Source organism: Thioalbus denitrificans (assembly GCF_003337735.1).
Taxonomy (GTDB): domain Bacteria; phylum Pseudomonadota; class Gammaproteobacteria; order DSM-26407; family DSM-26407; genus Thioalbus; species Thioalbus denitrificans.
Map to the genome: position 1 here is coordinate 76,234 of NZ_QPJY01000001.1, position 221,416 is coordinate 297,649.

General features: G+C 68.8%; 204 protein-coding genes (1 of these 204 cut by a window edge). 76 read left to right on the forward strand and 128 right to left on the reverse strand.

Features of this window, described 5'->3' with window-relative positions:
• The 3 genes in view from DFQ59_RS00330 to DFQ59_RS00340 are tightly spaced (at most 32 nt apart) and all read left to right on the forward strand, a layout consistent with a single transcriptional unit that may run on beyond the window.
• On the forward strand, window positions 1-686 hold the end of the coding sequence (locus DFQ59_RS00330; protein ID WP_114277680.1) for a complex I subunit 5 family protein. 817 nt of this gene lie to the left of the window's left edge; 686 of the gene's 1,503 nt are visible here — the last part of the coding sequence; its start codon lies off the left edge, out of view; it ends in the stop codon at window positions 684-686.
• Window positions 683-2,287 (forward strand): proton-conducting transporter transmembrane domain-containing protein, encoded by a 1,605-nt coding sequence (locus tag DFQ59_RS00335; RefSeq protein WP_114277681.1) that lies wholly within the window; start codon window positions 683-685, stop codon window positions 2,285-2,287. The genes DFQ59_RS00330 and DFQ59_RS00335 overlap by 4 nt, the downstream gene beginning before the upstream one ends.
• Window positions 2,288-2,319: 32 nt before the next feature.
• Window positions 2,320-3,255, forward strand: a complete 936-nt coding sequence (locus DFQ59_RS00340) for a universal stress protein (RefSeq protein WP_114277682.1) — start codon at window positions 2,320-2,322, stop codon at window positions 3,253-3,255.
• Window positions 3,256-3,352: 97 nt separating this feature from the next.
• On the opposite strand, the gene DFQ59_RS00345 is transcribed toward DFQ59_RS00340, so the two are convergent.
• The 6 genes from DFQ59_RS00345 to DFQ59_RS00370 all read right to left on the reverse strand — a co-directional run bounded on the left by DFQ59_RS00345 (window position 3,353) and on the right by DFQ59_RS00370 (window position 9,099).
• The gene (locus DFQ59_RS00345) at window positions 3,353-4,003 is read right to left on the reverse strand and encodes a dioxygenase family protein (RefSeq protein ID WP_114277683.1); all 651 of its coding nucleotides are present in this window, start codon (window positions 4,001-4,003) and stop codon (window positions 3,353-3,355) included.
• 110 nt (window positions 4,004-4,113) lie between these two features.
• Window positions 4,114-4,755: a lysophospholipid acyltransferase family protein gene (locus tag DFQ59_RS00350; RefSeq protein ID WP_114277684.1), complete on the reverse strand. Its 642-nt coding sequence runs from the start codon at window positions 4,753-4,755 to the stop codon at window positions 4,114-4,116.
• A gap of 9 nt (window positions 4,756-4,764) precedes the next feature.
• A complete protein-coding gene (locus DFQ59_RS00355) occupies window positions 4,765-5,706 on the reverse strand; it encodes a phosphatidate cytidylyltransferase (RefSeq protein WP_245937131.1) in 942 nt (313 codons plus the stop codon).
• Window positions 5,703-6,308, reverse strand: coding sequence for a CDP-alcohol phosphatidyltransferase family protein (locus tag DFQ59_RS00360; protein WP_114277685.1), 606 nt, complete (start codon window positions 6,306-6,308; stop codon window positions 5,703-5,705). The genes DFQ59_RS00355 and DFQ59_RS00360 overlap by 4 nt, the downstream gene beginning before the upstream one ends.
• Window positions 6,309-6,517: 209 nt before the next feature.
• Window positions 6,518-7,450 carry an aldo/keto reductase gene (locus DFQ59_RS00365; protein WP_114277686.1) on the reverse strand — a complete coding sequence of 311 codons (933 nt, stop codon included), beginning with the start codon at window positions 7,448-7,450 and terminating at the stop codon, window positions 6,518-6,520.
• Between the two features lie 17 nt (window positions 7,451-7,467).
• A complete protein-coding gene (locus DFQ59_RS00370) occupies window positions 7,468-9,099 on the reverse strand; it encodes a formate--tetrahydrofolate ligase (protein ID WP_114277687.1) in 1,632 nt (543 codons plus the stop codon).
• A gap of 247 nt (window positions 9,100-9,346) precedes the next feature.
• Between DFQ59_RS00370 and DFQ59_RS00375 the strand changes: the two genes are divergently transcribed.
• Window positions 9,347-9,796, forward strand: coding sequence for a hypothetical protein (locus DFQ59_RS00375; RefSeq protein ID WP_114277688.1), 450 nt, complete (start codon window positions 9,347-9,349; stop codon window positions 9,794-9,796).
• Window positions 9,797-9,888: 92 nt separating this feature from the next.
• Here the strand turns inward: DFQ59_RS00375 and DFQ59_RS00380 are convergent, their stop codons facing one another.
• A complete protein-coding gene (locus DFQ59_RS00380) occupies window positions 9,889-10,296 on the reverse strand; it encodes a hypothetical protein (RefSeq protein WP_114278446.1) in 408 nt (135 codons plus the stop codon).
• A gap of 185 nt (window positions 10,297-10,481) precedes the next feature.
• On the opposite strand from DFQ59_RS00380, the gene DFQ59_RS00385 reads away from it, so the two are divergent.
• Window positions 10,482-11,168, forward strand: coding sequence for an MBL fold metallo-hydrolase (locus tag DFQ59_RS00385; RefSeq protein ID WP_114277689.1), 687 nt, complete (start codon window positions 10,482-10,484; stop codon window positions 11,166-11,168).
• 155 nt (window positions 11,169-11,323) lie between these two features.
• Here DFQ59_RS00385 and DFQ59_RS00390 read toward each other — a convergent pair whose 3' ends face one another.
• From DFQ59_RS00390 to DFQ59_RS00405, 4 genes are all read right to left on the reverse strand, one after another.
• The gene (locus DFQ59_RS00390; protein WP_114277690.1) at window positions 11,324-12,100 is read right to left on the reverse strand and encodes an endonuclease/exonuclease/phosphatase family protein; all 777 of its coding nucleotides are present in this window, start codon (window positions 12,098-12,100) and stop codon (window positions 11,324-11,326) included.
• Between the two features lie 175 nt (window positions 12,101-12,275).
• Entirely contained in the window at window positions 12,276-12,914 is a 639-nt protein-coding gene (locus DFQ59_RS00395; RefSeq protein ID WP_114277691.1) for a thiol:disulfide interchange protein DsbA/DsbL, read from the reverse strand.
• Window positions 12,915-13,177: 263 nt separating this feature from the next.
• On the reverse strand, window positions 13,178-13,780 hold the full coding sequence (locus DFQ59_RS00400) for a c-type cytochrome (protein ID WP_114278447.1): 603 nt from the start codon (window positions 13,778-13,780) through the stop codon (window positions 13,178-13,180).
• A gap of 41 nt (window positions 13,781-13,821) precedes the next feature.
• Window positions 13,822-14,130: a c-type cytochrome gene (locus tag DFQ59_RS00405; RefSeq protein ID WP_114277692.1), complete on the reverse strand. Its 309-nt coding sequence runs from the start codon at window positions 14,128-14,130 to the stop codon at window positions 13,822-13,824.
• Between the two features lie 196 nt (window positions 14,131-14,326).
• On the opposite strand from DFQ59_RS00405, the gene yihA reads away from it, so the two are divergent.
• Window positions 14,327-14,965: a ribosome biogenesis GTP-binding protein YihA/YsxC gene (gene yihA / locus DFQ59_RS00410; RefSeq protein WP_425450985.1), complete on the forward strand. Its 639-nt coding sequence runs from the start codon at window positions 14,327-14,329 to the stop codon at window positions 14,963-14,965.
• 694 nt (window positions 14,966-15,659) lie between these two features.
• Here the strand turns inward: yihA and polA are convergent.
• A complete protein-coding gene (gene polA / locus DFQ59_RS00415; protein WP_114277693.1) occupies window positions 15,660-18,371 on the reverse strand; it encodes a DNA polymerase I in 2,712 nt (903 codons plus the stop codon).
• A gap of 145 nt (window positions 18,372-18,516) precedes the next feature.
• On the opposite strand from polA, the gene DFQ59_RS00420 reads away from it, so the two are divergent.
• The 3 genes from DFQ59_RS00420 to DFQ59_RS00430 all read left to right on the forward strand — a co-directional run bounded on the left by DFQ59_RS00420 (window position 18,517) and on the right by DFQ59_RS00430 (window position 21,524).
• Window positions 18,517-18,855, forward strand: a complete 339-nt coding sequence (locus DFQ59_RS00420; protein ID WP_114277694.1) for a DUF2782 domain-containing protein — start codon at window positions 18,517-18,519, stop codon at window positions 18,853-18,855.
• 718 nt (window positions 18,856-19,573) lie between these two features.
• Complete coding sequence (locus DFQ59_RS00425; RefSeq protein WP_114277695.1) at window positions 19,574-20,119, forward strand: TRAP transporter small permease subunit; 546 nt, start codon at window positions 19,574-19,576, stop codon at window positions 20,117-20,119.
• Window positions 20,120-20,132: 13 nt separating this feature from the next.
• A complete protein-coding gene (locus tag DFQ59_RS00430) occupies window positions 20,133-21,524 on the forward strand; it encodes a TRAP transporter large permease (RefSeq protein WP_211314774.1) in 1,392 nt (463 codons plus the stop codon).
• 366 nt (window positions 21,525-21,890) lie between these two features.
• Here the strand turns inward: DFQ59_RS00430 and DFQ59_RS00435 are convergent, their stop codons facing one another.
• From DFQ59_RS00435 to DFQ59_RS00470, 8 genes are all read right to left on the reverse strand, one after another.
• A complete protein-coding gene (locus DFQ59_RS00435) occupies window positions 21,891-22,973 on the reverse strand; it encodes a TRAP transporter substrate-binding protein (protein ID WP_114277696.1) in 1,083 nt (360 codons plus the stop codon).
• Between the two features lie 142 nt (window positions 22,974-23,115).
• Window positions 23,116-25,290: a DNA helicase II gene (uvrD, locus tag DFQ59_RS00440; protein ID WP_114277697.1), complete on the reverse strand. Its 2,175-nt coding sequence runs from the start codon at window positions 25,288-25,290 to the stop codon at window positions 23,116-23,118.
• A gap of 244 nt (window positions 25,291-25,534) precedes the next feature.
• Window positions 25,535-25,993, reverse strand: coding sequence for a hypothetical protein (locus DFQ59_RS00445; RefSeq protein WP_114277698.1), 459 nt, complete (start codon window positions 25,991-25,993; stop codon window positions 25,535-25,537).
• A complete protein-coding gene (locus DFQ59_RS00450) occupies window positions 25,993-28,374 on the reverse strand; it encodes a DUF748 domain-containing protein (RefSeq protein ID WP_147275134.1) in 2,382 nt (793 codons plus the stop codon). The genes DFQ59_RS00445 and DFQ59_RS00450 overlap by 1 nt, the downstream gene beginning before the upstream one ends.
• A 238-nt stretch (window positions 28,375-28,612) precedes the next feature.
• Window positions 28,613-31,006 carry a sucrose synthase gene (locus DFQ59_RS00455; protein ID WP_114277700.1) on the reverse strand — a complete coding sequence of 798 codons (2,394 nt, stop codon included), beginning with the start codon at window positions 31,004-31,006 and terminating at the stop codon, window positions 28,613-28,615.
• Window positions 31,003-33,171: an HAD-IIB family hydrolase gene (locus DFQ59_RS00460; RefSeq protein ID WP_114277701.1), complete on the reverse strand. Its 2,169-nt coding sequence runs from the start codon at window positions 33,169-33,171 to the stop codon at window positions 31,003-31,005. Before DFQ59_RS00460 ends, DFQ59_RS00455 begins: the two co-directional genes overlap by 4 nt.
• Window positions 33,168-34,106, reverse strand: a complete 939-nt coding sequence (locus tag DFQ59_RS00465) for a PfkB family carbohydrate kinase (protein ID WP_114277702.1) — start codon at window positions 34,104-34,106, stop codon at window positions 33,168-33,170. The genes DFQ59_RS00460 and DFQ59_RS00465 overlap by 4 nt, the downstream gene beginning before the upstream one ends.
• Before the next feature lie 152 nt (window positions 34,107-34,258).
• Window positions 34,259-35,635, reverse strand: coding sequence for a KamA family radical SAM protein (locus DFQ59_RS00470; protein WP_114278450.1), 1,377 nt, complete (start codon window positions 35,633-35,635; stop codon window positions 34,259-34,261).
• A gap of 589 nt (window positions 35,636-36,224) precedes the next feature.
• Here DFQ59_RS00470 and DFQ59_RS00475 point away from each other — a divergent pair.
• Window positions 36,225-37,550, forward strand: a complete 1,326-nt coding sequence (locus DFQ59_RS00475; RefSeq protein WP_114277703.1) for a Fic family protein — start codon at window positions 36,225-36,227, stop codon at window positions 37,548-37,550.
• A gap of 131 nt (window positions 37,551-37,681) precedes the next feature.
• On the opposite strand, the gene DFQ59_RS00480 is transcribed toward DFQ59_RS00475, so the two are convergent.
• The 3 genes from DFQ59_RS00480 to DFQ59_RS00490 all read right to left on the reverse strand — a co-directional run bounded on the left by DFQ59_RS00480 (window position 37,682) and on the right by DFQ59_RS00490 (window position 40,271).
• Window positions 37,682-38,206 carry an REP-associated tyrosine transposase gene (locus DFQ59_RS00480; protein WP_114277704.1) on the reverse strand — a complete coding sequence of 175 codons (525 nt, stop codon included), beginning with the start codon at window positions 38,204-38,206 and terminating at the stop codon, window positions 37,682-37,684.
• A gap of 200 nt (window positions 38,207-38,406) precedes the next feature.
• Window positions 38,407-38,952 (reverse strand): YaeQ family protein, encoded by a 546-nt coding sequence (locus tag DFQ59_RS00485; protein ID WP_114277705.1) that lies wholly within the window; start codon window positions 38,950-38,952, stop codon window positions 38,407-38,409.
• A 56-nt stretch (window positions 38,953-39,008) separates the two neighbouring features.
• Window positions 39,009-40,271 (reverse strand): radical SAM protein, encoded by a 1,263-nt coding sequence (locus tag DFQ59_RS00490; protein WP_170141976.1) that lies wholly within the window; start codon window positions 40,269-40,271, stop codon window positions 39,009-39,011.
• Between the two features lie 59 nt (window positions 40,272-40,330).
• On the opposite strand from DFQ59_RS00490, the gene DFQ59_RS00495 reads away from it, so the two are divergent.
• Window positions 40,331-41,245 carry a radical SAM protein gene (locus DFQ59_RS00495; protein ID WP_114277707.1) on the forward strand — a complete coding sequence of 305 codons (915 nt, stop codon included), beginning with the start codon at window positions 40,331-40,333 and terminating at the stop codon, window positions 41,243-41,245.
• Window positions 41,246-41,349: 104 nt separating this feature from the next.
• Here the strand turns inward: DFQ59_RS00495 and DFQ59_RS00500 are convergent, their stop codons facing one another.
• From DFQ59_RS00500 to mnmG, 23 genes are all read right to left on the reverse strand, one after another.
• The gene (locus DFQ59_RS00500; RefSeq protein WP_211314728.1) at window positions 41,350-42,366 is read right to left on the reverse strand and encodes a restriction endonuclease; all 1,017 of its coding nucleotides are present in this window, start codon (window positions 42,364-42,366) and stop codon (window positions 41,350-41,352) included.
• Between the two features lie 107 nt (window positions 42,367-42,473).
• On the reverse strand, window positions 42,474-43,397 hold the full coding sequence (locus DFQ59_RS00505) for an HNH endonuclease (RefSeq protein WP_114277708.1): 924 nt from the start codon (window positions 43,395-43,397) through the stop codon (window positions 42,474-42,476).
• A complete protein-coding gene (locus DFQ59_RS00510) occupies window positions 43,394-44,896 on the reverse strand; it encodes a type I restriction-modification system subunit M (protein ID WP_114277709.1) in 1,503 nt (500 codons plus the stop codon). The genes DFQ59_RS00505 and DFQ59_RS00510 overlap by 4 nt, the downstream gene beginning before the upstream one ends.
• Before the next feature lie 13 nt (window positions 44,897-44,909).
• The gene (locus tag DFQ59_RS19380) at window positions 44,910-45,935 is read right to left on the reverse strand and encodes a nucleotidyltransferase family protein (RefSeq protein ID WP_147275135.1); all 1,026 of its coding nucleotides are present in this window, start codon (window positions 45,933-45,935) and stop codon (window positions 44,910-44,912) included.
• Window positions 45,928-46,866 carry a patatin-like phospholipase family protein gene (locus DFQ59_RS00520; RefSeq protein ID WP_114277711.1) on the reverse strand — a complete coding sequence of 313 codons (939 nt, stop codon included), beginning with the start codon at window positions 46,864-46,866 and terminating at the stop codon, window positions 45,928-45,930. Before DFQ59_RS00520 ends, DFQ59_RS19380 begins: the two co-directional genes overlap by 8 nt.
• Window positions 46,859-48,262: a restriction endonuclease subunit S gene (locus DFQ59_RS00525; protein WP_114277712.1), complete on the reverse strand. Its 1,404-nt coding sequence runs from the start codon at window positions 48,260-48,262 to the stop codon at window positions 46,859-46,861. Before DFQ59_RS00525 ends, DFQ59_RS00520 begins: the two co-directional genes overlap by 8 nt.
• Window positions 48,259-51,168 (reverse strand): type I restriction endonuclease subunit R, encoded by a 2,910-nt coding sequence (locus DFQ59_RS00530; RefSeq protein WP_114277713.1) that lies wholly within the window; start codon window positions 51,166-51,168, stop codon window positions 48,259-48,261. The genes DFQ59_RS00525 and DFQ59_RS00530 overlap by 4 nt, the downstream gene beginning before the upstream one ends.
• Window positions 51,169-51,508: 340 nt before the next feature.
• Complete coding sequence (gene glmS, locus DFQ59_RS00535) at window positions 51,509-53,338, reverse strand: glutamine--fructose-6-phosphate transaminase (isomerizing) (RefSeq protein WP_114277714.1); 1,830 nt, start codon at window positions 53,336-53,338, stop codon at window positions 51,509-51,511.
• Between the two features lie 281 nt (window positions 53,339-53,619).
• Window positions 53,620-55,005 carry a bifunctional UDP-N-acetylglucosamine diphosphorylase/glucosamine-1-phosphate N-acetyltransferase GlmU gene (glmU, locus tag DFQ59_RS00540; protein ID WP_114277715.1) on the reverse strand — a complete coding sequence of 462 codons (1,386 nt, stop codon included), beginning with the start codon at window positions 55,003-55,005 and terminating at the stop codon, window positions 53,620-53,622.
• Window positions 55,006-55,281: 276 nt separating this feature from the next.
• Window positions 55,282-55,767, reverse strand: coding sequence for an FKBP-type peptidyl-prolyl cis-trans isomerase (locus DFQ59_RS00545; RefSeq protein ID WP_114277716.1), 486 nt, complete (start codon window positions 55,765-55,767; stop codon window positions 55,282-55,284).
• An 83-nt stretch (window positions 55,768-55,850) separates the two neighbouring features.
• Window positions 55,851-56,276 carry a F0F1 ATP synthase subunit epsilon gene (locus DFQ59_RS00550; RefSeq protein WP_114277717.1) on the reverse strand — a complete coding sequence of 142 codons (426 nt, stop codon included), beginning with the start codon at window positions 56,274-56,276 and terminating at the stop codon, window positions 55,851-55,853.
• A gap of 27 nt (window positions 56,277-56,303) precedes the next feature.
• The gene (gene atpD, locus DFQ59_RS00555; RefSeq protein ID WP_114277718.1) at window positions 56,304-57,680 is read right to left on the reverse strand and encodes a F0F1 ATP synthase subunit beta; all 1,377 of its coding nucleotides are present in this window, start codon (window positions 57,678-57,680) and stop codon (window positions 56,304-56,306) included.
• A gap of 64 nt (window positions 57,681-57,744) precedes the next feature.
• Entirely contained in the window at window positions 57,745-58,605 is an 861-nt protein-coding gene (atpG, locus tag DFQ59_RS00560) for a F0F1 ATP synthase subunit gamma (RefSeq protein ID WP_114277719.1), read from the reverse strand.
• A 67-nt stretch (window positions 58,606-58,672) separates the two neighbouring features.
• A complete protein-coding gene (gene atpA / locus DFQ59_RS00565) occupies window positions 58,673-60,217 on the reverse strand; it encodes a F0F1 ATP synthase subunit alpha (protein ID WP_114277720.1) in 1,545 nt (514 codons plus the stop codon).
• 100 nt (window positions 60,218-60,317) lie between these two features.
• On the reverse strand, window positions 60,318-60,854 hold the full coding sequence (locus tag DFQ59_RS00570) for a F0F1 ATP synthase subunit delta (RefSeq protein ID WP_114277721.1): 537 nt from the start codon (window positions 60,852-60,854) through the stop codon (window positions 60,318-60,320).
• A gap of 10 nt (window positions 60,855-60,864) precedes the next feature.
• Complete coding sequence (locus DFQ59_RS00575; protein ID WP_114277722.1) at window positions 60,865-61,335, reverse strand: F0F1 ATP synthase subunit B; 471 nt, start codon at window positions 61,333-61,335, stop codon at window positions 60,865-60,867.
• Window positions 61,336-61,401: 66 nt separating this feature from the next.
• Window positions 61,402-61,635 (reverse strand): F0F1 ATP synthase subunit C, encoded by a 234-nt coding sequence (gene atpE / locus DFQ59_RS00580; RefSeq protein WP_114277723.1) that lies wholly within the window; start codon window positions 61,633-61,635, stop codon window positions 61,402-61,404.
• Window positions 61,636-61,673: 38 nt separating this feature from the next.
• Window positions 61,674-62,519 (reverse strand): F0F1 ATP synthase subunit A, encoded by an 846-nt coding sequence (gene atpB, locus DFQ59_RS00585; RefSeq protein WP_114277724.1) that lies wholly within the window; start codon window positions 62,517-62,519, stop codon window positions 61,674-61,676.
• Window positions 62,509-62,913 carry an ATP synthase subunit I gene (locus DFQ59_RS00590; RefSeq protein WP_211314729.1) on the reverse strand — a complete coding sequence of 135 codons (405 nt, stop codon included), beginning with the start codon at window positions 62,911-62,913 and terminating at the stop codon, window positions 62,509-62,511. Before DFQ59_RS00590 ends, atpB begins: the two co-directional genes overlap by 11 nt.
• A 197-nt stretch (window positions 62,914-63,110) precedes the next feature.
• A complete protein-coding gene (locus tag DFQ59_RS00595; RefSeq protein WP_114277726.1) occupies window positions 63,111-63,980 on the reverse strand; it encodes a ParB/RepB/Spo0J family partition protein in 870 nt (289 codons plus the stop codon).
• A 64-nt stretch (window positions 63,981-64,044) separates the two neighbouring features.
• On the reverse strand, window positions 64,045-64,842 hold the full coding sequence (locus DFQ59_RS00600) for a ParA family protein (protein WP_114277727.1): 798 nt from the start codon (window positions 64,840-64,842) through the stop codon (window positions 64,045-64,047).
• Entirely contained in the window at window positions 64,842-65,522 is a 681-nt protein-coding gene (rsmG, locus tag DFQ59_RS00605; RefSeq protein ID WP_114277728.1) for a 16S rRNA (guanine(527)-N(7))-methyltransferase RsmG, read from the reverse strand. Before rsmG ends, DFQ59_RS00600 begins: the two co-directional genes overlap by 1 nt.
• Window positions 65,503-67,398, reverse strand: coding sequence for a tRNA uridine-5-carboxymethylaminomethyl(34) synthesis enzyme MnmG (gene mnmG, locus DFQ59_RS00610; protein ID WP_114277729.1), 1,896 nt, complete (start codon window positions 67,396-67,398; stop codon window positions 65,503-65,505). Before mnmG ends, rsmG begins: the two co-directional genes overlap by 20 nt.
• A gap of 557 nt (window positions 67,399-67,955) precedes the next feature.
• Between mnmG and DFQ59_RS00615 the strand changes: the two genes are divergently transcribed.
• A complete protein-coding gene (locus DFQ59_RS00615; protein WP_170141978.1) occupies window positions 67,956-68,636 on the forward strand; it encodes a Crp/Fnr family transcriptional regulator in 681 nt (226 codons plus the stop codon).
• Between the two features lie 67 nt (window positions 68,637-68,703).
• Here the strand turns inward: DFQ59_RS00615 and mnmE are convergent, their stop codons facing one another.
• Genes mnmE through rpmH form a run of 5 tightly spaced genes read right to left on the reverse strand, consistent with a single transcriptional unit; the run spans window position 68,704 to window position 72,496 of the window.
• The gene (gene mnmE, locus DFQ59_RS00620; RefSeq protein ID WP_114277731.1) at window positions 68,704-70,059 is read right to left on the reverse strand and encodes a tRNA uridine-5-carboxymethylaminomethyl(34) synthesis GTPase MnmE; all 1,356 of its coding nucleotides are present in this window, start codon (window positions 70,057-70,059) and stop codon (window positions 68,704-68,706) included.
• A 46-nt stretch (window positions 70,060-70,105) separates the two neighbouring features.
• Window positions 70,106-71,761 (reverse strand): membrane protein insertase YidC, encoded by a 1,656-nt coding sequence (gene yidC, locus DFQ59_RS00625; RefSeq protein ID WP_114277732.1) that lies wholly within the window; start codon window positions 71,759-71,761, stop codon window positions 70,106-70,108.
• A 9-nt stretch (window positions 71,762-71,770) separates the two neighbouring features.
• A complete protein-coding gene (gene yidD, locus DFQ59_RS00630) occupies window positions 71,771-71,998 on the reverse strand; it encodes a membrane protein insertion efficiency factor YidD (RefSeq protein ID WP_114277733.1) in 228 nt (75 codons plus the stop codon).
• Complete coding sequence (gene rnpA / locus DFQ59_RS00635) at window positions 71,983-72,348, reverse strand: ribonuclease P protein component (RefSeq protein WP_114277734.1); 366 nt, start codon at window positions 72,346-72,348, stop codon at window positions 71,983-71,985. The genes yidD and rnpA overlap by 16 nt, the downstream gene beginning before the upstream one ends.
• A 13-nt stretch (window positions 72,349-72,361) precedes the next feature.
• Window positions 72,362-72,496 carry a 50S ribosomal protein L34 gene (rpmH, locus tag DFQ59_RS00640; RefSeq protein WP_114277735.1) on the reverse strand — a complete coding sequence of 45 codons (135 nt, stop codon included), beginning with the start codon at window positions 72,494-72,496 and terminating at the stop codon, window positions 72,362-72,364.
• A gap of 266 nt (window positions 72,497-72,762) precedes the next feature.
• On the opposite strand from rpmH, the gene dnaA reads away from it, so the two are divergent.
• The 4 genes from dnaA (at window position 72,763) to gyrB (ending at window position 79,546) form a co-directional block, all read left to right on the forward strand.
• Window positions 72,763-74,145 (forward strand): chromosomal replication initiator protein DnaA, encoded by a 1,383-nt coding sequence (gene dnaA, locus DFQ59_RS00645; RefSeq protein ID WP_114277736.1) that lies wholly within the window; start codon window positions 72,763-72,765, stop codon window positions 74,143-74,145.
• A gap of 243 nt (window positions 74,146-74,388) precedes the next feature.
• A complete protein-coding gene (dnaN, locus tag DFQ59_RS00650; RefSeq protein WP_114277737.1) occupies window positions 74,389-75,492 on the forward strand; it encodes a DNA polymerase III subunit beta in 1,104 nt (367 codons plus the stop codon).
• Between the two features lie 501 nt (window positions 75,493-75,993).
• Entirely contained in the window at window positions 75,994-77,085 is a 1,092-nt protein-coding gene (recF, locus tag DFQ59_RS00655; RefSeq protein WP_114277738.1) for a DNA replication/repair protein RecF, read from the forward strand.
• A gap of 28 nt (window positions 77,086-77,113) precedes the next feature.
• Complete coding sequence (gene gyrB, locus DFQ59_RS00660; protein WP_114277739.1) at window positions 77,114-79,546, forward strand: DNA topoisomerase (ATP-hydrolyzing) subunit B; 2,433 nt, start codon at window positions 77,114-77,116, stop codon at window positions 79,544-79,546.
• Window positions 79,547-79,820: 274 nt separating this feature from the next.
• On the opposite strand, the gene DFQ59_RS00665 is transcribed toward gyrB, so the two are convergent.
• The 22 genes from DFQ59_RS00665 to DFQ59_RS00765 all read right to left on the reverse strand — a co-directional run bounded on the left by DFQ59_RS00665 (window position 79,821) and on the right by DFQ59_RS00765 (window position 100,283).
• Entirely contained in the window at window positions 79,821-80,576 is a 756-nt protein-coding gene (locus tag DFQ59_RS00665; RefSeq protein WP_114277740.1) for a lysophospholipid acyltransferase family protein, read from the reverse strand.
• Window positions 80,570-81,145, reverse strand: coding sequence for a D-glycero-beta-D-manno-heptose 1,7-bisphosphate 7-phosphatase (gmhB, locus tag DFQ59_RS00670; RefSeq protein WP_114277741.1), 576 nt, complete (start codon window positions 81,143-81,145; stop codon window positions 80,570-80,572). The genes DFQ59_RS00665 and gmhB overlap by 7 nt, the downstream gene beginning before the upstream one ends.
• Before the next feature lie 242 nt (window positions 81,146-81,387).
• Window positions 81,388-81,735, reverse strand: coding sequence for a nucleoside triphosphate pyrophosphohydrolase family protein (locus DFQ59_RS00675; protein ID WP_245937132.1), 348 nt, complete (start codon window positions 81,733-81,735; stop codon window positions 81,388-81,390).
• 6 nt (window positions 81,736-81,741) lie between these two features.
• Complete coding sequence (gene glyS, locus DFQ59_RS00680; RefSeq protein WP_114277743.1) at window positions 81,742-83,817, reverse strand: glycine--tRNA ligase subunit beta; 2,076 nt, start codon at window positions 83,815-83,817, stop codon at window positions 81,742-81,744.
• Window positions 83,810-84,760 (reverse strand): glycine--tRNA ligase subunit alpha, encoded by a 951-nt coding sequence (gene glyQ / locus DFQ59_RS00685; protein WP_245937133.1) that lies wholly within the window; start codon window positions 84,758-84,760, stop codon window positions 83,810-83,812. Before glyQ ends, glyS begins: the two co-directional genes overlap by 8 nt.
• 274 nt (window positions 84,761-85,034) lie before the next feature.
• Window positions 85,035-85,721, reverse strand: a complete 687-nt coding sequence (locus DFQ59_RS00690) for a hypothetical protein (RefSeq protein ID WP_114277745.1) — start codon at window positions 85,719-85,721, stop codon at window positions 85,035-85,037.
• Between the two features lie 60 nt (window positions 85,722-85,781).
• Window positions 85,782-87,272: a sigma-54-dependent transcriptional regulator gene (locus tag DFQ59_RS00695; RefSeq protein ID WP_114277746.1), complete on the reverse strand. Its 1,491-nt coding sequence runs from the start codon at window positions 87,270-87,272 to the stop codon at window positions 85,782-85,784.
• A 4-nt stretch (window positions 87,273-87,276) separates the two neighbouring features.
• Window positions 87,277-88,185 (reverse strand): hydrogenase nickel incorporation protein HypB, encoded by a 909-nt coding sequence (gene hypB / locus DFQ59_RS00700; protein ID WP_342768403.1) that lies wholly within the window; start codon window positions 88,183-88,185, stop codon window positions 87,277-87,279.
• Complete coding sequence (gene hypA / locus DFQ59_RS00705; protein ID WP_114277748.1) at window positions 88,182-88,523, reverse strand: hydrogenase maturation nickel metallochaperone HypA; 342 nt, start codon at window positions 88,521-88,523, stop codon at window positions 88,182-88,184. Before hypA ends, hypB begins: the two co-directional genes overlap by 4 nt.
• Complete coding sequence (locus DFQ59_RS00710) at window positions 88,516-89,712, reverse strand: nickel-dependent hydrogenase large subunit (RefSeq protein WP_114277749.1); 1,197 nt, start codon at window positions 89,710-89,712, stop codon at window positions 88,516-88,518. The genes hypA and DFQ59_RS00710 overlap by 8 nt, the downstream gene beginning before the upstream one ends.
• Entirely contained in the window at window positions 89,709-89,879 is a 171-nt protein-coding gene (locus DFQ59_RS19675) for a hypothetical protein (RefSeq protein ID WP_170141979.1), read from the reverse strand. The genes DFQ59_RS00710 and DFQ59_RS19675 overlap by 4 nt, the downstream gene beginning before the upstream one ends.
• 4 nt (window positions 89,880-89,883) lie before the next feature.
• Window positions 89,884-90,105, reverse strand: a complete 222-nt coding sequence (locus DFQ59_RS00715) for a rubredoxin (protein ID WP_114277750.1) — start codon at window positions 90,103-90,105, stop codon at window positions 89,884-89,886.
• Window positions 90,102-90,962 (reverse strand): hydrogenase expression/formation protein, encoded by an 861-nt coding sequence (locus tag DFQ59_RS00720; RefSeq protein ID WP_114277751.1) that lies wholly within the window; start codon window positions 90,960-90,962, stop codon window positions 90,102-90,104. The genes DFQ59_RS00715 and DFQ59_RS00720 overlap by 4 nt, the downstream gene beginning before the upstream one ends.
• 10 nt (window positions 90,963-90,972) lie before the next feature.
• Complete coding sequence (locus DFQ59_RS00725; protein WP_114277752.1) at window positions 90,973-91,392, reverse strand: thioredoxin domain-containing protein; 420 nt, start codon at window positions 91,390-91,392, stop codon at window positions 90,973-90,975.
• A complete protein-coding gene (locus tag DFQ59_RS00730) occupies window positions 91,389-91,697 on the reverse strand; it encodes a HypC/HybG/HupF family hydrogenase formation chaperone (RefSeq protein WP_114277753.1) in 309 nt (102 codons plus the stop codon). The genes DFQ59_RS00725 and DFQ59_RS00730 overlap by 4 nt, the downstream gene beginning before the upstream one ends.
• Window positions 91,697-92,332 carry a HyaD/HybD family hydrogenase maturation endopeptidase gene (locus DFQ59_RS00735; protein ID WP_114277754.1) on the reverse strand — a complete coding sequence of 212 codons (636 nt, stop codon included), beginning with the start codon at window positions 92,330-92,332 and terminating at the stop codon, window positions 91,697-91,699. The genes DFQ59_RS00730 and DFQ59_RS00735 overlap by 1 nt, the downstream gene beginning before the upstream one ends.
• 267 nt (window positions 92,333-92,599) lie before the next feature.
• A complete protein-coding gene (gene cybH, locus DFQ59_RS00740) occupies window positions 92,600-93,286 on the reverse strand; it encodes a Ni/Fe-hydrogenase, b-type cytochrome subunit (protein ID WP_114277755.1) in 687 nt (228 codons plus the stop codon).
• Between the two features lie 58 nt (window positions 93,287-93,344).
• Window positions 93,345-95,135 carry a nickel-dependent hydrogenase large subunit gene (locus DFQ59_RS00745; RefSeq protein ID WP_114277756.1) on the reverse strand — a complete coding sequence of 597 codons (1,791 nt, stop codon included), beginning with the start codon at window positions 95,133-95,135 and terminating at the stop codon, window positions 93,345-93,347.
• Window positions 95,136-96,209, reverse strand: a complete 1,074-nt coding sequence (locus tag DFQ59_RS00750) for a hydrogenase small subunit (RefSeq protein WP_114277757.1) — start codon at window positions 96,207-96,209, stop codon at window positions 95,136-95,138. It lies immediately after the preceding gene.
• Between the two features lie 234 nt (window positions 96,210-96,443).
• The gene (locus DFQ59_RS00755) at window positions 96,444-97,805 is read right to left on the reverse strand and encodes a sensor histidine kinase (protein WP_114277758.1); all 1,362 of its coding nucleotides are present in this window, start codon (window positions 97,803-97,805) and stop codon (window positions 96,444-96,446) included.
• 28 nt (window positions 97,806-97,833) lie between these two features.
• On the reverse strand, window positions 97,834-99,279 hold the full coding sequence (locus tag DFQ59_RS00760; RefSeq protein WP_114277759.1) for a nickel-dependent hydrogenase large subunit: 1,446 nt from the start codon (window positions 99,277-99,279) through the stop codon (window positions 97,834-97,836).
• A 2-nt stretch (window positions 99,280-99,281) separates the two neighbouring features.
• Entirely contained in the window at window positions 99,282-100,283 is a 1,002-nt protein-coding gene (locus DFQ59_RS00765) for an NADH-quinone oxidoreductase subunit B family protein (RefSeq protein WP_114277760.1), read from the reverse strand.
• Between the two features lie 103 nt (window positions 100,284-100,386).
• Here DFQ59_RS00765 and DFQ59_RS00770 point away from each other — a divergent pair, with 103 nt between their 5' ends.
• On the forward strand, window positions 100,387-100,929 hold the full coding sequence (locus tag DFQ59_RS00770) for a GNAT family N-acetyltransferase (RefSeq protein ID WP_114277761.1): 543 nt from the start codon (window positions 100,387-100,389) through the stop codon (window positions 100,927-100,929).
• Window positions 100,930-101,001: 72 nt separating this feature from the next.
• Here the strand turns inward: DFQ59_RS00770 and DFQ59_RS00775 are convergent, their stop codons facing one another.
• From DFQ59_RS00775 to DFQ59_RS00790, 4 genes are read right to left on the reverse strand one after another with little or no spacing between them, the layout of a single operon-like run.
• Window positions 101,002-101,694, reverse strand: a complete 693-nt coding sequence (locus tag DFQ59_RS00775; RefSeq protein WP_114277762.1) for an ABC transporter permease — start codon at window positions 101,692-101,694, stop codon at window positions 101,002-101,004.
• Window positions 101,691-102,386 (reverse strand): ABC transporter permease, encoded by a 696-nt coding sequence (locus DFQ59_RS00780; RefSeq protein WP_114277763.1) that lies wholly within the window; start codon window positions 102,384-102,386, stop codon window positions 101,691-101,693. Before DFQ59_RS00780 ends, DFQ59_RS00775 begins: the two co-directional genes overlap by 4 nt.
• Window positions 102,387-102,410: 24 nt before the next feature.
• Window positions 102,411-103,148: an ABC transporter substrate-binding protein gene (locus DFQ59_RS00785; protein ID WP_114277764.1), complete on the reverse strand. Its 738-nt coding sequence runs from the start codon at window positions 103,146-103,148 to the stop codon at window positions 102,411-102,413.
• A gap of 41 nt (window positions 103,149-103,189) precedes the next feature.
• The gene (locus tag DFQ59_RS00790) at window positions 103,190-103,966 is read right to left on the reverse strand and encodes an ABC transporter ATP-binding protein (RefSeq protein WP_114277765.1); all 777 of its coding nucleotides are present in this window, start codon (window positions 103,964-103,966) and stop codon (window positions 103,190-103,192) included.
• A 136-nt stretch (window positions 103,967-104,102) separates the two neighbouring features.
• On the opposite strand from DFQ59_RS00790, the gene DFQ59_RS00795 reads away from it, so the two are divergent.
• The 4 genes from DFQ59_RS00795 to DFQ59_RS00810 all read left to right on the forward strand — a co-directional run bounded on the left by DFQ59_RS00795 (window position 104,103) and on the right by DFQ59_RS00810 (window position 107,626).
• The gene (locus tag DFQ59_RS00795) at window positions 104,103-104,741 is read left to right on the forward strand and encodes a cupin domain-containing protein (RefSeq protein WP_211314730.1); all 639 of its coding nucleotides are present in this window, start codon (window positions 104,103-104,105) and stop codon (window positions 104,739-104,741) included.
• Window positions 104,742-104,791: 50 nt separating this feature from the next.
• On the forward strand, window positions 104,792-106,246 hold the full coding sequence (locus DFQ59_RS00800; protein ID WP_211314731.1) for a pyridoxal-dependent decarboxylase: 1,455 nt from the start codon (window positions 104,792-104,794) through the stop codon (window positions 106,244-106,246).
• Window positions 106,247-106,373: 127 nt separating this feature from the next.
• On the forward strand, window positions 106,374-107,231 hold the full coding sequence (gene nfo / locus DFQ59_RS00805; protein WP_114277766.1) for a deoxyribonuclease IV: 858 nt from the start codon (window positions 106,374-106,376) through the stop codon (window positions 107,229-107,231).
• Window positions 107,228-107,626 (forward strand): hypothetical protein, encoded by a 399-nt coding sequence (locus DFQ59_RS00810; protein WP_114277767.1) that lies wholly within the window; start codon window positions 107,228-107,230, stop codon window positions 107,624-107,626. The genes nfo and DFQ59_RS00810 overlap by 4 nt, the downstream gene beginning before the upstream one ends.
• 61 nt (window positions 107,627-107,687) lie before the next feature.
• Here the strand turns inward: DFQ59_RS00810 and DFQ59_RS00815 are convergent, their stop codons facing one another.
• Entirely contained in the window at window positions 107,688-107,999 is a 312-nt protein-coding gene (locus DFQ59_RS00815) for an MTH1187 family thiamine-binding protein (RefSeq protein WP_114277768.1), read from the reverse strand.
• A gap of 173 nt (window positions 108,000-108,172) precedes the next feature.
• On the opposite strand from DFQ59_RS00815, the gene msrA reads away from it, so the two are divergent.
• Window positions 108,173-108,790: a peptide-methionine (S)-S-oxide reductase MsrA gene (gene msrA, locus DFQ59_RS00820; protein WP_114277769.1), complete on the forward strand. Its 618-nt coding sequence runs from the start codon at window positions 108,173-108,175 to the stop codon at window positions 108,788-108,790.
• A 21-nt stretch (window positions 108,791-108,811) separates the two neighbouring features.
• On the opposite strand, the gene DFQ59_RS00825 is transcribed toward msrA, so the two are convergent.
• Entirely contained in the window at window positions 108,812-109,285 is a 474-nt protein-coding gene (locus DFQ59_RS00825; RefSeq protein WP_114277770.1) for an isochorismatase, read from the reverse strand.
• A 207-nt stretch (window positions 109,286-109,492) separates the two neighbouring features.
• Here DFQ59_RS00825 and DFQ59_RS00830 point away from each other — a divergent pair, with 207 nt between their 5' ends.
• Both DFQ59_RS00830 and DFQ59_RS00835 read left to right on the forward strand, forming a co-directional pair.
• The gene (locus DFQ59_RS00830; RefSeq protein ID WP_114277771.1) at window positions 109,493-110,044 is read left to right on the forward strand and encodes a flavodoxin domain-containing protein; all 552 of its coding nucleotides are present in this window, start codon (window positions 109,493-109,495) and stop codon (window positions 110,042-110,044) included.
• Window positions 110,041-110,652: a transglutaminase-like cysteine peptidase gene (locus tag DFQ59_RS00835; protein WP_170141980.1), complete on the forward strand. Its 612-nt coding sequence runs from the start codon at window positions 110,041-110,043 to the stop codon at window positions 110,650-110,652. The genes DFQ59_RS00830 and DFQ59_RS00835 overlap by 4 nt, the downstream gene beginning before the upstream one ends.
• A gap of 10 nt (window positions 110,653-110,662) precedes the next feature.
• On the opposite strand, the gene DFQ59_RS00840 is transcribed toward DFQ59_RS00835, so the two are convergent.
• Together DFQ59_RS00840 and DFQ59_RS00845 are read right to left on the reverse strand one after the other, a co-directional pair.
• Window positions 110,663-111,085, reverse strand: a complete 423-nt coding sequence (locus DFQ59_RS00840) for a PD-(D/E)XK nuclease superfamily protein (RefSeq protein ID WP_114277773.1) — start codon at window positions 111,083-111,085, stop codon at window positions 110,663-110,665.
• Window positions 111,085-111,906 (reverse strand): DNA adenine methylase, encoded by an 822-nt coding sequence (locus tag DFQ59_RS00845; protein ID WP_114277774.1) that lies wholly within the window; start codon window positions 111,904-111,906, stop codon window positions 111,085-111,087. The genes DFQ59_RS00840 and DFQ59_RS00845 overlap by 1 nt, the downstream gene beginning before the upstream one ends.
• A gap of 232 nt (window positions 111,907-112,138) precedes the next feature.
• On the opposite strand from DFQ59_RS00845, the gene DFQ59_RS00850 reads away from it, so the two are divergent.
• Window positions 112,139-112,372: a heavy-metal-associated domain-containing protein gene (locus tag DFQ59_RS00850; RefSeq protein ID WP_114277775.1), complete on the forward strand. Its 234-nt coding sequence runs from the start codon at window positions 112,139-112,141 to the stop codon at window positions 112,370-112,372.
• Window positions 112,373-112,390: 18 nt separating this feature from the next.
• Here the strand turns inward: DFQ59_RS00850 and DFQ59_RS00855 are convergent, their stop codons facing one another.
• The 4 genes from DFQ59_RS00855 to DFQ59_RS00870 form a co-directional block, all read right to left on the reverse strand.
• Window positions 112,391-112,783 (reverse strand): hypothetical protein, encoded by a 393-nt coding sequence (locus tag DFQ59_RS00855; RefSeq protein ID WP_114277776.1) that lies wholly within the window; start codon window positions 112,781-112,783, stop codon window positions 112,391-112,393.
• A 348-nt stretch (window positions 112,784-113,131) separates the two neighbouring features.
• Entirely contained in the window at window positions 113,132-115,777 is a 2,646-nt protein-coding gene (gene pepN / locus DFQ59_RS00860) for an aminopeptidase N (RefSeq protein ID WP_114277777.1), read from the reverse strand.
• A gap of 224 nt (window positions 115,778-116,001) precedes the next feature.
• The gene (locus DFQ59_RS00865; protein WP_114277778.1) at window positions 116,002-117,264 is read right to left on the reverse strand and encodes an MgtC/SapB family protein; all 1,263 of its coding nucleotides are present in this window, start codon (window positions 117,262-117,264) and stop codon (window positions 116,002-116,004) included.
• A gap of 342 nt (window positions 117,265-117,606) precedes the next feature.
• Entirely contained in the window at window positions 117,607-118,266 is a 660-nt protein-coding gene (locus DFQ59_RS00870) for an OmpW/AlkL family protein (protein WP_114277779.1), read from the reverse strand.
• Window positions 118,267-118,711: 445 nt separating this feature from the next.
• Here DFQ59_RS00870 and DFQ59_RS00875 point away from each other — a divergent pair, with 445 nt between their 5' ends.
• The gene (locus DFQ59_RS00875) at window positions 118,712-119,683 is read left to right on the forward strand and encodes a cation diffusion facilitator family transporter (protein ID WP_114277780.1); all 972 of its coding nucleotides are present in this window, start codon (window positions 118,712-118,714) and stop codon (window positions 119,681-119,683) included.
• A 24-nt stretch (window positions 119,684-119,707) separates the two neighbouring features.
• On the opposite strand, the gene DFQ59_RS00880 is transcribed toward DFQ59_RS00875, so the two are convergent.
• Window positions 119,708-120,250 carry a 2'-5' RNA ligase family protein gene (locus tag DFQ59_RS00880; RefSeq protein ID WP_114278454.1) on the reverse strand — a complete coding sequence of 181 codons (543 nt, stop codon included), beginning with the start codon at window positions 120,248-120,250 and terminating at the stop codon, window positions 119,708-119,710.
• Between the two features lie 194 nt (window positions 120,251-120,444).
• Between DFQ59_RS00880 and DFQ59_RS00885 the strand changes: the two genes are divergently transcribed.
• The gene (locus tag DFQ59_RS00885; protein ID WP_114277781.1) at window positions 120,445-121,440 is read left to right on the forward strand and encodes a TIGR00266 family protein; all 996 of its coding nucleotides are present in this window, start codon (window positions 120,445-120,447) and stop codon (window positions 121,438-121,440) included.
• Window positions 121,441-121,507: 67 nt separating this feature from the next.
• Here the strand turns inward: DFQ59_RS00885 and DFQ59_RS00890 are convergent, their stop codons facing one another.
• Window positions 121,508-121,936, reverse strand: a complete 429-nt coding sequence (locus tag DFQ59_RS00890) for a rhodanese-like domain-containing protein (protein WP_114277782.1) — start codon at window positions 121,934-121,936, stop codon at window positions 121,508-121,510.
• A gap of 152 nt (window positions 121,937-122,088) precedes the next feature.
• Here DFQ59_RS00890 and DFQ59_RS00895 point away from each other — a divergent pair, with 152 nt between their 5' ends.
• The 3 genes from DFQ59_RS00895 to DFQ59_RS00905 all read left to right on the forward strand — a co-directional run bounded on the left by DFQ59_RS00895 (window position 122,089) and on the right by DFQ59_RS00905 (window position 124,099).
• Window positions 122,089-122,886, forward strand: a complete 798-nt coding sequence (locus DFQ59_RS00895; RefSeq protein WP_114277783.1) for a tRNA 2-thiocytidine biosynthesis TtcA family protein — start codon at window positions 122,089-122,091, stop codon at window positions 122,884-122,886.
• Window positions 122,887-122,893: 7 nt separating this feature from the next.
• Window positions 122,894-123,124: a hypothetical protein gene (locus tag DFQ59_RS00900; RefSeq protein WP_114277784.1), complete on the forward strand. Its 231-nt coding sequence runs from the start codon at window positions 122,894-122,896 to the stop codon at window positions 123,122-123,124.
• A 96-nt stretch (window positions 123,125-123,220) separates the two neighbouring features.
• Window positions 123,221-124,099, forward strand: a complete 879-nt coding sequence (locus tag DFQ59_RS00905) for a lysophospholipid acyltransferase family protein (protein ID WP_114277785.1) — start codon at window positions 123,221-123,223, stop codon at window positions 124,097-124,099.
• An 84-nt stretch (window positions 124,100-124,183) separates the two neighbouring features.
• On the opposite strand, the gene DFQ59_RS00910 is transcribed toward DFQ59_RS00905, so the two are convergent.
• From DFQ59_RS00910 to fmt, 10 genes are all read right to left on the reverse strand, one after another.
• Window positions 124,184-124,510 (reverse strand): tetratricopeptide repeat protein, encoded by a 327-nt coding sequence (locus DFQ59_RS00910; RefSeq protein WP_114277786.1) that lies wholly within the window; start codon window positions 124,508-124,510, stop codon window positions 124,184-124,186.
• Window positions 124,511-124,873: 363 nt separating this feature from the next.
• Window positions 124,874-125,458 (reverse strand): class I SAM-dependent methyltransferase, encoded by a 585-nt coding sequence (locus tag DFQ59_RS00915; protein WP_114277787.1) that lies wholly within the window; start codon window positions 125,456-125,458, stop codon window positions 124,874-124,876.
• Between the two features lie 31 nt (window positions 125,459-125,489).
• Window positions 125,490-126,977 carry a TrkH family potassium uptake protein gene (locus tag DFQ59_RS00920; RefSeq protein WP_114277788.1) on the reverse strand — a complete coding sequence of 496 codons (1,488 nt, stop codon included), beginning with the start codon at window positions 126,975-126,977 and terminating at the stop codon, window positions 125,490-125,492.
• 7 nt (window positions 126,978-126,984) lie between these two features.
• On the reverse strand, window positions 126,985-128,436 hold the full coding sequence (locus tag DFQ59_RS00925) for a TrkH family potassium uptake protein (protein ID WP_114277789.1): 1,452 nt from the start codon (window positions 128,434-128,436) through the stop codon (window positions 126,985-126,987).
• Window positions 128,437-128,511: 75 nt separating this feature from the next.
• Window positions 128,512-129,885, reverse strand: a complete 1,374-nt coding sequence (trkA, locus tag DFQ59_RS00930; RefSeq protein ID WP_114277790.1) for a Trk system potassium transporter TrkA — start codon at window positions 129,883-129,885, stop codon at window positions 128,512-128,514.
• Window positions 129,886-130,236: 351 nt separating this feature from the next.
• Window positions 130,237-131,610, reverse strand: coding sequence for a sigma-54-dependent transcriptional regulator (locus DFQ59_RS00935; RefSeq protein WP_114277791.1), 1,374 nt, complete (start codon window positions 131,608-131,610; stop codon window positions 130,237-130,239).
• A 17-nt stretch (window positions 131,611-131,627) separates the two neighbouring features.
• Window positions 131,628-133,871 (reverse strand): sensor histidine kinase, encoded by a 2,244-nt coding sequence (locus tag DFQ59_RS00940; protein ID WP_245937134.1) that lies wholly within the window; start codon window positions 133,869-133,871, stop codon window positions 131,628-131,630.
• On the reverse strand, window positions 133,861-134,445 hold the full coding sequence (locus DFQ59_RS00945) for a DUF4390 domain-containing protein (protein WP_170141981.1): 585 nt from the start codon (window positions 134,443-134,445) through the stop codon (window positions 133,861-133,863). The genes DFQ59_RS00940 and DFQ59_RS00945 overlap by 11 nt, the downstream gene beginning before the upstream one ends.
• 34 nt (window positions 134,446-134,479) lie before the next feature.
• Window positions 134,480-135,790: a 16S rRNA (cytosine(967)-C(5))-methyltransferase RsmB gene (gene rsmB, locus DFQ59_RS00950; protein ID WP_114277793.1), complete on the reverse strand. Its 1,311-nt coding sequence runs from the start codon at window positions 135,788-135,790 to the stop codon at window positions 134,480-134,482.
• Window positions 135,791-135,816: 26 nt separating this feature from the next.
• Window positions 135,817-136,770 (reverse strand): methionyl-tRNA formyltransferase, encoded by a 954-nt coding sequence (gene fmt / locus DFQ59_RS00955; RefSeq protein WP_114277794.1) that lies wholly within the window; start codon window positions 136,768-136,770, stop codon window positions 135,817-135,819.
• 1,089 nt (window positions 136,771-137,859) lie between these two features.
• Between fmt and DFQ59_RS00960 the strand changes: the two genes are divergently transcribed.
• A complete protein-coding gene (locus tag DFQ59_RS00960; RefSeq protein ID WP_114277795.1) occupies window positions 137,860-139,215 on the forward strand; it encodes a sigma-54 interaction domain-containing protein in 1,356 nt (451 codons plus the stop codon).
• A gap of 87 nt (window positions 139,216-139,302) precedes the next feature.
• On the opposite strand, the gene def is transcribed toward DFQ59_RS00960, so the two are convergent.
• Window positions 139,303-139,806 carry a peptide deformylase gene (gene def / locus DFQ59_RS00965; protein WP_114277796.1) on the reverse strand — a complete coding sequence of 168 codons (504 nt, stop codon included), beginning with the start codon at window positions 139,804-139,806 and terminating at the stop codon, window positions 139,303-139,305.
• Window positions 139,807-140,110: 304 nt separating this feature from the next.
• On the opposite strand from def, the gene DFQ59_RS00970 reads away from it, so the two are divergent.
• The 5 genes from DFQ59_RS00970 to purE all read left to right on the forward strand — a co-directional run bounded on the left by DFQ59_RS00970 (window position 140,111) and on the right by purE (window position 146,047).
• A complete protein-coding gene (locus DFQ59_RS00970) occupies window positions 140,111-141,130 on the forward strand; it encodes a LysM peptidoglycan-binding domain-containing protein (RefSeq protein WP_114277797.1) in 1,020 nt (339 codons plus the stop codon).
• A gap of 115 nt (window positions 141,131-141,245) precedes the next feature.
• Entirely contained in the window at window positions 141,246-142,379 is a 1,134-nt protein-coding gene (gene dprA / locus DFQ59_RS00975) for a DNA-processing protein DprA (RefSeq protein WP_114277798.1), read from the forward strand.
• Between the two features lies 1 nt (window position 142,380).
• Window positions 142,381-142,860 (forward strand): DUF494 family protein, encoded by a 480-nt coding sequence (locus DFQ59_RS00980; RefSeq protein ID WP_114277799.1) that lies wholly within the window; start codon window positions 142,381-142,383, stop codon window positions 142,858-142,860.
• Between the two features lie 162 nt (window positions 142,861-143,022).
• Complete coding sequence (topA, locus tag DFQ59_RS00985; RefSeq protein ID WP_114277800.1) at window positions 143,023-145,476, forward strand: type I DNA topoisomerase; 2,454 nt, start codon at window positions 143,023-143,025, stop codon at window positions 145,474-145,476.
• A gap of 64 nt (window positions 145,477-145,540) precedes the next feature.
• Window positions 145,541-146,047 (forward strand): 5-(carboxyamino)imidazole ribonucleotide mutase, encoded by a 507-nt coding sequence (gene purE / locus DFQ59_RS00990; protein ID WP_114277801.1) that lies wholly within the window; start codon window positions 145,541-145,543, stop codon window positions 146,045-146,047.
• 184 nt (window positions 146,048-146,231) lie between these two features.
• On the opposite strand, the gene DFQ59_RS00995 is transcribed toward purE, so the two are convergent.
• Window positions 146,232-147,890 (reverse strand): FAD-binding oxidoreductase, encoded by a 1,659-nt coding sequence (locus tag DFQ59_RS00995; protein WP_114277802.1) that lies wholly within the window; start codon window positions 147,888-147,890, stop codon window positions 146,232-146,234.
• Window positions 147,891-148,045: 155 nt separating this feature from the next.
• On the opposite strand from DFQ59_RS00995, the gene DFQ59_RS01000 reads away from it, so the two are divergent.
• The 3 genes from DFQ59_RS01000 to hemF all read left to right on the forward strand — a co-directional run bounded on the left by DFQ59_RS01000 (window position 148,046) and on the right by hemF (window position 150,378).
• Window positions 148,046-148,777 carry a PEP-CTERM/exosortase system-associated acyltransferase gene (locus DFQ59_RS01000; RefSeq protein ID WP_114277803.1) on the forward strand — a complete coding sequence of 244 codons (732 nt, stop codon included), beginning with the start codon at window positions 148,046-148,048 and terminating at the stop codon, window positions 148,775-148,777.
• A gap of 94 nt (window positions 148,778-148,871) precedes the next feature.
• Entirely contained in the window at window positions 148,872-149,438 is a 567-nt protein-coding gene (gene tsaC / locus DFQ59_RS01005) for an L-threonylcarbamoyladenylate synthase type 1 TsaC (protein ID WP_114277804.1), read from the forward strand.
• Between the two features lie 16 nt (window positions 149,439-149,454).
• A complete protein-coding gene (gene hemF / locus DFQ59_RS01010) occupies window positions 149,455-150,378 on the forward strand; it encodes an oxygen-dependent coproporphyrinogen oxidase (protein WP_114277805.1) in 924 nt (307 codons plus the stop codon).
• Between the two features lie 6 nt (window positions 150,379-150,384).
• Here hemF and DFQ59_RS01015 read toward each other — a convergent pair whose 3' ends face one another.
• From DFQ59_RS01015 to DFQ59_RS01055, 9 genes are all read right to left on the reverse strand, one after another.
• Window positions 150,385-150,828: a group II truncated hemoglobin gene (locus DFQ59_RS01015; RefSeq protein WP_114277806.1), complete on the reverse strand. Its 444-nt coding sequence runs from the start codon at window positions 150,826-150,828 to the stop codon at window positions 150,385-150,387.
• Between the two features lie 144 nt (window positions 150,829-150,972).
• Window positions 150,973-151,263: a cyd operon YbgE family protein gene (locus DFQ59_RS01020; RefSeq protein ID WP_114277807.1), complete on the reverse strand. Its 291-nt coding sequence runs from the start codon at window positions 151,261-151,263 to the stop codon at window positions 150,973-150,975.
• Window positions 151,264-151,282: 19 nt separating this feature from the next.
• A complete protein-coding gene (gene cydX / locus DFQ59_RS01025; RefSeq protein WP_114277808.1) occupies window positions 151,283-151,393 on the reverse strand; it encodes a cytochrome bd-I oxidase subunit CydX in 111 nt (36 codons plus the stop codon).
• Window positions 151,394-151,409: 16 nt separating this feature from the next.
• Entirely contained in the window at window positions 151,410-152,552 is a 1,143-nt protein-coding gene (cydB, locus tag DFQ59_RS01030) for a cytochrome d ubiquinol oxidase subunit II (protein ID WP_114277809.1), read from the reverse strand.
• A 13-nt stretch (window positions 152,553-152,565) separates the two neighbouring features.
• Window positions 152,566-154,170 carry a cytochrome ubiquinol oxidase subunit I gene (locus DFQ59_RS01035; protein ID WP_114277810.1) on the reverse strand — a complete coding sequence of 535 codons (1,605 nt, stop codon included), beginning with the start codon at window positions 154,168-154,170 and terminating at the stop codon, window positions 152,566-152,568.
• A 584-nt stretch (window positions 154,171-154,754) separates the two neighbouring features.
• A complete protein-coding gene (locus DFQ59_RS01040) occupies window positions 154,755-155,102 on the reverse strand; it encodes a NifB/NifX family molybdenum-iron cluster-binding protein (RefSeq protein ID WP_114277811.1) in 348 nt (115 codons plus the stop codon).
• A gap of 63 nt (window positions 155,103-155,165) precedes the next feature.
• Window positions 155,166-155,558: a DUF6858 family protein gene (locus DFQ59_RS01045; protein ID WP_114277812.1), complete on the reverse strand. Its 393-nt coding sequence runs from the start codon at window positions 155,556-155,558 to the stop codon at window positions 155,166-155,168.
• Between the two features lie 53 nt (window positions 155,559-155,611).
• Window positions 155,612-156,568 (reverse strand): SLAC1 anion channel family protein, encoded by a 957-nt coding sequence (locus DFQ59_RS01050; RefSeq protein WP_114277813.1) that lies wholly within the window; start codon window positions 156,566-156,568, stop codon window positions 155,612-155,614.
• Window positions 156,569-156,889: 321 nt separating this feature from the next.
• On the reverse strand, window positions 156,890-157,591 hold the full coding sequence (locus tag DFQ59_RS01055; RefSeq protein ID WP_114277814.1) for a Crp/Fnr family transcriptional regulator: 702 nt from the start codon (window positions 157,589-157,591) through the stop codon (window positions 156,890-156,892).
• Window positions 157,592-157,843: 252 nt separating this feature from the next.
• On the opposite strand from DFQ59_RS01055, the gene napF reads away from it, so the two are divergent.
• Genes napF through DFQ59_RS01085 form a run of 6 tightly spaced genes read left to right on the forward strand, consistent with a single transcriptional unit; the run spans window position 157,844 to window position 163,457 of the window.
• Complete coding sequence (gene napF, locus DFQ59_RS01060; RefSeq protein ID WP_114277815.1) at window positions 157,844-158,386, forward strand: ferredoxin-type protein NapF; 543 nt, start codon at window positions 157,844-157,846, stop codon at window positions 158,384-158,386.
• Window positions 158,383-158,643, forward strand: a complete 261-nt coding sequence (locus tag DFQ59_RS01065; RefSeq protein ID WP_170141982.1) for a chaperone NapD — start codon at window positions 158,383-158,385, stop codon at window positions 158,641-158,643. The genes napF and DFQ59_RS01065 overlap by 4 nt, the downstream gene beginning before the upstream one ends.
• A complete protein-coding gene (gene napA / locus DFQ59_RS01070; RefSeq protein WP_114277817.1) occupies window positions 158,640-161,141 on the forward strand; it encodes a nitrate reductase catalytic subunit NapA in 2,502 nt (833 codons plus the stop codon). Before DFQ59_RS01065 ends, napA begins: the two co-directional genes overlap by 4 nt.
• A gap of 59 nt (window positions 161,142-161,200) precedes the next feature.
• Window positions 161,201-162,076, forward strand: a complete 876-nt coding sequence (napG, locus tag DFQ59_RS01075; protein ID WP_114277818.1) for a ferredoxin-type protein NapG — start codon at window positions 161,201-161,203, stop codon at window positions 162,074-162,076.
• The gene (gene napH / locus DFQ59_RS01080) at window positions 162,073-162,993 is read left to right on the forward strand and encodes a quinol dehydrogenase ferredoxin subunit NapH (protein ID WP_114277819.1); all 921 of its coding nucleotides are present in this window, start codon (window positions 162,073-162,075) and stop codon (window positions 162,991-162,993) included. The genes napG and napH overlap by 4 nt, the downstream gene beginning before the upstream one ends.
• A gap of 29 nt (window positions 162,994-163,022) precedes the next feature.
• Entirely contained in the window at window positions 163,023-163,457 is a 435-nt protein-coding gene (locus tag DFQ59_RS01085; protein WP_114277820.1) for a nitrate reductase cytochrome c-type subunit, read from the forward strand.
• A 187-nt stretch (window positions 163,458-163,644) separates the two neighbouring features.
• Here DFQ59_RS01085 and xth read toward each other — a convergent pair whose 3' ends face one another.
• A complete protein-coding gene (gene xth, locus DFQ59_RS01090; protein ID WP_114277821.1) occupies window positions 163,645-164,418 on the reverse strand; it encodes an exodeoxyribonuclease III in 774 nt (257 codons plus the stop codon).
• A 189-nt stretch (window positions 164,419-164,607) separates the two neighbouring features.
• On the opposite strand from xth, the gene DFQ59_RS01095 reads away from it, so the two are divergent.
• The 4 genes from DFQ59_RS01095 to DFQ59_RS01110 all read left to right on the forward strand — a co-directional run bounded on the left by DFQ59_RS01095 (window position 164,608) and on the right by DFQ59_RS01110 (window position 167,840).
• Window positions 164,608-165,195, forward strand: coding sequence for a NapC/NirT family cytochrome c (locus DFQ59_RS01095; RefSeq protein WP_114277822.1), 588 nt, complete (start codon window positions 164,608-164,610; stop codon window positions 165,193-165,195).
• 262 nt (window positions 165,196-165,457) lie between these two features.
• Window positions 165,458-165,664: a 50S ribosomal protein L31 gene (gene rpmE / locus DFQ59_RS01100; RefSeq protein WP_114277823.1), complete on the forward strand. Its 207-nt coding sequence runs from the start codon at window positions 165,458-165,460 to the stop codon at window positions 165,662-165,664.
• Window positions 165,665-165,704: 40 nt separating this feature from the next.
• Window positions 165,705-166,511 (forward strand): thermonuclease family protein, encoded by an 807-nt coding sequence (locus DFQ59_RS01105; protein WP_147275138.1) that lies wholly within the window; start codon window positions 165,705-165,707, stop codon window positions 166,509-166,511.
• Between the two features lie 78 nt (window positions 166,512-166,589).
• Entirely contained in the window at window positions 166,590-167,840 is a 1,251-nt protein-coding gene (locus tag DFQ59_RS01110) for a malic enzyme-like NAD(P)-binding protein (RefSeq protein WP_114277825.1), read from the forward strand.
• Window positions 167,841-168,067: 227 nt separating this feature from the next.
• Here the strand turns inward: DFQ59_RS01110 and DFQ59_RS01115 are convergent, their stop codons facing one another.
• Together DFQ59_RS01115 and DFQ59_RS01120 are read right to left on the reverse strand one after the other, a co-directional pair.
• Window positions 168,068-168,673 (reverse strand): hypothetical protein, encoded by a 606-nt coding sequence (locus tag DFQ59_RS01115; protein ID WP_114278456.1) that lies wholly within the window; start codon window positions 168,671-168,673, stop codon window positions 168,068-168,070.
• 74 nt (window positions 168,674-168,747) lie between these two features.
• Window positions 168,748-171,159: a penicillin-binding protein 1A gene (locus DFQ59_RS01120; RefSeq protein ID WP_114277826.1), complete on the reverse strand. Its 2,412-nt coding sequence runs from the start codon at window positions 171,157-171,159 to the stop codon at window positions 168,748-168,750.
• A 208-nt stretch (window positions 171,160-171,367) separates the two neighbouring features.
• Here DFQ59_RS01120 and DFQ59_RS01125 point away from each other — a divergent pair, with 208 nt between their 5' ends.
• From DFQ59_RS01125 to hemE, 11 genes are all read left to right on the forward strand, one after another.
• Entirely contained in the window at window positions 171,368-172,432 is a 1,065-nt protein-coding gene (locus tag DFQ59_RS01125) for a pilus assembly protein PilM (RefSeq protein ID WP_114277827.1), read from the forward strand.
• A 1-nt stretch (window position 172,433) separates the two neighbouring features.
• Window positions 172,434-173,012 carry a PilN domain-containing protein gene (locus DFQ59_RS01130; RefSeq protein ID WP_114277828.1) on the forward strand — a complete coding sequence of 193 codons (579 nt, stop codon included), beginning with the start codon at window positions 172,434-172,436 and terminating at the stop codon, window positions 173,010-173,012.
• Complete coding sequence (locus tag DFQ59_RS01135) at window positions 173,009-173,596, forward strand: type IV pilus inner membrane component PilO (protein WP_114277829.1); 588 nt, start codon at window positions 173,009-173,011, stop codon at window positions 173,594-173,596. Before DFQ59_RS01130 ends, DFQ59_RS01135 begins: the two co-directional genes overlap by 4 nt.
• Complete coding sequence (locus tag DFQ59_RS01140) at window positions 173,596-174,144, forward strand: pilus assembly protein PilP (protein WP_245937135.1); 549 nt, start codon at window positions 173,596-173,598, stop codon at window positions 174,142-174,144. The genes DFQ59_RS01135 and DFQ59_RS01140 overlap by 1 nt, the downstream gene beginning before the upstream one ends.
• A gap of 19 nt (window positions 174,145-174,163) precedes the next feature.
• Window positions 174,164-176,311, forward strand: a complete 2,148-nt coding sequence (locus DFQ59_RS01145) for a type IV pilus secretin PilQ (RefSeq protein WP_114277830.1) — start codon at window positions 174,164-174,166, stop codon at window positions 176,309-176,311.
• 100 nt (window positions 176,312-176,411) lie between these two features.
• A complete protein-coding gene (aroK, locus tag DFQ59_RS01150; RefSeq protein ID WP_114277831.1) occupies window positions 176,412-176,954 on the forward strand; it encodes a shikimate kinase AroK in 543 nt (180 codons plus the stop codon).
• Window positions 176,955-176,966: 12 nt separating this feature from the next.
• Window positions 176,967-178,049, forward strand: coding sequence for a 3-dehydroquinate synthase (gene aroB / locus DFQ59_RS01155; RefSeq protein ID WP_114277832.1), 1,083 nt, complete (start codon window positions 176,967-176,969; stop codon window positions 178,047-178,049).
• Window positions 178,050-178,085: 36 nt separating this feature from the next.
• Complete coding sequence (locus tag DFQ59_RS01160; RefSeq protein ID WP_114277833.1) at window positions 178,086-178,340, forward strand: WGR domain-containing protein; 255 nt, start codon at window positions 178,086-178,088, stop codon at window positions 178,338-178,340.
• Between the two features lie 180 nt (window positions 178,341-178,520).
• A complete protein-coding gene (gene gltB, locus DFQ59_RS01165) occupies window positions 178,521-183,008 on the forward strand; it encodes a glutamate synthase large subunit (protein ID WP_114277834.1) in 4,488 nt (1,495 codons plus the stop codon).
• Window positions 183,009-183,033: 25 nt separating this feature from the next.
• Window positions 183,034-184,452, forward strand: coding sequence for an FAD-dependent oxidoreductase (locus DFQ59_RS01170; protein ID WP_114277835.1), 1,419 nt, complete (start codon window positions 183,034-183,036; stop codon window positions 184,450-184,452).
• A gap of 162 nt (window positions 184,453-184,614) precedes the next feature.
• Window positions 184,615-185,691, forward strand: a complete 1,077-nt coding sequence (gene hemE / locus DFQ59_RS01175) for a uroporphyrinogen decarboxylase (protein WP_114277836.1) — start codon at window positions 184,615-184,617, stop codon at window positions 185,689-185,691.
• A 67-nt stretch (window positions 185,692-185,758) separates the two neighbouring features.
• On the opposite strand, the gene DFQ59_RS01180 is transcribed toward hemE, so the two are convergent.
• Window positions 185,759-186,403, reverse strand: a complete 645-nt coding sequence (locus tag DFQ59_RS01180) for a TIGR04211 family SH3 domain-containing protein (RefSeq protein ID WP_170141983.1) — start codon at window positions 186,401-186,403, stop codon at window positions 185,759-185,761.
• A gap of 5 nt (window positions 186,404-186,408) precedes the next feature.
• On the reverse strand, window positions 186,409-188,451 hold the full coding sequence (gene prlC, locus DFQ59_RS01185; RefSeq protein WP_114277838.1) for an oligopeptidase A: 2,043 nt from the start codon (window positions 188,449-188,451) through the stop codon (window positions 186,409-186,411).
• A 155-nt stretch (window positions 188,452-188,606) separates the two neighbouring features.
• Between prlC and gorA the strand changes: the two genes are divergently transcribed.
• On the forward strand, window positions 188,607-189,959 hold the full coding sequence (gene gorA / locus DFQ59_RS01190; protein ID WP_114277839.1) for a glutathione-disulfide reductase: 1,353 nt from the start codon (window positions 188,607-188,609) through the stop codon (window positions 189,957-189,959).
• A 238-nt stretch (window positions 189,960-190,197) separates the two neighbouring features.
• On the opposite strand, the gene aroE is transcribed toward gorA, so the two are convergent.
• Window positions 190,198-191,022 carry a shikimate dehydrogenase gene (aroE, locus tag DFQ59_RS01195; protein ID WP_114277840.1) on the reverse strand — a complete coding sequence of 275 codons (825 nt, stop codon included), beginning with the start codon at window positions 191,020-191,022 and terminating at the stop codon, window positions 190,198-190,200.
• Between the two features lie 248 nt (window positions 191,023-191,270).
• Here aroE and DFQ59_RS01200 point away from each other — a divergent pair, with 248 nt between their 5' ends.
• From DFQ59_RS01200 to DFQ59_RS01210, 3 genes are all read left to right on the forward strand, one after another.
• Entirely contained in the window at window positions 191,271-191,588 is a 318-nt protein-coding gene (locus DFQ59_RS01200) for a c-type cytochrome (protein ID WP_114277841.1), read from the forward strand.
• A 109-nt stretch (window positions 191,589-191,697) separates the two neighbouring features.
• Window positions 191,698-192,378 carry a c-type cytochrome gene (locus DFQ59_RS01205; protein ID WP_211314732.1) on the forward strand — a complete coding sequence of 227 codons (681 nt, stop codon included), beginning with the start codon at window positions 191,698-191,700 and terminating at the stop codon, window positions 192,376-192,378.
• A gap of 142 nt (window positions 192,379-192,520) precedes the next feature.
• Window positions 192,521-193,975: a class I adenylate-forming enzyme family protein gene (locus tag DFQ59_RS01210; RefSeq protein ID WP_211314733.1), complete on the forward strand. Its 1,455-nt coding sequence runs from the start codon at window positions 192,521-192,523 to the stop codon at window positions 193,973-193,975.
• Here DFQ59_RS01210 and bamE read toward each other — a convergent pair whose 3' ends face one another.
• On the reverse strand, window positions 193,976-194,263 hold the full coding sequence (bamE, locus tag DFQ59_RS01215; protein ID WP_114277844.1) for an outer membrane protein assembly factor BamE domain-containing protein: 288 nt from the start codon (window positions 194,261-194,263) through the stop codon (window positions 193,976-193,978). It lies immediately after the preceding gene.
• Window positions 194,264-194,331: 68 nt separating this feature from the next.
• Window positions 194,332-194,988 (reverse strand): dienelactone hydrolase family protein, encoded by a 657-nt coding sequence (locus DFQ59_RS01220; RefSeq protein ID WP_114277845.1) that lies wholly within the window; start codon window positions 194,986-194,988, stop codon window positions 194,332-194,334.
• 260 nt (window positions 194,989-195,248) lie between these two features.
• Here DFQ59_RS01220 and DFQ59_RS01225 point away from each other — a divergent pair, with 260 nt between their 5' ends.
• Complete coding sequence (locus DFQ59_RS01225) at window positions 195,249-196,016, forward strand: protein kinase family protein (protein WP_114277846.1); 768 nt, start codon at window positions 195,249-195,251, stop codon at window positions 196,014-196,016.
• Between the two features lie 80 nt (window positions 196,017-196,096).
• Entirely contained in the window at window positions 196,097-196,966 is an 870-nt protein-coding gene (hslO, locus tag DFQ59_RS01230; RefSeq protein ID WP_114277847.1) for an Hsp33 family molecular chaperone HslO, read from the forward strand.
• 100 nt (window positions 196,967-197,066) lie between these two features.
• Here hslO and DFQ59_RS01235 read toward each other — a convergent pair whose 3' ends face one another.
• Together DFQ59_RS01235 and menC are read right to left on the reverse strand one after the other, a co-directional pair.
• Window positions 197,067-198,137, reverse strand: a complete 1,071-nt coding sequence (locus DFQ59_RS01235; protein ID WP_114277848.1) for a hypothetical protein — start codon at window positions 198,135-198,137, stop codon at window positions 197,067-197,069.
• A 97-nt stretch (window positions 198,138-198,234) separates the two neighbouring features.
• Window positions 198,235-199,293: an o-succinylbenzoate synthase gene (gene menC, locus DFQ59_RS01240; RefSeq protein ID WP_281268223.1), complete on the reverse strand. Its 1,059-nt coding sequence runs from the start codon at window positions 199,291-199,293 to the stop codon at window positions 198,235-198,237.
• Window positions 199,294-199,388: 95 nt separating this feature from the next.
• Here menC and DFQ59_RS01245 point away from each other — a divergent pair, with 95 nt between their 5' ends.
• Complete coding sequence (locus tag DFQ59_RS01245; protein WP_114277849.1) at window positions 199,389-199,775, forward strand: hypothetical protein; 387 nt, start codon at window positions 199,389-199,391, stop codon at window positions 199,773-199,775.
• A 15-nt stretch (window positions 199,776-199,790) separates the two neighbouring features.
• On the opposite strand, the gene DFQ59_RS01250 is transcribed toward DFQ59_RS01245, so the two are convergent.
• Window positions 199,791-200,372 carry a redoxin family protein gene (locus tag DFQ59_RS01250; protein ID WP_114277850.1) on the reverse strand — a complete coding sequence of 194 codons (582 nt, stop codon included), beginning with the start codon at window positions 200,370-200,372 and terminating at the stop codon, window positions 199,791-199,793.
• Window positions 200,373-200,488: 116 nt separating this feature from the next.
• On the opposite strand from DFQ59_RS01250, the gene DFQ59_RS01255 reads away from it, so the two are divergent.
• Window positions 200,489-201,697: an MFS transporter gene (locus DFQ59_RS01255; protein ID WP_114277851.1), complete on the forward strand. Its 1,209-nt coding sequence runs from the start codon at window positions 200,489-200,491 to the stop codon at window positions 201,695-201,697.
• On the opposite strand, the gene rrtA is transcribed toward DFQ59_RS01255, so the two are convergent.
• Both rrtA and DFQ59_RS01265 read right to left on the reverse strand, forming a co-directional pair.
• Entirely contained in the window at window positions 201,676-202,314 is a 639-nt protein-coding gene (rrtA, locus tag DFQ59_RS01260) for a rhombosortase (RefSeq protein WP_114277852.1), read from the reverse strand. The two genes, DFQ59_RS01255 and rrtA, sit on opposite strands and share 22 nt — an antisense overlap.
• Window positions 202,311-204,359 carry a VIT and vWA domain-containing protein gene (locus DFQ59_RS01265; RefSeq protein ID WP_114277853.1) on the reverse strand — a complete coding sequence of 683 codons (2,049 nt, stop codon included), beginning with the start codon at window positions 204,357-204,359 and terminating at the stop codon, window positions 202,311-202,313. Before DFQ59_RS01265 ends, rrtA begins: the two co-directional genes overlap by 4 nt.
• 225 nt (window positions 204,360-204,584) lie before the next feature.
• Between DFQ59_RS01265 and DFQ59_RS01270 the strand changes: the two genes are divergently transcribed.
• Both DFQ59_RS01270 and DFQ59_RS01275 read left to right on the forward strand, forming a co-directional pair.
• A complete protein-coding gene (locus tag DFQ59_RS01270) occupies window positions 204,585-205,148 on the forward strand; it encodes a TetR/AcrR family transcriptional regulator (RefSeq protein ID WP_170141985.1) in 564 nt (187 codons plus the stop codon).
• Window positions 205,149-205,205: 57 nt separating this feature from the next.
• Window positions 205,206-205,823 carry a hypothetical protein gene (locus tag DFQ59_RS01275; RefSeq protein ID WP_114277855.1) on the forward strand — a complete coding sequence of 206 codons (618 nt, stop codon included), beginning with the start codon at window positions 205,206-205,208 and terminating at the stop codon, window positions 205,821-205,823.
• A 24-nt stretch (window positions 205,824-205,847) separates the two neighbouring features.
• Here DFQ59_RS01275 and DFQ59_RS01280 read toward each other — a convergent pair whose 3' ends face one another.
• The 7 genes from DFQ59_RS01280 to DFQ59_RS01305 all read right to left on the reverse strand — a co-directional run bounded on the left by DFQ59_RS01280 (window position 205,848) and on the right by DFQ59_RS01305 (window position 213,018).
• The gene (locus DFQ59_RS01280) at window positions 205,848-206,747 is read right to left on the reverse strand and encodes a 1,4-dihydroxy-2-naphthoate polyprenyltransferase (protein ID WP_211314734.1); all 900 of its coding nucleotides are present in this window, start codon (window positions 206,745-206,747) and stop codon (window positions 205,848-205,850) included.
• A 3-nt stretch (window positions 206,748-206,750) separates the two neighbouring features.
• Complete coding sequence (locus DFQ59_RS19680; RefSeq protein WP_170141986.1) at window positions 206,751-206,912, reverse strand: hypothetical protein; 162 nt, start codon at window positions 206,910-206,912, stop codon at window positions 206,751-206,753.
• 150 nt (window positions 206,913-207,062) lie between these two features.
• Complete coding sequence (gene menB, locus DFQ59_RS01285; protein WP_114277856.1) at window positions 207,063-207,881, reverse strand: 1,4-dihydroxy-2-naphthoyl-CoA synthase; 819 nt, start codon at window positions 207,879-207,881, stop codon at window positions 207,063-207,065.
• A 58-nt stretch (window positions 207,882-207,939) separates the two neighbouring features.
• On the reverse strand, window positions 207,940-209,634 hold the full coding sequence (gene menD / locus DFQ59_RS01290; RefSeq protein ID WP_114277857.1) for a 2-succinyl-5-enolpyruvyl-6-hydroxy-3-cyclohexene-1-carboxylic-acid synthase: 1,695 nt from the start codon (window positions 209,632-209,634) through the stop codon (window positions 207,940-207,942).
• 121 nt (window positions 209,635-209,755) lie between these two features.
• Window positions 209,756-211,153: an isochorismate synthase gene (locus tag DFQ59_RS01295; RefSeq protein WP_114277858.1), complete on the reverse strand. Its 1,398-nt coding sequence runs from the start codon at window positions 211,151-211,153 to the stop codon at window positions 209,756-209,758.
• A gap of 268 nt (window positions 211,154-211,421) precedes the next feature.
• Entirely contained in the window at window positions 211,422-212,114 is a 693-nt protein-coding gene (locus tag DFQ59_RS01300) for a Crp/Fnr family transcriptional regulator (protein ID WP_114277859.1), read from the reverse strand.
• 19 nt (window positions 212,115-212,133) lie between these two features.
• The gene (locus DFQ59_RS01305; protein WP_114277860.1) at window positions 212,134-213,018 is read right to left on the reverse strand and encodes a fructosamine kinase family protein; all 885 of its coding nucleotides are present in this window, start codon (window positions 213,016-213,018) and stop codon (window positions 212,134-212,136) included.
• Window positions 213,019-213,256: 238 nt separating this feature from the next.
• Here DFQ59_RS01305 and DFQ59_RS01310 point away from each other — a divergent pair, with 238 nt between their 5' ends.
• The 6 genes from DFQ59_RS01310 to DFQ59_RS01335 all read left to right on the forward strand — a co-directional run bounded on the left by DFQ59_RS01310 (window position 213,257) and on the right by DFQ59_RS01335 (window position 221,328).
• On the forward strand, window positions 213,257-213,640 hold the full coding sequence (locus tag DFQ59_RS01310; RefSeq protein ID WP_114277861.1) for a DUF6394 family protein: 384 nt from the start codon (window positions 213,257-213,259) through the stop codon (window positions 213,638-213,640).
• A gap of 1 nt (window position 213,641) precedes the next feature.
• Entirely contained in the window at window positions 213,642-215,363 is a 1,722-nt protein-coding gene (locus DFQ59_RS01315) for a potassium channel family protein (RefSeq protein ID WP_211314735.1), read from the forward strand.
• Window positions 215,364-215,699: 336 nt separating this feature from the next.
• A complete protein-coding gene (locus DFQ59_RS01320) occupies window positions 215,700-217,913 on the forward strand; it encodes a primosomal protein N' (protein WP_245937136.1) in 2,214 nt (737 codons plus the stop codon).
• 212 nt (window positions 217,914-218,125) lie between these two features.
• The gene (argS, locus tag DFQ59_RS01325; protein WP_114277863.1) at window positions 218,126-219,886 is read left to right on the forward strand and encodes an arginine--tRNA ligase; all 1,761 of its coding nucleotides are present in this window, start codon (window positions 218,126-218,128) and stop codon (window positions 219,884-219,886) included.
• A 3-nt stretch (window positions 219,887-219,889) separates the two neighbouring features.
• Window positions 219,890-220,549, forward strand: coding sequence for an SPOR domain-containing protein (locus DFQ59_RS01330; protein ID WP_114277864.1), 660 nt, complete (start codon window positions 219,890-219,892; stop codon window positions 220,547-220,549).
• Window positions 220,550-220,626: 77 nt separating this feature from the next.
• Window positions 220,627-221,328, forward strand: a complete 702-nt coding sequence (locus DFQ59_RS01335; protein ID WP_114277865.1) for a hypothetical protein — start codon at window positions 220,627-220,629, stop codon at window positions 221,326-221,328.
• The last annotated feature ends 88 nt before the right edge of the window (window positions 221,329-221,416 follow it).

A 221,416-nucleotide genomic window follows, 5' to 3' on the forward strand; every position in this document is an offset into this window, starting at 1 on the left:
CCCACCAGCTGGGCCTGCTCGCCCCCCTCGGGGCGCTGGCGGCGCTCACCATCGTCTACGGCTCCGTGCGGGCGCTCACCCAGGACAGCCTGAAGAAGCGGCTGGCCTGGTCCACCGTCAGCCAGGTCTCCTACATCGCGCTGGGCGCCGCCATCCTCGGCCCGCTCGCCACCATCGGCGGGGTGGTGCACCTGGTGCACCAGGGGCTGATGAAGATCACGCTGTTCTTCGCCGCCGGCAACTACGCCGAAACCCTCGGCATCCACCACGTAAGCGAGATGAACGGCGTGGGCCGGCGCATGCCCGGCACCACGCTCGCCTTCACCGTCGGGGCGCTCGGCATGATCGGCATCCCGCCGGTGGCCGGCTTCGTGAGCAAGTGGTACCTGGGCCTCGGCGCGGTGGAGGCCGGCGCCGCGGCGTGGGTGCTGCCGGTGCTGGCGGCGAGCAGCCTGCTCAACGCCGCCTACTTCCTGCCCATCCTCCATCGTGCCTGGTTCCGGCCCGCCCCCGCCGCCTGGCCGGAGGAGCATATACCCGCCCGCCGCCTGGAGACCGTCGGCCTGCTGCTCTGGCCGCCGGTCGTCACCGCGCTGCTGGCGCTCGGCGCGGGGCTGCTGGCCGCCACCCCCTTCAGCCCGCTCGACTGGGCCCGCCTCATCACCGCCCGGGAGTACGCTCCATGACCGCGACGCTCCTCCTCGCCTGGCTGGTCCCCTGGCTGGCCATCCCCTGGGCCCGCGGCCGCGGCGGCCCGGTGCCGGCGGCGGCCCTGCCGGCGCTGGCCGCGGCGCTGCTGCTGCCGGCGGACGTGGCTCTGGACCTGCCCTGGCTGCTGCTGGGCGTGAGCCTCGGCCTCGACCCCGGCGGCCGGATCCTGCTCCTCGCCGGGGCCCTGGTGTGGCTTGCGGCGGCGGCGATGGCCCGCGACACCCTGTCCGGACCCCGTGCCGGCCGCTTCCGGACCTTCTTCCTCCTGGCCATGGGCGGCAACTTCCTGCTGCTCCTGGCCCAGGACGCCCTCACCTTCTACCTGGGCTACGCGGTGATGGGGCTCTCCGCCTACGGGCTGGTGGCCCACCGGCCCTGGGCGCGCCGGGCCGCGCGGGTCTACCTGGCCTGGACCCTGGTGGGGGAGGTGGCGCTGTTCACCGCGCTGGTGCTGCTGGCCGCCGGCGCCGGCGGATTCGACTTCGCCACCCTCCGCTCCGGCGCGCCGGGCCCGGCCGCCCTGGTCCTGCTGCTGTTCGCGATCGGCATCAAGCTGGCCGCCCCCGGGCTGCACCACTGGATGCCGCTCGCCTATCCCGCCGCCCCGGCCGCGGGCGCGGCGGCGCTGGCTGGGACGATGATCAACGCCGGCGTGCTGGGCCTGCTGCGCTTCCTGCCCCTGGGTGGAGCGACCCTTGCCGGCTGGGGCACGGCGCTGGTGGGCATCGGCCTCGTGGCTGCCTTCTACGGCGTGGCGGCGGGCCTCCTGCAGCGGCGGCCCGGGGTGGTGCTCGCCTACTCCAGCATGAGCCAGATGGGCGTGCTCACCACGGCGCTGGGACTGGCGCTGGCCGAGCCCGCCGCCGCGGCGCCGCTGGCGGCGGCCGTCACCCTCTACGCCGCCCACCACGGGCTGGCCAAGGGCGGGCTGTTCCTCGGCCTCGGGCTGCGCCGGCGGGGCGTCCCCTGGACGCTGCCGGGGCTGGCCCTGCTGGCCCTGGCCCTGGCGGGTGCGCCCCTGACCAGCGGGGCCGCTGCCAAGGCGGTGCTGAAAGAGGCGCTGCCGCCGGAGTGGAGCGGCCTGGTCCTGGTACTGGCCCTGGGCAGCGTGGCCACCACCCTGCTCATGGTCCGCTTCCTGTGGCTGGTGCGCCGCCCCCCGGCGGTCCGCAGACCGGCGCCGCCCCTGGCCTGCAGCGCCTGGGCGGCGCTGCTCGGACTGGTGGCCCTGTTCCCCCTCCTGGCGGGCACCTGGGGCGCCAGTCTCTCCGCCGCCGGCAGCCTCGCGCTCGGACTGGGGCTCGCCGCCCTGGCGCTGCGGGTCGCGGCCGGCCGACGCCTGCCGCGGATCCTGCGTCTCCCGCCCGGCGACCTGCCCGAGCTCGCGCTGCGCGCCCTGGTCCGGCTGCCCGCCCCGCGGTTGCCGGGACCGCCAATCAGCGGAGCGGGCTTGAGGGCGGCGGGAAAGTGGCTCATCGTCCAGGAGACCGGGCCGGGGTTGCGGCGCTGGCCGGTGGCCGGCGCCCTGTGGCTGGCCCTGGGCGGCCTGCTGCTGTGGCTGGCCGCGGGCGGCTGAATCTTTGTCAACCTGCACTGGGAGCAACGAGCATGCAACGTTTCAAGAACATCCTGCTGCTGGCTCATGGCGACGCTGACCCGGCACCGGTGCTGCAGCGCGCCGCCCGTCTGGCCCAGGCGAACGAGGCCCGGCTCACGGTGATGGACGTGATCGCGCCCATCGACGACGCCCGCCGGCTGGAGGAGCGCCTCGGCCTCGACCTGACCGCCACGGTGCGCGACCGCCGCCTGGATGCGCTGCACCGGCTCACCGCGCCGTGGGCGGACAACGGCGTGCTAATCCACACCAAGGTGGCGACGGGCACCCCCTTCATCGAGGTCGTCCGCGCGGTGCGGAACAACGGCTTCGACCTGCTGATGAAGGCCGCCGAGCCCCCGGCCGGGACGCTGCAGCGGCTGTTCGGCAGTCTCGATCTGCACCTGCTGCGCAAGTGTCCGTGCCCGGTCTGGATCGACCGGCCCGGCATGCGGGAGAGCTACCGGAGCGTGCTGGCCGCGGTGGATCCGGCCGGTGACGCCGACCCGGCGCTCGACCGCACGATTCTCCAGCTCGCCACCTCCCTGGGTCGACGCGAGGATGCGGCGGTACACGTGGTGCACGCCTGGGATCTGCCCGGAGAGTCGATGCTGCGCGACGGCATGGCGCGGATTCCGCTGGCGGAACTGGAGCGCCAGCTCACGATCATCCGCGAACACCACGAGGCGCTGGTGGAGAGCCTGGTCGCCCCCTTCGGCATGGACCGGAACAGCCCTGCCGTCCACGTGGCCAAGGGGCGCCCGGCGGATGTCATCGCCCGGATCGCCGGGGAGACCGGGGCGGATCTCATCGTCATGGGCACCGTGGGCCGGACCGGCATCCCCGGCCTGATCATGGGCAACACGGCGGAGGAGATCCTGCAGACCACCCAGCTGCCGGTGCTGGCGGTGAAGCCGGCGGGCTTTATCTCGCCCATCGCCCCCGACTGAGTCCGGGCGGAGACACCCCGCGGGCATCTCCGTCCAGGGCGAGCCAGCCCCACAGGAACGCCAGCGCCGGCATCTGCACGGCGTTGACGGCCATGATCTAGCCCGCCGGGGTGCCGTCGACGCCGCCGAGCACGACGTCGAACCCGGCCGCGAGCTCCGCGCCGGGGCCGCCGCCCGGGGCGAACTCCGCCAGGACCAGGCCGCGCCGCTCCGCGGGGATGCGGTTGAAGAGAAAATCCCCGGCGTTGCCCGGCTCGCCCTGGATGTAGATCTGGGTCACGAAGGGCTCCTCCCACTCGCTGAACACCGCCATGTGGATGTGGGGCGTGCGCCCCGGGTAGGGCACCGGGCGGATGGTGCGGAAGCGGTAGCGGCCGTCGGCGCCGGTGCGGGCCTGGCCGTGGCCCTGGAAGCCGGGGTCCGGCGGTGAGCCGCCGCGCTCGCGCGGATGCCGGTAGCGGCCGTTGGCGTCGCACTGCCAGATCTCCACCCGCACCCCCGCGATGGGCCGGCCGTTCACATCGAGCACGCGGCCGCCGAGGTCGGTGATGCGGCCCCGCGCCACGCCCGCGTGCCCGGCCACGCGGGTGAGATCGTTGTCATCGTCCAGCGGCAGCTCGACCGGGTAGAAGGGCCCGGCCGTCTGCGCCGGGGTGGGCTCCAGCAGCCGGGCGGCCAGCGCCGGACCCGCCACCAGCAGCCCCGCCAGGCCGGCCACCAGCCGCCGCCGGTGGTGATTGGTTGCCATCGCGCCGTCCTCATCCTCTCTACATGATTGGTTAGAGACACAGCTGAAGCACGTGTTCCCCATAGCCGCCGAGAATGATCGGAGACATTCCAAGGCACGTATCGCGTGGCTCATTCCCACTGCGGAAAGCTGCCCTCGGCAGCCAGTGCCTGCATGGCCGATTCCAGTCCACGCATATACGCCAACCGACCATCACTCCAGGTGAGCCGTTTGCCGACGTATACATCACAGAAGAATGGCACCAGCAACGCTTCACCCCGCGGCAACGCCTTACCCAACCCGTGCAGATAAATCGGTATGACCGGGATGTCCGGATGGCGCTCGGCCAGGTATGCAACGCCCTTCTTGAACCGGGAGAGACGTTCCGGCTCCCCCCGCGTTCCCTCGGGGAAGAGGATCAGGATCCGTCCCGCCGCCAGGGCCGTCTCCAATGGCGCCAGGGGGTCTCCGCAACGAACCGGTTGATCCCTGCGGATGGGCAGAATGCCGATGATTTCCCGTGCGAACCAAGCCAGTGGACGATTCCTCAGAAAGTAGTCATCCGCCGCGACGGGCTGCAGCCTCGACAGAAGCCGTGCCGGCAACAGTGTCATGAGCACCAGGGTATCGAGATGGCTGTTGTGGTTGGCCACCAGGATGGCCGGCCCCGAGGAGGGCAAACGCTCGCGGTGACGCACGTTCAATCCGAGCACCACCAGGGTCACCAGACGGACCAGCCCGTTGAAGAAGAGAAAACGCAGCAGCCCGATCATTACTGCTGCTCAATAGTAGAAGTAACGGACATAGTGGAAAAACAGCGGTGCCGTATAGGTGAGGCTGTCCACCCGGTCGAGGATGCCGCCGTGACCCGGCAACAGCGTCCCGCTGTCCTTCACTCCCAAATCCCGCTTCAGTGCCGATATGGTCACATCACCCACAAAGCCGCTCACCGCGATGAGCAGACCCGCCGCCAGTGCCATGCCGCTTTCCAGCGGTGTTAGCAGTGGAGCCGCGGACCAGGCCAGCAGGACGGTTGTAACCACACCGCCGATGAAACCCGCCCAGGTTTTGTTCGGACTCACCTTGGGAACGATCCGGCGGCGCCCGAAGCGCTTTCCCCAGAGGTACTGTGCCACATCGTTGATTTGGGTCAGCGCCACGAGATAGAGCACCAGGCCGGCACCACCGTTATCGGTCATGTCGGGACCTGGCAGCACCAGCAGGTAAGCCACGTGACTCAGGCTGAATACCATGGTCATCACACCCCAATGCAGGGTGCCCACAGCCCGCAGGAAGTCCCGGGGCTCACCGATGGTCACCATCCTCAGGGGCAGCAGCAGAAACAGGTAGACCGGGATGAAAATGACGAACATTCCGTACCAGCCCGTGGCGACCCAGTAGTACTGCACCGGGATGGCGAGATAGGCCCAGAACAGGACCCGCCGGTCCGCACGCCGTGTGGGAATAAGGGAGAGATATTCCTTCAGCGCGAGGAAGCTCACGAAGGCGAAAAAAACGATGGAAACCGTGCGGGAGAGCAGGAGTGCGGCGGTGAACACGCTCACCATCAACCACCAGCTGCGCACCCGCAAGATCAACTCACCGAGATCCCGTTCCGGCTGCCGCCGGCGCATCAAGGCCAGCATCGAGCTTGCCACGATCAGAAGGACATAAAGCCCGGCGAGCATCCACAAGACGGCCGACGAGAGGTCCTGCGCGATCACCCCACCTCTCCCAGGGCGCCGCGCGCCCGATTAACCACCGTCAGCCCCAGCAGCAGGACCATCACCACCAGGACCCCGTTGATCCAGGGCGCCGCATCGACCCCCAGCCCCAGGACGGCACCCACGGCCCCGAGCCAGAGCGCCCGGTCGCTCTTGCCCATCGGACCCTCATAGCGCCGGGAAGCTCCAATCTGAACCCCCACCACCCCGGTCATCTCGCTCACCACCGACCCCAGCACAACCAGCACCACTAAAGCAGGGGATAAGGCAGGCACAAACGCCAGGGGGAGATAGAGGGCGATATCCGAGACGACGTCGCCCAGTTCGTTCAGCATTCCTCCCAGCGCAGAGACCATCCCGTGCTCGCGGGCAAGCATCCCGTCGATGGCATTCAGCGCCATGCGCAGCAGCAGCGCCAATGGCAGCAGCAGGAGGGGCCAGTGGGAGGTGGGGTTCGAGAGAATGATGGCGCCGGTACCCAGAGACAGTGCGATGGCCACCACAGTCACCTGGTTGGCGCTGACTCCGGCGGAGGCCAGGCGCGAAACGAGGGGGCGTAGCAATGCCTGGAACCGGGGTTTCAGATCATAGACGCTGGGCATGCAGCGACATCCTTCCTTGGTCGTGTGTGCCGCGCATCCTGCGCGCCACCTATTCATGTCAGCAAGCTGCTGAATCTATCATCCCAGACGGCAGCGCGGAACCACCCGGCTGCTTCACGCGCGCAGCAGCAGCCAGACGATGATCAGGAGCCCCCGGTCCCGGTGTCCACCAACACTCCCATAAACGCCATGGGTAGGTAAGCACTTGCTTACAGCGCCTCGAAGGCCGCCGCCATCCGCCGCCGCAGCGCCGCATCCGGCAGCGCGCCGCGGAGCGCTCCCATGTTCTCCTCCATGTGGGCCACCTGGGAGGTGGCGGGGATGGCGACGGTGACCGCGGGGTGGGAGACGATGAACTTGAGGAACAACTGGGCCCAGTTGACGCAGCCGATCTCCGCCGCCCAGTCCGGCAACGGCCGGCCGTGCACGGCCCGGAACAGGCGCCCGCCCTGGAACGGCCGGTTGATGATGACGGCGATGCCCCGCTCGGCGGCCAGCGGCAGCAGCCGCGCCTCCGCCTCCCGGTCGGCGATGTTGTAGGTGACCTGCACGAAGTCGAGCGGCTCGGTGCGCAGCAGCCGTTCCAGCTCGGCGTGGCGACGGCCGTGGGAGGTGGTCACGCCCAGGTAGCGGATCCGCCCCTCGGCCTTCCACTCCTTCAGGACCGGCAGGTGCGTCTCCCGGTCGAGCAGGTTGTGAACCTGCATCAGGTCAAGACGCGCCACCCCCCACAGCCCGCGGGATCGCTCCATCTGGCGGCTGCCCGCCGCGCGGCCCCGGGTCCAGACCTTGGTGGCGCTGAACAGCGCGTCGGCTTCGGGAATGCGCTTCAGGCAGTAGCCGAGCGTGGCCTCGGCGCGGCCGTACATGGGCGAGGAGTCGATGAGCGCCCCGCCGCGGGCGAAGAAGGTGCGCAGGATCGCCACCCGGGTGGCCAGCTCGGCGGTATCGGAACCCACGTCGAAGGTGATCCAGGTGCCCATGCCGATGACCGGCAGGGTCTCGCCACTGGCCGGGATGGGCCTGGTGATGATCGGTCCCGGGCCGGCGGCAAGCCCCGGGCCGAGCCACAGCGCCGCGCCCAGTCCGCCGAGCCGGGCCAGGAACGCCCGCCGGCCCGGAGTGCGAGGTTTCCGCTCCATGACGCGCCTCCGCGGGATCAGATGCCCAGCACCTCGCCCGACCCGGAGAGATCGATGTGGTGGGCGGCGGGCTCTGGCGGCAGCCCGGGCATGGTGACGATATCGCCGGTGAGCGCCAGCAGGTAGCCGGCCCCGGCCGCCGCCCGCACCGACTCCACCGGCAGCTCGAAGCCCTCCGCCTCCGGCCGGCCCGCCTGGCGCGGGTCCCCGGACAGGGTCAGGTGGGGCTTGGCGATGCACACCGGCAGCCGATCGAGGCCGAGGCAGCGGATCCGCTCCAGGTCCCGGCGGGCGGTACGGCTGAAGTCGAGCCCGCCAGCGCCGTAGATGGTGCGCGCCACCGCCCCGATCTTCGCCTCCGGGCTCTCCTCCAGCCCGTAGAGAAAGCGTGGCGGAGGCATTGGCCGATCCGCAGCGGCCACCACCGCGTCCGCCAGCGCCCCGGCCCCCGCCCCGCCCTCGGTGAAGCTGGTGCAGCGCGCCACCGCCAGGCCGCGACCGGCACAGCCCCACTCGATGGCGCGCAGATCGGCCTCGCTGTCGCCCTCGAAGCGGTTGATGGCGATGACCGGCTCGAAGCCGAACAGCCGCACACTGCTCACGTGGTGATCCAGGTGCGCCAGGCCGCGCTCGATGTCGCTGACCGGACCCCCGCGAACCGGATCGCCCCCGCCGTGGAAGCGCAGCGCCCGGGCCGTCACCACCAGCACCACCGCGTGCGGCCAGAGCCCGGAGCTGCGGCACTTGATGTCGAAGAACTTCTCCGCTCCCAGGTCGAAGCCGAAACCCGCCTCGGTGACCACGTAATCGGCGCGCGCGGCGGCGGCGCGGGTGGCCGTCACGCTGTTGCAGCCGTGGGCGATGTTGCCGAAGGGGCCGCCGTGGACGAGGGCGGGAACCCCCTCGGTGGACTGCACCAGGTTGGGCAGGATGGCGTCCTGCAGCAGGGCGGCCATGGCCCCGGTGGCCTGCAGCCGATCGGCGGTGACCGCGTCGCCGGCCCGATCGAAGCCCACCAGGATGCGCCCGAGGCGCGCCTTCAGATCCGGAATGCCCTCCGCCAGGCAGAGGATCGCCATCACTTCCGATGCGGCGGTGATGTCGAAGCCGTCCTCCCGCGGCACCCCGTTGGTGCGCCCCCCCAGGCCGATGACCGCCTTGCGCAGCGCCCGGTCGTTCACGTCCAGCACCCGGCGCCAGAACACCTGCCGGTGCTCCAGGTCCAGCTTGCTGTGGAAGTGCACCGCGTTGTCCACCAGCGCCGCCAGCAGGTTGTGGGCCGAACCCACCGCGTGCATGTCGCCGGTGAAGTGCATGTTGATGCGATCGGAGGGCTCCAGCCGGCTGCGTCCGCCGCCGGTGCCGCCCCCCTTCACCCCGAAGATGGGCCCCAGCGAGGGCTCGCGCAGCGCCAGCGCCACCCGCCGGCCCGAGCGCCGCAGGCCCTGGGCCAGCCCCACCGAAACCGTGGTCTTGCCCTCGCCGCTGCGGGTGGGGTTGATGGCCGAAACCAGGATGATGCGCCCCGGCGGCGCTTCCCCCGGGCGCGGCAGCGCACCCAGGCGCAGCTTCGCCATCCGGTCCCCGTAGATTATCAGGTCGTCGGGGGCGAGGCCGAGCTCGGCGGCAATCTCCACGATGGGGCGCATTCAGGCTCCTCTCCGGGTCGAAAGACATTGACTGTAGCTTAGTCCGTGGCAGGGGCCGACGAGCCCCGCTGCTCCACCGGAGTCACCGCCGGGCTCGCCGGCCATCACTGCACCGTGCACGCTTCATTAGTAAATATAGATACTTAACCGTTGGTTGACGGCGCGCCCAACCCGTTCTAGCGTGAAGGACACAGGGATGAAACCAGAACAATCGGACAGCGGGAAAAGCTGCCAGGAGGATGGATTGATGGTCACCTACGAAGCACTGCATCAGCAGAACCACCAGATTACCGAGCTCTCCAACGTGCTCGCCCACCTGCTCACGGACCGGAGCATGTGCGACACCGGCACCTGCTGCGAGCTCTTCTACCGCTACATGGACATGGTGCATGAACACATGGACGTGGTGGACACCCACCTCTACCCACGGCTCATCAAGCACTCCGATACCAAGGTCAACAACCTGGCCAAGGGCTTCATGAACGGCTCGGTCGAGCTGAAGCGCATCATGAACCAGTACAGCCGCAAGTGGTGCCACCCGCGCCACCACGAGCTGGCCATCGGCGATCGCTACGACTCGTTCATCACGGAAACCCGGGAGATGTTCGACCTCATCCTCGATCGCATCCAGCGCGAGACCGAGCACCTCTACCCCGTGGTCCGCGAAATCACCGGCGATCACCAGCGCGCGGCCTGACGGCCGACAGGGAACAGGCATGGCGGCCGGCGGTCCGTGGGTGCAATGCCCGCAACCGCCAGCCGCCCGTCATGGGCAGGGACAGAATCGGTTCAGTTCCGGGCCGCCACCCGGGGAAGCAGTCCGCGACCGAGAAGGAAGAACACCCACCAGGTCCCTGTCCGCAGGGTCATCGCGGCAACGGTCCGCATTTCGTAGCGTCCCCCCTGGAGAATGTGCACCCCGAACAGGACGAAGACCGCCAGCGTGGCCACGGCGATGAGCAGCGACAGCCACACCGCCCACCGGCCACCCAGCCACAGGCCGATGCCCGCGGCGATATAGGCGAAGCCCGCCAGAAAGTTGAACCAGACCACGAAGCCCACATAGTCCCCGGCCGCCGCCCGGTGGCTTTCCGTCCCGAACAGCACCTGCCCCCCGGAGACCAGGGTCAGCAGACCGAAGATCAAGGCGATGGCGGCCATAACCCGCAGGCCAATGCGGCGTCCCGATACACCCATGGATCCGATCCCCCTTTCCGCGCTGATGACGAGGGTCAAACGACGCGGACGTGACGCCTGACCGCTCCTGAGGCTATATCAGATGCCCGACTTTCCAGTAGTTGTTTTTCGCCGCCGCCACCTCGGAACCCCGCTCCCCGCCACCCATCAAACCCTTAGGCCCATCGACCCACGGGAGAAACGCCATGCTGTTCCGCCAGCTCTTCGATCGCGAATCCAGCACCTATACCTACCTGCTGGCCGGTGAGGACTCCACGGAGTGCCTGATCATCGACCCGGTGCGCGAGCAGCTGGAGCGGGATCTGCGGCTGATCCGGGAGCTGGGGCTGAAGCTGGTGCTGGCGGTGGACACCCACGTGCACGCGGATCACGTGACCGCGCTGGGGCCGCTGCAGGACGCCACCGGCTGCGCCACGGCCATGGGTGTGCAGAGCGCGGCGGAGGGCCTGTCGTGGCGCCTGCAGGACGGCCAGCGGCTGGAGGTCGCCGGCCTGGGGCTGACGGCCATATACACCCCGGGGCACACCGACTGCTCCTACTCGCTGCGACTGCCGGATCGGGTCTTCACGGGCGACACCCTGCTCATTCGCGGCTCGGGGCGGACGGACTTCCAGAACGGGGACGCGGGCCAGGCCTACGACAGCCTGTTCCGGAAGCTGCTGACGCTGCCGGAGGCGACCCTGGTCTACCCGGCGCACGACTATGACGGCATGACGGTGAGCACCATCGGCGAGGAGAGGCGCTGCAATCCCCGGCTGCAGGTCGCCTCGCGCGAGGAGTACGTGGCACTGATGAACGGACTGGAGCTGGACCCGCCGCGCCGGATTGACGAGGCGGTGCCGGCGAACCGGCGCCTGGGGCGGGCGGCTTGAGTACAGGGGATAAGGGATAAGGGATAAGGGATAAGGGATAAGGGATAAGGGATAAGGGATAAGGGATAAGGGATAAGGGATAAGGCGATTGTCGGTCTGCGGATGCAGGCTGTAAACCGGATCCCCCGCCCCGCGGGACGACAGCCTTCAGGCATTCAGGCGACGAGATGGACGTCGGCGGGAAGCTGGATCTCGGTGGCCACCGGCAGGTGGTCGGATAGGGTCTGGTTGAGCACGTGGACGCTCTTCACCACCAGGGACTCGGTCACCAGGATGTGGTCGATGCTGCGCTGGGGGTGCCAGCTGGGGAAGGTGTGCAGCTCGGGGCCGGCGGGCCGCAGGCGGGTCTTGGCGAGCGGACCCTTCTCCCCGTGCAGGCGCGGAAACTGGCAGTTGAGATCACCCATGACGATGACGTGCTCGAAATCCTCCACCACCTCGCGGATATAGTGCATCTGCTGGGTGCGCGCCCGCTTGCTCAGCGACAGGTGCATGACCACCAGGATGAGCGGGTTCTCGCGATCCCCGTAACGCACCACCAGCGCGCCGCGCCCGGGTATGAGGCCGGGCAGCTTGTGGTCCATCACGTCCCGCGGGCGGAACTTGCTGAGCAGGCCGTTGCTGTTCTGGGCCAGCTTGCCGAGGTTGCGGTTGATCTGCTGGCAGGTGAAGGGGAAACCCGCACGCTCGGCCAGGTACTCGAGCTGGTTGGTGAAGCCGGTGCGGATGCTGCCGGCATCCACCTCCTGCAGGGCGACCATGTCGAAGCCGCTGATGAGGCCGGCGATGCGATCCAGGTGGGCGAAGCGGGCGTGGTGGGGCAGCACATGCCGCCAGCCGCGGGTGAAGTAGTGGCGATAGCGCTCGGTGGGTATGCCCACCTGGATGTTGTAGGTGAGCAGCCGCAGGGTCTGGGGAATGTGTTCGGCCATCACCACTGTTCCAGGATTCAGCCCGGAGGCTGCCACGGACACAGGGGAAGCACCGCCCGCAGAACTGCGCGCCTGGACGGACTCGGTCGGCTGAACCACCCTGCCTCCCCCTGGGACCCTCTTAGGTGCCTGTCGGACTTGAGTCTGATCTACTGCGCCGGCGGGGCGTTGCGGATCACTTTGCCGCCCCGGTCTCCTTCTGCACCAGGAAATCCACCACCCGGAACATGCGCTCACGCCCCTCGGCGAGGGTGGCGCTGGTGCGGTACTTGCCGTTGACGATGATGGCCGGCACCCCATCGATGCCGTACTTCTTGGTTAAGGATAGCGCCCGCCGGTACTTGCTTTCCACCGTGAAGGAGTTGAACGCCTTGGTGAACTCCTCGGGATCGACGCCGTGCTCGGCGAAGAAGCCCTGGAGGGACTCCTCGGTGTTGAGATGGCGGTTCTGCTCGTGGATGGCGGCGAACAGCGGCTCGTGGATCCGGTCCAGCACGCCGAGCACCTCGGCGGTGTAGAAGGCGCGGGCGTGAATCCCCCAGCTCTGGCCGAGGATGGCGGGCATGCGCCGGAACTCCACGTTGTCGGGCTTGGTCGCCAGCCACGCCTGGATCTCGGGCTCGAGGTGGTAGCAGTGGGGACAGCCGTACCAGAACAGCTCCAGCACCTCCACCTTGTCGGGGTCGTCGGTGGCCTGGGCGGGAGTGACCAGCTGGTACTCGATGCCTTCGTCGAAGCTCTCGGCCCGGGCCACCTGGCTGAAGGCGAGAAGCGGCAGGAGCAGGGCGAGCAGGAATCGGGGCGTCTTGTTCATTTTCGTGCGTCTCTCTCCACGGGAATCCGGTGTGCCGGCGGCACGACGATACCCCTTGTTAGAGGAGGGGTGTCGGGAATCGTTCCAGCCGGAAGCCGGATACTAACCCAAACCACCGGTGCTGACCGCAAAGCGGCACGACCCCGTTGCGGGGCTTCCGCCGCGGCGTCCGCTGAACGCGGCTCCAGGCCGGGATTCGGGGCCGGAAAAACAAAGGGTGGCCCCCGGCCACCCTTTGCAGGTTCCTCAAACCGCCTGACCGCTTACTTCAGGCCGGCCATGTAGGAGGCCACGGCCTCGATCTCTGCGTCGGTGAGCTTCATGGCCACATCCCGCATCATGCCGTTGGGATCGTTGCCGCGCACACCGGCCCGGAAATCGTTGAGCTGCTTCTTCACGTAGTCGGGGTGCTGACCGCCGACCCGGGGGAACCTGGCCTGCGGCATGCCCAGGCCGCTGGCGCCGTGGCAGGCGGTGCAGGCCGCCACGCCGCTGGCGGGGTTGCCCTGGGTATAGATCTGCTCGCCCTGCTGCACCAGGTCGGGGTTCGCGGCGCCCGGGGCCTGGGTCTGGCTGGAGAAGTAGGCCGCCAGGTCCAGCACGTCCTGGTCGTTCAGGGGCGCGACCATGGCCGCCATGGTGGGATCGGTGCGGTTGCCCGCCCTGAAATCGGACAGCTGCTTGACCAGGTAGTCGTAGTGCTGCCCGGCCAGCTTCGGCCAGATGGGATTCACGCTGTTGCCGTCGGTCATGTGGCAGGCGACACAGGTGGCCGACTTGGTCTTCCCGGCGGTGGCGTCACCGGCGGCGTTGGCGCCTCCGGCCACGATCAGGCCCGCCAGAGCGAGCAGGGTAAGTTTCTTCATCATTGCCCCGAACCTTGCAGTTGAATTAAAGCCCGTCCGGCTTACTGGGACTGGCTCACCATGTAGTCGACGGCAGCCATCAGGTCCTCGTCGGTGCAGTCACCGCAGGTACCGCGCGGCACCATGGCGGTGCCGGGCTTGCCGTTGAGCGCAACGCCGTGGAGCACGTCCATGCCCTGGGCGATACGCGGAGCCCACGCGGCCTTGTCGCCGAGCTTGGGCGCACCGGCCACACCGGCGGCATGGCAGGTCTGGCACACCTTGTCGTAAACCGCCTTCCCGTCGGCCGCGACGGCGGTCAGGGAAAGGCTCATGAGACCGGCGGCAGCCAGGATCGCGAACTTCTTCATAGCGGTAATCCTCCAAATTCTCCCGGTGCGTGCCGTCGTAGCCCGCTGTTGTTGTCGTTACCGGGACAGGGTTAAATGGTAAACTCCTGTAAACCGATAAAAAATGGCTGACTTTTATACCAAGTGGCCACGACCGGGTCAACTTGGAGCCGGTCCGGATTGATTCTCCTCATTGACACGGAAGCCCCTGAACCCAATGCCCCTGAACCCCTTCCGCCAGGCCCGGTTCCTGCTCAGCGCCGCCCAGTTGCGCCAGCTGCCGCCCGACAGCGGCGCCGAGGTGGCCTTCGCCGGCCGCTCCAACGCCGGCAAGTCGAGCGCGCTGAACGTCATCACCGGCCTCAACAGCCTCGCCCGCATCAGCAAGACCCCGGGCCGGACCCAGCACATCAACCTGTTCGAGATCGATGCGGAGCGCCGCCTCGTGGACCTGCCCGGCTACGGCTATGCCAAGGTGCCCGAGGCGATGAAAATCCGCTGGGGCCAGACCATGGCCCGCTACCTGGAGACCCGGCAGTGCCTGCGGGGGCTGTTCCTGATGATGGACATCCGCCACCCGTTCAAGCCGTTCGACCAGCAGATGCTCGAATGGTGCCGCGCCCGCGGCATGGCGGTGCATATCCTGCTGACCAAGTCCGACAAGCTGAAGCGCGGTCCCGCGACCACCGCCCTGCAGGCCGTGCGCAGGACCCTGAAGGCGGAGGCGATGCCGGCCACGGCGCAGCTCTTCTCGGCCCTGAAGCTGACCGGGGTGGAGGAAGCCCGCCTGCAGCTGGCCGAATGGCTCGGGATCGAACCGGAAGCCGGCCCGCGGGAGAACGCCGGCGGAGCCTGATGCATAACCCAATACTTATCTATCAAGAGGCGAAGATAAGGATTGCGCAAACGCCGGACAAAAAAAGACCCCGGTGAGGTCTTGGGGGGGAGGTCCGGGGTCAAGGGCAACCCGGCTTAGGGAGGCCGGGTGGGGTTTCCCGCTCAGGGAGGGAGCAGCGGGAAGCGCGTCACATTGCACACACAGTGAGATAGACCGATAGGTCAGTGCAAAAGTTCCTGCACCGGATGAAATTTTTTAACGGGCGATTTGGTTCTTTTTAATCAGCGGGTTGGCGCGGAGCCGCGGAAAGGGGCGCGAGAGTTACCGATAGCGTGTTCCGTGTTCCGTGTTCCGTGTTCCGTGTTCCGTGTTCCGTGTTCCGTGTTCCGTGTTCCGTGTTCCGTGTTCCGTGTTCCGTGTTCGTCAAGAGCGTCCCGGGAAATCAAGAGCCCGCGCAACCGCATCACTCATCACTCATCACTCATCACTCATCACTCATCACTCATCACTCATCACTCATCACTCATCACGGTGACGAGGAACTGACAACACCCGTACCTGGCGGAGACGCCGCCCCCCTCCCGCAAGGGGAGGGGGAGCAGGCCGTGCGGCCTCTCCACGCACTCACGCACTCACGCACTCACGCACTCACGCATTCACGCATTCACGCATTCACGCATTCACGCATTCACGCACTCACGCAATCACGCAATCAATGCGCCTCGTCCCAGTTGGCGCCGATGCCTATCTCCACCAGCAGGGGCACCTCCAGCTCGGCGGCGCCGGTCATGCACTCACGCACCGCTTCGCCGACGGCGTCGATGTCCCCCTCCCCCACTTCGAAGACGAGCTCGTCGTGCACCTGCATGATCATGCGGGCGTCCACGCCGGGGTTCTCCTGCAGCCAGGCATCGCAGCGGATCATGGCGCGCTTGATGATGTCCGCGGCGGTGCCCTGCATGGGGGCGTTGATGGCGGTGCGCTCGGCCGCCTTGCGCCGCTGCAGGTTGCGGGAGTTCACGTCCGGCACGTAGAGACGGCGCCCGGACAGGGTCTCCACGAAGCCCTGCTCCCGGGCCGCGGCACGGGTGCGCTCCATGAACTCCAGCACCCCGGGGTAGCGGGCGAAGTACTGGTCCATGTAGGTCTGGGCGGCGGCCCGGTCGATGCCGAGCTGGCGCGCCAGGCCGAAGGCTGACATGCCGTAGATGAGGCCGAAGTTGATGGCCTTGGCGCTGCGGCGCTGCTCGCCGGTGACCTGGTCGAGCGGCGTGCCGAAGATCTCCGCGGCGGTGGCCTGGTGCACGTCCAGCCCCTGGCCGAAAGCGTCCAGCAGCCCGGGGTCGCGGGAGAGGTGGGCCATGATGCGCAGCTCGATCTGGGAGTAGTCCGCCGCCAGCAGCCGGCAGCCCGGCGGCGCCACGAAGGCCTGGCGGATGCGCCGCCCCTCCTCGGTCCGCACGGGGATGTTCTGCAGGTTGGGATCGGAGCTGGAGAGCCGGCCGGTGGCCGCCACCGCCTGGTGGTAGGAGGTGTGCACCCGGCCGGTGACCGGGTTGACCTGCTCGGGCAGCCGATCGGTGTAGGTGGAGCGCAGCTTGCTCAGCCCCCGGTGCTCGAGGATGAGCCGGGGCAGGGGGAAGTCGAGCGCCAGGTCCTGCAGCACCGACTCGGCGGTGGAGGGCTGGCCCTTGGGGGTCTTGGCCAGCACCGGCAGGCCCAGCTTGCCGAACAGGATCTCCTGGATCTGCTTCGGGGAGCCCAGGTTGAAGGGCTGGCCGGCGGCGGCGCAGGCGGCCTCCTCGAGCTCGTGGATGCGACGGGCCAGCTGGTGGCTCTGGGACCGGAGCATCTCCACGTCCACCAGCACGCCGGTGCGCTCCATGCGCGAGAGCACGGGCACCAGGGGCATCTCCACCTCGTGGAACAGCCGCACCAGCGCCGGCACCTCCTCGAGCCGCGGCCACAGGTTGCGGTGCAGCTGCAGGGTGACATCGGCATCCTCGGCGGCGTAGGGGCCGGCGGTCTCCAGGGGCACCTGGTCGAAGGTGATCTGCTTCGCCCCCTTGCCGGCCACGTCCTCGTAGTGGATGGTGCGCCGGCCCAGGTACTTCAGCGCCAGGGTGTCCATGTCGTGGCGGTTCTGGGCGCTGTCGAGCACGTAGCTCTCCAGCATGGTGTCGCAGGCCACGCCGCGCAGCCGGATGCCGTGGTTGGCCAGCACGCTCATGTCGTACTTGAGGTTGTGGCCGAGCTTGGCCCGCCCGGGGTCCTCCAGCAGCGGCCGCAGACGCTCCAGCACCGCCTCGCGGTCGAGTTGCGCCGGCGCCCCGGGGTAGGCGTGGGCGAGCGGCACGTAGGCGGCCTCCCCCGGCTCCACGCTGAAGGAGACCCCGACGATCCGCGCCTCCATGTAGGCGAGGCTGGTGGTCTCGGTGTCGAAGGCGAACAGCTCCGCCGCCTCCAGCCGCGCCAGCCAGGCCTCCAGCGCCGACTCCTCGAGCACCAGGTCGTAGACGGGCGCCTCCGTCCCCTCCCCGCCGGCGCTCTCCCCGCCCCCGTCCGCCTCCAGCAGCTCCGCGAGCCAGGACTTGAACTCCATGCGCCGGAACCACTCGATGAGCGTCTCGCGGTCGGGTTCGCCCAGGCGGAGCGCTTCCGGGTCCTCGGGCAGCTCCAGGTCGACGCGGATGGTGGCGAGCCGGCGGGAGAGGGGCAGCCGCTCCAGGCTCGCGCAGAGGTTCTCGCCGGCCTTGCCCTTGATCTCCGCGGCGTGCTCGACGATGCCGTCCAGGCTGCCGTACTCGGTGAGCCACTTCACCGCCGTCTTCGGCCCCACCTTGGGCACGCCGGGGATGTTGTCGGAGGTGTCGCCCACCAGGGCCAGGAAGTCGATGATCCGCTCCGGCGGCACCCCGAACTTCTCCTCCACCCCGGCCCGGTCCAGCACGGTGTTGGACATGGTGTTCACCAGGGTGACGTGGTCGTTCACCAGCTGGGCCATGTCCTTGTCGCCGGTGGAGATGACCACCGGCTGCCCCGCGGCCGCGGCCCGGGCGGCGAGGGTGCCGATGACGTCGTCGGCCTCCACGCCCGGCTCCACCAGCAGCGGCAGCCCCAGCGCCCGCACGATGGCGTGCAGCGGCTCCACCTGGGAGGCCAGTTCATCGGGCATGGGCGGCCGGTTGGCCTTGTACTCGGCGAACAGCTCGTCGCGGAAGGTCTTGCCCCTGGCGTCGAACACCACCGCCATCCGCTCCGGCGCGTAGTCGGCCAGCAGCCGGCGCAGCATGTTCACCACCCCGTAGACGGCGCCGGTGGGCTCGCCGCGGGAGTTGGTCAATGCCGGCAGGGCGTGGAACGCGCGGTAGAGGTAGGAGGATCCGTCCACCAGGACGAGGGGTCTGGTCTTGTTTTCGGTCATGGAGTCGCCGCGTTCGGACCGGTATCAGGCTTTCGCCTTTTCGCCGGGGTTGTCTTATGATGGCTGCAGAGGTGCCGGGCCGTTCTCCAGCCGTCGCGGGAGCCGGGCCGCGGCCCATCGGTTAAACGAGATGAAAGGATACACCATGCGCCGAATGGTCTTCGCCCTGTGCCTTGGCGCGCTGCCGCTGATCGCGGCCGCGCAGAATCCCCCCGAGCCCACCCTGGTGGAGCCGCCGCCCACGCCCGCGCCCATCCAGACCGGCGAGGCGCTGGAGCCGGAGGTGACCATCATCCCCGGTGAGCGCGAAACCATCCAGGAGTACCGCGTCAACGGCATGCTCTACATGATCAAGGTGGTGCCCAGCCGCGGACCGGCCTACTTCCTGGTGGACACCGACGGCGACGGCAACCTCGAGACGCGCCGCAACAACCTCGATCCGGGGCTGCTGATCCCGCGCTGGATCCTGCTGCGCTGGGACTGACGGCGCCCATTCCCGCGCCCGGCCCGGTCACGGCGGGCGCGCTACCCGCCGATCATCAAGCGCCCTGCCGCGGCGAACCACCGGGCAGCCCGGGCGCACGGCCGCTGCGCATTGCCGCGACCGGAGCATCCCGCGACCACACCTCGTCCGCCAGGCCGGCCAGCCCGGGATGAAGGACCGTGCCGTGCCCCTTCCCGATCCGGCCAGGTCCTGAAGGTTCCCCGCGGGCGGCACCGGTATGCGAACCGCGTCACACAGATGACCGGGATCGGGCCCCACTTGCGCTCCGCTGTTACAGTCCGGTTTCAGTTTCCACGCCTAACCCCATGCCGGGGGTGGCCCTTTCCGGCTTATCCACACAAGCTGTGGATAACTTTGTGGATGAAATCTGGAAAATGGACCTAAACCGCCCGTACAGCAGTCTTCCGCTCAGATTGGCGAGAAATTAATCACCGCCCTGTCGCACAGGAAATCAAGCAGTTACTGAATATAATGATTAGCTGATGTTCTGGGCCCATCAAATCGGCCATGACCCGCCCCTGGCCGCCGGATTGTGCATAAGTCCACCGTCCCGGCCTCGCCGGAGGCCCCGGCAACTTGGAAATATCCCTAAAATTTTCTGTAAAATCCGCGATATGGAGATGCCGCCGGTAGTGCAGGGGCGAGCGTCTTTCTGCAATAATGGGAAAATTTCCCAATAAAGACTGCTGGAGGCGGGATGGAACAAGCTCCCGGTGCCGGACCGGCGCGCATCGTCGGACTGGTGAATGGCCTGAGCGAAAGGGTCGGACGCGCCATGTCCTGGCTGACCCTGGCCATGGTGTTGGTGACGTTCGTGGTGGTAATCCTGCGCTACCTGTTCAACATCGGCTGGATCGCCATGCAGGAAACCGTCACCTGGATGCACGCCCTGGTGTTCATGCTCGGCGCGGCCTACACCCTGCAGCACGACGGCCACGTGCGGGTCGACATCTTCTACCGCGGCGCGAGCCGCCGCACCAAGGCCTGGGTCGATCTGCTCGGCACGCTGCTGCTGCTGCTGCCCGTCTGCATCTACATCGGCTGGTTCAGCTGGGGCTACGTGGCCAACTCCTGGGCGGTGCAGGAAGCCTCCCAGGAGACCGGCGGGCTGCCGGGACTCTATCTCCTCAAGAGCTCCATGCTGGTCATGGCGGGGCTGCTGATCCTGCAGGGGCTGGCACAGGCACTCACCAGCCTGCTGGTGCTCATGGGCCGCGCGCCGGCCGAAGACGAGGGGGACTGAAGCCATGCTGGTAATGGAAATGATGTCCCTGCTGCTGTTCATCGCCGTGTGCCTGGTGCTGCTGGCCGGGTTCCCGGTGGCCTTCTCCCTGGCCGGAACGGCGCTCGGCTTCGCCTTTATCGGGCAACTCACCGGCACCTTCGACGCCGCCTTCCTGGAGGCCATACCCAACCGCCTGTTCGGCATCATGACCAACGAGACGCTCATCGCCGTGCCGCTGTTCGTCTTCATGGGGGTCATGCTGGAGCGATCGAAGGTGGCCGAGCAGCTGCTCGACACCATGGCGCTGCTGTTCGGCCCCCTGCGCGGCGGGCTGGGCATCTCGGTGATGATCGTGGGCATGCTGCTGGCGGCCAGCACCGGCATCGTGGGCGCCACGGTGGTGACCATGGGCCTGCTGTCGCTGCCCACCATGATCAAGCGCGGCTACGACCCCAAGGTGGCCACCGGCGCCATCTGCGCCTCCGGCACCCTGGGCCAGATCATCCCCCCCTCCATCGTGCTGGTGCTGCTCGGCGACGTGATGTCCTCCGCCTACCAGCAGGCGCAGCTCAACATGGGGATCTTCTCGCCGGAAACGGTGTCGGTGGGCGACCTGTTCGTGGGCGCCCTGCTCCCGGGCCTGCTGCTGGTGGGCATGTACATCCTCTACATCATCGGTGTGGCCATCTTCAAGCCCCAGGCGGTACCGCCCATCCCGGCCGCGGAGCGCGCCGAGCTCAACCGCAGGGAACTCTTCATCCGCGCCCTCAAGGTGCTGGTGCCGCCGCTGTTCCTCATCGTCGCGGTGCTCGGCTCCATCATGGGCATCGGCATCCAGGCCACCCCGACCGAGGCCGCCGGCGTGGGCGCCGTGGGCGCCATCATCCTGGCCCTGGCCCAGCGCCAGTTCAGCCTGGCCATCCTGCGGGAGGTGATGCGCACCACCGTGCAGGTGAGCAGCATGGTGTTCATGATCCTCATCGGCGCCGCGGTCTTCTCCCTGGTGTTCCGCGGCTTCGGCGGTGACGAGGTGGTGGCGGAAATACTCCACAACCTGCCCGGCGGCGTGTTCGGGGCGGTGCTGGTGGTGATGCTCGTGATGTTCCTGCTGGGGTTCATCCTCGATTTCATCGAAATCACCTTCGTGGTGGTGCCCATCGTGGGGCCCATCCTGCTGGCCATGGATCTGAACCCGGTGTGGCTGGGCGTCATGATCGCCATGAACCTGCAGACCTCCTTCCTCACCCCGCCGTTCGGCTTCTCGCTCTTCTACCTGCGCGGGGTGGCGCCGCCCACCATCACCACCATGCAGATCTACCGCGGCGTCATGCCCTTCATCGCCATCCAGATCCTGGCCCTGTCGCTGCTCGCCCTCTGGCCGCAGCTGGCCACCTGGCTGCCGAAGGTGGTCTACGGCGGCTAGCCCGGCGGTTGTCGTATGCCGATCGGATGCAGAGGGGCCTTCGGGCCCCTTCGCTTTCGGTACAGGGCAAAAGGGATAAGGGATAGGGATAGTAGGTGCGGATTCATCCGCACAGCGGCGCCGGATTCGCCGCCCTGCCCGGCCGGATAAATCCGGCCCTACATGCACTCACGCATTCACGCACTCACGCACTCACGCACTCACGCACTCACGCATTCACGCATTCACGCACTCACGGAACACGGAACACGGAACACGGAACACGGAACACGGAACACCGAATATCCTGTCAATCCTGTCGATTCACATGCACAAAAAAGCCCGGCGGGGTCGCCCCCGCCGGGCCCTGTTCGGCGCGCGGGCGCCTTACAGCATGCGGGCGTTGAGGTAGGCGCGCTCGGAGACGTTGTGCCAGGCCACGGCCTCGTCGCGGAACTTCACGAACGAATCGTAGACCTTCTTCGAGACGGGGTCCTTCGCGGCCACCTCGGCCACCACCTCGTCGGAGAGATCCTTGAGCTTCTTCAGCACCTCGTCCGGGAACGGACGCAGGTCCACCTTGTGCTCGTTCACCAGGGTCTGCAGGGCCTGGTTGTTGCGGGCGGTGAAGTCGGCCAGCATGTCCTGGTTGGCCACCTTGATGGCGTTGGTGACCACGGCCTGCAGGTCCTTCGGCAGCGCCTCGAGGGCGGCCTTGTTGACGAAGCACTCCAGGGTGGTGCCCGGCTCGTGCCAGCCCGGATAGTAGTAGTGCTTGGCCGCCTTGTAGAGGCCGAAGGCCAGATCGTTGTAGGGGCCCACCCACTCGGTGGCGTCGATGGCGCCGGAGGTGAGCGCCTGGAAGATCTCGCCGCCCGGCAGGCTCACGGGGGTGCCGCCGGCGCGGGCCAGCACTTCGCCACCGAGACCGGGAATGCGCATCTTCAGACCCTTCAGGTCATCGACGCTGTTGATCTGCTTGTTGAACCAGCCGCCCATCTGCACACCGGTGTTGCCGGCCGCGCCGGGCACCAGGCCGAAGGGGGCGTAGACCTCGTTCCACAGCTCCATGCCGCCGCCGTGGTAGAGCCAGCCGTTCATCTCCTGGGCGGTGAGGCCGAAGGGCACGGCGGCGAAGAACTGGGCCGCCTCGCTCTTGCCCTTCCAGTAGTAGGCGGCGCCGTGGCCCATCTCGGCGGTGCCCTTGGAAACGGCATCGAAGATCTCGAACGCCGGCACCAGCTCGCCCGCGCCGTAGACCTTGACCTCGATGCGCCCGCCGCTCATCTCGGTGATGAGCTGGGCGAGGAAGTTGGCACCGGTACCCAGGCCCGGGAAGTTCTTGGGCCAGGTGGTGACCATCTTCCACTGGACCTTGGTCTGGGCGTGTACGGCGGGCGCACCCACCACGGCTGTCCCGGCGACCAGGGAGCCGGCACCAAGGGTCTTGACGAAATCCCGACGTTTCATGCGTCCTCCTTGCTTCTGGAATTGTTTCTTATAGGGTGTGGGGTTGTCTGAGCAACAGACTCGGGTTATCGGAACACATCCGGATGATACCCGTCCAGCGCAAAACTTTTAAAGTTTGTACCATGATCGCGAATAACGCGAATCAGACCGCCTCCAGCCGCGCATAGGCGGCCACCAGCCACTTGGAGCCCGCCGCCTCGAAGTTCACCTGCACCCGCGCCTGGGTGCCCTGGCCCTCGCAGCCGAGCACCACGCCCTCGCCGAACTTGGGGTGGCGCACCCGCTGGCCGAGACGGTAGCCGCTACCGGCCGCCTCCACCGCGGCCAGACCGCCGCGGGAGCCGGAGTGGCCGAGCGGCATCGACACGCTCCCGCCCAGGCGCACCTCGTCCAGGTACTCCCGCGGAATCTCGCCGATGAAGCGCGAAGGCACGGCGTAGAGGTCGCGCCCGTGCAGGCGCCGGTTCTCGGCGTAGGTGAGGCAGAGCCGCTCCATGGCGCGGGTCATGCCCACGTAGCACAGGCGCCGCTCCTCCTCCAGCCGCCCCGGCTCGTTGACCGACATCTGGTGGGGAAACAGCCCCTCCTCCAGCCCCGCCAGGAACACCAGCGGAAACTCCAGCCCCTTGGCCGCGTGCAGGGTCATGAGCTGGACGCTGTCCTCGTGGGCGTCGGCCTGGCGCTCGCCCGCCTCCAGTGCGGCGTGGGCGAGGAACAGGCTGAGGATGTCGCCCTCGGCGCTCTCGCCGCCCTCGGCGTCCCAGTACTCCCGCGCCGCGCTCACCAGCTCGTCCAGGTTCTCCAGCCGCGCCTCGGCCTTGTTGCCCTCCTTCTCATAGTGGGGGCGCAGGCCGCTGGACTCGATCACCGCCTCCACCCGCTCGTGCAGGGGCAGCCCGGGCCCGTTGGCGGCCATGCCCTCCACCAGGTCGAGAAAGCCGTCCAGGGCGTTGAGGGCGCGACCGGGCAGAAGCCGCTCGGCACCGACCGCGCGGGCGGCCTGCCACAGGGAGACGCCGCGCTCCCGGGCGAGCTGGCGCAGCTGCTGCACGGTGCGCTCGCCGATGCCGCGGGTGGGCAGGTTCACCACCCGCTCGAAGGCCGCGTCGTCGTCCCGGTTGGCCGCCAGGCGCAGGTAGGCCAGGGCGTCCTTGATCTCGGCGCGCTCGAAGAAGCGCAGCCCGCCGTAGACCCGGTAGGGTATGCGCTCGCGCAGCAGCGCCTCCTCCAGCACGCGGGACTGGGCGTTGGAGCGGTAGAGGATGGCCACCTCGGAGCGGGCGCGGCCCTCGGCCACCCAGCCGGCGATGGTCTCCACCACGAAGCGCGCCTCCTCCAGCTCGTTGAAGGCGGCGTAGAGGCGGATGCGCTCGCCCTCGCGCCCCTCGGTCCAGAGGTTCTTGCCCAGGCGGCCGAAGTTGTGGGCGATGAGGGCGTTGGCGGCGTCGAGGATGGTGCCGGTGGAGCGGTAGTTCTGCTCCAGGCGCACCACCCGGGTGCCGGGGAAGTCGCGCTCGAAGTGCTGCATGTTCTCAATGCGCGCCCCGCGCCAGCTGTAGATGGACTGGTCGTCGTCGCCCACCGCGAACATCCGGCCGCTGTCCCCGGCCAGCAGCCGCAGCCAGGCGTACTGGATGGCGTTGGTGTCCTGGAACTCGTCCACCAGGATATGGCGGAAACGCTCCTGGTAGTGGCGCAGCAGGGCGGGGTTGTTGAGCCACAGCTCGTGGGCGCGCAGCAGCAGCTCGGCGAAATCCACCAGCCCGCCGCGGGCGCAGGCGGCCTCGTAGGCGGCGTAGACCCGGCCCATCTGCTCCTGCCAGGGATCGCCCAGGCTCTGCAGGTGATCCGGGCGCAGACCCTCGTCCTTGCGGGCGTTGATGAAGCTCTGCACCTGGCGCGGCGGCCAGCGGCCCTCGTCGAGCGCCAGCTCGCGCAGGGTGCGGCGGATGAGCCGGTACTGGTCGTCGGCGTCGAGGATCTGGAACCCCTGGGGCAGTCCCGCCTCCTGCCAGTGCAGCCGCAGCAGCCGGTGGGCCAGCCCGTGGAAGGTGCCGATCCACATGCCGCTGCCGGGCATCTCCAGCTGCGCCTCCACCCGCCCGCGCATCTCCGCGGCGGCCTTGTTGGTGAAGGTCACCGCCAGGATGCCCCAGGGCGAGACATGTTCCACGCCGATGAGCCAGGCGATGCGCTGGGTGAGCACCCGGGTCTTGCCGCTGCCGGCGCCGGCCAGCACCAGCACGTGCCCCTCCGGTGCGCACACCGCCTCGCGCTGGGCCGGGTTGAGGGAATCGATGATATGGGTCACGTCCATCCGCGGATCATATCAGAGCGGGGTGCCCAAATCGGGCGTTGTGAAGATGCATTTCATTAACCGCAGATTTGCATTATTTGCGTGAATTTTTCCTACTGCGAACCGGGCGCCAGGCCAGAAACCAGGCGTTGAACAAGCCTGAAAAGCCGGTATACCCGCGACTCCCTCCAGGCCGATAACAATCAACGCAAATCAACGTAAATCTGCGGTTGAACCGACTTTCCGGCGGCGGCGGGGAAAGGACTCAGATCCAGCGGCGGTTGCGGGCGAGGCCGTGGGCGGGGCTGGCCACGCCCCAGCGGCCGCCGGGCAGTTTGATGCGCTTGCCACAGCGGGGGCAGGTGGCCTCGGCGGGGGCGTGCTCGATGTCGGCGGCCCAGCCGTGGGCGATCACGATGTGCAGGTCGCGGCCGCCGGGCGGCGGGTCGCGCAGCAGGGTCACCGCGCCGATGCGCACGGTGATGTCTTCACGCCCACGGGGGTCGGGCACCGGCGCGTGGCAGTAGTCGCACGCCAGCGGCGCGCCGATCAGGTACTCGCGCACGTGGCGCAGGGCGTGGCGCAGCGCCGGCTTGTAGGTGCGCCCCAGCAGCACCTCCTCCGGCGGTTCGGGAATGCGCCACTCCCGCTCGTAGAGGGTGCGCGGCTCGCGCCGCTCCAGGGTGAGGCGCCGCCGCAGGCGCCAGTCGGCCCACCAGCCCATCAGCGCAACTCCAGCTCCACCCGGTCCGCCGTCCCCGGGTGCCCGCCCGTCTCCCCGCACAGCGCGATGCGCCCGGCGTCCAGCCCCCGCGCCACCAGGGCATCGCGCACGAGCGCGGCCCGGCGGGCCGCGAGCGCCGCGGGGTCGGGCGCGGCGGGCAACGCCGCCGCCGGATCTGCCGCATCCGCCGCCGGTGGGACGCCGTCACCACCCGCCGGCGGGACGGCCGTCGGCGGCGCCGGCACACGGGCCTCGCCGCACAGCAGCAACCCGGCGCGGGGATGCTCGCCGAGCCGCCCGGCCAGCTCCGCCAGGCGCAGGAAGCCCTCATCGGCGGGCGTCTCCGCTTCCGCCTCGAAGGCCAGCGGCGCCAGGCGCAGCCGCGCCAGCGGCGGACCGTCGGCCGGCTGCAGCGGCCCGAAGGCCGCCTCCAGCGCCGCCCGCAGGCCGCCGGTCACGCCCTCGGCCAGTCCCGCAGCGCCCGGACCGAGCACCAGGTCCAGCGGCAGCGCCGCCCGGCCGCCGCGATTCCGCACCAGGTCCAGAACCGCGGGCAGGTCGCGGCCGGCCGCTTCCGTGAAGGGCGCCGCCCCAGCAGACGCCCGCTCCGGTCCCGGCCCCTCCAGCCACGCCTCGCCCCGGATCGCCACCCCCCCCTCCGCCGGCGCCAGCGAGAAGGCGCCGCCGAGCCGCCCGCCGCCGCCCCCGTAGCCGAGATCGGGCACCAGGAGGGGATCGAGGTGCGCCGCCCCGACACTGTCGAGCCGGAGTGTGAGCGCCCACTCACCTGGTTCCGCGAAGGGTGCCAGGGTGCCGCCGAGGTAGAGCATGCCGGCGTCATCCACGCGGCCGCGCAGCTCCAGGCGGGCCGTGCCGGCGGCGGGATCCAGCCCGGTCAACAGCAGCCCCAGGTCGGTCAAGCCGGTCTCGAGACCGCCGACGGCCAGGCGCAGGCGGCTGCCGTCCCCCACCTCCACCACCTCCACCCGGACCGGTGGCGGGAGGGCGGCGCCCAGGCCCTGCAGGCGCCAGCCCCCGGCGCCGGTTCCCAGGGTCAGATCGGCGTCCGCCAGGCGGACCCGCGCCAGGGCGGGCGCTGCGCCGCTGGGCAGGAACAGCCCCTCCAGCTCCACGTTCCCGAGCCGTGCCGGAGTGGCCTGTCCCGGCTCCGTGGCGATGGCCTCCGGCAGGCGCATGCGGCCGATGCGCAGGCCGGCGCCGGCGGTTCCGGACAGGCCCCAGAAGCCGAGCGCTGCGGCTTCCACCCGGCCGCCGTCCCAGCTCAGCACCGGGTGTTCGAGGCGGCCGTCGCCGCGCACCGACCAGTCCGCCTCCGCCGAGACCGCGTCCAGCTCGCCCTCCCAGGCGAGGGACCCGGCCTCGAGGCCCACGCCGGTCCCGGCGTCGCGCAGGCGCAGCGGCGCCAGGCGGACCTGGCCCCGGGCCAGCGCCCACCACGCACCCTCACCGTCCAGCCGCAGCCGCAGGGTCCCCTCCCAGCGGCCGCCGCCGGCCGCGCTCCAGGCCGCGGTCTCCGCCTCCGCGCCGTCCAGGTCGAGGGCGCCGTCCAGCGACAGCTCCCACTCGCCGGCGTTGCGATCGAAGCGGGCCTCCAGGCTCCCGTCCAGGGCCAGCGCGCCCCGGGGCGGCGACCCGCCGGCCCCGGCCGCCTCCAGCCCCGGCACGGCGGCCAGCGGCAGCCCGACCACGCGGATGCCGCCCTTGAGCCCGGGGCGCCGGTTCAGGGGATCGGCCCGGCCCTCCGACTGCAGCCGCCCCTCGCCCAGGCGCAGGTTGAGGGAGTAGCGGGGCAGTGCGAACGCCGCCGGATCGAGGTGCTCCAGGTAGCCGTTCTCCAGGTGCAGGACCTGCCCGGATCCGGCCCCGGGCAGGTGGATATCGATGGCCGTCGCGGTGAGATTGGTCAGCACCGGCCAGGGCAGGGCGCGCCAGCGGGACAGGGGTTCACCGCCCACCAGCCACTCCCCGTCGCGCCGCTCCAGCCGCACCTGCCCGGTTCCGAGCGCCAGGCGGCTGAGGGCGGGCTCACCGGCCAGCAGCCGATCCCAGTCCAGCTGCAGGCTGCCGGTGGCCAGCTGCAGCAGCGGCGCCGATGCCGGCCCCACCCGCAGGCCGCTGACGGTGAAAGTGCCGCTGACGGGATCGAGCGCCACCTCGTCCACCGCCACGGGCTGGCCGGTGAAGCGCTCCAGCCCGTAGCGCAGCGCCTTGGGCAGCGCCAGCGGGAGGAGCGCGTAGCCGATGGCGGCCAGGGCCAGCAGCAGGAGCAGGAAGCGGAAGAAGCGCCACAGGGGCCCGGGACGTGCACGGCGCCGGCGGCGGCCGCTCTCGGGAATGAACCGGTCCTCGGGTCTGGGCATGAAGGCGTCGGGCAACGGGTGGCAGATAACGGGGGCCGGCGAACCAATGTCCCCGTGGCCCCCCGACGATGACAGCCCCAATCATAGGACAGTTGGGCGGTCGGAGCACAAACCTATCGGGGCGACAGGTCAATGGGCGGGGGATCCCCTGGGCGGCGGGGGCGCCTCAACACCTTCCTGCCTTATCCGTTCCTGTACTCCGTTCATTCGTTATCCGTCCTCCGTCCCGCAGGGTCCCTCAATGGGGCACCGACTCCGCCAGGGGCCGGAACTGCAGGCCGTAGAACATCTCCAGGTAGCGGCGGGTCTCGTCGCGGTCGAGGTTGGTGACGTACTTCCAGAAGCCGTAGATGCGCGACAGGGTCATCATCCGCTCGGCGTAGAGCGACCAGGTGTAGCGGCTCATGACCCGCTGCACGGCGCCGCGGGAGAGCGCCTCCCAGCGGCCGGGGTCGCGGTCGCAGTGCTCCATGAAATCGGCCAGCAGCTCGGCGGCGTTCTCACCGTGGTTGGGATCGATGTGGAAGCCGGAGACGCCGTGCTCGATGATCTCCAGCGGACCGCCGTAGCGGGTGGCGAAGGTGGGCAGGCCCGAGGTCATGGCCTCGATGACGGTCAGGCCGAAGGCCTCGAACAGGGCCGGCTGCACGAACACCCCGCGGCGATCGGCCACCCAGCGGTAGAGCTCGCCGGAGAGGCTCTTGTCCAGGTGGGTGCCGAGCCAGCGCACCTGGCCATCGAGGCCGTGCTCGTCCATCAGCTGGTGCATGCGCCCGATCTGCTCCTGCTCCTCGCGATCGCCGGAGCGGGAGGGATCCACGTGGCCGGCCACCACCAGCAGGTTGGCCGCGCCGCGCAGCCGCTCGCTCTCGGCGTACCACTGCACCAGCCCGGTGATGTTCTTGATCCGGTCCAGGCGCGCCATGGTGAAGATCAGCGGCCGGTCCGGGTCCTCGAAGCGGCCGCGGGCGTCGTCGCGCTCGCCCGCCACCAGCGCCTCGATCTCCGGGTGCAGGTCGGTCAGCCGCCGCTCCTGCTCGTTGTAGGGGAAGTAGATCGCCGCGTCGGCGCCCGGGGAGACGATGTTGAACTTGGGATCGAACACGTCGATGCCGTTCACCACCCGGTAGAGCCCCGGCATGGTGAAGGTGGAGTAGCTCTCGTACTGGCCGATGCTGTCGGACTTGCCCGCGATCTCCTGGTAGCTGCTGGTGATGATGAAGTCCGCCGCGTTCATGGCAATGAGGTCGGCGGTGAACTGGCAGGCGAAGTGATACTGCTCCTCGTTGTCGTGCCAGTAGAGATCGGAGTAGAGGTACTTCGACTTCTCCAGGGCGTGGGCGATGTTGCACTGGGTCACCTTGAGCCGCTGGGAGAGCAGGGTGGCCACCAGGTTGCCGTCGGAGTAGTTGCCGATGATGAGATCGGGCCGCCCGTGCAGCTCGGCGCAGATCTCCTTCTCCACGTCATGGGCGAAGCGCTCCAGGTAGGGCCAGATGTCGAAGCGGGAGACCCACTGGGGCAGCACCTCGCCGCTGTCGGTGCGGAACGGCACCCGCAGGATGCGGGCGCTGCGGGTGCCCACGATGGGCTCCAGGCGCTGGTCGCAGGTGGTGTCGCCGGCCTCGGGAATGAGCCGGGTGATCACCAGGATCTGGGGCTCGATATCCAGCCCCTGCTGGGCGATGCGCTTGCGCATCTCCTGCTCCAGGGCCCGGACCTGGTCGAGGATGTAGACCACCTGGCCGCCGGTGTCGGGCAGCCCCAGCACGTTGGCCTGGCCGAAGTAGCCGTGGGGGGAGAGGATCGCCAGCTTGAAGATCATGGGGATGCGGCCGAGGAAGCGCTCCAGCACCTCCGGGGCCGGGGCCTCGAGGATGTCGGTGAGCAGCCCCAGGGTGTCGCGCATGCGCTCCACGGTATCGCCCCAGCCGGGCTCGAAGCCGAGCTCCTGCAGGGTATGGCCCACCCGCTCCCAGCCCGCCTCCTGCGGCTGCGCGGCGAGGTAGTCCTCGGCCCGGCGCAGCACCCGGCGCAGCCCGCCGACGTCCTTCACCCGGTCGTTGAGCATGAGCTGCCGGCCCTGGACCTGGTGGACGCGCAGGAAGTCGAGCAGCCGCTGGTCCCCCATGCCCAGCCCCTGGAACAGCTGGCTGGAGAGGCGGCGGTTGAGGAACTCCACCCCGCGGCCGATGGAGCGGGACTCCTGCAGCTTGAAGAACTCGCGGTTGAAGGGGGCGAGATCCACCTCCACCACCCAGGGCGCGTCGCCGTCGGGCTTGCCCTGCACCAGCCGTTCCTTGAAGGCCAGGAACTCCGCGGCGCTGATCTCCTCGTGCAGCTTCTGCTCCACGTTGAAGCGGTGGAAGTACCAGCGCGCCACCCGCGGGCGGATGGCGGTGTAGAGCCAGGGCGGGTCGAGCACCGCCTCCTGGGCCGCCCCCACGATGCGCCCGAGCTCGGAGCGGCGCATCTCCTCGCCCGACTCGCCCTGCCCGGCGCAGAAGTGTTCGAAGCCGTCCCAGAGATCGGAGCGCAACAGGAAGGTGCGGCCGATCCCCTGGTAGCTGCGCAGGAGCTGGTAGAGGGGATCCTGGTAGTCCTCCAGCAGTTGTTCGAGGGTCCAGATCACGACGCTTCAGCCTCCTCGTCCGGCAGGCGGACGTCTCCCAGGAAATCGTAGTGGTCGATGGCCTCCAGGATACCCGCGGCATGGTCGCCCGCGGCGAAGTAGACCCGCGGATCGTCCCGGAGATGCTCCAGCTCCCCGCTGTAGTTCGCCACCACCACGCCCAGCACCGAGCCGCCCAGCATCTCCTCGTCGTTGCCGGAGTCGCCGGCCACCAGCATCCGTTCCAGCGGCAAGCCCCACTTGTTGGCCAGGTAGCGCAGCGCCAGGCCCTTGGAGGCCCGCACCGGGAGGATGTCGAGAAAGGCGTCGAAGGAGTAGATCAGCTTGGCGTGCAGGTCGAGCCGGCGCAGGTGGGCCCGCACCTTCGTCAGCCCCGGCCAGGCGGCGGGATCCACCAGGTAGCTGATCTTGTGGATGGACTGCTCGCGGGCGGGCTGCGGGCGCAGCCCCGGAATCTTCTTCATCGCCGCGCGCAGGGCTTCCGGGTCCCAGCGGTAGTCGATGTGGCGGTACCAGCCCGGGTCCTGGGACTGGCGGCCGCTGTAGTGGATCTCGCTGCCGACGCCGCTGATGAGCACGTCCGGGACGGGGATGTCGTGCTGGCGCAGCAGCTTCAGCGCCGCATCGGTGCTGCGCCCGGTGGCCACCCCGAAGCCCACCCGGCCGCCGCTCGCGCGCAGCCGCTCCACCAGGGTGCGCAGCGCCCCCTCGTCCCCGCCCACCAGGGTGTTGTCCAGGCCGCACACCAGCAGCCGGTCGATGCTGGGCAGCCGGCTCTTGACCCGGCCCGGCTCCCGCCGCCGCGGCTTGCCCTCGCGCAGGACGCGCCGCACCGACTTGAGGTAGCTGGCGACGTGGCTCTCCCAGGTGTAGTGGCGGTGGGCGCCGCGGATGCCGTTGTCCGACCACTGGCGCCAGCGCCGGGGATCGGTGAGCCCCTTGAGCAGCGCCGTGGCGATGGCGTCGGCGTCGAGCGGATTCACCAGCGTTCCGTTGCGGCAGTTGGCGATGATGTCCCGCGGGCCGCCGTCCTCGGTGGCCACCAGCGGCAGCCCGCAGCCCGCCGCCTCGATGAGGGTGAGGCCGAAGGGCTCGGTGAGGGCCGGGTTGACGAACACCCCCTTGCGCCGCGCCGCCAGCCGGTAGAGATCGGGCACGTCGGCGGCCTTGTGGTGCTTGGGGTAGGCCACCCGCCCGTAGAGATCGTAGCGGTCGATGTCCAGCAGAAGCTGGCGCAGCACCCGCCGCGCGCCTGTGTCCATCTGGGTGATGTCGTCGCGGTTGCCCGCCACCACCACCAGGTTGGCCGCCTGCCGCAGCTCGGCGTTCTCGCCGTAGGCGCGCACCAGGGTGGCGATGTTCTTGCGCTCGTCGGGCCTCGAGAGGGCCAGGATCATCGGCCGGGCCGGGTGGCGCAGGAAGCGCGCCAGCTCCGCGGCGATGGGCGGGTCGGGCTCGCCCCGGCGCGGCGGGTGGAAGCGGGAGAGGTCCACCCCGGGCGGAATCACCCGCTTGCGCTTGGGATGGTAGTTCTCGTAGGCGCTGTACTGGGTCTCCACCTCCTGCTGGGTGCTCACCACCACCAGGCTGGCGTTGCCCAGCGCGATCTCCTCGGCCTCGATGCGCCGGCTCATGTTGTACTGGGACTCGACGCTCTCCTCGCTGAGCCCCTTCTCCAGCAGCCGCCGGCGCTTCTCGCGCCCGAGCGAGTGGCCGGTGTGCACCAGCGGCACCCCCAGCAGCTGGGCCAGGCGCGCTCCCGCCAGGCCCGCGTCGGCGTAGTGGCTGTGCACCAGGTCGGGGGTGCGGCCCACGCCGCGCAGGTGCTGCAGGGCGTTGTCCACGAAGCTGTCGAGGTGGGGCCAGAGCACCTCCTTGCGCAGGTAGCGGCGCGGCCCGAAGGGGATGCGCACGATGCGCGCGCCCTCGCCCAGATCCTCCACCGGCTCGGCGTAGTCGGGGGAGACCTTCTGGTCGATGACCCGCCGGGTGAGGAGGTCCACCCGCTCCACCTGGGGATGGCGGGCCAGCGCCCGGGCCAGCTCCACCACGTAGAGCACCTGGCCGCCGGTGTCGGCGTCGCGGCCGAGCTCCATGTCGTGGCCGCGGATGAGGCCGTGCAGGCTGACCAGGACGATATAGAGGCCGCGCTCGGGTTCGCTCATCCGTTCCAGTTCTCCAGGTGGCGGCGGTAGAGTTCGCGATCGGGCGCGGTGGCGCCGCGCTGGGCGCAGATGGCCGAGGCGAACTGCAGGGCCCGCTCGAGAATGGCGGGCAGGGGCCAGCCGCGGACGAGGCCGAGCAGGGTCACGGCGCTGAAGGCGTCGCCCGCCCCCACCGTGTCCACCAGGCCGGTGACCGGCGCGGCCGGGGCGCTGTGCTCCACCCCCGGGGCCAGCACCACGGCGCCGGCGTCGCCGCGGGTGATCACCAGCACCTCCACCCCCAGCGCCTCCCGCTCGGGCTCGCCCGCCGCGGCCACCGCCCCGGCATTGTCGAGCGTCCCGCGCGGCACGCCGGCCAGCAGCGCCAGCTCGTCGTCGTTGAGCTTCACCCAGCGCGCGCCGCGCAGCCGCGCCCGCGCCCCCTCGCGGTCCCACCAGGGCGCGCGCAGGTTCACGTCCACGAACGCGGGCAGCCCGCGGCCGGGGGCGCGCAGCGCGTCCAGGGCGCGGGCGGAGCCGGCCCGGGCGGCCAGGGTGCCGTGGTAGAGCAGCCCCCCGTCGGCGCCTTCCAGCGCCGCGCCGAGCGCGGCGGGGTCGATATGATCGTAGGCCTGGTCGGGGCAGATGTCGAAGCTGGGCTGGCCGCCCTCGATGCGCACCTCCACCGTGCCGGTGGGGTGGGCGGCGTCGCGCTGCAGGCCGCCGCGGTCCATGCCCCACGCCTCCATGGCCGCCAGCACCCGCTCGCCCAGGGCGTCGGTGCCGATGCGGCTCAGGAACAGGGGCGCGAGGCCGAACCCCTGCAGGTGCCAGGCCACGTTGAAGGGTGCGCCGCCGAGCACGGCGCTGCCATCCTCGAAGCGATCGAACAGGACCTCGCCGAAGATGAGGGGGCGGCCCGACGGAGCACCGCCGGGTGCGCTGGCCGTCGTCATCGCTGGTGTGCCTCCATCCCGCGCGGCCGGTGACCCTTCACCGGCCCTTTCGTCTTCCGGATTCTCTCTGCCGTGTCCGGACTCAGCATAACAGCCGTCCGCCGGCGGTTGTACCGTCCGGCCGCAGGGTCATTGCCGCCGGGTCCGCGCCCTCAGGCCCGCTCCACGCCGGCGGCACGGCACATGGCCTGGTACTCGTCCTGGAAGAAGAACTTCTCCTCGCCGAAGGCGGGTCGCAGCTGGTCCAGCCAGGCCGCCTTCTCGTCGTAGTGGGCGAAGAAGGGACGCTGCACCCAGTCGGCGTTGCGGGCCTGGATGAAGCGCAGCACGAACACCTTCTCGCCCGCCACCTCGGTGACCCCCTGCACCTCCACCTTGCCCGGGCCGGCGCTCATGGAGGGGCCGCGGGCGGTGCGGGCCAGGCCGGAGACCTGCTGCATGGCGTCGCGGTAGATCTCCCAGGTGCGCGCCAGCGGCACCTCGAAGTAGTGGCGCGCGCCGGTGTCGCGCTCCACGAACAGGTAGTAGGGCACGATGCCGAGATGCACCTGGGTGCGCCACATGCGCGCCCACACCCCGGCGTCGTCGTTGATGTGGGAGAGCAGCGGGCCCTGGGCGCGGATCACCGCGCCAGTGTCGCGGATGCGGCGGATCGCCTCCCGCGACACCGCCGGCTCCAGCTCGCGCCAGTGGTTGTAGTGGGCCATCACCGCCACGTGCTTGCCGGCGTCGACCATGCGCTCCAGCAGGCGCAGCAGGTCATCGGCGTCGGCATCGCTGACGAAGCGCTGGGGCCAGAAGGTCAGCGCCTTGGTGCCGATGCGGATGTTCTGCACGTGCTCGAAGCCCGGCGCCAGCAGCGGCTCCAGGTACTGGGCCAGGTTGCGGGTCTTCATCACCATCGGGTCGCCGCCGGTGAGCAGCAGGTCGCTCACCCGCGGGTTCCCGGCCAGGTACTCGTGCAGGTGGCCCGCCTCGTTGGCGGCGAAGCGCAGCTCCTTGTCGCCCACGAACTGGGCCCAGCGGAAGCAGAAGCTGCAGTAGGCGTGGCAGGTCTGGCCCTGACTGGGGAAGAACAGCACCGTCTCGTTGTACTTGTGCTGCATCCCCTCCAGCATCTGCTCGCCCACCCTGGGGACGTTCAGCGCCTGCTGGCCCGCCGGGTGGGGATTGAGCTCCTCGCGCAGCATGCGGGCCTGCGCCACCAGCGCGGCGTTGTCGGCCCCGGCGCGCAACAGCTTCAGCATCGCCTCCATCTGGTGGGGCAGCAGCATCTCGGGCTGCGGGAAGACCAGCCGGAACAGGGGATCGTCGGGCACGTTGTCCCAGTCGATGAGCTCGTCGAGCACGAACTGGTTGACCCGGAACGGCAGCACCTTGGCCACCGCCCGCATGGCCTCGCGCTGCTCCTCCGGCAGCGCCCTGAGCTGCGGGATCTGGTCCCAGTGGCGCTCGGTGAACACCCGGTAGCGGGCGGCGTCCACCGCGCCGGGAACGGCGGGCGCGCGTCGGTCGAGTCCGGCGACCATGGTCATAGGCGATCCTCCTGTCTTGCAATGCGTTGCGTGGCGGCGTGACGGGAGCCGCGCCCGGCGGGTCCCCTGGACCTGCCGGCGGCTGCCTGGCTCACGACCGCTAAATAGTTCGTCAGCAGCGCCCCGCGGGGCGCCAGGGGAAGGGGTGCACGACTATCGGGTAACGCCCGGGCCGGTCCGTGCTGCCGGCGGCGGGCCTGACGATTGCCGGGGCGAGGCGGCGGGCGATGCGCCCGCGCAGAGTTCCTGCGGCTCCGCGGCGAAGTAGCGGAATCTTAACATAAATCGGCCACGGGTTCCGACCCGGGCCCCAAACGCCGGAGAGGACAGGCTAGCGCGGGATTGTTGCATTCCCTTGACCGCGGGGTGGATCGGTCTGACAGTTCAGCTCACCGCCGCCGCGCAAACTCGACCGCCATGCAATGACTCCATAGCCACACCCGCTGCGCTTGGCCCATTCCGCCCGTTGATACATACCTATCAGGATTTATCAATTCATGAGAGATTGATAAATAAACACCGGGGGACTAGCATATTTATCGATATGGGAAGAATTGATAGAAACTGAGCCAAATCCATCACCATGAAGCCGCTCGTCCCACCCCCCCCACCGGAGAAGCTGCTGGCATCGTGCCCCCACGATATCTTGTTGCGCCTGTTCCGGGAGGTGGGCACAACTCACCAGGGGCGCTACCTCCACTGGGACAAGCTCCGTCATCTGACCCCGCCGGAGGAATTGTCAGCCGAGGAGTGGTGGCTGGGGATCAAGCTGGCCCGTCACCAGCAATTCCGTACCATTCCCCTGCGCGATCTCAAGGGAGAGCCGTTTCGCTATACGCTGCCCGACTGTGTCCTGAAGAAGCTGCATCACATCGACAGCCTGGCGAGCGGCCGTCTCGCGTTGAGCGGGCAGGTGGCCACGGAGGAAAACCGGGACCGCTTCATATTCAACTCCCTGGTGGAGGAGGCCATCACCTCCAGCCAGCTCGAGGGGGCCAGCACCACGCGCCAGGTGGCGGCCGACATGATCCGCTACGAACGCCGCCCGCGCGACAAGAGCGAGCGGATGATCCTCAACAACTATCTCGCCATGCAGTCGGTGCGCGAAGTGAAGAACCGGCCACTGGACTTCGCCGGACTGATGTCACTGCATCGGACGCTGACCGCCGAGACGCTCGAGGATCCTTCCGCCGCCGGCCGTATCCAGCAGCCGGGCGACAAACGGGTCGAGGTGGTGGATCACCGCTCCCGGCACGTGCTTCACACCCCCCCGCTGGCCGAGACACTACAGAAGCGCATGGGAACCCTCATCGCCTTCGCCAACAGCGAAGGCGATGAGGCGGAATTCATGCACCCCGTGATACGCGCCATCACCCTCCACTTCTGGCTGGCCTACGAGCACCCGTTCGTGGACGGCAACGGCCGCACCGCACGCGCCCTCTTCTACCGGACCATGCTGCAGCACGGCTACTGGCTGTTCGAGTTCATCTCCATCTCGCGCATCCTGAAGCGGGCCCCCGCCAGGTATGCCCGCGCGTTCCTGGAGACGGAGAGCGACGACAACGACCTGACCTACTTCATCATCCACCAGCTGGGGGTCATCGAACAGGCACTCGACGACCTGGAAACCTATCTCGCCCGCAAGGCATCGCAACTGAATCGACTGGAGCAGCGGCTGCGGCGCTCCGACCTGAACCACCGCCAGATCGCCCTGCTCTCCCATGCCATCCGCCACCCCGGGCACGCGTACACGGTGAAGTCCCACCAGAACAGCCACGGCGTCGCCTACGCCACCGCCCGGGCCGACCTGATCCAGCTGGCGGAAGCCGGCCTGATGATTCAACGACGAATCGGCAAGAAAACCCTGGAGTTCATCGCACCGGACGACCTGGAAGAGCGGATTCGCTAGCGCCCGGCGTCAGCCCGTGTGATGGGCACGCTGCGCTTTGCCCATCCTACGGGGTGTCTCGATGCAATTGTAGGATGGGCAAAGCGCAGCGTGCCCATCAACCCGACCGCAATCGCCCGCCCCGCGTCGCCCTACTCCCCCGCCACGACCTGCAAACCCGGCGGCTCGCCGGCCCCCCAGCCGGGCGCGTAAACCCCGCGCTCGACCCAGCGCGAGAACGAACTGTAGGGCCACCCCGCGGGGCTGTCCACGTAACCGTGCTTCACCGGGTTGTAATGGATGTAATCCATGTGCCGCGCCCAATCCGCCTCGTCCCGGATGGTGTGCTCCCAGAAGCGGCGCTGCCAGATTCCCTTCTCCCGTTTCCGTGCCTGGGAGGGGGAGGCGGGCGCGGCCGGGAGGGCGCTGGAGAAGGCGCGCTTGAGCACCATCCAGCGCCGCGAGTAGTCGCTGTCGCCGTCGGGCAGGCGCCACAGCGTGTGGAGATGATCGGGAAGCACGACGATGGCCTCGATGACGAAGGGATAGCGGCTGCGCACGAGGCGGAAGGCGGCCCGCAGGGCCTCGATGTGGTCCACCAGGAGCGGCCGGCGGTGCTGGGTGACCACGGTGAAAAAGCAGGTGCCGCCCGGTTGGCGGTGACGTCGGTAGTCCATTACCGGTGTTCTCCCTGTGTGAGCATTTCTGATGGGCACGCTGCGCTTTGCCCATCCTACGGGATGTCTCCCGTGGCAATTGCAGGAGGGGCATCCATCAAAACCCTTACCCCTCCCATATAGGGCATCCCTCGGAACAATTGTAGGATGGGCAAAGCGCAGCGTGCCCATCAACCCGTCCATTGACGTGCCGGCCCGCCCTACCGCTCCCCCAGCAGGCTACGCGGCTCGATCAGCACCGTCGCCTCGGCGTTGCCCAGCCACACCTGCCCCTCCTGCACCGTGCACTGCAGGCGCATCGTGCGGCTCACCAGCCCGGCCAGGGCGCGGGTCGCCTCCTGGGGCAGGTCGAACACCCGCAGGTTGTCGAGCCGCTCCAGCTCCCGGGCGTTGCGCTCCCACCACTGCCCGGCGGTGCGGCCGCCGTAGGTGTAAAGCACCACCTGCCGCGCCCGGCCGCAGGCCCGGCGCAGGCGTCGCGCGTCGGGTAGGCCCACGTCGATCCAGAGCCGGATCTCCTCGTCCAGGCTGCGCTCCCAGAGCGCCGGCTCGTCGTCGGCGCACAGCCCCTTGGTGAACTGCAGCGCCTCGCCGGCGTGGAGCGCGAAGGCCAGCAGCCGCACCATCATCCGCTCGTCGGTCTCCGAGGGGTGGCGCGCCAGGGTCAGGGCGTGGTCGGCGTAGTGGTTGCGGTCCATGTCCGCAATCTGCAGCTCGGCCTTGAAGATGGTGGCGGTGAGGGCCATGGGCGAGAACCGGGTTGGCTGTGGGGCGGCCAGTGTAACCGGGCCGGAGGGAAAGGTCAGGGATTCCGGCCCGGCGCGGGGGCGCCCCCGCCCATCCCGGCCAGGTGCAGCCAGAAGCGCTCGCGCAGGCCCCGGGGCGGCAGCCGCAGATGGGCGTGCTCGCGCATCATGTCGGCCCACAGCGGCTCGATGAAGTGGTAGGTGATCCAGCGCTCCAGGTCGTGATAGCGGTCGTAGCCCCGGGGCGTCAGCACCAGCGCCCCGGCCTCCCGGCGCAGGATGCCGGCCCCGCGCAGCAACCCCAGCAGCCCCCGCAGCAGCCGCTGGCGGGGGTAGAGCACCCCGAAGCGGCGGGGGTCGACGCGCCCCGTGTAGGCCTGCCAGAACAGGTAGTAGGCGGCCGACTTCAGCCGCGACAGGGACGCCAGGCGGGCGATGGGCAGCTCGCCGTCGGCGATCCGTTCGATGTAGGCGGGGACCGAGAAGTGGTTGAGGAAGAACAGCCCGCCGGTGAAGGAGCCCGCACCGGCCCCGCAGCCAAGGTAGAACTCGCGGGTGATGGAGGTGTAGTTGGCGGCGTCCCGCCGGTTGAAGGTCCACACCGAGCGCCGCTCGTAGCCGTGGCGCCGGGCCAGGGCCTCCGCCTGGCGCAGGACCCGATGCTCCCTGCCGGGCTGGTGGCGCACCTTGCCGAAGGGGGTGTAGCCGAAGCGCATCAGCGGGTAGGTGGAAACCTGCTCCACCCCCGCCCGGAAGCAGTGCTCCAGGTCCCGCAGGAAGACCGACGCCTCGCCGAAGGCGGCGTCGAAGATGAGGTCCACGTCCACGCAGTCGAACTGCCCGGCGGTCGCTTCCAGGGCGCGGAAGTTCTCCGCCACCGTGTTGGGCCGCTTCAGGTGCGCCAGCACCGCGGCGTCGAAGGACTGGACGCCGAGACTCAGGTAGTTGACGCCCATCGCCCGCAGCCGGGCGACGTTCTCCGGGGTGGCGTGGCCCGGCAGCACCTCGATGGCCCGCTCCCCGGCGACGGGAATCCGCGCCAGGAGGGGGGCCAGTTCAGCGAGGCAGAGGGTCGGCGTCCCGCCGCCGATGTAGAGGGAGGTGAAGGGCCCCGCCGCGTGGGCCAGGTAGCCGTCGATCTCCCGCCCCAGGGCCTCGACGTAGCGCCCCGCGAGCGCCCGGTCGAGGAGCACCTTGTTGTAGGGGCAGAAGGGGCAGAGGGTCTCGCAGAAGGGGACGTGCAGATAGAGCCCCGGCCGGCTGGTGAAGGAGGCCATCACCGCCCCGGCGGCGGCGGCCGGCAGGGGCGGATTGAACATTCCCGCCCCTGTGGAATACTTGTCGGTAAGGTCCGCTGCTCGCATCGGGAGATTGGCCCATGGCAAACCCGGCAGCCGGTTCCGGGAACGGAAAGCTGTCCCGCCTCCTCGACTATAGCAGCACCGCCTGGGCGTTCCTCGTCGCCCGGCGCAACCGGCCCTTCATCCTGGGGCTGGTGATCACGGACATCTGCAACCTCGCCTGCCGCCACTGCCGGGTGGCGAACGTCCACAACGCCTCGATGACCTTAGAGGAGGTGCGCGGGCACCTGCAGCGGCAGTACGACCGGGGCGTCCGCTACCTCTACCTGGAGGGCGGCGAGCCCTACCTGTGGCGGGACGGCGACCGCCGCCTGCCCGACATCGTCCGCCTCGCCCGGCGAATCGGCTACTACCGCGTCCACGTCTACACCAACGGCACCGTGCCGCTCGACGAGAGCCCCGACTTCACCTGGGTCAGCATCGACGGCCTCGGCGAGACCTTCCGGACCATCCGCGGCATCCCCGTGGACCACGTGCTCGACCACCTGCGCCGTTTCAAAGGCCGCGGCGGCATCGTCTACACCGTCAACACCCTCAACCGGGGACACACGGGCGAGTTCCTCGAATTCATGCAGCGGGAATTCCCGGGCCGGCGGGTGATGTTCTACCTCCACACCCCCTACTACGGGAAGGACGAGCTGCTCCTCTCCCGGGCGCAGCGGCGCGAAACCATCGAGACCCTCATCGCCCACAAGCGCGCGGGCCTGCCGGTGATGAACTCGAAAGCCGGCCTCCGGGCCCTGGCGAGCGGCAACTACTTCCACCCCACCAACCTGTGGAAGGTCATCGACACCACCGGCGAGTACCCCTGCTGCCGCGCCATCGGCAACCCGGAGGTGTGCGCAGAGTGCGGCTACGCCACCTGCGCGGAGATCGTGTTGGCGCGGAACGGGCGGATTGGGCCTGTTGTTGGGTTGTTGGGGATGTATTGAGCCATGTGCCGCTTGGCGGTACTCACACGTTACGAGAGGCCTTACAGACCCTGACTGCTGTTCTCAACCGGGCAACAAAAGTAGCCCGTTTGAGAACAACATAATCACTCTTCCCCTTCGTCCAGAACCTCCGGCACATAGACGCGACGGAGCGGCAAGAGCCCCTTGTAGGGTGAGTCGAACTGCTCATAGTGCTGGAAGATGAGTGACACCAGCTCCTCTCCATCAATCAACCGCAGATTGCTTTTCGACTTGGCAAAGTTCCGGGCCTGTGCGGTAAATGTTCCGAGCGTTACGAGCAATCCGAACTCCTTCTCGCCCACCTTGCCATAGAGAGCGGAGACAACCGGATCGCCGATGCTTCCCTCGGAGCTCTTCACCTGCACTTTCACAATGGGTGGTTCGAACCCAAGCTCGTCCTTGTGGGCAACGATGTCGATTCCGCCATCCGGACCTGCGGAAGAAATGCGGGTCCGGTAGCCCATGGTGTTGAGGAGCTGCGCGACAAAGTCCGCAAACGGATGGCCCTTTACCTCCTGCGCAAGGCGTTTGAGTACGAAGTCCCTGGTTGTCTCCTCGATATCCTTGGCGACCGCGGCGACGGACTCGTCCTTGCTGACTTGAGGTGCATCAAGCCGTCCTTCGAGCGCCAACCGAAATTCGTCCGCGTAATTCTTTACCAGGAAAAGACTCATGGCCGAACCAATTTCGTAAAGTGCCCCCTGGGTGAACTTGGAGCGTGGCACGGCACGCAGCCACTTGGCCGGCCGCATATGGGGATAGCTTGGCTCCAGCTTGGAGTCGAAATGGTATCCACCTTCGATACGACCGATATGTACCTTTCGATCCTGCTTCGATGGGTAAACCACCAGATCACCCGGCTTCATCTCGTGGGCAAAGCGAAATGTCTGGCCAGCGATGCTCGGAATGGCGCCAGGCTTCTTGTCTGGGAACACTTCCGCAACACGCGCCTTGAATGCCTCCCGATCAGGGGCAATCCCGGACAAGTCGCCCAGTTTGCTCCAGCCGATGGCTATCCGATTCTTCTTCAGAAAGAGCGTGTCGGCATCACCGGTCTTGCCCGCGTGTATTCCCCAGATCGTCGTTTCCTTGTTTTCCACGATTCCCTCCCGACACCCATCAGAGATCAACACCGCGACTGCTGGTCATGAAGAACTGGTTCCGCCGCTGCAATCACGGCCAAGATGACCGGCCAATGGCCAACCTATTATTGGGCCATGAACCGCTCATAGCGCCGCTCAAGCAGCACCGGGCTGGGTCGCTTGGCGGCATTTCTCGGCACGATCAGTTGCCTGCCATGCATTTCCTTCAGACCGTGCAACAGCATGGGTCCGTCGCTCTCTTCCAGGATGTCTCGTCGGACTTCCACCACATAATCCGGCCTCACCCCGACGAAACTCCGGTCAAAGGCCGCGTGGTGCAGCTTGCACAAGGACAGGCCGTTGGTGACGATGGGATCGCCCCCCGGCTCTCCATCGGGAATAATGTGCGCCGCATCAAGCAGTTCGGCGTGCTTCAGCCGGCACATGGCACACTGCTCATGGTAGGCCTCCAACACCCGCTCCCGGAAGGCGCGCTGGTGCACCCGCTGGCGGACGGTTGCCGTGATGTAGGCCCTGCGCAGTTCGCCCGAATCCTCTCTCACCCCATCAGGAATAAACGCTTCACCTGGCGAGTAGAGCGAGGTGTTCGCATCGTCCGCCTGCACGGTGAAGGTCAGGCGTTCGGGATTATCACCGACGATAAAGACGGGCCAGAGCGCCAGGTACTTCCCCTTCACCACCTGGTAGAAGTAGACCAGCGGCATGCGCAGGCGCATTGCCTCCCGGAGGCCACGGTTATCCCGATGCCCGGGATCGGTCCCCCGGTAGCGGTATTGAATGAGTGATTCCGTGAGATAGCCGTCGTCATAGGGACCATTGGGAATCGTGGTTATGGAGATGGGGATATCGAGAACCGCCGGTTTGAAGATGCCCTGGGGTCCGAGGAGCGGGACGCGGTGTCCTTCGAATTCAAAACCCTGCGCAAGGAGGGTTCGTGGCAGAACATCTCCGTGCCTATCCACCTGCCTCTCCAACCAGCTGAAGGCCTCCCGGCGGACCAGCGCATCGTGCCGGCCGGCGCCTATCACGCAACTTCCTCCGCCACGCCATTGCCCAGATCGTTGGCAATCTCCCGGAACTGCGCCAGGGCCGCCTCCAGATCCTCGACGATCTCCTGTGCAATGACCTCGGGGGCCGGCAGATTCTCGGTATCGGAGAGGGATTCGTCCCGGAGCCAGAAGATATCCAGGCTCGCCTTGTCGCGGGCGACAAGCTCCTTGTAGTCATAGGCGCGCCAGCGACCGTCCGGTTTCCGCTTCTCGCTCCAGGTGGCCTTGCGGTCGTGGCGGTTGTCCGGGTTGAAGCAGCGGACGAACTCCTCCAGATCCTCACGCCTGAGGGGATTAGTCTTCAGGGTGAAGTGGATATTGGTGCGCAGGTCGTAGATCCAGAGTTTCCGCGTCCACGGCTTCTCCGAGGCGGGCTTCTTGTCGAAGAAGAGCACGTTCGCCTTCACACCCTGGGCGTAGAACAGGCCGGTGGGCAGGCGCAGCAGGGTATGGACATCGCACTCGTGGAGCAGCTTGCGGCGGATGGTTTCGCCGGCGCCGCCCTCGAACAGCACATTGTCGGGCACCACCACGGCGGCGCGGCCGTTCTGCTTGAGCAGCGTCTTCACATGTTGGACGAAGTTGAGCTGCTTGTTGGAGGTGGTGGTCCAGAAGTCATCGCGCTCGATGGTGTCGCGCTCCCTGGTGACCTTACCCTCCTCACCCACGATGGTAGTGCTGCTCTTCTTGCCGAAGGGCGGATTGGTGAGCACCAAGTCAAAGCGATCGCCGGGGTCGGCAGCTAGCGAGTCGCCCACCACGATGGGCTCGAAGTCCTGGCTACCGATGCCGTGCAGCAGCATGTTCATGGCGCACAGCCGCGCAGTGGCCTGCACCAGTTCCCAGCCCTTGAAAGTTTCCTCTTTGAGCTTGGTCTTCTGTGGCTTGGTCAGGTTGAGGTTGTGCTTCACCACATAGTCGTGGGCCGCGAGAAGAAAGCCACCAGTGCCGCAGGCCGGGTCGCTAACGGTCTCCCCGGGTTTCGGGGCCATGACATCCACAATCGCCTGGATCAGCGGGCGCGGGGTGAAGTACTGGCCGGCGCCGGACTTGGTGTCCTGGGCGTTCTTCTCCAGCAGCCCTTCATAGGCGTCGCCCTTCACATCGGCGCTCATCGACACCCACTGTTCCTTGTCGATGAGATCGACCACCAGCCGCCGCAGCTTGGCCGGGTCCTGGAATTTGTTCTGCGACTTGTTGAAGATCAGCCCGAGCAGGCCCTTCTTGTTACCCAGCGCCTCTAGGGTGTGGCGATAGTGATCGAACAGCTCGTCGCCGTCTTTCTTGATGAGGCTTGGCCAACCGTACTGCTCCGGCACCGGGCTCTTCTGGTTGTACGGTGCCCTGGTGCGCTCGTCGGCCATCTTGAGGAACAGCAGATAGGTGAGCTGTTCGACGTAGTCGCCGTAGGACATGCCGTCGTCGCGCAGGACATTGCAGTAGTTCCAGAGTTTTTGGACGATGTTTGAAGTATTCATCAGACGTTACTGTCTAGTACAAAATTCGTGCTTCTTCGAGTTTGCGGAAGCTGCGCGCCAACCCCTGTCTGATGTCTCGCAAGAGCCCATGTACTTCCCGCCGAAGCTCATCGAGACCTCTAAACGATGCCCCGTCTTCACAAAATATCTTTCTAGTTCCGTTTGGGACGGATAAGGACATCGCATAAGCTTGATCCTGCGAAAGGTAATCAAGCCAATTCGCAGCTTTTTCCACGAGCAAAAGCTCTTGACCCGATGGAACCATCCAATGGTACTGCGGGGCTGCCCAGGCAACGGATGCTATGTCATAGCTAGAAAATCTAACCGGTTCATCGGCATCGTATTTTAAGGACTTGAGTAGACGTATTACCTTGCGCAGATTTCCTATCTCTTCCTGATCACGCTCATGTATGCGAGCATTGTGCAAAAAAGGTTTATTACTAATTCTCTTTCTTGCGTCTTTATCAAGCACCGAGACGCCGCGATAATGCGCGCCGTGGCCTGCCTTGTACTCCGGGGTTTCCAGCCAACTCGAAAAAACCACATCTATTTTTCGACGTAAGGAGCCGCCGGAGATGGCCACGGCCTTTGAACCGCTACAGTCCACAGTGGCCTTCGGATACGCCCTGATGAGGGCATCTTCAGCAAATCCCCTTAGATCTAATAGATCCTGAAGCGGATCGCCCTTATATGGGCTAGATGGTTGAAGCGGATGCTCAAGCGATACGAATCGAGTCTCGATTACAAGAAGATCAATATCACTGTGTGCTTTGATGTGCGTGTCAGAGGTCACTGACCCCTGATGTTCGAACTCCACCTTCCGGCTGACGGCGTCATATCCTGTTACAAGTTGGCCTTGAATACGATCACTTTCTGCAAAGGTGTTGTTCGTGTACTCGGGGTCAATAGGCAGCATCGCACCAACTGCGTACCGCACCGCATCATCTTCATCCAAGCGCTCATATACCTCATTGACCGCTTTCGCCAAATGCATCTGGGGATCGATACGCCTCGCTCGTAATTTGTCTACTCTAGCCATGATTAACTCCAAATAATTTAGCGAGCGCCTGCTCTTGAGTTCCGAACGCCTCCCGCCCAAGTTCGAACAACTTTCTAAGCATCTTCGGATCAGATTCCAAGAGGTCGGTAGCCAGTGATGTATCCCTATAGACCCCATTCACCCTCACAGTGGAAACGTCCTCGAAAGTTAACTTCCTCAGTATCTCAACTGTGTTCGAATTACTCTCTAGCGTCGCTTCAAGAAGTTGTATTGGCCACACAGACTTCGCAAAGTCCCACCAATGCTTTTTCACGGGGAAGTCCCCTGTACCTATTGCACAAAGCCGTATGTCTTGGCGTTTAATTGACAGTGCTCGTTCCGCATCAATCAGGGCAAACATGCTAGGGTTGTTTGCGACAAAACCACCGTCTATTACTTCCACTTCGACGTCATCGATTGTCAGTTTTCGTTTTTCGAAAAACGGCGCAGCTGCTGAGGAAGCCAGCAGACACTCATGGAGTGGAACCCCAAAGCCGGGGACAAATGTTGCTTTACGCCCCTGAGCCAGTTCGGCATTACTCTTAAAAATTAGAGGCCGTCTATGATCAGTGCGGGTTGCCACTATCGCCAGCATGCAGCGCGCGTCAGAGAATTCACATTCTCCGAATTCCTCTTTGGCGACATCTTCTAACGCAGCTGTCCGCCCATTCGTAGTACGGCATGACATGACACGTGGAATGAACTCCATGTACCTCTCAAAGGTTTGCTTGGCTGTGTAACCTGTCGCAAGATAAGTGGCGATAATTGCCCCCGTACTTGTTCCGTACATCAATTCAAAATGCACGGAGAGCTTTTTCCCCAATTGCGCTTCAATCTCCGCGAGGGCACCAAGAGTAAATGCCCCTCGCGAGCCACCTCCATCAAGTGTCAAGATCGAGAAGGGCTGCCCGTTAAGCTGTACTTCATCCATGGCAGACTCTACCCACAAATGATCGGCTTAGAATTGCTTGTCGCAAGCGCTCTGCGCGCTGGAGGTTGGCGTCCACTTGGGCCTCGGTCACGCGCAGGAGGGATAGGCGACGGTCGACTTCGGCGACGATGCGCTGTTGTTCGGCGATGGGAGGAACGGCTACAGAGGCAGCACGCACGTCTTCCAGATTCAAGGTCTTGCGCGCCACTTCATGGGACTTTGAAGTCATCTCAACGACCTTGGCCGGATTCCGAAACCATATTTCAAACCAGTTAGCATCAACTTCCACTGCAAGCGGGACAACACCCACCGCACGCGCAACGTTGGCCCCCTTGAGAGCATCCTGCACCAATGCTGTCCTTCCGATAGCGCCAACAAGCGTGATCAGGAATTCGCCACCCACGAGTCTTGTACGAGGATACTTGGCAGCGATCGCTGGCGATATTCTCTTAAGTGCATCAAGGTCGACTTGACCATCATCAATATCACCAACGCGAATAAAAGGGATTCCGTCTGCCAAGTCATCTCCGGGCTGCAACACACCGTATGCGCAAGGTCGGTTAGCTAGATTGAGTTGTTCCACTGTTGCCCACACCCACCCCTCCGGCAATTCGGGCAGGTCGGTGGTGTCGGGCGCGGCGGGTTCTTTGTATTTGCCCTTCCCTTTCCACTGGCTGCGGCGGGTTTCGAGGATGCGTTGCAGGAGTTCGGCGCCGTTTTCGTAGCTGCGGCCTTCGCGGCGGGCGAGTTCGGCTTCGGTTTCGACGAGGCGGCCTTCAACGGCGGCTTTGAGGACTGCGGCCTTGTAGCGCTTGAGATTGGCCTTGACACGCTTGAGGTTGGCGACGGCTTCATCGAGGCGGGAGAACTGTTTTTCTATTTCCGCGACGATGCGTCTTTGTTGGTCGAGGGGTGCAACAGGTATCGGCACCTGAGCAAGCTTTGAAGCGTTCACATTAGGAACAGCGATTCCTGCTTTGCTCGCTCCGATTGCCTCCCAATACGATGGACTCTTGAGATAGTAATAAAAATACTTTATGTCGATTCCAGTTTTTGGACGAAACCGAATCAAGTATGAAGCGAAAACAGCTCGCTCAGGTTTGTTGATGAGGAAACTCACCCCGATCGAACCGGCACGGGAAATCAGAATATCGTCCGTCTCAACCAGATACTTCTCAACATCTTCAGGTACCTCTGTGCAATAAGGCACTGACGACCAATCAACAGAGCCTGAAGTTATATCGGTCGTTCGGAGGAGCTTCAGCTCACCAGTTTCGTGGTTAGCCTTTGTTGTCCAACCGTATTGCGGCTTTTCTGAAACAGCACCAAGCGTTGACCACTCCCACCCAGCGGGGAGGCCATTTGCTAGTGGGACTGCGCTATCGTTGCAACTCATGCTGCTAACATCTCATTCAGCTCTTCAATGATCGCGTTCAGCTTGTCGCCGAACAGTTGATAGACCTTGCCCAATCCGCCCTCCTGAGCGAACGGAGCGTACTCGAAATCCTCCGGTTCGATGCCAAGATTGGCAGCGATGTGGTCGCGGATCATTTCGAGCCATCTGATTTGCTCTGGGGAGAAGCGAGTTGCTGCAACCCCACCCTCACCCTTGCCCTCTCCCCTGCCCTCTCCCTGAGGGAGAGGGGGTTGGGAAGCCAGCCATGCCCTGAAGTTGGCGTTGACGCGTTCGGGGAACGGGATGAGTTCGTTGTCCTGGTGGATGGCAAATCTCACCAACGAGACGAGGTCGGTGAGGATGCGATTGCCGCCTACTCCGCGCACCTTCGATCTTTCCAGTGCAGCATAGGCACCCCAGAGCTGCGACTTGTCCCAGAGGTGTGGCGGCTTCTGGATGGCGTCGGCCAGTTCCTGGACGGCCTCCAGGGTGAGGCGGTGCTTGTAGGGTTTGCTGTAGAGCACTTGCAGGGCGGTGATTTCATCCTTGTGCTCCTGGATGAACTGCTCGAAGGACTGGACCATGCCTTTGGCGCGGTCGAGGGCTTCGGGGGAGAAGGTGGCTTCGAGCACTTCATCGGCACTGACGATATCGATGACGACTTCGTTTTTCTTCTTGGTCGCAATGATGAGCTCTCGCAACTCAGGATCGTTCAACGGTTTGATGGCGTCGAGGATGATCTCCCGGCGCGCGGTGTTGATAGCCTGGTCGGTAATCGGCTTGTCGTCGTCGGGAGCGATGCCCAGATCCGCCCTGGCTTGTTCGAGGTGGCGGTCCGGGTTCAGGGCGGCGACGATGCGGTGGCTGAGTTCCTTTACACTCAGGCCGCCGGAAAGCGCGCGGATTCGATCGTCGTCCTCCGCACTCATGCGGTGCTCCATGCGGGCGAGGCGGCCGGCGAGCGAGGTGAGCACATCGTCCTCGGTGTTGCCGAAGGCGACCGCCTGCATCAGTTTTTCGAAGCTGACGGTGGGCTTCTGCTCCATGGGGCGCGAGTCGGTTTTGTCGCGCTCGCAGACACCGACGGCGTCGACGATGACGAAGTGGTCCTTGACCTTGGCGTCGGGAGTGACGCTCTGCAGATCATCGGGCTTGATCACGCGCACGCCGCGGCCCTTCATCTGCTCGAAGAAGGCGCGGGATTTGACCGCGCGCATGAACAGGACCACTTCCACCGCCTTGATGTCAGTGCCGGTGGCAATCATGTCCACGGTCACCGCGATGCGCGGCATGGGACTGGTGCGGAACTCGTTGATGAGGTCCTTCGGCTTCGCGCCGGTGGTGCGGTAGGTGATCTTCTGGGCGAAGTCGTTCCCCTTGCCGAACTCCTCGCGCACGATCTCGACGATGTTCTCGGCGTGGGCGTCGTCCTTGGCGAAGATGAGGGTCTTGGGCACCCACTCGCGGCCGGGGAAGATTTCAGTGAAGAGCTTGTCGCGGTAGGTCTGGATGATCTTGCGGATCTGGTCCGGAGCGACCACGTCGCGGTCGAGCTGGTTGGGATCGTAGCTGAAATCGTCGTCGAGCTGTTCCCAGCGCTTCCTGCGGGTGTCGCGCTCCTGAATCTGCACCGAGTAGCCCGCCTCAACCTCGGAGCCCTGTTCGGTGATGGCGGTGCGGATGCGGTAGACGTCGTAGTTGACGTTGACCCCGTCGGCCACGGCCATCTCGTGGTTGTATTCCATCACCAGGTTCTGGTGGAAGAAACCGAACGTCTGCTTGCTGGGCGTGGCAGTGAGGCCGATGAGGTAGGCGTCGAAGTATTCCAGCACCTGCGCCCAGAGGTTGTAGATGGAGCGGTGGCACTCGTCGGTGACGATGACATCGAAGCTCTCGATGGGGATGGCCGGGTTGTACTCGATGGGCTCGGGCTGTTTGAACAGGCCGCCGAGCTGGTCCACCGATTCTTCTTCCAGCTCATCCGGCAGCTCCTTGCCTTTGAGCATGGAGTACATGCGCTGGATGGTGCTGATGCAGACCCGTGCGGTGGTATCGAGGGTGTTGCTCGTTAGGCGCTGGACGATGTACTCCTCGGTGAACTTGAAGTTGTTGTAGGGCGAGGCGTACTGCTGGAACTCCTTCAGCGTCTGGTCGCCGAGGTTGCCGCGGTCCACCAGGAACAGCACGCGCCGGGCGCCGGTAAACTTGATGAGCCGGTAGATGAAGGAGATGGCGGTGAAGGTTTTGCCCGAGCCGGTGGCCATCTGAATGAGGGCGCGGGGGCGGTTTTCCCGCAACGACTTTTCCAGGTTCTCGATGGCCGTCACCTGCGCCGGCCAGAGCCCTTCTGTGACGAGCGGCGGCAGATGGGCAATGCGGGCAAGGAGGGTCTGGGCGCTGTAGACCGGATGATCCTCTGCCGCCTTGGGCACCTCACCCCCATCCGGGCCTTCCCCTTGGGAGGGGGAAGAGGTGACTACGAAGGCGTCGGCAAGCCAGGTTGCCAGCATCTCGGGTCGGTGGAAGGCGAAGACCGGGCGGGAGCGGGGCTGGGGGTCGAGGCCGTTGGTGAAGCGCGTCTCCACGCCAGTGGACTGGTAGGCGAAGGGCAGGGGATTGCCCCAGCGCGGCAGGCCGTCGGGCAGGCCATGAGTGTACTTGTCCGACTGGGTCTCGACGCCGGTGAGGGTGACACCCGCCTTCTTGGCCTCGATGACACCGGCCGCCTGACCGTCCAAGTAGAGCAGGTAGTCGGCGAAGCCGTAGCCGCTCTTCAGGGAAAACTCCCGGATAGCGACACCCCGGGCAGCCTGGATGTTGGCCGCACCGGCATCCTGCACCTGCCAACCGGCCGCCTGCAGAAGCTTGTCGATGGTCTCCCTGGCGCTGCGCTCCAGCTCAGCCATTGGTGGGCTGCCCTCCCTGGTGTGGGACTTTTTCCCACAGGACTTTAGCAGAGATGCGGGGTGAATATCGCCGATCTCCCTGAATCGTGTGGGATATTTCACACTCGGGTAGGGGGCGATGACGGATGAAGAGACCTTAACCCGTATTTCTCTCCATTCCACTGCGGCGGCGGCCCCTTTCTCGCCGTGAAGGGGCGCCATACCCCGGCCAGATAAATCTGGCCCTACGTCGTGTCGGCTACGCCGGCGCGGGATTCGGTCCGTGCCACGGTCACGCGGGCACCTCGGCGCCCGCGCTTCACTCCACGGTGAGAGATCCGGGCTATCCGGTTCGCCTGCCCTACTCCACCGTCACCGCCTTCGCCAGGTTCCGCGGCTGGTCCACGTCGGTGCCCTTGAACACGGCGGCGTGGTAGGCCAGGAGCTGGAGGGGGACGGTGAAGACGATGGGGGAGATGGCGTCGTGGACGGGGGCGACGGGGAGGACTTCGACGCCGGGGCCGGACTGGATGCCGGTGTGCTCGTCGGCGAAGACGATGAGCTCGCCGCCGCGGGCGCGGACTTCCTGGAGGTTGGAGCGCAGTTTCTCCAGCAGCTCGTTGTTGGGGGCCACGGCCACCACGGGCATGTCGGCGTCCACCAGGGCCAGGGGGCCGTGCTTGAGCTCGCCGGCGGGGTAGGCCTCGGCGTGGATGTAGGAGATCTCCTTGAGCTTGAGCGCGCCTTCCATGGCCACCGGGTAGTGGGCGCCGCGGCCGAGGAACAGCGCGTGGTGCTTGTCGGTGAAGCGCTCGGCGATGGCGCGGATCTCGTCGTTGAGGCCCAACACCTCCTCGATGCGCCCGGGCAGCTCCCGGAGCTCCCGCACCAGGTGGGCGGCGCTGGTGGCGTCCAGGGCGTGGCGGCGGCCCAGCGCCAGGGTGAGCAGCATCAGCGCCACCAGCTGGGTGGTGAAGGCCTTGGTGGAGGCCACCCCGATCTCGGGGCCGGCGCGGGTCATCAGCACCAGGTCGGCCTCCCGCACGAGCGAGCTCTCGGGGACGTTGCAGATGGCGAGGGTGGCGCGGTAGCCCAGCGTGCGCGCCTCGCGCAGGGCGGCCAGGGTGTCGGCGGTCTCGCCGGACTGGGAGATGGCCACGAACAGGGCGTCGGCGGGCACCACCGGGCGGCGGTAGCGGAACTCGCTCGCCACCTCCACGTGGCAGGGGACGCCGGCCAGCCCCTCCAGCCAGTAGCGGGCCACCTGGCCGGCGTGGAAGCTGGTGCCGCAGGCGATGATGTGCACCGAGCGCACGCCGTCGAAGATATCCGGGGCTGTGGTGCCGAAGCTCTCCTCCAGCAGCCGGTCGTCCACCAGCCGCCCCTCCAGGGTCTCGGCCACGGCGGCGGGCTGCTCGAAGATCTCCTTGAGCATGTAGTGGCGGTACTCGCCCCGCTCCACCGCGTCGGCGGTGAGCTCGGTGGTGCGCACGGGCCGCTCCACCGCCGCACCGTCGTTGTAGACCCGGAAGCCGTCGCGGCCCAGATCCACCACGTCGCCCTCCTCCAGGAAGGCGAAGCGCTGGGTCACCGGCAGCAGCGCCCCCACGTCGGAGGCGATGAAGTGCTCGCCGATGCCCGCGCCCACCACCAGCGGGCTGCCGCTGCGGGCGGCCACCAGCCGGCCCGGCTCGTCCACGCTCACCACGCCCAGGGCGTAGGCGCCGCGCAGCACCGCCACCGCGGCGGTCACGGCGGCCAGCAGGCCGCTGCCGCCGGAGAGCTCGCGGTGGACGAGGTGGGCGATCACCTCGGTGTCGGTGTCGGAGGTGAAGGCGTAGCCCGCCGCCTCCAGCTCGGCGCGCAGCTCGGCGTGGTTCTCGATGATGCCGTTGTGGACCACCACCACCCGCTCGCCGGAGACATGGGGGTGGGCGTTGTTCTCCGTGGGCGCGCCGTGGGTGGCCCAGCGGGTGTGGGCCACGCCGGTGGTGCCGGCGATGGGCTCCCGGGCGAGCCGGTCGGCCAGGCTCCGCACCTTGCCCACCGCGCGCAGGCGCTGCAGCGCGCCGTCGGGGCCCAGCACAGCCATTCCCGCCGAGTCGTAGCCGCGGTACTCCAGCCGCCGCAGCCCCTCGAGCAGGATCGGCGCCACGTCCCGCTGCGCCACCGCACCCACGATTCCACACATGATCGCTTCCTCTTCGCCTGGTCCCGGTTACGCCTGGAAAGAATATTAATAGACAGGATTTACAGGATTCACAGGATTTAGTTTTGAGCCCGGAACAGGATGGGGTCCCGGGGCGACCCGCAAGACTGTGAACAATCAGCCGCCTGCAGACAAAGCCTGGCCAGACGGAAAGTACCGGGTTGATGGACTCTCCCGGTATTCACCGAGTCCCGGCATCGGCGCCACCGGTTATCTGTCAGCCCCAAATCCCCATCCTGTAAATCCTGTCAATCCTGTCTATTTCAAGTCTTCTTCTTGGCCGGCCGCTTCCAGCCGCTGACGGTGCGCTGGGGGGCACGGCTCAGGGTGAGGCCGCCCGGGGGGACGTCCCGGGTGATGGTGGAGCCGGCGCCGATGGTGGCGTCATCGCCCACGCTCACGGGAGCCACCAGCTGGGTGTCGGAGCCGACGAACACGCGGTCGCCGATGACGGTCTTGTGCTTGTGGGCGCCGTCGTAGTTGCAGGTGATGGTGCCGGCGCCGATGTTCACCCCGCGGCCGATGTCGCTGTCGCCCACGTAGGCGAGGTGGTTGATCTTGCTGCCCTCGCCCACCAGCGACTGCTTGATCTCCACGAAGTTGCCCACGTGCACCCCGGCGGCGAGCTCGGCCCCGGGCCGAAGCCGGGCGAAGGGGCCGATGCGGCTGCCGGCGCCCACCGCCGCCGACTCGATCACCGAGTGGGCGCGGATCTCGGCGCCCGCGCCGATGCGGCAGTCGCACAGCACGCAGCCCGGGCCGACATATACGCCCTCGCCCAGCGTCACCTCGCCCTCGATGACCACGTTCACGTCGATGACCACGTCGCGCCCGGCGGTGAGCTTGCCCCGGACATCGAAGCGATCCGGGTCGAGCAGGGTCACGCCCGCCGCCATCAGCGCCTCGGCCTGGCGGCGCTGGAAGGCGCGCTCGAGCCGGGCGAGCTGGGCCCGGGTGTTGACCCCGAGCACCTCCTCCACCGCCGCCGGGCCGCCCACCTGCACCGCGACGCCCTCCTCCACCGCCAGGGCGATGAGGTCGGTGAGGTAGTACTCGCCCTGGGCGTTGTCGTTGCCGAGCCGCGGCAGCCAGAGGCCGAGCAGCCCCGCGGGCAGGGCCATGATGCCGGTGTTCACCTCGCGGATGGCGCGCTGTTCGGGAGTGGCGTCCTTCTCCTCCACGATGCCGGTGACGTTGCCGCCGGTGTCGCGCAGGATGCGGCCGTAGCCGGCGGGGTCGTCCAGCTCGACGGTGAGCAGCGCCAGGTGGTTGCCGGCGCAGGCGGCGAGCAGCCGCTCCAGGGTCTCCGGGGCGATGAGGGGCACGTCGCCGTAGAGAATCAGCACCGTCTCGTCGACCCCGAGCAGGGGCAGGGCCTGGGCCACGGCGTGGCCGGTGCCGAGCTGCTCGGCCTGCTCGGCCCAGCCAAGGTCGGCGTCGGGGAAGGCGGCCTGGACCCGGTCGCCGCCGTGACCGTGCACCACCACGATGCGCCGGGCCGCCAGCGCCCGGGCGGCGTCGATGACGTGGCCCAGCAGCGGCCGGCCCGCCAGGGGATGGAGCACCTTGGGCAGGCGCGAACGCATGCGGCTGCCCTCGCCGGCGGCGAGGATCACCACGCTCAGGGGGCGGTCCGTGTCCCGGTTCATTCGCGGCGTTCTCCGTGCTGAGTGGTAATGGGTGCTCTGCGTCGCCGGCTCAGCGGCCGGTTCCATGGCACGTTCGGTGCGCGGCGCACCTTCCGGGCGGCGGAATCGTGCGGATGAATCCGCACCTACGCAGCCGTTTGTCCCGTGGCCGTTCTCCGTTACCCGCTCCGGTGCATACGGTGCGCGCGGCGCACCCTGCGGGCGACGGGATTGTGCGGATGAATCCGCACCTACGCCCTTTATCCCTTATCCCTTATCCCTTATCCAATCCCCACCTCAGTGGGTCGTGCAGACCCCGGCGGGCTGGTCCGGCACGCCGGCGGCGATCTCCTCGGGGGTGGCGTCGCGCACGTCGGTCACCTCCACCACGAAGCGCAGGGTCTTGCCGGCGAAGGGGTGGTTGCCGTCCACGGTGAGCCGATCGTTCTCGATCCGGGAGACGATGAAGGTGCGGGTCTCGCCGCGGTCGTTCTGCATCTCCACCTGGGCGCCCACGTAGCGCACCTCGGGCGGGACATTGTCGATGTCGTCGGTGAAGGTGAGGTCCGGGTCGTGGAGGCCGAAGCCCTGCTCGGGGCTGAGGATGACCTCCACGGTGTCACCCACCTCGCAGCCGTCGAGGCGCTTCTCCACCTGCTCGATGAGCTGGGAGCCGACGCCGTGGACGTAGCCGATGGGCAGGTCCGAGCGCTCGAGTATCTCCCCCTCCTCGCTCAGGATGGAGTAGGTGACGTACACCGCCTTGTTCTTCGCAACCTTCATGATTCAAAACCCCTGATAGACGAAACGGGCGACCAAAGGTCGCCCGTCCCATTGTCCTGCAAATCCGCCCGGAGCGGAACCGTCTACCGGCCCAGCTTCTTGCGGAGCTTCTGGATGGTCTGCAGCTGCGCCACCGCCTCGGCCAGCTCGGCCTGGGCCTTGGCGAAGTCGAAGTCGGACCTCTTGTCCGCCAGCATCTGCTCGGCCCGCTTCTTGGCCTCCAGCGCCTGGGCCTCGTCCAGGTCGTGGGCCCGCTCGGCGGTATCCGCCAGCACCGTCACGGCGTGGGGCTGCACTTCCAGCATCCCCCCGGAGATGTAGAACATCTCCTCCTCGCCGTGCTCGTCCCGCACCCGCACCTGCCCCGGCTTGAGGCGGCTGAGCAGGGGCGCGTGGCGGGGCGCGATGCCCACCTCGCCCATCTCGGCGGGGGCGAACACCATGGTGGCGGTGCCGGAGAAGATCCCCCGTTCTGCGCTCACGATGTCGACGTGAATGGTCATGGCCATGTATAGCCTCCGTTCAGTGGCTCAGCCTCAGAGGTTCTTGGCCTTCTCGGCCGCTTCCTCGATGCCGCCCACCATGTAGAACGCCTGCTCGGGCAGGTGGTCGTACTCGCCCGCGACGATGGCCTTGAACCCGGCAATGGAGTCCTTCAGGGACACGTACTTGCCCGGCGAGCCGGTGAACTGCTCGGCCACGAAGAAGGGCTGGGACAGGAAGCGCTGGATCTTGCGCGCGCGGCCCACCACCAGCTTGTCCTCCTCGGACAGCTCGTCCATGCCGAGAATGGCGATGATGTCCTTCAGCTCCTTGTAGCGCTGCAGGGTCCCCTGCACGGAGCGGGCGGTCTCGTAGTGATCCTGGCCCACCACCAGCGGGTCGAGCTGGCGGGAGGTGGAGTCGAGCGGGTCCACCGCCGGGTAGATGCCCAGCTCGGCGATCTGGCGGGACAGCACCAGGGTCGCGTCCAGGTGGGCGAAGGTGGTGGCCGGGGACGGGTCGGTGAGATCGTCCGCGGGCACGTACACCGCCTGGATGGAGGTGATGGAGCCGGTCTTGGTGGAGGTGATGCGCTCCTGCAGGGCGCCCATCTCCGCGGCCAGGGTCGGCTGGTAGCCCACCGCGGAGGGCATGCGGCCCAGCAGCGCCGAGACCTCGGTGCCCGCCAGCGTGTAGCGGTAGATGTTGTCCACGAAGAACAGCACGTCGCGGCCTTCGTCGCGGAAGTTCTCGGCCATGGTCAGGCCGGTCAGCGCGACGCGCAGGCGGTTGCCCGGGGGCTCGTTCATCTGGCCGTAGACCAGCGCCACCTTGTCGATGACGCCGCCCTCGGTCATCTCGTGGTAGAAGTCGTTGCCCTCGCGGGTGCGCTCGCCCACGCCGGCGAACACGGAGTAGCCCGAGTGCTCCACGGCGATGTTGCGGATGAGCTCCATCAGGGTCACGGTCTTGCCCACGCCGGCGCCGCCGAACAGGCCCACCTTGCCGCCCTTGGCGAACGGGCAGATGAGGTCGATGACCTTGATGCCGGTCTCGAGAATCTCGACCGCCGAGGACTGCTCGTCGAAGCCGGGGGCCTCGCGATGGATGGAGGCGGTGGCCTCGTTGCCGATCTCGCCCTTGCCGTCCACCGGGTTGCCGAGCACGTCCATGATGCGGCCCAGGGTCTTCTGACCCACGGGCACGTTGATGGGGGCGCCGGTGCCGGAGACGCCCATGCTGCGGCGCAGGCCGTCGGTGGAACCCATGGCGATGGTGCGCACAACGCCGTCACCCAGCTGCTGCTGCACCTCCAGGGTCAGGCCCGCGTCATCAACCACGAGCGCATCGTACACCTTCGGCAGAGCGTCGCGGGGGAACTCCACGTCCACCACTGCGCCAATGATCTGAACAATCTTGCCCGAACTCATCTGTTCGTTCCCCTCAAGGTTTGCTGTTGAATTCTTGCCGTCCCGAACCACCCGGGAAGCGCGATCAGACCGCGGCCGCGCCGGCCACGATCTCCGACAGCTCCTGGGTGATGGCTGCCTGGCGCGCCTTGTTGTAGGCGAGCTGCAGCTCGTCGATCAGGTTGCCGGCGTTATCCGATGCGCTCTTCATGGCCACCATGCGGGCGGCCTGCTCGCAGGCGATGTTCTCCACCACGCCCTGGTAGACCTGCGACTCGATGTAGCGCATGAGCAGGTCGTCCAGGACATCCTGGGACTCCGGCTCGTAGATGTAGTCCCAGTGGTGCTTCAGCCGGTCGTCCTCGTCGGGGACGATGGGCAGCAGCTGCTCCAGACCGGGCGCCTGGGTCATGGTGTTCACGAACTCGTTGGAGACCAGGTAGAGGCGATCGATGCTGCCCTTGTGGTAGGCGTCGAGCATCACCTTGACCGTGCCGATGAGCTCGATGATGCCGGGGGCGTCGCCGAGATGGCTGGCCTGGGCCACCACGTTGCCGCCGAGGCGGCGGAAGAAGCCGCCCGCCTTGGAGCCGATGGTGCAGAGGTCGATCTCGACACCCTTGGCCTGCCACTCCTTCATGGCCGCCACCATGGTCTTGAACATGTTGGCGTTCAGTCCGCCGCACAGTCCGCGATCGGTGGACACCACGATGAAGCCCACGCGCCTGGCCTCCCGCTCGATCATGAACGGGTGCTTGTACTCGGGGTGGGCCATGGCCAGGTGGCCGATCACCTTGCGCATCTTCTCAGCGTAGGGACGGCTCGCGGCCATGCGATCCTGCGCCTTGCGCATCTTGCTGGCGGCCACCATCTCCATCGCACGCGTGATCTTCTGCGTGCTCTGAATGCTCCGGATTTTGGTGCGAATCTCTTTGCCGCTTGCCATGCTTCCGCTCTCGCTTCTGGACCTGGGCGGGTCGGGGCCGTCCCGCACGGGACGGCCCCGGCGGCCGTTACCAGGTGTGGGTAGCCTTGAAGTCCTCGACCGCCTTGCGCAGGCCCGACTCCACCGCGTCGTCGTAGACCGGGTTGTCGTTGATCTGCTTGAGGAGATCGGCGTTGCTGGAGCGCATGAAGCTCAGCAGCGCGGCCTCGAAGTCCACCACCTTCTTGATCTCGACGTCGTCGATGTAGCCCTCGTTGACGGCGAACAGGGACACCGCCTGCTCGGCCACGCTCAGCGGGCTGTACTGCTTCTGCTTCATCAGCTCGGTGACCCGCTGGCCGCGCTCGAGCTGCTTGCGGGTGGCCTCGTCGAGGTCGGAGGCGAACTGGGCGAAGGCCGCCAGCTCGCGGTACTGGGCCAGCGCCAGGCGCACGCCGCCGCCGAGCTTCTTGATGATCTTGGTCTGGGCCGAACCGCCCACGCGCGACACCGACAGGCCGGCGTTGATGGCCGGGCGGATGTTGGCGTTGAAGAGATCGGTCTCGAGGAAGATCTGGCCGTCGGTGATGGAGATGACGTTGGTGGGCACGAAGGCCGACACGTCGCCCGCCTGGGTCTCGATGATCGGCAGCGCGGTCAGCGAACCGGTCTGGCCCTTCACCTCGCCCTTGGTGAACTCCTCCACGTACTCGGCGTTGACGCGCGCGGCGCGCTCCAGCAGGCGGGAGTGGAGGTAGAACACGTCGCCGGGGTACGCCTCGCGGCCCGGGGGACGGCGCAGCAGCAGGGAGACCTGGCGGTAGGCCCAGGCCTGCTTGGTCAGATCGTCGTAGACGATGAGCGCGTCCTGGCCGCGGTCGCGGTAGTACTCGCCCATGGTGCAGCCGGAGTAGGGGGCGATGAACTGCAGCGCGGCGGACTCCGCGGCGCTGGCGGCCACCACGGTGGTGTACTCCATGGCGCCGTGCTCCTCGAGCTTGCGCACCACGTTGGCGATGGAGCTGGCCTTCTGGCCCACCGCCACGTAGATGCACTTAACGCCCGAGCCCTTCTGGTTGATGATGGCGTCGATGGCGATGGCGGTCTTGCCGGTCTGGCGGTCGCCGATGATCAGCTCGCGCTGGCCGCGGCCGACGGGCACCATGGCGTCGAGCGCCTTGTAGCCGGTCTGCATCGGCTGGTCCACCGACTTGCGGGTGATGACGCCCGGGGCCACCTTCTCGATGGGGGAGGAGGTCACCTCGCCCACCAGCGGGCCCTTGCCGTCCACCGGCTCGCCCAGGGAGTTCACCACGCGGCCGAGCAGCGCGTCGCCGGTGGGCACCTCGAGCACGCGGCCGGTGGTGCGCACCCAGTCGCCCTCGGTGAGGTGCTTGTAGTCGCCGAGGACCACGGCGCCCACGGAATCCCGCTCCAGGTTCAGGGCGAGGCCGAAGGTGTTGCCGGGGAACTCCAGCATCTCGTAGGACATGACGTCGGCCAGGCCGTGGATGCGGACGATGCCATCCGTGAGGCCGACGATGGTGCCCTCGGTGCGGGCCTCGCTGGTGGCCTCGAAGCCCTCGATCTTCTTCTGAATCAGCTCACTGATTTCCGAAGGATTCAGTTGCATAGCGGTCTTCCTTTGTGCGTGACGGGCGTGTGGGGCGGAGCTTCCCGGGAGCCGGGGCGCTGGTGCGCGGCCCGCTGCCCTCACCCATGTAGTCTTTTGCCTAGATACCCAGTTGGCTCGCCAGCTGCTCGATGCGTCCCCGCAGGGAGCCGTCGATGACCTTGTCGCCGACGCGCACCAAGACACCACCGATGAGGTCTTCGTCCACCCGGCTGGAGAGGTTCACCGCCTTGCCGAACCGCTTCGCGAGCGCCTCGGCGAGCTGCGCCTGTTCCGCCTCCTGGAGCGGGAAGGCGGAAATCACCTCCACGTCCACGCGGGACTCGGCCTCCTTCTTCAGCTCCTCGAACTGCGCGGCGATCTCCGGCAGCAGGCCCTGGCGCTTGTTCTCCACCAGGGTGCGGAGGAAATTCATGCCGTTGGCGTCCAGCCGCTCTCCGCAGAGCTCGAGCAGCAGCGCGCTGGCACGCTCGGGACCCCCCTTGGGGTTGCGTTCCAGCGCCAGCATGCCGGGGTCCTGCACCACCACGGCGGCGAAGGCCAGCATTTCCGACCACTCGGCGAGGCGGCCGGCCTTCTGCGCGAAGCGGAAGGCGGCAACCGCGTAGGGTCTGGCTACGGTATTTTTTTCAGCCATCGTTCATGCCCTAGAGCTGGGCCGCCACGTCCTTGAGGAGGCGTTCGTGGTCAGCGGCGTTGACTTCCTTCTCGAGCACCTTGCGGGCACCCACGACCGCCAGCTGGACGACCTGGCCGCGCAGTTCGTCGCGCGCCCGGCTCATCTCCTGGCCGATCTCGGAACGCGCCGCTTCCAGGAGCCGCTGCCCCTCGTCGCGGGCCTGGCCCTTGGCCTCTTCCACGATCTCGTTGCCGCGCTTCTGGGCCTGGGAGATGATCTCGGCGGCCTGGCGCTTGGCCTCCACGAGCACTTCCTTGGCGTGGTTCTCCGCCAGTTCGCGCTCCTTCAGCCCACGCTCGGCGGCAGCCAGCCCGTCGGCAATCTTGGTCTTGCGGTCGTTCAGGGCCTGCATGATGGGAGGCCAAACAAACTTCATGCAGAACCAGACAAACACAAAGAACGCAATCGACTGGCCAATCAGGGTTGCGTTGAAGTTCATGTCCGTTCCCTATATCGAAGATGGACGGTCGTGTGTGTCGCTACAGCGTCGGGTCGGAGACCGCTCTTATCCCGCAACAGCGAACAGCACGTACATGGCCAGACCGACGGCGATCATCGGCACGGCGTCGACCAGACCCATCACGATGAAGAACTGGGTACGGAGCATGGGGATCAGCTCCGGCTGGCGCGCGGCACCTTCGAGGAAGCGGCCGCCCAGCACGCCGATGCCCACGGCGGCACCGAGTGCGCCGAGACCCATCATGATTGCGCCAGCGATGTAAAGCAGTGCACTTTCCATTGTTCTCTCCTAGAGACAGGTTGGATACGAAAGAGAAATCAGTGGTGCTCCTGGTGAGCCATGTCCAGGTACACGATGGTCAGGGTCATGAAGATGAACGCCTGCAGCGTGATGATCAGGATGTGGAAGATGGCCCAGCCCAACTGAAGCAGTCCGCCGAAGGCGCCCATGGCCCAGCCGGCGCCGTACATCAGCGCGATGAGGATGAAGATCATCTCGCCGGCGTACATGTTGCCGAACAGTCGCAGGGCCAGTGAGATCGGCTTGGAGATCAGGGTCACGCCTTCCAGGAACAGGTTGACCGGCAGCGCCCACTTGCCGAAGGGCTGCAGGGTCAGCTCGCCGAGGAAGCCGCCGACGCCCTTGATCTTGATGCTGTAGTAGAGAATCAGCCAGAACACCGACAGGGACATGCCGAAGGTGATGTTGGGATCGGTGCTCGGCACGATCTTGAGGTAGGGGATGCCGATGAGCGTGGCCAGGCCGGGAATGAAGTCGACGGCCACGAGGTCCATCAGGTTCTGCAGGAAGATCCAGACGAAGATGGTGAGCGCCAGCGGGGCCACCACGTCGTTCTTGCCGGAGAAGCTGCCGCGGACGCTGTCGTCGATGAACTCGACGATCCACTCGACGAAGTTCAGCCAGCCGCCCGGCACGCCGGCGGAGGCCTGCAGGGCCGCCTTGCGGAACAGCCACAGGAACAGCACGCCGAGGCCGATGGAGAAGAACATGGTGTCGAGGTTGATCGCCCAGAAGCCCATCTCGCCGGCTTCCTGCACCGAGTGGGCGATGCCCCAGGTGCCGTCCGGGTGCTGACCGAAGGTCAGGTTGGTCAGGTGGTGCTTGATGTACCCCGAGGAGGTCAGCTCTCCGCTAGTCGACATTTCTCAAGCCTCGATTCCGATTTTGATATCCGGCGCCCAGCTGCACGGCCTGGTTGACGAAGAAGCCGATCAGCAGGGGCAGCGGCGGGAGCGTCCACGCACCGAGCCCCAGGGCAAATAAGATCACGGTCGCCAGGAACCGCTCCAGCGCCGCGCGGTAGAGCACGCGCATGTTGCGCCCGACGTCGGTTCCGGCCACCCGGTCCGCGCGCCCGGCATGCCAGCGCAGCAGGAGCAGGTTGACCACGGCGATGCCGCCGCCGAAGGCCGCGCCCAGCGCCGCCCTCGGCCCCCAGCCGATCCCGGCCACCGCGGCGACCGCAACCAGCAGAATCATCTGCACAAAAAATCGCCTGCGAAGCTGTGCCTGCAGGCGGGTCACGTAGTAACTCATGCGTGATTGCCTGCGCGAGCCTCGCGGCGCTTGTCTGCCTGTCTTTTCCAGCGTGACAAGAGTCCCAAACCCGGGTCTGTCAGCGGCGCCGAAGTATAGCCCCATGCACTTATGGGGTCAATGTGCCACTAAAAATCTTTTATATAAGCGTATTAGTTAAATCAAACATACCATTGCCATATGACAGCTTTCCCGGGCTACTTGATGTGCCCGAGAATGCCGTCCAGTTCGTCCAGGCTGTTGTAGGCGATGACCAGCTTGCCCTTGCCCTTGTTGCCGTGATCGATGCGCACCGCGGCGCCGAGCCGCTCGGAGAGGCGCTCCTGCAGGCGGCGGATGTCCGGATCGGGCGCCCGCGGGGCGGCCTTCGGCTTCTCGCTCTGCAGCCGCCGCACCAGGTGCTCGGTCTCGCGCACCGACAGCCCCCGCGCCGCCACCGTGCGCGCCGCCTCGCTCTGCTTCTCGCCGGCGAGGCCGAGCAGGGCGCGGGCATGGCCCATTTCGAGATCGCCGTGCTCCAGCAGCAGCGCCACGTCGGGGTTGAGGGTGAGCAGGCGCAGCAGGTTGGTGACCGCGGCGCGGGAGCGCCCCACCGCCTCGGCCACCTGCTGGTGGGTCATGCCGAACTCGTCGATGAGCCGCTGCAGGGCGGTGGCCTCCTCCATGGGGTTGAGGTTCTCGCGCTGGATGTTCTCGATCAGCGCCATCGCCACGGCGATCTCGTCGGACACGTCGCGCACCACCGCGGGGATGGTGTCCTTGCCGGCCAGCTGGGAGGCGCGCCAGCGCCGCTCGCCGGCGATGATCTCGAACCGCCCGCCGCCGATGGGGCGCACCACGATGGGCTGCACCACGCCCTGGGCGCGGATGGAGGCGGCCAGCTCCTCCAGCGCCTCGGGGTGCATGTCCTTGCGGGGCTGGTACTTGCCGCGCTGGACCAGGTCCAGCCCCAGGTGGCGCAGCTCGTTCTCGGGCGCGGCCGCGGCGCTGTCGCCGCGCGGCGCCGGCGCGGCGCTGCCCAGCAGGGCGTCCAGCCCCCGGCCCAGTCCCCGTTTCTTCACACTCATGGCTGTCTTGTCCTCTCCTGGCGCCGGCTCGCGTACCCCGCCGTGCTGATCAATTCAGGAAACCTCAACCGGTGCCGGTCCCGGCCGGCTCGGCCGCCGCCTCGTGGCGGCGCAGCATCTCCCCGGCCAGGGCCATGTAGGCCACCGACCCGCGGGAGAGGCGATCATAGACCAGCGCCGGCAGGCCGTGGCTCGGCGCCTCGGCCAGGCGCACGTTGCGCGGCACGACGGTGCGGTAGACGCGATCGCCGAAGTGGCCGATGAGCTGGCGCGAGACGTCGATGGCCAGCCGGTTGCGCGGATCGTACATGGTGCGCAGCAGCCCCTCGATCTCGAGCCCGGGATTGACCGCGGCGCGGATCTTCTCGATGGTGTTCATGAGCGCCGTCAGCCCTTCCAGCGCGTAGTACTCGCACTGCATCGGGATCAGCACCGCGTCGGCCGCCACCAGCGCGTTGACGGTCAGCATGTTCAGCGCCGGCGGGCAGTCGATGATGATGTAGTCGTAGCGCGCGCGCACCGTGCCCAGGGCATGGCGCAGGCGCCGTTCGCGGCCCTCGAGATCCAGCAGCTGCACCTCGGCGCCGGTGAGATCGCCGTTGGCGGGCAGCAGGTGGAAGGGGGCCGAGTCGAGCTTGAGCAGGGCCTGGTCCATGGCCGCCTCGCCCAGCAGCACGTCGTAGCTGGTCAGCTCCAGCGACTCCCGCGGCACGCCGCAGCCCTGGGTGGCGTTGCCCTGGGGATCCATGTCCACCAGCAGGACCGTCCGCCCGGCCTCGGCCAGCGAGGCGGCCAGGTTGACGCAGGTGGTGGTCTTGCCCACCCCGCCCTTCTGGTTGGTTACCGCGATGATCCTGCCCATCAGCCAGTCTCCCCCCCCGTCTCCGGGCCGTAATTCAAAACCACCAGGTGGCGCTCCGCCGCCAGCCCCGGCACCTGCAGCCGCTCCACCGCGGCCACTGTGAAGCCCGGCGGCAGCCCGCCCAGCTCCGCTTCCGGCAGGGTGCCCTTCATGGCCAGCCACACGCCGTCCGGACAGGCCAGCGCGCGGGTCTGGCGCAGCCAGTCGCCAAGCGCCGCATAAGCCCGTGAAACCACCGTATTGAAACACGCCGCGGGCCGGTACGCCTCAACCCGGGACCATACCACGTGCACGTTGCCCAGGCCGAGCTCGGTCGCCGCCTGGGCGACGAAGCGGGTCTTCTTGCCGTTGCTGTCCAGCAGCTCGAAGGTCCAGTCCGGGCGGGCCAGCGCCAGGGGGATGCCCGGCAGCCCCGCGCCGGTGCCCACGTCCAGCACCCGCGGCCCCCGCAGGTGGGGCAGCACCGCCAGGCTGTCGAGCAGGTGGCGCACCACCATCTCCCCCGGCGCGGTGACGGCGGTGAGGTTGTAGGCGCGGTTCCAGCGCGCGAGCAGGCGCAGGTAGTCCAGCAGCGGCGCGGCCAGCCCCGGCGCCAGCGCCAGCCGCTCCAGGCCGCGCACCAGCGTCGCCTCCGCCGCGGCCCACGCGGCCGCCCCCGCCTCAGGCGCTCTTGCGCTCATCGAGGCTGCGCCGTTTCTTCAGATGGACCAGCAGCAGGGAGACCGCCGCCGGGGTCACCCCGGGCACCCGCGCCGCCTGGCCCAGGGTGGCCGGGCGCGCGGCGGCCAGCTTCTGGCGCACCTCGTTGGAGAGGCCGTGGACGCTATCATAGTCCAGGTCGGCCGGCAGCGGCTGGGACTCGTAGCGCAGCTGGCGGGCGATCTCCGCGCCCTGGCGCTCGATGTAGCCGGCGTACTTCACCTGCACCTCCACCTGCTCCGCCACCGCCGGGTGAAGCGGCTCCGGGATCAGCCCCGGCAGCTCGTGCAGCCGGGCCAGCTCGATGCCGGGCCGGCGCAGCAGCTCCTCGAGCCGGTACTCCCGCGTGAGCGGCTGGCCCAGCAGCGGCTCCAGGGCCCGGGCCGCGTCGCTGCCGGGCCGCACCCAGGTCTCGTGCAGGCGCCGCTGCTCGCGCCCGATGGCCTCGCGCTTGGCGCGGAAGGCGTCCCAGCGCGCCGCGTCCACCAGCCCCAGGTCGTGGCCGATCCCGGTCAGGCGGAGATCGGCGTTGTCCTCCCGCAGCAGCAGGCGGTACTCGGCGCGGCTGGTGAACATGCGGTAGGGCTCGGAGGTGCCGCGGGTGATGAGGTCATCCACCAGCACGCCCAGGTAGGCCTGGTCGCGGCGCGGCCACCAGGGCTCCCGCCCCTGCACCGCCAGCGCCGCGTTGAGCCCCGCCAGCAGCCCCTGGGCGGCGGCCTCCTCGTAGCCGGTGGTGCCGTTGATCTGGCCGGCGAACCAGAGCCCGGGGACGAACTTTGTCTGCAGGGTGGGCTCGAGATCGCGGGGATCGAAGAAGTCGTACTCGATGGCGTAGCCCGGGCGGGTGATGTGGGCCCGCTCCAGGCCGCGGATGGAGCGCACCAGCGCCAGCTGGATGTCGAAGGGCAGCGAGGTGGAGATGCCGTTGGGGTAGATCTCGTGGGTGTCGAGCCCCTCGGGCTCGAGGAAGATCTGGTGCGAGTCGCGATCGGCGAAGCGCACGATCTTGTCCTCGATGGAGGGGCAGTAGCGCGGCCCCACCCCCTCGATGACCCCGGTGTAGAGGGGCGAGCGGTCCATGCCGCCGCGGATGATGTCGTGGGTGGCGGCGTTGGTGCGGGTGATGTGGCAGGGCACTTGGCGCGGATGCTCGGCGGCGTCGCCCAGGAACGAGAATACCGGCACCGGGGTGTCGCCGGGCTGCACCTCGAGGGCGTCCCAGTCGATGCTGCGCCCGTCCAGCCGCGGCGGCGTGCCGGTCTTCAGCCGCTCCACCCGGAACGGCAGCTCGCGCAGGCGCGCGGCCAGGGTCACCGAGGGCGGGTCGCCGGCGCGCCCGCCGGGGTGGTTGGCCAGCCCCACGTGGATCCGCCCGCCGAGGAAGGTGCCCACGGTGAGCACCACGGCCGGGGCGTGGAAGCGCAGCCCCATCTGGGTGACCACCCCCGCCACCCGCCCGCCGTCGAGGATCAGGTCGTCCACGGCCTGCTGGAACAGGGTGAGGTTGGGCTGGTTCTCCAGCGCCGCGCGCACCGCCCGCTTGTAGAGCGCGCGGTCGGCCTGGGCGCGGGTGGCGCGCACTGCCGGTCCCTTGCGGGCGTTGAGCACCCGGAACTGGATCCCGGCCCGGTCGATGGCCCGGGCCATCAGCCCGCCGAGGGCGTCGATCTCCCGCACCAGGTGACCCTTGCCGATGCCGCCGATGGCCGGGTTGCAGGACATCTGGCCGAGGGTCTCGATGTTGTGGGTGAGCAGCAGCGTGCGCGCGCCGAGCCGCGCGGCGGCCAGCGCGGCCTCCGTGCCGGCGTGCCCGCCGCCCACCACGATCACATCGAAACGCTCAGTGAAGTCCATGCCGAATCAGCAAGTTAAAAATCGGGATCGGCCATTATAGAGTCTCGGGGCCGGATTGTAACCGGGGTGGCGGCCAACCCCGCCGCAGTTTCTTCTATTCACCACGGGGACACGGAGAAAGACCGTAAAGACGTGTTATCCACAGATTACGCAGATTACACAGATGGTTTTCCGGTTCGATCAGTCGGGTGTCGCGGACTGCTGCGGCGTTGCGCTCGCTTGAAAGGGTGCCTGCCCTTCCTGCACCGGCGCGCCTTGCATCTGACCGGGCGGCGACTCGCTGCATGGGCCTCCAAGAGTGGCGCAGCACACCAGACCACCCGGTGCCAGGCGCAACAACGTGGAAGACCCTATCTCTTTTAATCTGCGCAATCTGCGTAATCTGCGGATATCCTCTCTTTCGCTTTTCAACCCGTGCCCTGACGCAGGCGGCGGGGGATTTGACCCAGTGCCGGCGCCGGGGCCGGCCGCAAGTCCCTGATTTGCCGTCCGCCGTTGCCTGGCATCGACATTGCAGACCGGTTTCCCGTCCGCACACTGCACAGGGAAGCGCTGCCATGGATTGCCTGCCCACCTTTCCCGTCCGCCGCGCCTGCGGCGGGCTCCCCTGCGGGGCGTGTCCCCTCGGTCCCCTCCATGCCGGCGGCCTGGAGGTGGAGAGCCGCTACGTGCCCGAGGGCTTGCGCCTCTACCGGGCCGGGGAGCCGGGCGAGCACTTCTACCACCTGGTCCGGGGCCAGCTGAAGCTGGTCTGCTACCTCCCCGACGGGCAGCAGCGCATCGTGCGCCTGCTCGGGCCCGGGGACCTGTTCGGGCTGGAGGTCCTGCTGGACACCGGCTATCGGCACCACGCCTGGGTGGTCCGCGGCGCCCTGCTCTGCCGGCTGCCGGCGGCGGCGGTGCGCCGCGCCGCCGATGCCGATCCGGCGCTGAAGTGGAACCTGCTGGGCCACTGGCAGCGGGCGCTGGAGGCGGCGGACACCTGGCTGACCCGCTTCGCCACCGGCACCGCCCGCCAGCGGGTGGCGCGGATGCTGCTGTGGTTCGCCGAGCGCGGCCACGGCCGGCTGGAGATCGACTTCACCCGCGAGGAGATGGGGGCGATCCTGGGGCTGACCGCGGAGACGGTGAGCCGGGTGATGGCCGAGTTCCAGCGCGGCGGCGGCCTGCGCCGCCGGGGCCGCAGCGGGCTGAGCTGCGACTGCCGCCAGCTGGCCCGGATGGCCGGCGAGATGTAAGCGCTTACTTACACTTTAACGCCCGGGTTTAGGGCAACGGCGACCTGCGCCGTCGTCCCGGCAGGGCCTACTTGCCGATGCAGAAGCTGGCGAAGATCCGGCCCAGCAGATCCTCGGAGCCGAAGGCGCCGGTAATCTCCGCCAGGGTATCCTGGGCCAGGCGCAGTTCCTCGGCCAGCAGCTCGCCGGCGCGCGCCTCGGCCAGCTGGACCCGGCCCCGGGCGAGCGCCGCGCGCGCCGCCGCCAGCGCCTCCAGGTGCCGGCGCCGGGCCATGAACCCGCCCTCCCCGGCGCTGGCGCTGAAGCCCATCGCCTGCTCCAGGTGCCGGCGCAGCGCCTCGATGCCCTCGCCGCTGCTGGCGCTCAGGCGCACCACCGGCGCGCCCCGCTCCTCCCCCGCCCCGGCCGCGCCGCCGCTGAGATCGATCTTGTTGCGCACCACGGTCAGCGCGGGGCCCCGGGGCAGGCGGGCGAGGATCGCCTCGTCGGCCGCCGTCACCCCGGTGCGGTCGTCCACCACCAGCAGCACCCGGTCCGCCTGGCCGATGGCCTCCCAGGCCCGGCGGATGCCCTCCCGCTCCACCCGGTCCTCGCTCTCGCGCAGGCCGGCGGTGTCGATGACGTGCAGGGGCATACCGTCGAGCAGGATGTGCTCGCGCAGAATGTCCCGGGTGGTGCCCGGAATCTCGGTCACGATGGCCGATTCGCGCCCCGCCAGGGCGTTGAGCAGGCTCGACTTGCCGGCGTTGGGCTGGCCGGCGATCACCACCGTCATCCCCTCGCGCAGCAGGCTGCCCTGGCGGGCGGCGTCCAGCACCCCGTCCAGCCGGGCGGCGAGGCCGTCCAGCTCCCCCAGCACGTGGCCGTCGGCGAGGAAGTCGATCTCCTCCTCGGGAAAGTCGATGGCCGCCTCCACGTACATGCGCAGCTGCACCAGGGACTCCACCAGGGCGTGCACGCGCTGGGAGAACTCCCCCTGCAGGGAGCGCAGGGCGGAGCGGGCGGCCTGCTCCGAGGCGCTGTCGATGAGGTCGGCGATGGCCTCGGCCTGGGCCAGGTCGATCTTGTCGTTGAGGAAGGCCCGTTCGCTGAATTCGCCGGGGCGGGCCGGGCGCACCCCTTCGGCCAGCACCCGCCGCAGCAGCAGGTCCATCACCACGGGCCCGCCGTGGCCCTGGAGCTCGAGGACATCCTCGCCGGTGAAGGAGTGGGGAGCGGGGAAGTAGAGGGCCAGGCCCATGTCCAGGACGCCGCCGTCGCGGTCGCGGAACGGCAGGTACTCGGCCAGGCGGGGCGGCGGGAGCCGCCCCAGGACCGCGCGGGCCACGGCGCCGGCCCGGGGGCCGGAGACGCGGATGATGCCCACCCCGCCCCGGCCGGGGGGGGTGGCCTGCGCCGCGATGGTGTCGGCCGGTTCACTCATGGGCGCGCCGCCCGCGTGGTCAATCCGCCCCAGGCCCGCCACGCTCCTAGGCGTGGTGGGCGCCCGCCGCCTTCTCGATGCCGCGGGTGATGTACCACTGCTGGGCGATGGAGAGCGTGTTGTTCACCACCCAGTAGACCACCAGGCCGGCCGGGAAGAAGGCGAAGAAGACGGTGAACACGAACGGCAGCGCCATCATCACCTTGGCCTGGATCGGGTCCGGCGGCGTCGGGTTGAGCCTCTGCTGGATGAACATGGAGATGCCCATCAGCACCGGCAGCACGTAGTAGGGATCCTTGATGGAGAGATCGTGGATCCAGAGGATGAAGGGCGCCTGGCGCAACTCCACGCTCTCGAGCAGCACCCAGTAGAGGGAGATGAAGACCGGGATCTGCACCAGGATCGGCAGGCAGCCGCCCAGCGGATTGATCTTCTCCTTCTTGTACAGCTCCATCATGGCCTGGTTGAGGCGCTGCTTGTCGTCCCCGTAGCGCTCCTTGAGCGACTGCAGGCGGGGCGCCATGCGGCGCATGTTGGCCATGGAGCGATAGCTGGTGGCGGAGAGGTGGTAGAAGGCCAGCTTGATGATCACGGTCACCAGGACGATGGACCAGCCCCAGTTGCCCACCAGCTTGTGCAGCCACTTCAGCAGCCAGAACAGCGGCTGGGCGATGAACCACAGCCAGCCGTAGTCCACGGTCAGGTCCAGGCCGTCGGCGATCTGGGCCAGCCGGTCCTGGTTCTTCGGCCCCATGTAGAGCTCGAGAGAGAGATCCGCATCGCTCCCCGGCGCCACCTCACGGGTGGGTCCGGCCAGGCCGACCAGGTAGCGCTCGCCCGGCAGCGCCTTGGTGTAGAAGTGGTTGGTGGTGTCCTGGGGCGGAATCCAGGCGCTGATGAAGTAGTGCTGGATCATGGCCGCCCAGCCGCCGGGGACATCGCGGGAGAGCGCCTGCTTGGCCATGTCCTCGAACTTGATCTTCTCGTAGCGCTTGTCCGGGCTCGAGACGGCGGCACCGGTGTAGGTGTAGCCGGCGAACCTGGAACCGCCGAGATCGATGCCGGCGCTGCGCTGCAGCTGGCCGTAGATGCGCGCCGCCACCGGGTCGGCGTCGCCGTTCTCGATCCGGTAGTCCACCTTCACCAGGTAGTTGCCGCGGCTGAAGGTGTAGCTCTTGGTGACCTTGACGCCGTCGTTGTCGACCCAGGTCAGGGGCACCACCAGGGTGTCCTGCCCCGGCTCCAGGCGGAACTCGTCCGCCGCCGCGGTGAAGCGGGCATGGTGGTCGGGCAGGCCGTTGCCGAGCAGCCCGCTCTGGGCCAGGTAGACCCCGCGCTCGGAGGTTTCCAGCAGGGTGAAGGGCGTATCCTTGCGCTCCAGGCTCACCGGGAACTGCAGCAGGTGGGACTCGCGCACGTTGCCCCCGGCGAGGTCGATGACCACGTCGAGCACGTCGGTGCGCACCTCCACCTGGCCGGCGCCGGATGCGGCGGGCGCGGGTGCGCCGGGGGTCGGGACGGACGGGGCCGCGGCCGCGGTGTCGGGCACATCGGCGGGGACTTCGGCCGAGGGCGCGCCCGCCGACGGGGTCGCCACCGCCTGCGGCTCGGGCGGCGGGGCGTTCTCGCGCTGCCAGGCCTCCCAGAGCAGGAAGGAAATCAGGAACAGGGCCAGGTAGAGAAACAGTCTCTGGAAGTCCATAGTCGGCCGTCAGTGTTTGTGGGGTTCATCCGGCACGGGGTCGAAACCGCCCTCGTGCCAGGGATGGCAACGCAGAATCCGCCTCAGGGCCATCCAGCCGCCGCGCAGCACTCCGAACCGTTGCACCGCGGTTTCGGCATAGCAGGAGCAGGAGGGATGGAAACGGCAATTATTGCCCAGCAGGGGACTGATGAGGTAGCGGTAGGCGCGGATGGGCAGAATCAGGAGCCAGCGCATCGTTTCACCACTTCGCTCCAGTGCCTGTGCAGCGCCGCCCGGATGGCCCGGTTGTCCAGCTCGTCGAGCCTGCCGCGGACCATCACTATCATGTCCATTGCCGGCAGCTCTTCCTGGTGCAGGCGGAAGCTCTCGCGCACCAGCCGCTTGATGCGGTTGCGGGCCACGGCGCTCTTCACGTGCCGCTTCGCCACCGTCAGGCCCAGTCGGGGATGACCCAGCCCGTTGGGGCAGATCACCAGGAGGAGAGCGTTCCGCGCCAGGCGCCGGCCCTGGGCAAAGACCCGGGAGAACTCCCTGGGATGCGTCAGCCTCAGCGAGCGCGGGAACCGGCCTCCCCTCCCGGACAAGGAGCCTCTCGCCTCAGGCGCTCAGGCGCTTGCGGCCCTTGGCACGCCGGCGGGCGATGATCTGGCGGCCGTTCTTGGTGGCCATGCGGGCACGGAAACCGTGGTTGCGCTTGCGCTTCAGGACACTGGGTTGGAAAGTTCTTTTCATGACTGCCGCCCTGCGGGTACGTGGATATTGGACTTCGTTTATCTATATCAAGCCGGGGTGTCGGAACACCTGACGCTCACCGCGCACGGCACAGCCGCCGCTCCACGGAATAGAAGCGCCGAAGGATACTTCGCGTCCACGCGGCCTGTCAAATCGGGAACCGGTCCGGGGGCCGTCGGCGGCCTGTTCACAGGATGTGGATAACTCCATTCCCGGCGGCTACACTGGCGGGTCAGTCGACTTCAAAAGGGGGGGTGATTCTTCCAGTGGCCATCGCACTTTGGAACCAGTGTCTGCAGCGCCTGCAGGAAGAGTTGCCCAGCCAGCAGTTCAACACCTGGATCCGTCCCCTGCAGGTGGAGGAAAACGGCGCCACCCTCTACCTCCTCGCCCCCAACCGTTTCGTCCTCGACTGGGTGAGCGATCACTACCTGGAACGCATCAGCCACCTGCTGGCCGAGATCCATGGCGGGGAGCCGCCTCCCCTGCTGCTGGAGGTGGGTAGCCGCAGACAGCCCCAGGCCCGTCCTGCCGGTCCGCCGGGGAACAGTCGCGCCCCGGCCACGGCCACGGAAATACAGCCCTCAGCGCCCGCCACAGGCGGTGAGGAGCGCATGCCCGCCCGCTGGCGCAACACCCTGAACCCCGCCTTCACCTTCGACAACTTCGTGGAGGGCAAGTCCAACCAGCTGGCCCGCGCCGCGGCCACCCAGGTGGCGGAGAACCCCGGCCTGGCCTACAACCCGCTGTTCATCTACGGCGGCGTCGGTCTCGGCAAGACCCACCTGATGCACGCCACCGGGAACCTGATTCTCAAGTCCAAGCCCCGCGGCCGGGTCGTCTACCTCCACTCCGAGGGGTTCGTGGCCGACATGGTCAAGGCGCTGCAGCGCAACGCCATCAACGAGTTCAAGCGCTTCTACCGCTCGGTGGACGCGCTGCTCATCGACGACATCCAGTTCTTCGCCCGCAAGGAGCGTTCCCAGGAGGAGTTTTTCCACACCTTCAACGCCCTGCTCGAGGGCCAGCACCAGGTCATTCTCACCTGTGACCGCTATCCCAAGGAGATCGACGGCCTGGAAGAGCGGCTCAAGTCGCGCTTCGGGTGGGGACTGACGGTGGCCATCGAACCCCCGGAGCTGGAGACCCGGGTGGCAATCCTGATGAGCAAGGCCGAGCAGGCCAAGGTGAAGCTCCCCGACGAGGTGGCGTTCTTCGTCGCCAAGCGCATCCGCTCCAACGTGCGTGAGCTCGAGGGCACCCTGCGGCGGGTCATCGCCAGCTCCCACTTCACCGGGAGACCCATCACCCTGGAGTTCGCCAAGGAGGCGCTGAAGGATCTCATCGCCCTCCATGATCGCCTCATCACGGTGGACAACATCCAGCGCACGGTGGCGGAGTACTACAAGATCCGGGTGGCCGACCTGCTCTCCAAGCGCCGCAGCCGATCGGTGGCCCGCCCGCGCCAACTGGCCATGGCCCTGGCGAAGGAGCTGACCAACCACAGCCTGCCCGAGATCGGCGACGCCTTCGGGGGGCGCGACCATACCACGGTGATCCACGCCTGCCGCAAGATCAAGGAGCTGAGGGAGACGGACCACTCGGTGCAGGAAGACTATGCAAACCTGTTGAGAACCCTCAGCACATGATGTTCCCATCCTGTGGATAAGACGGAACCCGCCGCAAGGCTCCGATTTATCCACAGGATGTGAGCAGCAAACGCAGGTTCCACACCCGGGTCAGTGCAGCTGAAAAAAACTTGCAACCATATGATAATTAATACATAAAACAATTTATCCACAGATGGACGGCTGACTAGTAACAACAACAGGTTTATAAGTATCTTTAATCAACAATTAATCAGTGAGATCACACAACACAGGACAGGCCGCATGAAATTCGCGATCCAACGGGAAGCCCTACTCAAGCCTCTGCAACTGGTCGCTGGTGTTGTGGAGAAGAGGCAGACCTTGCCTATACTCTCCAACGTATTGATTACATTGGAAAATGGACAGCTTTCCCTCACCGGGACGGATCTCGAGGTGGAGCTGGTTGCACGCACGACCGTTGATAGTGCCGATGAAAACGGGGAAATCACCCTGCCGGCACGCAAGCTCGTGGACATCATGCGCAACCTGCCCGAGGACTCCATGGTCGAGGTTCGTGTCCAGGACCAGCGGGCCGTGATCAAGACGGGAAGAAGCCGGTTCACCCTGGCGACGTTGCCGGCCAGCGAGTTCCCGAACGTGGAGGAGGTCCAGGCCACGAGCCGGTTCCAGGCTCCCCAGCGTGATCTCAAGTTCCTGATCGAACACACCCAGTTCGCCATGGCGCAGCAGGATGTGCGCTACTACCTGAACGGAATGCTGTTCGAGACGCAGCCTGACCTCCTGCGCACCGTGGCGACCGACGGCCACCGGTTGGCCGTCTGCGACAAGGAGATGGAGCTTTCCAATGTCGCCGCCACCCAGGTCATCGTGCCGCGCAAGGGGGTACTGGAACTTCACCGGCTTCTGGAAACCAGTGACGAGCCGGTGGAGGTGATTCTCGGCAGCAACCATATCCGGGTCATCGGTCCCCTCTTCAGCTTCACCTCGAAACTCGTGGACGGCCGCTTCCCCGACTATGGCGCCGTGTTGCCGAAGAATGGAGACAAGATCCTGGTCGCCGGCCGGGAAGATATGCGCCAGGCGCTTCAGCGCGCGGCCATCCTCTCCAACGAGAAGTACCGCGGTATCCGGCTCCAGCTCTCCGCCGGGACCCTCAAGGTCATGGCCAACAACCCTGAGCAGGAAGAGGCCGAGGAGGAGATCGAGGTCAACTACGGCGGGGATGAGCTCGAGATCGGCTTCAACGTGGGCTACCTGCTGGATGTGCTCAATGCCCTGGGAACGGACGCGATCAAGATCACCCTGAAGGATGCGGACAGCAGCGCCGATCTCCGGGCCGACGGTGACGACAGCTGCCGTTACGTCGTCATGCCCATGCGCCTCTGATGGTGACCGCCTGTCGTGGCGGTGGGTGCCCCGGACCCGTGATGGCCGGGTGTCAATCGCCCGGCTCTTCATCCGGGTTCGCCTCTGGTCCGGTCTTTCAAGCAACCAGCGGCAAGATGCCGCCTGCCGTTGGGGCCGACGGCTATATATATGAGACAGTCTCCTGATGGGGGATAGGCGAAGCGGGATGAACGCGCCCCTTACTATTTAGTGAAGGGGGATGCATCCCGCACGAGAGAACTACCAGCAACGGAAGCCGCGTGCAGAGGCATGCTGAATGCCCCCGTCAATCGTCCCGACGCGACCACCAGGTCGGTATATTCGCAGTCAGTGCTTCCGCGGTGACTCAGACCGCTCCTTCTCACCGGGCGCCGGGATTCAGGCTACGCGGCCTTCCGTTACGCGTTCGCGGCAGCGAGGGACGCAATCACCGACACGCCACCATCCCCCATTCCAGCGGCTCAACACCACCATGGAGCCTCGGCAGGAACACGACGTGGAATGAGCCTGCAGAAACTCGTCATCGACAATTTCCGTAACCTGGAGCATGTCCGGCTGGAACCCGCGCTGCACCTCAATCTCGTCACGGGTGCAAACGCCAGCGGAAAAACCAGCCTGCTGGAAGCAATACACTACCTGGCCATGGCCCGTTCCTTTCGCACCAACAAGCCTTCCAGCATCATCAGATACGGCGCAACGAGTCTGCAGGTGGTAGCAACGGTCCATCGCGAAACCACCGACACGACCACTCATATCGGCATCGAACGACAGCGTTCCGGTGACCTCACTCTCAGGGTCGGTGGGCAGGATGCCAGGAGCCGGGCGGAAATCATCGAGTGGTTGCCCATACAGATCATCGCGGCAGGTGTCCCAGCCCTGCTCGAGGGGGGGCCCAACGAACGCCGCCGCTTCAATGATTGGGGCGTGTTCCACGTGGAACATCGCTTCATGGAGACCTGGAGACACTACAGAAAGGCACTCCAACAACGCAATCGCGCCCTCAGGGAGGGACTTTCCGAACAGTTGATCACCGCCTGGGACGACGAGTTGCTTCGCTATGGCAAGCAACTCATCCAGATGAAAAGCGACTACATCCAGTCACTGCTTCCCTTTGCCGAGCCGTACCTGGCCACTGAGGCACACGATTTCGGTCCGATAGAGATAGAATTTCGGCCTGGACACCCCCGTGGTCAGGAACTCGAGGAAGCGCTAACACAATCGCTCAACTGGGACCGGGAGCATGGCTACACCCACTATGGTCCCCACCGTTCGGACCTGGTCATAAAATCCGACTCGAAGCCCGCCGTGGAGATACTTTCACGGGGACAGCAAAAGCATCTCAATAGCGCCCTCAAGCTGGCACAGGTGCATCATCTGCGCGTCACCACGGGCAAACACTGTATAGTGCTTCTTGATGACATCACCGCGGAGCTCGATCAGGCGCATACCGCTTCCCTGCTCCAGGACCTCCTCCAACTCCAGACCCAGCTGTTCGTCACCTCCCTGGACGAATCCATCATGGATCATGTCCCCCGTGATGTGGATAGGCGATTGTTCCACGTGGAACATGGCCGGTTTGAAGCAGTGATATAATGGACGCACTCGTCCACGGAGCATCCCTATGACAGATCAGCAGAACGCCACGTACGATTCATCCAGCATCAAGGTGCTCAGGGGTCTCGATGCCGTTCGCAAGCGTCCCGGCATGTATATCGGCGACACGGATGACGGCACCGGCCTGCACCACATGGTGTTCGAGGTGGTGGACAACTCCATCGACGAGGCGCTGGCGGGCTACAGCACGAATATCGATGTGGTGATCCATGCCGATGAGTCGGTGACGGTGCGCGACGACGGACGCGGGATACCGGTGGATATCCATCCCGAGGAAGGCCGATCCGCGGCGGAAGTGATCATGACCATCCTGCACGCCGGCGGGAAGTTCGACGCCAACTCCTACAAGGTCTCCGGCGGCCTGCATGGCGTGGGTGTTTCTGTGGTGAACGCCCTCTCCGACAAGCTCAGCCTGCTTATCCGGCGTGGCGGAAAGGTCTACGAGCAGGAATATTCCATGGGCAACCCGGCGGAGCCGCTGGCTGTGACGGGGGAGAGCGACCGGACCGGGACGGAGATTCGCTTCCATCCGAGCCCGACCATCTTCACCAATATCGAGTTCCACTATGACATCCTGGCCAAGCGGCTGCGGGAGCTCTCCTTCCTGAATCCCGGGGTGCGGATATCCCTGGCCGACGAACGGACCGGCAAGTCCGATGTGTTCGAGTACCAGGGTGGAATCCGCTCCTTCGTCGAGCACCTGAACCGCAACAAGACCTTGATTCATCCAACGGTTTTCCATTTCCGCCATGAGCGGGAAGATGGCATGACCGTCGAGGTGGCGATGCAGTGGAATGACGGTTTCCAGGAAAATATCTTCTGTTACACCAACAACATTCCCCAGCGTGATGGCGGCACTCACCTGGCGGGATTCCGCAGTGCGCTGACCCGTACGCTGAACAGCTACATCGACAAGGAAGGGCTGGCCAAGAAACTGAAGGTCTCGACCACCGGTGACGATGCCCGCGAGGGCCTGACCGCGGTCCTCTCGGTGAAGGTGCACGACCCGAAGTTCTCCTCCCAGACGAAGGACAAGCTGGTCTCCTCGGAGGTGAAGCCGGCCGTGGAATCGACCATGAGTGAAAAGCTGGACGATTTCCTGCTGGAGAACCCCGCCGATGCCCGCAGCATCGTCAACAAGATCGTGGAGGCGGCACGGGCCCGCGAGGCCGCGCGCAAGGCCCGTGAGATGACGCGCCGCAAGGGGGCGCTGGACGTGGCCGGCCTGCCGGGCAAGCTGGCTGACTGCCAGGAGAAGGATCCCGCCAAGTCCGAACTGTTCATCGTCGAGGGTGATTCCGCCGGCGGGTCCGCCAAGCAGGGGCGTGATCGCCGGTCCCAGGCGATTCTCCCGCTGAAGGGAAAGATCCTCAACGTGGAGAAGGCCCGGTTCGACAAGATGCTCTCCTCGGCCGAGGTGGGAACCCTCATCACCGCCCTCGGCTGCGGAATCGGGCGCGAGGACTACAATCCGGACAAGGCCCGCTACCACCACATCATCATCATGACCGACGCGGACGTGGACGGCTCCCACATCCGCACCCTGCTGCTGACCTTCTTCTACCGGCAGATGCCGGAGCTGATCGAGCGTGGCTACGTCTATATCGCCCAGCCGCCGCTCTACAAGGTGAAGAAGGGCAAGCAGGAGACCTACGTAAAGGATGACGAGGCGCTCGAGGCCTACCTTACCAGCCTGGCGCTGGACAACTCGGCGCTGTACGTGAATCCGGAGGCGCCGCCGATCCAGGGCAGCGGGCTGGAGAGTCTGGCCACCCAGTATCGCACCGTGATGGCGATGATCCGCCGGCTGTCGCGGCGCTATCCGGAGGTGATCCTGGATCGGCTGATCTACATGCCCACCATGACCACCGAGCAGTGGATGGATCCGGCCCGGTCCGCGGAGTGGGTGCAGGAGTTGCAGGGCCGCCTCATTTCCAGCGACGCCAACAATGGCCAGCCCCGCTACCAGCTGTCGGTTGAGAGCGATCCGGAGAAGAATGTGCCGGTGCTGTGGGTGAATATCATGACCCACGGCCTGGAGCACCGCCTGAGCATCACCCCGGAGTTCTTCGCCTCGGCCGAATACCGGAGCCTGGCGGCCCTGGGTGAGAACATCGTCGACCTGCTGGAGGCCGGCTCCTATGTCCAGCGCGGGGAGAAGACCCAGCCCGTCACCAGCTTCCGCGAGGCGCTGGCCTGGCTGCAGAGCGAAGCGCGGCGAGGGCTGCACATCCAGCGCTACAAGGGTCTGGGCGAGATGAATCCCGAGCAGCTGGCGGAGACCACCATGAATCCCGACACCCGGCGCCTGCTGCAGGTGCGGGTCGAGGACGCGGTGGCGGCCGACGAGATCTTCACCACCCTGATGGGCGACCACGTGGAGCCGCGCCGCGACTTCATCGAGCAGAACGCCCTGGCGGTGGCCAACCTCGATGTTTGATGCTTTGTTGGATGTGACCGCAGATTAACGGATTCGGGGACAGTATACTTATTTCCCGGCGAAACCCGGGCCTGCTAGGGGAGAGGGAGAATCTGCCGCCGGGAAATAAGTATACTGTCCCCGAATTGGCGTGCCCTGGTAAAGAGAAACCGCGCAGCGGCTCTGGGTTGGTCGTGAGCGTTGGAGCCGTGGAGCGAGTCTTTGCGCTATAAGGCGTTGGCTGTAAGTTAGTACTCACTATCTGCTGGTGAGCGGTTGTTCAAATCAACGACAATCAACGCGAATCTGCGGTTCCGGCCTTTGTTTCCGCGGCATCCGCGGGAAGCGTGGATATCCGGGCCATGGTGGAGCGGATCCAGGACTCGGCGTCGCGATTGATGTCGGCCGTGCCGCGGCCCGCGGTCTCGATGACGGGGCCGATGACCAGGCGGATGGTCCCGGGCTTCTTGAGGAACCCCCGCCGCGGCCAGTATTCGCCGGCGTTGTGGGCCACCGGGATGACCGGGTAGCCGCTCTTGGCGGCGAGCATGGCGCCGCCGATGTTGAAGGGCTTGCGCACGCCCGGCGCCACCCGCGTCCCTTCCGGGAAGATGACCACCCAGCGCCCGGCGTCCAGCCGGGCCCGGCCCTGGGTGAGGACCTGCTGCATGGCCTTGCGCCCGGCCTTGCGGTCGATGGCGATGGGCCGGGTGAGGGCCAGCCCCCAGCCGAACACGGGAACCCAGAGCAGCTCGCGCTTCAGCACCCAGGCCGGGTCATGGAACACCAGCTGCAGGTAGAGGGTCTCCCAGGCGGACTGGTGGTTGCACATGACGATGCAGTTCGACGGGGGGATGTTCTCCTCCCCTTCCACCTCGCAGCGCAGGCCGCAGGTCAGCTCCAGCCACGCGGTCATGGCGTGGGCCCAGCGTGCGATCAGCCAGACCCGGGGCCGTTCGGGCAGCACCAGGGCCACCGGGATCAGGGGCAGGTAGACCAGGGTGGCCAGCCACATTCCCAGCGCATAGAGGGTGGAACGCAGGATCAGCATGCCGTGTTCTCCCTGTGGTCTTCGGCAGCGGGTTCGGAGTTCAGCAGCCCGGTGACGGCGGCGGCCAGATCCGGGTAGACCGGGGTGCCCGGGGGGAGATCGGGGTTGGTAAGCGTTTGCTCACCCTTTCCGGTGCGCACCAGGATGGGCCGGGCGTCCACCGCCACCGCCGCCTGCAGGTCCCGCAACGAGTCGCCGATGGCGGGCACCCCGGCCAGGCTGACGCCGTAATGGCGGGCGATGGACTCCAGCAGGCCGGGCAGCGGCTTGCGGCAGGTGCAGTGATCCTCGGGAGTGTGGGGGCAGTAGTAGAGGGCGTCGACACGACCGCCGGCGGCGGCCAGCGCGGCGTTCATCCGGGCGTGAATCCGGTCCAGGGTGGCGCGGTCGTAGAGTCCCCGGCCCACCCCCGACTGGTTGGTGGCCACGGCCACGGTCCAGCCGGCGCGGTTGAGCCGGGCGATGGCCTCGAGGCTGCCGGGTATCGGCACCCACTCCTCCGGCGACTTGATGTAGGCGTCCGAGTCCTCGTTGATGACCCCGTCGCGATCGAGAATGATGAGCTTCATGTGATTGGTTTTAACCGCAGATTACGCAGATTACGCAGATTACGCAGATTACGCAGATTACGCAGATTCTATATGGTCAGGGGCAAGGATGGCTCGCAGTACACTAACATGCGTTGCCTTGCCTGAAGGGAGTGGCCGATCACTCAGGGGAGCATAGGCCGTTCCGGAATGCGGCAGTGCTCCCGTCCGGAGATATTCAATCCGCGTAATCTGCGTAATCTGCGGATGACAATAACAGGGGTTCAGTCCTTGAACTCGGAGACGCGGATGCGGCCGTTGACCATGCGCGAGCGGCGCTGCATGAGCTTCTCCATCTTCTCCCAGAAGGCGGCGTTGAGGTCGAACTCCGCGGCGATGGCCGTGCCCATGACCAGGATGAGCAGGTCGGCCACCTCCTCCGCCAGCTCCGCCTTCGGCTTGCCCTTGGAGACGCAGGCGGAGATCTCGCCCAGCTCCTCGGCCATCAGCGCCACGCGGTAGGTGAGCTCCTCGCCGCCCGTCTCCCGGAACCGGTGCTTGTCGTGAAAGGCCTGGACCGCCGCCAGCATGGCGGCCCAGTCTTCTGGCTTGTCAGGTTTGTAAGTGCTCACATTCAATCAGGACTGCAGGCGTGAGATGTCGGCCACCTCAAGGAACAGCCCGCGCAGGCCGCTGAGCAGCGCCAGCCGGTTGGCGCGCACGGCCGGGTCCTCGGCCATCACCAGCACCTGGTCGAAGAAGGCATCCACCGCGGCGCGCAGACCGGCGAGCCGGCGCAGGGCCTCGGTGTAGTCGCCGTTGTCCAGCAGCGGCCGGACCGCCTCGCGCTGGGCGGCGACCTGGTCGGCGAGCTCGCGCTCGGCGCTCTCCACCAGCCGCCCGGCGTCAACCGCAGCGGGGATCGCCTCCTCGGTCTTCTTGAGGATGTTGTGCACCCGCTTGTTGGCCGCGGCCAGGCTCTCCGCCTCGGGCAGCTCCCGGAACGCGGCCACCGCGTGTATCCGGTGGTGAAAGTCCAGCGGGCGGACCGGGCGGGTGGCGAGCACCGCCTCGAATACGTCGGGCCGCACGCCCTCCTCCTGGTACCAGGCGCGCAGTCGCTCGAGCATGAAGGTGAAGACCTGCTCCTCCACGTCGGGCGCGCTGATGCGGCCGTCGTAGCCGCCGCGGGCTTCGGCCAGGGCCCAGGTCAGGTCCAGGGGGAGCCCGCCCTCGACGAGGATGCGCAGGACGCCGACGGCGGCCCGGCGCAGGGCGAAGGGGTCCTTGTCGCCGCTCGGTGGCTGGCCGATGCCGAAAATGCCCACCAGGGTGTCGAGCTTGTCGGCGATGGCCACCGCCCGCCCGCTGTCGGTGGACGGCAGGGCGTCGCCGGAGAAGCGCGGCATGTACTGCTCGTTCAGCGCCCGCGGCACGTCGCCGGGCTCATGGGCGTGGGCGGCGTAGTACTCGCCCATGATGCCCTGCAGCTCGGGGAACTCGCCCACCATGCTGGTCATCAGGTCGCACTTGGAGAGCATGCCGGCGCGACGGGCGTTGTCGGGATCGAACCCCAGGCGATCGGCGATGTGGGCGGCCAGCCGCCCCACCCGCTCGGCCTTGTCGAACAGGCTGCCCAGCTGCTGCTGGAACACCACGCTGCGCAGGGAATCGAGGCGATCGGCCAGCGGGGTGTCGAGATCGGTGCGGTAGAAGAAATCGGCGTCGGAGAGGCGCGCACGCATGACCCGCGCATTGCCGGCCACCACCTGGGCCTCGTCGCGGCTCTCGATGTTGGCCACGGTGATGAAGCTGGGCAGCATCCGGCCGTCGCCATCCACCACGTGGAAGCACTTCTGGTGGTTGTGCATGGCCGAGACCAGGGCCTCGGCCGGGACCTCCAGGAAACGCTCCTCGAACGGCACCGCCAGGGCGCGGGGCCATTCCACCAGGGCGGTGACCTCGTCGAGCAGCGCCTCGTCCACCACCGCCCGGCCGCCGGCGGCGACGCCCGCCTCCAGCACCTGGGCGCGGATGGCTTCGCGGCGGGCATCGAAGTCGGCCAGCACGTGGCCCTCGGTCTCCAGCAGCGGCGCGTAGGCCTCCGGCTCGCCCAGGTAGAGGGCGCCGGGGTGCAGGAAGCGGTGGCCGCGGGTCTCGCGGCCGGCGCGGATGCCCAGCACCTCGGCGTCGATGACCTCGTCGCCGAACAGCAGGACCACCCAGTGCACCGGGCGCACGAATTCCACCTTGAGGCTGCCCCAGCGCATGCGCTTGGGAATGGGCAGCGCGGCCAGGGACTGTTCCACGATGGCGGGCACCAGCGCGGCGGTGGGCTGGCCGGGCTGCTGGGAGCGGAACACGAGCCAGGCGCCCTGCTCCGTCTCCAGCTTCTCCAGCGCCTCCACCGCCACCCCGCAGGAGCCGGCGAAGCCCTGGGCGGCCCGGGTGGGCCGGCCGTCGTCGTCGAAGGCGGCCCGCAGCGCCGGGCCGCGGCGCTCGAGCACCCGGTCCGCCTGGGCGGACTGCAGCGAGCGGATGTGGACCGCCAGCCGGCGCGGGCTGGCGTAGGTCAGCACCTCGCCGTGGGCCAGGTCCGCCTTGGCCAGCCCGGCGGTGATGCCCGCGGCGAAGGCCTGGGAGAGACGCCGCAGGGCCTTGGGCGGCAGCTCCTCGGTCCCTATCTCGATGAGCAGGTCGCGGGTGTCAGCCATGGGCGGCCTCCTTGGCCTGGGCCAGCATGGGGAAGCCCAGCGCCTCGCGGGCGTCGTAGTAGGCCTGGGCCACGGCCCGGGCCAGGGCGCGCACGCGCAGGATGTAGCGCTGGCGCTCGGTCACCGAGATGGCGTGGCGGGCGTCCAGGAGGTTGAAGGTGTGGGAGGCCTTGAGCACCTGCTCGTAGGCGGGCAGCGGCAGGCCGGCCTCGATCAGGCGCTGGCTCTCGCGCTCGCAGTTGTCGAACCAGCCGAACAGGCTCTCCACGTTCGCCTGCTCGAAGTTGTAGGTGGACTGCTCCACCTCGTTCTGGTGGAACACGTCGCGGTAGTAGACCTTGCCCAGGGGACCGTCGGTCCAGACCAGGTCGAAGACGTTCTCCACCCCCTGCAGGTACATGGCGATGCGCTCCAGGCCGTAGGTGATCTCGCCCATGACCGGGTCGCAGTCGATGCCGCCCACCTGCTGGAAGTAGGTGAACTGGGTCACCTCCATGCCGTTGAGCCACACCTCCCAGCCGAGGCCCCAGGCGCCCAGGGTGGGCGATTCCCAGTTGTCCTCCACGAAGCGGATGTCGTGCACCAGCGGGTCGATGCCCAGCTCCCGCAGCGAGCCGAGGTAGAGCTCCTGGATGTCCAGCGGCGAGGGCTTGATGACCACCTGGAACTGGTAGTAGTGCTGCAGCCGGTTGGGGTTCTCGCCGTAGCGCCCGTCGGTGGGGCGGCGGGAGGGCTGCACGTAGGCGGCGCTCCAGGGCTCCGGACCGATGGCGCGCAGGAAGGTGGCGGGGTGGAAGGTTCCCGCGCCCACCTCCATGTCCAGCGGCTGGAGCAGGACGCAGCCCTGCCGCGCCCAGTAGTCCTGCAGCGCCAGGATCAGGCCCTGGAAAGTGGTTGCATCATGGCCCCGGCCGGTGGCCGCGGGCTGGCTGAAATCGGTCACGGTGGATGTTCCTGTGGCTGAACCGTCCGCAAAGCGGACCATTATAGCCGGAGCGGGCGCAATTCTCATGGGATTGATGGACTAAGGGATAAGGGTGTTCCGTGTTCCGTGTTCCGTGTTCCGTGTTCCGTGTTCAGGATCGGATCATCTTCCCATTACCCGTCACCCATCACCGGGAATGCGTAGGGCCGGATTTATCCGGCCGGGCAGGGCCTGTAAACCCGGCGTTGTTATGCAGATGAACTTGCAACCGCCATTTCCGCGCCGAATGCCTTCAACCGCCGGACTCGGAGAGGAGGTACTCGAGGTAGTCCAGGCGACGCAGGGAGAGGTCGATCTTGTACTTTAGCTCCTCGTCCACCTCCGCCAGCAGGTGGAGCAGGCTCTCGTGGAAGAAGACGCCGAAGCTGTCGAGGTAGCGCAGCTGGTAGCCGCGGTCGAGCACCAGGTTGTCCACACCGAACAGATCGATCACCCGGGGATCCCGGTCCCCGTGCCAGCCGCGGGCGGCGGCGATGAAGCGGCGGAGCTGGTCGCGGGCGCGGCCGAGGCGGCGCAGCAGGGGCACCGCCTCCTCCTCGTTGCCCGGGTTGGCCAGGTTGAACCAGGGCGTGTGGGTGCGGGCGATGACCACCACGCTCGGCTCGCCGTCAACCTCGGTGTGGACGAACCGGGTGGCCGGGATGATCTCCCCCAGCGCCTCGCGCAGGGTGCGGTACTCGCGGGCGTAGACCCGGGCCTCGCGGAAGCCGCACGGCTGGCGGAACTTCTTGATGACCAGGTCGAGCGGCTCCTGGCCGCCGCCGCGCCGGATGCGGCCGGCCTGCTGCCAGACCTCGCAGTGGCTGCCGACGGTGGAGATGAGGGTGGCGGGCAGGTTGGCTGTGTCCAGGCAGGCGATGGTGCCGGGGATGCGGTCCACCTCCTTGCCGCCGGCCGGCCGATCGGATGGTTGCGCCACGCGCTGCTCCAGAAGGCATCGGGGTTGACGGGAGTATACCGCCCGGCGGGGGACGGCTGCTCAGTCGCCGTTGCCGCCGGCCCGCCTGCGGGTCTTGAGGGGCTGGATCTTCTCCAGTCCGTGGCGCTCCAGCTTGCTGCGCAAGCCCACCCGGGACAGGCCGAGCTCGCGGGCGGTCTTGCTCTTGTTCCAGCGGTTGCGGATGAGCGCCTCGCGCAGGATGCGCGCCTCCAGGGAGTCGAGCCGCTCCTTCAGGGTGCCCGCCCCGGGTTCCAGGCCCGGCTCCGGCTCGTCCCAGCCCTCGTCGCCGGGTATGGCCTGGAGAATGCGGGGCGAGAGCAGCTCGGCGCCGAGCAGATCGCGGCTGCCCATCACCAGCATGCACTGCACCTCGTTCTGCAGCTCGCGCACGTTGCCGGGCCAGTGGTAGGCCTGCATGCACTCGAGGGCCTCGTCGGTGAAGCCCCGCACCCGCTTGCCGTGCTGCTCGATGGCCTGCTCCAGCAGCGCCCGGGCCAGGGTCGGGATGTCCATGCGCCGTTCGCGCAGCGGCGGGACGCGGATGGAGGTGGTGGCGAGCCGGTAGTAGAGATCGTCGCGGTAGCGACCGGCGCGGACCTCCGTTTCCAGGTCCCGGTTGGTGGCGGCGATGACCCGGATGTCGACCCGGCGCCGCTGGTTGCTGCCGAGCGGGCGGATCTCGCCCTCCTGCAGCACGCGCAGCAGTTTCACCTGGAACGCCGGCGAGATGTCGCCGATCTCGTCCAGGAACACGGTGCCGCCGTCGGCCTGCTCGAACAGGCCGACGCGGTCCTCCACCGCGCCGGTGAAGGCGCCGCGCTTGTGGCCGAACAGCTCGCTCTCGAGCAGCTGATCGGGCAGCGCCCCGCAGTTCTCGGCCACGAACGGGCCGTCGGCGCGCAGGCTGTTGTAGTGCAGGGCGCGGGCGATGAGCTCCTTGCCGGAGCCGGACTCGCCGGTGATGAGTACGGAGATGTCGAACGGCGCCACGCGCTGGACCTGGTCGACCGTGGCGTTCAGCGGGCTGTCGGCGGTGCGTACCAGGCTGTCGTAGCGGAAGGTGCGCTTGAGCGCCTCGCGGCGCTTGCTGGTCCGGGTCTCCAGGGTGGAGGTGGCCACCTTCATCTCCAGCGCCAGCAGATCGCTCTGGCGCTGGAGGTGGAACAGGCGCACGGCGTTGTTGATGGTGAGGATCAGCTGATCCGGGTGCCAGGGCTTGGTTAGGTACTGGTAGATGCCGGCCTCGTTGATGCCCTGGATGATGTCGCTGGGCTCGGTATAGCCGGAGAGGATGATGCGCACCACGTCGGGCCAGAGCGCGCGGACCCGCTTGAGGAACTCCACCCCGGTCATGCCGGGCATGCGCTGATCGCAGAGGATCACCTGCACCCATTCACGGGCCAGGATGGCCTCCGCTTCCCCGGTCGTGGTGGCGGTGAGGACGTTGAAGTCGTCCTCCAGGATCCGCCCCAGCGTCTCCAGGGAGCGCGGCTCGTCGTCCAGCGCCAGGATGGTGGCCTTCTCGCCCATGGGTTCAGTCCGTCCGCAGCTGTTGCTTCAATGTAGCCAAATTCCGTTCCAGATGAGAGATGTTCTCGGCGAGGAGCTGGTGCCGGCGCGCCAGGATCCAGTCGCACCAGGCCTCCAGACCGCTGCCGCCGGTGGCCGAAAGGGGGATGGCCTCGAGCCCGGGCTTCACCTGGCGGGCGTAGCCGAGGCAGCGCTCCAGGTCGAACTCCACGTAGGGCAGGAGGTCGATCTTGTTGATGAGCAGGAGGTCGGCGGCGTGGAACAGGTCCGGGTACTTGAGGGGCTTGTCCTCACCCTCGGTGACCGACAGGATGGCCACCTTGTGGGCCTCGCCGAGATCGAACGCGGCGGGGCAGACGAGATTGCCCACGTTCTCGATGAACAGCACCCCGTGGGGCTCCGGCTGCAGGGTGTCGAGGGCGTGGCCGACCATGTGGGCGTCCAGGTGGCAGCCCTTGCCGGTATTGATCTGCAGCGCCGGGGCGCCGGCGGCGCGGATGCGCTCGGCGTCGTTGGCCGTCTGCTGGTCGCCCTCGATGACGGCAACCGGCAGCCGGTCGCGCAGCAGTTCGATGGTCCGGGTCAACAGCGTGGTCTTCCCCGAGCCGGGGCTGGAGACCAGGTTGAGGGCGAGGATGCCGGATTCGGCCAGGCGCTTGCGGTTGGCCCCGGCGTAGGCGTCGTTCTTCGCCAGGATATCCCGCTCGATGCGCACCATGCGTGCCTGGCTGAGCCCGGGGGCATGGGCGCGGGCGGGCCCGGCGCCGTAGTCGAGCAGCCCGGCGCCCGCCTGGTGCGCGTGTTCATGGTGATGTCCGTGAGCATGGGGATCACCGTCATGATGGTGTCCATGGTGGTGCCCCTCCCCGATCCGGGTCTCGCCTTCCCCGCAGCCGCATACCGTGCACATCATTCCACCTCCATTGAATGGATTCTCAGCTCTTCACCGCCGGTGACCTGAAGCTGGTGGCTATGGCAGCGGGGACAGGCGGAATGGCGCGCCGCCACAACCACCTGTGCGCCGCACGGCAGGCACCAGGCCTGTCCCGGCTGTTCGATGATCTCCAGGCGCGCGCCTTCGGCCACCGAACCGCGGGTGACCACATCGAAACCGAAGCGCAGGGCATCCGGTTCCACGCCCGCGAGCGCTCCGATCTCGAGCCACAGGGTGCGCACCCGGGTGAACGCCCCGTTCCGGTGCTGTTCCTCGATCACCTGCAGGATCCCTTCGCAGAGGGAGAGCTCATGCATGGCCGACCACCTCCAGCCGCCAGCCGACGCAGGGATCCACCGACTGGATCAGCAGCCCTACCCGCTCCTCCAGCCGGTCGTCGGCCGGGAGGCCCATCAGCCCCCGCGCCACCGCGCCGTTGGGGTGGAAGTTCCACTCCGTGGGAGCCAGGATCTGATAGCGCCGTACACTTGGTCCTTCCAGTTCCACCCGGTGCACCAGCCGGCCGCGGGCGGCTTCGACCTGGGCGAGTCCGACCCCGGCTGCCGTGGCGGGTGCCGGGGGAGCGGCATCGATGGAACGTCCGTTCAGGTTCCTGGCCATGGAGACGATGCGCTGGTGGATGACCGCCAGCTCGCAGAGTCTCGCCGCCGTCCGCGTAAGCAGGCCGTTGCCGTGACTGGCCGCGAGCGCCGCGACCAGCGGCAGGTGCCGCTGGCGGGTGCTGGCGCCGGTTTCGCAGGGCGTGTCATTCCAGCTGGGACGAGAGGTGAAGCCGGCATCCCCGCAGAAGCGGGCGTGCAGTTCCCAGGCCGGGGTTGCCGGCAGGGCAGGGATGTCGGACTGCCCCAGCCGGGACCATCCCCAAGCGGCAATGTGATGAACCAGGCGGGCCGCCACGGTCGATCCGCCCGCCGCCCAGCCAGCCAGGGCATCGCTCCCGGCGATCTTCCACCACTCCGGGATCCGCAGGCCGAATACCGAGCGTTCCAGTATTTCCGTCAGTCCCTCGATGCGTTCCTGCAGGGCAGCGGTGCGCACCCGCAGCGTGCCGCCGCCGGGATGGAAGCCGTCTCCCTCCGGGTAGAGCAGCGTGGAGATACCGTGGTTGAGCCGTGCCACAGACACCAGTTCCGGGGCGTGCGGTGTGTCGCCCAGTGCCGCGTGCCAGTCCAGCAGCACCCGCAGCAGGTGCTCGCGGGCACTTTCGAAGTCGACCAGCAAGGCACGCGCGTCCCGGTGCCCGGGATCGATCCGCAGGCCGAGCGCCTGTTCACAGGCCTGCACCGCGGCGCTGCCCTGGGCCGTGGCGCACACGCCGAACAGCAGCGGCAGGCTTCGCAGCACCTGTTCGATCGGCCGATCCCGGAACAACTGTTCCGCCGCCCGGGGCCGATCGGCGTGCAGGTCGACCCGGCACACCGCACCGGCGCGAATCGCCAGGCGCAGGCGGATGCACCCTTCCGGCGTTACGGAACGGTCGTTCATTGTCTGCCTCCCAGAAGACTGCGCAGCCACTGCCGGCGGTTCATGCCCGGATGACGCGCGGGGGGTTCACAATGTTCGCCCAGCAGCGCCCCGAGCGCCGTCTCCGCGGTGAGCACGGCTGTCTCCTGTTCCTCGAACCGGTGCATGGCGAAGCCCTGCGGATCCATCGGATCAGTCCCGCAGCACCATGAACTGGTCGCGTTCGCCGTCGCACTCGGGGCAGCGCCAGCTCATCGGCAGGGCGCTGAAGGGCGTGCCGGGCGGTACCTGGGACACCGGATCGCCGAGAGCGGGGTCATAGACGAACCAGCAGATCTTGCACTCCAGCCGATCGCCGTCGGCCAGGCGCTCGGGGTTGCCGAGAAAGGAGCCCTCGAAACCGGACGTTCTCATTCGAGCACCTCCAGGATTTCCAGCAGGCGTTCGTGGCTGTCCTCCAGGTCCTCCCGCGCGGCACAGGCGACGGCCGGCACGTCCACCACCTCCAGGGTGGTGAGGATGGGCAGGTCCTGGGAATTGAAATGGCGCACCCACCAGACGTTGCGCAGGCGGGTCGAGGTGATGCGGCAGTTGCCGTAGCCGCGGGAGAGGATATCCACCGAACCCGTCCCCAGGGTCGTCTCGAGGTAGGCGAGATCCTCAGGTGTCTGCGGCAGCAGGGTGAGATTGATGACGTGGTTGGGATCCCCCGCACGGTAGCCCCGGGCGTGATCGGCCAGCTCCACCAGGACCGGGGGGGCATTGATGACGCCCTCCGGAAGCTCGCCGCGATGCACCGGGACCAGGTGGGTATCGGCGCCCGTGAAGGCCCGGGTGCGCAGTGCGCGGGGGATGTCCCCCACCTCCACCGAATGGGACCGGACCCGTCCCGCCGCGTCCAGGTGCTGAAGCCGCCAGACCCCGGTGAGCACCGATTCCTGTGCCAGCAGGGGTTCGCGGCCGGCGCAGCGGATGCTCACCTCGCCCTCGCCCAGCACCTGGTCCACCAGCTGGAGGGCTTCCGCGTCCAGATCGTCCAGGTGCACCACCAGGGCCGGGTCGCCCGCGCGGCAGGCCGCCAGGGTGGCGCGGATCTCCAGCAGCGTCGAGCGTGCCCGCGGGCGGGCGCTCAGGACCTCCGCCCCGGGGAGCTCGGGAAGCCGGAAGGTGGTCATCTCGCGAGGCAGGGGCAGGTAGTCCAGCGGTTCGTCGTCCGCACCCGCCTGGGAGCCGGGACCGAGGGTCACCACCGGAATGGAAAAGGGCTTCATGGGCGTCTCCTCAGTGGCAGTTTGCGGTGGCGACGGGAATGCCGATGGTGGGCGGACGCACCGGTTCGGCTGTGAGGATGCGCTCGGCGCCGGCCAGGTAGTCGGCCCAGTCCTGCACCCGGGTGATGGTGCCCAGGTAGGCGCCCCGGCGCAGGAACACCAGCGCCGGCCAGGCGCTGAAGCCATAGCGACCCTGCAGGGCGGATTCGGCCCCGGCCGCCACCACGGCCGGCGTGACCCGCCCGTCGAGCGTCTTGACCAGTTCCGGGAGGATCACCGCCACGTCGCCGCTCTCCGGATAGCGCCCGGGATCACCGGCGAAGAACAGCACCACGTGCTCATGGGCGTGCAGAAAGGGGTCGAGGTCGTCGATTTCCAGGCGGGCGTAGCCCAGCTCCGTGACGAGACGATCGATCAGGGGTGAGCTCATGGTGTCTTCTCCGATCGCAGATGCGGTGGCAGTTGAGGTTCCCGGTCGACGAGGTCGGCGAACAGGTGATCCAGGGGGTCGCCCCGCAGGGCGGCGTCGAGCGCGTCGAGGGCGGCCCCGATCCGGTGGGCGCGCTCCGGGTCGATCGCCTCGCGGGCGCTGTCGAGAAACACCAGCACCCAGCCGCCCGGCGGCTGCCCGCCCACCAGCATGAGATCCACCAGGCGCCGCTCCCCCCGCCCCTCGCACCAGGCGTGGAAGGGTCCGGCGGGATCCACCACCTGCATGGGGATGCCGATGCACATCAGGAATCCCTCCGCCGGGCGCCGGCCAGCACGCGGGGGTCGCCACTGCGGCAGGCCTCCGCCGACGTGGGCCGGCCGGACTCGTAGGCGTCGAGGCCGAGGGCGGCGTGGGGCAGGTGGAGGGCCCCGATATCCGGGTCCCAGCGTGGCCTGGCCTCGATGCCGAAGCCGGCCAGGTACTTCAGCGCGATGGCCAGGGCCGGGTCGATCTGCGCCTTGACCTGCGGCCGCAGGCTGCCGCCGTAGTCTTCCAGCTCCACCGGCTGGACACCGATGAGCAGGAGGTGCGCGGGGTACTCGCCCATCAGATCGGCCAGGGCCAGCACCTCCTGGAATCCCGTCTGGTGCAGGCTCATCTTCTTGGCGCCCATGAACTTCGGCACCGCCGTTCCCTCGACGATGCGCAGGGTGCCGGGCGGGAGGCCGTAGTCGATGGCGTCGAAGACCACCAGGATGTCGGCCTCGCGCACGTCCTGGACCAGGTAGATGCCCTGGGTGCCGCCGTCCAGCAGGCGCACATGGGGGGGAAAGCGGTAACGCCGGTGCAGTGCCTCCACGGCCCGCACGCCGAAGCCCTCGTCGGCCCACAACAGGTTGCCGATGCCGAGGACGAGCACCCTCGGGGTGGTCTGCATGACATCCTCCATCCAGCTATTTATTTATGATTTTTATCAGGTATGAGCAGGAACCGGGCCAATGCTCCCGTGTGCGCCTATGTCTCTGTTTGGCGGCTCGTTTTGACCCGCCGCTACACACCGTCCCCGCCATCATGTGTAATTTGACTAACCGGTTTGTTGTAAATATGTACGGTATGCTTCCATTCCGAACCGGTGGATTGCCGGCAAAAAAAAGCGCGGCAGGCGCCGCGCGGAAGGTCGTACGGGAGGCGCACGGACCGGCTGTCAGTCGGGGCGGTCGTCCTTGAACCGGCGCCAGCCGCTGACCATGGCGCTGATGAGGCTCTGGCGGGACATGATGTCCTCGCGGATGGCCGCGTAGACGTGGAGGATGACGAAGATGACCAGGTACCACATGCCCAGGTGGTGCCAGGTGTGCACGTCCTGGCTCTGGCCGAACAGGGGGATGACCCAGCCGAACAGGGTGTCGGCCCAGCTGCCCCGCCCCAGTCCCTCGCCGTAGAGGGCGAAGCCGGTGGCGATCATGAACAGCCCCCCCAGCACCAGCATGGTGAACATCATGAACTGTCCCAGCGGGTTGTGGCCCACGTACTTCTGCGGCTCCTTGCGCAGGAACAGGTACCAGGAGAGCTCGTTCCAGAACCCCCGCCACCATTTCCCGCTCCACAGGGGCAGCAGGAACAGCTCACGGGCATGGCGGTTGCCCACCAGCGCCCAGTAGAGCCGCGCCAGCAGGCCGATGGCGAACAGGTAGGCGGCGCTGAAGTGGGCGAAGCGGATGTAGCCCATGAGGAAGTGGTCGCTGGCCTCGCCGGGCAGGGTGGGCGGCGGGCTGCCGATGAAGTAGCCGCTGATCACCAGGACGGTGATGGCGAGCGCGTTGATCCAGTGCCACAGCCGTACCGGCGCCTGGTAGACGTAGACGGCCACCTGGTTTGCTTGTGTCCGCATAGGTGTTCTCCTTCCGGTTGGCACGCCCGGGCGGGTGCGCCCGGGCGTGCGGTGACGATCAGCGCACCTTCACCCGGGTCAGCTCCTCCCCCTCCGGGCTCATGACATGCGTGGAGCAGGCCAGGCAGGGGTCGAAGCTGTGCAGGGTGCGGAGGATCTCCAGCGGCTGCTCCGGATCCGCCAGCGGCGTGTTCATCAGCGCCGCCTCGAAGGCGCCGATGTTGCCGGCCGGATCCCGGGGCGAGCCGTTCCAGGTGGTGGGCACCACCGCCTGGTAGTTCTCGATGCGCCCGTCGCGGATGCGGATCCAGTGCCCCAGCGCGCCCCGCGGTGCCTCGGTGGTGCCCACCCCCCTGGCCTCCTTCGGCCAGGTGGAGGGGTCCCACTTGTCCACGTTGGCGGTGCTGGAGTCGCCGGCCTTGATGTTGGCCACCAGCTTGTCCTGGAAGTGGCGCATCTTGTCCGCCGCCCAGGCGCACTCCAGGCCGCGGGCGGCGGTGCGCCCGAGGGTGGAGAACAGCGCCGTGACGGGCAGCCCCAGGTCGGTGAGCACCTTGTCCACCGGCTCCTTGAACTCCGGGATGCCCCTGGAGTAGCCGATGATGTAGCGCGCCAGCGGCCCCACCTCCATGGCGTGGCCGCGCCAGCGCGGGGCCTTGATCCAGGAGTACTTGGCGTTCTCGTCGATCTGCTCGATGCGGGTGCGGCTGCCCTTGGTGCCGGGCCCCAGCTCGAAGTTGGGCTCGGTGACCCCGTCCCAGGGGTGCAGGCCCTTGCTCTCGTCGGGATAGGTGAACCAGGAGTGGGCCACGTACTCCTGCACCTGGTCCGGGTCGGTGAGGTCCACGTCGTGCACCTCGGCCAAGTTGCCGTTGATGATGGCGCCCCGCGGCAGCAGCTGGTTGTCCGCCGAGTTGTCGTTGGCCCGCTCCGGGATGTCGCCGTAGGAGAGGACGTTGGTGGCCGACAGCCCGCCGCCGTGGAGCCAGTCCTTGTAGAAGCTGGCCACCGCCAGCAGGTCGGGGATGTAGACCTGGTTCACGAACTCGATGGAGCGGTCGATGATGGAGGAGACCAGGTTCAGCCGCTCCATGTTGACCGCGCCCACCGCCCCGGTGCCGTTCACGTTGATGGCACACGGCACCCCGCCCACCAGCCAGTTGGGGTGCGGGTTCTTGCCGCCGTAGATGGTGTGGATCTTCACGATCTCCTTCTGGAAATCGAGCGCCTCCAGGTAGTGGGCCACCGCCATCAGGTTGGCCTCGGGCGGCAGCTTGTAGGCGGGGTTGCCCCAGTAGCCGTTCATGAACGGTCCCAGCTGCCCCGATTCCACGAAGCGCTTCACCCGCCCCTGCACGTCGCGGAAGTAGCCGGGCGAGGAGAGGGGCCAGCTGGAGATGCTCTGGGCCAGCTCGGAGGTGGCCTTCGGATCCGCCTTGAGCGCGCTCACCACGTCCACCCAGTCCAGGGCGTGGAGATGGTAGAAGTGCACCAGGTGATCGTGCACCTGCAGGGTCAGCTGCATGATGTTGCGGATGGAGTTGGCGTTCTCCGGGATCTGGATGCCCAGGGCGTTCTCCACGGCGCGCACCGAGGTGAGCGCATGGGTACCGGTGCAGACCCCGCATATGCGCTCGGTGAAGGCCCAGGCGTCGCGCGGGTCGCGGTTCTTCAGGATCACCTCCAGCCCGCGCCACATGGTGCCGGTGGAGACCGCGTTGCGGATGACGTTGTTCGCGTCCACGTTCACCTCGCAGCGCATGTGGCCCTCGATGCGGGTGACGGGATCCACCACCAGGCGGCGGCCGGTGGTGTCCAGGTTGTAGCCGTTGGGTGTCGTGGTGGTCATCTACTCGTCTCCTTTCTCGCGCACGCGCTTGATGGCGCTGGCCGCGGCATGGGCGGCCACGGCCGCGCCCACCACCCCGGCGGCGGTGCCGCCCACGGCGTCGGCGTTCGCCTCGACGCCGAACTGGTGGATGTCGGTGAGGCGGTCATAGAAGCTGCCCTTGTCCCAGAAACCGTCCTCGGAGCAGCCGATGCAGCCATGGCCGGACTGGATGGGGAAGGAGACGCCGCCGTTCCAGCGCACCGTGGAGCAGGCGTTGTAGGTGGTGGGGCCCTTGCAGCCCATCTTGTAGAGGCAGTAGCCCTTGCGCGCCGACTCGTCGTCCCACGCCTCCACGAACTGGCCGGCGTCGAAGTGGGGCCGGCGGTAGCACTTGTCGTGGATGCGCTGGCTGTAGAACATCTTCGGCCGCCCCTGGCGGTCCAGCTCGGGGATGCGCTCGAAGGTGAGCATGTAGGTGATGACCCCGGTCATCACCTCGGCGATGGGCGGGCAGCCCGGCACCTTGATGATGGGCTTGTCGGTGATCACCTTGTGCACCGGCGTGGCCCGGGTCGGGTTGGGCCGGGCCGCCTGGACGCAGCCCCAGGAGGCGCAGGAGCCCCAGGAGATGATGGCCTTGCAGTCGGCGGCCACCTCGCGCAGCTGTTCCACGAAGGGCCGGCCGCCGATGATGCAGGACATGCCGTCCTGGTTCAGCGGCGGGTTGCCCTCCACCGCCAGGATGTAGTTGCCCTTGTACTTGCTGCGCACCTCCTCGAGTATCGCCTCGGCCTGGTGGCCGGCGGCGGTCATGATGGTGTCGTCGTAGTCCAGCGAGATCATGGACAGCACTACGTCCTTGACCAGCGGATGGGCCGAGCGGATGAAGGACTCCGAGCAGCAGGTGCACTCCAGGCCGTGGAGCCACAGCACCGGGGTGCGGGGCTTGGTCTCCATCGCCTGGGCGATGCGGCCCACGTAGGCCGGGCCCAGCCCCAGGGCCGTGGCCGTGAGGCTGCAGTACTTGAGGAAGCTGCGGCGGCTGATGCCCTGCCGTCGCATCACCTCGTAGAAGGTTTCGGTTTTCGCCATGGTTGATCCCTCTCTCCATCGCAGTCCGCTGTCGCGGGCGCCTGCGTTCTTGTCGTTGGCCGTGGGATGGCAGCGGGAGTGGAGCAGGGTTTGTGCCAGCAGGTGGAATAATCTTTTAAAACCGTGACTTGTGTCAGTCCGGCGGGTCGACGCGCGGCGCCGGATCGGATACCGGGCGCGGCAGGTTGGATGGCGGGTGGAAGGTCGCTGACCAGGTCCGGGCGGGGGCGGGCGTCAGGACTGCAGCGGCAGGCGCAGGGTGAACAGGGCGCCGCCGTCGGGCGGGTTTTCCGCGCTGAGGCTGCCGCCGTGCTCGCGGATCATGCGGTAGCTGATGGAGAGCCCGAGGCCTGTGCCCTCGCCCACCGGCTTGGTGGTGAAGAAGGGGTCGAAGAGCTTGTGCAGGTTCTCCGGGGGGATGCCCGGCCCGTTGTCGTGGAAGCGGATCACGACCATCCCCCCCTCCACCCGGCCGCTGATCTCCAGCCGCGGCGCGGGGGTCCCGCGCAGGGCGTCCACGGCGTTCTGCACCAGGTTGATGACCACCTGCTGGATCTGGCCGGCGTAGCCGGTCACTTCCACGTCCGGCGGCAGGTCCGAGGTCACGGCGATGGTCTCGTGCACCTCCTTCAGGGCCCAGCGGGTGCCCCGCTCCACCACCTCGGCGAGATTGAAGGGGGTGCGCGGGCCGCGCTGGCTGGAGGAGAAGCGCTTGAGATCGTCGACGATGTCGCGCACCCGCTCGGCCCCTTCCAGGGAGCCCTCCACCAGGGGCTTCAGGTCCTCCAGCAGGTGGTCGATGCGCAGATCCCGGCGCAGCTGCGCGCGGGCGTCCGGCGTCTTGTCCCCGTGCAGTGCCCGCAGGTAGGTCTCCAGCTTGCGCCGGTAGCGCTCCAGGGCGTGCATGTTGCCGTAGATGAAGCTGATGGGGTTGTTGAGCTCGTGGGCCACGCCGGCCACCAGCCGGCCGAGGGAGGCCATCTTCTCCGACTGCACCACCTGCTGCTGGGCCTCCTTGAGCTCGGCGTGGGCGCGGTTGAGGGCCTCGTAGGCGCGCCGCAGCTCGCCCACCGGGCGGCCGATGAGCACCATGCCGATGAGCCGCCCCCTGTGGTCCAGGTGGGGGCTGCAGTTCATGGACAGCGGCACCGGGCGGCCGTCGCCGCCCGCCAGGGAGACCTCGCAGTCCTGCACCGGCGCGGTGGAGCGCATGTGCTCGGGAAAGCGTTCGGCCAGGGACCGCGACTCGGCGCTGAACAGCTCGGCGAAGGGACGCCCGGTGCACTGCTCCGGGCGCAGGCCGGTGAGCCGCTCCAGGGCCCGGTTGGTCTCCAGGATGCGGCCCTCGGTGTCGCACACGATGAGCACGTCGGACATGGCTCCCAGCACCCCGTTGATGAAGGCGTGGGCCTGCTCCAGGGCCAGGTTCTTCTCCTCCAGGGCCACCTGGTAGCGCACGAGATCGGCGTAGATCTCGTCCATCTTCTGCACCACCTCCACCCAGGCGGTCTCCGCGCCGGGATCGTGGGGGGCGAGCCCGGGCATGGCCACCTGGTCCAGCAGGGAGGGGTTGGGGGGTGTCTTGTCGCGGGTCATGGGCCGTTCCGGGCGGGGAGCGCCTCTGTCAGTGCACCGTGCAGACCATGCAGGGGTCGAAGGAGCGGACGATGTGCTGCACCGCCACCGGGTCGGTCTCGCCCGCCCGCACCGGGGCGCCCACCAGCGCCTGCTCCAGCGGCCCGGGCGTGCCGCCGGCGTCGCGGGGGGAGAAGTTCCAGGTGGTGGGGGCGATGATCTGGTAGTTGTGGATGCGGCCGCCGCGCACCTCCAGCCAGTGGCCGAGGCTGCCGCGGGCGGCCTCCACCAGGCCGGCGCCCGCCGCCGCTTCCGGCCTGGGCGCGTGGTGGCAGAAGGGCGCGCCCGGGCGCAGGGTCCGCACCCAGCGCTCCATCTCCGGCACCACCCGGGCGATTTCCAGCAGCCGCGCCACCACCCGGTTGCGCACGTTGCCGCCGCCCGCGGCCACCAGTTCGCGCACCAGCGGGTGGCCGTCCACCACCTGGCGGGCCAGCGCCCCCACCTCCACCACCGCACCGCCCAGGCGCGGGGCCTTGCACCAGGAGTAGGCCGCCGCGCGGTCGGCGTCCGGCCGGGTGAGGCCGGCGGCGGGGTGCAGGGGCTCGGCGGGTCCGTCCATCCAGCTGTGGCTCAGGTCCTCGGCGATGGCGGCCGGATCGAGGGGCCGCGGCGACCCGTCCCAGACCCCGGCGCGGAACAGCCGCTCGCCGCCCGCGGGGTAGCTGCCGTAGCTCATGAAGCGGTCGGCGGCGCGCCCCAGCCGCTCCAGCCCGAGGGCGTCGGCGATGGCCAGGAAGCGGCGGAAGTCGCCGCGCCCGGGCGCCTGTGCGGTCCATGTCCGCAGGGCCGCGTCGCTGTCCAGCGCCGCCACCGCCTCCAGGGCGTCGCCGAACAGGGTGTGCTCCAGGAAGCGGCGGAAGGCGGCGAGGATGGCCAGCAGTCGCACCCGTTCCTGGGCCTCCACCGGGCGGGTCGATCCCCCGGGCCGGAGGCTGAGGGTATGGGGCCACTTGCCCGCCAGCATGCCCATGAGGTGCAGGAACTGGGCGCGGGCGGCGAGCGCCTCGCGTCCGGCGCTGCCGGTGAGCGCCCGGAACCGCCCGGCGGCCGCCTCGAACCAGGGCTCGCCGGCATAGACCGGGCGGGCGAAGTCGGGCATGAAGAAGAGGTAGAAGTGGGTGAGGTGATCGGCCAGGTTCTCGCAGGCCAGCAGCAGGTTCAGTGCCAGCTCGCCGTTCGGGGGCGGCTCCAGCCCCTGGGCCTGGGCCAGCGCCGCGGCGGCCGCGGCCGACTGGGAGACCGAGCAGATGCCGCAGATGCGCGGCACGATGACCAGGGTGTCGAGGGGATCCTTGTCCTGCAGGATCTGCTCGAAGCCCCGGTAGAGGGGCGAGTTGACCCGGGCCCCGGCGACCCGGTCGCCCTCGACGTCCAGGTGCACCTCCAGGTCGCCCTCCACCCGGTTGAACGGGCCGACGGTGATGCGCGCCATGGTCAGCGGTACTTGGTGCTGCGGATGCGCGGCGCCTCCACCGTGTGATCGGCGGTGGCGTTGCGGCGCAGGCGGCTGGGGGTGGCGGCCTTGGACAGCGAGGCCAGCGCCACGAACCAGGCCTTGGGCATGTCGGTGGGCAGGCCGATGGGAATGCCGGCGATCTTGGGCGTGGTCTGGAACGGGTGGCCCGGCTCCTCGAACTCCGGTGCCGTGCAGTTGATGCAGGCATAGCCGCCGCTGGTGCAGGAGCCGCCGCCGTTCCAGGGGCGGGTGTTGCAGTCGGCGTGGGCCTGGGTGCCGAGGCAGCCGAGGTTTTCCATCAGGCAGCCCTGGTCGGAGGCCTTCTCGGCGCTGGCCTTGTACTCGTAGAACTCGTTGCGGGCGCAGCCGTGGTGGACCAGGTGATCGGCATAGAGTCGCGGGCGGGCGAAGGGGTCGAGGTCCGCCGCGCCCAGCTCGCCCAGGGCCAGCAGGCTGAGGGTCTCGGTGACCCAGCCGGGGTGGGTGGGGCAGCCGGCCACGTTGATCACCGGCAGGCCCGCGGCGCTACGGAACCCGGCGCCCAGCAGGCCGCCGGGGCGATCCCCCTCGTACTGCAGGCCGCAGGCCTCGGTGGGGTTGCCGCCTCCGGCGGTGACTCCGCCGAAGGCCGCGCAGCTGCCGATGCCGAGCACGTAGCGGGCGTGGGCGGCGATGCGCCGCACCCACTCGACCAGGGGCACGCCGGTGCCGGCGAAGAGGTGGAAGCGGCCGCTGCCGTGGGGGCCGCGCAGGAGCGAGCCCTCGACGCACAGGGCGTCCACCGGCGCCTCTCCCGCCGCCGCCGCGGCGAGCAGCGCGCGCACCTCGCCGCCGCTGGCCTCGCTCAGGGAGGGGTGCCAGAGCAGCTCGATGCCGGCGCCCTCGAGGGTGGCGGGCAGATCGGGGGACTCGGCGCAGAGCAGCGACATGGTGCAGCCGCCGCAGCCGCCGGACTGCAGCCATAGGACTCTCAGGCTCATGATGTCGGGTCACTCCACACTGGCACTTCCCCGCGGGGGGATTCAGTATAGGTTAGCGGTGACGGCGTGGCGCATCCAGCAGGCGGGGCGACGGGAGGTGACGGTGAACAACGGACCCGAGGGCGGCGGCGGCCGGCTGCGCAGCGTGGTGAGCTACCTGGAGATGCGCGCGCCGCCGGTGGAGGGGCCGCCGGCGCCGCCGCGCCCGGGGCTGGCGCTGGTCCGGCTCGAGCGGCCCAGCGTCCCCTTCTACCGCTTCCTCTACGACACCATCGGCGAGCCCTGGCTTTGGATCGATCGGCGCCGGATCGATGACGCCGGGCTGGAGGCCATCATCCGCCATCCGCGGGTGGAGGTGCACGTGCTCTACGGCGGCGGGGAGCCGCTCGGCTACGCCGAGCTCGATTTCCGCGTGCCCGGCGAGGTGGAGATCGTCTACTGCGGCCTGATGCCCCACGCCATCGGCGGCGGGCTGGGCCGCTACCTGCTCGGCCAGGCGCTGGACCGGGCCTGGGCCGCGGGTCCGGAGCGGGTCTGGCTCCACACCTGCACCCAGGATCACCCCGGCGCGCTCGGGTTCTACCGCCGCGCCGGCTTCGTCAAGACCCACGAGGTGGAGGAGTGGGTGGAGATTGCCCCCGTCTGAGTCCGGTTGGTTCAACGCCAAGACACGAAGGCGCGAACTCGCCAGGAACAACAGGAGCGGCGTGGCGGCGGGTCAGCCGGTGTGGGGGCGGAGGTGGCGGCCGAGGCGCCGTTCCAGCACCTTGAACACCTGGGTGAGCACCAGGGTCATGGCGAGGTAGATGAGCCCGGCGGCGAGGAACATCTCCACCGGGAGGTAGTTGCGGGCGATGAGGGTGCGGGCCATGCCGGTGAGATCCAGCAGGGTGATGGTGCTGGCCAGCGCGCTGCCCTTGATCATCAGGATGATCTCGTTGCCGTAGGCGGGCAGGCCGATGCGCACCGCCTGGGGCAGGATGATGCGTCGGTAGGCGAGCGGCAGGGACATGCCGATGGCGCGGGCGGCCTCGATTTCGCCGGGGGGCACCGCCTGGATCGCCCCGCGCAGGATCTCCGCGGTGTAGGCGCCGGTGTTCAGCGCGAAGGCGATGATGGCGCACCAGTAGGGTTCGCGCAGGATGGGCCACAGCGCGCTCTCCCGCACCCACTCGAACTGGGAGGCGCCGTAGTAGATCATGAAGATCTGCACCAGCAGCGGCGTGCCGCGGAAGAAGAAGATGAAGCCGTAGGGCAGCATCCGCACCAGCGGGCTGCGCGCCACCCGCATCAGGGCCATGGGCAGCGCCAGCAGCAGCCCGATGAGGAGCGAGATCCCCACCAGCTCCAGGGTGAGGACGGTGCCGGAGAGCAGCTTCGGCAGGCTGTCGATGATGGCCTGGAAGTTCATGTGCGCGAGCGCTCCAGACCGCGGTTGGCCCAGCGCTCGGCGAAGTGGATGCCCACCATGGTCACCACGGTCATGCCCAGGTAGATGATCGCCGCCAGTAGGTAGAAGGTGAACGGCTCCTTGGTGAAGCCGATGGCGATGGAGCTCTTGCGCATCAGCTCCTCGAGCCCGATGAGGGAGACCAGCGCGGTGTCCTTGAGCAGCACCAGGAACAGGTTGCCGAGCCCGGGCAGGGCGATGCGCCACACCTGGGGCAGCACGATGCGGTGGAAGGTGAGCCAGCGGCCCATGCCGAAGGCCTGCGCCGCCTCGATCTGGCCCCGGGGAATGGCCAGCATGGCGCCGCGGAACACCTCGGTGGCGTAGGAGCCGAAGGTGATGCCGAGCGCGGTGACGCCGGCGGCGTAGGGGCTCAGCTCCACGTAGCCTTGGTGGCCGAAGTACCCGGCTAGCGCGGTGAGCATCCCGGCGGTGCCGAAGTAGATGAGCAGCACGATGATGAGCTCCGGCACCCCGCGCACCACGGTGGTGTAGAGCCCGGCGGCGGCCCGCGCCAGGCGCGAGCGGGAGAGCTTGGCGCTGGCGCCGAGCAGCCCCAGCACCAGGCCCACCGCCACGGCCCCGGCGGCCAGCTGCAGGGTCATCAGGGCGCCCAGGAGGATCTGGTCGCCGAATCCTTGCAGCTCGAACATCGCCGGGGCCGGGCGTCAGGCGGCTCAGTAGATGTCGAAGGGGAAGTACTTGGCGTTGATCTTCGCGTAGGTGCCGTCGGCGCGAATCTGCTCGATGGCCTTGTTCAGCCGCTCCACCAGGGCGGCGTCCTCCTTGCGCACGGCGATGCCGATTTCGTCGTTGATGTTGATGGGATCGCCCACGAACTCGAAGCCCTGGCCCGCCTCGCTCTGCAGCCAGTTGTAGTTCACGTAGGTGTCGGCCAGCATGGCGTCGAGGCGGCCGTTGGAGAGATCCAGGTAGGCGTTCTCCTGGGTGTCGTAGAGCTTGATGGAGACCGTGTCGGAGAGGTTGTCCTCGAGATACTGGGCGCTGATGGTGGCGCGCTGGGCGCCGATGGCCTTGCCCTTGAGGTCGTCCACGGAGAAGCCCGAGCCCTTCTTCGCGGCGTAGCGCAGGCTGTTGGAGTAGTAGCGCCCGGTGAAGGCCACCGCCTGCTTGCGCTCCTCGGTGATGGACATGGAGGCGACGATGGCGTCGTACTTGCGCGCCAGCAGGCCGGGGATGATGCCGTCCCAGTCCTGGGTCACGAACACGCACTCCACCTGCATGGCGTCGCAGAGCGCGTTGGCGATGTCGATGTCGAAGCCGAACACCTTGCCGTCGGGCCCGATCTGGTTGAAGGGGGGATAGGCGCCCTCGGTGCCGATGCGCAGGGTCTCGGCCTGGGCGACACCGGCCAGGGCCAGGGTGGTGAGCAGGATGGCGAGCAGCTTTTTCATCGTGGTGTGCCTCTCGTGGACCGTTCGGTTGTCGGGCTGTGTCACTGCAGGTGGCTGGAGATGAACTGCCGGACCCGCTCCGAGCGGGCCTGGCCGAAGATCTGCGCCGGCGGCCCCATCTCCTCCACCCGTCCCTCGTGCAGGAACATGATCTGGCTGGAGACCTCGCGGGCGAAGCCCATCTCGTGGGTGACGATGAGCATGGTGCGCCCCTCCTCCGCCAGCCGGCGGATCACCTGCAGCACCTCGCCCACCATCTCCGGGTCGAGCGCCGAGGTGGGCTCGTCGAAGAGGATGAGCCGCGGCTCCATGGCCAGCGCCCGGGCGATGGCCGCCCGCTGCTGCTGGCCGCCGGAGAGGTGGGCGGGATAGTGGCTGCGCTTGTCGGCGATGCCCACCTTGGCCAGCAGCGCCTCGGCCCGCTCCACCGCCGCGGCGCGGCTCAGCCCCTGCACGTGGATGGGGGCCTCGACGAGGTTCTCCAGCACCGTCATGTGGGACCAGAGGTTGAAGTTCTGGAACACGAAGCCGATCTGCTGGCGCATGCGGTTGAGCTGCGCCGGGTCGGCCGGCCCCAGGCCGCCCTCGCGGGAGGGCTGCAGGCGCAGGGTCTCGCCGGCCAGGGCGATGCGGCCCTGGTCCGGGTATTCGAGCAGGTTGAGGCAGCGCAGGAAGGTGCTCTTGCCGGAGCCGCTGGAGCCGATGATGGAGATGACGTCGCCGTCATGGGCGGTCAGGGAGATGCCCTTGAGCACCTCCAGCCCGCCGAAGCGCTTGTGGATGTCGGCGACCTCGAGGGCCGGCGTGCCGGCATTCATGATCCGGCGGCCTCGCGGTCGGTAGCGGGACGGAACACCCCGGAACAGGGCGCGCGGGCGGGCTGGCGGAGTGCGGCTACTCTGGGCATGGCTCTGTCCGTCGGGCGAGGTTTCATTCTAGGTGAGCCCGGCGCCGATGCAAACCGCCGCCATGGTCATGTTCACGCTTGTCTACACTTGCCGCAGCGGCGCGGGGCGCCGGATGCCGGTGCCGGGGGCGGATCGGGCGCGCCGCGTGGAATCGCTGTTCCGCAACCTGACGAGGGAGGTGCACATGGAGCGCAAGGCGCCGATTCTCAACCTGGACGAGGTGGAGTACGAGGAGTGGGGGCACGGTGAGCGCTTCGCGGCGCGGCTCGGGCCCCTGGCCGCCCGCCTGGGGGCCCGGAAACTGGGCTACCGGGTGGTGGTGGTGCCGCCGGGCAAGACCGCGTGGCCCTGCCACTTCCACCACGTGAACGAGGAGATGTTCCTGATCCTCGACGGCCACGGCACCCTGCGCATCGGGGCGGAGCGCCACCCGCTGCGCGCCGGCGACGTGGTGTGCCTGCCGCCGGGCCCGGAGACCGCGCACCAGATCCTCAACACCTCCAACGCCGCCCTGAAGTACCTGGCGGTCAGCACCATGGAGGCGCCGGACATCATGGAGTACCCCGATTCGGGCAAGTACGCGGTGTTCGCCGGCAGCGCCCCGGGCGGGGCGCAGGCCGACCGGACCTTCGCCATCGTCGCCCGGCACCGGGACGCGACGGACTACTGGGAGGGCGAGGAGTGAGGCGCTATCCTTGCGCGGGTCCCGACACCGACCGTGCGCCAGGAGAGGTCATGACCGATCGGCAGCAGACCGGCTACCACATGAGCCCCGAGGATTTCCGCCGCCACGGCCATGCGCTGGTGGACTGGATCGCCGCGTACTGGCAGCGGGTGGAGTCGCTGCCGGTGCGCTCCCGCGCGGCGCCGGGCGAGGTGGCCGCGGCCCTGCCCGGCAGCGCGCCGGAGCGGGGGGAGCCGTTCGCGGCGATGCTGGAGGACGTGGAGCGGGTGATCCTGCCCGGCCTCACCCACTGGCAGTCGCCCAACTTCTTCGCCTACTTCCCCGCCAACACCTCGGCCCCGTCGGTGCTGGGCGAGCTGCTTGCCGCGGGGCTCGGCGTGCAGGGGATGCTGTGGGCCACCAGCCCCGCCTGCACCGAGCTGGAGACCCGGGTGCTCGACTGGCTGGCGGAGCTGCTCGGGCTGCCCGCGGCGTTCCGCTCCGACGGCGGCGGCGGCGGCGTGATCCAGGATTCCGCCTCGGGCGCGGCGCTGTGCGCCCTGCTGGCGGCGCGGGAGCGGGCCTCGGACGGCGCCGCCAACGAGCGGGGCTGCGACCGGCGGCTGACCGCCTACGCCTCCACCGAGACCCACTCCTCCATCGAGAAGGCGGTGAAGATCGCCGGCCTGGGGCGGGAGCAGCTGCGCATCATCCCGGTGGACGACCACTTCGCCATGGACGCCGGGGCCCTGGCGCGGCAGATGGCCGCCGACGTGGCCGCCGGGTTCACGCCGGCGTTCGTCTGCGCCACCGTGGGCACCACCTCCTCCACCGCCGTGGACCCGGTGGCCGCCATCGCCGCCGTGGCGCGCCGCTTCGGCGCCTGGCTGCACGTGGACGCCGCCATGGCCGGCTCGGCCATGATCTGCCCCGAGTTCCGGGCGCTGCAGGCGGGCGTGGAGCAGGCCGACAGCTACTGCTTCGATCCCCACAAGTGGCTGTTCACCAACTTCGACTGCAGCTGCCTGTTCGTGCGCGAGCGCGGCGCGCTGATCCGGGCCCTGTCGGTGCTGCCGGAGTACCTGCGCAACCGCGCCAGCGAGAGCGGCGCGGTGATCGACTACCGCGACTGGCATGTGCCCCTGGGGCGGCGGTTCCGGGCGCTGAAGCTCTGGTTCGTGCTGCGCCACTACGGCGCGGAGGGGCTGCGCCACCACCTGCGCGAGCATGTGCGCCTGGCGCGCTGGTTCGCCGACCAGGTGGCCGTCCACCCGGACTTCGAGCTGGCCGCGCCGGTGCCCTTCAACCTGGTCTGCTTCCGCCACCGCGGCGGTGATGCCGGCAGCGAGGCGCTGCTGGAGCGGCTCAACGGGAGCGGGCGCCTCTACCTCACCCACACCCGCCTCGACGGCCGCTTCACCCTGCGCCTGTGCGTGGGCCAGACCCACACGGAAGCCAGCCACGTGGAGGCGGCCTGGGCGGCGATCCGGGCGGCCGCGGAGGGGACCGCGGCGCCGGCCGGCTGATGATCCGCGGTGATGGGGCGCGCCCGCCGCACGCACGCTGTCCCCATCCCCTTCCGGGTTGCAACGCCCGGACCGGCCGCGCACCATTCTGCGCCTGCGCGACAGGACCAGACAGGAGTATCGAACCATGAAATACGTGGGAGCCCACGTCTCCGCCTCGGGCGGGGTGGAGAACGCGCCGCTCAACGCCGCGGCCATCGGCGCGCGCGCCTTCGCCCTGTTCACCAAGAACCAGCGCCAGTGGCAGGCCAAGCCCCTGACCACGAAGAGCATCGACGCCTTCCGCGCCAACCTCGAGCAGTCGGGCATCCGGCCCGGGCATGTCCTGCCCCACGACAGCTATCTCATCAACCTCGGCCACCCCGAGCCGGAGGCGCTGGCGAAGTCCCGCGCGGCCTTCCTCGACGAGATGCGGCGCTGCGGGCAGCTGGGGCTGAAGCTGCTCAACTTCCACCCCGGCGCCCATCTCGGCAAGATCGACGAGGAGGCGTGCCTGGCCCGCATCGCCGAGTCGGTGAACCTGGCCCTGGAGCAGACCGAGGGGGTCACCGCGGTGATCGAGAACACCGCCGGCCAGGGCACCGTCCTCGGCTGGCGCTTCGAGCACCTCGCCGCCATCATCGACCGGGTCGAGGACAAGTCGCGGGTGGGGGTCTGCCTCGACACCGCCCATACCTTCGGCGCCGGCTACGACCTGCGCACCGCGGCGGCGTGCGCGGAGACCTTCTCCGAGTTCGACGCCGTGGTGGGTTTCCGCTACCTGCGCGGCATGCACCTCAACGACTCCAAGGCGGCGCTCGGCTCGCGGGTGGATCGCCACCACAGCCTGGGTAAGGGGCTCATCGGCCTGGAGGCCTTCCGCACCATCATGCGCGATCCGCGCTTCGAGGAGATTCCCCTGGTGCTGGAAACCATCGACGAGACCCTCTGGCCCGAGGAGATCCGGATGCTCTACGGGATGCAGTCCGGGCAGGGGGGCGAGTGAGCCTGCCCCTCGAGGCGCTGCTGGCCTGGCCGCTCCTGCTCGCCCTGGCGGTGGCCAACGGGGCCCTGCGCGAGTTCCTGCTGCAGCCGCGCCTGGGCGAGCGGCCGGCGCGCCTGCTGAGCCCGGTCATCCTCGCCCTGGGGGTGCTGATCCTGGGCGGCCTGTTCGCCTGGTACGCGGGGCCCCGTCCGGCCCCCGTGCTGCTCGGCGTGGGGCTGTTCTGGCTGCTGCTGGCGCTGGTGTTCGAGTTCGGCTTCTTCCACTTCGTCCGCGGGGTGCCGTGGACGGTGCTGCTGGCGGACTACAATATCCTTGCGGGCCGGCTGCTGGCGCTGGTCTGGATCGCCACGCTGCTGGGCCCCTGGCTGGGCGGCCGGCTGCTGGGCTACTACTGAGCGGGCGCGATCCGCGCCGGGCTGCGGCCGTGCGCGCGATCCCGGTACCGCCCGGAGACCCTCAGGCCCCGGCATCGAGCCGGTTCCGCACCGCGGCCACCTTGCCCTCCAGGCCGCCCCGGCGCCCCGCCCGGCTGTCGATCTTGGCGGTGGCGTAGATGCGCCCGCAGCCCCGGGCCTCCAGCAGCGCGTGGGCGCGCTCCACGAACGCCAGTGCCTCGCCGATGGTCGCGGTCTCGATGATGGTGCCCATGGGGGTGAGGCGGTACTCGGCGCCGCTGTCCCGGATCATGCGGATCACCTCGGCGACGTCGGGGCTGACGCTCTCGCCGCGGTCCATGGGGAAGATGCTGAATTCGATGAGTACGGACATGGGCTGCTCCAGTCTGGTTTATCGGCGCGCATCCCGCGCATTACAGGCAGCCGGCGGCCGAAGCGGATCAGCCGCCGCCGGGCGGCGGGCAGACCCCGCGCTGAAAGGGTTTGCCGCCGGCCCCGGTCCACTGAACAGTAGCCGTCCATGGGTGCGACGGCCGGGAGAGACACATGGGACTGAGAAAAATCGGCCGGCTTGCCGCCGCCGGCCTGCTGTTGCTGGGTGCCGTACCGGGGCCGGTCGCGGCCGCGGAGCCGGCCGTGGCCACCTTCGCCGGCGGCTGCTTCTGGTGCATGGAGCCCCCCTACGACAAGCTGGAGGGGGTCATCTCCACCACCTCCGGCTACACCGGCGGAGACAAGGAGAACCCCACCTACGGTGAGGTCTCCGCCGGCGGCACCGGCCACTACGAGGCCCTGCAGGTGGTCTACGACCCGGCCCGGGTCAGCTATCAGCAGCTGCTGGTGCTGTTCTGGCACAACGTGGATCCTCTCGACGCGGGCGGCCAGTTCTGCGACCGCGGCGACCAGTACCGGACCGCCATCTTCGTCCACGACGAGGAGCAGCGGCGCCTGGCCGAGGAGTCGAAACAGTACCTGGAGCAGGCGGGCGGCTTCGACAAGCCCATCGTCACCCCCATCCTGCCCGCCGGACCCTTCTACCCGGCGGAGACGTACCACCAGGACTACTATGAGAAGAACCCGCTGCGCTACAAGTTCTACCGCTACAGCTGCGGCCGCGACGCGCGCCTCGAGGCCCTCTGGGGCGAGTTGGCCGGGAAGCCCTGAATCCCGGCCGGCGGGCGTCGGTCACACATCCGTCTCCAGCCGTTTCGACAGGTAGGCCTGCACATTCGGCCCCCCGGGGTTGGCGAGTACGCACTCCACCCAGGCGCCGCGTTCGTGGCAGATGACCGCCAGGTCCCAGACGCAGGCGCTGAGCCCGGTGGGGGTCACCTCCTCCAGCTCGGCGGGGCGATCGTGGGGGGAGACCCAGACGTGATGGTGCAGTTCGTTCTCGTCCGCCCACCAGTCCACGAACACGAAGTTGCCGCCGCGCCCGTCGTGGATGCCCACGAAACCCACCCCGTAGTGATTCTGCCCGGCGGCCACCACGGCGAGCTGGGTTTCCGCCAGGTCCCGGGCCGCGCGCACCAGGGGTGAGCGGGGCAGTTCCCGGTCATGGGCGATGCCGTAGGCCTTGAGCTGGAAACCGGGGGTATCCCAGAGACCGAGGAAGCGGATGGGGCGGGGACGGTAGGGCTCGCTGAGGTTCGGATTCATGGCGGCTATCCCTGTCGGTGGTCGGCAGCGGCAGGTAGACAGTGTAGTGCATGACCGGGCGGACCGGGGCGCGGATGGGGGCCCCGGGCCGGCCTTGGCCTATCCTGAAGCATGGGCGGACGGCCGGGAGCGCGCGGCCGGCCGGATCCGGCCGGCGGGTTGCCGGGCACCCTGGAGCGTCGACGGACACCGGAGAGCACGCGGGCGATGGCCAGACTTCTCATCCTCTATGCCAGCCGCGAGGGCCAGACCGCCCGGATCGTGGAGCGGATGGCGGACATCGCCCGGGGCCGGGGGCACGCGGTGGAGATCGTCCGCTGCCGCCGCTTTTCCGTGCCGCCGTCACCGGATCCCTTCGCCGGCGTGCTGGTGGGCGGCTCCATTCACCTCGGCCGGCACGAGCGGAGCCTGGAGCGGTTCGTGGCCGCGCACCACGACGTGCTGGAGCGCCTGCCCGCGGGCTTCTTCTCGGTGAGCCTCAGCGCCGCCAGCCCGCGGGCCGAGGTGCGGGCCGCGGCGCAGGGCTACGTGGATGATTTTCTGCAGGAGACCGGCTGGCATCCGCGGGTGACGGCCAGCTTCGCCGGCGCGCTGGCCTACACCCGCTACGGGCCGCTGAAGCGCTGGTTCATGCGCCGCGTCGTCGCCCGCCACAGCGACGACACGGACACCCGCCGCGATTACGAGTACACCGACTGGGAGGCGGTGGGGTGTTTTGCCGCGGCGTTCCTCGACCGGCTGGAGAGATGGCCGGAATGAGCGCCGCGCCGCTCCGGACCGCGGCGCTGATGGCCTGCCTGGGCCTGGCGGCCCTTGCCGCCCGTGCGGATCCGGGTGGACCGTTGTGGGCCCCCACGCCCCGGCTCAACCTGCCGGTGGAGGAGGTGCGCCCGGCCTTCGCGCCCTATGCCGAGTTCTGTGCCCGGGAGGCCGGCGCCTGCGATCTCTCCGGCCCGCAGTCGCTGCACCTGACACCCGAGCGCATGGCGCTGATCGCGGGTGTGAACGGGAGGGTGAACCGCGGGATCGTCCTGATGGCGGACGTGCAGCAGTACGGCGTGGAGGAGTACTGGGCCTACCCCCGCTCCGGCTATGGCGACTGCGAGGACCTGGCCCTGGAGAAGCGGGCGCGGCTGGTGGCGCTCGGCTTTCCCCGCGGGGCGCTGCGCCTGGGGCTCGCCCAGCACCGCCGCAGCCTGTTCACCCACGCGCTGCTGCTGGTGGAGACCGATGCGGGCACCTATGTGCTCAACGGGCCCGGATCGGAGGTGGTGCTGTGGTTCGAGACGCCCTACAACTTCGAGGCCCGGGAGCGGCCGGACGGGCGCTGGGAGCGCTTCGACCAGCGCCATTGGCGCTACGACTGAACGGGTCGCCTCAGAGCTGGCCGCGGTTGGCCAGGGCCACGAACCGCTCCAGGGTGACGATCTCCACCCCGGTGCAGTTCATGTAGCGCTGCAGGCCGCCGCCCACGTAGAAGTCGCGCAGGGTCCAGCCCTCCCCGCCGAGCACCAGGTAGGCCCGGCGGAACCGCCCGGGATGGAACTGCAGGGCGTCCTTCAGGCAGATCACCTCGAACGGCACCTTCTGCTCCGCGGTGCCCGAGCTCTGCTGCCACTTCAGCGATATGAGGTAGCGGTTGCGGTCCCGGTCGTCGGCCACCAGGTCCACCTTGTGCCGGCGGCCGTTGGGGCGGGTGCCCACCAGCACCTGGGGCTGCCAGGTGTAGCCGCCGCTGTGCAGCGAGTGGGTGACCATCACCTCGTGCACCGCCCCGGTGCGGGTGTCGCGGGTCCTCATCACAGGTTCCTCGTGGCGAGCATCTCCAGCGCCTTGCTGCGATCCCCGGTGCAGCTGATCATGCGTGGCGCCGGGAGGGTGTCGATTTCGAATCCCAGTTCCCTGTAGAGCTCCAGGATCTTCTCAGTGGCCTGGTTGGAGGCCACCACCGGCCCCGGGTGCCTGGCCAGCCACTCGGCCAGGCGAACCTGGTCCTCCCAGCGGAAGTTCTCCTTGGCGTACTGGGTGAACTGCACGTCGTAGGGCGGATCGGCGTAGATGAAGTCCTCCGGCGACAGCGCCATGGACTCGAAATCGCCGCAGCTGAACGCCCACTCGGAGAGGATTCCGCGGTAGGCGCTGAAGTCGCGGGTGTAGTTGATGGTCTTGTAGCGGCCGAAGGGCACGTTGAACTCGCCGCGGCTGTTGAAGCGGCACAGGCCGTTGTAGCCGGTGCGGTTGAGGTAGTAGAACAGCGCGGCGGCCTTCTTGGTGGCGGCGCGGTTGTCGGCGATGAGCCGGTTGAACTCGGTGCGACTGTCGTAGTAGTGGTCGCTGTCGTTGACCATCCGGATGCTGACTTTCAGCCCCGCTTTCAACTGGCGGTAGAAGTTGATGGCGTGGGGGTTGATGTCGTTGAGCAGGGCCCGCTCCGGGTTCAGCCCCAGGGCCACCGCCAGGCCGCCGCAGAAGGGCTCCGCCAGCCGCCGGTGGCGGTGGGGCTGCCAGAGCGGGCGCAGGTGCGGCAGCAGCCAGCGCTTGCCGCCGGCCCACTTGAGCGGTGGCGGGAGCGTGGGCCGGACGGGCTCCGCGGTCTCGACAGGGGTCTCGGCGCGCTGCATGGCTCTGCGGTCGGTTTCCGGCGGGCTCTGAATGGGGCGTTGTGGAGTCGAAGGGCTGTACTTTAGCAGCATCCTCCGCCCGGGGGCAGCACCGGGACCGGCGCCGGGCTGCTGCAGCGCAGCTTGTACCGGGGGGCCGGGCCGACTATGTCTTTTCTAAGCCCGCCGCGCGAGCGGCCCGTAGGCACGGGCGGCCGGGGGGCGGGATCCGGGACACCGGAAGGAGGCTGCCATGAAGACCTACCGCGCGAACGTGGTTATCCATCTCGACGAGAGCCTGGATCCCGCCCAGATCCACGACCTGGAGCGCAAGCTGAGCGGCGAGAACGGCGTCATCAGCGCCTGCGTCAGCGACCGCGCCACCCACCTGATGGTGGTGGATTTCGACTCCCAGGCCATCAGCTCCGACCAGTTGCTGGCCCGGGTGCAGCGCGAGGGGGTGCACGCGGAGCTGGTGGGGCTCTGAGCCCCGCCAACGCCCCCTTCAGGCGGCGCGATCCAGCCGCGGGGCCGGGCCCTTCGGGGGCGCGGCCGGCGGCAGGGGCCGCACCGGCGTGCCGTCGTGGATGGCCGCGCGGGCTTCGGCGGCGGCCAGCTGCTCGCCCATTCCCAGCTTCCGCCACAGGCCCACCCCCGCCGCCGGCACCAGGGCGATGGCGCTCCACTGCAGCCACGCCGGGCCGCCGCCGTTGACGGCGAAATGGATCACGTAGGTGAGGCCCACCAGGAGGGCGGCCATCAGGGCGATGATGACGAAATCGGGCACCTGGCCGGCATGGAGCCAGGCCGGTGAGCGGGGCGAGCGATAGGCGGCCAGCAGCAGAATGAAGGCGCAGACGGTGAACAGCAGGATGGCGGCGCCGATGAAGCCGGTCATGGGGGTTCTCCAGGGATAACGCCGGGCCCCGGCGCTTGCCGGGGTCCACACCGGGCCGCCTCCCGGGCGGGACGACGGCCCGGACCTAGCCGTCCCGGGGCGCGGCGGGGCCGCCCGGAAGGGGCGCTGCGGTGCGGAGGTTCGGAGGCGGCCGCCCCGCGGGGGCGGCTGTCGGCGGTGTGCGCCGACCTGTGGAGCGCCTGCGAGGCGCACTCCCGGAACCGCGGGCGGCTTCCACGAGCACGTCGCGTACGACGGTCGGATGGAATCTAGAACCGGCGCTCCCGTTCCGCAAGCGGGTGGCCGGCCGGTCGCAGAAGTTCACAGACTTCCGCACCGGCCCGGGCCTCAGCTCCCCTCCCCCAGCGCCTTGCTGGCGATCTCGTAGACGTCCTTCGACAGCTGCGGGGTGGCGAGGACGCGCTTCAGCTCGCCGGCCATCAGGGCGCGCCGGCCGGGCTCGTAGCGCCGCCACTGGGTGAGCGGGGTGAGCAGCCGGGCGGCCACCTGCGGGTTGAGGGGGTCGAGCTCCAGCACCCGGTCGGCCAGGAACAGGTAGCCGGCGCCGCTGGGATCGTGGAAGCGCACCGGGTTTCCGGAGGCGAAGGCGCCGATGAGCGCGCGCACCTTGTTGGGGTTGCGCAGGTTGAAGGCCGGATGGCGGGTGAGCCGCTTCACCTCCTCCAGCGTTCCCGGCAGGCTGGAGGTGGCCTGCAGGGCGAGCCACTTGTCCATGACCAGGGGGTCGTCCCGCCAGCGGCCGTGGAAGTGGGCCAGCGCCTCGATGCGCCCGGGGATGTCGACCTGGGCCAGCGCCGCCAGGGCCGCCATGGCGTCGGTCATGTTGTCCGCCTCCCGGTACTGGGTCATGCACAGGGCCTGGATCGTCTCGTCGTGGAGGGCCATCAGGTAGCCGAGGCAGACGTTCTTCAGCCGCCGCCGGCCGATGGCCTCGGGGCTCACCCGGTAGTCCGGGTCACGGTGGGCGTGGTAGCTCTCCAGCAGGATCGGCCGCAGCTCCTGGGCCAGGGCGTGGCGCAGGAACTCGCGGGCGTTGTGGATCGCCTCCGGATCGATGGCGTCGGACTGCTCGGCCAGGTAGGCCTCCGAGGGCAGCATCAGGGCCTGGGCCAGCAGCCGCCGGTCGGCGCCCGGGTCCTCCAGGAGCTTGCGGTAGGCGGCCAGGAGCCCTTCGTCCAGCCGCAGCGGGCGGCCGTCGCGGTAGTCAGCCATCAGCCGGGTGATCACCCGCTCGGCCAGCCGCTGGCCGGCATCCCAGCGGTTGAACTCGTCCGTGTCGTGGGCCATCAGGAAGGCCAGCTCGGCGTCGCTGTAGTCGTAGCGGAGCCTCACCGGGGCGGAGTAGCCGCGCAGCAGCGAGGGCACCGGCGTCGTGCCGATCGCCTCGAACACGAAGGCGTGCTCGGCCTCGGTGAGCTCCAGGACCCGGGTGCCGGCAACGGCTTCCGCCTCGCCGGCCAGCCGCAGCGGCAGGTCGACGCCGTCGGGACCCACCAGGCCGAGGGCGAAGGGAATGTGCAGGGGCAGCTTGTCGGGCTGGCCGGGGGTGGGCGGGGTGTGCTGGGTCACGGTCAGGGTATAGGTCCGGGCCCGGGGGTCGTGGTGGCCGGAGACGCCGAGCACCGGGGTGCCGGCCTGGCTGTACCAGCGCCGGAACCGGGACAGGTCGCGCCCCGTGGCCTCCTCCAGGGCCTGCACGAAGTCGTCGCAGGTGACCGCCTGGCCGTCGAAGCGCTCGAAGTAGCGGTCGGTGCCCCGGCGGAAGCCCTCGGGGCCCAGCAGGGTGTGGAGCATGCGCACCACCTCGGCGCCCTTCTCGTAGACGGTGAGGGTGTAGAAGTTGTTGATCTCCTGGTAGGCGTCGGGACGCACCGGGTGGGCCAGGGGGCCGCCGTCCTCGCGGAACTGGAAGGTGCGCAGCAGGTTCACGTCCTTGATGCGCTTGACCGCCCTGGAGGTCATGTCGGCGGTGAACTGCTGGTCGCGGAAGACGGTGAAGCCCTCCTTCAGGGAGAGCTGGAACCAGTCGCGGCAGGTGACCCGGTTGCCGGACCAGTTGTGGAAGTACTCGTGGGCGATGACCGCCTCGATGCCCTCGTAGTCCTCGTCGGTGGCCGTCTCCGGCTGGGCCAGCACGTACTTGGAGTTGAAGACGTTGAGGCCCTTGTTCTCCATCGCCCCCATGTTGAAGTCGTCCACCGCCACGATCATGTAGATGTCGAGATCGTACTCGCGCCCGAACACCCGCTCGTCCCAGGCCATGGCCTGCTTCAGCGAATGCATGGCGTGGCCGCACTTCTCGGCGTTGCGCGGCTCCACCCAGATCTCGAGCTTCACCTCGCGGCCGCCGGCGGTGGTGAAGGTGTCCTCCAGGGAGACCAGGTTTCCGGCCACGAGGGCGAACAGGTAGCAGGGCTTGGGGAACGGGTCCTCCCAGGTGACGAAGTGGCGCCCGTCCGGCAGCTCGCCGCGGGCCACCGGGTTGCCGTTGGAGAGCAGCACCGGGTAGCGGGCGGGATCGGCGCTGAGGGTGGTGCTGAAGCGGGCCATCACGTCGGGGCGGTCGGGGTAGAAGGTGATCTTGCGGAACCCCTCCGCCTCGCACTGGGTGCAGAAGTTGCCGCTGGAGAGGTAGAGCCCCTCCAGCGAGGTGTTCTCCCCGGGTCGGATCTCCACGCTCGTCTCCACCGTGCAGCGCTCCGGCAGGATGCCCAGGTCGAGGTGATCCTCGGTGAGGGTGTACTCGTGGGGAGCCAGCTCGCGGCCGTCCACCGCCACCCGCTTCAGCCCCAGCTCCTGGCCGTCCAGCACCAGCGGCCCCGGCGGCAGCGCGGGATTGCGCCGCAGGGTCAGGCGCGCCTCCACCCGGGTGACCGGGTCGCCCAGCTCGAAGCCGAGATCGGCATGCTCCACGAAATAGGGGGGCGGGGTGTAGTCCTCGCGGCGGATGGTCCTGGGCGTGGCTTCTCTCATGACGGGGCCTGTGGGGGATGGTGAATCAGGGGTGAGTGTCGTGGATTGTAGCGCCCCGCCGCGGGCCGCTTCACCCCCCGGACCGAAGGGTTGTCCAGGATTGGCGAGGGTGGGATGGTCCCGTGGTGTTCCGTGTTCCGTGTTCCGTGTTCCGGGGAGGGGATGGACCGGTGCCCGGGCCTGGAACGGGATCGAACGGCGGAGGCGCCTGGCTGTTGGAGCCCTCACCCCGCCATGGGGGCGGTGGCCAGGGTGGCGGCCATGCCGGAGAGTACCACCGCGGTCACGGCCAGGGCGGTGCGCCGGGCCATGCTGCCGCCGGCGATGAACACCACCAGGAGGCCCTTCACCGTCGTGTTCACCAGGGCGGCGATGACGATGCCGTAGGCCGCCACGCCCGCCAGCAGGGTCCCGGGCACCATGCCGGCCAGCGACAGGGTGATGGCGTCCACGTCGGCGATGCCGGAGGCCGCGGCGAGCAGGTAGACGCCGAGATCGCCGTACCATTCCCGCAGGGCCACCGAGAGCAGCATCACCAGTGCCAGCACGGCGCCGAACTTCACCGCCGTGGCCAGCTCGAAGGGGTGGGACAGGCGCACCCGGGCCGGCAGCCGCGCGGCGCTGCGCCACAGCAGCAGCGCCGCCGCGTAACCCACCACCGCCATGACGCCCACGGGCACCAGCAGCGTGGGCAGCAACGCCGGGCTGACGGCGGCCACCACCAGCAGCAGGCGCGGGAACATGGTGCTGGAGGCGAGCAGCACCCCGGCGGCCAGCAGGGGCTGCAGCTCGGCGTTCTCCCGCCCCATGCGCGCCAGGCTCAGGGTCACCGCGGTGGAGGCGGCCAGCCCGCCGAAGGCGGAGGTGAAGAGGATGCCGCGGTCCGGACCGGCGATCTTGACGGCGAAGTAGCCGAACAGGGAGATGGCGGCGATGAGCACCACCATCCACCAGATGATGTAGGGATTGAGCGCCTGCCAGGGGCCGTAGCCCCGGTCGGGCAGGATGGGCAGCAGCACCACCGAGATCAGCAGCAGCTGCAGGGTCGCGTTGAGTTCCTGGGGCTCCAGCCGCCGCAGCCAGCCGTGCACCACCACCTTGAAGCTCAGCAGGGTGACCGTCACCACCGCCATGGCGGCCGCCGCCGCGGGATATCCCAGCTGCACCAGCGCCCCGAGGGCGAAGGCGACCAGGGCGGCGGCCTCGGTGGTGAAGCCGTAATCCCGGTCGCGCTGGACGCCGAGGTAGTAGCCCAGTCCCATCAGCCCGGTGAAGCCGAGCAGGGCGAAGCCGAGCAGCAGGGGATCCACCTCGCGGGCGATGAGCCCCCACACCCCGCCCAGCAGCCCGATGAGGCCGAAGGTGCGCAGGCCGGCGAAGCGTCCACCCTCCTCCGCCTCGCGGGTCTTCCAGCCCCGCTCCACGCCGATGAGCAGGCCGATGGCCAGCGCCAGTCCGAGATCGAGGAAGAGTTCCAGCTGGGTCATGAACGGATACTAACGCGTGGATTCGCGCAATAGCACCTGTCCGGGGCGCCGCGGCCGTGCATTGCCCGGCCGGAGGCCGGGGGGATGGAGCAGAAGGCGTTTCCCCCGCGGGGCGGGGCTGACGCCCGGGGTCTGCGTCTTCTGCGGGGAGCTGTGGCGGGTTCGCGCGGCGTGCGCCCTCGGCGCCATGCCGCCGGGAACGGCCGTTCGGCCGGGGCTGATCAGGCCGGTGCAGGGACCGGAACCGGGCAGGGCGGGGATCTCCCGGCCCTGCCGGTACGGTGCGGGTGGGGCCGGGATGACGGCACCCACCCGCGCAGGGTCGAGCGGGGTAACGTCCGCTCAGAAGCTGGTGCCGACGCCCACCATGAAGACCCAGGGATCGATCTCCACCTCACCCTGGTAGGTGCCGTTGCCGACGTTGGCGTCGGTGTTGATGTCGGCGTAATAGGCGGCGCCGTTCAGGAAGAAGCCGCTGCCGAGATCAACATCCACGCCCGCCACGCCGGCCAGGCCCCAGGAGTCGTCGAGGGAGATGTCGGTACCCGCCAGAGCCCCCTTGCCCTTGGTTTCGAAGAACGTGGTGTAGTTGATGCCCGCGCCCACGTAGGGCCGCACGGCACCCTGGGGATTGATGTGGTACTGCACGGTCACGGTCGGCGGGAGGTGCTTGGTCTCGCCGATGGTACCGGCGCCCGACAGGGTGCCGGCGCCCTTGATGGAGTGCTTGAAGGGGGTGGCGGCCAGGAGCTCGACACCGATGTTGTCGGTCACCATGTAGGTGAAGTTGAGACCGAGCTGGGTGTTGCTGCCCACGTCCACCTTGATGCCGGTGGGGTCGCCGTCGCTGTCCTTGAAATCTTCGCTGCTGGTGTTGGGGGAGACATGGGCCGCACCCGCACGGACCAGGATGTTGCCCGCCTCCACGGCCAGGGCGCTGGAGCTCATCAGGGCCAGGCCAGCGGCCACGGCCATCACACAGGAATTCTTTGCAAGCTTCATCTACGACCTCCCTCGAGTCGTTTCGGGGCCACCATGCGCCCCTTGGATAGGTGTGCGCGGCACGGAAACGCGCTTTCCATGCCTTGTGCCGCAAGGTCGGCGCAATGCCGACCGGGTGAGTTTTATGTGAACCAGTTCACAAAACAATGACACAAATCAAATATGGGTATTGTTGGTGCGTGAGTGCGTGAGTGCGTGAGTGCGTGAGTGCGTGAATGCGTGAATGCGTGAGTGCGTGAATGCGTAGGGTCGGATTCATCCGACCAGGCAACTTTTTTCCCTGGCCTCGTTTGTGTTTGTTGTGTGATGCGCCGCCGGTGCCCATCGATGGATGTTCCAGGCGGGTCACCACTTGCCCTGAACGAGAGATCAAGGCTTGCCTCCCTCCCTTTCGCATCGCGTTACAATGGAGCCTTTCCGCCCCCCTCCGCCGGAGACCCGGACCATGGCAGGTTCGTCGAAGAAGGTCATTCTCGCCGCCCTGGCCGGCAACGGCCTGATTGCCCTGACGAAGTTCGCGGCCGCCGCCATCACCGGCAGCTCGGCCATGCTCTCGGAGGGGATCCACTCCGTGGTGGATACCGGCAACCAGGTCCTGCTGCTCCACGGACTGCGCCGCGCCGGCCGGCCCGCCGACGCCCGCTTCCCCTTCGGTCACGGCAAGGAGGTCTACTTCTGGAGCTTCGTGGTGGCCATTCTCATCTTCGCGGTGGGCGCCGGCGTCTCCCTCTACGAGGGGGTGCAGCACATGCTTCGCCCGGTAGCGGTGGAGAATCCGCTGGTGAACTACGTGGTGCTGGGCCTGGCGCTGCTGTTCGAGGGCGGCGCCTGGGCGTTCGCCCTGCGCGAGTTCAGGCGCGGCAAGGGCAAGTGGGGCTACATCGAGGCGGTGCAGCGGGGCAAGGACCCCTCCCTGTTCGTGGTGCTGTTCGAGGATTCCGCCGCCATGCTCGGCCTGCTGGTGGCCTTTTTCGGCATCCTGCTGGCCCAGTTGACCGGCAATCCGCTGTGGGACGGGGCGGCTTCCGTGATCATCGGCCTGATTCTCGGCGGCACGGCCGCCTGGCTGGCATGGGAGACCCACGGACTGCTGATCGGCGAGAGTGCGAACCGCCGGGTGGTGGACGGCATCCGCGCCCTGGTGCGCCTGCGTCCGGGCGTGGAGCACGTGAACGAGGTGCTCACCCTGCACATGGGTCCGGAGTTCATCCTGGTCAACATCAGCGTCGATTTCGCCGACGATCTGCCCGCCGCTGCGCTGGAGACGACCATTTGCGCGCTCGATCGCGACATCAAGGCCTCCTTCCCCGGCGTGCGCCGGGTGTTCGTGGAGGCGGAGGCCAGGCGCCGGGGCCAGCCGCCGCCGGAGGCTCCCTGTCCGGGGCCGGCGCAGTCGGCCGCCACCACCGGGGGGTGAGGCGCCGCCCGCGGTCCGTGTTCCTCAGGCCGGGCCGCCCAGCCGGATCAATCGGCTGACCCGGAAGCGGTCCTCCGGCGGTTCACCCCGGCAGATGATGCTGATCTCCGTCACGGTGAACGCCAGGGGCTGCCAGTCCGCCTGCAGCGCCGCGAGCAGCGTTTCCGCCCGCCCCGCCGGTGCCTGGCCCACGCTGAGGTGCGGGCGGAACGTGCCGGGGCGGCGTTCACCGTAGCCGGGAGCGGCCTGGGCGAGGGCGGCCTGCAGGCGCACCAGGGCGGTGGCCGGCTCCGGCGCCAGCCACAGGGTGCAGCGGCCCTGGCGGTGGCGGAACAGGCCGAACCGCTCCAGCCGCACGGGGAACGGTGCAATCGCCGCGGCCGTCGCCGCGAGACGCCCGGCCAGTCCGGGCAGGAGATGCTCCGGCGCGAAGGGGTAGATCAGGTTGATATGGGGCATCCAGCGCCGGAACCGGCGATCGTGGACCGCGCGGATGGCCTCGATGGGCGGCCAGCAGGCCGTCGGCGGCAGGATGGCCACCGCGCTCCTGTGTGTGGTCTCCGGCATGGCGGACGCCTCGGCGACCCGGGTCGGGTTCGGGATGGGCGGGCGGTGCACCGGGTCCTGCGGCAAGGATTGCACAACAGGGCGACAACGGGAACGGGCGCGACCGGTACAATCCGGCGCGCCGTCATGATCGGGAGCATGGAGATGTTCGACGCGGCTGCAGGCTGATGGTTTTCCAGACAAGGAGGTAGTGCATGTCGCAATGGTATTTCAGCTATGACGGCGACCAGATCGGACCCCTGGACGACGCCCGGGCACGGGCCCAGGCGGCGTCACGGCCGGAGGGTCATGTATGGCGGGAGGGGTTCGCCGAGTGGCTGCCCATCCGCCAGGTGGGCGAGCTCTCCGGCGCGGCGGCCCCGGCGGTCGCGCCGCCGCCGCCCACGGTGCGCGGCGCCGACGAAATCGATTTCCGCATCATGGGCCACGAGATGCAGTACGTGGAGGTGGAGCTCGATCCGGGCGAGAGCGCCGTGGCCGAGGCCGGGGCGATGATGTACAAGGCCCCCTCCATCCAGATGGAGAGTGTCTTCGGCGACGGCTCCAGCTCCGGCGACGGCTCCTTCATGGGCAAGCTCATGGGGGCGGGCAAGCGGCTGCTGACCGGCGAGAGCCTGTTCACCACGGTCTTCACCCACACCGGCCAGGGCAAGGCCCACGTGGCCTTCGCCGCCCCCTACCCCGGCAACATCATCCCGGTGTCGCTGGCGAACGTGGGCGGGCTGCTGGTGTGCCAGAAGGACAGCTTCCTGTGCGCCGCCCGCGGGGTCTCCATCGGCATCCAGTTCCAGCGGAAGATCCTCACCGGCCTGTTCGGCGGCGAGGGCTTCATCATGCAGAAGCTGGAGGGGGACGGGCTGGTGTTCGTCCATGCCGGCGGCACGGTGGTGGAGCGGGAGCTGGGTCCGGGCGAGGTGCTGCACGTGGACACCGGCTGCGTGGTGGCCTACGAGGGCCAGGTGGCGTTCGATATCCAGCAGGTGGGGGGGATCAAGTCGGCCCTGTTCGGCGGCGAGGGCATCTTCTTCGCCGTGCTGCGCGGCCCCGGCAGGGTGTGGCTGCAGTCGCTGCCCTTCTCGCGCCTCGCAGGCCGGATGCTCGCCAACGCCCCCCAGCACGGCGGCGGCAAGGGCGAGGGCTCGGTCATCGGCGGCCTCGGCGATCTCTTCGGCGACCGCTTCAACAGCTGAGCCGGATGGTGCCGGATCGCTGCTCCGGCATCCCGCTCCTTACCCTTCACACCTCACGGGCGAAGCCTCAGCACTGCTCCCACGGCAGGCCGTGGTAGCGCCAGCCGCCGAGCGTGCTGCGGTGGTGCTGGTCGTCCAGCTCGCCCTCGAAGCCCTCGTCCACGTGGAAGACGGCCGGGAAACCCGCCTCGATGAGCGCCTTGCCGGCCTCCTTCGAGCGCTTGCCGCTGCGGCAGATGAGGATGACCGGGGCGCAGCCCTCGTCCAGTTCGCACACCACGCCGCCGAGCAGCACCTTGCGCACCTCGGTGACGAAATGGGGATTCACGGTCCAGTCCGGCTCGTCGATCCAGGGCACGTGCACCGAGCCCTTGGGGTGGCCCACGAACAGGTATTCCATCGTGGAACGGATATCGATGAGCACCGCGCGGTGATCCTCCTCCAGCAGCTTCCAGGCCTGCTGGGAGGTGAGATTCTTCAGATGGTGTTCGGTCATGGCAGTCTCTCTTCCCGGCCGGTGGTCCGGCCTCTCTGTTCCCGCTTATGAATGAATAAGAATATTTGATGGATGTATCAATGAAAAGCCCGGCTGAACTGTTTCTGATAAAGTAGCGGACATCCCACCGCCTTCCGGTGTCCGTCAGCGCCATGAGTGATTATCCCGCCTACATCCGCCCGCCCAAGAGCCTGCTGCGCCTGGTGGGGCGGGCCATCGCCGATTACCGGATGATACGGGACGGGGATCGGATCCTGCTCGGCCTCTCCGGAGGCAAGGACTCGCTTACCCTGCTGCACGTGCTGCTGCACCTGCAGCGCCATGCGCCGGTGCGCTTCGAGGTGGCGGCGGCGACGGTGGATCCGCAGATCGAGGGCTTCGAGCCGGGCCGGCTGAAGGCGATCCTGGCGGAGATGGGCGTGCCCTACCTCTACCGGGAGCAGCCCATCGCCGAGGAGGCGCGGACCCGCCTGCGGGGCGACTCCTTCTGCGCCTACTGCGCGCGCATGAAGCGCGGCATCCTCTACACGGCCTGCCGCGAGCAGGGCTACAACGTCCTGGCCCTGGCCCAGCACCTGGACGACCTGGCGGAGAGCTTCCTGATGTCCGCCTTCCATGGCGGCCGGCTGCAGACCATGAAGGCCCATTACCGCAACGATGCCGGCGACCTGCGCATCATCCGGCCGCTGGTCTACGTGCGCGAGCGCCAGACCGCAGCCTTCGCCGCCGAGGCGCCGCTGCCGGTAATCCACGACAACTGTCCCGCCTGCTTCAGCATGCCCACCCAGCGCGTCCACATGAAGCAGCTCCTGGCCCGGGAGGAGCGCGACAACCGGGCCCTGTTCCGCAGCCTGCTGACCGCCATGCGGCCCCTGATGGTGACGGCGGAGGGCATCCCCGGCGACGGCGCGGAGGCGGCGCCGCGCACGGGGCTGCGCCGCAGCGCCTGAGGTCCGGATGGGACTGCTGACGGTGGCCACCTTCGATCTCATGACCGATGCCCACATCGCCCTGGGGCGGCTCCGGGCGGAGGGCATCGAGGCCTGGCTGGCCGACGAGCACCTGGTGCAGACCGACTGGCTCTACAGCATCGCCGTGGGGGGCATTAAATTGCAGGTGCGGCCGGAGGACGCGGCCCGTGCGCGGGTCGTGCTGGACACCGACTACTCCGCGGAGATGGAGGACTGAGCCGTGTCGGACCGAGTTGCGGAACCCTGCCCTGCCGCCCCGCCGGCGGTCGGATCCCCTCCTCCACTGCACCAGGGATGATCACTGTCTGACGGCATGAAGGCCTTTCTCATCACCGCGTTGCTGCACCTGCTGTCCGCCCTGCCCCTGCGGCTGGCGCAGGGCGTCGGCGCCGGCCTGGGCCGGCTGCTCGGCTGGCTCCCCGGCGACATGCGCCGCATCACCCGGATCAACCTGGAACACTGCCTGCCGGATCTACCGGCCCGGGAGCGCGAGCGGCTGGCGCGGGCCAGCCTGGTGGAAGCCGGCCGGGCCTTCGCGGAGCTGGGGGCGATGTGGCTGTGGCGGCCGGAGCGGCTCCTGGCCCTGGTGCGCGAGGTGCGCGGTTGGGAGCAGCTGGAGCAGGCGCTGGCCACCGGACGCGGAATCATTGTCCTCAGTCCGCACCTGGGGGCGTGGGAGCTGGGCTCCCTCTACGGAGCGCCGCGGCACCCGCTCACCGCCCTCTACCGGCCGTTGCGCGTCCGGGCGCTCGACGACCTGGTGCGGACCGCTCGTGAGCGCACCGGGGCCCGGCTCATGCCCACCGACGGCAGTGGCGTGCGGGCCCTGTACAAGGCGCTGGAACGGGGCGAGATGGTGGGCATCCTGCCGGACCAGGACCCGGGCCGCGGCGCTGGCGTGTTCGCCCCCTTCTTCGGTCACCCCGCCAAGACCATGGTGCTGGTGTCGCGTCTCGCCAGCCGCAGCGGCGCCGCGGTCCTCATCTGCGTGCCGGAGCGGCTGCCCCGCGGCCGGGGTTTCCGCCTCCACTTCACCCCGGCGCCGGCGGAGGTTTCCGCTGCCGATCTGAACCGGTCGGTGGCGGCGATGAACGCCGGGGTGGAGGCTTGGGTCCGGCGCCTGCCGGCCCAGTACCTGTGGAGCTACAAGCGCTTCAAGAGTCGCCCGGAGGGCGAACCCCGCTGGTACTGACCATCCCGGCCGCCACAGCCGTGCGCGCCGGATTCCGCCCGACCGGATTCAGGCCGACACCAGGGAGCTTGGCGTCGAGTCGTTTCATTCGCCCCCCGCCTGCTTGCGCAGGCGCTTGAGGAACACCTTCATCTCCTTGGCCGCCTGGATGTCGCCACGCTCCTCGGCGACCGTGATACCGCGCTCGTAGGCCGCGGCCGCGGCGTCGGTCCGCCCGTCCCCGGCCAGGGCCTTGCCGTAGGCCTTCCAGGCGGCCGAGTAGGCGGGGTCCTGCGCCACCGCCCTTGCCAGGTGCTCCGCGGCGCGGGCGGCGTCCCCGGCCTGGAGATAGGCGCTGCCCAGGCCGTAGCGCAGCAGCGCGCTGTCCTGGCCCGCGGCCAGCATCTTCTCGAAGTTCTCGATCACCGACATGGTTGCACCTCTGCGGAGCTTAAGAAGATCACCACGAAGTCACGAAGGACACGGAGGGAAGGCGAAGAATCGTTCAACCGCAGATTAGCGGTAATTGACGTTGATTCCATGCCTGCCTGGGCTCAGCCTGCTACAACGTGTCTGAATCACGGATACTGAGGGTGTTCCAACTTCAACAGGACTGCCCGAGAAACGTTCCTTGAAGCGATCGCGCCTGGTCTGAACCGGGCCATCCGGATAGCGGGGACAAAATCAACGTAAATCAACGTCAATCTGCGGTTTCATGGTCCTCTCTTCGTGTCCTTCGTGACTCCGTGGTGATCCTTTCGGAGTCCGGTTGACGGCGGGAGTTCCCGCTCCGGGTCATTCCGGGGGCCGCAGGGCCACCAGCTGGGCCTTGTTGCGGAAGCCCCGGCTCAGGTCGCCCACCCGGCCCTCCTCCCGGTAGAAGAGCAGGCGCAGGGGGCGGAACAGCTCCAGCAGCTCGTTGTCCCCCAGCCGGAAGTTTTCGCTGGCGGGGCCGGTGTCGTCCACCCGGGTGCGGGTCCAGGTCTCGTAGAACAGCACGCCGCCGGGGCGCAGGGCGGCCATCAGGGCGGGGGCGAGGCCGCGCTCGAGAAAGTGGGCGGCGACGATGACATCGAAGCTCTCCGGCAGGGGGGGGCGGGCCTCGACGTCGCGCACCTCCCCGTGCACCACCAGGCCGCGGTTGCCGGCGAACTCCCGCAGCCGCTCGATGGCCACCGGGGAGATGTCCCAGGCCCGGGTCTCGAGTCCGCGCCCGGCCAGCAGCAGGGCGTTGGCGCCGAGCCCGCAGCCGAGATCCAGGGCGGTCCCCGCGGTCGGGAGCAGGTGGAGGTTGTCGCTCAGCACCCGGACGGGATCGGGCAGCTGGCGGGCTTCGGTGTAGCGCTTGTCCCACTTGGCGATGAATCCGGGATCGTCCATGGCGGCGCTCCTCGATGGCGGACAGGCCTCCTCAGCGGCGCCAGTAGGCGGGGCTGAGGAGCACCAGCAGGGTGAAGATCTCCAGCCGGCCCAGCAGCATGGCGATGGTGCACAGCCACTTCGCCACCGGGTCGACGGTGGTGAAGTTGCTGGCCACCTCACCCAGTCCGGGGCCGAGGTTGTTCATGCAGGTGGCGATGGCGCCGAAGGCGGTCACCTGGTCGAGGCCGGTGGCCATCAGGCCCAGCATCAGCAGCACGAACAGGGCCACGTAGACGGCGAAGAACCCCCAGACCGAGCGCAGGATCCTTTGATCGACCACCCGGCCGCCGATCTTCACCGGCAGGACGGCGCGGGGGTAGATGAGGCAGCGCACCTCGCGCCGGCTCTGCTGGAACAGCAGCACGTAGCGCATGACCTTCATGCCCCCGGCGGTGGAGCCGCCGCAGCCGCCCATGAAGCTGATGAGCATCAGCAGCAGGGGCAGGAACAGGGGCCAGAGGGAGAAGTCGGTGGTGGTGAACCCGGTGCTGGTGATGACCGAGGCAACCTGGAAGGCGGCATCGCGCAGTGCCGTGAGCAGATCGGGGTAGGTGCCGCGCAGGCTCAGGGTCACGGCGGTCACGGCGGTGATGGCGGCCACCACCGCGAGAAAGGTCCGCACCTCCACGTCCCGCAGCCAGGCCCGGGGATCCCGTTGCCGCACCACCTGGTAGTGGACGGCGAAGTTCATGCCCCCGAGCAGCATGAAGACGATGGCCACGCTCTCCGCCAGGGGGCTGTGGAAATAGGCCATGCTGGCATCGTGGGTGGAGAAGCCGCCGGTGGAGACGGTGGCGAAGCTGTGGCCGATGGCATCGAACAGGCTCATGCCGGCCAGCCGGTAGCCGGCCGCGCAGGCGAGCGTCAGGCCGAGATAGAGCAGCCACAGGAAGCGGGCGGTGTCGGCGATGCGCGGGGCCAGCTTCTCGTCCTTCATCGGACCCGGGGTTTCGGCGCGGTAGAGCTGCATGCCGCCGATGCCGAGCATGGGCAGCACCGCCACCCCGAGCACGATGATGCCCATGCCCCCGAGCCACTGGAGCTGCTGGCGGTACCAGAGGATGGAGGCCGGCAGCCGATCGAGGCCGACGATGATCGTGGCGCCGGTGGTGGTGAAGGCGGAGACGGCCTCGAACAGGGAGTCGGTGAAGGAGAGGTGGGGCCCGAGGATGAACGGCAGCCCGCTCAGCGCCCCGAGCACGAGCCAGAACAGGCTGACCACCAGGAACCCGTCCCGGGTGCGCAGCTCGGCCGTGACCCCGAAGCCGGCCAGCCACAGGATTGCGCCGGCGCCGAAGGTCAGGCCGAAGGCGGTGAGGAAGTGCACCAGCTCGCCGTCGCCATAGCCGATGGAGATGGCCATGGGGAGGATGAGGGACAGGCTGAGGGCCATCAGCAGCTGGCCCAGAACACGCAGGATCAGCCGGTAGCGTGCCCAGCGCTCTATGTCATGGGGGGAGGAGACCGCGATGGGCATGGTGCGGTCAGCGACGCCAGAAGGCGGGGGTCAGGAGCACCAGGATGCTGAATACCTCGAGCCGCCCCAGCAGCATGGCGAAGCAGAGCACCCACTTGGCCACGTTGTTCAGCTCCCCGTAGTGGGCGCCCACCTCGCCGAGCCCCGGGCCCATGTTGTTCATGCAGGCGGCCACGGCCGAGAAGGCGGTGATCTGGTCGAGGCCGGTGGCCATGAGGATGAGCAGCATCAGGGTGTAGGCGGCCACGTAGGCGGCGAAGAAGCCCCACACCGCATCCATCACCCGGTCGGGCAGCACCTTGCCGCCGATCTTGATGGGAATCATGGCGGTGGGATGGATGAGGCGGCGGATCTCCCGGGCGCCCTGGCGGAACAGCAGCAGCACGCGGATGACCTTCATGCCGCCGGCGGTGGAGGCCGCGCAGCCGCCGATGAAGCTCATGAACAGCAGCATCACCGGCAGGAAACCGGGCCAGTTGAAGTAGTCGGCGGTGGTGAAGCCGGTGGTGGTGCCGATGGACACCGCCTGGAAGATGCCGTGGTGCAGGGCGCTGCCGAAGCTGGTGAAGGTGCCGCTGAGGTAGAGATAGGCGGTGGCGATCAGGGCGGCGGCGGCGAGGATGAACAGGTAGGCGCGGAACTCGGGGTCACGCCAGTAGCCGCTCAGGGTGCGGTGGCGCCAGGCGGTGAAGTGCAGGGCGAAGTTGGCGCCCGAGAGCAGGATGAACCCCACCGCGATCATCTCCATCAGGGCGCTGTTGAAGTGGCCCATGCTGGCGTCGTGGGTGGAGAAACCGCCGATGGCGACGGTGGAGAAGCTGTGGCCGATGGCGTCGAAGAGGCTCATCCCCGCCGCCCAGTAGGCCAGGGCGCAGAGCACCGTGAGGCCGAGGTAGATGTACCACAGCGCCTTGGCGGTCTCGGCGATGCGCGGGGTGAGCTTGCTGTCCTTGACCGGGCCGGGCATCTCGGCGCGGTAGAGCTGCATGCCGCCGATGCCGAGCATGGGCAGGATGGCCACCGCCAGCACGATGATGCCCATGCCGCCCAGCCACTGCAGCTGCTGGCGGTAGTAGAGGATGGACTGGGGCAGCTGGTCCAGCCCGACGATGACCGTGGCGCCGGTGGTGGTGAGCCCGGAGATGGACTCGAACACCGCGTCGGTCAGGCTCATGTGGGGATCCTGTCCCAGCATCAGCGGCAGGGCGCCGAAGCTGCCGAGCACGCTCCAGAACAGCACCACGATGAGGAAGCCGTCGCGGATGCGCAGCTCGCCGCGGTGGCGGGACACCGGCAGCCACAGCACCAGCCCCGTGGCCAGGGTCAGGGCGAAGCCCTGCAGGAACGCGGCCGCGGCCCCGTCGCCGTACCACCAGGAGACCGCCACCGACGGCAGCATGGTGGTGCTGAAGATCATCAGCAGCAGACCGAGGATGCGGAGGATGACGCGGTAGTGCATTTAGGATAGTTCCGAGTATCGAGTATCGGGTTGCGAGGCTCCTGGCTACTCGCGACTAGCTACTCGTGACTATTCTCATATGAACTGGAATCCCACCTGGAACAGGCGCTCCACTTCCTTGATGCGCTTCTTGTCCACCAGGAACAGGATGATGTGGTCCTCCGCCTCGATGATCGTGTCATGGTGGGCCATGATCACCTCTTCGCCGCGCACGATGGCGCCGATGGTGGTGCCCGGCGGCAGCTTGATCTCGTCGATGGCCCGGCCCACCACGCGGGAGCTGCGCGGATCGCCGTGGGCCACCGCCTCGATGGCCTCCGCGGCGCCGCGGCGCAGGCTGTGCACCTTGACGATGTCGCCGCGGCGGATGTGGGTGAGCAGGCTGCCGATGGTGGCCTGCTGGGGGGAGATGGCGATGTCGATGGAGCCGCTCTCCACCAGGTCGACGTAGGCGGTGCGGTTGATGAGCGCCATGGCCTTGCGCGCGCCGAGCCGCTTGGCCTGCAGGGCGGAGATGATGTTGGCCTCGTCGTCGTTGGTCACCGCGCAGAAGACGTCGGTGTCCTCGATGTTCTCGTCCAGCAGCAGGTCGCGGTCGGCCGCGTCGCCCCACAGCACGATGCTGCGGTCGAGCGTCTCGGAGGCGGTGCGGGCCTGTTCGTTGTCCTGCTCGATGAGCATGACGTGGAAGCGGCTCTCCAGGGCGCGGGCCAGGCGCCGGCCGATGTTGCCGGCGCCGGCGATGATGATGCGCTTGTAGGGGCGTTCCAGCCGCTGCAGCTCGCCCATCACCTTGCGGATGTGCTTGCGCGCGGCGATGAAGAAGACCTCGTCATCGGCCTCGATGACCGTGGTGCCCTCGGGGATGATGGGCCGGCCGCGCCGGAATACCGCCGCCACGCGGGTGTCGATGAGGGGCATGTGATCGCGCAGGGTGCGCAGTGCGTGGCCCACCAGGGGGCCGCCGTGGTAGGCGCGCACGGCCACCAGCTGCAGCCGGCCGTCGGCGAAGTCCAGCACCTGCAGGGCGCCCGGGTGTTCGATGAGGCGCTGCACGTAGTCGGTCACCAGCTGCTCGGGGCTGATGAGCACGTCGATGGGCAGCGCCTGGTTGGAGAACAGGACCGGTTCGTCGAGGTAGGCCTGGGCGCGCACCCGCGCCACCTTGGTGGGGGTGTGGAACAGGCTCCAGGCCACCTGGCAGGCCACCATGTTGGTCTCGTCGGAGTTGGTGACGGCGAGGATCATGTCGGCATCCTCGGCGCCCGCCTGGCGCAGCACCTCGGGATGGGAGCCGCGGCCGCTGACGGTGCGGATGTCGAGGCGGTCCTGCAGGTCGCGCAGCAGGTTGGCGTTGGTGTCCACGACGGTGACGTCGTTGGCCTCGGTGGCCAGGTTCGCGGCGACCGAGGAGCCTACCTGGCCGGCGCCCAGAATGATGATCTTCATTGCGGTCCCTTATAGCGTACTGCGCCACTCTTGGAGGCACATTCAGCGAGTCGCGGGCCGGCCAGAGGCAAGGCGCGCTTGTGCAGGAAGTGCAGGTCCCCTTGCAAGCAAGCGCTACGCTGCAGATGGCCGGCCTGCGGCGCGCCCGCAGGGAGCCCCCCGAAAGGGCCATGACGGCGTTGCAGCGCTGGACAAGGGAACAACCATTGCCTGCGCACTGCGCCTTGTCCTGGCGCTTTCGGGGGGCTCTGAAAGTACCTCCAAGAGTGGCGCAGCAGTACCCGAGCGGCCGTCAGGCCGTTCCCCCTTGTGCCCCGCGTCTCCGGGAGTGGCGCGGGCAACCAGCCGGCCTCACTTGCCGCCGCCCACCTGGCGCGGGTCGATGCCCAGGGCCTTGAGCTTGCGGTAGAGGTGGGTGCGCTCCACCCCGGCGAGCTTCGCCACCTGGCTGACGTTGCCGCCGCTGGCCTGCAGGTGGTGCTCGAAGTAGGCCTTCTCGAACAGCTCGCGCGCCTCGCGCAGGGGCAGGTCCAGCACGCCGGGGGCGGCCAGTCCGCCCGCGGCCAGGCTCGCCTCGCCCAGGGCCTGTTCCACCTCCTCCAGCCCGATTTCGTCGCCGCTGCCGAGAATCAGCAGCCGCTGCACCAGGTTCTTCAGCTCCAGGACGTTCCCGGGCCAGCTGTAGAGGCGCAGCCGGTTCTGGGCCGCCAGGGAGAAGTGCCGGTAGGGCAGGTTGTCGTGGTCCACGAACCGGTCCACGTAGAAGTTGAGCAGATCCGGCACGTCCTCGGCATGTTCGCGCAGCGGCGGGATGCGCAGCGGGACCACGTTGAGGTGGTAGTAGAGATCCTCGCGGAAGCGGCCGTCGCGAACCTCCTGCTCCAGGTTGCGGTGGGTGGCGGCGATGATGCGCACGTCCACCTTGACCGGCTCGGTGCCGCCCACCCGCCGGAAGGCCTGGGTCTCCACTGCGCTCAGCAGCCGGGCCTGGGTCTCGGGATCCATGTCGGCCACGTCCTCGAGGAACAGCACGCCGCCGTTGGCCTGTTCCAGGCGGCCGAAGTGGACCTCCTCGCCCTCCTCGCTGCCGAACAGCTCCACCGCCGAGTTCTCCCGGGCGATGATGGCCACGCCCACGTCCACGAACGGGCCGTCGCGGCGGGCGCTGCAGTGGTGCAGGTAGCGGGCCAGGGTCTTCTTGCCGCTGCCCGCCTCGCCGGAGATGAGCACGCGGCTGTCGTGCTGGGCGATGCGCTCCACCTGTTCGCGCAGCGCCTGCATCAGCTGGCTCTTGCCCACCGGCTCGAAGACGGTCTGCACCTGGCGGCGCAGGCCCACGTTCTCGCGGGCGAGCTTCTCCGCCTGCAGCGCCCGCTCCACGGTGAGCAGCAGCTTGGCCAGGGACAGGGGCTTTTCCAGGAAGTCGTAGGCGCCGAGCCGGGTGGCTTCGACGGCGGTTTCCACGGTCCCGTGGCCGGACATGACGATGACGGGCATCTCCAGGCCGTTGTCTCCGCGCCACTCCTTCAGCAGGGTGATGCCGTCAACGTCCGGCAGCCAGATGTCCAGCAGTACCAGGTCGGGCTTGCGGGAGCGCCGTGCGCGCCGCGCCGCCTCGCCGTTCTCGGCGGACTCCACCTGGTAGCCCTCGTCGGCCAGGATCTCCTGCAGCAGGGTACGGATGTCCGGCTCGTCATCGACGACTAGGATATGGGGTGCGCTCATGCTTCTCCGGCTTCAGGTCAGGATTCAGGGGCGGCTCTGGCCCCGTGGTTCAACAGCGCGTCGCGGTTCTCGGCCTGGACCGGGAGGCGCAGGCCGAAGCAGACGCCGCCGGTGGTCAGGTTTTCGGCCCAGATGACGCCGCCGTGCTCTTCCACAATCTTCTTCACGATGGCCAATCCTAGCCCGGTTCCCTTTGGCTTGGTAGTGACATAGGGTTCGAACAGCTGGCCGAGAATCTCCTCGGGGATGCCCGGACCGTGATCCACGACCCGCAGTTCCACGTGCCGGCAGCCGGTCTCCTCGCTGCAGCGGGTGGCGATTTCCACCTTCACCGTCGCCTCCCCGGCGGCCTCCTCGGCGTTCCGGAGCAGGTTGTGCAGCACCTGGCGCAGGCGTCCCGCGTCGGCCTCGATGGCGGGCAGTGCGGGATCCAGCCCGGTCTCGATCTCCAGCGGCCGGCCCGGGCCGCGGTAGAGCTCGAGGATCTCCCGCACCAGGTCGTTGAGCTGCAGCTGCTCGAGCTGCAGCGCCGGGCTGCGGGCGTAGTTGGAGAAGGCGTTCACCATCTCCTTCATCGCCTCCACCTGCTGCACGATGGTGTGGGTGAGGCGGTCGAGCACCTCCGCGTCGTTCCCCTCCATGCTGCGCAGGTACTTGTGCCGCAGGCGCTCGGCGGAGAGCTGGATGGGGGTGAGGGGATTCTTGATCTCGTGCGCCAGGCGCCGGGCCACCTCGCCCCAGGCGGCGTTGCGCTGGGCCTGGATGAGGGTGGTGATGTCGTCGAACACCACCACGAAGCCGGAGCCCGGCAGGGCGCTGCCCTGGCACATGAGCACCTGCCGGCCGCCGCCCCCGAACAGGGTCACCTCCTCGCGCCACTCGCGGTTGTCGCGCCGCAGGCGCGGTTCCAGCACTTCGACGAACTGCTGCAGGTGGGGGTGGCGGACGCCGAGCTCGGTGAAGGGCTGCTTCATGCAGGCGCGGACCTCGGCGCCGAGAATCTGGTCCGCGGCCTTGTTGCTGGTGCGCAGGACGTGGCGGCGGTCGAGGGTGAGCACGCCCGAGGAGAGGCTGCCCAGCACCGCCTCGAGGTAGGCCCGCTGGCTCTCGGCCTGGCGCTGGCTGTGGCGCACCTCCTCCTGGGCCCGGGAGATGCGGCGGGTCATCTCGTTGAAGGAGCTGACCAGAAAGCCGAGCTCGTCATAGCCGGCGGCGGGCAGCTGCTTGTCGTAGTCGCCGGCGGCCACCGCGCGGGTTCCCTCGGCCAGGTCGGTCACCGGCGCCACCAGGCGCCGGGCGGAGTAGAAGGCCACCCACACGGCCATCAGCAGGGTCAGCAGCAGGACCAGGGACAGGGTGAGGGTGAAGCTGTACTTCAGCGGCGTGCGCATGAACGCCAGTTCGCGGTACTGGGCGAAGGCAGTCTGGACGCTGTCGGCGAGGTTGCTCATGCGCCCGGCCACCGGGTACAGCGCCTGCAGCACGTAGGTCTCCCCGCCGGGGCTCACCGGGTCGGTGCCCACCACCACGCGCACGTGCAGACCGGCGCCCTCGATGGGATCGAGGCCCACATAGGTGTGGCCCTGGTGGACCTGCAGCAGCACCGCGTCACCCGGGGTGTTGGGGACCAGCTGGGTGGTCTCCACGCTGCTGGTGGCGATGATGGTGCCGTTGCGGGCCATCAGCGTCAGCTCGGTGGCGCCGGCCCGGGTGCGCATGTCGTCCAGCGCCAGGGCCCGCAGGCTGCCGCCCATCATGATGCCGCTCTCCAGCTCGTCGGTGAGGCTGGTGGTCTGGCGCAGCACTTCCCGCATGCGGGTCTCGAAGGAGGAGCGGCTGAGCTCCAGGGCGTCGTCCAGCGCCTGCTCCACGCGCACGTCGAACCAGCTGTCGATGCCGCGCAGCAGGAACTGCAGGGAGAAGGCGTAGACCAGGGTGACCGGCACCACCGACAGGAGGATGAAGATGAGCACCAGCCGGGCGGTGAGCTGGGAGCCGGCCTCGCGGCGGCGGTACTGGCGCAGCATCCGCGCCAGGTTGGCCGCGATCAGCGCCACCAGCGTGACCAGCCCCACCACGTTCACCAGCAGCAGCAGGGAGTAGAGGTTGCCGAAGCGCTGGGAGTTCTCCGTGGCGTTGCTCATCAGCAGCAGGGAGGCCAGCAGCAGCAGGAACAGGCCGAACATGGCCCAGGCGGAAGCGCGCCCCGGCCGCCGGGGCGGCTGGTTCAGCGGCGTATTGGCGGTGGGCTCAGGGCGCATGGCCAGGCTGCAGCGGCCACTCGACCCATTCGCTCTTCAGGCGCCAGTCCCGGGACAGGTAGGCCATGGGGCGCAGCGGCGAGGGCAGTGCCTCGGTGTGCAGCCGGACCCGGACCCGGCCGCGGTATTCGTCGCCGGCGACGAGCAGCGGCTGTTCCAGCAGCGGCAGACCGCGGATGCGCTCCACGCTGGCCAGCGCATCCTCCAGGTGGGTGTGGCTGGTCTGGACCCCGGTGTTGAGATTCTTCACCAGGTAGCGCCGGCTGAGGGCGTGGTGGCGCAGCTGGTAGCGCTGTTCCAGGCTGGCCACGGTCTGGTCCCAGAGCCAGGGCCGCTGCTGCACCACCTCGATCTCGACACCGAGAATCAGGGGTACGCCGTTGACCAGCGCGTCGCGCACCTCCCCTTCCAGCTCCAGGTCCAGGTCCGCATCCATGCGGTAGACCCCGTCCACCAGCTGGGAGCGGACTTCGCGCACCCTGAACTCCGCCGCCAGCGCGGTGGTGGCCGCGAGGGTCAGGCACAGGGTCAGCAGCGTGGCCAGGTGGCGGTAGTGGACAATGGTGCCGTGCATGTCGGGGCTCGTGCGCTTGTGTGGTTGCGCCCGGTCAGGGTTCCGCCGGCTTCTCCAGCCGGGCATAGAAGAACCCGTCACGGTCCTCCTGCCCGGGAAGAATCTGACGGCCCACGGGACGCGCAAGGCCCCACCCGGCAGCGATGGGACGCTCGCGGGCATCCCCATGCGTGGCGAGAAAGGCCTCAACCACCTGCTCGTTCTCCGCGGCCAGCGCCGAGCAGGTGGCGTAGACAAGCATACCCCCGGGGCGGAGCAAGGGCCACAGGGCGGTGAGGATGGCGGCCTGGGTGCGCGCCAGCTCCGGGATGTCCGCGGGACGGCGCAGGAGCTTGATGTCGGGATGGCGGCGGATGACCCCGGTGGCCGAACAGGGCGCATCGAGCAGGATGCGGTCGAAGGGCGTCCCGTCCCACCAGCCCTCCGGGCGGGCCGCATCCCCGCTGCTGAGCGTGCAGCCGAGGCCGAGGCGGTCGAGGTTTTCCCGCACCCGTCCGAGGCGCTCGGCGCTGATGTCGAGCGCCACCAGCTCCGCCAATCCGGGGGTGAGTTCCAGGATATGGGCGGTCTTGCCCCCCGGGGCGGCGCAGGCGTCGAGCACCCGCTGTCCCGGTGCCGCCTCGAGCAGTACGGCGGCCAGCTGGGCCGCGGCGTCCTGGACCGACACCTCGCCGTGATCGAAGCCGGGCAGGCTGCGAACCTCGGCCACGGGATCGATGCTGACCGCCCAGGGCTGTCCCGGGACGGGGCGGGGATCGAGGCCGGCCGCGGCCAGTCGCTCGAGGTAAGCGGCGGGATCGGGGTGGTGCAGGCGGCTGATGCGCAGGGTCATGGGCGGCTGGCGGTTGTTGGCCGCGACGACCGCCTCCCACTCCCCGGGCCAGTCCGTGCGCAGCCGCTCGAGCAGCCAGTCCGGGTGGGCATGGCGCGCCACGGGATCCCCGTCGGCGCGGCGGTTGAGCTCGGCGCCGCGGCGCTGGTAGCCGCGCAGTACGGCGTTGACCAGGCGGGTCGCCCAGGGCCGCCCGAGGGCGCGGGCCGCCTCGACGGTCTCCGCCACGGCGGCGTGGGCCGGGATGCGCAGGTGCTCGAGCTGGTAGAGCCCGACCCACAGCAGTGCGCCCAGTTCCGCGTCGCGCGCCTTCAATGGCTGGTTCAGCAGCTGGCCCGCCAGCCAGGCCAGCCGCGGTTGCCAGCGCAGGGTGCCGTAGCAGAGCTGCTGCAGCAGGGGGCGGTCGCGGGGCGCGCGCACCTGCCCCAGTGCCGGGGGCAGGACCGTGTCCAGGGAGCGGCCCTGGGCAGCGACCTGGTTGACCACCCGCGCGGCCAGAGCGCGCAGGTTCATGTGGGCAGGGATGGTTTCACGGCGATTCACCCGGCGGGCGTGGCTTCGGCGCCGAGACGCAGGCCGGGGGCGAAACCGCGCTGGGCGTTGAGGAAGTCCCGGGCCGGCAGGGACCGCCCGCCGGGCAGCTGCAGCCGCTTCAGCCGCAGGATGCCCGCGCCGGTGGCCACGTCGATGCCGTTGCGATCGGCCGCCACCACCGTCCCCGGCGCCGCCCGGGACGGTCCCGGGCGCGGCTCGGCCTCCCAGATCCTGAGGTTTTGATCCCCGAGCCGGGTGAAGGCCACCGGCCAGGGATTGAAGGCGCGGACCTGCCGGTCCAGCTCGGCGGCGCTGCGGCTCCAGTCGATCTCCGCCTCGGACTTTTCCAGCTTGGCGGCATAGTTGGCCAGGGCCTCGTCCTGGGTCTCGGCGGCGAGGGCGCCGGCCTCGAGTCCGGCAAGGGCCTCCACCAGGGCCCGTGCCCCCAGGTTGGCGAGCCGGTCGTGCAGGGTCTGGGCGGTGTCCCCGGCGCCGATGGGGCAGCTGACCCGCAGCAGCATCGGGCCGGTATCGAGGCCGGCCTCCATCTGCATGATGGTGACGCCGCTCTCGGCGTCGCCGGCCAGGATGGCGCGCTGGATCGGGGCCGCGCCGCGCCAGCGCGGCAGCAGGGAGGCATGGACGTTGATACAGCCCAGCCGCGGGGTGTCGAGCACCGCCTGGGGCAGGATCAGGCCATAGGCGACCACCACCATGATATCCGCCCGCCACGCCGCCAGCTCCCGCTGAGCGTCGGGATCGCGCAGCGTGGGCGGCTGGCGGACGGCCAGGCCCTGCTCCAGGGCCAGGGCCTTGACCGGGCTGGCGGTCAGCTTGCGTCCTCGACCCGCGGGACGATCGGGCTGGGTGTAGACGGCGCAGACCTCGTGCGGTGATTCCAGCAGGGCCTGGAGGCAGGTGGCCGCGAACTCGGGCGTGCCGGCGAAGATGATGCGCAAGGGTCCTCCGGGAAGTCGGTCGAATCGGGTATCGGCGCCCGCGCTGGCGCATGGAAGTGCAGTAGTGTACTGCGCCGCCGTGGCCGGTGCATGCGCTCTCCCGTCCGCGGGGTTCCGGACCCGGTGCCGGGGGCGATGGCCGGGGCTTCGACCGACGCCGCCCGATTCACCACGAAGGCACGAAGTGCACGAAGAAAGAGGCAAATGGCGATCGAGGCCCTATCGGCAGATCTTCCGACTCCCTTCGTGCGCTTCGTGTCTTCGTGGTGCAACGCTTCTTTCTGGAAATGCCCCCGTTACACCGAACGCGCCCCGGGCAAGGCAGGTCGTTCCACTCGGGCGCAAAAAAAAACGCACCCAGTGGGTGGGTGCGCAAATAGGGACTGCCAGATGGAGGATTGCACTGATTCCGGTGCCGTGGCCCTCGCGGGCTGCGTTACCGACCCCCCAGTGCACAGGGGGTTAAGCTCTTTCGATTGCTGTCATGTCCCGGGCCTCGGCCTGGGATTCATGCTCCCTTGCGTCCGAATACGAACAGCAGCAGCGTGATGGTCAGGCTCGCCACGATTCCGGCGATGGTCAGACTGTCCAGGCACATTGCTTTGGCTTCGCTCTCGCTTGCGGTCGGTCAAATCGGGTGGAGATGCCAGTATCTCCGCCATCTCTGATACACTTACACTCTGTGCGGGTTTGCCTCGCGCGGCCAATCGAAAACCCACGCTGCAAGCCTTGCTGAACCAGCCCGCCCGGAAGTGCAAAGGGTGATTCGCTGAATCCGGTTGCTCTTGGTCGCAATACCAAGCAATCCATGTGCCATGTTTTTTATATACCCTGATGCGGACATGGAAAATGCAGTGAAATTCGTGAGTTGATATATGCCGTCCGTTTTGTAATAAATTGTAACAGAAGGATTTTTGTCCTATAGCCAGAGACTTGTCGCCACTGCGCCCCATGGCGTGCCGGCTCCATCGTGGATATTCCGGCCCGGGCATTGGCCCTGTTTTTTATCCGTGTAAAGGGCAAAATGCTGTCATTATTGGCAGACAAGGCGCATAATCCTGCCATATTTGGCAGGATTCCGGGTTCGCCATGAATAGCATTGCCTCTCCCTCGCTCCCCCTCCCCGGCCTGGAGGCCGTCCTCGACTCCTTTCCGGAACCGATGGTGCTGCTCGATCGCGACTATCGGGTGGTGGCGGCGAATGAGACCTATCTGCGGGACTACCAGGATGACGTGCCCGTGGCGGGGCGTTGCTGTTACGAGGTGTCGCACCACTATGACCGCCCCTGCGACCAGGTGGGCGAGGATTGTCCGCTGAGCGAGAGTCTGCGCAGCGGGCAGATGCACCGGGTGCTGCACGTACACCACACCCCGCGCGGCCATGAGCATATCGAGGTGGAGACCCTGCCCATCCGCGGCGGGAGCGGTGAGGTGGAGTTCTTCCTCGAGCTGCACCGGCGGGTGCGGGGGTTCGCCGCCGAGCCCGGCAGTCCCGGGCTCGTGGGGCGCTCGCAGGCCTTCAACCGCATGCTGGAGCTGATCCAGCGGGTCGCGTCCAGCGAGACGGCGGTGCTGCTGCAGGGGGAGTCGGGGACGGGCAAGGAGCTGGCGGCCAAGGCGGTGCACCTGGCCAGCCCGCGCTCCCAGGGCCCCTTCGTGCCGGTGGAGTGTTCCGGCCTGACCGAGTCGCTGTTCGAGAGCGAGTTGTTCGGCCATGTGCGGGGGGCGTTCACCGGCGCCCACAGCCAGAAAGTGGGCCTGGTGGAGTCGGCCCGCGGGGGGACGCTGTTCCTGGACGAGGTGGGGGATGTGCCGCTGGGGCTGCAGGTGAAGCTGTTGCGCCTGCTGGAGACGCGCACCTACCGGCGGGTGGGCGACGTGGAGACCCAGAATGCCGATTTCCGCCTCATCTGCGCCACCCACCGCGGCCTGAAGGCCATGGTGGGCGAGGGGTCCTTCCGCCGCGATCTCTTCTATCGCATCAGCACCTTCCCGATTCACCTCCCCGCCCTGCGGGAGCGGCACGAGGATCTGCCGCTGCTGGTGCATACCCTGCTGCGGCGCATCGCGCCGGCCCGGCGCCTGCGGCTCGATCCGGCCGCCATGAACTGCCTGTTGCGCTACGCCTTCCCGGGCAATATCCGGGAGCTGCGCAACATCCTCGAGCGCGCCACCCTGCTGTCCGACGGGGAGGTGATCCGACCGGAACACCTGCCTGAAGTCTGCGATGGGGGGGAGACGGCGGAGGTCCTGCCGCCCCGGTTCCGCCAGATCCTGCCCCTGGAGGACCTGGAGCAGGCCTACCTGCGCTGGGCTTCGGCACGCTTCCCCGGGAGCAAGAAGGAGCTGGCCGAGCAGCTGGGCCTGAGCGAGCGCACCCTCTATCGCAAGCTCGCCGAGGCCGATGGCAGCGCAGGAGCGGTGGCGGGGGATTCCCCGCCGTGACGGCCGGGCACCCGTCGCGGCGCTGATTCCCGACCCGCGCGCCCGGTCCCGCCGGCGCAGTGGATCAGCCTCAAGTCCGACAGGCTGCTAGAGCGTCTGGCGGCGGACCTTCTCGAGCTTCTTGCGGATGCGCTGGCGCTTGAGCGGCGAGAGGTAGTCCACGAACAGCTTGCCCTCCAGGTGATCCATCTCGTGCTGGATGCAGACCGCCAGCAGGCCGTCGGTGTCCAGCTCGAACGGGTTGCCGTCGCGATCCAGCGCCCGGACCCGGATCCGCTCCGCCCGCTCCACCGGCTCGTAGATGCCCGGCACCGAGAGGCACCCCTCCTCCATCTGCTCCATTCCCTCCGCCGCCAGGATCTCGGGATTGATGAGGCACAGCGGCTGGTTCTTCTCCTCGGAGATGTCCACCACCAGGATGCGTTTCTGGATGTTGACCTGGTTGGCGGCCAGCCCGATGCCCGGTGCGTCGTACATGGTTTCGAGCATGTCGTCGACGATGCGCCGGATCGAGTCGTCGACCCGCTCCACCGGCTTCGCCTCCAGGCGCAGCTGCGGGTCGGGATAGTGCAGGATGTGAAGTATGGACATGGGAATCCGCCGAGCGTTGGTGTAATTGGTGTATATACTTGGTGTATATATTTAACTGTCTACTCTTATAACCGGGCAAGTCTCACCAGTGTCGGGCCGCATCGCTGTCAGACCCCGCCAGGACGGACGGGGTTCCCCCCTGAGGGAGGGGGCGGGCTGCGGCCCGAACCGTGGGTTACAGGATAACAAATAGGAAAAGTGTGGCCCGGTTCTCCCCTGTCGGAGTGTTCGGTCCCGGATAATGACCCTGCGAGCGGCATGCGATGCCGGACATGTTCATGGAGATCTGAAGGGAACGCCAGCTATGAAGAGACTGATTGGCTTGGTACTTGCGCTGTGCGTGGGCCTGGCGGTGGCGGCCACCCCGGAGTTGCGGCCCGATCACCCCGACCGCTACGTGGTGGTGAAGGGGGACACCCTGTGGGACATCAGCGGCAAGTTTCTCCGCTACCCGTGGTTCTGGCCCGAAATCTGGCAGGTCAACCCCCAAATCGCCAACCCGCACCTCATCTATCCCGGTGACGTGCTGACCCTGGTGTACGTGGACGGCAAGCCGCGGCTGATGCTGCAGCGGGGCGGAACGGTGAAGCTCTCCCCGCGGATACGCACCTCGCCGCTCGAGGACGCCATTCCCACCATCCCCATGGAGACCATCCGCCCGTTCCTGGTGGGCGCGCAGGTGGTGAGCCAGGAGGAGATCGACGCCGCCCCCTACATCGTGGCCAGCGTCGGCGAGCACATCATCGCCGGGGCCGGGGACCGGGTCTACGTGCGCAAGGTGGAGGACGACGCCCAGACCCGCTTCAACGTCTTCCGGCCGGGCGGCCCCTACATCGATCCGCAGACCCAGGAGGTGCTGGGCTACGAGGCCATCCACGTGGGCCAGGCGGACCTGCAGCGGACCGGCGATCCCGCCACCCTGATGCTGGCCACCACCACCCGCGAGGCGATCGACGGCGATCGGCTGCTGCCGATCCCCGAGGAGCCGGTGCGCCCCTACTTCATGCCGCGGGCGCCGGAGCAGGAGGTGGAAGGCCAGATCATCTCCGTCTACGACGGCGTGACCCAGATCGGCCAGTACCACACGGTGGTGATCAACCGCGGTATCCGCGACGGCCTCGAGCCCGGCCACGTCCTGGCGGTCTACCAGGCGGGCAACGTGATCGAGGACCCGGTGACGCCGGATCCCCGCGACACGGTGCAGCTCCCGGATGAGCGCGCCGGTGTGGCGATGGTCTACCGGACCTTCGACCGGGTGAGCCTGGCGCTGATCATGCGGGCCACCCAGGCCATTCACGTGCTGGACAAGGTGCGCAACCCCTGAGAGCCGATGCGGCAGGCCGGCGGCGTCCGTGCCCGGACCGCCGCGGCGGTCCGGCCGGGAAACCTCCGCCCGTCGCGAGCGGGCGGCAACGGCAGGAAGCCGACGGAGGGTCGGGATGACCCGTTCACCTACCCATGAGCCCGGCCTGCGCGCCTGGCTCACACTGCTGCGGGCCCCCGGTGTGGGGCCCGCGGCGTTCCGCGATCTCCTCGCCCGGGGCGTGGCGCCGGAGGCGGTTTCCGGCGCCACGGCCGCGACCCTGAGCCGGCTGGGCCTCGACGCGGCGGCCCGGGCCTGGCTGCAGGCGCCCGACGCGGCGTGCATCGATGCCGATCTGGACTGGGTCGCCCGCCCGGGCAACCATGCCCTGACCCTCGCCGATCCCGCCTATCCGGAGCTGCTGCGCGCGCTTCCCGATGCGCCGCCGGTGCTCTTCGTGCATGGCAATCCGGGTGTGCTGGCCCAGCCCCTGCTGGCGCTGGTGGGCAGCCGCAATCCCACTCCCGGGGGGCGGGACAACGCCGCCGCCTTCGCCCGCCACCTCGCCGCCGGGGGACTGGGCATCGTCAGTGGCCTGGCGCTGGGTATCGACGCCGCGGCCCATGAGGGCGCCCTGGCGGCGGAAGGCTTGACGGTGGCGGTGCTGGGGCACGGGCTGGACCGGGTCTATCCCGCCGCGCACCGGGACCTGGCCCACCGCATCGCCGCCGGCGGTGGTGCGCTGGTGTCCGAATTCCCGCCGGGCGTGCCGCCCCGGGCCGAGCACTTCCCCCGCCGCAACCGCATCATCAGCGGCCTCAGCCTCGGGGTGCTGGTGGTGGAGGCGGCCATTCGCAGCGGTTCGCTCATCACCGCCCGGACGGCCGCGGATCAGGGCCGGGAGGTGTTCGCCATCCCGGGCTCCATCCATAACCCCCTCGCCCGCGGCTGTCACCGCCTCATCCGCCAGGGGGCGAAACTGGTGGAGACCGCGGCGGACATCCTCGAGGAACTGGGGTCCCTCTACCTGGCCGGTCTCGAGGGCCGCGCCGCCGCGGATTCGGCGCCCGTGCCGGAGACGGCCGGCGCCGATCCCGACTACCGGCGCCTGCTCGAGGCGCTCGGCCACGACCCGGTTTCGGTGGACGTGGTGGTGGACCGCAGCGGATTGACCCCGGAAGCGGTTTCCTCCATGCTGTTGCTCCTAGAACTGCAGGGTGTCGTAGAGTCCGTACCCGGCGGGTTGTTTACCCGGGCAACGAGGGCCTGAGATGAAAGAGAATGTACTGGACGTCCTGATGTACCTGTTCGAGAACTTCATGAACAGCGAATCGGGGCCGGAAGCGGACCAGGATTCCCTCAGGCAGGAACTCGAGGACGCCGGCTTCCACCGCAGCGAGATCCACAAGGCCTTCTCCTGGCTGGAGGGGCTGGCCGAGCAGCAGTCCGAGCAGCCCCAGGGCGTCGCCTGCGGCACTGCCGCGCTGCGGGTGTTCACCGACCAGGAGGTCAAGAAGCTCGACCTGGAGTGCCGGGGCTTCCTGCTGTTCCTGGAGCAGGTGGGAGTCCTGGACGGCTGCATGCGCGAGTTGGTGATCGACCGGGTCATGGCGCTGGACAGCGACGAGATCGACATCGACCAGTTCAAGTGGATCGTGCTCATGGTCCTGTTCAACCAGCCCGGCCAGGAAGCGGCGGTCGCCTGGATGGAGGATTTGATGTTCGAGGGACCGGGCGGCAGCCTCCATTGAGAGGTTGACAGGTGCGGTGCCGGTCGGGGACCGTACCCGGGCACCGGGATCGAGTTTTCATGCGGCATCCCACCGCATGCGCGTCAGGTACCCGCTGCTGAGGCGGGTTTTCTTTTTTTCTGGCGGGAAACAACGGAACCTTAGAGAAGAGACGTCGTCGTTGTGAGCAAGAACCTGGTTATCGTGGAGTCGCCGGCCAAGGCGAAGACCATCGAGAAGTTCCTCGGCGGGGATTTCGTCGTGCGATCCTCCTATGGTCACGTGCGCGATCTGCCGCGCAAGGGCCTGTCCATCGACGTGGACAACGGTTTCGAGCCGACCTACGAGATCAGCGCGGACAAGCAGTCCACCATCCAGGAGTTGCGCCGCGAAGTGAAGACGGCGGTCACCGTCTGGCTCGCAACCGATGAGGACCGCGAGGGGGAGGCCATCGCCTGGCACCTGGCCGAGGCGCTCGGCCTGGACGTGGACGAGACCCGCCGTATCGTGTTCCACGAAATCACCAAGCCGGCGATCCTGGACGCCATCGCCAGGCCCCGGAACATCGATCGCGACCTGGTGGACGCCCAGCAGGCCCGCCGCATCCTCGACCGGCTGGTGGGCTACGAGCTCTCCTTCGTGCTGTGGAAGAAGATCAGCAAGGACCTCTCCGCCGGCCGCGTGCAGTCGGTGGCGGTGCGCCTGGTGGTGGAGCGGGAGCGGGAGATCGATACCTTCAGCGCCAGCTCCACGTTCAAGGTCAGTGCCGACTTCGACCTGGGCGAGGGTGTCACGCTGAGTGCGAAGCTGGGGCGGGACTTCCCCACCGAGGCCGAGGCGCGGGCCTTTCTCGGGCAGCTGCAGGGGGCGGAGTTCCGGGTCGAGGGACTGGAGGTCAAGCCGGCCACCCGTTCGCCGCGGCCGCCCTTCACCACCTCCACCCTGCAGCAGGAGGCCTCGCAGAAGCTCGGCTTCTCGGTGCGCCAGACCATGGTGATCGCCCAGCGCCTCTACGAGTCGGGACGGATTACCTACATGCGTACCGACTCGGTCAATCTCTCCGACCTGGCCCTGGGCCAGGCCCGGGAGGTGATCAGCGGCCGCTTCGGCCAGCCGTATGCCCACACCCGGCGCTTCAAGACCCGCTCGGCCAGCGCCCAGGAGGCCCACGAGGCCATCCGGCCGACGGACCTGGCCGTGGACAACATCGGCGGCGATCGCAACGAACAGCGCCTCTACCAGCTCATCTGGCGCCGGACGCTCGCCTCGCAGATGGCCGATGCGCGCATCGAGCGCACCACGGCCAGCATCGCCATCTCCACGGTGGAGGACCGGCTGGTGGCCAAGGGCGAGGTCCTCACCTTCGAAGGCTTCCTCAAGGTCTACCAGGACAATGGCGACGAGGAGAAGATGCTGCCCCCCCTCACCGTGGGGCAGGCGCTGAGCCCGGCCGAGATCCGGGCCCGCGAGAGCTTCACCCGCCCACCGGCCCGCTACACCGAGGCCACGCTGGTGCGCAAGCTCGAGGAGATGGGCATCGGCCGCCCCTCCACCTACGCGCCCACCATCTCCACCATCCAGGACCGCGGCTACGTCAGCAAGGAGGACCGCGAGGGCGAGGAGCGCCAGGTGCGGATCCTGGTGTTGCGCGAGCCGGGGGTGGTGAACGAGGACAAGACCGAGGTCACCGGCGCCGAGAAGGGCAAGCTGTTCCCCTCCGACATGGCCGGGGTGGTCACCGACTTCCTGGTGAAGCACTTCAGCGAGGTCATCGACTACAATTTCACCGCCAACGTGGAGGCGGAGTTCGACGAGATCGCCGCCGGCAAGAAGCGCTGGCGCGACATGCTCGCGGAGTTCTACGGACCGTTCCATGCCGATATCGAGCGCGCCGAGGACCTCACCCGCGAGGAGGCCTCCCAGACGCGCCAGCTCGGAACCGATCCCGAGTCGGGCAAGCCGGTGAGCGTGCGTATCGGTCGCTTCGGCCCCTATGTCCAGATCGGCACCCGCGAGGACGAGGACAAGCCGCGTTTCGCCGGTCTGCGCCCCGGGCAGCGCATGGACACCATCACCCTCGAGGAGGCCATGCAGCTGTTCCAGCTGCCCCGCTTCCTGGGCGAAACGCCCGAGGGCGAGGAGGTCACCGCCAATATCGGCCGCTTCGGCCCCTATGTGAAGTTCGACAACAAGTATGTCTCCATCCGCGGCGATGATCCCCACAGCATCACCCTCGAGCGGGCGCTGGAGCTGATCCAGGCCAAGAAGGAGGCGGACGCCAACCGCGAAATCAAGGTCTTCGAAGGCTCGTCGGTGCAGGTGCTCAACGGCCGTTACGGTCCCTACATCACCGATGGCAAGAAGAATGCGCGGGTGCCCAAGGACCGCGAGCCCGCGAGCCTGACCCTGGAGGAGTGCCAGCAGCTGCTGGCCGAGGCGCCGGAGCGGCGCGGACGCGGCCGGATGAAGAAGGGTGCGGCGGCCGGAACCGCGAAGAAGAAGGCCGCGGTCAAGAAGAAATCGGCGCCCAAGAAGAAGGCGGCAGTCAAGAAGAAGGCGGCGCCCAAGAAGAAGGCGGCAGTCAAGAAGAGCGCAGTCAAGAACAAGAGCGTACCGAAGCAGAAGGCATCCGGTTGAAGGGTGCCGGAGTGTCCGCCCGTGCCCGGGCGGGCGTCAGCCCCTGATGAACAGGTAGAGAATCATGAGCGAGCCGTTTGTAGCCGTGTTGATGGGATCCGACTCCGATCTGCCGGTCGTCCAGGCGACCCTGGATGTGCTGGCCAAGCTCGAAGTGCCCTGCGAGGTCAAGGTGACCTCCGCCCACCGTACCCCCGAGACGACCCGCAGCTACCTCGCCGACGCCGAGGCCCGGGGCTGCCAGGTATTCGTCTGCGCCGCCGGTTTGGCGGCCCACCTGGCCGGAACCGTGGCCGCCCATACCCTGCGACCGGTGATCGGGATTCCCATCGACGCCGGCCCCCTGAACGGACTCGACGCCCTGCTCTCCACCGTGCAGATGCCGGGCGGCATACCCGTCGCCTCGGTGGCCATCGGCAAGGCCGGGGCGAAGAATGCCGGCTACCTGGCGGCCCAGATGCTGGCGCTGGCCGATGCCGACCTGGCCCGCCGCCTGCGCGAGGAGCGCGAAGCCTCGGCCGAGGCGGTACGCCAGGCGGACGCCAGGCTGCAGGAGCGGCTGCCGGGCTGAAGCGACGGCAGGTCCTTCCCGGTCCTCCGCTGCGCCCGGCGCGTCCTGCGCCCAGGCGGGAGGATGGGGGGTTCCTCCCCAGGCGCCGGCATGGAGTCCCGCCCCCCCCGGCGGTGCCGTAACCGGACGTGGCTGATTGCCGCGCCGGCCGCCCCCGAGCCTTCGCCCGGGTGCGTTCATGGTCTCAGGTCCCCTTCCCGCCGGCACGCTCCGCTTCCTGCGCGGTATAGCGCCCGGGCGAGAGGATGTCGCCGGGGTCCAGGACCGCGCGCAGGCGCGCGGCGAGCGCGCCGGCCCCAGGCGCCAGCCGGGCAAAGCGATCCATCTCCTCCACGCCCAGCCGGTAGGGCAGCAGCCCCCGGTCGCGGCCGGCCTGGAACAGGGCGGCGAAGCAGCGCCGGGCCTGGTCCCCGTGCAGCGCATCGGCCCGGTCGAACAGCAGCGGCACCGTGCTGTCGAAGCAGCGCGCCGACAGGCTGGTCAGGGTGATCAGCGGGTCGATCCCGTGCTCCAGCGCGACGCGGGTGACCATCCCGGCGTAATCCGCCACCGTCTCCGGGCGCATGGGCACCAGCGGCGAGTACCAGAGCACCCCGCAGCCGTCCCGGGCCGGATCCCGCGCCCCCGGCTCCCCCCCTCGGCCCGCGCGCCAGCAGGCCAGCGGCAGGGCCACCTCGTTGGGGATGCCCTCGAGGATCTCCAGCCCCAGCGCCAGGCTTTCCAGGCGCGCCCGCGCCCCTTCCCCCAGCGCGCCCGGTATCAGGCGGGACAGGCCGCGCAGTGGGCCCAGCCGGCCCCGGTTGAGGAACAGCGCCCGGGTCGGCACGCCGCGCAGGTGCCGGCGGACCCGGGCCCGGGCTGCGCGCACCACCGCCGCGGTGCCGTACAGGGCGCCGACGCCGAGCCAGGCCGGGAGCCGCTGGCGCCGCGCCAGCCGCGCCACGACCTCCTCCGGCACCGCCTGCCGGGGCGGAACCTCGGCGGCGGGAAACGGTTCCACCATGGACACCACCCGGCGCCGGTTCATCAGGTTGATGGAGCCCGACACCCCCTCCAGGTCGGTGAGAATGGCCCGCACCGCGGCCACCGCCGCCGGCAGGTGGGACTCCTCGCGGAGCTCGAAGAAGAAGCTCTCCACCCGCTCGGGACGGTGCGCCAGGGCGATGGTGCCGGCGGTGACCACGCCGAAGGCGCCCTGGGTGAACAGGCCGTCCAGGTAGGGACCGATGCCCCACTTGAAGACCTCGTCCACGTCCGGTGCACCCATTTCCGCCAGCGCCGGCCGGTAGAGGCTGCCGTCGGCCAGCACCGCCTCCAGGGAGGTGACGGCGCCGAAGTGATCGGCGTAGGGCGTGAGGCCGTAGCCACGCTCCAGGGCGTTGCCGAGCAGGCTGCAGCGGGGCCCGGCGCCGGTGGCCGGGACCATGAACGGCAGCCGGTGACGATCCAGGTGCGCGCGCAGCTGCGCCTGGGTCACCCCCGGCTCGACGGTCACCGTGGCGAGCTCGGGATCGAGCCGGCGGATGGCCCTGAGCCCGGAGAGATCGAGCACCATGCACCCATCGCGCACGGGATGGGCGCCGCCGTAGCCCCAGTTGTTGCCGGTGCTGATGGGATAGAGCGGGACGGCGTGGCGCTGCGCCAGCCGCACCGCCTCCTGGACCTCGGGCACGGTGCCTGGCAGGAGGGCGCCCGCCAGGGCGCGCCGGGTGCCGCTGGTGTCCTGCGGGTAGCGGGCCCGGGCCTGGTCCGGGCCGAGCACCCGCGCGGTGCCCAGCACCTCGCGCCAGGCCGCGAGGGCGCTCGCGTGGCGTTCGTCGGGGGGGAGTGCGTCGTTGCCCATGGTCACCTCCCTGTGCGGGGCGCTTTCGTTGCTACAATTCTAGCGGATTGAACGGCCGGCACGGCTTATCCCTTCACCGGCGCCGGCTGCGAGACCGCCGCATACGGATCCGACGCGGGATTCCGGATCCCCCATCCCGTGCAGGGAGCGCACTCATGTTGATGTTCCGTGATTCCCACTTCGACGGCCTGCTCGCCGACTGCCCCGATCTGCACACCCGCTGTCATCGACTCCGCTACCAGGTCTACTGCGTGGAACACGCCTACGAGCCGCGCGATCAGCCGCTTGCGGGCGAGGAGCACGACGCCTGGGACAGCGCCGCGGTGGCCTTCCTGCTCACCCACCGGGCCAGCGGCGTGGACGTGGGCACGGTCCGGCTGGTGCTCGCCGACAGCCCGGACGGACTGCCCTTCAGCCGGGCCATGGCCGGCCACCCCCTGCATCTGCCGGAGTGCCGTGGCCGGGTGGCGGAGGTCTCGCGCCTGGCGGTATCGAAGACGTTCCGGCGGCGGGTGGAGGACACCCACGCGCCCTGGAACCACCCCCTGGAGCGGCCCCTGCAGGATGGGGCCCCGGCCCACCCGGGGCCGTTGTTCGGGCTGCTGCGCTGCCTCTACGCCTGGTGCCGCGAGGCCGGAATACCGGGCTGGTGCGCCATGATGGAGCCCGCCCTGGCCCGGCGCCTGGCCGCGATCGGCATCGTGGGCGAGGTCCTCGGCCCGGTCATCGATCACCACGGCCGGCGGGCGCCCTACCATTTCCCCCTCGCGGCGGCGGAGGTGCGGCTGCGCGCGCAGCAGCCGGCGCTGTGGGCCTACATCACCGGCGCGGCGGGGCCGGCCGGCGCGGCGGAGGCGCCGCAGGGAAGGCGCCGCACGGGGGTTTGACTCCGGCCGTCCCGCCCGTCGAGAATCCCCCCGTGGCCACGGGAGTGCGGGTGATGGGCGGGAGCAGGCGGGGCATGGCGGAAATCCGGGGACAATGAACGCGCCGCGCGGGTGGCCGCTGGGGCGTGCGGTGCGGGTCGTGCGCGGCGGCGGGGTCATCGCCTATCCCACCGAAGCGGTCTACGGGCTCGGCTGCGATCCCCTGGACCCGGTGGCGGTGTTGCGGCTGCTGCTGCTCAAGGCGCGCGTCGCGGAGAAGGGCCTGATCCTCATCGGGGCGGACCTGTCCCAGTTCGATTCGCTGCTGCTGCCGCTCGCGCCGGCGCTCCGGGCCAAGGTGCTCGCCAGCTGGCCCGGTGCGGTCACCTGGCTGCTGCCGTCCCGCCCGGAGTGTCCGCAGTGGCTCACCGGCGGGCGGGAGACGCTGGCGGTGCGGGTCCCGGACCACCCTCTTTCCCTGGCGCTGTGCCGCGCCCTGGGCCACCCGCTGGTCTCCACCAGCGCCAACCCGGCTGGCCGGGCGCCGGCGCGCAGCGCCCTGCAGGTGCGACGCTACTTCGGTGACCGGCTGGACTACATTCTTGCCGGGCCGGTCGGCGGCCGCCGGCGCCCCTCGGAGATCCGGGACGGGCGCACGGGGACGGTGATCCGGCCCGGCTGAGCACCCTGGAGAAGCCATGGATCAACCGGACCTGGACGCCGTAAAGGCCTATTTCCTCGACCTGCAGGAGCGGATCTGCACGGCCTTCGAGACACTCGAGGGGGAGGCGCGCTTCCGCGAGGATCGCTGGGAGCGTCCCGGCGGAGGCGGGGGCAGGACCCGGGTCCTGGAGGGTGGCGCGGTGTTCGAAAAGGGCGGCGTCAACTTCTCCCACGTGACCGGCACCGCCCTGCCCCCCTCCGCCACCGCCGCGCGCCCGGAGCTCGCCGGCCGCGGCTTCACGGCGCTGGGGGTGTCGCTGGTGATGCACCCCCGCAATCCCTACGCACCCACCAGCCACGCCAATGTCCGCTTCTTCGTGGCGGAGAAGGCGGGCGAGGCGCCGGTCTGGTGGTTCGGGGGCGGCTTCGACCTCACGCCCTACTACGGCTTCGAGGAGGACTGCGTCCACTGGCACCGCACCGCCCGCGCCGCCTGCGAGGTGCTGGGGCCGACGGCCCACGGCCATTACCGGCGCTGGTGCGACGAGTACTTCTACCTCAGGCACCGGGATGAGCCGCGGGGCATTGGCGGGCTGTTCTTCGACGATCTGAGCGACGGGGGTTTCGAGCGCTGCTTCGAGTTCGTGCGCAGCGTGGGTGATCACTACCTGGAGGCCTACCTGCCCATCGTGGAGCGGCGCTGGCGCACGCCCTACGGGGAGCGGGAGCGGGAATTCCAGTGTTACCGGCGCGGCCGCTACGTGGAGTTCAACCTGGTCTACGATCGCGGCACGCTGTTCGGGCTGCAGTCGGGGGGGCGGACCGAGTCGATCCTGATGTCACTGCCCCCGCAGGTGAGCTGGCGCTACGACTGGCGCCCGGCACCGGACACGCCGGAGGCACGGCTCTACGAGGTGTTCCTCAAGCCCCGCGACTGGCTCGCGGACCAGCCGGCCTGAGCCGGCTCATTTCTCGCCGGTGCGGGTCCCGGCCGCCTCGGGATGGCGGGCCATGCGCTCCAGCTTCTGGCTCAGGTACTCGTTCTGCATGTGGTCGGCCATCTTCTGGAACGCCTCGGAGAGGGTCCCCCGCAGCGGCTTGGGCACCTGCTGATCCTCCAGCGCCCGGTTCATGCACAGCATCCACTGCTCCCGCTCCCGGTCACCGATGGCGAAGGGCAGATGACGGGCGCGCAGCCGGGTCTGGCCGTGCGGCTCCTGGTGCTGGTTCGGGCCGCCGAGCCAGCCGGAGAGGAACAGGGCCAGCTTGTCCCGCGCCTGGTCCAGGCTCTTCGCATGCATGGCGCGCAATTCCCGCACCGCGGGCAGCGTGTCCATGAGTTCGTAGAATCGATCCACCAGGGCCTTGACGCCCTCTTCACCGCCGAGTTGCTCGTAGGGGCTCATCATGACAGTCACCTTTGACACCGTCCTTCCCGCCTGGGCTGGGATTGTCCATCCGAACCTGGCTAAGATGGCGCAGAGTTCCGGCTCGAGTCATTGACAATTGTCGGGTGCGGTGCGGCAACCCGCAGGTCGGCGGTGTGCCGCCGTTCAGTCGAGGATGGCGGCGGCGACACCGAGCAGGGCCGCCGCCATCGCCCAGCGCCCCCAGCCGAGCAGGCGCCGGAACAGCGGCCGGCGGGGTTCGAATCCGATGCCCGTGACGATGCCGGCGGCGGTGCCCCAGAGCACGAGCACCAGCAGCGGCAGGCGCAGATCGCCCGGGAGGCGGGCGATGGCGTCGGCCCGCAGGAACACCGCCGCCACCAGGGCGGCGGTGAGCAGAAGGGTGAGGGGGCCCGCCCAGGCGGGGCGGGCCCGGTTTGCCTGCCGTGGAATCATGCGGCCGGGAGCCGGTTGCTCAGCAGGGCTTGTCGGCGTCGAGGTCGCACTCCGACTCCAGCCACATCACGTTGATGATGCCGAAGGCGCTGGCGAGCAGCACGCCCAGTATCCAGGTGAAGTACCACATAGTCTGTTCCTCCCTATCAGTAGGCGGCGTGGTCGTTGTCGCGCACGAACTGCACCGTGAACTTGCCCCACAGCTGCCGGTAGCACCACACGGTGTAGGCGAGCACGATGGGCAGGAAGATCATCGTGGCCCAGAACATCACCGTCAGGGTCAGGTGGCTGGAGGGGGCGTCCCACAACGTCAGGCTGTGGTTGGGATCCACCGACGAGGGCATGACGAACGGGAACATGGAGAAGCCCGCCGTGAGGATGACCCCCGCCAGGGCCAGGGAGCTGAACAGGAAGCCCCAGCCCGGACGATTGCCGCGGGCGGTGAGGACCGCCAGGGCCGCGCCGCCGAGGCCGAGTGCGGGGGCGGCCAGCATCCACGGGTAGGCCGCGTAGTTGGCCAGCCAGGCGCCGGCCTCCTGCACCACCTCCTTCGCCAGCGGGTTGGGCAGGGCATCGGTGGCGGGCATCGACACGATGCGGTAGCCGTCGATGCCGAGCACCAGCCAGATGCCGGCCAGGGCGAAGGTGACGATCAGCGCCACTCCGAACAGCTGGGCGGCGCCCCTGGCGCGCTCGTAGATCACCCCCTCGGTGCGCAGCATCAGGTACATGGCCCCGTGCATCACCAGCATGGAGAGGCTGACCACGCCCGCGAGCAGCGAGAAGGGGTTGAGCAGGCCGAAGAAGCCCCCGTCATAGTAGGGCAGGAGGTTCTGGTCGTAGTGGAAGGGCAGGCCCAGCAGCAGGTTGCCGAAGGCCACGCCGAACACGGTGGCCGGAATCGCGCCGCCGGCGAACAGGCCCCAGTCCCACCAGCTGCGCCAGTTCTTGTTGGGCAGCTTGCTGCGGTAGTCGAAGCCCACCGGTCGGAAGAACAGGGCGAACAGCACCAGCAGCAGGGCGACATACAGCCCCGAGAAGGCGGCCGCGTAGACGGCTGGCCAGGCGGCGAAAATGGCGCCGCCCGCGGTGATGAACCACACCTGGTTGCCGTCCCAGTGGGGGCCGATGGAGTTGATGATGACCCGCCGCTCCTCGTCGTTCTTGCCCAGGAAGGGCAGGAGCGCGCCGGCGCCCATGTCGAAGCCGTCGGTGATGGCGAAGCCGATGAGCAGCACGCCCACGAACAGCCACCAGATGAGCTTCAGGGTTTCATAGTCGAGAATCATGGTGGAATCTCCCTCAGTCGTTGGCGCGCTGCTGCAGCGGCTGGGTGGCCAGCGCCGGGGCGCCGCCCGCAGCCTGCTCGAAGTGGTAGCGGCCCAGATGCAGCGAGCTCGGACCCAGGCGGGCGAACTTGAACATCAGGTACATCTCGAACACCAGCAGCAGGGTGTAGAAGCCGATGAAGCCGGCCAGGCTGAAGTAGAGGTCGCCGGCGGAGAGCACCGAGGTGCTCACGGGGGTGGGCAGCACCTCGCCGATGGTCCAGGGCTGGCGGCCGTACTCGGCCACGAACCAGCCCAGCTCACAGCTCAGCCACGGCAGCGGGATGCTGAACAGCGCGAGCCTGAGCAGCCAGCGCTTCTGCTCCGCCGTGCGCCGGATGGTGAGGTAGAAGGCCGCGGCGAAAATGAACAGCATGATGAAGCCGAAGGCGACCATGATGCGGAAGGCCCAGAACAGCGGCCACACCTTCGGGATGCTGTCGTCGGCCGCCATCTGGATCTGCTCCTCGGTGGCGTCGGTCACCTTCTCGGTATAGGGCTTGAGCAGCAGCCCGTAGCCGAGATCGACCTTGACCGCCTCGAACAGGGACTTGGTCTCCTCGGAGGTGTCGCCCGAGCGCAGCTTCTGCAGCAGGCCGTAGGCCACGATGCCGTTGCGGATGCGCTCGAGGTGCTGCGCCCGCAGCTCGTTGAGGCCGGCGATCTCCTCGCTGGTGGAGCGGGTGGCGATGAGCCCGAGCAGGGCCGGGATCTTGATCGCCATGGCGGTGGTCTGGGTCTCCTCGTCCGGGAAGCCGAACAGGGTGAAGGCGGCCGGCGGCTCCTGGGTCTCCCACTCCGCCTCGATGGCGGCGAGCTTCACCTTCTGCACGTCGCCGAGCTCGTAGCCGCTCTCGTCACCGAGGACGATGACCGACAGGGCGGAGGCGAGGCCGAAGCCGGCGGCGATGGCGAAGGAGCGGCGGGCGAAGCCGAGATCGCGGCCCTTGAGCAGGTAGTAGGCACTGATGCCGAGCACGAACAGCGCGCCGGTGACGTAGCCGGCCGAGACGGTGTGGACGAACTTCACCTGGGCCACCGGGTTGAGCAGCACTTCGGCGAAGCTGACCATCTCCATGCGCATGGTCTCGTAGCTGAACTCGGAGCCCACCGGGTTCTGCATCCAGCCGTTGGCGACCAGGATCCAGAGTGCCGAGAGGTTGGAGCCGATGGCGGTCAGCCAGGTGACCAGCAGGTGCTTCTGCTTGGAAAGGCGGTCCCAGCCGAAGAAGAACAGGCCGATGAAGGTGGACTCGAGGAAGAAGGCCATCAGGCCCTCGATGGCCAGCGGGGCGCCGAAAATATCGCCCACGTAGTGGGAATAGTAGGCCCAGTTGGTCCCGAACTGGAACTCCATGGTGATGCCCGTGGTGACGCCGAGGGCGAAGTTGATGCCGAACAGCTTGCCCCAGAACTTGGTCATGTCCCGGTAGACTTCCTTGCCGGTCATGACATACACCGACTCCATGATGGCCAGCAGGAAGGACAGGCCGAGCGTCAGGGGCACGAACAGGAAGTGATACATGGCTGTGGCGGCAAACTGGATCCGCGACAGCTCGATCACGCTTTGGTCAATCATCGCTTGACTCCCGGTTGCAGGTGGATGATCCCGGGTGGCTGGCGGGCCAGTCCTGGTGCCGGTCCAGCGGCCCCGCACGAGTAGAGTCGAGTATCAGTCTGTTCGCTTCCGCTGGTGCGGCACCGCTTTCCCGCGCATCGGGCCATGGCCCGGGTCGCCGTATCCGGAACGGTGCACTTGTGCACGGTGGAGCTTAGGGAAATGTTGAAGCCGCAAGCATTGATATTCCGCAGAATTTGGATTGATGGTTATCAATTAACAGCCACATCAACGGGTTAGGCGGGTGGGTCGGTGGCTGGATTATAGTTGCCCTGACAATGCGGGCGCGGGATCGCTCTCCTGCCCCCGACCGGGGAGCGGATACGGACCCACCGGGGCGGGATGGAACGGGGAAGTCGTTGCCCGGGCGCAGGCGGCGGCTCGGCGATGGGGCTGAAGAGCAGGTGCCGGAGGCGGCCGTCGCGGACTGCCGCCCTGGTCGCGGGTTGTGCATGGGCGGCCAGCGGGGCGCCGGGCCGGAGTCTGCCGCATGTCTCGCGGCCATGCCGGGACACGCAGTGGCGTGTCCCGGCGGGCCTGGCGGCTCAATGGTGGTGGTCGTGGGGAAGGGGCGGCGGCAGTGTCCCGTCGAAGAAGCGGCGGATGGCGGCCAGGGGATCGGTCTCGCCGGTGACGGCCACCCGGATTCCCCGTGCGGCCAGGCGGTGGACGAACCCGGCGCCGGCGCCGCCGGTGATGAGGACATCGACCCCGTCCACCGGGTGGACACCCGCGCCGCGGAACTCGTGGAAGGCGAGCTCACGCGGCAGATCCAGGCGCTCGACCTCCAGGGGCTCCTGGCCGGGCTCGGCGCTGTAGACCAGGAACCGGCGGCTCTTGCCGGCGTGACCGGTCACGGTACGGAAGTTCTGGCTGGTGATGGCGAATTTCATCGGATTCGGTCTCCGTGGAAGAGGCGGCGGGCCCGTACTCCGGCACCCGCAACCCCGCTGCTGTCAGAGGTTCTTGACGGCCTTGGCCCAGCTCTCCATGGAGTTGTTGGCCACGGGCATGGGGGCCTCCATGAAGTTGATGACGAAGCGGTCGCTGAGTTCGGTGACGCCGATGGAGCGCGGACGCACCGCCATGACCGCCGGGTTCGGCAGGGCGATGCCGAAGCAGAACACGATGTTCCTGGCGTCGAGGATGTCGGCGCTGATCTGCCCCGCTTCCAGCGCTTTCGTGTGGCTGTAGTGATCGAAGATGGCGATGAAGCGGGCCACGTCGTGGGCGTCGATGCGCTCCTTGAAGAAGGCGATGATTTCGTCCACCGACCGGAAGCGGGTCTCCTCCTTGCTCACCTCGAGGGTGAAGATGGGGTACTTCTCCTGGAACAGGCTCTGTTTCATGTGGTGTTCTCCGGTGTAAGCAGATGTCGAGCGATGAAAGTCGATTCCCGGATTTACTCCTCGACGCAGATCTCCCCGCGCCCCATGGCGATGGCGGTGCGCACCAGCAGCAGCACGATGACCGCGGCGAGCAGCGCCAGCAGTCCGAGTCCGAGGGCCTGGAAGCGGCCGTCGCCGGTCTGCTCGAACATCGCCAGGGTGGCCACGGTGATGGCCGCCAGCGGGAAGGAGTAGGCCCACCAGGAGAGGAAGAACTGCAGCCGGGTGAACTTCCGGTACTGGGTGAACAGCAGCAGGGTCAGGAACAGCGCCGTGTAGTAGAGCACCCGGGCGAAGGCGTCCAGCCCGCCGCCGAGCTTGAGGTAGGCGAGGAAGCCCACCGCCGGCGGGGCGATGAGGATGAAGAAGGTGGGCACCAGCTTCGCGGGCAGCGGGTTATGGAAGATGACCCGGTAGAGGACGATGACCAGCAGCACCACCCAGAACACCAGTCCGATGCTGAAGAAGAACCACGAGCTCTCCGTATAGCCCAGCGGAACACCGGCGATGGGCACCAGGATGTTGCCCACTACGGGAATGAACCAGGCCGGGTTCATGTGCTGGATCTGGAAGTGCTCGTGGTTGATCCAGGCCCCCAGGACGTAGAGCGTGAACAGCAGGTGCGCCACGCTGCCGGTGATCCACAGCGCCTCGGCCAGTGCCGGCTGACTGTGCAGGGTGCAGATGCTGAGCAGCACCAGGCTGATGGAAACGGTGGGGAAGAAGCTCAGCTTGACCGGGTGGTGCAGCTCCTGGCGCACGGCGCCGGGATGGCGGAGGAGCTTGGCCAGGTAGACCAGCGCGATGAGCAGGAACACCCCGCCGGTCACCGCGGCCATCAGGTTGCCGGCATGGAGCGGCAGCAGCTGCATGGCCTCGCTTTTCAGCAGGGCGATGGTGAAGCCTGAGAGTCCCATCACCACCGCGAAGAAGGGGATGGGGAAGTGCATCAGTCTCGAGTCGGTGTTCATGTCCGTTCCTCGGGTGATTTGACGGGTCCGACCGCCCGTCACGGTTGCGTCGGGCGCGCCTGGAAGCGCGACACAATGGCGTTTCCGGCACCCGGGTGCAGTGACTATGTCACCGGGGTGGAGCGCCGGGTGGACTCCACCCACGGGAGAATCCCGATGGTGCGTCGGCCATCGCGATGGAGTGGATTGGATGTACTCCCTGCCCTCAGGCGCGGGAAACCGCGCACCAGGCCGAAGTTCCACCCCGTGGATTCAGGGCAGTGGATCAGTGAGCTGGGGGGGATACTAGCGGCGCCCGGACGGGCGCCGCATTGAAGATCGTCAATCGGCGGCGATGGTCCGCAGGGACTTGATATCGCAGCGGAAACGGCCCGGTGCGATCTCGGCGATGACATTCTTGCGCTTGAACTCCGCCACCATGCGGCTGGCGGTTTCGGTGGTGATGCCGAGCATGGCGCCCACATCCTCGCGGCTGAACAGTTCGCAGGCGGGCTCGCCGTTGCGTTCCACCAGCCGCAGCAGGAGCCGGGCCACGCGCTGGCGCGCCGTGCCGGTGGAGAGCTGGGTGAGCCAGGCGTCGGCCTCGCTCAGGGCCCGCTGCCAGCGGCGCATCAGCTCCTGGTGCAGCCCCGGGTTGTCCCGATCCAGGCGCTTCACCACGTCGATGGGCAGGCGGCAGACGGAGGCCGGCTGCAGCACTACCGCGTCGTGCTGGTAGGGCTGGCCCAGCAGGGCCTCGAGTCCCGCCACGTCGGTGCTGTGCACCAGTCGCACGATGCGCTGGCCGCCGTCGGGCAGGTACTGCACCAGCTTCAGCAGACCGCTGCGGATGGTGTAGACCGCGTCGCCCGGATCGCCGGCACGGTAGAGCACCTGGTGCGGGGCCAGGTTGAACTCTTCGATGGGCCGATGAATCTGGTCGAAATCCTTCTCCTCCAGCCCGGCGAAGAGCACCGAGGTGCGTAGGCTGCAGTTCAGGCAGTCGGCCTCGCCGCGCCAGGCGGCTTTGGAGGTGATGCTCATGGTCGGCGATGGTGCTCGCTGGTGACGCCTTGCGGGTGGCCCGAGTGCAAACATCCGGTCACCGCGAATCGTGTTGACATATGAGTATATCACCACAGATACAACGTTGATCCAGATCAAGAACGCATACAAAAAGTAGGTATTGGCGGGCCGGCTTGATGTAAGTCAATGGGTTAGCTGAATGCGATAGGAACATCCACCTTACCAGGACGACGCGGTCACTGTTTACCACTCTGGGGAGAGGGCCGGTAGATGGGTGTTCAGCTGCACAGAAGGCAGTTCCTGCGGGGGGATTTCCGGTCACGGAATCACCCCCGGCGCCCACCCTGGTCTCGTCCCGAGTCCGAGTTCACCCACCTCTGCGACCGCTGTGGCCACTGCATCAGCCGCTGCGAGTCACGGATCCTCGTCAGCGGCAGCGGCGGCTTCCCCGAACTGGACTTCCGGCACGGCGAGTGCACCTTCTGCGCCGCCTGCCTGGAGGCCTGTCACAGCGGCGCCCTGCGCCGCGCGCCGGCAACCGGTTCCCGCCCCGCCCGGCCCTGGCACGCCGTGGTGAGCATCGGCGCCGATTGCATCGCCCGGCGGGGAGTGGAGTGCCGGGTCTGCGGCGAGCAGTGCGGGGAGCGGGTGCTGCGCTTCCGCCTGCGTGCGGGCGGGGTGGCCCTGCCCGAGGTCGGGGCGGCGCCCTGCTCCGGATGCGGCGCCTGTGTCGCCCCCTGCCCGACCGGGGCGGTGGAAGTCACGCTCACGCCCCTCGACGAACACCCATCCCAGGAGGTCATTTCGTCATGAATCTCTGCAGCATGGTGCTCAATGCCAGGCCCGCGCAGGCGGCCGCGGTCAGGACCCGGTTGGAGGCTATCGAGGGCGTGGAGGTTCACGCCGTCAGCGATACCGGCCGCCTGGTCCTCACCCTCGAGCACCCCGACCGCACCTATTACGCCGAAACCATGATGCAGATGCATAACGTGGCGGGCGTGCTGAGCGCCGCCCTCATCTACGAATTCCACGATGAACAAGAGGTCACCCAGAAGGAGGTGTCGCAATGAAACTGTCACGGCGCGATTTCATCAAGTCCAACGCCATTGCCGCGGCGGCCGCCGCGGCCGGCGTCACGGTTCCCGGTGCCCAGGCGCTGGCACAGGCGGCGGCGGATGAGGGCATCCGTTGGGACAAGATCCCGTGCCGGTTCTGCGGTACCGGGTGCAGCGTGCTCGCCGGCGTCAAGGATGGGCGCATGGTGGCCAGCCAGGGCGATCCCGACGCCCCGGTGAACCGGGGCCTGAACTGCATCAAGGGCTACTTCCTGAGCAAGATCATGTACGGCAAGGATCGCCTCACCCAGCCGCTGCTGCGCAAGAAGAACGGCCAGTTCGACAAGAACGGCGACTTCGAGCCGGTCTCCTGGGACGAGGCCTTCGACGTCATGGCCCAGAAGTGGAAGGCGGCGCTGAAGGACAAGGGGGACAGCGGCGTGGGCATGTTCGGCTCGGGCCAGTGGACGGTATGGGAGGGCTACGCCGCCTCCAAGTTCATCAAGGGCGGCCTGCGCTCCAACAACCTCGATCCCAATGCGCGCCACTGCATGGCCTCGGCCGTGGTGGGCTTCATCCGCGCCTTCGGCATCGACGAGCCCATGGGCTGCTACGACGACCTGGAGCATGCCGACGCGTTCGTGCTCTGGGGCGCCAACATGGCGGAGATGCACCCGATCCTCTGGTCGCGCCTCACCGACACCCGCCTGACCAAGCCGGGCTGCGAGGTGCACGTGCTCTCCACCTACGAGAACCGCTGCTTCGAGCTGGCCGACAACGGCATGGTGTTCGTGCCGCAGACCGATCTGGCCATCCTCAACTACATCGCCAATTACATCATCCAGAACAAGGCCTACAACAAGGACTTCGTGGAGCAGAAGGTCAACTTCACCAGGACCGCCACCGACATCGGCTACGGCCTGCGCCCGGATCATCCGCTGGAGCAGAAGGCCGCCAACGCCGGCAGCGGCAAGCTGGAGAAGATCAGCTTCGAGGAGTACGCCAAGGCGGTGGAGCCCTACACGCTGGAGTATGTCGCCGAGCTCTCCGGTGTCCCGGCCAAGCAGCTGGAGCAGCTGGCGAAGGTCTATGCCGACCCGAACAAGAAGGTCTCCTCCTACTGGACCATGGGCTTCAACCAGCACACCCGCGGCAGCTGGGTCAACGGCCTGCTCTACAACGTGCACCTGCTGGTGGGCAAGATCTCCGAGCCCGGCAACAGCCCCTTCTCGCTGACCGGACAGCCCTCGGCCTGCGGCACCGCCCGCGAGGTGGGCACCTTCGCCCACCGCCTGCCGGCGGACCTGCTGGTGGCCAAGGACGAGCACCGCGCCATCGCCGAGAAAATCTGGAAGCTGCCCGAGGGGACCATCAATCCGAAGGTGGGCTTCCACGCCGTTCTCATGCACCGGATGCTCAAGGACGGCAAGATGAACTGCTACTGGCAGATGTGCAACAACAACATGCAGGCCGCCGCCAACATGAACGGCGAGAGCTACCCCGGCTGGCGGAATCCGGAGAATTTCATCACCGTCTCCGACCCCTACCCCACCGTCTCGGCAATGGCCGCGGATCTCATCCTGCCCACCGCCATGTGGGCGGAGAAGGAGGGCGCCTACGGCAACGCCGAGCGGCGCACCCAGTTCTGGCGCCAGCAGGTGAGGGCGCCGGGCGAGTCGCGCTCCGACCTGTGGCAGATCATGGAGTTCGCCAAGCGCTTCACCGTGGACGAGGTGTGGCCCGAGGAGCTCATCGCCAAGATGCCCGAGTACCGCGGCAAGACCCTCTACGAGGTGCTCTACGAGAACGGCCAGGTGAACGCCTTCCCCCGGCAGCAGGTCACCGACGAGGCGGGCAACGCCTACGACAACGACGAGATGGAGCATTTCGGCTACTACGTGCAGAAGGGGCTGTTCGAGGAGTACGCCTCCTTCGGCCGCGGCCATGCCCATGACCTGGCGCCCTTCGACGCCTACCATACGGCCCGCGGCCTGCGCTGGCCCGTGGTGGACGGCAAGGAGACCCTGTGGCGGTTCCGCGAGGGCTACGACCCATACGTCAAGGCCGGCGAGGGGGTCAAGTTCTACGGCAAGCCCGACGGGCGCGCCAACATCATCTTCGCGCCCTACGAGCCGCCGGCGGAGAGCCCGGATGCGGATTTCGACCTGTGGCTGTGCACCGGCCGCGTGCTGGAGCACTGGCACTCCGGCTCCATGACCCGGCGCGTGCCCGAGCTCTACCGGGCGGTGCCCGACGCGGTGGTGTTCATGCACCCGAACGACGCCAAGAAGCGGCGGCTGCGCAACGGCAGCAAGGTGAAGGTGGTGTCGCGCCGGGGCGAGGTGCTGACCCGGGTCGAGACCCGCGGGCGCAACCTGCCGCCCGAGGGGCTGGTGTTCATGCCCTGGTTCGACGCCGGCCAGCTGGTGAACAAGCTCACCCTCGATGCCACCTGCCCGCTGTCCAAGGAGACGGACTACAAGAAGTGCGCGGTGAAGGTGGAGCGGGCCTGAGGCAGTCCTGATGCGGGCCGCCGGCGCTGCACGCCGGCGGCCCGCGGAGACGGAGAACGATGAACGGTGGCAGTGGCGAGAAGGGCAGCGGCCATCCGGCGCAGCCGGGACGGCGGCGGTTCCTGGGAGATCTGGCGCGTACGGCCTGCGGAGTGGGCGTGCTGGGACTGGGGCTCGGCCTGCATGCCAGCCGGGCCAACGCCCTGCCGGCCGCCGCCATCCGCCCGCCGGGCGCCCTGCCGGAGGCGGAGTTTCTGGCCGCCTGCACCCGCTGCGGTCTCTGCGTCCGCGGCTGTCCCTACGATGTGCTGAAACTGGCGGGCCTGCTGGACGAGGCCCCGGCGGGTACGCCCTATTTCGTGGCCCGCACGGAGCCCTGCGTGATGTGCGAGGACATTCCCTGCGTGCCGGTCTGCCCCACCGGCGCCCTGGATCATGCCCTGACCGACATCCACGAGGCGCGCATGGGGCTGGCGGTGGTGGTGGACCACGAGGCCTGCATCGCCTTCCAGGGTCTGCGCTGCGAAGTCTGCTTCAACATCTGCCCGGTGCGGGGCAAGGCCATCACCCTGGACCTGCAGCACAATGCCCGATCCGGCAAGCATGCGCTGTTCATCCCGGTGGTGCATTCGGCGGACTGCACCGGCTGCGGACTGTGCGAGAAGGCCTGCATCCTGGAGGAGGCGGCCATCAAGGTGCTGCCCATGCGGCTGGCCAAGGGTGAACTGGGCCACCACTACCGTCTCGGCTGGGAGCAGAAGGCCGAGCATGGCGGCAGCCTGGTGACGCCGGACCAGCAACACCGGTACAACCTGCCCGAGGGAGTGCGCTACGAGCATGGCGGCCGGGGGCTGATCATCGACGAAGGTGCGGAGTCGCCCTACTCCGACAATCCGCTCGATACCCTCAACCGCGGACTGGAGCCGGATCGATGAGCGGCGGAGGAAAAACCGGACTGACGGCCACGCTGAACCGGGGCTGGTGGCAAACCCGCAAGTGGCTGGTGCTGCGGCGGGTGAGCCAGCTGGGCATCCTGGGACTGTTCCTGCTCGGACCGCTGGCGGGCGTGCGCATCATCGACGGCAATCTCTCCTCCAGCCTGCTGCTGGATACGGTCCCGATGACCGATCCGCTGCTGTTCCTGCAGATGCTGGTGGCGGGGTTCCTGGTGCCGGCCGGCACGGCGGTGCTGGGCGCGGCGCTGGTCATGGGCTTCTACCTGCTGGTGGGCGGGCGGGTGTTCTGCAGCTGGGTCTGTCCGGTGAACCTGGTGACGGATGCGGCGGGCTGGCTGCGGTTGCGGCTCGACCTCCACGGCGGGATCAACCTTGCCCGCTCGACCCGCTACTGGATGCTGGCGCTGGTGCTGCTGCTCGCCCTGGCGACCGGGAGCCTGGCCTACGAGCTGGTCAACCCGGTCTCGTTGCTGCACCGGGGCATCATCTTCGGGCTCGGATCCGCCGCCTTTGTGGCCCTGGCGCTGTTCCTGTTCGACCTGTTCGTGGCCCGGCGCGGCTGGTGCGGCCATCTCTGTCCGATGGGCGCCTTCTACGGACTGGTGGGCGCGGTGAGCCCGGTCAGGGTACGGGCGGATCAGCGCGCGGCCTGCGATGACTGCATGGAGTGCTTCGTGGTCTGTCCCGAGCCGCAGGTGATCAGGCCGGCGCTCAAGGGTGCGGAGGCCGGGCGTGGCCCGGTGATCCTGGCCGGTGAGTGCACCAATTGCGGCCGTTGCATCGAAGTATGCCCCCAGGAGGTGTTCGCGTTCGGGCTGCGCTATCCCAACCGGGAGCGGGGGCAGGGGAGTGAAACGCGGAGTTCGCCGGGCCTGAGCAAGGGTGCGGCTACGTGACTGGTAACGATTGAGAGGTGGAGGTGGCTATGAAGAAACATATCTTGACCATACTCACGGGCGCACTCGTGTTGCTCGCTTCGGTGTCGGCGACCGTGGTCGCGGCCGAGGCGGTGGAATCGCTGCGCGGGGGGCTGTCCATCGAGGAGCAGAACCAGAGCTTCGAGCTGAAGCGGCAGATGACCGCGGCTGGCGGCTTCGACCGGGGCTGGAAGCAGCAGCCGCCGCTGGTGCCGCACAAGGTGGACAACGACCGCATTTCGGTGCGCGAGAACACCTGCCTGCGCTGCCACAGCGAGAAGAACTTCGAGAAGGAGAAGGCGCCCCGCATCGGTGACAGCCACTACCTCGACCGGGACGGCAACAAGCTCGATACCCTCTCCAGCCGGCGCTGGTTCTGCACCCAGTGCCATGTGCCGCAGGTGGACGCGGCACCGCTGGTGGAGAACACCTTCGGCCGCTAGCGGCCGGGTTCCTGCACGGCTGCAGGATTGCAACAGGACCGGGACCCACTCCCTGTCTCCGAACCTGGGTGCGCCTCGGCGCACCCTTTTTTTGGATAAGGGATAAGGCGGGTGGTTTACTGCCGTTTTCCGTTTTCCGTTTTCCGTTTTCCGTGTTCCGGAATCACGGAATCACGGAATCACGGAATCACGCCACATCGAAGTCCGCGATCACCGGGGCGTGGTCTGAGGGGCGCTCCCAGCCGCGCGGGGTCCGGTCCACCGTGCAGGCGCTGCAGGCCGCGGCCAGCTCCTGGCTGGCGAGAATGTGATCGATGCGCAGGCCGTTGTTGCGGCGGAAGGCGGCGGCCCGGTAGTCCCACCAGGAAAAGACGGCCTCGGGCTGATCGAAGCGGCGGAAGCAGTCCACCAGCCCGAGCGCGGTGAGGCGGCGGAAGGCGGCCCGCTCGGGCTCGCTCACCAGCACCTCGCCGGCCCAGGCGGCCGGGTCATGGACGTCGCGATCCTCGGGGGCGATGTTGAAATCCCCCACCACCACCAGGCGCGGGTGGCGTGCGAGTTCCTCCTCCAGCCACTCGCCCAGCGCCTCCAGCCAGGCCAGCTTGTAGCGGTACTTGTCCGAGTCCACCGCGGCGCCGTTGGGCACGTAGAGATTGATGAAGCGCACCTGGCCGGCGGTGGCCGCCAGCACCCGGCGCTGCTCGTCGGGGAAGCCCGGGATCTCGGTCGCCACCCCGGTGAGCCCGGGGTCGCGGCTGAGGACCGCCACGCCGTTGTAGGTCTTCTGTCCGCTGTACAGCGCATGGTAGCCGGCCTCGGCCAGCTCCGCGGCGGGGAAATCGGCATCCTGCAGCTTGGTTTCCTGCACGCCGAGCAGGTCCGGGCCGGCCTCGGCCAGCCAGGCGACCACCTGGGGCAGGCGCACGCGCAGAGAGTTCACGTTCCAGGTGGCGATGCGCATCTCGATGTATTGACCTCGATCATGAAAACCCGTCGAAACCCCCGCCCAATAACCCTGATTGATTTAGGTCAATGTGGGGGTGCAGGGGGGTTCTACCATCAAACTCGACCAGCCGGCACCGGGACAAGCTTACACCACCGGGTCCCGCCGTCATCCGGCATACCACGGCCCAAGGGGGAGGGAGCGATCATGACACGGGTTGGCATGCAGAAAAGCGCCGGTTTCTCGGTAATTTCCGTTCTCATCATCGGCGTGATCCTGGGCGTGATCGGATGGGGCGGCTTCAACTGGGCGATGGAGCTCACCAATACCGAGACGTTCTGCATCTCCTGCCACGAGATGGAGGAGAACGTCTACCAGGAGTACCAGGAGACGATCCACTACAGCAACCGCACCGGTGTCCGGGCCACCTGTCCCGACTGCCACGTGCCGAAGGAGTGGATCCACAAGGTCAAGCGCAAGATCCAGGCCAGCAACGAGCTCTACCACAAGGCCATCGGCAGCATCGATACGCCGGAGAAATTCGAGGCCAAGCGCCTGGAGCTGGCCCTGCATGTGTGGCAGACCATGAAGGCGACCGATTCGCGTGAATGCCGCAACTGCCACGATTTCGAATCCATGGACTTCATGGCGCAGCAGTCCCGCAGCGCCGATTATCACGACACCGCCATCGACAGCGGCCAGACCTGCATCGACTGCCACAAGGGTATCGCCCACCACCTGCCCGAGGGCTGGCAGGCGGCGGCGGAGAGCGCGGGGCTGGCAGGCAATCCCTGAGCACGGGGGGCTCCCTTCGGGCGACTCGCTGAATGGGCCTCCAGGAGTGACGCAGCACACTGGACGGTTCGACCGGGCTCTGCCGCGGCCTGGCGCGCCGGGCGGATGGCGGGGATGGGCCAAGGGGGATGGGAGGCCGGCGCCCTCCCCTCCCCCTAACCCCTTGTGTTCCAATGAACCTTTGGCTATCATTCCCGCCCTTACCGCATGCGGTGCCCGGCACAGGACCGGGTAGCGGCATCACTGTACGAGAGGCCTGATCATGAAACCGGATATCCATCCCGCCTACAACGAGGTGACCGTCACCTGCAGTTGTGGCAGCGTCTTCAAGACCCGCTCCACCAGCAACAAGCCGGACATGCACATCGAAGTGTGTTCTGCCTGCCATCCGTTCTACACCGGCCAGCAGAAGATGATGGATACCGCCGGCCGCGTGGATCGCTTCCGCCAGAAGTACGGCATGAAGTAAGCCGGTGCGGCAGTCTGCAAGCGGTCGAAGGGCGCCCCTGGTGGGCGCCCTTTTCGTCTGTGGCCTCCTCCTTCCGGCACCGCTTCCCGCCGTTGCCGGCTGCGCCGCTCCGCGGGTGGATGCGCGGGTGCAGGTGGCGCGGGTCAACGACGGCGATACGGTCACCCTGGCGGATGGCCGCCGGGTGCGCTTCATCGGTCTCGACACGCCGGAGATGAACTACGGCTCGGGCCGGCCGGAACCGCTGGCGGTGCAGGCCCGGGACGCCGTGACCGCGCTCCTCGGGCCCTCCCGCAGCCTGCTGCTGCAGTACGGCCGGGAGCGCGAGGATCGCCATGGGCGCCTGCTGGCCCATCCCTATCTGGCCGACGGCCGCAGTCTCACCGCCCAGTTGCTGGAGCGGGGCCTGGCGCCGGCGCTGGTCTATCCGCCCAATCTCTGGAACCTGGACTGCTATCAGGCCGCGGAACGGCGGGCGCGCACCGCGCGCCGCGGCGTGTGGGCGCTGGCGCCGTTCAGGCCGCGCCCGGTGGGGGAGTACCGCGGGCGCTCCGGCCACTACGGCGTGGTGGAGGGCGAGGTGACCGCCATTGCGCGCAACCGGGGCGGGGTCTGGCTGACCCTCGATGGGCACGCCACCCTGCAGGTGGCGCCGGAGGCCCAGCCCCATTTCGATGGCTGCCGGTTCGAGGCGCTGGTGGGGCGGGCGGTGCGCGCCCGGGGACGGCTGACCCGGCGTGGTGAGCACTGGCGAATGCGGCTGCGGCACCCGGCGCAGCTGGAGGCGGCCGCCGGTGACGGCGGCTCCCAGGCGCAATGCCCCCTCCCGGCGGCGGCCGGATCATAAAACGAATCTTGTCTTTCTTAAGTTTCTTGTATAATCGAAAGCTTTCACCTACCTGATTGCGAAGGATGGATTGCACCCATGGCGGAAGATCTCAAGCAGGCGGCACTGGACTACCACGCTAACCCGAAGCCCGGCAAGATCGCCATCCAGGTCACCAAGCCCACGGCCAACCAGCGTGACCTGGCGCTGGCCTACAGTCCCGGCGTGGCCGAGCCGGTGCGGGCCATCATGGCGAACCCGGCGGATGCCTACCGCTATACCGCCAAGGGCAACCTGGTGGGGGTCATCAGCGACGGGACCGCCGTGCTCGGCCTGGGCAACGCCGGTCCGCTCGCCTCCAAGCCGGTGATGGAGGGCAAGGGGGTGCTGTTCAAGCGTTTCGCCGACATCGACGTGTTCGACATCGAGGTGGACGCGAAGGAGCCGGAGGCGTTCATCGACACGGTGGCGCGCATCGCCCCCACCTTCGGCGGCATCAACCTGGAGGACATCGCTGCCCCCCACTGCTTCGAAATCGAGCGGAAGCTCTCCGAGCGGCTGGATATCCCCGTTTTCCACGACGATCAGCACGGTACCGCCATCATCATCGCCGTGGGCCTGCTCAACGCCCTGGAGCTTCAGGGCAAGGCGCTGGATGAGGCGCGCATCGTCACCGTCGGCGCCGGTGCGGCGGGTATCGCCGGGATGCGCCTGCTGGTGGACCTGGGTGTGCCGCGGGAGAACATCCTGCTGCTGGACAGCAAGGGCGTGATCCACTCCGGCCGGCAGGACCTCAACGCCTACAAGGCGGAGTTCGCCGCCGCGACCGATCGGCGCACCCTCGAGGACGCCATCGCGGGCGCCGATGTCTTCATCGGGCTCTCCAAGCCCGACCTGCTCAGCCCGGAAATGCTGCGCTCCATGGCCGATCGGCCGGTGGTGTTCGCGCTGGCCAATCCGGATCCGGAGATCCGGCCGGAGCTGGCCCACTCGGTGCGCGGCGATCTCATCATGGCCACCGGGCGCAGCGACTACCCGAACCAGGTCAACAACGTGCTCGGCTTCCCCTACATCTTCCGCGGGGCCCTGGACGTGCGCGCCACGACCATCAACGAGGCGATGAAAATCGCCTGCGTGGAAGCCCTGCGGGGGATTGCCCAGGAGCCGGTGCCGGCGGAGGTGCTGGCGGCCTACGGCCTGGAGAGCCTCGAGTTCGGTCCCGAGTACATGATTCCCAAGCCCCTCGATCCGCGGCTGCTGGAGCGGGTGCCGCCGGCGGTGGCCCGGGCCGCCATCGACTCGGGCGTGGCGACGCTCCCCTACCCCGCCCACTATCCGGCGCAGTCCTGAAGCGGCGGCTGCCGGGCCCGGGAGGACGGCAGCCGCCAAGGGTCTGGCGCCGGGCGGTTCGGCCCTCCGGACCCGGGCCCGCATTTGCCACCCCGGAGACACGGAAACCAGGCAATCCGGGGGGGCGCGGGCACCCTCCCTTCAGGGTCGTTCGTTGCGGCCCATGTGGCGGCAGTCACATCCCCCGTCTCTCCGTGGTGTAATTGTGCCTTTCCGCGGCGCTCCCTTCACTCCACCGCCAGCAGCGCCTCCACGCGGGCGGTGTTGGCCCGCTCCGCGGGTCGCCCGTCCACCGGGCTCAGGGGGGTGTTGCGGGGGCCGTCGGAGGAGAACACGGTCAGGTCGATGACCGTGTCGCCGGCGACGAAACGGAAGCCGGGCAGGGTCTGGTGCCCGTTTCCGGACAGGCGCAGGCGCATGTCGCGGGGTTCGAAGGGGATGCCGGCGTCGTCCAGGGCAAAGGCGACTTCCTCCGGGGCGGCGGCGAACAGGTGCAGATCGATGACGCTGTTGACCCCGGCGGTGCCGCTGAGCACCGGCCCCACCAGGCGGGGATCGAAGCGGGCCAGCAGGCGCATGGCGTTGAGTGCCGTGCGGCGCAGCTCCCGCAGGCGCGCGGGCTGGGAGTCGGACTGGAACAGCTGCTGGTAGGCGCGCAGGGCCAGCTCGATCTCCTCGTTCCGGGGCATGTTGCGGGTGCCCTCGGCGCCCAGGTGTCCCGCGGCCTTGCGCTTGGCCTGCAGGAAGTCGTTGAGCCCCTCGGCGGCCATGATGCGGGCCGCCTCCTCGGCGATCAGCTGGCGTACCCGCCGGTCACGCGTACTCTGGCCCATCTGCATCTCCCATCCGGGCTGCGGCGGGATGGCCCCCGCGCAGGTTCGTTGTGGCGGCGCACCGGTCCCGCGACTCAGAACAGCCGCTCGGGAGCGCTGCCCCCCCCGCTTCCGGTCCCCAGCGGGGCCACGGCGGTCTGCTGGGGCACCGTATCCTCCCTGAAGGTCTCGAAGATGGCGTCGGGCTGGTCGCCGCGCGCCAGCAGTCCGGTGTCGGGGTCGATGCGCACGGTCACCAGGCCCTCGGGTTCGGGCTGGACATGTTCGGGTCGCCCCTTCAGGGCCTCGCCCATGAACTGGATCCACATGGGCAGGGCCGCGCGGCCGCCGGTTTCCCGGTTGCCCAGTGAGCGCGGCTGATCGAAGCCCACCCAGCAGGTGGTCACGACGTCGGCGTTGAAGCCGGAGAACCAGGCATCGAGCTGGTCGTTGGTGGTCCCGGTCTTGCCGCCGATATCGCCGCGTCCCAGTTCCAGGGCGCGGCGGCCGGTGCCGCGCTTGATCACATCCTGCAGCAGCGAGGTGATGAGCCAGCTGTTCTGCGGCGTGAGCACCCGGGTCGCCACCACCGGGGGCTCGTCCCCGCTCGCGGTCCGCCCCACCGGCAGCAGCGGCAGGGCGCCGGGAAGCCCCGGCTCGGGGCAGTCGCGGCAGACGGTGGCGGGCCGCGCCTCGAACAGCACCTCGCCGCGGGTATTCTCGATGCGGGCCAGCGCATGGGGCTCCACCCGGAAGCCGCCGTTGGCGAACACCGCGTAGCCGCCCACCAGTTCCAGGGGGGTGAGGACGCCGGTGCCCAGGGCCAGGGTGAGGTTGCGGGGCAGGGAGTCGGGCCGGAAGCCGAAGCGCTGGACGTAGTCCACTGCGTACTCGATGCCGATCTCGCGCAGCAGGCGGATGGAGACCAGGTTGCGGGACTTGTACAGGGCCTCCCGCAGGCGCGTGGGTCCGAAGAAGCGGCCGCTGTAGTTCTCCGGGCGCCACAGCTTCTCGGCGCCGGCATCCTCGTACACCACGGGGGCGTCGTTGATGATGCTCGCCGGGGTGAAGCCCTTCTCCAGGGCCGCCGAGTAGATGAAGGGCTTGAAGTTGGAGCCGGGCTGGCGCTCGGCCTGGGTGACCCGGTTGAACTTGCTGCGGTTGAAATCGAACCCGCCCACGAGGCTGAGGATGGCCCCGGTGTCGGGGTTGAGCGAGACCAGGGCGCCTTCCACCTGGGGCAGCTGGCTGAGGGCCCACTGGTCCTCCCCGGTGGGCCGGATGCGCACCAGGTCACCGGGAGCGAGCACGTCGCCGGCGCGCTTCGGCGCCGGGCCGGTGGCGTTGTCGCTGCGGTAGGCGCGGGCCCATTCCAGGCCCTCCCAGGGGATCTCCACGTCGGTGCCGTCCGCCAGCCGGACCCGGGCCGAGCGCTCCTCCACGCCCATGACCAGGGCCGGTATCTGTCCGCCGGTGACGGGGGTGTCGCGCAGGCGCTGCAGGCCCGCCTCGGGGTCCGCCGGATCGGTCCTGGCTTCCGGTCCGCGCCAGCCATGCCGGCGGTCATATTCGAGCAGGGCGCTGACCAGGGCATGGTTGGCGCTGTTCTGGAGCCGGCTGTCGATGGTGGTGGTGACCCGGTAGCCGTCGGTGTAGGCGGCGTCACCGTAGCGGGCCACCATCTCGGTGCGGATCATCTCGGCCAGGTAGGGGGCGTCGGCCTCCACCTCCTGGCCGTGATAGCGGGCGGTGTTGGGCGTGGCCAGCGCCGCCTGGTAGGCGTCCGGCTCGATGAAGTCCAGGCTCCGCATGCGGCCGAGGACGTAGTTGCGCCGGGTCAGCGCCCGTTCGGGGTCGGCGATGGGGTTGTAGCGGGAGGGCGCCTTGGGCAGGCCGGCGATCATGGCGTATTCGGCCAGGCTGAGCTCGGCGAGCGGCCGGCCGTAGTAGACCTGGGCGGCGGCGCCGACACCGTAGGCGCGGTTGCCGAGGTAGATCTTGTTCAGGTAGAGCTCGAGGATCTCCTGCTTGCCGAGTTCGCGCTCGATCTTGAGCGCGAGCAGGATTTCGTTGAACTTGCGCAGGAAGGTCTTCTCGCGGCTGAGGAAGAAGTTGCGCGCCACCTGCATGGTGATGGTGCTGCCCCCCTGGCCCTTCTCGCCGGTGCGCAGCAGGTGCCAGGCCGCGCGCAGGATGCCCTGGTAGTCCACGCCGGGGTGATGGAAGAACCGGTCGTCCTCGGCGGCGAGCACCGCCTGGATCATCGGCTCGGGGATCTCGGCGTAGGAGAGCGGGATGCGGCGCTTCTCGCCGAATTCGGCGATGAGACTGCCGTCGGCGGCGAAAATCCGCAGCGGAACCTGGAACTGCATATCCTTGAGGCTTTCGGTGGACGGCAGCTTGGGCGCCAGGTAGACGTAGGCCCCGCCCGCGGCGACGGCTCCCAGCAGCCCCAGGGCGAAGAGGGCGGAGAGGAGACTGAACAGCAGCTTGGTGAGGCGTTTCATGGCGGGCGGCGGCTTGGTGGGTGGGGGTTGTGAATTTCTGTTGCGTGAACTATTTACAACTCTAATAAGGAATCTTCGTGTATAAGGTGTGTGAACCGGTCGGCGAATTGATGGTAATTCACTTGATCGCTTTTCCGGCGCGACTAGTATTTAATGTGCTGGACTATTAATCAATGGTAAGTAGGGATACCAGATAGGGAAATACAACGTGCCTCCCCTATTCCGAAAGAAGTCGCAGCCCTTGCTCGGCATCGATATCAGTTCCACGGCGGTGAAGCTCATCGAGCTTTCCAGCAGTGGAAGCCGCTATCGGGTGGAGAGTTACGCGGTGGAGCCGCTGCCGCCGAACTCCGTTGTCGAGAAGAATATCACGGATGTCCAGGCGGTTGGAGAAGCGGTTTCACGGGTTGTGAAGCGCTCCGGGACCCGCGTCAAGAACTGTGCCGTCGCCGTGGCCGGGTCGGCCGTCATCACCAAGGTCATCCAGATGACCGCCTCCCTCTCCGAGGAGGAGATGGAGAGCCAGATCGAGGTGGAGGCGGATCAGTACATCCCCTACCCGCTCGAGGAGGTCAGTCTCGATTTCGAGGTGCTGGGCTCCTCGGCCAAGAATCCCGATACGGTGGATGTCCTCCTGGCGGCCTCGCGCAGCGAGAACGTGGAGATGCGCGTGGACGCGGTGGCCATGGGCGGACTGGCCTCGAAGGTGGTGGACGTGGAGGCCTACGCCATGGAGCGCGCCTTCCGCCTCATCGCCGAGCAGATGCCCGACCGGGGCCTGGACAAGACGGTGGCGGTGGTGGACGTGGGTGCGACCATGACCACCCTGAGCGTGCTGCACGACCAGAAGATCATCTATACGCGCGAGCAGATCTTCGGCGGCAAGCAGCTCACCGAGGAGATTCAGCGCCGCTACGGGCTCTCCTTCGAGGAGGCGGGCCTGGCCAAGAAGCAGGGCGGTCTGCCGGACGATTATGTGCCCGAGGTGCTGGAGCCGTTCAAGGAGGCGATGGCCCAGCAGGTGAGCCGCTCCCTGCAGTTCTTCTTCTCCTCCAGCCAGTACAACGATGTGGACTACATCGTTCTGGCTGGCGGCAGTGCCTCCATCGAGGGCATCGCCAACCTGATCCAGGACAAGCTGGGTACGCCGTCGATGAACGCGAATCCGTTCGCCGACATGACCCTGTCCTCGCGCGTCAACGCTCAGGCCCTGCGCAACGATGCACCCGCGCTGATGATTGCCTGCGGCCTCGCCATGAGGAGCTTCGACTGACATGGCCCGTATCAACCTGTTGCCGTGGCGCGAGGAGCGTCGCAAGGAAAGACAGCGGCAGTTCCTGGGCATGCTGGTGGGTTTCGCCCTGCTGGCGGGTGCCATCGTCCTCTATGTGCACATGCATATCGGCTGGATGATCGATGACCAGGAGGCCCGCAACAACTACCTGAACCAGGAAATTGCCATCCTGGACAAGAAGATCAAGGAGATCCAGGAGCTGGAGAAGGAGAAGGCGCGGCTGCTGGCGCACATGAAGATCATCCAGGAGCTGCAGGCCAACCGGCCCGTGGTGGTGCACCTCTTCGACGAGATGGTCAAGACCATCCCCGAGGGGGTCTTCTACAACAATCTCGAGCGGCGCGGCACCACCCTGACCATGCGCGGCGTGGCGGAATCCAACACCCGGGTCTCGGCGCTGATGCGCAACACGGAGGCCTCCGACTGGGTCACCTCGCCGAAGCTCAACATCATCGAGACCAAGCGGGCTGAAACGGCGCGGGAAAGCAACTTCATCCTGCAGGTGCAGCAGAAGCAGCAGGGCGAGGCCGCCGCGGACGGGGGAGGGGCGAAACGATGAACCTGTCCGATCTCAACAACCTCGATTTCGGCAACGCCGGCTCCTGGCCGGGAGTGGCCAAGGCCATCGCCATCATCCTGCTGTGCGGCGCGGTCCTGGGCGCGGGCTACTGGTACGACACCCAGCACCAGTGGGAGGCCTACAAGAAGGTGCAGCGCCAGGAGGGCGAGCTCAAGCAGGTCTTCGAGAAAAAGCAGCACAAGGCCGCCAACCTGGAAGCCTACCGGCAGCAGATGGTGGAGATGAAGGAGTCCTTCGGCGCCATGCTGCGCCAGCTGCCGGGCAAGACCGAGGTGGCCGGCCTGCTGGTGGACGTCTCCCAGACCGGTCTGGCCAGCGGGCTCGAGTTCGAGCTGTTCAAGCCCGAGAACGAGCAGCGCAAGGAGTTCTACGCCGAGCTGCCCATCCGCATGCGGGTGGTGGGCACCTACCACCAGTTCGGCGATTTCGTGAGCGGGGTCGCCGCCCTGCCGCGCATCGTCACCCTGCACGACTACACCATCAGCAAGCGCGGGGGATCGGATCGGCTGGTGATGGATGTCACGGCGAAGACCTATCGCTACCTGGATGAGGGGGGGCAGTAATGGATTCGAAGAAGAGCCCGGTCGCCCTCATGCTGACCGTAATGGTCCTGGGCGGGCTGGGGCTGACGGGATGCGGCACCGGCGACAAGATGGCCGATCTGCGGGCCTACGTGAGCGAGGTGAAGGCCCGCCCCGTCACGCCGATCGAGCCCCTGCCCGAGATCAAGCCCTACGAGACCTACGCCTACCAGGTCCATGAGATGCGGGATCCGTTCGAGCCGCCGGCCGGCCCCGAGCCCGTGCAGGTGGCCCAGGAACAGGCGGGCGGTCCGCAGCCCGATCCGAACCGGCCGCGGGAGCCGCTGGAGATGTTTCCGCTCGACAGCCTGCGCATGGTGGGAATCCTGGAACGCGAGGAAACCACCTTCGGGTTGGTCAAGGCCAGGGACGGAACCCTGTTCCGGGTCCAGGAAGGCAACTATCTGGGCCAGAATCACGGCAAGATCCTGCGCATATCGGAACAGCAAATCGACTTGATGGAAATCGTTCCGAACGGTACTGGCGGCTGGATGGAGCGGTCTGCCTCACTGGCACTGAACGAAAAGTAATCCCGAGGGGACACGCGTGATGATCACGGATAAATTTACCGCGCTCTTAGGCGCCGGACGGGGGGAACGGGTCGGCACCGCACGGAAGTCCGGTGGCGGCCTGGTATGGACCGGACTGCTCCTGCTGCTGCTGCCGGTACTCACGGCATCCGCCCAGCAGGGGGTCGCCCTGCAGCAGGTGGATGTCTCCACGCTTTCCGGGGATCGGGTTCAGATCCAGCTGGGCTTCAGCGGTCCGGCACCGCAGCCGCAGGGGTTCACCATCGACAATCCCGCGCGGGTGGCGCTGGACTTCGTCGGGGTCAGCAACGCCCTGCCGGTCAAGAGCCAGCCCATCGACGCCGGGGTGGCGCGCAGCCTGACCGCGGTCGAGGCCCAGGGCCGCACCCGGGTGGTGCTCAACCTCTCCGAAATGGTGGCCTACGAGACCCGGGTCCAGGGCGACAAGGTCTTCGTGACCCTGGGCGGCGGCGCCAGGACCGCTCAGGCGGCCGCCCCGGCGCCGGTGGCGCGCGACGTCATGCCCTCGGGACCCCGCATCACCGAGGTGGACTTCCGCCGCGGCGCCGCCGGCGAAGGCCGGGTGCTGGTCGCGCTCTCCGATCCCTCCATCGTCACCGACGTGCGCCAGGAGGGCACCCGGGTGGTGGTGGACTTCCTCAACACCTCCCTGCCGCCCGAGCTGGCGCGGCGGCTCGACGTGACCGATTTCGCCACGCCGGTGCAGTTCATCGAAACCTCGGCCCGGCGCGGCAACGTGCGCATGGTGATCACCCCCACCGGCGAGTACGAGCACCTGGCCTACCAGAGCGACAACCAGTTCGCGGTGGAGGTCCGCCCCCTGACCCGCGAGGAGAAGGTGGAGAAGGAGGAGGAGTTCAAGTACACCGGCCAGAAGCTGTCGCTGAACTTCCAGGACATCGAGGTGCGGGCCGTGCTGCAGCTGCTGGCCGACTTCACCGGGCTGAACCTGGTGGCCAGCGATTCGGTGCGCGGCAACGTCACCCTGCGGCTGCAGAACGTGCCCTGGGACCAGGCGCTGGACATCATCCTCAAGACCAAGGGGCTGGACAAGCGCATCGATGGCAACGTGATGATGGTGGCCCCGGCGGAGGAGATCGCCGCGCGGGAGAAACTGGAGCTCGAGACCAAGCAGCAGGTGGCCGAGCTCGCCCCGCTGCGTTCCGAGATCCTCCAGGTCAACTACGCCAAGGCAGCCGACATCGCCGCCCTGCTGAAGGCCAAGGAGAACAACTTCCTCTCCTCCCGCGGCAGCGTGACCATCGACGACCGCACCAACGTCCTGCTGGTGCAGGACACGGCGGAGAAGCTCGACGACATCCGCGCGCTGGTGGCGAAGCTGGACATCCCGGTGCGCCAGGTGCTCATCGAGTCGCGGGTGGTGGTGGCCGATACCACCTTCCAGCACGCCCTGGGCGTGCGCTTCGGCATCACCACCGACCGGGAGACCGGCGGCGACGTCATCAACTACGGCGGCGTGACGGGCAACGCGGCGGGCGCCGACACCCTCTACAACGGCGGCATCCCGACCCAGAACAACCGCTTCAACGTCAACCTGCCGGCGGGCGATGCCGGGTTCGGCACCTTCGGGACCATCGGTCTCGCCCTGGCCAAGCTGCCCTTCGGGTTCCTGCTCGATCTCGAGCTCTCGGCCATGGAGGCCGACGGCCGCGGCGAGGTCATCTCCAGCCCGCGGGTGCTGACTTCCAACCAGAAGGAGGCCTCCATCGAGACGGGTACCGAGGTGCCCTACCAGGAGGCCACCTCCAGCGGCGCCACCAACGTGGAGTTCAAGAAGGCGGTGCTGAGCCTGAAGGTGAAGCCGCAGATCACGCCCGACGACCGGGTCATCATGGACCTCTCCATCACCAAGGACGCCGTCAACCAGGAGGTGACCGGCGGCGGCGGCGAGCCGGGCATCGACACCAACTCCATCTCCAGCCAGGTGCTGGTGGACAACGGCGAGACGGTGGTGCTGGGCGGCGTGTTCGAGCAGAACCGGACCAGCGGCGTGCGCCGGGTGCCCTTCTTCGGCGAGCTGCCCTACATCGGCTGGCTGTTCCGCTCCAACTTCAAGGAGGACTCGAAGAAGGAGCTGCTCATCTTCGTCACGCCGAAGATCATCAAGGAGACCCCCAAGCTCTAGGCCCGGGAACGGCGCTGAAGGGCACCGGGGCGCCTGCGGGCGCCCCGGTGCGTTTTCGGAAGCCTTGATTGGATGACACCGCTCGGGCGATCATCACCGGATGCATCCAAACGAGAACATCTTCCTGGTGGGGCCCATGGGCGCCGGCAAGACCACCATCGGGCGCCTGGTGGCGCGCAGTCTCAGCCGCGAGTTCCTCGATTCCGATCACGAGATCGAGGCGCGCACCGGGGCGGACATCCCCTGGATCTTCGACGTGGAGGGCGAGTCGGGATTCCGGCGCCGCGAGCGTCTGGCCATCGACGACCTGACCCAGCTCAAGGGCGTGGTCCTGGCCACGGGCGGGGGCGCGGTGCTGGACCCCGACAACCGCCGCCATCTGGGCTCCCGCGGCATGGTGGTCTACCTGTGCACATCGGTGGACCAGCAGCTGGACCGGACCCGCAAGGATCGCAACCGTCCGCTGCTGCAGACCGAGGATCCGCGCCGCCGCCTGGAGGAGTTGATGGCGATCCGGGATCCGCTCTACCGGGAGATCGCCGACCTGGTCATCGAGACCGACGGCCGGACGGCCCGCTCGGTGGCGAGCGAGATTGTCAGGAAACTGCGGCTGGGGCCGGATGCCCCCGAGGCACGGGAGTGAGGAAGTGAAGGCATGATAACCCTGCAGGTGGACCTGGGTGAGCGCAGTTACCCGATACATATCGGCCCCGACCTGATCGGCCGCGCGGAGCTGGTCCTGTCCCGGCTGCCCGGCAGCCAGGTGCTGATTGTCAGCAACGAGACGGTGGCGCCGCTCTATCTCGATCGGGTGGCGGCCATGTTCCCCGACCAGCAGGTGGATACGGTCATCCTCCCCGATGGCGAGGAGTTCAAGACGCTGGAGACGACCCAGCGCATCTTCGATGCACTGCTGGCGCAGCGTCACAACCGCACCACCACCCTGGTGGCTCTGGGCGGGGGCGTGGTGGGGGACATCTGCGGGTTCGCGGCGGCCTGCTACCAGCGCGGGGTGGCCTTCATCCAGGTTCCCACCACCCTGCTGGCGCAGGTGGACTCCTCCGTGGGCGGCAAGACCGGCGTCAACCACCCCCTGGGGAAGAACATGATCGGGGCGTTTCACCAGCCGCGCTGCGTCATCATCGACACCCGTACCCTCGATACCCTGGATGATCGGCAGCTGTCCGCGGGCCTCGCCGAGGTGATCAAGTACGGCCTGATCCGGGACGCCGGCTTCTTCGCCTGGCTGGAGGAGAACCTGGAGCGGCTGCGTGCCCGTGACCAGTCGGCCCTGGCCGAGGCCATCGAGCGATCCTGCCGCAACAAGGCGGAGGTGGTGGCCGCCGACGAGTACGAGGCGGGCTGCCGGGCGCTGCTCAACCTCGGGCACACCTTCGGCCACGCCATCGAGGCCGGGATGGGTTACGGCACCTGGCTGCATGGCGAGGCGGTGGCCGCGGGGATGCTGCTGGCGGCGGACCTGTCGGTGCGCCAGGGGTTGCTGGATCCGGATGCGGTGGCCCGGATCCGGAGCCTGCTGGAACGGGCCGGGCTGCCGGTGCGGGTGCCGGCACTGATGACCGTGGACCGGTTCCTGGAGCTGATGGCGGTGGACAAGAAGGTTCTCGATGGCCGCCTGCGGCTGGTGCTCCTGCGCGCCATCGGCGATGCGGTGGTGACCTCCGAGGTGAATCCCGATCACCTCGTCGCGACCATCGAGGCCTGGCGCGCGGCCTGAGCCGCCCGGGCCGGTTATCTCATCCACGAGGGGCCCATGCGCATCTACATGCAGAGTCCGCCCGCCGACGACCAGCCGCCCCGGTTCTACCAGCTGTTCCTCCAGCGTGACCTGCTCGGCGGCTGGACCCTGGTGCGCCAGTGGGGTGTGCAGGGTGCCGGTGGACGGCTGCAGCGGGATACGTTCGCCGACTGGGACAGCGCCCTGGAGGCGCTCATGCAGGCCAGGGATCGACAGCTCGCGAGGGGTTACCGCGTCGTTTTCGCGGAAAGCCCGCAGCGCTCCGGCTGATTTCGATCGGCTCAACCCACTGTAATCCCGGAGTAATCCTCCTTCCGGCGCGGAATCCGGAAATCCCCCGACTGGACAGACATTGAGCATGGCGCCTCCCGGCGCTAGAATGTTCCTCCATTTTTGCCTGGGGTTTTTGTGCCCCGGGCGGCCACCCAGCCGACATGTGACAGCAACATCATGATCCAGAAGCCGAACAAGGCCGCGTGCGGCATCGACTACCATTGGACCGGGCTGTATACCCCGGAACTCGACCGGGACAGCTGCGGTTTCGGTCTCATCGCGCACATGGACGGCGTGGCCAGCCATCGCCTGGTGGAGACCGCCATCACCGCCCTGGCCCGGATGACCCACCGCGGCGCCATCGCGGCCGACGGCAAGACCGGAGACGGTTGCGGCCTGCTGCTGAAGAAGCCGGACGGCTTTCTCCGGGCCGTGGCCGCCGAGGCCGGGATCGCGCTCGGGGATCACTATGGTGTCGGCATGGTGTTCCTGAACCCGGAACCGGCCCTGGCCGCCGCCGCCCGGGAGCGCCTGGAGCGGGCGCTGGCCGACCAGGGCCTGGAGCTGGCCGGCTGGCGCGAGGTGCCCACCGATGCGGATGCCTGCGGCGAGCAGGCGCTGCGCACCCTGCCCGGGATCGCCCAGGTCTTCGTCAATGCCGGCGCGGGCATGGATACCGAGACCCTGGAGCTGCGCCTGTTCGTGGCCCGGCGCCTCGCGGAGCAGGCGCTGGCGGACGACCCGGTGTTCTACATTCCCAGCCTCTCCGGCCGGGTGCTCTCCTACAAGGGGCTGGTGATGCCCCACAACCTGCCGCAGTTCTACACGGACCTGGCCGACCCGCGGCTGGAGTCGGCGGTGTGCGTCTTTCACCAGCGCTTCTCCACCAACACCCTGCCCCAGTGGCGCCTGGCCCAGCCGTTCCGGTTCCTGGCCCACAACGGCGAGATCAACACCGTCCAGGGCAACCGCAACTGGTCGGTGGCCCGGGCGCACAAGTTCTCCACCCCGCGGCTGCCCGAGATCAACCGCCTGCTGCCGCTGGTGCGGCGCACCGGTTCCGACTCCGAGAGCCTCGACAACATGCTGGAGGTGCTGCTGGCGGGCGGGATCGACATGTTCCGCGCCATGCAGATGCTCATCCCGCCGGCCTGGCAGAACGTGGAGAGCATGGACCCCGACCTGCGCGCTTTCTACGAGTACAACTCCATGCACATGGAGCCGTGGGACGGACCGGCGGGCATCGTGCTCACCGACGGCCGCTATGCCGCCTGTGTGCTGGATCGCAACGGCCTGCGTCCGGCCCGCTGGGTGGTGACCCGGGACCGGCTGATCACCCTGGCCTCGGAGATCGGCGTCCATGACTACGCGCCCGAGGACGTGGTGCGCAAGGGCCGGTTGAAGCCCGGCCAGATGCTGGCCGCCGATACCGAGACCGGCGAGCTGCTGCTGCCCGGCGAGATCCAGTCGAACCTGAAGGGCCGCCAGCCCTACAAGCAGTGGCTGCGGGAGCGCACCCGCCGCGTCGAGTCGCGCCTGGACCAGGGCGAGAACGTGGAGTGCCTGCTGCCCGAGCCGCTGAAGGTCTACGAGAAGCTGTTCGGCGTGACCTTCGAGGAGCGCGATCAGATCCTGCGGCCCCTGGGCGAGAAGGGCAACGAGGCGGTGGGTTCCATGGGGGATGACACCCCGCAGGCGGTGCTCTCCACCCGCGAGCGGTCGGTCTACGACTACTTCCGCCAGCAGTTCGCCCAGGTGACCAACCCGCCCATCGATCCGCTGCGGGAATCCATCGTCATGTCCCTGGAGACCTGCTTCGGGCCCGAGCGCAACATTTTCGAGGAGACCCCCGAGCACGCCAACCGGGCGGTGGTCGACTCGCCGGTGCTGTGCCGCAGCAAGCACGCCCAGCTGCTGGCCATCGAGGATCCGGCCTTCGCCCACCAGGTCTTCAGCCTCAACTACGATCCGGCCGTGGGCCTGCAGGCGGCCATCGAGCAGCTGTGCGGGTCCGCCGCGGAGGCGGTGCGCGCCGGCAAGGTGATCCTGGTGCTCAGCGATCGCGAGATTCGCACCGACAGGCTGCCGATCCATGCCGCGCTGGCCGTGGGCGCCGTCCACCACCACCTGGTGGAGCAGGGGCTGCGCTGCGACGCCAACCTGCTGGTGGAGACCGCCACAGCGCGGGATCCGCACCAGTTCGCGGTGCTGCTCGGCTACGGCGCCACGGCCGTCTACCCCTACCTGGCCTACGAGACCCTGGTGGACATGGTGCGGGTGGGCGAGATCGAGGGCGACGCCGGCGAGGTGCTGGCGGCCTACCGCAAGGGCATCAACAAGGGGCTGCTCAAGATTCTCTCCAAGATGGGCATCTCCACCATCGCCAGCTACCGCGGCGCCCAGCTGTTCGAGATCGTCGGCCTCAACCGCGAGGTGGTGGATCTCTGCTTCCGCGGCACTTCCAGCCGCATCCAGGGCAGCACCTTCGAGGATCTGCAGGGCGACATGGCGGCCCTGGCGGAGCGCGCCTGGAATCCGCGCAAGTCCGTCGACCAGGGGGGGCTGCTCAAGTTCATCCACGGCGGCGAGTACCACGCCTTCAACCCGGACGTGGTGCAGGCCCTGCGCCACTGCGTCACCACCGGCGAGTACGATGATTACCTGCGGTTCGCCCGGCTGGTGAACGAGCGCCCGGTGAACAACCTGCGGGATCTGCTCAGGCTGCGCGATGACCAGTCCCCGGTGCCGCTGGAGGAAGTGGAGCCGGTGGAGGCCATCACCCGGCGCTTCGACTCCGCCGCCATGTCCCTCGGCGCCCTCTCGCCCGAGGCCCACGAGGCGCTGGCCACCGCCATGAACCGGCTCGGTGGACGTTCCAACTCCGGCGAGGGCGGCGAGGACCCGGTCCGCTACGGCACCGAGCGCATGTCCAAGATCAAGCAGGTGGCCTCGGGCCGTTTCGGCGTCACCCCCGCCTACCTGGTCAATGCCGAGGTGCTGCAGATCAAGATCGCCCAGGGCGCGAAGCCCGGCGAGGGCGGCCAGCTGCCCGGCAAGAAGGTGAACGATCTCATCGCGCGGCTGCGTTTCTGCCGCCCGGGGACCACCCTCATCTCGCCGCCGCCCCACCACGACATCTACTCCATCGAGGACCTGGCGCAGCTCATCTTCGATCTCAAGCAGGTGAACCCCGAGGCCCTGGTGTCGGTGAAGCTCGTCTCCGAGCCCGGCGTGGGCACCATCGCCGCCGGCGTGGCCAAGGCCTATGCCGATCTCATCACCATCGCGGGCTACGACGGCGGCACCGGCGCGAGCCCGCTCACCAGCGTCAAGTACGCCGGCAGCCCCTGGGAGCTGGGGCTGTCCGAGACCCAGGAGGCGCTGCGGGTCAACGACCTGCGCGACAAGGTGCGGGTGCAGACCGATGGCGGGCTGAAGACCGGCCTGGACGTGGTGAAGGCGGCCATCCTCGGTGCCGAGAGCTTCGGTTTCGGCACCGCGCCGATGATCGCGCTCGGCTGCAAGTACCTGCGCATCTGCCACCTGAACAACTGCGCCACCGGCATCGCCACCCAGGACCAGCGCCTGCGGCGCGACCATTTCATCGGCCTGCCCGAGATGGCCATGAACTACTTCCGCTTCGTGGCCCAGGAGACCCGCGAGTGGATGGCGAAGCTGGGCGTGCGCTCGCTGCAGGACCTCATCGGCCGCACCGACCTGCTGGAGATGCTGCCAGGCGCGACCGGCAAGCAGCGGCGGCTCGACCTGACGCCCATCCTCAACGCCGCCCGCGGCCCCGAGGACAAGCCGCGCTTCTGCACCGTGGACCGCAACCGGCCCTTCGACCGGGGCGAGCTGGCCGAGCAGATGGTGGCGGACATGATGCCGGCCATCGAGAACGGCTCCGGCGGCGTCTTCCACTACGAGGTGAAGAACCTCCACCGCTCCATCGGCGCGCGCCTGTCCGGCGAGATTGCCCGCCGCTACGGCAACGACGGCATGGAGAAGGCGCCCCTGACCGTCTACCTGAAGGGCACCGCGGGCCAGAGCTTCGGCGTCTGGAACGCCGGCGGGCTGCACCTGGTCCTGGAGGGTGATGCCAACGACTACGTGGGCAAGGGCATGGCCGGCGGCAAGCTGGTGCTCCACCCGCCCAGGGGCAGCCGGTTCGAGAGCCGCGCCACGCCCATCATGGGCAACACCTGCCTGTACGGGGCCACCGGCGGGAGACTCTACGCCGCCGGCACCGCGGGTGAGCGCTTCGGTGTGCGGAACTCCGGCGTGATGGCGGTCGTGGAGGGGGTGGGTGATCACTGCGCCGAGTACATGACCGGCGGCGTGCTGGTGGTGCTCGGCAGGACCGGGCACAACTTCGGCGCCGCCATGACCGGCGGACTGGCCTATGTCCTGGACGAGGAGAACACCTTCGTCGATCTCTGCAACCACGAGATGATCGACATCCATCGCATCGACACCGAGGCGATGGAGGCCTACCGTCACCACCTGCGGCAGATTGTCGAGGAGTTCGTGAAGGAGACCGGCAGCGACTGGGGCCGGCAGATCCTGGAGCGCTTCGAGGACTATCTGGGCCAGTTCTGGCTGGTGAAGCCGAAGGCGGCCGAGCTGGAGAACCTGCTCGACAGCCTCAAGACCCGCAACGAATGACCGCAGTGACGAGGAATTTCCGGTAATGGCTGACCGTCCGAACAACGTCTTCCAGTTCATCGAGGTCCCGCGCGTGGATCCGGCCAAGAAGCCGGCCGACGAGCGGCGCCGGGAGTTCGCCGAGATCTACGGCCAGTTCGACGCCGAGAGCGCGGCGATCCAGGCCCATCGCTGTCTCCACTGCGGGAATCCCTACTGCGAGTGGAAGTGCCCGGTGCACAACTACATCCCCAACTGGCTGCAGCTGGTGGCCGAGGGGCGGCTGCTGGAGGCGGCGGAGATCTCCCACCGCACCAACTCCCTGCCGGAGGTGTGCGGCCGGGTGTGTCCCCAGGATCGCCTGTGCGAGGGGGCCTGCACCCTCAACGACGGCTTCGGCGCGGTGACCATCGGCGCGGTGGAGCGCTATATCACCGACCAGGCCCTCGCCGCCGGCTGGCGTCCGGACCTCTCCCAGGTGGTCAGCACCGGCAAGCGGGTCGCCATCGTCGGCGCCGGTCCGGCCGGGCTCGGGTGCGCCGATATCCTGGTGCGCAACGGCGTGGAGCCGGTGGTGTTCGACCGCCACCCCGAAATCGGCGGCCTGCTCACCTTCGGCATCCCGGAGTTCAAGCTGGAGAAGTCCATCGTCCGCACCCGCCGCGCTATCATGGAGGAGATGGGCGTCCGCTTCGAGCTCGGGGTGGAGATCGGCGCCGACATCCCCTTCCAGCGGCTGCTGGAGGAGTATGACGCGGTGTTCCTGGGCATGGGCACCTATACCTACATGAAGGGCGGCTTCCCCGGCGAGGATCTGCCCGGGGTCCACGAGGCCCTGCCTTTCCTCATCTCCAACATCAACCGCCGCCTGGGCTACGAGAAGAGCCCCGCCGAGTTCATCGACATGGCCGGCAAGCGCGTGGTGGTGCTGGGCGGCGGCGACACCGCCATGGACTGCAACCGCACCTCCATCCGCCAGGGGGCGGCCTCGGTCACCTGCGCCTACCGCCGTGACGAGGCCAACATGCCCGGCTCCAGGCGCGAGGTGGCCAACGCCAAGGAGGAGGGGGTGCAGTTCCTCTGGAACCGCCAGCCGGTGGCGGTGGTGGGCGACGGCCGGGTGGAAGGCGTGAAGGTGGTCACCACCCGCCTGGGCGAGCCCGACGAGCGCGGCCGGCGCACGCCGGAGACGGTGCCGGGCAGTGAGGAGATCATTCCCGCCGACGCGGTCATCATCGCCTTCGGCTTCCGCCCGAACCCCCAGCCCTGGTTCAGCGAATTCGGCATCGAGGTGGACGAGCGTGGCCGGGTGAAGGCGCCCGAACAGGGGCAGATCAGGTTCCAGACCACCAACCCCATGATCTTCGCCGGCGGCGACATGGTGCGGGGCTCGGACCTCGTGGTGCGCGCCGTGTTCGAGGGCCGCAACGCCGCCGAGGGCATCCTCGACTACCTCGGGGTCTGAAAGAAACGAATAGACAGGATTAACAGGATGTACAGGATTGGGTCGAAGGCTTGCCCGGCGCAGGTGGTCCGAGGTGATGTTGCACGCGCCGGCCGTATCTGTACCGGAAATCCTGTTAATCCTGTAAATCCTGTCTATTGAGGCTTTTCAACCGGGGTCCCCATGACTGAGCTGAAGAACGACCGTTTTCTCCGGGCGCTGCTGCGCCAGCCCGTGGACGTGACCCCGGTGTGGATGATGCGCCAGGCCGGGCGCTACCTGCCCGAGTACCGCGCGACCCGGGCCCGGGCGGGGGATTTCATGACCCTGTGCCAGACGCCCGAGCTGGCCTGCGAGGTGACCCTGCAGCCGCTGGAGCGCTTCCCGCTGGACGCGGCCATCCTCTTCTCCGACATCCTCACCGTACCCGACGCCATGGGCCTGGGACTCTCCTTCGAGGAGGGCGAGGGGCCGGTGTTCGAGAACCCGGTGCGCAAGGAACGTGACGTCGATCGCCTGCACGTGCCCGACCCGGAGGGCGAGCTGCGCTACGTGATGGATGCGGTGCGGCTGATACGGCGCGAGCTGGACGGCCGGGTGCCCCTCATCGGCTTCAGCGGCAGTCCCTGGACCCTGGCCACCTACGTGGTCGAGGGCGGCACCAGCAAGAACTTCGCCCGGGTCAAGGGGATGCTGTTCGATCGTCCGGTCCTGCTGCACCGGGTGCTGGAGGTGCTGACCCAGAGCGTCATCGCCTACCTCAACGCCCAGGTGGCCGCCGGCGCCCAGGCCCTGATGGTGTTCGACACCTGGGGCGGCGTGCTGACGCCCCGCGCCTACCGCGAGTTCTCCCTGGACTACATGGCGCGCATCGTGGAGGGTGTCACCCGGGAGGCCGATGGCCGGCGGGTGCCGGTGATCCTGTTCACCAAGGGCGGCGGGCAGTGGCTGGAGGCGATTGCCGCGACCGGCTGCGACGGGGTGGGGCTGGACTGGACCACCGATCTGGCCGACGCCCGCGCCCGGGTCGGTGACCGGGTGGCCCTGCAGGGCAATCTCGATCCCTGCGCCCTCTACGCCGGCCCGGAGCGGATCCGGGACGAGGTGGCGGCGGTGCTGGCCTCCTACGGCAAGGGCACGGGCCACGTGTTCAACCTGGGCCACGGCATCCACCCGGACGTGAAGCCCGACCACGCCGCGGCCCTGGTGCAGGCGGTGCACGAACTCAGCGCGGCCTACCATCAACCGGGTAACGGATGAAGGATGAAGGATGAAGGGGGTGATACCCTTCATCCTTCATCGGTAACCCTGCTGCCCTGTATCCTGCTCAGAGCCGGAAGCCGCCCAGGCGCCGGCGCTGGCGGCGGTCCATCCAGCGGGTGCCCAGCAGGAATCCCGCCAGCAGGGACCCGAGCGCCAGGCCCAGCCAGGCCAGGGGGGGGATGACGGCCGGCCCGGTTCCCCCGGGGGCGGCTGCAGCCGGTGACTCCTCGCCGCGCAGCACGGCCGCGGCCCGCTCGATACGGGCCCTGAGGGCCGCGTTCTCCACCCGCAGCCGGGCGTCCCCATCGTCCACCGGCGGCGACGGCCCATCCCGGGCCTGCAGGCGCTCGTTCTCCACCCGCAGCCGGTCGATCTCCTCCCGTGCCTTCTGCAGGCGATCCTCGGTGGTCAGCAGTCGCAGCCGCGCCGGCTGCTCCCCCATCAGGAAGGCGCTGTCGACCCATCCCTCGGTGCCGTCCGCGGCGTGGATCCTGGCCATGCCGTCCTGCTGCTCCAGCACTTCCACCGGGGTGCCCGTGGGCAGCGTGGCCTCGGCGGCCGCGGCCGGGTCGGGTGCGGCCCGGACCTCCAGCAGCAGCTGATCGCTCACGTAGCGGGTCTCGGTGGCGGCCCGGGGGGTCGGCGCCGGCAGCAGCAGGAGCAGCAGCGCCACGGTGGCCAGGGACAGGGGACGGAGGCGGTTGTACATGATCATCAGGCGGCGATGCCGTTGTGGCGCAGCAGGGCGTCGATCTCGGGCTCCCGGCCGCGGAACTCGATGAACAGCTCCATGGGCTCCTGGGCACCGCCCCGTTCCAGGATGGTGCGCAGGAAGCGGCGACCGGTCTCGGCGTCGAAGATGCCCTCCTCCTCGAACAGGGAGAAGGCGTCGGAGGCCAGCACTTCCGCCCACTTGTAGCTGTAGTAGCCGGCCGCGTAGCCGCCGGCGAAGATGTGGGAGAAGCTGTGCTGGAAGCGGTTGAAGGCCGGCGGGGCCACCACCGCCACCTGGGCCCGGACCTCGTCGAGGATCTCCTGCACCCGGGCGCCGCGCGCCGGGTCGTACTCCAGGTGCAGGCGGAAGTCGAACAGGCCGAACTCGAGCTGGCGCACCATCTGCATCCCCGCCTGGAAGTTGCGCGCGGCGCGCAGGCGCCGGATGAGCTCCGGGGGCAGGGGCGCGCCGGTTTCGTGATGCCCGGAAATGAGCGCCAGCGCCTCCGGCTCCCAGCACCAGTTCTCCAGGAACTGGCTGGGCAGCTCCACCGCGTCCCAGGCCACGCCGTTGATCCCCGCCACGCTGGCGTGATCGATGCGGGTGAGCATATGGTGCAGGCCGTGGCCGAACTCGTGGAACAGGGTCAGCACCTCGTTGTGGGTGAACAGCGCCGGGCGGCCCTCCACCGGCGCGTTGAAGTTGCAGGTGAGGTAGGCCACCGGCACCTGCACCCGGCCCTGCGCGTCGACACGGCGGACAATGCACTCGTCCATCCACGCCCCGCCGCGCTTGTGGGCGCGGGCGTAGAGATCGAGGTAGAACTGGCCGCGCACCTCGCCCGCCTCGTCCACCAGCCGGTAGAAGCGTACGTCCGGGTGCCAGGTGTCCACCCCGGGCTGGAGTTCGGCGCGCACGCCGTAGAGCCGCTCCACCACGGCGAACAGCCCCTCCAGTACCCGCGGTTCGGGGAAGTAGGGGCGCAGATCCTCCTGGGAGAGCTGGTGCCTGTGGCGGCGCAGCTGCTCCGAACAGTAGGTGATGTCCCAGCTCTCGAGCCGCTCCAGGCCGTGGTGCTCGCGGGCGTAGCGGTGCAGCTCATCCAGCTCCTCCCGGGCCATGGCGAGCGAGCGCCCGGCCAGGTCCTCGAGGAAGGCGAGCACCGCCCCGGTGTCCGGCGCCATCTTGGTGGCGAGCGAGCGCTCGGCGTAGTTGCGGAAGCCGAGCAGCTGGGCCAGCTCGTGGCGCAGGGCCAGGATCTCCTCCATCACCGGTCCGTTGTCCCAGCGCCCGGCATGGGGGCCCTGGTCCGAGGCCCGGGTGACGTAGGCGGTGTAGACCGCCTCGCGCAGGGGGCGGTGATCGGCGTAGCTCATGACCGCGAAATAGCTCGGGTACTCGAGGGTGAAGACCCAGCCGTCGAGCTCCCGGGTGGCGGCGGCCTGGCGGGCCGCCGCCAGGGCGCTGTCCGGGAGGCCTGCCAGCTCGGCCGTGTCGGTCACCTGCCGGAACCAGGCGTGGGTGGCGTCGAGCAGGTTCTCCTCGAACTTCGAGGTGAGGGTGCTGAGGCGCTGCTGGATGGCCCGGAAGCGTTCCCGGCGCTCCGGGTCGAGGGCGACGCCGGCGAGGCGGAAGTCGCGCAGCGCATTGCTGACGATGCGCTGGCGGACCGGGTCCAGGGTGCCGAACCCGGCGTGCTCGGCAATGGACCGGAAGGCGGCGTAGAGCGCCTCGTTCTGACCCATCTCGGTGGCATAGTCGGAGAGTTTGGGCAGGCAGGCGTTGTAGGCGGCGCGCAGCTCCGGGGTGTTCACCACCGCGTTCATGTGGCTCACCGGCGACCAGGTGCGGTTGAGCCGATCCTCCAGTGCCTCCAGGGGGGCCACCAGGCTGTCCCAGGCATAGTGATCCGTGGCCGCCAGCAGCGCCGCCACCCGGCTGCGGTTCTCCTCCAGCACCGCGTCGATCGCGGGCTCCACGTGCTCCGGGCGCAGCGCCGGAAAGGGCGGCAGCCCGGTCATGTTCAGCAGGGGGTTGTCCATGGGATTCAGCGCGTTGTCGTGAGAGGGGGAAAGATACCAGTTTCCAGCCGCCAGCGGCCAGCTTCCCGGTCTGCCTGACCCGCGGCCGGCGGCTGCACCTTTGCCATCCCCGCCCCGTTCCGCTAGATTCGGCCTCTGTTCGAGAGGAGGCTGACGTGTCCAGCAAACACTATGATCTGATTGCCATCGGCGGCGGCAGCGGCGGGCTCTCCGCGGCCGAGCGGGCGGCGACCCACGGCGCCCGCTGCGCGGTGGTGGAGGCCGGCCGCATCGGCGGCACCTGCGTCAACGTGGGCTGCGTACCGAAAAAGGTGATGTGGTTCGCCGGCTCCATCGCCCATACCCTGCGCGATGCCGCCGACTACGGCTTCGACGTGCGCAGCGGCGGGCTCGACTGGGGCCGCCTGGTGGCTGCCCGCGAGCGCTACATCGGCAACATCAACACCTGGTACCACGGCTATCTCAAGGATTCCGGCATCGACGAGATCCGGGGTCACGCCCGCTTCCTCGACAGCCGCACCCTCGAGGTGGAGGGCGAACGCTACAGCGCCGATCACATCGTCATCGCCCCGGGCGCCGTACCGCGGCTGCCGTCGATTCCCGGCGCCGAGCTCGGCATCACCTCCGACGGCTTCTTCGCCCTGCAGGCGCAGCCGCGCAAGGTGGCGGTGGTGGGGGCCGGCTACATCGCCGTGGAGCTGGCCGGCGTGCTGCAGGCCCTCGGCTCCGAGGTCACCCTCGTCATCCGCCGCGAACACGTGCTGGACGGCTTCGACGCCCTGCTGCGGGAGACCCTGCTGGAGGTGATGCAGGACGAGGGCATCCAGGTGGTGACCAATACCACGCTCACGGCGGTGGAGCGCAGTGACGACGGTCTCCGGCTGCACTGCGACCACGGCACCGAGCTGGCGGGCTTCGACAGCCTGATCTGGGCCATCGGCCGCGATCCCGCCACCGCGGACCTGAACCTGGAGGCGGCCGGGGTGGAGACCGACGCCAACGGCTTCATCCCCACCGACCCGTTCGAGAACACCAACGTTCCGGGCATCTACGCGGTGGGCGACGTGACCGGCCGGATCGCGCTGACGCCGGTGGCCATCGCCGCCGCCCGCCGCCTGGCCACGCGCCTGTTCGGCGGGCGGCCGGAGCTGAGGCTCGACTACGAGAACGTGCCCACGGTGGTCTTCAGCCACCCGCCCGTCGGTACCGTCGGCCTCACCGAGGCCCAGGCGCTGGAGCGGTTCGGCCCCCAGAGCGTGAAGTGCTACCAGACCAGCTTCACCCCCATGTACGCCGCCCTCACCTCCCACCCCTCCCCCACCGCCATGAAGCTGGTGACCGTGGGGGCGCAGGAGAAGGTGGTGGGCGTGCACATCATCGGGCTGGGCGCCGACGAGATGCTGCAGGGCTTCGCCGTGGCGCTGAAGATGGGCGCCACCAAGGCTGATCTGGACAACACCGTGGCCCTGCACCCCACCAGCGCCGAGGAATTGGTCACCATGCGCTGAGATCTGGAACTAGACAGGATTGACAGGATGTACAGGATTTAAGGAGTTTATCCACGGAGGGGGGAAGCGGGGTGGATCTGACGCACGGCCACGAGGGGCGCCTCTTCGTGGTCGTGTCCTTGCCAAATCAGTGCCGTGTCCTGCACCAGGTTCGTCAGTGGTTGGTCCGAAATGTAGCCGGTTTGTGGTGCCTGACGCGCTTTTCCAAATCCTGTAAATCCTGTCTATTTGTCCCAACTCACCCCCCGCGCAGCATCCGGATCACCGGGGCGGTGTCGGGGCGCACGCCCCGCCACAGGGCGAAGGACTCGGCGGCCTGCTCCACCAGCATGCCCAGGCCGTCGATGACCCGCTCGGCGCCGTGGGCCGCGGCCCAGGTGAGGAATGCGGTGGGCTCGGCCGCGTACATGAGGTCGTAGCACCACGCGCCCGGCGCCAGGCAGCGTCCGGGCAGGGGCGGCACCTGCCCCTGCAGGCTGGCGGCGGTGGCGTTGATGACCAGGTCGAAGCACTCCTCCTCGGCGAGCACGTCGAAACCGCCGCCGCTCACCGGGCCCAGGTCACTGTGGTCCGCCGCCAGCTCCTCGGCCCGCCGGGCGGTGCGGTTGGCGATCACCAGGGCCGCCGGCTTCTCCTCCAGCAGCGGGCCGAGCACGCCGCGGGCGGCGCCACCGGCGCCGAGCAGCAGCAGCCGCCGCCCCGCCACTGCCGCGCCGTGGTTCACGGTCAGGTCACGCACCAGGCCCACCCCGTCGGTGTTGTCGCCGTAACGACGGCCCTCCCCGCCCAGGACGATGGTGTTCACCGCCCGGGCGCGCTCCGCCCGCGGGCTGCGCGAGTCCACGGCCTCCCAGGCTTCCTGCTTGAAGGGCACGGTGATGTTGAGGCCGCGTCCACCCTCGGCCGCGAAGCTCTCCAGGGCGTCCTGGAAGCCGCCCAGCGGGACCAGGATGGCCTCGTAGGTGAGTGCCTGGCCGGTCTGCTCGGCGAAGGCGGCGTGGATACGGGGTGATTTGCTGTGGGCGATGGGATTGCCCATCACCCCATAGCGGTCCACTGGCATGGTCGGTCTCGGCTCAGGCTGAAAAGGGGTTCCTAGTCTAGCAAGGACGGCGGCGGGTTGACCGGGTTACTGGAATTCATTGACAAAAATCAAGTAAATTGTGGGCGCTCGAACTGCCGGCAGTCGCTGCCGGAGCGGGTGGGCGCCAGGACGAGGATGAGGATCGTCAATAACAACAATCGATCGTGAACAACAATCGATCGTGTCAAACCATCCGAAGCGAAATCCTACGAGGGAGTGAACAAGCAATGCGCAAGCTCAACCTTTCCGTGCTGGTCCTGGCTGCGTCCCTGGCCGCCGCCGCCATGCCGACCCTGGCCGCCGATGGTGCCGCCCTGTATGCCCAGAAGACCTGCAACGCCTGCCACGGCGCCGATGCCAAGACCCCCATCATGCCCACCTACCCCAAGATCGCCGGCCAGAACGAGCAGTACCTGGCCGCGCAGATGAAGGACATCAAGAGCGGCGCCCGGGCCAATGGCCAGACCGCCGCCATGAAGCCCATCATGGCCATGGTGAGCGATGAGGAGATCGCCGCCATCGCCGCCTGGCTGGCCACCCAGTAAACATATCCGGCCGTACCCGTTCGCGGGTGCCGGAACCGGGTCCGCCGCAACGACGGGCCCGGTTCCGTTCCGGCCGCCGAATTCCGCCCGAGGGGGAACCATGAGGCGCATGCCGGCATCACTGCCGTGGATTCTTCCGGGCCTGTTCCTGGCCGCCGGGGGCGCTGCGGGCGCCGGCGAGCTGGACGAGGCCCTGCACCGGCAGCCCGTTGCCGGGAATGCCGTCTCCAACTACGAGGTCTGCGCCGCCTGCCACATGCCCGAGGGCTGGGGCACGGTGGATGGCGAGATCCCGCAAATCGCGGGCCAGCACCCGAATGTCATCATCAAGCAGCTGGCGGACATCCGCGGCGGCAACCGGGACAATCCGGGCATGCGCCTGTTCGCCTCGAAGGAGGTCATCGGCGGTCCGCAGGCCATCGCCGATCTCGCCGCCTACATCGCCGCCATGCCCATGACGCCGCGCACCGGCGTCGGTCCGGGTAGCGACCTCCAGCACGGCGCCGTGCTCTATCGCGAGCACTGCGTGCGCTGTCACGGGGAGTATGGCGAGGGTGACGATGCCCGTTTCTACCCGCGCATCCAGGGCCAGCACTACCGCTACATGCTGCGCCAGTTCGAGTGGATCCGGGACGGCAGGCGACGCAATGCCAATCCCGAGATGGTGCGGCAGATCGCCGATTTCAGCGAACGCGACATGAAGGCGGTCATCGACTTCGCCTCGCGCCTGCGGCCCTCGCCCGAGCGGGTGGCGCCGTCCGTCCACTACAGCAACCCCGACCTGCCCTGAGTTGCCGGGGTCCGCTTGAAGGGGACGCCGGCCTCTCCTGGCCGGGGTTGACTTGTGGGCGGAGAGAGGGGGCGTGCGCTTGCCAGCGCCGCCCCGGCGTGGATGATGGGATATGCCTCTTCCGCAACAGCGAGACCGTCCCGTGGAGCCTGCCGCCCTTCCGCCCTCCCCCGCCGCCTGGCTCCGGCATGCGGCGCACCGCATGCCGGAGGCCCCGGCCCTGCACCACGGCCAGGAGGCCTGCAGCTACGCGGACCTGGAGGCACGTGTGGGCGCGCTGGAGCGGCGGCTCGCCGCGTGGAGCGCCGGCGCCGGCGGCGGCCTGGCGGTGCTCAGCCGGGATCGGCTGCTGACCGCCCTGCTCCTGCACGCCGCGCCGCGGGCCGGGCTGCATCTCCTGCCGCTCAACCCCGATCTGCCGGCGGCGCTGCTGGAGCGGCTCCTGCGCCTGGGCGGCGCCACCCGGGCGGTCAGCGACGGCCCCCCTGCGCCGGATGCACTGCCGACCCTGACCGGGGCGCAGCTGCTGAGCGCCGGGCCGGCGTCCGGAACGTTCGTGGCGGAACCGCTGGCGGTGGAGGCGATCCACCTGGTCATCGCCACCAGCGGCAGCAGCGGCGAGCCCAAGGCGGTTCCGCTCAGCGGCCTCAACCTGGCCGCCGCCGTGGCCGGCTCGCGCACGGTGCTGCCCCTGGGGCCCGGGGATGTCTGGCTCGCCTGCCTGCCCCTGTTCCATGTGGGCGGGGCGTCCATCCCCCTGCGGGCCGCGGCGGCGGGAGCCGCCGTGGTGCTGCATCAGCGGTTCGTGCCGGAGGCGGTGCTGGCCGACCTCCACGCGCGGGCCGTGACCCATCTCTCGCTGGTACCGGCCATGCTGGCACGGTTGCTGGAGGTGTCCGGCGGAGCGCCGCCCCGGGGGCTGCGCCACGTGCTGATGGGTGGGGCCGCGCTCCCCGGTCCGCTGGCCGAGCGGGCGCTGGCGGCCGGCTGGCCGCTCTGTGCCAGCTACGGCATGACCGAAGCGGCCTCGCAGGTGGCCACCCGCTGTGGGCTGCGCCCGGGCTGGCGGCCCGGGGACGTGGGATCGCCCCTGCCCGGGATGGAGGTGACGATAGTGCCCGAGCCGGGCGTGGCAACCACAACCGGCGTGGGCCGGATCCGGGTGCGCGGCCCGGCCGTGATGGCAGGCTATGCCGGGGCCGGGCGGCCCACCGGCGCGGGAATCGAGGCGGGGTGGTTCGTTACCGGCGACCTGGGCAGCCTCGCGCCCGACGGCTCGCTCACGGTGCTGGGCCGGGCCGACGAGGTGGTGGTGACCGGTGGGGAGAATGTCCACCCGGCGCAGGTGGAGTCGGCCCTGTCGGGCTGCCCGGGGGTCGTGGAGGCGGCTGTCGTCGCGCTGGACGATCCGGTCTGGGGGGCGCGGCTGGTGGCCTTCGTCACCGGCGCGGCGGATCCCGGGGCGGTGCTGGAGTGGGCCCGCGCCCAACTCCCCTCCCCGTGGCGGCCGCGGGCGGTCCAGCGCCTCGGGGCGCTGCCGCGCAATGCCGCCGGCAAGCTCGACCGGGCGGAACTGCTGCGGCTGGCGGCGCAGTAATCAGGGAGCCGCCGCCGACTTCCGGAAGTCCATCACCTTCAGCGTGCCGTTGAAGAACTGCACGCGGATCTCGGCGTCCTTGTCGCGCCACACCGCGGAGGTACCGGACAGGCCGCCGAGATTGAGGCTGGAGGACTCGGTGGGTTCGCCGAGCAGGGCGTAGACCTGCTGTTCGCTCATCCCGGCTTCCAGCTTGCTGAAGTTCTCCTGGGTCACCTTCGAGCAGGCGGCCAGCAGCCCGGCCAGCAGCAGGGCGGTGATCAGGGTGCGGACGGTGGACAGGCTCATGGGCGTTCCTTGTCGGATTGGGATTCAGGCGAAAGTCTCGGCGGCTGTGTGCGTCCCTGCGCGGGCGCTCAGGCCAGGGCGCGGCGCAGGAAGTCCAGGGTGACCTGCCAGCCGTCCTCGGCGGCGGCGGCATCGAAGCGGGCGCTGCGCGGGTTCACGAAGCCGTGGCCGGCCGCGTAGCTCTTCACTTCCAGCGGCTTGCCGGCCTCGCTCATCAGGGCGCCGAAGCGCTCCATCTTCTCCGGCCAGGTCCGCTCCTGTTCGGCGAACACGGCCAGCACCGGGCCGTTCAGGGTGCGCAGGGACTCCAGGTCGTTGATGAGCCGGCAGTAGAACAGTACCGCGGCATCCACCGTCTCCGGATCCAGGATCGCCGCCTGCAGGGCCTGGTGTCCGCCCAGGGACCAGCCCAGGACCGCCACCCGCGGACTGCCGGCCTTCAGCCGGGCCAGGGCGGTCATCAGCTTGCGATCCGCCACCTCCTGGTCCAGGTTGCGCATCATCTCGCCGGCTTCCTGGGCGTCGGTGGCGTTCTCGCCGTCGTAGAGGTCCACGATCATCACCCGGTAGCCGGCCTCGGCGAGGCGCTCGGCCCAGTTGCGGTTGTAATCGAGCACCCCCCACCAGTCATGCAGGATCATGACGGCGGCCCTGGCATCCTCCGGACCGGCTATCTCGACGTTGAACGGGATACCGTTGTCGGTGGTCAAGGTCATGGCTTTCATCAGGCGAAGATCCTTCCCATGGCTCCATTCCGGCGACGGGCGACAGTATCGCACAAGGTCGCGGAAAGGAAATACCGCCCGCCGGTGCCTGGGCGGTTGCGGATGGCGCCCTTCCCCGACCGGGCCGCTGCGCCTATCATCCGGGAAAAAGCGGTGGCGGACAGGCGTGTTCCGGTGGCGACACCGTCGCGGCACGCCGCATTCGACGGCGGCGCTCCATCCATGTGGCGTCGGCAGGACAATGGGGAGGGGAGCAGGGAATGAACAGGCCAATAGTCCTGGTGGGGGTCGGCGAGATGGGCGGCGTATTCGCACGGGGTTTCCTGCGTGCCGGGCACCCGGTCTTCCCCGTCACCCGCGCCATGGATCTGAATGCCGCGGCGATGGCGGTCCATGATCCGGTCCTGGTGCTGGTGGCGGTGGCCGAGGCGGATCTCCATCCGGTCCTCGCCGAGTTGCCCGAGACCTGGCGCGATCGGGTTGCGCTGCTGCAGAACGAGCTCCTGCCGCGGGACTGGCGGCGCCATGGACTGGAGCACCCAACCGTCATCTCGGTCTGGTTCGAGAAGAAGCGGGGCCGGGAAGTCAAGGTGATCCTCCCCTCCCCCGCCCACGGTCCCGGAGCCGGGTTGCTGGCCACGGCGCTGGAGCGGCTGGACATCCCCGCCCGGGTGCTGGACAGCGAGGCCGAGCTGCTCGAGGAGCTGGTGCTGAAGAACCTCTACATCCTCGTTTCCAACATCTGCGGTCTCGCCGTGGGCGGAACGGTGGGAGAGCTGTGGCAGGCGCACCGGGGGCTGGCGCTGGAGGTGGCCGCCGACGTGCTGGCGCTGCAGGAGCACCTCACCGGCCATGGGCTCGACCATGAGCGCCTGGTGGCGGGGCTGGCCCAGGCCTTCGCCGCCGATGCCTCGCACCAGTGCCAGGGCCGCAGCGCGCCGCAGCGCCTGCAACGCGCCCTGGAGCAGGCGGATGCCGCCGGGCTCGCCGTGCCCGCGCTGCGCCGGATCCGGGCGGAGACCGCCTGACCGGGAGTTGCCGGAGCCCGGGCGGGCGACGGATGAGGCTGGTATCATCCGCGCTCCCGCGATCACCGGAACCGACCGTCATGAACGAGAGCGACAGCCGCCAGCGTTTCCTGCTCGAACGCACCCAGGTCCGTGGCGAACTGGTGAGCCTGGACGCCACCCTGCGCGCGGTCCTGGAGCGCCACCCCTACCCGCCCGCCGTGGCCGGCCTGCTCGGCGAGGCCCTGGCGGCCGCCGCGCTGCTGGCCTCAACCATCAAGTTCGAGGGGGCATTGACCCTCCAGGTGCAGGGCGGCGCGCCGGTGAGCCTGCTGCTGGCCCAGTGCACCAGTCAGGGCGGGCTGCGGGGGCTGGCCCGCTGGCATGGCGAGGCGCCCACCGAACTGCCGCCCCGCTGGCTGGGCGATGCGACCCTGACCCTGACCATCGATCAGCCCCGGACCGGCGAGCGCTACCAGGGCATCGTGGCGGTTGCAGGCGGCGATCTCTCCGCGGCGCTGGAGAGCTACTTCCGGCAGTCGGAGCAGCTCCCCACCCGCGTCTGGCTCGCCAGCAACGAGACGCGTGCCGCGGGGCTGCTGCTGCAGCGCCTGCCGGGCACGGAAGCGGATGCCGATGCCTGGGACCGGGCCGCGCAGCTGGCGGAAACGCTCACCCGCGGCGAGCTGCTGGAACTGCCGGGCTCGGAGGTCCGCCGACGGCTGTTCCACGAGGAGGATGTGCGGGTGTTCGAGCCCGAGCCGGTCAGCTTCCGCTGCGGCTGCTCCCGGGAGCGGGTGGCTGAAACCCTTGTCTCCCTCGGTCGGGAGGAGCTGCAGTCCATCCTCGCCGATACGGGCCGGGTGGAGGTCCACTGCGAGTTCTGCAACCACGGCTACCACTTCGACGCCGTGGACGTGGAGGCCCTGTTCGCTGGCGCCCAGGCCGCGGCGCCGACCACGAAACAGTAGCCAATTTCGTTGAAAGGATGTCTTTATGTCCTGATTTGCGCCGATCCTCGGAAATAGCATCGCTGAGGCGCGCGCCCGGCGCGGTCGCCGCCAGATCCGCTCACAGCTGCTCCAGCAGGATCGCCGCGGCCTCGTCGGCGCCGGTGGGGCGGGGCGGGAGAGGCGCCGGCCGGGCCCACAGTTCCTCCAGCTCCGCGGCCAGCCCGCCGCCCGCCAGGGCCGCCTGCGGTATCTCCCGGCTGCGGCCGTGGGCCTCCAGCCAGGCCACCAGCTCCGGCTGCTCGGGCCAGCCATCCCGGTCCGCGTAGAGCACCGGCACGCCGGCGCAGGCGGCCTCCACGAAGATGCCGTAGCCCGGCTTGGTCACCAGGGCGTCGCAACTCGCCAGCAGATCGCTGAACGGCAGGTCGATGCTCTCCTGGGCCAGTCCCGCCGGCTGGGAATCGAGCCATGCCGCCGGGGCCACCCAGCGGATGCCGGGCAATCGCGGCCAGCGCCGCAGCGACAGGGTGCCGGGCGTTCCGCCCAGGTTGACCAGGACCCAGCGCTCGCCTGCATCCAGCCCCAGGCGGCGACAGGTCTCCGCCTTGCGGTTGCCGCCGCTGGCCGCAATGGGGCCCACGCGCCGACGGCGGGGGAGATCCGCCATGGGCATGCTCGGGGTCGGCTGGATGAAGCACGCCGCACCCCGGTAGGCATTCCGCAACTGCGCCTCCACCACGTCGGCGCCGGGCCGGCCGCGGCAGTAGTGGGCGTAGATGTCCGCCCAGTTGAGGGAGCAGAGCGCCAGCGCGGGCGTGCCGGCGTGAGCCGCCGCGGCCAGTGGCAGGTGCCCCACGTTGCTGAGCACCAGGTCCGGTCCCAGCGCGGCCAGGCGGGCCGCCTCGCGCTTCACGCTGACCATCCAGTCGCGATGCAGGGCCCGGTAGGCCGCGGCGCTGGCCTCCACGTCCACCGCCAGGGCGGAGCGCATGGCCATGCCGGGATCCGCGGCGCCGGGCTGGAGTTCGAAGGGTTCCGGCAGGCGCTGGCGGAGCAGGGCGGCCGGCAGTCTGCTCCAGACCGTGAGCCGCAGTGCCGGCAATCGCTCCCGCAGGGCATGGAGGACCGGCGCGGTCTGGGCCAGGTGGCCGTAGCCGTGGGCGGTGATGCAGGCCAGGAGGTGGGGCATGAATCGGGTGATGGGTGAAGGGTGATGGGAGGTAGTTTACGATTGTTTTCCGTTTTCCGTTTTCCGTTTTCCGTTTTCCGTTTTCCGTTTTCCGGAATCACGGAATCGCCACCCCCAGTCCGGGGGCGGAGGGGAGGCTGAGCCAGCCGGCGGCGGGGGAGGGGGCGGGAGCCAGGTCACGGGCGAACCAGGCGCCGGTGGCGAGGCCGTGGGCGCGGCGTGACGCCGGGTCCACGGCGGCGGCGAGCTGGGCCGCCGCCCAGGCGCCGACGGCGCTCTCCAGCGTGGTGGTGACCACGCATTCGCAGCCGGCGGCCCGGGCCTGCGCCGCCAGTGCCAGTGCCGGCCGCAGCCCGCCCAGGGTGGCGGGCTTCAGCACCAGCCGCCGCACCGGGAGGGGGACCGGCGGCGTGCCGCCGGCCAGGGACTCGTCCAGGGCCAGGGGGAAGCCGGCGTCACCCTGCAGCCGGGCGAGCCGCTCCGGGTCCGGGTGCCGCAGCGGCTCCTCCAGCGATTCCACCGGCAGCGCCCGGCAGCCGGCGATGAAGGCCGCGGCCGCCGGCTCGTTCCAGGCGCCGTTGGCATCCAGCCGCAGGGTCGCGCCGGGGGGGAGTCCCGCGGCGATCCGTGCCAGGGCGGCCAGCTCCTCCGTCACCGGCGCCAGTCCCACCTTGAGCTTCAGGACCGTGAAGCCATGGCCGGCGGCGGCTGCCGCCCGGGCCCGCGCGCCGGCGTCCAGGGGGCCGAGGGCGGCGTTGACCCGCACCCGGTCGGGTGCGCCGGCGTCCAGCAGCCGGCGCAGCGGGAGCCCCGCGGTCTGCGCCTGCAGGTCGAGCAGGGCGGCTTCCAGCGCCGCGCGGGCCGCCGGAGGGCCGGCGGGGAGGGCGCTCAGCGCCTGCGGCGGCGTCTGGCCGGGCAGGGCGCGGGCAAGCAGCCGCAACGCCTGGCCGGCGCGTTCCGGGAGCTCGGTGCCCGCTTCCGGCAGGGGTGCGCAGTCGCCGAGTCCGGTCCGGTCGCGGGCGTCGATGAGCCGGACCAGCCAGCCGCTGCGGTGCCGGATCGCGCCCCGGGCGCTCCGCCATTCCCGCCGCAGGGGCAGGTGGTAGGGCAGCAGTTCGAAGCGGACGATGAGGGTGTCGGCGGGCATGGAGCGCATTGTGGAGCGCCGCAACGGGGAGGGCAACGCATCCCGTCCGGGAGTCGGCCGGCCTATACTTTCTGACGGGTACGGCAATGTACAGGAGGTACGCCATGCGACGCCGTCACTTCAACACCCTGCTGCTCGGAGCCCTGTTCGCCGGGACCCTCGGCGGTTGCGTTGGCGTCTACACCGGCCCGGGTCCCCGCTACCGGCCGCCGCCCCATGCGCCGGCCCACGGCTATCGCTACCGTTTCGACGACGGGCTGATCATCGTCTTCGACTCCGGGCTCGGGCTCTACATCGTCGACCGGCATCCCGGCTGGTACTGGTACGACGGACATTTCTACCGTCGCCAGCGCGACCGCTGGGATTTCAGTCCGCGCTTCGACGGCCCCTGGCACCCGGTGCCCCATGACCGGCTGCCGCCCGGGCTGCGCCGGCGTTACCGGCGTGACGGGGATGGGCGTTACCGGGACGAGCGTGATCGGCGCAGGTAGGCGGGTGTCGGGAACTCACTCCGGTCCCGGCTCGCGCAGGAGGGCCCTGAGCCCGGTTTCGATGGCCTCGGCCCGGGCGTCCCCGGCGTGGGTCTCGCCCACCAGGACGTGGCGGATGCGTCCGCCCTTGTCCACCAGGTAGAAGGCCGGCCAGTAGCGGTTGCCCAGGGCGCGCCAGTAGGCGAAATCGTTGTCCATCATCACCGGGTGGTGGAGGCCGAACTCGGCGATCTTGGCGCGGACCCGCTCCGGGTCCTTCTCGTGTTCGAACTCGGGCGAGTGAATGCCCACCACCTGGAAGGGTTCTCCCCCGAGTTCCCGCTCCAGGCCCTTCAGCCACGGAAAGGAGCGGTAGCAGTTCCAGCAGCCGAAGGTCCATACGTCCAGCAGGACCACCTTCCCGCGCAGATCGGCGCGGGTCAGGGGCGGGGAGTTGAACCAGTCCGCGGGCGTGTCCCGGGTGAACTCCGGCAGCTGCCGCGGCGCATCGCCGGCGACGGTCGCGGCGGGGAGCGTGGCGGCCAGCATGGCGGCGGCCAGCCAGGCCGGCAGACGGCCGCTCCGCCGCGCAGTGGAGGACAGGTCGTGTTGTTCCATGAGGAGCTCCCGGTGAGAGTGGTCTGGCTGTGGAGGAGACCGGAGTTCGGGCCGCTGGCTTTCCGCCGGCGGGATTGCCCCCAGGCCCGGGGAGTGCAACGCTGGCGGCAACGTTCATGAGTCCATCCCCATCCGAACCGCGGGAACCGCCTCCGCGCCACGCCCTGCCGGCGGGCATCTGGGTTCTCGGCTTCGGCTCGCTGTTCATGGACATCTCCTCGGAGCTGATCCACAGCCTGCTGCCGGTGTTCATGGCCACGGTGCTGGGCGCCGGGATGGCCACCATCGGGGTGGTGGAGGGCATGGCCGAGGCCGCGGCCGCCATCACCCGCGTCTTTTCGGGCACCCTGAGCGACTACCTGGGCCGGCGCAAGTTCCTGCTGCTGCTCGGCTACGGGCTCGCCGCCTGCACCAAGCCCCTGTTTCCCCTGGCCACCTCCATCACCACCGTGTTCACGGCCCGGTTCATCGACCGGGTGGGCAAGGGCATCCGCGGGGCGCCCCGCGATGCGCTGGTGGCCGACATCACGCCGCCGCGGCTGCGCGGTGCGGCCTACGGCCTGCGCCAGGCGCTCGACTCCGTCGGCGCCTTCCTCGGCCCGCTGCTGGCCCTGGCATTCATGGCCTGGTTCGCCGGGGACATCACCGCGGTGCTGTGGGTGGGCGTGGTGCCGGCCTTCCTCGCCGTCACCCTGCTGGCCGTGGCGGTGCGCGAGCCGCAGCGGAAGCCCGCGGCGACGGGGCCGCGGCCCCCGTTCACCCTCACCGCGGCCCGGCGGCTGGAGCGGAGCTACTGGTGGGTGGTGGGACTGGGGGCGGTCTTCACCCTGGCCCGCTTCAGCGAGGCGTTCCTGGTGCTGCGGGCCGTGGACGCGGGGTTGGCGGTCGCCCGGGTGCCGCTGGTGATGGTGATCATGAGCGGGGTCTACGCCCTGGTCTCCTATCCCGCGGGCGTGGCCGCCGACCGTCTCAGCCGGCGCACCCTGCTGCTGGCGGGGCTCGGGGCGCTGATCCTGGCCGACGGCGTGCTGGCCGCCGCGGCCACTCCGGGGTGCGTGTTCGCCGGAGCGGCCCTCTGGGGCGTGCACATGGGTCTCACCCAGGGACTGTTCTCGAAGCTGGTGGCCGATACCGCGCCGGCCGACCTGCGCGGGACCGCCTTCGGCCTGTTCAACCTGGTCGGTGGCGTGGCGCTGCTGCTGGCGAGCGTCATCGCGGGGATGCTCTGGAGCCTGCTCGGCCCCGCCGCCACCTTCCTGGCGGGAGCCGCCTTCGCCACGCTCGCGGGCGTGGGCTTGCTGGCCTACCGCGGGCCTGCCCGGTAGCCGGCGCGCGGTGTCTGCGCGCCCGTTGCCGTCTTCCACCACCACAGGCGGATCAGGACCAGCAGCGCGCCCGCGGCGAAACCCGCTCCATGGGCGATGGGGGTGCTCGGCCACAGGGTCCGGGTGAAGAGCGCCTCGCCGGCCCCGATCTCCACGACGATCTTCGCCAGCGCTCCGGCCGCCACCAGCGGAATCACCGGGGAGCGCAGCTCCCGCCACCAGGCGGCGAGGCCCGCGGCGAGCAGGGCGTTGAGAATGCCCGACAGGCCGCAGTAGCGCGCCAGCCCCGATCCGGTCAGCAGCCAGAGGTCGACGGCGGCGGTTCCGGCGAGGAGGGCGAGGGGGAGGAGGCGGCCGAGTTTCGGCTCGAACAGCAGGCCCAGGCACAGCAGGCCGAGAATGTCCCAGCCCGCGTGGCTCCCGTCGGCATGCACCCAGTGGCCGCTCAGCAGTCGCCACCACTCCCCCTGGACGATGGCGGCGCGGTCGTAGACCAGGGCCCCGGGGGCCGGCCCCGCCAGCAGGTAGAGGGCCAGGGCGAGGCCGGCGAGGAGGAGGGTGCGCCACGGCAGTGCGGGGCTGCCATGGCGCAGCGGGCGGAACCGGCGCCCGTTCATCGGGCCCGCGCCTCCCGGCGCCGCGCCCGCAGGCCGATCCAGGCCAGGGGCAGGAGCAGGAGCAGGCTCCAGGGGTCCAGCGCGCCGCCGCCATTGCCGAAGCCGGGGCGGCTGCCGCTGAACAGGGGCTGCCCCGCGTCAGCCCGGCGGGACTGCACCGGCTGTCCGGCGCGGGCGGCCCGGGCGGCGCGCTCCAGTTCCCGGCGCTCCTGGTTGCGCCGCTCGATGCCCAGTTCCCGGAACACCTCGTCGCGCACCACCACCATGGAGGTGTAGTCGGAGACCAGGCCGTACTCCAGTGCCAGGTCGGTGGCGGCCCGCTTCAGATCCGCCTGTTCGCCGAAATCGGCCATCTCCGCCTGCAGGTCCTCGATGGTGGCGTAGGCCCAGAGCCGCTCGATCTCGGGGTTGGACCCGCTTCGGGCCGGAAACCCGAAGCGGGTGCGGTACTCCTTCGGCTGGCCGGAGATGCGCGCCTTGAGGCGCACGTCCGCCGGGCCGTCGCCCCAGTAGTGGCCGAGCAGCACCAGCTGCTGGCCGCGGTAGAGGCTGCCGATCGCCCGCGGGGTGATGTCGGCGGTCCGGATTCCGTCGATACCGAGCTCCACCCCGTGCAGCGCCTCATGGGAGACCTTGCTGGTGGCGGCGAGGAGCTGGCCGACGATGTCATCGCTGTTGGAGATGTTGACGGCGAAGCCGTGGGAGGCACGGGTGAGGGATTCCAGCAGCGGCCGGTTGGCGCTGTTGCCCATGATGAAGGTGAACAGCCGCACATCCCTGCGCCCGATCAGCTCGAGGAATTTCCGCTGCCCGGTCTCGCCCACGTTGGCCACCCCGTCGGTGACCAGAACCAGGCCGCTGGTGCGGTCGGCCTCCAGGGCGCCGAGGCCCTCCTTCAGGCCGGCGTAGAGGTTGGTGCTGCCGCCGGGCTGGATGCGGCCCACCGCGTCCGCGTAGCGGCCCACCTGCCCGGGTGTCGCCGGCACGTAGCCGCCGGTGAGCTCCCGGGCGTTGTCATTGAACAGAATGATGCGGAAGCGATCGGCGGGGGTGAGGCGGCCCAGCGCCCGCTGGACGCCGTCGGCCAGGGTGGCGTACTTGCCCGCCATGGAGCCGGAGACATCGAGAATGAAGATCCAGTCGCGGCCCTCGCGGATGGGTTGCAGGTCCTCCCCCGGGGTCACCACCAGCATGAAGGTGCCCCGTTTCGCCCCGGCGGGACGGTGGGTCACCAGGTCCACGCTGCCGGGCAGGCCGGCGGCGTGGCGCCAGTAGACGACGATGTCCTGGTCCAGGGTGTAGACGGCGCCGCCGGTGGTTGCGGCGGCGCCTTCCTTCGCGGCGCCCGCCCCTCCGGCGAGTGAGGCCGTCCACTCCCCCGCGCCCAGTTGCCGGATCTGCGCCTGGCCCTGGTTGGGCAGGCGCAGCGCCTCCACGGGATAGCTGGAGCGGAGCTTGAAGTCGAAGCTGAAGTTGCCGGTGACCTTGTCGTTGGCGGTCCAGAAGGCCAGTTTCCGATCGTCCACCCCGCCCTCCTCGAGGGGGTAGACATAGCGGCCGATGCCTGTGTCCACCGCGGCGGGCTGCAGGTAGACCAGGCGGATGCGGGTATCCTGGCCCGCGCGCACCGGGTGGACGTGGATGTCGAAGGTCCGGTAGCCGTCCTTCTCGGCGAGGCCGGCATCGCGGCCGGCCCGCTTCTCCTGTTCGTAGACCGTCCGGGCCTGTGCCTGCTCGAGCACCTCGCCGGTCACCGGCTGGCCGTCGATCCAGAGGGTGAATTCCGCCACCGCGCCGTGGGCGGGGACGGGGAAGGAGTAGATGGCCTCCAGGTCGCGGTCGTGGGGGTTGTGGAAAACCTGTTCGACGGTGGTGATGGCGTAGCTGTCCTCGATGATCACCTCCACCCGGTGATCGCGGATCTCGAGCGGCGGCAGGCTGCCGTCGGCGGGTGTGAGCAGGCCCGCGGCCTGGAGGTTTCCGGCCAGGAGCAGGAGTCCCAGCAGCAGCAGGCGGGAAAGGCGTGAGGGTTTTATCGGTTGCATGGCGAGTACCTCCAGATGACCGGGAACTTAATTGAACGCCGTTCATTTAACGCCCTGCAAAAAGCCCGTCATGGGCTTGGGGCGAATCAATTGAACGATGTTCAGTTAAAACGCTAGCGTATAATTGAACATTGTTCAATAGTCGCGTAGAGTTGTTTTCAGCGTTCCGCATCCAAATCCGCCATGGCCCGACGCAGCGATCACAGCCGAGAACAAATCCGCGAGATGGCCCTGAATGCCGCCGAGGCCATCGTGCGCGAGGAGGGGATCCCGCATCTCAGCGCCCGCCGCATCGCCAGGGCCATCGGCTACACGGTCGGCACCCTCTACCTGGTGTTCGAGAACCTCGATGACCTCATCCTGCAGGTGAACGCCCGCACCCTCGACGAGCTCTACGGCGAAATCGAGGCGGCGGGGGTGACCGCGCCCGATCCCGAGGCCTGCCTGCTGGCCATGGGGCGGGTCTACGTGGAGTTCGCCGCCCGCAATCCCCAGCGCTGGGCGCTGATCTTCGAGCGCCAGGGGGGCGAGACGGAAGCGGTGCCGGAGTGGTTCCAGGCGCGCATCGGGCGGATGTTCGGCCTGCTGGAGGAGGTGCTGGCCCGGCTGGGCGGCAGGCACGGGCCGGAGGAGCGGAAAACGGCGGCCCGCGCACTCTGGGGCGGGGTGCACGGGATCTGTATCCTGGCCATGACGCGCAAGCTGGCACTGGGTGGCGAGGTGTCGGTCCGCACCGTCACCGATTCATTGATCCGCAACTACCTGGCCGGTTATGCCGCCGCCGGCTGACGGGCGGGTCCGGCGCCCGGCGGCGGCAACCCTGCCCGGTACCGTGAGGGGAGAGGCATGACACCGGGCAGGTGGCTGCTGGTCTGGGCCGTCGTGGCATTCGGAGCCTTCCAGTGGTGGCAGGGGCGCCCGGTCGCCACCGCCGCCGGCGTTCTCGTCCCGGCGGAACCCCGCCAGGCACCCATGGCGGAGGCGTCCGCCTTCCGCCACGGCGACTACACCGTCCAGCCCCTGGCGTCCTTCGCCGCCGAGGCGCGGGTGCTCTCCCGGGAGCGCTACTGGCTGGGCCGCGAGGCGGCGCTGGCGCCGGTGGACCTGCTCCTGGGCTGGGGTCCGCTGTCCGACTCCTCCGTTCTGGGGCGGCTCAGCTTCAGCCAGTCGAACCGTTTCGGCTACTGGTCCGCGCGGGAACTGCCGGTGGCCGAGCGCACCATCGTCACCCACAGCGCCAACATGCATCTCATCCCCGCCGACGGGGAGGTGGAACGGCGGATCAAGGACGTCCGGCCCGGGGAGGTGGTGAGCCTGCGGGGCTACCTGGTGCGGGTGGAGGCGGCGGACGGCTGGCGCTGGCAGAGCTCGCTCAGCCGGGAGGACAGCGGTGCCGGGGCCTGTGAGCTGGTGTGGGTGGAGTCGTTCCGGGTCCTGCCGGCCGGCCGGGCCGCGGGAGGATGAGGCGGCCCGTTCACTCCGGCGGGGTCACAGCAGCAGCCCGATGCTCAGCAGCAGGCCGAAGCCGGTCTGGAACTGGGCGGTCTGGGCCAGCAGGCGGTTGAAGCCGGGGCCCGGGGGATCGCGGAAGAAGCGCCACAGCAGGCGTCCGGCCCAGGGCAGCAGGAGCAGCGGGAGCAGCCCGCCGGGACTCTCGAGGCTGCCGGAAAGCAGTGGCAGGAGGAGGAATGGCGTGGCCATCAGGGCGGCGTACTCCAGCCGGGTGGCCGGCCGGCCCAGCACCACGGCCAGGGTCTGGCGCCCGGCGCGCCGATCGGCGTCGAGATCGCGGTAGTTGTTCACCACCAGGACGGCGGCGGCCAGCAGTCCCAGGGCCGTGCCGGCGAGGAAGGCGCTCCAGCTCAGCGCCCCGGTCTGCAGGTAGTAGCTGCCCATCACCGCGCCGAGGCCGAAGAACAGCCACACGAACAGCTCGCTCACCCCAGTGGTGTAGGCGAGGGGGCGGGGGCCGCCGGTGTAGGCCCAGCCCGAGATCAGCGACAGCAGGCCCAGCGCCACGATGGGCCAGCCTCCCACCCAGGCCAGGTAGATGCCGAGCAGGAAGGCGGCGCCGAAGCTGAGCCAGGCCGCCCCCTTGACCTGGCCGGCGCTGAACCACCCCGCCGCGGTGGCGCGCAGGGGGCCGATCCGGTCGGGCGTGTCCGCCCCGCGCTCGAAGTCGGCGGCGTCGTTGTAGAGGTTGGTGCCCGCCTGGATCAGCACCGCCGCCAGCAGGGCCGCGAGCGCCGGCCCCCAGGCGAACAGCCCCGCGTCCACCCAGGCCAGCGCGGTGCCGGTCACCACCGGCGTGGCCGCCAGGGTCAGGGTCTTGGGGCGGGCGGCCAGCAGCCAGCGCCGCAGGGGCTGCCCGTCCTCGTTGCGTGTCATGGATCAGTCGTTCCCTTCGGGATTGCCGGCCTCCGTGCCGTAGTGGTTCGCCAGATCCGCCTGGCGGTGACCGGAGGGCGCCGCGCAGGCCGCCTCCCGCAGCAGCACCGTTTCCTGCCGGTCGCGTCCGGGCAACTCCATCCCCCCCTGTTCCCGGGTGGACATGGCGTCGTGCCGGCGCGGCCCCGCCCGGCTCGTTGCCGAGGGCCCCGGGCCGGGCCCGGGAGACCCGGTAGTGTACCGCGGGATGGCCCGCGATGGTCCCCCCGGTACCCATCCCTCCCCGGTCGATTGCGCCTGCCCGCCCGCCGCGGTTCAGGGCCGGCGCGGAAAGCGGCGGAAATCCGGCGGACGCTTCTCGAGGAAGGCGTTGCGTCCCTCCTGGCCCTCCGGTGTCTGGTAGAACAGGCCGGTGGCGTTCCCGGCCAGTTCCTGGATGCCGGTCAGGCCGTCGATATCGGCATTGAAGCCGGCCTTGATCAGGCGCAGCGCCATGGGCGAGAGGGCCAGCATGTCCCGGCACCACTGCAGCGTCTCCTCCTCCAGCTCCTCCAGCGGCACCACCGTGTTCACCAGCCCCATCTCCAGGGCCGCGCGGGCGTCGTACTGGCGGCACAGGAACCAGATCTCCTTGGCCTTCTTGAGGCCGATGGTGCGGGCCAGCAGGCCGGCGCCGTAGCCGGCGTCGAAGCTGCCCACCTTCGGCCCGGTCTGGCCGAAGCGGGCGTTGTCCGCGGCGATGGTGAGATCGCAGACCAGGTGCAGGACGTGCCCGCCACCGATGCACCAGCCGGCCACCATGGCCACCACCGGCTTGGGCAGGGTTCGGATCTGGCGCTGCAGGTCGAGCACGTTGAGATGCTGGGTACCGCCGCCGTCGCGGTAGCCCTCCTCACCGCGCACGCGCTGGTCGCCGCCGGAGCAGAAGGCGCGGCCGCCGGCGCCGGTCAGGATGATGACCCCGACGCCGGGATCGTGGTGGGCGTGGTGGAAGGCGTCGATCAGCTCGCGCACCGTCTCCGGACGGAAGGCGTTGTGGACCTCCGGCCGGTTGATGGTGATGCGGGCGATGCCCTCGGCCTGGTGGTAGAGGATGTCCTCGAACTTCAGGGTGTCGACGGTGTTCCAGTCCACGGCGGGCTCCTGTGCGGTTCCATGGTCGAATCGGGTCGGGGGGAGATTACCCGGGCCATCAGTCGGCGGCGACGGCGGCGAAGTAATCCCGCCGGGCGGCGTGGCTGGCCGCACCGTCCACCACCAGTTCCACCAGCGCGGCGCCCGGCCGGGCCAAAATGCCGGCCAGTGCGGTCGGCTCGCCGGCGTCGACGCGGTGGTGGGGCAGTCCGAACAGGGTGGCGACGGCGCGGAAATCGAGCGCGACGGGCGTCAGCCAGGCCGATTCGAACTCCGGCAGATCGGCCTGGGGCAGCTGGCGGAAGATCGCCCCCCCGCCGTTGTTCACCACCAGCAGCCGCAGACCCAGGGCGGCGGCGCCGTGGAGGGCGTTGAGGTCGTGGTAGCAGGTGAGATCGCCCACCAGCGCCGTGGCCGGCCGTGCCCGGTCCGCCGCGGCCAGGCCCAGGGCGGTGGAGAGGTTGCCGTCGATGCCGCTGGCGCCCCGGTTGGCGTGGAAGCGCAGCCGGCGCGCACCGGTTCCGGAGAAGGCGTCCAGGTCGCGAATCGGCAGCGAATTGCCCACGAACAGGGCGGCGCCGTCGGGCAGCGCGCCCAGGAGCGACTCCAGCAGGCGCGCCTCGGCGGGGGCGCGCCCGGCGGCAAGGGCCAGCGCGCGCGCCTCCTCGGCCTTGAACCCCGCCAGCCACTCCGCCGGGGCCGGATCCGGTTCCGCAGCGGTGAGCGCACCGGCCAGCCAGGCGGGATCGGCGCGCAGCAGGGCGGTGGCGCGGTGCTGGGGATCGGGCCAGCGGCCGTGATCGGCCACCAGCCACTGTTCGGCCTGCTCCAGACCCTCCAGGTAGCCGGCCAGGGCCTTGGAGACCGGGGGGTCGCCGCAGCGCAGCACCCACGCCGGCCGGCATGCCGCGGTGAAGGCGGTCCGGCGCAGGAAGGCGTCGTAGCGGGCCAGCACCGGCTCCCGGTCGTGGGGTCCGAAGCGCAGCCCCGACAGCGGGTCGGCCAGGATCGGGCAGCCCAGCTGCCGGGCCAGGCGGGTGATCGCCGCCGGGAAAGCGACCGGAAAGGGGCCGCGGCCGGCCACGATGAGGCCCGGCCGGCCGGACAGGGCCGCGGCCAGCGCCGCCGTCTCCCTGGCCGGCAGGGTGGTCACCGGCTGTGGCGCCCTGGGCGCCGGCCGGGGCGGGGGAAGGGCGGGAGTGGGATCGGCGGGTACCAGCGGCTCGCGCAGCGGCTGGTTCAGGTGGATCGGGCCGGCGAGGGGCCAGCGGCTGGCCGCCACCGCCCGGGCCGCGGCGGCCCGCAGGGCGGCGACCACGGCGGGCTCGGCGGTGGGCAGGGGCAGTCCCTGCTGTTGGCGCACCCGATCGCCGAACAGCTTCACCTGGTCGATGGCCTGGTTGGCGCCGCAGCCGATGAGCTCCGGCGGCCGGTCCGCGGAGAGCAGGACCAGCGGCACCCGGTCCAGATCGGCCTCCACCACCGCCGGCAGCCAGTTGGCCACGGCCGTGCCGGAGGTGGCCACCACCAGGGCCGGTGCCCCGCCCGCCCGGGCCAGCCCCAGGGCGAAGAAGGCCGCGCCCCGTTCATCCACCCGGACATGGGTCGTGATATCCGGGTGCCGGAGGCAGGCCAGCGTCAACGGGGTGGAGCGCGAGCCCGGCGAGAGCACCGCGTGGCGCACCCCGGCGCCCGCCAGTGTGTCCACCAGGGTCCAGGCCCAGCGCAGGTTGAGGGCGCCGTGATCGCTCAATGGAGACTCCGTGGATTCGGCATCGGTGACTGGTGACTGGTGACTGGTAATGGGGAATTATGCCCTTATCCCTTATCCCTTATCCCTTATCCCTTATCCCTTATCCCTTATCCACTGTCACTCACCCGTCCGCCAGCACTTCCAGCATCGCCTGCAGCTTGAGCTCGGTCTCCTCCAGCTCCCCGGCGGAATCGGAGTCGGCCACGATCCCGGCGCCGGCGAACAGTTCCGCCCGCGCGCCCTGGACCAGGGCACAGCGCAGGATGACGCTCAGCTCCCCGTCGCCGGCCGCGTCCATCCAGCCGGCCGCACCGGTGTACCAGCCGCGCTCGCTTTCCCCGTGGTCCCGCAGCCAGGCCATGGCTGCGGGACGGGGCGTGCCGCCGACCGCGGGAGTGGGGTGGAGCAGGCCGGCCAGGTCGAGCAGGCCGGCGCCGTTGCGGAGGTGTCCCCGGACCGGGGTCCACAGGTGCTGCAGGGAGCGCAGCTTCGCCAGCACCGGTGCCGCGGGCGCCGCCACGTCTTCGCACAGGGGCCCCAGGGCGGCGGCCACCGCCTCCACCACCAGGCGATGTTCGGCCCGGGACTTGGGGTCGGCGAGTAGGCGCTCGCCCAGCTCGCTGTCCACGCGCTCGTCGGGGGCCCTGGGGATGGTGCCGGCCAGGGCGTCGCTTTCCACCTCGCTTCCGGTGAGCACCGCCAGCCGTTCCGGGGTGGCCGCCAGCAGGGTGGTGGTTGCCATGCTGATGGCCAGGTGGGTGCAGCAGGGGTGGCGGTAGGCCAGTGCCGCCAGCAGGCGCGGCAGCTGCAGGTCATGGGGCGCCTGGACCCGCACCCGGCGGCTGAGCACCACCTTTTCGAGCTGTCCGGCCGCCATGTCCGCCTGGGCCGCCGCCACGCGGGCGAGCCACTCTCCGTCCCCGGGCTCCCACGCGGTACGCGCCAGCGGGGTCGGGCAGGCGGCGGGTTGTGCCGGTTCGCGCAGCGTCCGCAGCAGGTCGTCCAGCCGGGCGCACCAGCTGTCCGCCAACTGGGCCGCGGCGCTGGCCGCCGGCCAGGGGGTGGTGAAGGTGATGCCGTAGGTGTCCCCGTTGCGTTGCAGCAGCAGCTCCGGTACCTGGGCCATGGCATTGGGAAACTCCGACCACGGCCCGCCGCAGGGGTCGTCGGCAGCGAAGGCGAAGGCGAGGAAGGCGTGCGGCGCCAGGGCCAGCCCGTCGGGGTTCAGGTGCCGCCAGTGGCTGCGCCAGCGCCCCAGGGTCCGCTCCAGCAGCGGCAGGCGTTGGCTGCCCTCGGCGGTGAACCGGGCGGCGTGGCCGGCGCCCAGCCGGTACTGGCTCCGGGCGGGCCGGGCCCAGTAGACGCCGCCGTCCCCCGCCGGGGCGGGGTGCAGGTCCCGCAGCTCGGGCCACGGCACGGTCACGCTCAGCAGGGCGTCGGGAGGTTCGATCGGTGCGCTGGCCAGCAGGGCCTGCAGGCGTCGGCGCAGCGGCGCATAGCGGTTTTCCGGGAAGGTCATGGGTTATCGGGTCGGGATCGGGCGCTCGACGGTCAGTGTGCTGTCCCACCCCGGGAGGCGCATTCAGCCGGCCGTTGCGGGGCCTGCCGCGGAGATGCGCCCGCTCGATAAGCGCCTCCCCGGGTGAAACAGCTCGCTAGTGTAGAGATGGCCAGGCTCCACTGGTTTGACCGAGGTCATGGTTGCCGGGCCTGCGTGGCCTGTTTGTGCGCGTGCAGGTCGATTCATCTGACTTATGTGCGGGATTTTCCCTGAGATTTGACCTCTTCTACCCGGCCGAGTAGTTGCGCAGCCGCTGCACATCCAGGATGTGGACGGTGGCGCCCTCCACCTGCAGCAGGCCGTCGCGGGCCAGCGACTGGAGAATGCGGGAGAAGGTCTCCGGCTTGATAGACAGTCGCGAGGCGATAATGTTCTTGGGCGTATCCAGGCGCAGGTCCGCCTCGCCCGCCTCGAGCTCCGGCGGCAGCTCGTGAATCAGGAAGTGGACCAGGCGGTAGGTGGCGTTCTGCAGGGTGAGCTCGTCGATCTCCTTGATGCGCCAGTGCAGGCGCATGCTCATGCCGCCCAGCAGGCGCAGGCAGGTGGCCGGGGATTCGCGCAGCAGGGCGAGGTAGACGTTGCTGTCGAAGCTCAACAGGGTGGTGGGCATGATGGCCTGGGAGGTGACCGGGTAGCGGTGGGTCTCCATGAACATCACCGCCTCGGCGAAGGTGTGCCCCGCCTTGATGATCTCCACCACCTTCTCGTCGCCGTTGGGCGAGAGCAGGAACAGCTTCATCTGTCCCTCGCTCACATAGTAGAAGCGCTCCGCCCGCTGGCCCTGCTCGAACAGGGTCTGGCTCTCTTCCAGGTGCAGCACCACCATGCTGCGCTGTACCCGCTCCAGCTGCCTGGGATCGAGGCTGGCGAAGAGGTGGATATGCTTGAGGTCTTCTATGTCCGCCGTGTGGTTCTGCATCGGGTTCGCTCGTTCGGGGTCAGGCGGCGCGGCGCAGCAGCCGGTCCAGGAGCGCGAGCGCCTGGCCCAGGTAGCCGCCGCCGAACAGGTTCAGGTGGTTGAGCACATGATAGAGATTGTAGAGGGCGCGGCGCTCCCCGTAACCGGGTTCGAGCGGCCACGCCTCCGCGTAGGCCCCGTAGAAGCGCGGTCCGAAGCCGCCGAACAGCGCGGTCATGGCCAGGTCGGTCTCCCGGTCCCCGAAGTAGACGGCCGGGTCGAACAGGACCGGCCGGCCCGAGGCGTCCACGCTCCAGTTGCCGCCCCAGAGATCCCCGTGAAGCAGGGAGGCCGGGGGCACATGGCCATCGAGCAGAAGATCCAGCCGCTCCAGCAGCGCCCGGCCCTTGCGCTGCAGCTCACCGCCGTGGCCATGCCGGGCGGCCAGCTCCAGCTGGAAGCCGATCCGACGCTCGCGCCAGAATCCGGTCCAGTCGTCCGCCTCGCCGTTGGGCTGGGGGGTCGCGCCGATGGTGTTGTCGCGCGCCCAGCCGTAGCGCGGGCGGGTCACCCGGTGCAGGGCGGCGAGTTCACGGCCGAGACGCTCCTCGGCCGCGGCGCCATCCCCGTGCAGCTCCAGGTACTCCAGGACCAGGAACGACTGGCCGCTCTCCGCGCCCAGGCAGATCGGCCGGGGGACCCGGACGGCCCCGGCGGCCGCCAGCTCGGCCAGCCCGGCGGCCTCCGCCTCGAACATCTCCAGCCGGTCGGCGTCGTTGAGCTTGACGAAGAACCGCCGCCCCCCGCCCTCGAGGCGATAGGCCCTGTTGATGCAGCCGCCGCCCACCGGTGCGCGCTCCGCGCCGGTGAAGGCGGAGCCGGTCGCCGCGGCGATGCGCTGTTCGATGCCATTCCACAGGGTCATGACCGGGGGAGCCTGTCGGATCGGGGTGTTCACGGCGGGCGGTGTCGGGCGCCCGTCACGGGTTGCGGCGCAGGATCAGGGATCCCGGAGTCCGCGGCCAAGCTTACCGTCCCGGGCGGTGCGCCTCCAGTGCCGGGCGTCGCATTCCGGTCCGCGGATGGGTGATACTACCCCATGGCACCCGCCGGGCGCGGCGGATGCCGCTCACGCTGGAGAACGATAACGGGGGAGGGCGGCGATGAACCTCGAGAAGGTGATTTTCGGTTTTTTCATCATCCTGGCGCTGACGCTCAACTTCGGCTTCTTCTTCGGCGAAATCGAGGATCCCGCCCACCACCACGTCTACGAGCTGTTCGCGGTGATCGTGGTCAACCTGGTGGCCACGGTGCTCAAGTTCGGCGACCGCTCCCAGATGGGCGCCCTCCTGCTGGCCACGAGCCTGGTGGCCGACCTGCAGCTCATCGCCGCGGCGGTGGTCTGGACCCTGGCGGTCCACGTGCAGGAGGTGGGCCTGGTGCCGGAGGTGATGGCGAGCATCGTCTCGCTGTCCGGCGGGGCGATGCTCGCCAATGTCATCTCGGTGGTACTGCTGGTGATGGAAACTTCCATGCTGCGCCGCTGAGATGGGCGGTCCGGCTGGCGGAGGGGCGCGGGTGAGCAATGTCACCTCGTTGGTGTTCAGGCGCATGCGGGCGCCGCTGCTGGTGCTCATCGGCGCCTACGCGGTGGCGATCCTGGGCTTCGTCCTGATCCCCGGTGTGGACGACGCCGGCCGGCCCTGGCGCATGGACTTCTTCCACGCCCTCTATTTCGTCAGCTACATGTCCACCACCATCGGCTTCGGCGAGCTGCCCCATCCCTTCACCGACGCCCAGCGGTTGTGGACCACCGTCACCATCTACCTCAGCGTCACCGCCTGGCTCTACGCCGCCGGCAACATTCTCGCCCTGGTGCAGGATCCGGCCTTCAAGGAGGCTCTCACCCGCGGCAGCTTCGCCCGCAGCGTGCGCCGCCTGGGCGAGCCCTTCTACCTGGTGTGCGGCTATGGCGACACCGGCGGCCTGCTGGTCCACGCCCTGCTCGACCGCGGCCAGCGGGCGGTGGTGGTGGACATCGACCCCCAGCGCATCCAGGCCCTGCAGCTGGACGAGCCGGAGGTGTTCGTGCCCGGGCTGTGCGCGGACGCCGCCGATCCCCAGTCACTGCTGCTGGCGGGCCTGGAGCATTCCCGCTGCGCCGGGGTGGTGGCGGTGACCAACGACGATCACGTCAACCTCACCGTGGCCATCACGGTGAAGCTGCTCAGCCGCCCGCTGCAGGTGATCTGCCGGGCCGAGACCCGGGAGACGGCGGCGAACATGGCCTCTTTCGGGACCGATCACGTCATCGATCCGTTCCAGACCTTCGCCGATCACCTGGCCATCGCCCTGCACTCCCCCGGCCTCTACCTGCTGCAGGACTGGATCACCGGCGTGCCCCACTCGGCGCTGGCCGAGCCCCTCTACCCCCCGCGCGGAACCTGGATCCTGTGCGGCTACGGCCGCTTCGGCAAGGCCGTGCGGCGCTACCTGGAGTACGAGGGCATCCCCACCCGCATCATCGAGGCGCTGCCCGACCTGACCGAGAGTCCCGAGGGGACGGTGGCGGGCAAGGGGACCGAGGCGGTCACCCTGCGCGAGGCCAATATCCAGAGTGCCGTGGGGCTGGTGGCGGGCACCGACAACGATGCCGACAACCTCTCCATCATCATGACCGCCCTGGAGCTCAAGCCCGACCTGTTCGTGGTGGCGCGCCAGAACAAGCGCCAGCACGATCGGCTGTTCCAGGCCGTGGAGAGCCAGCTGGTGATGCAGCCGGCGCGGATCATCGCCCGCCGCATCCTGGCCCTCATCTCCACCCCACTCACCGCCGGCTTCCTGCACCTGGCCCGCCAGCGCCGGGCCGACTGGGCCAATGCCCTGGTCAGCCGCATCGCCGCGGTGGTGGGCGACCAGGTGCCGGATATCTGGGCGGTGGAGATCGGCCGCGAAGGGGCGCCGGCGGTGGTGGCGGCCACCCGGGACGGGATGAGCGTGCGGCTGGCCGATCTGCTGGCCGATCCCCGTGAGCGCGGCGAGCGGCTCCCCTGCGTTCCCCTGCTGCTGCGCCGGGGCGATGAGGATCTGCTCGAGCCGGAGGACGAGTCGCTGCTCTGGCGGGGCAGCATCGTGCTGTTCTGCGGTGCGCCGGAGGCCCGTGATCGCATGCGCTGGGGGCTGCAGAACCCCAAGGTTCTCGCCTACCTGCTCACCGGGCGGGATCGGCCCGAGGGCTGGATCTGGCGCCGGCTGGCGCAGCGCGACTGACGGAATCCGCCCTGGAAGCGCCCGGTTATACACATTGGCGGGCCGCCTGCAAGGCCTTCCGGCGGCTACGGCACGGGCGCGGTCATGTCTTGGGCGTGTTTCGCAACTAATTGATTCTGCAGTCTTTAATATTGTGATGCTTTTTTGACCAGATGGCGCTGAAACCAGTCCCCACGGGGGGTTGGAGTCCTTTTGCGCAAACTGTGCACAAAGTTATCCACAGGTTCTGTGGATAGCCGGTAATCATGCGCCAGAACGAGGGGTTAGCGATTTCCCATGGGGTTTCATGGCAGATAACCCGACCGATCCGTTCCTCCCGGGCCCGGGGTGGTCGCCGTGAGCGTGGCCGGGCCCATCCTGCAGGTGGCGGTCCCCTCGCCGTTGCGGCGCCTGTTCGACTACCTGCCGCCCACCGGAGCCGATCCCGGCCTGCTGCTCCCGGGCATACGGGTGCAGGTCCCCTTCGGTCGTACCCGTCCGGTGGGGGTGCTGGTGGCGGTGGCGGCGGCGAGCGAGGTGCCCCCCGGGCGGCTGCGGCGGGCGCTGGCGCTGCTCGACCGGACCCCCGTGGTGCCCCCGGTCCTGCTGGAGCTGGCCGCCTGGGCGGCCGGCTACTACCACCACCCGCCGGGGGAGGTGCTGCAGACCCTGCTGCCGGTGCTGCTGCGCCAGGGGGCGGAGGCCCGCGTCGGCGGCGTGCCCTGCTGGCGGCTCACCGCGGCGGGCCGGGCCGTGGCGCCGGAGGGGCTGACCCGGGCGCCGCGCCAGGCCGAACTGCTGCGCCGCCTGGGGGAGGCCGCCGGCGGGGAGCTGACCCCGGACGACCTGCCGGAGGCGACCGACTGGCGGGCGGTGCTGCGGACCCTGGTCGACAAGGGCTGGGTTGAGCGCGGCGAGCGCCCCTGCCTGGAAGCCGCGGCCGTCGGCCGGGACACCCCCCCCGCGCTCAACCCGGCCCAGTCCGCCGCCGTGGCGGCGGTGGGCGAGGCCGCGGGCCGGTTCCAGCCCCTGCTCCTGGACGGCGTCACCGGCAGCGGCAAGACCGAGGTCTACCTGCAGGCCATCGCGACGGCGCTGGCCGCCGGTCGCCAGGCACTGGTCCTGGTGCCCGAGATCGGCCTCACGCCCCAGACCGTGGCCCGCTTCCGCCGCCGCTTCGCGGTGCCGCTGGCGGTGCTCCACTCGGGGCTGGGGGAGCGGGAGCGGCTGTGCGCCTGGCTGGCGGCGGGCCGGGGGGAGGCGCCCATCGTCATCGGCACCCGCTCGGCGGTGTTCACGCCCCTGGCGCGGCCCGGTCTCATCATCGTCGACGAGGAGCACGACGCCTCCTTCAAGCAGCAGGAGGGCTTCCGCTACTCGGCCCGGGATCTCGCCCTGGTCCGGGGGCGGCTGGAGCGTGTCCCGGTGGTGCTGGGCTCGGCGACCCCGTCGCTGGAGAGCCTGCGCAACGCCGGGGAGGGCCGCTACCGGCGGCTGGTCCTGCCCGAGCGCGCCGGCGCGGCGCTGCATCCCCGGTTCCGCCTGCTGGACATCCGCGCGGCGGCGCTGGACGAGGGCCTCTCGCCGCCGCTGCTGGCGGCCATGGGCGGCCACCTGGACGCGGGCGGACAGGTGCTGCTGTTTCTCAACCGGCGCGGCTTCGCCCCCACCCTGATCTGCCATGGCTGCGGCTGGGTGGCGGAGTGCCGGCGCTGCGACGCGCGGCTGACCCTGCACGCCCGCGCCGGGCGCCTGCGCTGCCACCACTGCGGGGCCGAGCAGCCGGTGCCGCGGCAGTGCCCGGCCTGCGGCGGGCTCGACCTGCGTCCCCTCGGCCAGGGAACCGAGCGGGTGGAGGAGGGGCTGGGGCGCCACTTCCCCGGCGTGGGCGTGGTGCGCGTCGACCGCGACAGCACCCGCCGCAAGGGGGCGATGGAGCGGCTCATCGACGGCGTGCAGGCGGGCGCGAGCCGCATCCTGGTGGGCACCCAGATGCTGGCCAAGGGGCACCACTTCCCGGGCGTGACGCTGGTGGGGATCCTCGATGTGGACGGGGGGCTGTTCAGCGCCGATTTCCGCGCCGGCGAACGCATGGCCCAGCTCATCATCCAGGTGGCCGGCCGGGCCGGCCGCGCCGATCGGCCCGGCGAGGTGGTGATCCAGACCCGGCAGCCGGACCACCCCCTGCTGATCGACCTCATCGAGGGCGGCTACGACCGCTTCGCCCGCGCGGCGCTGGCCGAGCGGGCGGCCGCCGGGCTGCCCCCCTACACCAGCCTGGCGCTGGTCCGGGCCGAGGCGCCGGGCGGCATGGCCCGGCCGCTCGCCTTCCTCGAGTCGGTGGCGGAACGGGCGCGGGCGCTGGCGCTGGCCGGGGTGCAGGTCCTGGGGCCGGTGAGCGCCCCCATGGAGCGCCGCGCCGGCCGCTACCGGGCCCAGCTGCTGCTGATCGCGCCGCGGCGGGCCGACCTGCACGCCCTGCTCGGGCCGCTGGCCCTGGAGCTGGAGGGCATGCAGTCGGGGCGGGCGGTGCGCTGGTCCCTCGACGTGGACCCGCTGGAGACGTTCTGAGGGCGGGCGGGGTCCGCGCCGGTTTCGGGCGGTTGCCGCCATGGGGGTGACGGGGGGCGGGACGGGGCGGCTATAATGGCGCCTTTGAACCTGGCGACACCCCTCGGCCGGAACCCCGCGGTCCGCATCCGGCCTGAACCGGCGGTTTCCCGGTTGTGCCGCGGCCCGGCGAAGGCTGCCCACCCCATCCCTAAGGGATCGTGACGACATCCATGAAACAGCACCTGGAAGAGCTCCTCCACATCACCCTGGCCGGACTGCACGAGGGCGGCGCCCTGGGTGCCGATGTCCCCGAACGCGTTCACGTGGAGCGGGCCCGCGATCGCCGCCACGGCGATTTCGCCACCAACGTGGCGCTCACCCTGGCCAAGGCCGCCGGCAAGAAGCCCCGTGACCTGGCGGGGCAGATCGTCCAGGCCCTGCCGGCCTCCCCGCTGGTGTCGCGGGTGGAGATTGCCGGACCCGGTTTCATCAACTTCTTCATGAGCCCGGAGGCCTATCACCTGGTGGTGAACGCCGTGCTCGATCAGGGCGAGAGCTACGGCCGCTCCACGGTGGGCAACGGCCGCGCGGTGCAGGTGGAGTTCGTCTCCGCCAACCCCACCGGGCCGCTGCACGTGGGGCACGGGCGCGGCGCGGCCTACGGCGCCACCGTGGCCGACCTGCTGCAGGCGGTGGGCTACCAGGTCCATCGCGAGTACTACGTCAACGACGCCGGCCGGCAGATGGACATCCTCGCCGCCAGTGTCTGGCTGCGCTACCTGGATCTCTGCGGCGAGACCGTGGCCTTCCCCAGCAACGGCTACAAGGGCGACTACGTCTGGGACATCGCCGCCACCCTGCACCGCAGCCGCGGCACCGAGCTGCATCACCCCATCGCCGCGGTGATGGAGGGCGTGCCGCCCGACGCCCCCGCCGGCGGGGACAAGGAGGCCCACATCGACGCCCTCATCGGGCGCGCCCGCGCGCTGCTGGGCCCGGCCCGCTACCGCGAGGTGTTCGACCTGGGGCTGGAGACCATCCTGGCGGACATCCGCGACGATCTCGGCGCTTTCGGCGTCACCTACGAGGAGTGGTTCTCCGAGCGCTCCCTCACCGAGAGCGGCGCGGTGGACCGGGCCATCGAGCGGCTACGCGACTCCGGCCATGTCTACGAGCGGGAGGGGGCCCTGTGGTTCCGTTCCACCGACTACGGCGACGAGAAGGACCGGGTGGTGGTGCGCGAGAATGGCCAGAAGACCTACTTCGCCTCCGACATCGCCTACCACATGGACAAGCTGGAGCGCGGCTTCGAGCAGGTCATCGACGTCTGGGGCGCCGATCACCACGGCTATGTGCCGCGGGTGAAGGCGGCGCTGGCGGCCATCGGCGACGATCCCTCACGGCTGGACGTCCTGCTGGTGCAGTTCGCCATCCTCTACCGGGGCGGGGAGAAGGTGCAGATGTCCACCCGCTCCGGCGAGTTCGTGACCCTGCGCGAGCTGCGCGAGGAGGTGGGCAACGACGCGGCGCGCTTCTTCTATGTGCTGCGCAAGTGCGAGCAGCACATGGACTTCGACCTGGACCTGGCCAAGTCCCAGTCCAACGACAACCCGGTCTACTACATCCAGTACGCCCACGCGCGCATCTGCAGCGTGATGCGGCAGCGGGAGGAGAAGGGGCTGCCGCGGGACGAGGAGGCCGGCCGCCGGAATCTCTGCCTGCTGGAGGAGGAGCACGAGCAGGCGCTCCTCAACACCCTGTCCCAGTACCCGGAGGTGCTGGAGGCGGCGGCGCTGTCCCACGAGCCGCACCAGCTCGCCCACTACCTGCGCGAGCTGGCCAACGACTTCCACACCTACTACAACGCCCACCAGTTCCTGGTGGAGGACGCGGGGTTGCGCGATGCGCGGCTGAACCTCTGCCTCGCCACCCGGCAGGTGCTGCGCAACGGCCTGCGCCTGCTGGGGGTCGCGGCACCGGAGACCATGTAGGCGATGGCCAGGGACTATAACCGCAGCAGCTCCTCGCGCCGGGGCGGGGGCGCACGCCGCCGGAGTGGCGGGAGCCCGCGCTGGCAGCTGTTCGTCGCCGGCCTGATCCCGGGGCTGCTGGTGGCGCTCCTGGTCTACCTGGAGGTGCGCACGCCGGACGCCCCCCGCCAGCCGCGGCCCGCCGCCCAGGCGCCGGCGCGGCCCGTCGCCCCGGTGGCGCCCGCCCGGCCGGCGCCGAAACCCGGGCAGCCCGCGCCCGGGAAGAAGCCGGAGCCGGAAACGCCGCGCTTCGAGTTCTACACCATCCTGCCCGAAATGGAGGTGGTGGTGCCGGACAAGGAGGTGGAGCCGCCGCCCAGGCCGGCCGCCGGCCAGGCGGCGCCGGCCACGCCGCCGCAGCCGCAGACGGCGAGCGCGGCCGCGCCGGTGCGCTACTTTCTGCAGGCGGGTTCCTTCCGCCGCTTCGAGGATGCCGACCGGGTCAAGGCCCAGCTGGCCCTGCTCGGCCTGGTGGCCGGCGTGCAGCGGGTGACCATCAACGGCGGGGAGGCCTGGCACCGGGTGCGGCTCGGCCCCTACACCAGCCTCACCGAGCTCGAACGGGTGCGTGCGCTGCTGAAGGACAACGGCATCAGCTCGCTGCTGCTCAAGGAGAAGGGTTGACCCGCGTTGCCGACACGGAATCGCGGCGCCTGGAGGCGCACTCCCGGCGGTGTCCGCGCGCTGGCCGGCGGTAGGCCGTGGCGCGTGTGCGGATCGCCGTGGCGCTGCTGGTCGCCCTCCTGGCGGCGGGCTGCGGTGGTGGCGATGCCGGGGTCCGCTCCCGTCCCTTCAGTCTCGGCTACCTCGCCAAGAGTGACGTGGACGTCGTCTCCGATCTCCACCTGCGGGTCAGCTTCGACCTGCTGCGCCAGCTGGCGGTCAAGCTCTACAAGCGCAATCCGGCCGAGTGGCGCCGCAGCGGCGCCGGGAGCCTGAAGGAGCGGGTGGACGCCCTGTTTCCCGATCCCCTGCACTGGAACCACCCCGGGCTCGGCGGCCGCCGGGGCAGCGAGGCGGTGCTGCTGGCCTTCGAACCGGGCTATCGCGGCGACCGGGTGCTGGCGTTCGTGGCGGGGCTGTCCGCCATGACCTACGTGGCCTACGGCAGCCGGACCGAGTCGTACCTGCTCGACCAGCTCGACCCGCAGAAGCTCTACAACCTGGCCCGGAACCTCGAGATCGCCGCCTGGAAGCTGCGCACCGGCGTCGACGGGTCGGGCCGGCCCTGGCTGCTCAGCACCTCCCTCGACCCGGAAGCGCCCAATCTCAGCTTCGAGCGCCTGTTCGGGCAGCTCATCTCCCTGCAGGACATGATGGCCCGCATCGTGGCCGAGAAGACCAACCGCACCATCCGCACCGTCGTCCAGCAGATGGCCACCGCCGTCTTCCTGCCCATCTGAAGCTTCGGGATGCCGAAGGCGAAAAGGCATTCGACCGCAGATTGACGTTGATTGGCGTGGATTTTCACCGGTTCCCGCTGCCGACTGT

What these genes read in the sequence shown, in the direction of transcription:
- DFQ59_RS00335 (WP_114277681.1), top strand. Translation starts at nt 683, where the DNA reads ATGACCGCGACGCTCCTCCTCGCCTGGCTGGTCCCCTGGCTGGCCATC.
- DFQ59_RS00340 (WP_114277682.1), top strand. Translation starts at nt 2,320, where the DNA reads ATGCAACGTTTCAAGAACATCCTGCTGCTGGCTCATGGCGACGCTGAC.
- DFQ59_RS00345 (WP_114277683.1), bottom strand. Translation starts at nt 4,003, where the DNA reads ATGGCAACCAATCACCACCGGCGGCGGCTGGTGGCCGGCCTGGCGGGG.
- DFQ59_RS00350 (WP_114277684.1), bottom strand. Translation starts at nt 4,755, where the DNA reads ATGATCGGGCTGCTGCGTTTTCTCTTCTTCAACGGGCTGGTCCGTCTG.
- DFQ59_RS00360 (WP_114277685.1), bottom strand. Translation starts at nt 6,308, where the DNA reads ATGCCCAGCGTCTATGATCTGAAACCCCGGTTCCAGGCATTGCTACGC.
- DFQ59_RS00365 (WP_114277686.1), bottom strand. Translation starts at nt 7,450, where the DNA reads ATGGAGCGGAAACCTCGCACTCCGGGCCGGCGGGCGTTCCTGGCCCGG.
- DFQ59_RS00370 (WP_114277687.1), bottom strand. Translation starts at nt 9,099, where the DNA reads ATGCGCCCCATCGTGGAGATTGCCGCCGAGCTCGGCCTCGCCCCCGAC.
- DFQ59_RS00375 (WP_114277688.1), top strand. Translation starts at nt 9,347, where the DNA reads ATGGTCACCTACGAAGCACTGCATCAGCAGAACCACCAGATTACCGAG.
- DFQ59_RS00380 (WP_114278446.1), bottom strand. Translation starts at nt 10,296, where the DNA reads ATGGGTGTATCGGGACGCCGCATTGGCCTGCGGGTTATGGCCGCCATC.
- DFQ59_RS00385 (WP_114277689.1), top strand. Translation starts at nt 10,482, where the DNA reads ATGCTGTTCCGCCAGCTCTTCGATCGCGAATCCAGCACCTATACCTAC.
- DFQ59_RS00390 (WP_114277690.1), bottom strand. Translation starts at nt 12,100, where the DNA reads ATGGCCGAACACATTCCCCAGACCCTGCGGCTGCTCACCTACAACATC.
- DFQ59_RS00395 (WP_114277691.1), bottom strand. Translation starts at nt 12,914, where the DNA reads ATGAACAAGACGCCCCGATTCCTGCTCGCCCTGCTCCTGCCGCTTCTC.
- DFQ59_RS00400 (WP_114278447.1), bottom strand. Translation starts at nt 13,780, where the DNA reads ATGAAGAAACTTACCCTGCTCGCTCTGGCGGGCCTGATCGTGGCCGGA.
- DFQ59_RS00405 (WP_114277692.1), bottom strand. Translation starts at nt 14,130, where the DNA reads ATGAAGAAGTTCGCGATCCTGGCTGCCGCCGGTCTCATGAGCCTTTCC.
- yihA (WP_425450985.1), top strand. Translation starts at nt 14,327, where the DNA reads ATGCCCCTGAACCCCTTCCGCCAGGCCCGGTTCCTGCTCAGCGCCGCC.
- polA (WP_114277693.1), bottom strand. Translation starts at nt 18,371, where the DNA reads ATGACCGAAAACAAGACCAGACCCCTCGTCCTGGTGGACGGATCCTCC.
- DFQ59_RS00420 (WP_114277694.1), top strand. Translation starts at nt 18,517, where the DNA reads ATGCGCCGAATGGTCTTCGCCCTGTGCCTTGGCGCGCTGCCGCTGATC.
- DFQ59_RS00425 (WP_114277695.1), top strand. Translation starts at nt 19,574, where the DNA reads ATGGAACAAGCTCCCGGTGCCGGACCGGCGCGCATCGTCGGACTGGTG.
- DFQ59_RS00430 (WP_211314774.1), top strand. Translation starts at nt 20,133, where the DNA reads ATGGAAATGATGTCCCTGCTGCTGTTCATCGCCGTGTGCCTGGTGCTG.
- DFQ59_RS00435 (WP_114277696.1), bottom strand. Translation starts at nt 22,973, where the DNA reads ATGAAACGTCGGGATTTCGTCAAGACCCTTGGTGCCGGCTCCCTGGTC.
- uvrD (WP_114277697.1), bottom strand. Translation starts at nt 25,290, where the DNA reads ATGGACGTGACCCATATCATCGATTCCCTCAACCCGGCCCAGCGCGAG.
- DFQ59_RS00445 (WP_114277698.1), bottom strand. Translation starts at nt 25,993, where the DNA reads ATGGGCTGGTGGGCCGACTGGCGCCTGCGGCGGCGCCTCACCCTGGAG.
- DFQ59_RS00450 (WP_147275134.1), bottom strand. Translation starts at nt 28,374, where the DNA reads ATGCCCAGACCCGAGGACCGGTTCATTCCCGAGAGCGGCCGCCGCCGG.
- DFQ59_RS00460 (WP_114277701.1), bottom strand. Translation starts at nt 33,171, where the DNA reads ATGAGCGAACCCGAGCGCGGCCTCTATATCGTCCTGGTCAGCCTGCAC.
- DFQ59_RS00465 (WP_114277702.1), bottom strand. Translation starts at nt 34,106, where the DNA reads ATGACGACGGCCAGCGCACCCGGCGGTGCTCCGTCGGGCCGCCCCCTC.
- DFQ59_RS00470 (WP_114278450.1), bottom strand. Translation starts at nt 35,635, where the DNA reads ATGGTCGCCGGACTCGACCGACGCGCGCCCGCCGTTCCCGGCGCGGTG.
- DFQ59_RS00475 (WP_114277703.1), top strand. Translation starts at nt 36,225, where the DNA reads ATGAAGCCGCTCGTCCCACCCCCCCCACCGGAGAAGCTGCTGGCATCG.
- DFQ59_RS00480 (WP_114277704.1), bottom strand. Translation starts at nt 38,206, where the DNA reads ATGGACTACCGACGTCACCGCCAACCGGGCGGCACCTGCTTTTTCACC.
- DFQ59_RS00485 (WP_114277705.1), bottom strand. Translation starts at nt 38,952, where the DNA reads ATGGCCCTCACCGCCACCATCTTCAAGGCCGAGCTGCAGATTGCGGAC.
- DFQ59_RS00490 (WP_170141976.1), bottom strand. Translation starts at nt 40,271, where the DNA reads ATGTTCAATCCGCCCCTGCCGGCCGCCGCCGCCGGGGCGGTGATGGCC.
- DFQ59_RS00495 (WP_114277707.1), top strand. Translation starts at nt 40,331, where the DNA reads ATGGCAAACCCGGCAGCCGGTTCCGGGAACGGAAAGCTGTCCCGCCTC.
- DFQ59_RS00510 (WP_114277709.1), bottom strand. Translation starts at nt 44,896, where the DNA reads ATGAATACTTCAAACATCGTCCAAAAACTCTGGAACTACTGCAATGTC.
- DFQ59_RS19380 (WP_147275135.1), bottom strand. Translation starts at nt 45,935, where the DNA reads ATGGCTAGAGTAGACAAATTACGAGCGAGGCGTATCGATCCCCAGATG.
- DFQ59_RS00520 (WP_114277711.1), bottom strand. Translation starts at nt 46,866, where the DNA reads ATGGATGAAGTACAGCTTAACGGGCAGCCCTTCTCGATCTTGACACTT.
- DFQ59_RS00525 (WP_114277712.1), bottom strand. Translation starts at nt 48,262, where the DNA reads ATGAGTTGCAACGATAGCGCAGTCCCACTAGCAAATGGCCTCCCCGCT.
- DFQ59_RS00530 (WP_114277713.1), bottom strand. Translation starts at nt 51,168, where the DNA reads ATGGCTGAGCTGGAGCGCAGCGCCAGGGAGACCATCGACAAGCTTCTG.
- glmS (WP_114277714.1), bottom strand. Translation starts at nt 53,338, where the DNA reads ATGTGTGGAATCGTGGGTGCGGTGGCGCAGCGGGACGTGGCGCCGATC.
- glmU (WP_114277715.1), bottom strand. Translation starts at nt 55,005, where the DNA reads ATGAACCGGGACACGGACCGCCCCCTGAGCGTGGTGATCCTCGCCGCC.
- DFQ59_RS00545 (WP_114277716.1), bottom strand. Translation starts at nt 55,767, where the DNA reads ATGAAGGTTGCGAAGAACAAGGCGGTGTACGTCACCTACTCCATCCTG.
- DFQ59_RS00550 (WP_114277717.1), bottom strand. Translation starts at nt 56,276, where the DNA reads ATGGCCATGACCATTCACGTCGACATCGTGAGCGCAGAACGGGGGATC.
- atpD (WP_114277718.1), bottom strand. Translation starts at nt 57,680, where the DNA reads ATGAGTTCGGGCAAGATTGTTCAGATCATTGGCGCAGTGGTGGACGTG.
- atpG (WP_114277719.1), bottom strand. Translation starts at nt 58,605, where the DNA reads ATGGCAAGCGGCAAAGAGATTCGCACCAAAATCCGGAGCATTCAGAGC.
- atpA (WP_114277720.1), bottom strand. Translation starts at nt 60,217, where the DNA reads ATGCAACTGAATCCTTCGGAAATCAGTGAGCTGATTCAGAAGAAGATC.
- DFQ59_RS00570 (WP_114277721.1), bottom strand. Translation starts at nt 60,854, where the DNA reads ATGGCTGAAAAAAATACCGTAGCCAGACCCTACGCGGTTGCCGCCTTC.
- DFQ59_RS00575 (WP_114277722.1), bottom strand. Translation starts at nt 61,335, where the DNA reads ATGAACTTCAACGCAACCCTGATTGGCCAGTCGATTGCGTTCTTTGTG.
- atpE (WP_114277723.1), bottom strand. Translation starts at nt 61,635, where the DNA reads ATGGAAAGTGCACTGCTTTACATCGCTGGCGCAATCATGATGGGTCTC.
- atpB (WP_114277724.1), bottom strand. Translation starts at nt 62,519, where the DNA reads ATGTCGACTAGCGGAGAGCTGACCTCCTCGGGGTACATCAAGCACCAC.
- DFQ59_RS00590 (WP_211314729.1), bottom strand. Translation starts at nt 62,913, where the DNA reads ATGAGTTACTACGTGACCCGCCTGCAGGCACAGCTTCGCAGGCGATTT.
- DFQ59_RS00595 (WP_114277726.1), bottom strand. Translation starts at nt 63,980, where the DNA reads ATGAGTGTGAAGAAACGGGGACTGGGCCGGGGGCTGGACGCCCTGCTG.
- DFQ59_RS00600 (WP_114277727.1), bottom strand. Translation starts at nt 64,842, where the DNA reads ATGGGCAGGATCATCGCGGTAACCAACCAGAAGGGCGGGGTGGGCAAG.
- rsmG (WP_114277728.1), bottom strand. Translation starts at nt 65,522, where the DNA reads ATGAGCGCAAGAGCGCCTGAGGCGGGGGCGGCCGCGTGGGCCGCGGCG.
- mnmG (WP_114277729.1), bottom strand. Translation starts at nt 67,398, where the DNA reads ATGGACTTCACTGAGCGTTTCGATGTGATCGTGGTGGGCGGCGGGCAC.
- DFQ59_RS00615 (WP_170141978.1), top strand. Translation starts at nt 67,956, where the DNA reads ATGGATTGCCTGCCCACCTTTCCCGTCCGCCGCGCCTGCGGCGGGCTC.
- mnmE (WP_114277731.1), bottom strand. Translation starts at nt 70,059, where the DNA reads ATGAGTGAACCGGCCGACACCATCGCGGCGCAGGCCACCCCCCCCGGC.
- yidC (WP_114277732.1), bottom strand. Translation starts at nt 71,761, where the DNA reads ATGGACTTCCAGAGACTGTTTCTCTACCTGGCCCTGTTCCTGATTTCC.
- yidD (WP_114277733.1), bottom strand. Translation starts at nt 71,998, where the DNA reads ATGCGCTGGCTCCTGATTCTGCCCATCCGCGCCTACCGCTACCTCATC.
- rpmH (WP_114277735.1), bottom strand. Translation starts at nt 72,496, where the DNA reads ATGAAAAGAACTTTCCAACCCAGTGTCCTGAAGCGCAAGCGCAACCAC.
- dnaN (WP_114277737.1), top strand. Translation starts at nt 74,389, where the DNA reads ATGAAATTCGCGATCCAACGGGAAGCCCTACTCAAGCCTCTGCAACTG.
- recF (WP_114277738.1), top strand. Translation starts at nt 75,994, where the DNA reads ATGAGCCTGCAGAAACTCGTCATCGACAATTTCCGTAACCTGGAGCAT.
- gyrB (WP_114277739.1), top strand. Translation starts at nt 77,114, where the DNA reads ATGACAGATCAGCAGAACGCCACGTACGATTCATCCAGCATCAAGGTG.
- DFQ59_RS00665 (WP_114277740.1), bottom strand. Translation starts at nt 80,576, where the DNA reads ATGCTGATCCTGCGTTCCACCCTCTATGCGCTGGGAATGTGGCTGGCC.
- gmhB (WP_114277741.1), bottom strand. Translation starts at nt 81,145, where the DNA reads ATGAAGCTCATCATTCTCGATCGCGACGGGGTCATCAACGAGGACTCG.
- glyS (WP_114277743.1), bottom strand. Translation starts at nt 83,817, where the DNA reads ATGGCTGACACCCGCGACCTGCTCATCGAGATAGGGACCGAGGAGCTG.
- DFQ59_RS00695 (WP_114277746.1), bottom strand. Translation starts at nt 87,272, where the DNA reads ATGGGCGAGAAGGCCACCATCCTGGCGCTGGACGACGAGCCGCGCTCC.
- hypB (WP_342768403.1), bottom strand. Translation starts at nt 88,185, where the DNA reads ATGATGTGCACGGTATGCGGCTGCGGGGAAGGCGAGACCCGGATCGGG.
- hypA (WP_114277748.1), bottom strand. Translation starts at nt 88,523, where the DNA reads ATGCATGAGCTCTCCCTCTGCGAAGGGATCCTGCAGGTGATCGAGGAA.
- DFQ59_RS00710 (WP_114277749.1), bottom strand. Translation starts at nt 89,712, where the DNA reads ATGAACGACCGTTCCGTAACGCCGGAAGGGTGCATCCGCCTGCGCCTG.
- DFQ59_RS19675 (WP_170141979.1), bottom strand. Translation starts at nt 89,879, where the DNA reads ATGGATCCGCAGGGCTTCGCCATGCACCGGTTCGAGGAACAGGAGACA.
- DFQ59_RS00715 (WP_114277750.1), bottom strand. Translation starts at nt 90,105, where the DNA reads ATGAGAACGTCCGGTTTCGAGGGCTCCTTTCTCGGCAACCCCGAGCGC.
- DFQ59_RS00720 (WP_114277751.1), bottom strand. Translation starts at nt 90,962, where the DNA reads ATGAAGCCCTTTTCCATTCCGGTGGTGACCCTCGGTCCCGGCTCCCAG.
- DFQ59_RS00725 (WP_114277752.1), bottom strand. Translation starts at nt 91,392, where the DNA reads ATGAGCTCACCCCTGATCGATCGTCTCGTCACGGAGCTGGGCTACGCC.
- DFQ59_RS00730 (WP_114277753.1), bottom strand. Translation starts at nt 91,697, where the DNA reads ATGTGCATCGGCATCCCCATGCAGGTGGTGGATCCCGCCGGACCCTTC.
- DFQ59_RS00735 (WP_114277754.1), bottom strand. Translation starts at nt 92,332, where the DNA reads ATGCAGACCACCCCGAGGGTGCTCGTCCTCGGCATCGGCAACCTGTTG.
- cybH (WP_114277755.1), bottom strand. Translation starts at nt 93,286, where the DNA reads ATGCGGACACAAGCAAACCAGGTGGCCGTCTACGTCTACCAGGCGCCG.
- DFQ59_RS00745 (WP_114277756.1), bottom strand. Translation starts at nt 95,135, where the DNA reads ATGACCACCACGACACCCAACGGCTACAACCTGGACACCACCGGCCGC.
- DFQ59_RS00750 (WP_114277757.1), bottom strand. Translation starts at nt 96,209, where the DNA reads ATGGCGAAAACCGAAACCTTCTACGAGGTGATGCGACGGCAGGGCATC.
- DFQ59_RS00755 (WP_114277758.1), bottom strand. Translation starts at nt 97,805, where the DNA reads ATGACCCGCGACAAGACACCCCCCAACCCCTCCCTGCTGGACCAGGTG.
- DFQ59_RS00760 (WP_114277759.1), bottom strand. Translation starts at nt 99,279, where the DNA reads ATGGCGCGCATCACCGTCGGCCCGTTCAACCGGGTGGAGGGCGACCTG.
- DFQ59_RS00765 (WP_114277760.1), bottom strand. Translation starts at nt 100,283, where the DNA reads ATGAGCCTGAGAGTCCTATGGCTGCAGTCCGGCGGCTGCGGCGGCTGC.
- DFQ59_RS00775 (WP_114277762.1), bottom strand. Translation starts at nt 101,694, where the DNA reads ATGAACTTCCAGGCCATCATCGACAGCCTGCCGAAGCTGCTCTCCGGC.
- DFQ59_RS00780 (WP_114277763.1), bottom strand. Translation starts at nt 102,386, where the DNA reads ATGTTCGAGCTGCAAGGATTCGGCGACCAGATCCTCCTGGGCGCCCTG.
- DFQ59_RS00785 (WP_114277764.1), bottom strand. Translation starts at nt 103,148, where the DNA reads ATGAAAAAGCTGCTCGCCATCCTGCTCACCACCCTGGCCCTGGCCGGT.
- DFQ59_RS00790 (WP_114277765.1), bottom strand. Translation starts at nt 103,966, where the DNA reads ATGAATGCCGGCACGCCGGCCCTCGAGGTCGCCGACATCCACAAGCGC.
- DFQ59_RS00795 (WP_211314730.1), top strand. Translation starts at nt 104,103, where the DNA reads ATGCAAACCGCCGCCATGGTCATGTTCACGCTTGTCTACACTTGCCGC.
- DFQ59_RS00800 (WP_211314731.1), top strand. Translation starts at nt 104,792, where the DNA reads ATGACCGATCGGCAGCAGACCGGCTACCACATGAGCCCCGAGGATTTC.
- nfo (WP_114277766.1), top strand. Translation starts at nt 106,374, where the DNA reads ATGAAATACGTGGGAGCCCACGTCTCCGCCTCGGGCGGGGTGGAGAAC.
- DFQ59_RS00815 (WP_114277768.1), bottom strand. Translation starts at nt 107,999, where the DNA reads ATGTCCGTACTCATCGAATTCAGCATCTTCCCCATGGACCGCGGCGAG.
- msrA (WP_114277769.1), top strand. Translation starts at nt 108,173, where the DNA reads ATGGGACTGAGAAAAATCGGCCGGCTTGCCGCCGCCGGCCTGCTGTTG.
- DFQ59_RS00825 (WP_114277770.1), bottom strand. Translation starts at nt 109,285, where the DNA reads ATGAATCCGAACCTCAGCGAGCCCTACCGTCCCCGCCCCATCCGCTTC.
- DFQ59_RS00830 (WP_114277771.1), top strand. Translation starts at nt 109,493, where the DNA reads ATGGCCAGACTTCTCATCCTCTATGCCAGCCGCGAGGGCCAGACCGCC.
- DFQ59_RS00835 (WP_170141980.1), top strand. Translation starts at nt 110,041, where the DNA reads ATGAGCGCCGCGCCGCTCCGGACCGCGGCGCTGATGGCCTGCCTGGGC.
- DFQ59_RS00840 (WP_114277773.1), bottom strand. Translation starts at nt 111,085, where the DNA reads ATGAGGACCCGCGACACCCGCACCGGGGCGGTGCACGAGGTGATGGTC.
- DFQ59_RS00845 (WP_114277774.1), bottom strand. Translation starts at nt 111,906, where the DNA reads ATGCAGCGCGCCGAGACCCCTGTCGAGACCGCGGAGCCCGTCCGGCCC.
- DFQ59_RS00850 (WP_114277775.1), top strand. Translation starts at nt 112,139, where the DNA reads ATGAAGACCTACCGCGCGAACGTGGTTATCCATCTCGACGAGAGCCTG.
- DFQ59_RS00855 (WP_114277776.1), bottom strand. Translation starts at nt 112,783, where the DNA reads ATGACCGGCTTCATCGGCGCCGCCATCCTGCTGTTCACCGTCTGCGCC.
- pepN (WP_114277777.1), bottom strand. Translation starts at nt 115,777, where the DNA reads ATGAGAGAAGCCACGCCCAGGACCATCCGCCGCGAGGACTACACCCCG.
- DFQ59_RS00865 (WP_114277778.1), bottom strand. Translation starts at nt 117,264, where the DNA reads ATGACCCAGCTGGAACTCTTCCTCGATCTCGGACTGGCGCTGGCCATC.
- DFQ59_RS00870 (WP_114277779.1), bottom strand. Translation starts at nt 118,266, where the DNA reads ATGAAGCTTGCAAAGAATTCCTGTGTGATGGCCGTGGCCGCTGGCCTG.
- DFQ59_RS00875 (WP_114277780.1), top strand. Translation starts at nt 118,712, where the DNA reads ATGGCAGGTTCGTCGAAGAAGGTCATTCTCGCCGCCCTGGCCGGCAAC.
- DFQ59_RS00880 (WP_114278454.1), bottom strand. Translation starts at nt 120,250, where the DNA reads ATGCCGGAGACCACACACAGGAGCGCGGTGGCCATCCTGCCGCCGACG.
- DFQ59_RS00885 (WP_114277781.1), top strand. Translation starts at nt 120,445, where the DNA reads ATGTCGCAATGGTATTTCAGCTATGACGGCGACCAGATCGGACCCCTG.
- DFQ59_RS00890 (WP_114277782.1), bottom strand. Translation starts at nt 121,936, where the DNA reads ATGACCGAACACCATCTGAAGAATCTCACCTCCCAGCAGGCCTGGAAG.
- DFQ59_RS00895 (WP_114277783.1), top strand. Translation starts at nt 122,089, where the DNA reads ATGAGTGATTATCCCGCCTACATCCGCCCGCCCAAGAGCCTGCTGCGC.
- DFQ59_RS00900 (WP_114277784.1), top strand. Translation starts at nt 122,894, where the DNA reads ATGGGACTGCTGACGGTGGCCACCTTCGATCTCATGACCGATGCCCAC.
- DFQ59_RS00905 (WP_114277785.1), top strand. Translation starts at nt 123,221, where the DNA reads ATGAAGGCCTTTCTCATCACCGCGTTGCTGCACCTGCTGTCCGCCCTG.
- DFQ59_RS00910 (WP_114277786.1), bottom strand. Translation starts at nt 124,510, where the DNA reads ATGTCGGTGATCGAGAACTTCGAGAAGATGCTGGCCGCGGGCCAGGAC.
- DFQ59_RS00915 (WP_114277787.1), bottom strand. Translation starts at nt 125,458, where the DNA reads ATGGACGATCCCGGATTCATCGCCAAGTGGGACAAGCGCTACACCGAA.
- DFQ59_RS00920 (WP_114277788.1), bottom strand. Translation starts at nt 126,977, where the DNA reads ATGCCCATCGCGGTCTCCTCCCCCCATGACATAGAGCGCTGGGCACGC.
- DFQ59_RS00925 (WP_114277789.1), bottom strand. Translation starts at nt 128,436, where the DNA reads ATGCACTACCGCGTCATCCTCCGCATCCTCGGTCTGCTGCTGATGATC.
- trkA (WP_114277790.1), bottom strand. Translation starts at nt 129,885, where the DNA reads ATGAAGATCATCATTCTGGGCGCCGGCCAGGTAGGCTCCTCGGTCGCC.
- DFQ59_RS00935 (WP_114277791.1), bottom strand. Translation starts at nt 131,610, where the DNA reads ATGAGCGCACCCCATATCCTAGTCGTCGATGACGAGCCGGACATCCGT.
- DFQ59_RS00940 (WP_245937134.1), bottom strand. Translation starts at nt 133,871, where the DNA reads ATGCGCCCTGAGCCCACCGCCAATACGCCGCTGAACCAGCCGCCCCGG.
- DFQ59_RS00945 (WP_170141981.1), bottom strand. Translation starts at nt 134,445, where the DNA reads ATGCACGGCACCATTGTCCACTACCGCCACCTGGCCACGCTGCTGACC.
- rsmB (WP_114277793.1), bottom strand. Translation starts at nt 135,790, where the DNA reads ATGAACCTGCGCGCTCTGGCCGCGCGGGTGGTCAACCAGGTCGCTGCC.
- DFQ59_RS00960 (WP_114277795.1), top strand. Translation starts at nt 137,860, where the DNA reads ATGAATAGCATTGCCTCTCCCTCGCTCCCCCTCCCCGGCCTGGAGGCC.
- def (WP_114277796.1), bottom strand. Translation starts at nt 139,806, where the DNA reads ATGTCCATACTTCACATCCTGCACTATCCCGACCCGCAGCTGCGCCTG.
- DFQ59_RS00970 (WP_114277797.1), top strand. Translation starts at nt 140,111, where the DNA reads ATGAAGAGACTGATTGGCTTGGTACTTGCGCTGTGCGTGGGCCTGGCG.
- dprA (WP_114277798.1), top strand. Translation starts at nt 141,246, where the DNA reads ATGACCCGTTCACCTACCCATGAGCCCGGCCTGCGCGCCTGGCTCACA.
- DFQ59_RS00980 (WP_114277799.1), top strand. Translation starts at nt 142,381, where the DNA reads ATGAAAGAGAATGTACTGGACGTCCTGATGTACCTGTTCGAGAACTTC.
- purE (WP_114277801.1), top strand. Translation starts at nt 145,541, where the DNA reads ATGAGCGAGCCGTTTGTAGCCGTGTTGATGGGATCCGACTCCGATCTG.
- DFQ59_RS00995 (WP_114277802.1), bottom strand. Translation starts at nt 147,890, where the DNA reads ATGGGCAACGACGCACTCCCCCCCGACGAACGCCACGCGAGCGCCCTC.
- DFQ59_RS01000 (WP_114277803.1), top strand. Translation starts at nt 148,046, where the DNA reads ATGTTGATGTTCCGTGATTCCCACTTCGACGGCCTGCTCGCCGACTGC.
- tsaC (WP_114277804.1), top strand. Translation starts at nt 148,872, where the DNA reads ATGAACGCGCCGCGCGGGTGGCCGCTGGGGCGTGCGGTGCGGGTCGTG.
- hemF (WP_114277805.1), top strand. Translation starts at nt 149,455, where the DNA reads ATGGATCAACCGGACCTGGACGCCGTAAAGGCCTATTTCCTCGACCTG.
- DFQ59_RS01015 (WP_114277806.1), bottom strand. Translation starts at nt 150,828, where the DNA reads ATGATGAGCCCCTACGAGCAACTCGGCGGTGAAGAGGGCGTCAAGGCC.
- DFQ59_RS01020 (WP_114277807.1), bottom strand. Translation starts at nt 151,263, where the DNA reads ATGATTCCACGGCAGGCAAACCGGGCCCGCCCCGCCTGGGCGGGCCCC.
- cydX (WP_114277808.1), bottom strand. Translation starts at nt 151,393, where the DNA reads ATGTGGTACTTCACCTGGATACTGGGCGTGCTGCTCGCCAGCGCCTTC.
- cydB (WP_114277809.1), bottom strand. Translation starts at nt 152,552, where the DNA reads ATGATTCTCGACTATGAAACCCTGAAGCTCATCTGGTGGCTGTTCGTG.
- DFQ59_RS01035 (WP_114277810.1), bottom strand. Translation starts at nt 154,170, where the DNA reads ATGATTGACCAAAGCGTGATCGAGCTGTCGCGGATCCAGTTTGCCGCC.
- DFQ59_RS01040 (WP_114277811.1), bottom strand. Translation starts at nt 155,102, where the DNA reads ATGAAATTCGCCATCACCAGCCAGAACTTCCGTACCGTGACCGGTCAC.
- DFQ59_RS01045 (WP_114277812.1), bottom strand. Translation starts at nt 155,558, where the DNA reads ATGAAACAGAGCCTGTTCCAGGAGAAGTACCCCATCTTCACCCTCGAG.
- DFQ59_RS01050 (WP_114277813.1), bottom strand. Translation starts at nt 156,568, where the DNA reads ATGAACACCGACTCGAGACTGATGCACTTCCCCATCCCCTTCTTCGCG.
- DFQ59_RS01055 (WP_114277814.1), bottom strand. Translation starts at nt 157,591, where the DNA reads ATGAGCATCACCTCCAAAGCCGCCTGGCGCGGCGAGGCCGACTGCCTG.
- napF (WP_114277815.1), top strand. Translation starts at nt 157,844, where the DNA reads ATGGGTGTTCAGCTGCACAGAAGGCAGTTCCTGCGGGGGGATTTCCGG.
- DFQ59_RS01065 (WP_170141982.1), top strand. Translation starts at nt 158,383, where the DNA reads ATGAATCTCTGCAGCATGGTGCTCAATGCCAGGCCCGCGCAGGCGGCC.
- napA (WP_114277817.1), top strand. Translation starts at nt 158,640, where the DNA reads ATGAAACTGTCACGGCGCGATTTCATCAAGTCCAACGCCATTGCCGCG.
- napG (WP_114277818.1), top strand. Translation starts at nt 161,201, where the DNA reads ATGAACGGTGGCAGTGGCGAGAAGGGCAGCGGCCATCCGGCGCAGCCG.
- napH (WP_114277819.1), top strand. Translation starts at nt 162,073, where the DNA reads ATGAGCGGCGGAGGAAAAACCGGACTGACGGCCACGCTGAACCGGGGC.
- DFQ59_RS01085 (WP_114277820.1), top strand. Translation starts at nt 163,023, where the DNA reads ATGAAGAAACATATCTTGACCATACTCACGGGCGCACTCGTGTTGCTC.
- xth (WP_114277821.1), bottom strand. Translation starts at nt 164,418, where the DNA reads ATGCGCATCGCCACCTGGAACGTGAACTCTCTGCGCGTGCGCCTGCCC.
- DFQ59_RS01095 (WP_114277822.1), top strand. Translation starts at nt 164,608, where the DNA reads ATGACACGGGTTGGCATGCAGAAAAGCGCCGGTTTCTCGGTAATTTCC.
- rpmE (WP_114277823.1), top strand. Translation starts at nt 165,458, where the DNA reads ATGAAACCGGATATCCATCCCGCCTACAACGAGGTGACCGTCACCTGC.
- DFQ59_RS01110 (WP_114277825.1), top strand. Translation starts at nt 166,590, where the DNA reads ATGGCGGAAGATCTCAAGCAGGCGGCACTGGACTACCACGCTAACCCG.
- DFQ59_RS01115 (WP_114278456.1), bottom strand. Translation starts at nt 168,673, where the DNA reads ATGGGCCAGAGTACGCGTGACCGGCGGGTACGCCAGCTGATCGCCGAG.
- DFQ59_RS01120 (WP_114277826.1), bottom strand. Translation starts at nt 171,159, where the DNA reads ATGAAACGCCTCACCAAGCTGCTGTTCAGTCTCCTCTCCGCCCTCTTC.
- DFQ59_RS01130 (WP_114277828.1), top strand. Translation starts at nt 172,434, where the DNA reads ATGGCCCGTATCAACCTGTTGCCGTGGCGCGAGGAGCGTCGCAAGGAA.
- DFQ59_RS01135 (WP_114277829.1), top strand. Translation starts at nt 173,009, where the DNA reads ATGAACCTGTCCGATCTCAACAACCTCGATTTCGGCAACGCCGGCTCC.
- DFQ59_RS01140 (WP_245937135.1), top strand. Translation starts at nt 173,596, where the DNA reads ATGGATTCGAAGAAGAGCCCGGTCGCCCTCATGCTGACCGTAATGGTC.
- DFQ59_RS01145 (WP_114277830.1), top strand. Translation starts at nt 174,164, where the DNA reads ATGATCACGGATAAATTTACCGCGCTCTTAGGCGCCGGACGGGGGGAA.
- aroK (WP_114277831.1), top strand. Translation starts at nt 176,412, where the DNA reads ATGCATCCAAACGAGAACATCTTCCTGGTGGGGCCCATGGGCGCCGGC.
- aroB (WP_114277832.1), top strand. Translation starts at nt 176,967, where the DNA reads ATGATAACCCTGCAGGTGGACCTGGGTGAGCGCAGTTACCCGATACAT.
- DFQ59_RS01160 (WP_114277833.1), top strand. Translation starts at nt 178,086, where the DNA reads ATGCGCATCTACATGCAGAGTCCGCCCGCCGACGACCAGCCGCCCCGG.
- gltB (WP_114277834.1), top strand. Translation starts at nt 178,521, where the DNA reads ATGATCCAGAAGCCGAACAAGGCCGCGTGCGGCATCGACTACCATTGG.
- DFQ59_RS01170 (WP_114277835.1), top strand. Translation starts at nt 183,034, where the DNA reads ATGGCTGACCGTCCGAACAACGTCTTCCAGTTCATCGAGGTCCCGCGC.
- hemE (WP_114277836.1), top strand. Translation starts at nt 184,615, where the DNA reads ATGACTGAGCTGAAGAACGACCGTTTTCTCCGGGCGCTGCTGCGCCAG.
- DFQ59_RS01180 (WP_170141983.1), bottom strand. Translation starts at nt 186,403, where the DNA reads ATGTACAACCGCCTCCGTCCCCTGTCCCTGGCCACCGTGGCGCTGCTG.
- prlC (WP_114277838.1), bottom strand. Translation starts at nt 188,451, where the DNA reads ATGGACAACCCCCTGCTGAACATGACCGGGCTGCCGCCCTTTCCGGCG.
- aroE (WP_114277840.1), bottom strand. Translation starts at nt 191,022, where the DNA reads ATGCCAGTGGACCGCTATGGGGTGATGGGCAATCCCATCGCCCACAGC.
- DFQ59_RS01200 (WP_114277841.1), top strand. Translation starts at nt 191,271, where the DNA reads ATGCGCAAGCTCAACCTTTCCGTGCTGGTCCTGGCTGCGTCCCTGGCC.
- DFQ59_RS01205 (WP_211314732.1), top strand. Translation starts at nt 191,698, where the DNA reads ATGCCGGCATCACTGCCGTGGATTCTTCCGGGCCTGTTCCTGGCCGCC.
- bamE (WP_114277844.1), bottom strand. Translation starts at nt 194,263, where the DNA reads ATGAGCCTGTCCACCGTCCGCACCCTGATCACCGCCCTGCTGCTGGCC.
- DFQ59_RS01220 (WP_114277845.1), bottom strand. Translation starts at nt 194,988, where the DNA reads ATGAAAGCCATGACCTTGACCACCGACAACGGTATCCCGTTCAACGTC.
- DFQ59_RS01225 (WP_114277846.1), top strand. Translation starts at nt 195,249, where the DNA reads ATGAACAGGCCAATAGTCCTGGTGGGGGTCGGCGAGATGGGCGGCGTA.
- hslO (WP_114277847.1), top strand. Translation starts at nt 196,097, where the DNA reads ATGAACGAGAGCGACAGCCGCCAGCGTTTCCTGCTCGAACGCACCCAG.
- DFQ59_RS01235 (WP_114277848.1), bottom strand. Translation starts at nt 198,137, where the DNA reads ATGCCCCACCTCCTGGCCTGCATCACCGCCCACGGCTACGGCCACCTG.
- menC (WP_281268223.1), bottom strand. Translation starts at nt 199,293, where the DNA reads ATGCGCTCCATGCCCGCCGACACCCTCATCGTCCGCTTCGAACTGCTG.
- DFQ59_RS01245 (WP_114277849.1), top strand. Translation starts at nt 199,389, where the DNA reads ATGCGACGCCGTCACTTCAACACCCTGCTGCTCGGAGCCCTGTTCGCC.
- DFQ59_RS01250 (WP_114277850.1), bottom strand. Translation starts at nt 200,372, where the DNA reads ATGGAACAACACGACCTGTCCTCCACTGCGCGGCGGAGCGGCCGTCTG.
- DFQ59_RS01255 (WP_114277851.1), top strand. Translation starts at nt 200,489, where the DNA reads ATGAGTCCATCCCCATCCGAACCGCGGGAACCGCCTCCGCGCCACGCC.
- rrtA (WP_114277852.1), bottom strand. Translation starts at nt 202,314, where the DNA reads ATGAACGGGCGCCGGTTCCGCCCGCTGCGCCATGGCAGCCCCGCACTG.
- DFQ59_RS01265 (WP_114277853.1), bottom strand. Translation starts at nt 204,359, where the DNA reads ATGCAACCGATAAAACCCTCACGCCTTTCCCGCCTGCTGCTGCTGGGA.
- DFQ59_RS01270 (WP_170141985.1), top strand. Translation starts at nt 204,585, where the DNA reads ATGGCCCTGAATGCCGCCGAGGCCATCGTGCGCGAGGAGGGGATCCCG.
- DFQ59_RS01275 (WP_114277855.1), top strand. Translation starts at nt 205,206, where the DNA reads ATGACACCGGGCAGGTGGCTGCTGGTCTGGGCCGTCGTGGCATTCGGA.
- DFQ59_RS01280 (WP_211314734.1), bottom strand. Translation starts at nt 206,747, where the DNA reads ATGACACGCAACGAGGACGGGCAGCCCCTGCGGCGCTGGCTGCTGGCC.
- DFQ59_RS19680 (WP_170141986.1), bottom strand. Translation starts at nt 206,912, where the DNA reads ATGTCCACCCGGGAACAGGGGGGGATGGAGTTGCCCGGACGCGACCGG.
- DFQ59_RS01295 (WP_114277858.1), bottom strand. Translation starts at nt 211,153, where the DNA reads ATGACCTTCCCGGAAAACCGCTATGCGCCGCTGCGCCGACGCCTGCAG.
- DFQ59_RS01300 (WP_114277859.1), bottom strand. Translation starts at nt 212,114, where the DNA reads ATGCAGAACCACACGGCGGACATAGAAGACCTCAAGCATATCCACCTC.
- DFQ59_RS01305 (WP_114277860.1), bottom strand. Translation starts at nt 213,018, where the DNA reads ATGACCCTGTGGAATGGCATCGAACAGCGCATCGCCGCGGCGACCGGC.
- DFQ59_RS01310 (WP_114277861.1), top strand. Translation starts at nt 213,257, where the DNA reads ATGAACCTCGAGAAGGTGATTTTCGGTTTTTTCATCATCCTGGCGCTG.
- DFQ59_RS01315 (WP_211314735.1), top strand. Translation starts at nt 213,642, where the DNA reads ATGGGCGGTCCGGCTGGCGGAGGGGCGCGGGTGAGCAATGTCACCTCG.
- argS (WP_114277863.1), top strand. Translation starts at nt 218,126, where the DNA reads ATGAAACAGCACCTGGAAGAGCTCCTCCACATCACCCTGGCCGGACTG.
- DFQ59_RS01330 (WP_114277864.1), top strand. Translation starts at nt 219,890, where the DNA reads ATGGCCAGGGACTATAACCGCAGCAGCTCCTCGCGCCGGGGCGGGGGC.